Raw genomic sequence first — 226,643 nt, 5'->3', positions numbered from 1 at the left:
GACGAGGTCTCGACCGAATACGGCGCGCTGGCTGAGGCCGTGAGCCATCCCGACGATTTCTCCTTCGTCACCTACCGGCTGCGGCCGGAGGCCAAATGGCACGACGGCAAGCCGGTCACCGCGGATGACGTGATCTTCTCGCTCGATTCCTTCAAGAAGCATCACCCGATGTACTCGGCCTATTACAGCCATGTGGTGAAAGCGGAGAAGGTCGGCGAGCGCGAAGTGAAGTTCGTGTTCGACGCGCCGGGCAACCGCGAGCTGCCGCAGATCGTCGGGCAGCTCACGGTGTTGCCGAAGCATTGGTGGGAGGGCACCGACGCGCAGGGCCGCAAGCGCGACGTCTCCGCGACCACGCTGGAAGTGCCGCTCGGCTCCGGCCCCTACAAGATCAAGGAATTTGTTGCCGGTCGCTCGATCGCGCTGGAGCGCGTCAAGGATTATTGGGGGCGCGACCTTGCCGCCAATGTCGGCCGAAACAATTTCGATGAGCTGCGCTACGAGTATTTCCGCGACGCCACCGTCGCGATCGAAGCGTTCAAGGCCGATCAGGTCGATTGGCGCACCGAGAACAGCGCAAAGAACTGGGCAACCGCCTACGACTTCCCGGCCGTCACCGAAAAACGCGTGATCCTGGAGGAATTCGCCAATCGCAGCTCGGGCGTCATGCAGGCCTTCGTGCCGAACCTACGTCGCGCCAAGTTCAGCGATCCCCGCGTGCGTCGTGCGCTCAACTACGCCTTCGACTTCGAGGAGATGAACAAGCAGATCTTCTACGGTCAGTACAAGCGTATCACCAGCTATTTCGACGGCATCGACGAGCTGATGGCGACCGGCTTGCCGCAAGGAAAGGAGCTCGAGATTCTCGAGACCGTTCGCGCCGAAGTCCCGCCGGAAGTGTTCACGACGGCCTATACAAATCCCGTCGGCGGCAGTCCGGAAGCCGTGCGCGATAATCTCCGCGAAGCGCTGCGCCTGTTCAAGGAGGCCGGCTACGAGGTGCGCGACCGCAAGCTGATCGACGTCAAGACCGGCGCCCAGTTCAGCTTGGAATTGCTGAATTCGGATCCGAGCTTCGAGCGGATCACGCTGTTCTACAAGCCGTCGCTGGAACGGCTCGGCATTGCCGTCAGCGTGCGAACGGTCGATCCGACCCAATACGAGAACAGGACGCGCGATTGGGATTTCGATGTCGTCACCAATTCTTGGGGCGAGTCGCAGTCGCCAGGCAACGAGCAGCGCGAGTTCTGGTCGTCCAAGACGGCCGACATCGCCGGGTCCCGCAACATCGCCGGCATCAAGAATCCGGCCGTGGACAAGCTGATCGAGCGGCTGATCTACGCCAGGGATCGCGACGATCTCGTCGCGGCAACCAAGGCGCTCGACCGCGTGCTGCTGTGGAATCACTACGTCGTGCCGCAGTGGACCTATACGAAGATACGCACCGCGCGATGGGACCGCTTCGGCCGGCCCTCGGAATTGCCCAGATACGGCCAATCCGGCTTCCCGTTCATCTGGTGGTACGACGCAGACAAGGCGGCGCGGATCGCAAAGAAATCGTGAAGGACGTTTCCCGCATGAGGCAGATGTCACGCCGCCACGTGCTGGCCCTGGGTGTCGGCACCTTGGGTGCATCCCTGGTCGGACCGCTGGCGCGCGGCGCGGCGGCGTCGGAAGGGTCGGCCGAGGCCCATGGCATCTCCGCCTTCGGCGATCTCAAATATCCCGCCGACTTCCCCCATTTCGATTATGTGAATCTGGACGCGCCGAAGGGCGGCACGTTCTCGCTCATCCCGTCGGTCCGCGCCTACAACCAGTCCTTCCAGACCTTCAACTCGCTCAACGCCTACATCCTGAAGGGCGACGGCGCGCAAGGCATGGACATGACCTTCGCGCCGCTGATGGTGCGCGCCAACGACGAGCCGGACGCGATGTACGGGCTGGCCGCCAAATCCGTGCAGATATCACAGGACAAGCTCACCTATCGCTTCACGATGCGGCCCGAGGCGAAATTCCACGACGGCAGCAGGCTCACCGCGCACGATGCGGCGTTTTCGTTGACGGCGCTGAAGACCAAGGGACATCCGCTGATCACCGTGCAGATGCGCGACATGGTCAGCGCGGAAGCTCTCGACGATGCGACGCTCGTCGTCACCTTCGCCAAGGGACGCGCGCGCGACGTGCCGCTCTATGTCGCTGGTCTGCCGATCTTCTCGAAGGCGTATTACGCGGCGCGAGCCTTCGATGAATCGACGCTGGATATTCCGCTCGGCTCGGGCCCGTACAAGGTCGGCCGGTTCGAGGTCAATCGCTACATCGAATTCGAGCGGGTCAAGGACTGGTGGGCCGCCGATCTGCCGGTTTGCCGCGGCAGCTACAATTTCGACGTCGTGCGCTACGAATTCTACCGCGACCGCGATGTCGCCTTCGAGGGTTTCACCGGCAAGAGCTATCTCTATCGCGAGGAGTTCACCGCCCGCATCTGGGCGACGCGGTATGATTTTCCGGCGGTGAAGGACGGCCGCGTCAAGATGGAGGTCGTGCCCGACGACACGCCATCCGGCGCGCAGGGCTGGTTCATCAACACGCGGCGCGACAAGTTCAAGGACCCGCGCGTGCGCGAGGCTCTGATCAATGCGTTCGACTTCGAGTGGACCAACAAGACCATCATGTACGGTGCCTATGCCCGTACCGTGTCGCCGTTCCAGAATTCGGATCTCATGGCCGGCGATGGACCGCCTTCGGCGGAAGAACTGAAGCTGCTGGAGCCGTTCCGCGGCAAGGTCCCCGACGAGGTGTTTGCTGCGCCATTCACGCCGCCGGTCACGGACGGCTCCGGGCAGGACCGCAGCCTGCTCCGCAAGGCGCAGCAATTGCTGAACGAGGCTGGCGTGCCGATCAAGGATGGCAAGCGGGTGCTGCCGAACGGCGAGCCGTTCAAGATCGAGTTCCTGCTGGACGAGCCGTCGTTCCAGCCGCACCATGCGCCGTACCTCAAGAATCTCGCGACGCTCGGCATCGAGGCCAGCGTGCGTCTCGTCGATGCGGTGCAATTCAAGGCGCGCCAGGAGGATTTCGATTTCGATATGTCGATCCAGCGCTTCAGCATGTCGGCGACGCCCGGCGATGCCATGCGCGCGTTCTTCTCCTCGCAGGTCGCGAACACCAGGGGATCATACAATCTCGCAGGCGTCGCCAGCCCTGCGATCGACGCCATGGTCGAGAAGATCATGGCCGCCGACAACCGCGAGGAGTTGACCATCGCCTGCCGCGCCTTCGATCGTCTGTTCCGGGCCGGCCGCTATTGGGTGCCGCAATGGTACAACAAGACGCACCGGCTGGCTTACTGGGACCAGTTCGGTCATCCGCAGAAGCTGCCGCGTTACGCCAATGGCGTCGGCGCCCCCGACATCTGGTGGCATGACGGCGGCAAGGCGGCCAAGCTCGATCAGGCGAAATAGTCATGAGCGCTTATATCGCCCGCCGCATCCTCTTGATGATCCCGACCCTGCTCGGGATCCTCTTCGTCTCCTTCGTCGTCGTGCAGTTCGCGCCGGGCGGCCCGGTCGAGCGCGTCATCGCGCAGCTCTCAGGTGCCGACACCGGCGGCACCTCGCGCATTTCGGGCGGGGGTGATTTTGCGCAGCGTGCACCGGGACAGCTCGGTGCAGGCGGCGATGCCATCAACTCGAAATATCGCGGCGCGCAGGGCCTCGATCCTGATTTCATCAAGAAGCTGGAAGTGCAGTTCGGTTTCGACAAGCCGGCGCCGGAACGCTTCGCCCTGATGGTGTGGAATTTCGCCCGCTTCGATTTCGGCAAGAGCTATTTCCGCGACGTCAGCGTGCTTCAGCTCATCAAGGAGAAGCTGCCGGTCTCGATCTCGCTTGGCCTGTGGCTGACGCTTCTGACCTATCTGATCTCGATCCCGCTCGGCATTCGCAAGGCCGTGAGCGACGGCGCGCGGTTCGACACCTGGACGTCGACCGTGCTCGTGCTCGGCTATGCCATTCCTGGCTTCCTGTTCGCGATCCTCCTGATCATCCTGTTTGCCGGCGGCTCGTTCTTCAACTGGTTCCCGCTGCGCGGGCTGACGTCGGATGGCTGGTCGCAGTTTCCCTGGTACTGGAAGATCATCGATTATTTCTGGCATCTGACGCTGCCGCTGATCGCCATGGGGCTGGGTGCGTTCACCACCATGACGTTCCTGACCAAGAACTCGTTCCTGGACGAGATCCGCAAGCAATACGTCATGACCGCGCGCGCCAAGGGTTGCAGTGAGAACCGCGTGCTTTACGGCCACGTCTTCCGCAACGCCATGCTGATCGTGATCGCGGGCTTTCCCGGAACCTTCATCCACGCCTTCTTTTCAGGCTCGCTCCTGATCGAGACCATCTTCTCGCTGGACGGGCTCGGGCTGCTCAGCTTCGAGAGCGTGCTCAACCGCGACTATCCCGTGGTGTTCGGCACGCTCTACATCTTTTCGCTGGTCGGACTCGTGATCAACCTGATCTCCGATCTGACCTATATGTGGATCGACCCCCGGATCGATTTCGAGGCGCGGGAGGTCTGATGACAATCACCGCACCGACGCCGATCGAGACCACGACCCAGTCTCCCCTGGGGGAGATCGTTCCGATCACGCGCAAGCCGTTCGCCCCTTCGCCGCTCAACCGGCGGCGATGGCAGAACTTCAAGGCCAACCGGCGCGGCTACTGGTCGTTCTGGATATTCATCGCGCTGTTCGTGATCTCGCTGTTCGCCGAGCTGATCGCCAACGATCGGCCCTTCCTGATCAAGTTCGACGGCCGTCTGTACTGGCCGGCCTTCGTGACTTATTCGGAAACCACCTTCGGCGGTGATTTCGAGACGGCCGCCGACTATCGCGATCCCTATTTGCAAAAACTCATCAAGGACAAGGGCGGCGTCATCGTCTGGCCGCTGATCCGCTATTCCTACGACACCCACAATCTCGATCTGCCGACCCCGGCGCCGTCGCCGCCGACCTGGATGCTGACGGAAGCGCAGTGCAAGCCGGTGGTCGAGAAGAAGGGACTGAAGAGCTGCCGCGATCTCGAATATAACTGGCTCGGCACCGACGATCAGGGCCGTGACGTGGTGGCGCGATTGATCTACGGCTTCCGCATCTCCGTGCTGTTCGGCCTTTGCCTCACCATTGTCTCATCCGTCATCGGCATTGCCGCAGGCGCGGTGCAGGGTTATTTCGGCGGCTGGGTCGATCTCATCTTCCAGCGCTTCATCGAGATATGGACGGCGATTCCCTCGCTCTATCTTCTCCTGATCCTGTCCTCGGTGCTCGTGCCGGGCTTCTTCGTGCTGCTCGGCATCCTGCTGCTGTTCTCCTGGGTCTCGCTGGTCGGTCTGGTGCGGGCCGAGTTCCTGCGCGGGCGCAACTTCGAATACATCCAGGCGGCGCGGGCGCTCGGCGTCTCCAACCCGGTCATCATGTTCCGTCACTTGCTGCCGAACGCGATGGTCGCGACCATGACGTTCCTGCCGTTCATCGTCTCCTCGTCGGTGATGACGCTGACGGCGCTCGACTTCCTGGGCTTCGGTCTGCCGCCGGGATCGCCTTCGCTCGGCGAATTGCTCTCGCAGGCCAAGGCCAATGTGCAGGCGCCATGGCTCGGCTTTTCCGGCTTCTTCTCGGTCGCGATCATGCTGTCGCTGTTGATCTTCATCGGCGAAGCCGTGCGCGACGCCTTCGATCCGCGCAAGACGTTCAGGTAAGGCCATGGACGCAATCAACCAGCCCCTGCTCAGCGTGCGCGACCTCTCGGTGGCCTTCCACCAGGGCGGCGCGACGACGCTCGCGGTCGACAAGGTCTCGTTCCAGATCAAGCGCGGCGAATGCGTCGCGCTGGTCGGAGAATCCGGCTCCGGCAAGTCCGTCAGCGCGCTCTCGATCCTGAAGCTGCTGCCTTATCCGAACGCCTCGCATCCCTCGGGCAGCATCCGCTTCAAGGGGCAGGAGCTGATCGATCAGAGCGAGCAGCAGATGCGGGAGATTCGCGGCAGCGATATCTCCATCATCTTCCAGGAGCCGATGACCTCGCTCAATCCGCTGCACACGATCGAGGCGCAGATCGGCGAGATCATCCAGCTGCACAATCCGACCAGCAATGCAGAGGCGCGCAGGCGGACGCTGGAATTGCTGACGCAGGTCGGCATTCCCGAGCCCGAGACGCGGCTGAACAGCTATCCGCACCAGCTCTCCGGCGGCCAGCGCCAGCGCGTCATGATCGCGATGGCCCTCGCCAACGAGCCTGACCTGTTGATCGCGGACGAGCCGACCACGGCGCTCGACGTCACGGTGCAGGCGCAGATCCTGGCGCTGCTCGCCGAGATCCGCGCGCGGCTCGGCATGAGCCTGCTGTTCATCACACACGATCTCGGCATCGTGCGCCGTATCGCCGACACCGTCTGCGTCATGAAGGGCGGCTTGATCGTCGAGCAGGGGCCGGTCGAGCAGGTCTTCAAGACCCCGAAGCATCCCTATACCCGTGACCTGCTCGCGGCCGAGCCGAAGCCCGATCCGGCGCCGCCGCAGCCGGCTGCGCCCGTGGTGATGTCGGCCGACGATCTCAGGGTCTGGTTTCCGATCAAGCGCGGCCTGATGCGCAAGACGGTCGGTCACATCAAGGCGGTCGACGGCGTCAGCGTTGCCGTGCGCAAGGGCGAGACGCTCGGCGTCGTCGGCGAATCCGGCTCGGGCAAGACCACGCTCGGGCTTGCACTGCTGCGGCTGATCTCCTCGAACGGCCGTATCGTCTTCCTCGGCAAGGACATCCAGGGCCTGCGTTTCAAGGAGATGCGCCCGTTCCGGCGTGACATGCAGATCGTGTTCCAGGATCCGTTCGGCTCGCTCAGCCCGCGCATGTCGGTCGCCGACATCATTGCCGAAGGCCTCTCCGTGCATCAGCCGAAGCTGTCGCGCGAGGAACGCGAGGCGCGCGTCGTCAAGGCGCTGGAGGATGTCGGGCTGAAGCCGGAGATGCGCTACCGCTATCCACACGAATTCTCCGGCGGCCAGCGTCAGCGCATCAGCATCGCGCGCGCGGTGGTGCTGGAGCCGGATTTCGTCGTGCTCGACGAGCCAACCAGCGCGCTCGACATGCTGATCCAGGCGCAGATGGTCGATCTGTTGCGCGAGCTCCAGCGCAGGCGCGAGCTCACCTACATGTTCATCTCGCACGATCTGCGCGTCGTCGCCTCGCTCGCGAGCCACCTCATCGTGATGCGTGGCGGCAAGGTGGTCGAGGAGGGGCAGGCCGCGGAACTGTTCAAGAATCCGAAGACCGATTACACGCGCGCGCTGTTCGCGGCGGCGTTCCGGCTGGAAACGGCGGGGAACGGGTCGGTCGCGACCTGATCCCAGTCATCCCGGGGTGCGCGGTAGCGCATCCCCGGGATGCGCGCTAGCGCGAACCCAGGGAACGCTTCTGCCTGCGGCCAAAGTGGGCCGCACCTATCAGATCGCGCTAATCTACGCGGCGCGTTGCTTGTCTGATTGTTCCTCGACCGTGCTCGCTGTTTTTTCCAAACCCTTTTCGTAATTGCCCGCGAACCTCTCGATACTGTCGGCCCACATCCTCAACATTGAGACCTGAAGGTTGATCATCGGTTTCAATGCATGCATGCCGATTGCAGTCGCTGCGGCGATGCGCCGTTGCGGGTCGTTGGCGAAACGGTCTTCAGTAGCGGTCTTGTCGGCCATGCTGTTCGCTCCTTTGCTCTGGTGTTATGACCTGAAGTCACCTCCCGGGTTGTGAACTGCGTGCTTCCAAACACTCGGCCAAAACCTGATCTGCCGCGAGCCGCGCACCTCGGTCGTCGTGCAATTCATCCAGCTTCTTCAGGTAGGCAACTGCGGCTATTTGCAAGAGATCGAAGTCATCTTCGCCGGTGTCGCGAAGATTGGTGATGTAGCTGTAGAGTGCGGAACGCCTGTTGTCGTTCTCGCTGATGCCGCTATGGATCAGCAAGTAGTTTCGCCAAGCGAACGCACACGCGCCTTCCCTGGCTTGAGAACTCATGGGCACCTCCCAAAGCCAGAGAAAGACTGACGACGCGTTTCGTTCCGCAAACCTCTCAATTGTAACGTTGTTCCGTAGCTGCGCTGCGAGGTGGGGCGGGATGCCTTTCGATTGCCGGCTTGCTCGAATGATTCTGCATGAGTTCCCTGAAAAATGAGCCTGGGGAACGCACGAGATTTGCGGTCCTCTGTGCTGGAGTGTCGCAGTCGGCTTCGCTCGAATATATCGCTATCCGCGGTAATATCCGGCCCGAGAGCTTGGCGCGGAGTCGGTGATGGCCTCAAAGCTGTCTTCGGGCACTGTTGCTGCCTTGCTCCTGATTGGAGCAACGGTGATTTTGATCGCAAGTCGGCCACCCCCGTGGCTATTGCTGCTGCTTGGTTCCTTCGCACTGGCGGTGCTGTATATCGTCGCGAGAACGAGGTCGCGTTACGATCCGCTCGATCCACGTTTCGGCAGCTGCATCCCTCCGATTTCCAAGCCGAAGACCAGCGCCGGCGATGTGCCCAAGCAGCGTGGCGATGTCTGATATCGATCAGATGCGGATCCGCTTCGGGCTCAAGACCGACATGCGGCCGTATCGGTTTCAACGTCGCCTTCGGCGAGTAAAGCGGACACGGCGAACTATGAATAAAGGCCCTACAGCCGCTTGATCGCGACGACGTCGCTGCCGGCTTGCCTGATCCGCGCGAGCGCCGGCGCGATCGGCTCGATCACTGTCGCCATGTGATACGCGTTGGCGTGGACCATGGTAGTGCCGTCGCGCACGATCGCGACATGCCCCTTCCAGAAGATCAGGTCACCGCGCAGCAGGCTGCTCCGCTCGTGCGGCTCGAGCGCGCGGCCGAGGCTTGCCTGCTGCATGTCGCTGTCGCGCGGGCAGCCGATGCCGGCAGATGTCAGCGAGACCTGGACGAGGCCCGAGCAATCGATGCCAAGACTGCTCTTGCCGCCCCAGAGATAGGGCGTGCCGACGAAGCGTTCCGCGACTGCGACGAAATCTGGCTCGCGATGATCGAGCGGGACGAGATGCGCCTTCGGCAAGAAGGTCCCGTCATGCGCCACGGCAAAGCTGCCATCCTCGCGCGCAATTGCGAGCTTCGATCCCAGCACGAGCGTGGCTGATGGCGGCAGCTTGATGGAGGGGCCGGGGAAAGCCAGCGTTCGCAGCGCGTTGACCACATGGGTCGGGGCGGCCGATGGCTTGCCCAGCGCCGCATCGGGCAGCCAGCCGACATAGCCATCGCCATTGAGCTGGCCCCAGGCCCAGCCTTCGCCGTTGCGATCGTAGACCGTGACCCGCTCGCCGCGCAGCGCTTCGGTCATCAGCATTGCGCCGGATGACGGTTGCTCGCGCACCGGCGCTATCGGATCGACCACCTCGAATTCCTCGCCGGCGACGAAGCGCTTCGCCTCGACCTTGCCTTCGAGATATTTCGCGGCGAGGTCGCCCCGCGCCGGCGTCAATCGCGGATCATGCATAGCGCTCGCTCAGCACTTTGTAGATGGCGCGCGCGGCCTGGCATTCGCCGCCCTCGGGGCGCGCGGGCTTTGCCGACGGGGTCCAGCCGTAGATATCGACATGCAGCCAGCTCTTGGCGTGCTCGACGAAGCGTTGCAGGAACAGCGCGCAGGTGATCGAACCGGCAAAGCCGCCGGATGGGGCGTTGGTGATGGTGGCGGTCTTCGAATCCAGCCACGCATCGTAAGGCGGCCACAGCGGCATCCGCCACAACGGATCGTTCTCCTTCACCGCGCAACGCGCGACGTCGGCGGCGAGCGTCTCATCATTGGTGTAAAAGGGCGGTAAATCCGGTCCCAGCGCGACGCGCGCCGCGCCGGTCAGCGTGCCCAGGTCGATCAGCAGGTCCGGCTTCTCCTCGTCGGCCAGCGCCAGCGCGTCGGCGAGCACGAGCCGGCCTTCCGCGTCGGTGTTGCCGATCTCGACCGTGATACCCTTGCGCGAGGTGAAGATGTCGAGCGGGCGGAAGGCATTGCCGGCGACCGCGTTCTCCACCGCCGGGATCAGCACGCGCAGCCGCACCTTCAGCTTGGCATCCATCACCATGCGCGCCAGCGCCAGCACGTTGGCGGCGCCGCCCATGTCCTTCTTCATGATCAGCATGCCGCTCGACGGCTTGAGATCGAGCCCGCCGGTATCGAAGCAGACGCCCTTACCGACCAGCGTCACTTTCGGATGCGAGGGATCGCCCCAGCCGATGTCGATCAGCCGCGGCGCGCGGCTGGAGGCCATGCCGACGGCGTGGATCAGCGGAAAACCCTTCTCCAGATCCTCGCCGAGGGTGCAGGCAAAGCTTGCACCGAACTCAGCGGCGAGGTCTTGCGCGGTCGCAGCGAGCTCCGCGGGCCCCATGTCGTTGGACGGCGTGTTGATGAGGTCGCGCGCCAGCATCGCGGCATCCGCGATGCGGGTGATCTCGGCGGCATCGACACCATCGGGCGGCACCAGCCGGACGTCGGGGCGATCGGCCTTGCGGTAGCGCGCGAAGCGGTAGCATCCCAGCGCGAAAGCGAGCGCCGCCAGCCGTGCGTCGTGCGGTGCATTGGCGAAGCGATAGGTGCCCGGCGGCAGCAGGCCGGGCAGGGCGCCCGGCCGGAACAGGTCGCGCGATCTTGCGCCGTCGTCATCGAGGCCGAACAGCACCTCCGCGATTGCGCCGTCGGGCGTCGGCAGCGCCAGATAACCGCCGGGCTTGGCGGCATAAGCGTTGGCAGTGGCGAACTGGCGTTGTGCCGGCGGCAAGCTTTCGCGCACCGCATCCCAGCTCGACTTGGTGACGAAGGTGATCGGGATGGCGGTGGACGATGTCTCGAAGACAGAAGGCATTGGCGGGTCCGGATCGTCAGATCGACAGGTCATGCGAAGGCACGAGACTTCGCAGAGTTTTGCCGTGGCCGCAATCGGCTTTGCTGTCACCGTTCAGCGAGCCGCTACTCGCCGCGAGGGGGCCATGCTAGGTTCCGGAGAGCGGCCGCCAGCTCTGCCGGGATCGCCAGCGGCCGACGACGAAGCCTGCCGGGAGGACGTGCGATGGAATTTGTGTGGAGCGTGGTCACATTCATCGGCCAGGCCGTCGAAGCGATCTTTGGTTATGTCGAGCATCATCACTGGATCTTCGCTTTCCTTGCCGGCGGTTACGTCTTCTATCTCCACGACCGCTCCGTCCACGCGCGGTTCGATGCGCTCGACAAGCGCATCGACGAAATCCGCAAGCGCCTGGCCATCGAATATTGATCGGGACCGACGAAACGTTCGTCGGGCAGCTCTCGTATCTCGTGTTGAGAACTGCCGTTCACGACGGCACAGCCGCAGGGCTTTACTAGCGCCGCGGTTGTGGCATTATTGACGAGTATTTTAGATTGTGCCGCACGTTTCTGCACGTATCGAGAGTAAGCGCGTAGCGGCACGCGTTATCTGCCCGGGTCACCCCTGCCGGGCCCGATCCCGGTCTGATCTGTTCGTCCTGAGCTCTTCGTCCAAGGCATTCTTCCGATCATTTAGGCGGCGCAGCATTCGCGAATGAGCGGCGCAAAATGGATAGATCATTCGTTATTGCGCACATCTCCGACCTGCATCTGGACGGGTCCGGCCGGCTGTTGGCGACGATCGAGACGCTCAGTGCCGCAATTCGCGAAGCGATGGCCGATGTCGCTGACGTTCCCGACCGCATCCTGCTGATCACGGGCGATCTCGTCGAGGATCCGACGCCGCGTGCGCTCGATGAAGCGCTCGCCGTCATCGCCTCGTTCCGCCAGACCGGGCTGTTCACGGACATCCAGGCCGTTGCCGGCAATCACGACGTCAAGCGCCCGAGCCAGCGTGCGGGTCGTCACGACGTCTACGACTACCTGCATCTGCCGCGGACATCGAAGAGCGTCTACTACCGCCAGGCTGGACTCGATCTGGTGCTGCTGGATTCCAACCGCGCCAGCCTCTCGAAGCTGGCGAGCGGCAATATCGACGAGAACGCCTACCACGCGCTGGTCGCCGATTCAGCCCGGCTGAGCGTCGAGCTCGCCGGCAGCATGGGCTCTGGGGGACGCGCCGATTATGCCGAGCTGGCGGAGAACCTGGTGCGCGTGCTGGCGCTGCATCACCATCCGCTGCCGCAGGCGACCGGCGAAGGAAAGCGGTTTCTCGGGGCACCCGACGAGCCGCTGATGTATCTGGCTGCGCCCGCGACCTTCCTTGAAGCTGCGACCTCGCTCAACGTCAATCTGGTTCTGCATGGCCACCGCCATGTCGAGGGACTGACGCGGTATTCAATCCTCGATCCGCGCGCCACGCGGAGCGACAGCGGCGAGGCGCTCTGGCGCACGATCTACGTGCTCTCCTGTCCGTCTTCGACCGGCCAGGCGGGCGACGATGCCGGCTTCAACATCGTCCATTTCGGCCCGTCGTCCGATGCGGGCCAGACGGCGTATCGCTTCGCGATCGCCCGCTATTCGCGGCCGCGCAACGACGGCGCGTTCGGGACGCTCGACTCCAACCTGCCTGATGGCATCATCAGGTTGCCGGCAGGGCGGGATTTTTCGCGCGACCCTGCCGTCCAGGCGATGATCGAGATCGGCGCATGCAGGACGCTGACGCGGGACCAGGTCGCAGCACTGGTCCGCCGGCTGTTGATGCGCCGCGCCTTCTACGCCGATGGCGAGGCGTCGTGGGCGAGCGCGCTCTATGTCTATCTCGTCACCTCCCATGCATGGGCCGACCTCGCGAGCAAATTCGCGAGGTCGGGGCGTAAGCATGAGGTCGATGCGCTGGCAGCGGTGACGCTGCTGCTGCGACCGCTGATCGCGCAATCCGCCGCCGTGCTCGGCATCGACGACGATCAGCTCGATGAGCTCCGCGCCAGGCGTCTGGTCCATCGCGACGATCTTCAGCGCGAATTGCCGGGGATGCCGGGCACGGACATCGATGTCGCGGCGGAGGCACGGCAGAGGGTTCAATCCCTGCGGGACCTGAACGAACAAGTGAAGCGGCTTGGTCTGGATCTTGGCCTCGATCTGGATCTCGGTGGCGAGGCGCCACCGCGAACGCCGCCATGAGGGGCAGGGAGGCTGACGTTAACCGGCCGTTAGGGTTAACAGTCTATTGCTGACGCGTTCGGCTCGATCAATCGGCTCGAGAGTCAAAGCGTCATGCGTCAACGGTTCAGTCCTGCCCGGCTTCTCGTGTCTGCCTCGCTCATCGCGATGGTGGCGACCGGCCTCGGCGGCTGCACGGCAATGTCAAAGCTCTCCGACGTCACCGGCTCGATCGGGTCGAAGGCGGAAGCCGCGCCGTCCGCAGATCCCGTACGTGCCGTCGAGGTCTATGGCGAGCGCTACCGCGCCAATCCCAAGGATCCCGACGCGGCGCTCGCCTATGGTCAGGCCTTGCGCGCCAACGGCCAGCGCGCCCAGGCCGCTGCCGTGCTGGAGCAGGCGACCATCGCCAATCCCGGCAACAAGGCGCTGCTCGCCCAGTACGGCCGCGCGCTCGCCGACAACGGTAATTTCCAGCAGGCCTTCGACGTGCTGTCGAAGGCGCACTCGCCCGACAATCCGGACTGGCGCCTGCTCTCGGTGCAGGGCACCGCGCTCGATCAGATGGGCCGTCACGAGGAGGCGCGCTCCTACTACGCGAGCGCGTTGAAGATCGCGCCGGGCGATCCCGGCGTGCTCTCCAATCTCGGCCTGTCCTACATGCTATCGAAGGATTTGCCCAAGGCCGAGGAGGCGCTGCGGCAGGCCTATGCCTCGCCGCGCGCCAGCAGCCGCGTGCGGCAGAACCTCGGCCTTGTCGTCGGTCTTCAAGGCCGTTTCACTGAGGCCGAGACCATCGTGAAGGCGGACCTACCGCCGGATCAGGCCGCGGCCAACGTCGCTTATCTGAAGGACATGCTGAGCCGTAGCGATACGCCGCGCGGCGCACCGAAGCGCACGCCGGTCGCTTCGCTCAGCCAGGCCGACTGATCAAACCCGATTTTGCGATTTGAAGCCGATATGCGGGCCGCGCGCGGCCCACATATTTAGTAGTGCAGCTCGGAGATCTTGATGCCGGTCGGTCCGAGAATGACCACGAACAACACCGGCAGGAAGAACAGGATCATCGGCACCGTCAGTTTCGGCGGGAGCGCGGCGGCCTTCTTCTCGGCCTCGTTCATGCGCATGTCGCGGTTTTCCTGCGCCATGACGCGCAGGGAATGGCCGAGCGGGGTGCCGTAGCGCTCCGCCTGCTGAAGCGCGAGACAGACCGACTTGACGCCCTCGAGCCCGGTGCGCCGCGCCAGGTTCTCATAGGCGGCCTTGCGATCCTGCAAATAGGACAGCTCGGCCGTGGTCAGCGTGAACTCCTCCGACAACGCGATCGACTGGCCGACGATCTCGGTGGCGACCTTGCGGAACGCCATTTCGACCGACATGCCGGCTTCGATGCAGATCAGCAGCAGGTCGAGGGCGTCGGGAAAGGCGCGCTTGATCGAGAGCTGGCGCTTGGAGATCGCATTCCTGAGAAACAGCATCGGGGCCTGGAGGCCGAGATAGGCCGCGCCGATGCAGATGCCGATCTTGATCGGCATCGCCTGCTCCATGTGCGCGATCACGAAGACATAGATCACCGAGCCGACGAACAGCACGATCGGGGCGACCATGCGCGCGAACAGGAAGGTGATGTAGGGGGCCTGGCCGCGATAGCCCGCCATGATGAGCTTGTCGCGCGCGGCTTCCTGCGCGAGCCATTTGGTGAGGTTGAAGTCCTCGACGACCTTGGAGACGATCTGCTTCGGGGTCTGGCGCAGCGAGACCTTTTCGTTCTTGTTGAGGCGGTCGCGCTCGCGCTGCCGGATGCGTTCGCGCTCGCTCGCCACCGCCTTCATGCGCTTGGAGAGGCCCTCTCCGGCGAACAGCGGCATCACCAGCGTATAGACAGTGGCGCTGGCGGCGATGGCCGCCAGCAGCATGGTCATGAAGTGCGCGTCATGCAGTTTCGTAATGAGGAAGTCGACCATGGGGCACCGTCAGAAGTCGAAATTGATCATCTTCTTCATCACCATGATGCCGATCGACATCCAGATGACGCAGCAGACCAGCATGAACTGGCCGGTCGGATGGGTCCAAAGCAGGGAGATGTATTGCGGCGTCGTGAGATAGACGAGGAACATCACGATCGGCGGCAGCGAGCCGATGATGCCGGCGGAGGCCTTGGCTTCCATCGACATCGCCTGAATCTTCTCCTTCATCTTCTTGCGGTCGCGCAGCACCTTGGAGAGGTTGCCGAGCGCTTCGGAGAGGTTGCCGCCCGACTTCTGCTGGATCGATACCACGATGCCGAAGAAATTGGCTTCCGGCAGCGGCATGCGCTCGTAGAGCCGCGAGCAGGCCTCGCCAAGCGGCATGCCGATCGCCTGCGTCTCGATGATGGCGAGGAACTCGCTGCGCAGCGGCTCCGGCGAGTCGGCGGCGACGACCTTGATCGATTCGAACAGCGGCAGGCCCGCCTTGATGCCGCGTACGATGACGTCGACCGCATCGGGCAGCGCCTGCAGAAACTTGGTTTCGCGGCGCTTCTTCAGGAAGCCAAGCGCCCAGCGTGGCAGGCCGAGGCCGGCGGCAAAGGCGAGGCCGCTGGCGCCGAGCAGACCGCCGCCGCCGAACATAACGGCGGCGAAGCACACGGCCGCCACGATGCCGGAGACGATCCAGAATTTCTGCGGTGTCCAGTCTAGCCCCGCCTGCGACAGGCGGACGCTGAGCGAGGCGCTCTTCTCCTGGAGGCGCCGGGCCTCGAGATCCTTGAGCGTGGACTCCACCTGCTCGCGGCGCGAGCGTTGCGTTTTCTCGGCCTGGCGCGCGGTCGGCGCCTCGGCGCGCGCGATCGAGGCACGGCGGCTTTCGGCCTTTCGTTCCCCCGACAGCAGCGGATAAAGGAAGACCCAGGCGATGCCACCGACGGCGGCGGTGGCGAGGAAGGCGAGGGCGAGGACCTGCATGTTCATGGCGCGCTGACCTGCTTACGTCTTCGGCGCCACTTCCGCAGCGTCAAGCGCGGCGGCAAGGCGCTTCTCGTCGCCATAGTAGCGGGCTCGCTCCCAGAACTTCGGGCGGCCGATGCCGGTCGAGCGGTGCCGGCCGATGATCTTGCCGTTGGCGTCCTCGCCGACCATGTCGTAGAGGAAGATGTCCTGGGTGATGATGGTGTCGCCTTCCATGCCCATCACCTCGGTGATGTGGGTGATGCGGCGCGAGCCGTCGCGAAGACGCGCGGCCTGGATGATAACGTCGATCGAGGCGCAGATCATCTCGCGAATGGTTCGCGAGGGGAGGGAGAAGCCGCCCATCGTGATCATGGATTCGCAGCGCGACAGCGCCTCGCGCGGGTTGTTGGCGTGCAGCGTGCCCATCGAGCCATCGTGGCCGGTGTTCATGGCCTGGAGCAGGTCGAACGCCTCGGGTCCGCGGACCTCGCCGACGATGATGCGTTCGGGGCGCATACGCAGGCAGTTGCGCACCAGTTCGCGCATGGTGACCTGGCCCTCGCCCTCAATGTTGGGCGGGCGGGTTTCCAGCCGCACCACATGGGGCTGCTGGAGCTGGAGCTCGGCGGCGTCCTCGCAGGTGATGACGCGCTCGTCGTGCTCGATGTAGTTGGTGAGGCAGTTGAGCAGCGTGGTCTTGCCCGAGCCGGTACCGCCAGAGATCAGCACGTTGCAGCGGACGCGGCCGATGATCTGGAGGATCTCGGCGCCCTCCGGCGAGATCGCGCCGAACTTGACGAGCTGATCCAGCGTCAGCTTGTCTTTCTTGAACTTGCGGATGGTGAGTGCGGGCCCGTCGATCGACAGCGGCGGCACGATGGCGTTGACGCGGGAGCCGTCGGCGAGACGCGCGTCGCAGATCGGCGAGGATTCGTCGACGCGCCGGCCGACCTGGCTGACGATGCGCTGGCAGATGTTGAGCAGCTGCTGGTTGTCGCGGAAGCGGATGCCGGTGCGCTGGATCTTGCCGCCGACCTCGATGTAGACGGTGTTGGCGCCGTTCACCATGATGTCGGCGATGTCGTCGCGCGACAGCAGGGGCTCGAGCGGGCCGTAGCCGAGCACGTCGTTGCAGATGTCGTCGAGCAGCTCTTCCTGCTCGGCGATCGACATCACGATGTTCTTGATCGCGATGATCTCGTTGACGATGTCGCGGATTTCTTCGCGCGCGGATTCGGAATCGAGCTTGGCGAGCTGGGCCAGGTCGATGGCCTCGATCAGCGCGCCGAAGATGGTGGCCTTGACCTCGTAATAATTGTCCGAGCGGCGGCTCTCCATCGGAGGCGGCGGCGGGGCCTTGATCGGGGCGAGCGGCGGCGAGGCGACCGCCGGCGGAGGCGGCGCGCGCGACACCGTCGGCGCCGGAGCCGGGGTCGGCTCTGGCGACACGGCGCCGGGCTTGGGGGCCCGAAGGTCGGTGTCTGTTCCGCTACGCTTACCGAACACTTAACGACTCCATGCGGCGGCCTATTTTCCCCGCAACTTCTCAATCAGCGGTGAAAGCAGGGACGACTTTTGTTTCTTCGTCTCGCTGCGGCCGGTCAGGCGCTGGGCGATCTGAAGGAACATCTCGATCGACTTGTGGTTGGCGGAGATCTCCGCGATCATCTGGCCGTTGTTGGCCGCCGAGCCGAAGATCTGAGGCTCGAACGGGATCGAGACCACCGGCTGGCTCTCGATCGCCTTGGCGAACTCCGCCGCGGCGATTTCGGGCCGTTTGGGGACGCCGACCTGGTTCAGGCAGTACAGCGGCGGCCGGTCGTTGGGGCGCGAGGCCTTCAGCAGGTCGAACAGGTTCTTGGTGTTGCGCAAGTTGGCGAGGTCGGGCGCCGCGACGATCAGGATGTCGTCGGCCCCGATCAAGGCGCGCTTGGTCCAGCCCGACCATTGGTGGGGGATGTCGAGCACGATGCAGGGCATGGTGGAGCGCAGCGTGTCGAACACGGCATCGAAGGCGTCGGTGCCGAAATCATAGACCCGGTCGAGCGTCGCCGGCGCAGCCAGCAGGCTGAGATGGTCGGTGCATTTCGACAGCAGGCGGTCGATGAAGGCGGTGTCGACGCGATCAGGCGAGAACACGGCGTCGGCAATGCCCTGCGGCGGGTCCTGGTTGTAGTCGAGCCCGGCGGTGCCGAAGGCGAGGTCGAGATCGGCGACCACCGCGTCCATCGCGAGGTCGCGCGCGATCGCCCAGGCGACGTTGTGGGAGATGGTGGAGGCTCCGACGCCGCCCTTGGCGCCGACCACGGCGATGATGCGGCCGACCGCCTTGGCTTCCGGCGCCGAGAACAGGTTGCAGATCGAGCGGACGACGTCGATCGGGCCGACCGGCGCGAGCACGTAATCGCTGACGCCGCGGCGCACCAGCTCGCGATAGAGCATGACGTCGTTGATGCGGCCGATCACGACCACGCGGGTGCCGGCGTCGCAGACGGTGGCGAGCTGGTCGAGCCCGCCCAGGAGGTCGTTGCGGCCGTCGCTCTCGAGCACGATCACGTTCGGCGTCGGTGCCGAGCGGTAGGCCTCGATCGCGGCCGCCATGCCGCCCATCTGGATCTTCAGATGGGCCTTGCCGAGACGGCGATCCTCGCCGGCCGACTGCACCGCGGCAGCGGTCTCCACGGTCTCGCAGAAGGCCTGGACCGAAACACGCGGCGCAGGCGCAATATGCTCCTCGACCGGCGGCGGGGCCTCCGGCTGCTCTTCTTGGGTCTGGCGAGCGTAGCTGATCATTTGCCGGTGTCGCTGAGTTTGGCCCTGTCGGATTCGGGATAGGTTGTCGCCGTCGTCGTTCCCTTGCGATATTTCTCGAAGGCCGTGATGCGACGCGCCGTGTAGGGCGGAGTTTCAGGCCGCGGCTGCTCGAGATCCGACGGATTGTCGACCATCGCCGCCAGATTGCGCTGATAGGCGCAGCCGTAGTTGTAATAGTCCTTGTTCTCGAACCAGCTCTTGTTCTTCATCGACGGTCCGATGTCCTCCGGCCACAGGCCGCAGGGACCCGCGACCGCGGCGATCCTGGAATAAGTGAGCCGGATCGGCGGCAGGAAGCGCCTGTCGTCCGGCTGGTAGGGACGAACGTTGATGCCGCGCGGGGGGATGCCGGCTCCCGCCAGCATGGCCTGGATCTCACGCATCGTCTCCGCGACCGGGCGCGCATTGGGCGTGCCGGACGGCACGTCGATGCGGATCGCACCGGTGCCTTCATGCAGCCAGGCCGACGCGACGCCCATCACGTCGGCGCGCTGGGCGGCGGTCAATCCGCCGCGGGCATGGCCGACGAAGACGACGATCGAGCGGTTCTGCTCCTCGATCGCGATCGGATGGCGCTGCCTGTAGTCGTCGGGAATCGAGGCGGTCGTGACCTCGTCGTGCTGGCAGCCGCCGAGCGCGAGCGCCATGCCGACGAGCGCGCCACCGAGGCGGATGGCGCGTTTGCGAAGCTGGGGTGGTCTAGTCATCATCGTGAAGTCCCCGTTCCGCTCAGTCGGTAATGAAGCCGTAGGTGCCGCGGTAGTTCTTGGCCGGTTCGGTCCGGCCGGGCACGCCGTAGATGCGGTTGATGTTGCCGATCAGCTCAGCCTGCGGATCGGCGGGCGCTGCGAAGCCGTCATCCGGCCGCGACAGGTCCTTTGGTGCCGTTGCGCGAACAACGTAGGGCGTTACGATCACGACCAGCTCGGTCGCGTTGTTGACGAAGTCGCGGCTGCGGAATAGCGTGCCGAGGATCGGGAGCTGCATCAGGCCCGGCAATCCGCTGACCGCCTGCCTGGTTTGCTGCTGGATCAGGCCGGCCATCGCCATCGCGCCGCCGGAGGGAATTTCCAGCGAGGTCTCGGCGCGGCGGGTCCTGATCGAAGGCACCGTCAGCGAGTTCACGGAGGTCGAGGTCACCGCCTGGGACAGCGTGATCGCATTTTCGTTCGAAAGCTCCGAGACCTCGGTCATCACCCGCAGGCTGATCTTGCCCTCGCTCAGAACGACCGGGGTGAAGTTGAGCGAGATGCCGAACTTCTTGAAGCTGATCTGGGTGGTACAGACATGCGTGGTGGGATCGCACGCATAGCCTGCCGGCACCGGGAATTCGCCACCGGCGATGAAGGTCGCGGACTCGCCGGAGATCGCGGTGAGGTTCGGCTCGGCCAGCGTGCGGATCACGCCCGCGGTTTCCATCGCGCGAAGGGTGGCCTGCACCGACGGGGCCCCGCCGAATTTCGCGGTCAGATTGTTGCCGTCGACGAGGTTGTGACCGAGCGCCGTGAACGGATTGGTGTTGGTGAAGCTCACCACCGAGGTGCCGTAGTTCAGGTTCGCAGTCAGGTCGATGCCGAGCTGCTTGACGATGCTGCGCTGGACCTCGGCCACCGTCACCTTCAGCATGACCTGGTCGCGGCCGCGGATCACGATCGAGTTCACCACCTTGTCGGCGCCGCCGGCGAGCCGCGCGGCGAGATCGTTGGCCTGCTGCGCTTCGAGCGGATTCGCCGCCGAGCCGCTCAGCACGACACCGTCGCCGAGCCCGTCGATCTGGATGTCGGCGTTCGGCAGGACCTGCTTCAGCGCGGCGCGCACGCCATTGAGATCGCGCTTGACCGCGATGTCATAGGCCGCGATCTGCTGGCCGGCGGAATCGAAGAACACGATGTTGGTCTGGCCGACCGAGGCGCCGATGATGTAGGCGCGCTGCGCCGAGCGGACCACCGCATTGGCGATCTTGGGGTCGGCGACCAGCACGTCCTTGATGTCGCGCGGCAGGTCGATCACGATGGACTTGCCGACGCCGAGCGAGAGGAAGCGCGCGTTCATCTGGCCGTCGGCCGCGACCGGCGTCACGGGGCGATAGTCGGCGGCGACCACGGGGGTGAGCACCGGGTTCAGCGTCAGCGCAAGAGCGGCCGAGAACGACAGGGCGCGGACCAGTGAGGTTCGCATCGTCGCCAAATCTGCCCTGCATTTCATATCGACAGTCCTCATCGTGCCTTCGCGGTCGAGCTCGGGATACCGTAGCGAATGATCGAAACGCCATCGCGCTTCTGCAAGGAATCGTCGAGCGTGATCTCGCTCATCTTGACGTCGGCGATGCTGCGCAGCGCCAGCGACAGCGTTCCGGCCTGACGGGCCGAGGACAGCGCCTGGGTCTGTGCCGGATTGAGCTCGAGCGTGACGGTCTTGCCGACCACCGTGTTCTGGCCGTCCTTCTCCTTCGGAGCCTGGTCGATGGCCAGGACGCGGACGTTGGACAGGATGATCTCGGAGGTGACGATATCGGGCGCGCCGCTGCTCTGGTCGGGGTTCTTCAGGCGGCGGGTCAGAAGCACGTCGACGCGATCGTTGGGCAGGATGAAGCCGCCCGCGCCGGTCTCCGGCGAGATCTCGGTCGAGATCGCCCGCATGCCGCTGGGCAGGATGGCCGCCATGAAGCCGGAGCCCTCGGCCTTGACCAGCTTCTGGTCGCGGATCGGTTCACCCTGGATGAAAGGCGCGCGCGCGATCGAGCCGGTCACCTGGGTGGCGCCCTCGGGACGCTCGTTGCGGCGAATGAAAGTGGAGCTGGCAGTCGCGGCCGGCCAGGTCTGCCATTGCACATCGTCCGGCTTCACGGTCTGACCGAGGCCGATGTCGTTCTTGGCGACTAGGACGTCGACAGTCGGAAGCTGCGGAGCTTGCGCCACTTGGGTCGGCGCAGAATTGTCCGAGCCGCTCGCCAGATACGCGGCGACGCCGCCGGCGCAGATGGCAACCGTCAGGACGACAATGCGTGCCCTATTCATACGCTTCACTTTCCAACAAAACGCCGCGACGCTGCCGCCGCCGTAATCGGCAGTTGACCAGCTATTCGTCAAAGCATGGTTAATGAGGCGTATCTAAATCGCCTTAACGCCTGGTTTACCCGGCGTGTTCAGCGCAGTGCGAAGTGAGTAAGGTCGATCGCCTTCACCCACTCGGTCTCCGGATAGACCATCAGCGCGCCAAGCGTGAGCGCAATGCCGTACGGAATGCCGGTTTCCTTGTCGTGCAGCCGCGCAAGCCAGGCCTGGCCGGCGAGGCCAAAGGGCAGCGGCCATTGCCGGAACTGGAGCAGAAGCAGCGTCAGCGCGCCGCCGAACAGCGAGGCGTAGAGCAGGAAGTCCATCAGCGGCGCGAAGCCGAACCACAGCGCGACGGAAGCTGCGACCTTGGCGTCGCCGCCGCCCATCCAGCCCATCGCAAAGCAGGTGAAGGCCACGGCCAGCAGCAGCGCGCCGGCGCCGACATGGCTGAGCATCTCGTAAGGTGCCATGCCACCTGCGAAAGCGAGCACGAAGAACCCCGCCACCAGCGCCAGCGACACGCGGTTCGAGATCGTCATCGTGAAGAGATCGCTCGCGGCGGCGAAGGCCATCAGGGCCGGAAAGAGCAGAAGGCGCGCAAGGTCGAGGATCATGGGCGTCTTGAGGCCTGTTCTTGAGCCTGGGTTCGTCGCGGGATCGGGCGTCGCGCGATGCTAGCCGGCAGTGCTAAACAAACCGACAACGGCGGCGGCCCTGAGGGCATAAGCCCGCCGAAAGCGCGTTCACCAGAAGCTGGCAATGCGCGCGGCGAGCGCGACCGTCGCAAGCAGCAGCGCAAGGCAGACCCAATAGGCCGGCGAGCCGGTCTGTGCCGCCTCCGCTTCGTTTGCCGCGACCGCGGCATCGGTTGTGTACTTGCGCAACGCCACTGGAACTCGCCGTCTTCGCAAAAAAACAAAGGCCCCGGAGGTCCGGGGCTTTTGCCGTCGTGTCGCGGGGCTTACTTCAGCGAGGAGCTGATCGAGCCGAACTTGGTGTTCATCGTGCTGCCGAGGTTGTTGACGACAGTGATGATGGCCAGCGCGATACCGGCGGCGATCAGGCCGTATTCGATGGCGGTGGCGCCGGATTCGTCCTTCGCGAAACGCGCAATCAGATTCTTCATGAACGTAACTCCATCTGGTGTGTGTGTTCGCCTCGTTCGGCGCTGTCGTTGACGCGCCGAACATGAGAGCCGAGCTCTTTCGGTAGAGTTAATTCGATCGCGTAAACACGCGTCCTGCACGGCGCTTTTGGCCAGAGTGAATGTCGCCTTAAGGCGCAAGCTGCAATTCGCCTCGGTTCCGGACCCGCCGCAAGCGCAGCATCGGCTTCACCGTCCCTTAAATTTCGCGGAGTAGGCCTAGGCAGGACCAGAGTTCAGAAGAGAGGCGACGATGTCGAGCCTGCCCATGCAAGTCGCCCTGATGCTCGGCGAGACCATCGAGAAGGTTATCCCCGTCACCTTCGCGCTCGCGGTGGTTTTCACGGTGCTCGAACATTTCTGGGCCTGCAATCCCGGTCCGTCGTGGTGGCGCAAGCGGGAGATCGTCACCGACATCTGCTACTGGTTCTTCGTTCCGGTGTTCGCCCGCACCATGCGGATCGGGCTGCTGATCGTCACCGCCGGCATCGTCTTCAACATCCACGACGCCGACGAGCTGATCGCCTTCTACGACAACGGCCACGGCCCGCTCTCGCAACTGCCGCTCTGGGTCCAGGGCGTCCTGTTCCTGGTGCTGGCGGACTTCATGCTGTACTGGCTGCACCGGCTGTTTCATGGTGGCGAGTTCTGGAAATACCACGCCATCCATCACTCCTCCGAGGAGATCAGCTGGATCTCGGCGGCCCGCTTTCATCCGGTCAACCTGGTGCTCGGCACGATCGGCGTCGACGTCGTGCTGCTGATGGCCGGCATCTCGCCGAACGTGATGATCTGGGTCGGCCCGTTCACCACCTTCCATTCGGCCTTCGTGCACGCCAACCTGAACTGGACCTTCGGGCCGTTCAGATACGTGCTGGCGACGCCGGTGTTCCACCGCTGGCACCACACATCGCTCGAGGAAGGCGGCGACACCAATTTCGCCGGCACCTTCCCGATCTGGGACGTGCTGTTCGGGACCTTCCGCATGCCGAAGGGTGAGCTGCCGAAGGACTACGGCAAGGACGAAGCGACCATGCCGAAGGAGATCGCCGGCCAGCTCGCCTATCCGTTCCGGCGCTAGAGGCGGGGTCCGGCGCCTTCGAGTGCCGCAAAATGCCCGTCCGTTCAAACAATAGTCGGCGAATTTGCGGAACGTTCACGAATTAAAGGCAGGTTAGCGGTGTCGGGCACCGGCTCCGCTGTTATCTGTTCGCTTCTGCCGGTCTGTGACGTCCCGGGGGTAAGAGTATGCGTAAAGAGTTGCTGCGCCGTCATGCGCGCGTCTGTCTTCTGGTTGCGGCTGCGGTGCTGGCATCGCCTTCTGCCGGCCTTGCCGAGCCGACCGCCGATACCATCGCGGTCAATGTCGACCAGGCTAAGCTGGTCCGGCTTCCGGGCAAGGTGGCGACCATCGTGGTCGGCAATCCCTTGATCGCGGACGTCACACTCCAGCCCGGCGGCATGATCGTCGTGACCGGGAAGGGTTATGGCGCCACCAATTTCATCGCGCTCGACCGCAGCGGCGAGATCCTGGTCGACCGCCAGATCCAGGTCGAAGGCCCGAGCGACCGCCTCGTCACCGTCTATCGCGGGATCGAGCGCGAGTCCTACAGCTGCATGCCGCTTTGTCAGCGCCGCGTGACGCTGGGCGACAGCGACGCCTATTTCAACAACACCATGAGCCAGGCCGGTTCGCTCGCCAGCACTGCCAGCGGCAATGCCGGCGGCGGTGGCGGCGGCCCCGCCAAGACCAACTAGCAAGACGAACTGGCACGATTTGCCCGGGCAGGATCGCTGGTCCTGCCCGCAACGTTGCTTGCGGCAAGCCTCGTTTCTGCGAACCGCTGGTGGTTAACGCGCCGTTAACGGTGCGGTCCGGCGGGTGCGGATCGCCTGAAACACTTAAACAATCAGTTTCCGCTATTGAACGCGGCAGATGATCGTCCGCTGCTGGGGAATTTGACGCGATGCCATCGCCTGCGCCTACGAGGTTCACGCTGCTTGCCGCGCTGCGCCGGTTTCGCCGCAACCGCCGCGGCTCCGCAGCCGTCGAGTTTGCATTGGTCGCACCGGTCTTCTTCGCGCTGCTGTTCGCCATCATCGAGGTGGCCATCATGTTCTTCGCAAGCCAGGTGCTCGAAACCGTCACGCAGAGTTCCGCCCGCGTGTTGCTGACTGGGCAGGCGCAATCCGGTACGGTGACGGCCTGCGCGGTATCCGGCGTGAGCACGCCCTGTTCGCAGGCGACATTCAAGACCTACGTCTGCAGCCAGATCCCAGCGCTGTTTGATTGCAGCAAGCTGTCCATCGACGTTGTGAGCGCGGGCTCGTTCGGAGCGTTGAGCCTCACCAATTATGGCGATTCCTGCAGCTTCAGCCCAAGCGGCGTGCAGTACAGTCCCGGAGGCTCCGGCCAGGTCGTCGTGGTGCGGCTGTTCTATCAGTGGCCGCTCATCGTCACCGGCCTCGGCTTCAACATGGGGTGCAGCAACAAGCGGTTGCTGGTGGCGACTGCCGCATTCAAGAATGAACCGTTCTGAGACAGATGGACCCGAGCTGACCAATGCAGGCGATTGCGAATATCTGGAGGAATGCCCGTAGCGCCGTGCGCGAGTTCGTCGCCGACAGGCGTGCACTCGCGGCGACCGAGTTCGCCGTCATCGTTCCGGTCATGCTGGTGATGTTCTTCGGCACCGTCGAGTTCTCGTCGGCCGTGGCCGTCGATCGCAAGGTCACATTGATTGCACGAACCCTGTCCGATTTGACGTCGCAGTCGATCAAGCTCGCCGATAGCGACATGCAGGACGCGTTCACCGCAAGCATATCGATAGTGCAGCCTTACGACGCCACTCTCGTGAAGGGCACGATCTCGCAGATCTACATCGATGCCGACAGCATTGCCACGGTCCAGTGGAGTAAGTCCGGCACCATTGCGAGCGGAGCGACGCAGGCGACACTGGCGAACTCTGCCCGGAAGGCCGGCGATAAGGTCACCTCGATGATCCCCGCGGCGCTCCTGGTTCCGTCGACCTACCTCATCCTCGGCGAGGCGAATTACACTTACTCACCCACGATAGGCTATGTGTTGAAGACGAGCCTTCCGCTGGGCGATGTTGCCTACACGCGGCCGCGGCAGACCACCTGTGTGCCCTACAACAGCGTGCCGTCGTCGTGCTGATATCTGCGAGCAGGCGCGAACATGAAAAAAGGCCGTGCACTCCGCCCGGCCTTTTCTTTTGACTTGTCGATTTGCTGACTTGTTCGCTCGAGCCTTTCGGGCCGTGAGCGGTGACTCAGCCGGCGGCGCGGAGGTTGTCGGCTGCCTGCTTGCCGGAACGACGGTCGGCCACGATCTCGTAGGAGACCTTCTGGCCTTCGCGCAGCGAGCCGAGGCCGGCGCGCTCGACGGCGCTGATGTGAACGAACACGTCGTTGCCGCCGTCGTCGGGCGCAATGAAGCCATAGCCCTTGGTCGCGTTAAACCACTTCACGGTTCCCATGCTCATGGGGGTAGTCCCTTCTCAGATACACAATGTAAAAGCCCGCTCGCGCAGGCAGGTTAGATCGAATTTTTGGAAGGGTCGTCAGCGTGTCTGAACCGGCTGTACCGGTGGATGCTAATGTCGTCCGGCCGAAAATCGATTAATTCATTTTATTGGAAATAGGGCCTCAGAACAATCCTGACGTGCACGATTTTTTGATCCGCCGCGATGTCCGCGGCAGATCAGCATACAGGTCAGAATTTTAATTCCGCGCTCGCGCGCCGGAGTCGATCAGCGGCGGCGGAACTGACCGCCGCGCTGCGGCCCGCCTCGCGGCGGTCCGCCGGCTGTTGCGGGACGTTCGTCCTTGTGGCGGAAAATCAGCCGGCCCTTCTCGAGGTCGTAGGGCGACATCTCCACCGTCACGCGGTCGCCCGCCAGCGTCTTGATGCGGTTCTTCTTCATCTTGCCGGCGGTGTAGGCGACGATCTCGTGTCCGGCGTCGAGCTGCACGCGGTAGCGCGCGTCGGGGAGGATTTCGGTGACCAGTCCTTCGAACTGGATCAGCTCTTCCTTAGCCATGTGGTTGTCTCCAGTCGGTGGACGGCTAGTGCGAATGAGGATTGCGGTTCGGTCGACCGGCGGGACGGCTCTCGCGACGCAAAAAGGCAACGCCTTGTATTCCATCAGGCTTGCCTGCGCTATGCGCGGGACGCTGTTCCGACCGATCGGTTGGTGAGGAGTTCATCTTACCACCGGAACCGCGGCGACGGCGAGACCCCTTGGAGGCCTTGTGGCCTTCACCGGGCCTGCCATCAACAGGTCTGCCCTCGACATGGCGTCCTTCGCCGGGCCTTCCGTCGACATGCCGTCCTTCGCCCTGCCGGCCGGCGCTGTGGTGTCGGCCGTCGGCATGCCTTTCGTCGGTACGCCGTCCGTCACCGTGCCGTGCGCCCTGCGGACGCTGGCCCGGGCGGCCGCCCGGCCGGCCCTGTCGTTGTTGCGGCGCGGGGGGGCCCGCATCGCGGCGGCCGGCGTCGGTGCGAAGATCTTCGCGCGGCAGCGCCACCTTGATCAGCCGCTCGATGTCGCGGAGATAGCTGAGCTCCTCGCCACCGGCGACCAGCGAGATCGCGGTGCCGTCGGCGCCGGCGCGCGCGGTGCGGCCGATGCGGTGGACATAGGTCTCGGGCACGTTGGGCAGGTCGAAATTGATGACGTGGCTGATGCCGTCGACGTCGATGCCGCGGGCGGCGATGTCGGTGGCGACCAGGGTGCGGATCTCGCCGGAGCGGAACTGTGCCAGCGTGCGCTCGCGATGGTTCTGCGACTTGTTGCCGTGGATGGCGTTGGCGGCGATGCCGGCCTTGGCCAGCGTCTTCACCACCTTGTCGGCGCCGTGCTTGGTGCGGGTGAACACCAGCGCGCGGTTGATCTCTTCGTCCTTCAGCAGCTTGGTCAAGAAGGCCGGCTTGGCCGAGAAATCAACCTGGAGAATGCGCTGGTTGATCCGCTCGGCGGTCGAGGAGACCGGGGTCACCGCGACGCGGGCGGGGTCACGCAGCATGGAATCGGCAAGCTCGGCGATGTCCTTCGGCATGGTGGCCGAGAAGAACAGCGTCTGCCGCTTGATCGGCAGCTTGGCGACGATTTTGCGGATGTCGTTGATGAAACCCATGTCGAGCATGCGGTCAGCCTCGTCGAGCACGAGGAATTCAACGCTCGAGAGCTTCAGTCCGTTGCTCTGCACGAGATCGAGCAGGCGGCCCGGGGTCGCGACCAGCACGTCGACGCCCTGCATCAGGGAACGGACCTGTCGGCCCATCGGCACGCCGCCGATGGCGAGCGTCGAGGACAGGCGGATGTGGCGGCCATAGGCGTTGAAGCTGTCGAGGATCTGCCCGGACAGTTCCCGGGTGGGCGACAGCACCAGGACGCGGGCCGTCTTCGGCTGCGGCTTGATGCGGTTCTCGAGCAGGCGATGCAGGATCGGCAGCGCGAATGACGCGGTCTTGCCGGTGCCGGTCTGGGCGATGCCGACCACGTCGCGGCCGGTCAGCGCCAGCGGAATGGTTTGAGCCTGGATCGGGGTGGGAGTGACGTAATTCTCTTCGCGAAGAGCGCGGGCGATCGGTTCGGCGAGGCCGAAGTCCTGAAACGAAGTCAAAAGACGGGTTCTTTCCATGTCAAAAGCGGACGCCCGGCGCATCTGGCGCGGCGTACGCAAAAGGGTGTCGAGAAGACACCTGCGTGTTTGGGGTGTCGGATGGCTTGGGAGATATGGGGCAAGCCAGAGGCCCGAAGGGGGCTTAAGAACACGCGGCTCGCTACGACCCCTTGATTCGCAAGAGGTTTCGCTTGCTCATATGGAACATTGAGCGGGCGCTTTCAAGGCAAGCGTGCCCGAAACGGCGATTGCGGTGCAGAAATAGTTATGCCGGAAATTTAGCCAGAGGGGACATTTTGCTTACGAAATGATCTGCCTGCCGCTTTCGCATACATTTCAATTGCTCGTTATTTAGGCGATATGACTGCGGCGAAACTTTGATTAATGGCAATTCTTTAAGCAATAACAAAAGCTTGGTGGGTGCCTCGGGCATGGCACGGTTCTTGCGATTCCGTTAATCGCAGGCGGCCGTGGGGCCGTTTCGCAGCGTATTCACGCCTGCGTCAGGGAGACGAGACACTCATGTTTAACAAATCCACTCACGATATAGCGGCATCATTCAGCCGCCGCGGCGTGCTCGCCGCGACCGCCGGCCTGATGCTCGGCCTGGCTTCCATTTCCGGTGCGAAGGCCGCGGACGACACCATCAAGGTCGGCGTGCTTCATTCCCTGTCCGGCACTATGGCCATCAGCGAAACTACGCTGAAGGACACCATCCTCTTCCTGATCGACGAGCAGAACAAGAAGGGCGGCGTGCTCGGCAAGAAGCTCGAGGCCGTCGTGGTCGATCCCGCCTCGAACTGGCCGCTGTTCGCCGAGAAGGCCCGCGAGCTGATCACCAAGGACAAGGTCTCGGTCGTGTTCGGCTGCTGGACCTCGGTGTCGCGCAAGTCGGTGCTGCCGGTGTTCAAGGAGCTCAACAACATCCTGTTCTATCCCGTGCAGTACGAGGGCGAGGAGTCCGAGCGTAACGTGTTCTACACGGGCGCTGCGCCGAACCAGCAGGCGATCCCCGCCGTCGACTATCTGATGAAGGAAGAGAAGGTGAAGCGCTGGGTGCTCGCGGGCACCGACTACGTCTATCCGCGAACCACCAACAAGATCCTGGAAGCCTATCTGAAGTCCAAGGGTGTCGCCCAGGAAGACATCATGATCAACTACACGCCGTTCGGTCATTCCGACTGGCAGACGATCGTCGCTGACATCAAGAAGTTCGGCTCGGCCGGCAAGAAGACCGCGGTGGTCTCGACCATCAACGGCGACGCCAACGTTCCCTTCTACAAGGAGCTCGGCAACCAGGGCATCAAGGCCAAGGACATCCCGGTGGTCGCGTTCTCGGTGGGTGAGGAAGAGCTCGCCGGCATCGACACCAAGCCGCTGGTCGGCCATCTCGCCGCCTGGAACTACTTCGAGTCGATCAAGAACCCGGCCAACGAGAAGTTCATCAAGGACTGGCAGACCTACACCAAGAACCCGAAGCGCGTGACCAACGACCCGATGGAAGCGCACGTGATCGGCTTCAACATGTGGGTGAAGGCCGTCGAGAAGGTGAAGTCGACCGATCCGGACAAGGTGATCGACGCGCTTCCCGGCATCGAGGCGCCGAACCTGACCGGCGGCACCTCGAAGATGCTGCCGAACCACCACATCACCAAGCCGGTGTTCATTGGCGAGATCAAGGGCAACGGCCAGTTCGACGTGGTCTGGAAGACCCCGAGCCTCGTTGCCGGCGATGCCTGGTCGAAGGAGCTCGACGGCTCCAAGGACCTGATCGGCGACTGGGTCGGCAAGAAGTGCGGCAACTTCAACACCAAGACCAACAAGTGCCTCGGCTCCGGCTCCTGATCCGGACCTGACGTCTATCGCACGATGGGAGAAGACGGCTATTCCGCCGTCTTCTCCCCACTTCTGCCGGGGTGATCCACAGTGCCAACCAATCTATCCGCTCGTCTCTGTACGTTTGTTCTCTCGCTATTCCTGATCGCGTTCGCGCTGCCGGCCTTCGCCGGCCCGTTCGAGGATGCGGTCGCCAAATTCGCCAACGACGAGTTTTCCGACACGGAAGAGGCGATCGGCGTGATCGCCGGCAGTGGCAACAAGCTGGCCTTCCCGATCATCAGCGCGCTCCAGGACGGCCGCCTCATGGCCGATCCCGATAGCAAGAAGGTTTACGTCACCGGTGCCGACGGCAAGTCGATCGACGCCGCAACCGGCGAGCCCGTCGCCAGCGTTCCCGACAGTGCGAGCGCGGTGCGTCTCAACAACCGCCTGCGCCGCAGCGTCGACGCAGCGCTGGGCAGCCTGACGCTGCAATCGCCGGATCTGGCGACGCGCCTCCAGGCCGCGCAATCCGTCTTCAAGTCGCACGAGGAGACCGCGCTCGACGCGGTCGATGCCGCGCTCGCCAAGGAGACCAACAAATCGGTCAAGGCGGCGCTCGGCGAGGCCCGCGCGGCGATCCTGCTGTTCAAGTCCGACGCCAGCGAGGTCGAGAAGCTCGAGGCGGTCGGCACCCTCAAGGCGCGCGGCGACCAGGAGGCCTTGGCGCTGCTCACCGGCATGGGCGATCAGCCGGCCTCGGTGACCAAAGCCGCGGCCAGCGCGATCAGCTCGATCCAGTCGTCGCTCGCGGTCTGGTCCACGGTGCAGAACGCCTGGTACGGCCTCTCGCTCGGCTCGGTGCTGCTGCTCGCCGCGATTGGCCTTGCCATCACCTTCGGCGTGATGGGCGTCATCAACATGGCCCATGGCGAGATGGTGATGTTAGGGGCCTACACCACCTTCGTCGTGCAGGAGGTGATCCGCACGCGTTATCCCGCATTGTTCGACTATTCGCTGCTGATCGCCGTGCCGCTCGCCTTCCTCGTCGCCGGCGCGATCGGCGTCTTGATCGAACGCAGCATCATCCGCTTCCTCTACGGCCGTCCGCTGGAGACGCTGCTCGCGACCTGGGGTCTGTCACTGGTGCTGCAGCAGGCCGTGCGCACCATGTTCGGCCCGACCAATCGCGAGGTCGGCAACCCCTCCTGGATGAGCGGCGCCTTCGAGCTCGGCCAGATCACCATCACCTATAACCGGCTCTGGATCCTCTGCTTCACGCTCGCCGTGTTCGCGATCCTGCTGGCGATGCTGCGCTACAGCGCGATCGGTCTCGAGATGCGCGCGGTGACGCAGAACCGCCGCATGGCGGCTTCGATGGGCATCGCGACCTCGCGCGTCGATGCGCTGACCTTCGGTCTCGGCTCGGGCATTGCCGGCATTGCCGGCGTGGCGCTGTCGCAGATCGACAATGTCAGCCCGAATCTCGGCCAGAGCTACATCATCGACAGTTTCATGGTCGTGGTGTTCGGCGGGGTCGGCAATCTCTGGGGCACGCTGGTTGGCGCCTTCACGCTCGGCATTGCCAACAAGTTCCTGGAGCCGGTCGCCGGCGCCGTGCTCGGCAAGATCGCAATCCTCGTTCTCATCATCCTGTTCATTCAAAAGCGCCCGCGCGGATTGTTCGCGCTCAAGGGCCGTGCGGTGGAAGCATGACCCCTCACATGCTGACCCGATCGCTGGACCGCGGTGCGACGATCTTCCTTGCGATCGTCGCGGCCTGCGGCATCCTCATCCCGCTCTCCAATTTGCTGCTGCCCGCAGGCTCGTTCCTTCAGGTGCCGACTTACCTGGTCGCGCTGTGGGGCAAATATGTCTGCTACGCCATCCTGGCACTGTCGATCGATTTGATCTGGGGCTATTGCGGCATCCTCTCGCTCGGCCACGGCGCCTTCTTCGCGCTCGGCGGCTACGCGATGGGCATGTACCTGATGCGGCAGATCGGCACCCGCGGCGTCTACGGCAATCCTGTTCTGCCCGACTTCATGGTGTTCCTGAACTGGCAGAAGCTGCCCTGGTACTGGTACGGCTTCGACATGTTCTGGTTCGCGGCGCTGATGGTGCTGGTCGTGCCCGGCCTGCTCGCCTTCTGCTTCGGCTGGCTCGCCTTCCGCTCCCGCGTCACCGGCGTGTACCTGTCGATCATCACGCAGGCGATGACCTATGCGCTGCTGCTCGCCTTCTTCCGCAACGATTTCGGCTTCGGCGGCAACAACGGCCTGACCGACTTCAAGGACATCCTCGGCTTCAACGTGCAGGCCGAAGGCACCCGCGCGGCGCTGTTCGCGCTGAGCTGCCTGGCGCTGATCACCGGCTTCCTGATCTGCCGCGCCATCGTCTCGTCCAAGCTCGGTAAGGTCTTGATCGCGGTGCGCGATGCGGAATCGCGCACGCGCTTCCTCGGCTACCGCGTCGAGTCCTACAAGCTGTTCGTGTTCACGGTGTCGGCGTGCATGGCCGGTGTCGCCGGCGCGCTCTACGTCCCGCAGGTCGGCATCATCAATCCCAGTGAGTTCGCCCCCGGCAATTCGATCGAGGCGGTGATCTGGGTCGCGGTCGGCGGCCGCGGCACGCTGGTCGGCGCTGCGCTCGGCGCCGTCGTCGTCAACTACGCCAAGACGTTCTTCACCTCCGGCGTGCTCGCGCCGTACTGGTTGTTCATGCTGGGTGCGCTGTTCATCCTGGTGACGCTGCTGCTGCCCAAGGGCATCGTCGGTACCTTCAATGCCTGGTGGGACCAGACAAAGGAAAAGCGCGCGGCGACTTCGGCGAGCGCCGCGGCTGAAGACGGCGTCACCCAACCGAAGATGGCGGAGTAAGCGGTCATGAACGTCATGGATACCCGCGCGACCTCCGCAATGCTTTACCTGGACGGCGTGCACGTCTCGTTCGACGGCTTCCACGCCATCAACAACCTGTCGCTGACGCTCGAACCCGGCGAGATGCGCGCCATCATCGGCCCGAACGGCGCCGGCAAGACCACGATGATGGACATCATCACCGGCAAGACCAAGCCCGACGAGGGCACGGTGCTGTTCGACGGCGTCACGGACCTGACGCGGCTCGACGAGACCCGCATCGCCGAGCTCGGTATCGGCCGCAAATTCCAGAAGCCAACCGTGTTCGAGAGCCAGACCGTGCAGGACAATCTCCTGCTCGCGCTCAACGTCGATCACTCGGTCCGCGGCACGCTGTTCTGGCGCGGCAGCAAGGCGGAGTCCGAGCGCATCGACAAGGTGCTGGAGACGATCCGCCTCACCGAGGCGCGCAACCGCCTCGCCGGCAGCCTCAGCCACGGCCAGAAGCAGTGGCTCGAGATCGGCATGCTGCTGGCGCAGGATCCGAAGCTGCTCCTCGTCGACGAGCCCGTCGCGGGCATGACCGACGTCGAGACGCATCTCACCGCGGAGCTCTTGAAAGAGATCAATAAGACCCACACCGTGATGGTGGTCGAGCACGACATGACATTCGTGCGCGAGCTCGGCGTCAAGGTCACCTGCCTGCACGAAGGCACGGTGCTGGCGGAAGGTACCATCGACCAGGTCTCGTCCAACGAGCGGGTCATCGAAGTCTATCTGGGACGCTGAGCAATGCTTGAGGTCAAGGACATCAACCTGTTCTACGGCGCGGCGCAGGCGCTGCGCGGTGTGTCGATTTCGGCGGAGCCCGGCAAGGTGACCTGCGTGCTCGGACGCAACGGCGTCGGCAAGACCTCGCTGCTGCGCGCCATGGTCGGGCAATACCCGATCTCCTCGGGCGCGATCGTGCTCGACGGCAGCGACATCACCGGCCTCAAGCCCTATGAGCGCGCCCGCAAGGGCATCGGCTTCGTGCCGCAGGGCCGCGAGATATTTCCGCTCTTGACGGTCGAGGAGAACCTCAAGACCGGCTTCGGCCCGCTCAAGCGCGAGGACAAGCACATTCCGGACGACGTGTTCTCGCTGTTCCCGGTGCTGCAATCCATGCTCGGCCGCCGCGGCGGCGACCTCTCCGGCGGCCAGCAGCAGCAGCTCGCGATCGGCCGCGCGCTGGTGATGCGGCCAAAACTGCTGCTGCTCGACGAGCCGACCGAGGGCATCCAGCCCTCGATCATCAAGGACATCGGCCGCGCCATCTCGTATCTCCGAAACCTCGGCAACATCGCCATCGTGCTGGTCGAACAATATCTCGACTTTGCCTGCGAACTCGGCGACAGTTTCGCGGTGATGGATCGCGGCGCGGTGAAGTTCACCTGCGACCGCTCCAATCTCGACCCGAGCGAGATCAGCCGCCAGATGGCGCTGTAGCCCGGAAATTTGCCGCGACCGGCTGGGGAGGCGGATGCGCAGTGAGCTATCAGCCATGTCCGGAGTTTTCGAGGCGAACCGCGCCCGTGGCGCGGTGCGTTTCGATGTCCATGCCCGCGATGGCGTCACGCGACGCGGGACCTTGCATGAATCCGGCTCGCTGCGCGTACGGTTTCCGTCGCCGGAAGGCGAGGGGCTGTCCGGCGTGTTCGTCAACACCGCCGGCGGAGTCGCCGGCGGCGATCGTTTCGACATCGAGATCGCGGCCGCCGATGCCGCGCGCCTGACATTGACCACGGCGGCCGCCGAAAAGGTCTATCGCGCGCCGGGCGCGGCGGCGCAGCTCAACATCGGCTTGAAAGTCGCGGCGGGTGCGCATCTCGCCTGGCTGCCCCAGGAGACCATCCTGTTCGATCGCGCCCGGGTCCATCGCCGTTTCGACATCGAGCTCGATAGCGCGGCGTCGCTCCTGCTTTGTGAAATTGTCGTATTCGGCCGCACCGCGATGGGCGAGCGGATGGAGCAGGGCGAGTTCGTCGACCGCTGGCGGCTGCGTCGCGGCGGGAAGCTGGTGTTCGCCGAGACGGTCCGGCTCGATGGCAATATAGGCGCCAAGCTTGGGCGATCCGCCGTAGCCAAAGGCGGCGCCGCGATCGGCACGGCGCTGATCGTCCCTGGCGATGAGGCCCTGGTCGAAAAAATCCGCGAGGCCTCGGATTCATTCTCCGGCGAGGTCGGAATCTCGGCCTGGAATGGCTTTGCAATGGCGCGGTTCTGTGCCCAAGATGCGGCGCGCTTGCGCGCCGACATGATGGCGGTGCTGGCGCGCACCGGTGCGGCCTTGCCGCGGCTCTGGCTGAATTGATGCGTTGAACGGAAGAGATTTTTCATGAACCTGTCTCCCCGCGAAAAGGACAAGCTTCTGATCTCGATGGCCGCCATCGTGGCCCGCCGCCGGCTGGACCGCGGCGTCAAGCTCAACCACCCCGAGGCGGTCGCGATCATCTCCGATTTCATTCTCGAAGGCGCGCGCGACGGCCGCACTGTCGCCGAGCTGATGCAATCAGGCGCGCAGGTGCTGACCCGCGACCAGGTGATGCCGGGCATTCCCGAGATGATCCACGACATCCAGGTCGAGGCGACTTTTCCTGACGGCACCAAGCTCGTCACCGTGCACGAGCCGATCAGGTAGTTTTGAATTCGTCATTCCGGGGCGCCCGCAGGGCGAACCCGGAATCCAGAAATTGTTGATCGAGATTCCGGCCTTCTCGCTGCGCGAGCCCCGGAATGACGAGGAGGATAGAATGATCCCCGGCGAACTCTTCATCCAGGACGGCGAGATCGAGCTCAATGCGGGCCGCAAGACCGTGACGCTCACGGTCGCCAACACCGGTGACCGCCCGATCCAGGTCGGCTCGCACTACCATTTCTTCGAGACCAACCCCGCGCTGAAGTTCGACCGCAAGAAAGCCCGCGGCATGCGCCTCGACATCGCCGCCGGCACCGCCGTCCGCTTCGAGCCCGGCCAGACCCGCGACGTCCAGCTCGTCGCGATGGCCGGCAAGAAGACCATCTATGGCTTCCGCGGCGACGTCATGGGGAAGCTGTGAGCTCAGCAGGAACGAGCATGACGCGGCACCGTTGAGGCGAAAACGGAGGAATTTGCCATGCTGTCGCCAATTCGCCTCATCTCCGAAGCTGCTGAACTCGCTGCGCGCCGCCACAACGGCATGGCGCGCAAGGGGCGCGGCAACGAGCCCTATATCAATCATCTCGCCGAGGTCGCGAACCTGCTCGCGAGCGCGACCGACGGGGCCGATGCCGAGCTGGTTGCGGCCGGTTGGTTGCACGATACGATCGAGGACACCGACACCACACGCGAAGAGCTTGCGCAGACATTCTCAGAGCGTGTCGCCTCCCTCGTCGTCGAATGCACCGATGACATGAGCCTGCCGAAAGCCGAGCGGCGGCAGAAGCAGATCGAGGACGCTCCGCACAAATCCCCCGGCGCAAAGCTGATCAAGATCGCCGACAAGATCAGCAATATCGGCGCCCGCATTCAGACCGATCCGACCAACGAGGAGCGCGACGATCTCGCCGACTACACCGGTTGGGCCGAGCAGGTGGTCGCCGGCTGTCGCGGCGGCAATCCATGGCTCGACACGAAATTCGACGATGCCGTGAAAGCAGCGAGGGCTTTGCTGTGAGTCAGCTTGCCGCGCTGGCGAAACGTTGTGCCCTTTCGGCGTGCGTAGGCCTCTCGTTTGGCCCGCCGCAGGCCAATGCGGACGAGGCTCGATGGCGTCTGTTCGACCAGGGAACGGACGCACTTCTTGCGATTGCAGATACCGACGAGCCCGGTGACGCTTTCGGCCTGCCGCTGCTGTCCTGCACCCAGAAGACCGGCTACGTCAGCATCGAAGGCGAAGCCAAGGAGGGCATTCGCACGGTCATGGCGGAGAGGATCCGGACAGATCAGGCACCCTGGATCAACGTAGCGCCGGATGCCAATGCGGAATCCGCGACCATCGATCTGTTTTATTCTTTCATCGACGGATGGCGCTACAAATTCGGCGTTCAAGTCAGCCACAAGATGTTCGACCGCTTCAAGCGCGATGGTGTCATCGACTTCAAGTTCGGCAAGGCCGAGGTCCACGAGGAATTCAAGGTTGGTCTCGACAATGTCGGCAAATTTCTCGATCTTTGCGCGAGCTCCACGAAGTGAGTGCGAGATCGCGGCTGCACGTATCGGAATGATGGGGGTTCAAGCATGTCCGTGAAGATCAAGCGTTCCGTCTATGCCGACATGTTCGGCCCGACCACCGGCGACAGGGTGCGGCTGGCCGACACCGACCTCATCATCGAGGTGGAGAAGGATTTCACCACCTATGGCGAGGAGGTGAAGTTCGGCGGCGGCAAGGTGATCCGCGACGGCATGGGGCAATCGCAGGTCACCAACAAGCAGGGCGCAGCCGATACCGTCATCACCAATGCGCTGATCCTCGATCACTGGGGCATCGTGAAAGCCGACGTCGCGATCAAGGACGGCATGATCTCGGCGATCGGCAAGGCCGGCAATCCCGATATCCAGCCGGGCGTCACCATCATCATCGGCCCCGGCACGGACGTGATCGCGGGCGAAGGAAAAATCCTCACCGCCGGCGGCTTCGACAGCCACATCCATTTCATCTGCCCGCAGCAGATCGAACACGCGCTCATGAGCGGCGTCACCTCGATGCTGGGCGGCGGCACGGGTCCCTCGCACGGCACCTTCGCGACCACTTGCACCCCGGGCCCCTGGCACATCGGGCGGATGATCCAGTCGTTCGATGCCTTCCCGGTCAATCTCGGCATCTCCGGCAAGGGCAACGCCTCGCGTCCCGCAGCGCTGGTCGAGATGATCAAGGCCGGCGCCTGTGCGCTGAAGCTGCACGAGGATTGGGGCACCACGCCGGCCGCGATCGACAACTGCCTGTCGGTGGCCGATGATCACGACGTCCAGGTCATGCTGCATTCCGATACGCTGAACGAATCCGGCTTCGTCGAAGACACGATCAAGGCCTTCAAGGGCCGCACCATCCACGCCTTCCACACAGAAGGCGCCGGCGGCGGCCACGCCCCCGATATCATCAAGGTCGCAGGGCTCAAGAACGTGCTGCCGTCCTCGACCAACCCGACGCGCCCGTTCACGCGCAACACGATCGACGAGCATCTGGATATGCTGATGGTGTGCCACCACCTCGATCCCGCGATCGCGGAAGATTTGGCGTTCGCCGAGAGCCGCATCCGCAAGGAGACCATCGCGGCAGAGGACATCCTGCACGATCTCGGCGCGCTCTCGATGATGTCCTCGGACTCGCAAGCCATGGGCCGGCTCGGCGAGGTCATCATCCGGACCTGGCAGACTGCCGACAAGATGAAGAAGCAGCGTGGGTCGCTGCCGCAGGACAAGGGCAAGGACAACGACAACTTTCGTGTCAAGCGCTACATCGCCAAGTATACGATCAACCCGGCGATTGCGCACGGCGTGTCGAAACTGATCGGCTCGGTGGAGAAGGGCAAACTTGCCGATCTCGTGCTGTGGTCGCCGGCCTTCTTCGGCGTCAAGCCGGACTGCGTCGTCAAGGGCGGCACCATCGTCGCAGCTCCCATGGGCGATCCCAACGCCTCGATCCCGACACCGCAGCCGGTGCATTACCAGCCGATGTTCGGCGCCTTCGGCAAGGCGCGCACCGCGTCCTCCGTCGTCTTCACCTCGAAAGCCGCGGTCACCGGCGGCCTCGCGCGAAAGCTCGGCATCGAGAAGAAGCTCTATGCGGTCCAGAACACCCGCGGAAAGATCTCGAAGAAGAGCATGATCCACAACGACGCCACGCCCGATATCGAGGTCGATCCGGAGACCTATGAGGTCCGCGCCGACGGCGAACTCCTGACCTGCGCCCCCGCCGAGGTGCTGCCGATGGCGCAGCGATATTTCATGTACTGAAATAGCGGCTCAACGCATGTCCCCGGAACATGTCCGGGGACGGCTTTTCGGGTTTTGCGTTCGATCCCGCCTGGTCTAATGTCCCGCCCGGTATCGTAACCTCAGAGAAGAAAAGCCGGGAGGATTTCTCGTGATCTACGTCGTTGCCACCCTGACCATCAAGCCCGAAACGCGCGCCGAATTCATCGCAGCCGCCACCGCCTGCATCAAGGAGACGCGGAAGGAGCCCGGCAATATCGCCTATGATTTGCACGAGAGCGTCACTGATCCCAGCAAGATGGTGTTCGTCGAGCAGTGGGAGAATGCCGAGGCATTGGTGCCGCATCGTGCCATGGAGCACATGAAGACGTTCGGCCGCGTCGCGGTGAAGTGCTTCACGGCGCCGCCGAAGATCGAGGTGATCACGCCCGAGAAGGTCGAAGTGCGGTAACAGGGTAGAAGCGAATGATCCGGGCGACGCAGGTTAAGGGACAGCACCGCTTCACGGAAGCACCGGCGGATACGGTCGTGCTCGATTTCGACGATCGGCACCGCCGCCGCATGGCGATGACGGGGACGCGCGGCCTCGAATTCCTGCTCGACCTGGAGAACGCCGTCGCGCTGCGCGGCGGCGATGCGCTGGTGCTGGAAGACGGAAAGCTGGTCGAGGTGGTCGCTGCGCCCGAGCCGTTGCTCGAGATCCGCGGCCGCGATCCGCACCATCTCATCCGCGTCGGCTGGCATCTCGGGAACCGTCATCTGCCGACGCAGATCATGGCCAAGGCCCTGCGCATCCGTCGCGACCACGTCATCGAGGCCATGGTGAAGGGCCTCGGTGCGCGCGTGGTCGAGATCGAGGCGCCGTTCGATCCCGAAGGCGGCGCTTACGCCGATGCCGGTCATGCGCATGGGCACGATGATCATGCTCATCATGATCACGCGCACCACGGTCACGGTCATCATCACCATGATCACGATCACGACCACCACGATCATCACGGCCATGACCACCATCACCATGATCATGCCGCGCATGACCATGGACACGATCACCACCATCACCACGACGAGCATTGCGACCATCCAGACCATCACCACGGCCACAAGCATGCTCATGACCACAAATGAGCCGGCCAGTGCCCGCGACCTCGCCGAGGGCGAGGCGGCGGCGCTGTACCGGCTGATGACCTGGCTGTCGCCGGCGTTTCCCGTCGGCGGCTTCTCCTATTCCAGCGGCATCGAATGGGCGGTCGAGGCGGGCGATATCACAGACATCGCGACGCTCGCCGACTGGCTCGAGGCGATGCTCGCCGATGGCTCCGGCTTTTGCGATGCGACGTTTCTGGTTCATGCCTATCGGGCCACGGAGGCGGGTGAAGAGGCCGCCCTGAGCGATATTGCCGAGCTTGCCGCGGCCTTCGTGCCGTCGCGCGAGCGGCAACTGGAGACGACCTCGCAGGGACGGGCCTTCGTCGACATCGCCCGGGCCGCGTGGGATGCAGACGGCCTGGATGCCTTGGTCGCGGCATGCCGCGCGCCACTGGTCTATACCGTCGCGGTCGGCGTCGTCGCAGCGATGCACGGCGTTCCTCTGGCGCCGACGCTGCACGCCTTCCTGCATGCGCTGGTCTCGAACTGGATCTCGGCGGCAAGCCGCCTCATTCCGCTCGGTCAGACCGACAGCCAGCGCGTGCTGGTGAAGCTGGAAGCCAAGGTGGCCGCCACCGCCAATCGGGCGCTGAATGCGACACTGGACGATCTCGGCAGCGCGACGTTCCGCGCCGATCTCGCCAGTCTGCGGCACGAGACGCAATATACACGGCTGTTTCGTTCCTGAGCGTTGCGGCCTTCGATCCAGCAAGAGAGAGCAAGTCACATGTCGAAATCCCACGGCCCCTTGCGTGTCGGCGTCGGCGGCCCCGTCGGATCGGGCAAGACCGCGCTGATGGACTTGCTCTGCAAGACCATGCGCGAGCGCTATGACATCGCCGCGATCACCAACGACATCTACACCAAATGGGATGCGGAATTCCTTGTGCGCTCGGGCTCGCTGACGCCGGACCGCATCGCCGGCGTCGAGACCGGCGGCTGCCCGCACACCGCGATCCGCGAGGACGCCTCGATGAATCTCGCCGCTGTCGCCGACATGCGCGCAAAATTCCCCGGTCTCGATCTCGTGCTGATCGAATCCGGCGGCGACAATCTCGCTGCCACTTTTTCCCCGGAGCTGGCCGACCTCACCATCTACGTCATTGACGTCGCGGCCGGCGACAAGATCCCGTCCAAGGGCGGCCCCGGCATCACCCGGTCCGACCTGCTGGTCATCAACAAGATCGACCTCGCGCCCCATGTCGGCGCCTCCCTGGAGAAGATGGATACGGACGCGCGGCGCATGCGCGGCGAGCGCCCCTTCGTCATGACCAACCTGAAAAAGAGCGAGGGGCTCGACCGCATCGTCGGCTTCATCGAGGCCAAAGGCGGCCTGAAACGGGCGGGCTGACGGACGCGACGACGTTACGCAGGCGCTTTTCGCCGTTAACACCTGGGGCAGAGCGCACCAGGCGGAACAAATTTCGGACACGGCGATTAATTACCTCCGGTGCCCGGGGGAAGGTTAATCCCGGCCAGACCATCGGCCGGACGAATTAAGCTTTTCGGGCGACCCAAGTTGCGTACTGATGCCTCCTCCTTCATTATCTCCGCCACTGGGGTTCACCCTGTTTCGGCACATGGCCGTTCGAGCGGCGTTCATATGCTCCGTGCTTATTGTCGACCTGCTGCTTTCGCCTGAGTAGTCGCGTGGTCCGGCTGGGTTTCATCATCGGTTTCATCGCTCTGCTCGGAGCCTTGCTCTCCGGGCTGGCGGCCTATCGCGTTCACGACCAGGAGCTGGCGCTGGACCGGATCGCGCTCGCGCGGGCGATCGACGTTCATGCCAGCCTCGTCCAGGACCGGCTGACCGAGCGCGAGCTGCTCGCGCGCGTCGCCTCAGGCCTGTTCCGCGCGCCATCGGTGCTCAAGCCGAACATGCTGGAGCCGCTGCGCTCGGCCATCTACGCCTTCAAGACCGATTTCGTGGTGGCCGGTTGGGTCGCCCGCCTTCAGCCGAACGAGCTCGCTGCGGCGCAGGCCGCGATCTCGGCCGCCGGCTTCCCGAGGCCTGAGATCCGCGACTACAACGACAAGCCGATCACCGGCCTCACCCAGCCGATCGACGTGCTGATGGATCTCGAGCCGCGCAGCGACGAGACCAAAATGCTGCCCGGCCGCAGCTATGATCAGGACCCGGTGCGCAGCGCGATGCTCACCCGCGCCCGGGTCGAGAAGAGGTCGGTCGCCTCCGATCCGGTGCCGCTCTTGCATCCGAACGGGCCGATCGGCGTGATCGTCGCAGCTCCGGTCATTCCCGAAGGCGCGACCGTGCCGGTCGGCTTCGTCACATTTTCTTACGAACTCGCATCGTTGATGCTGACCAATGACGACATGTCGTTGTTCTCGGTCGCGCTCAAGGACCCGCGCAGGGAAGGCGGCGAGCTGATCGCCAACGACCAGGGCGTGGTCTCGACGCGCATTGCGGCGGCGGACGGGCCGGCGCCGTCGGCGACGCGCACGGTGAGCTTCGGCGGCCGCGACTGGCAGCTCAGCTACTACGCCAAGACCAACTCGGCGCGGCGCGCAGAGCAGACCGCGATCATCGTGGCCGCGATTGGCTTTGCCATCACTGCGATGGTCTGCGGCCTGTTCGGCTATGTCGCCTACAACAATTTGCGGCTCAGCCGCGAGATCCAGGTGCGGATCGGCTTCGAGCGGCGGCTGACCGCGGTCATCGACGAGCTCAACCACCGGGTCAAGAACATCCTGGCGGTGATCCAGTCGATCGTGACGCGGACGCTGCGCCACGGCTCGGACATCGACGTCGCGCGCGAGCTTTTGATCGGCCGCATCCATGCCATGTCCAACGTGGTCTCGCTGCTCAGCGAGAGCCAGTGGCAGGGCGTCAAGCTGAAGGGCCTGTTCGAGGCGCGGGCCATCCCGCATGCGGATCGCATCGCCGTCACCGGTCCCGACATCGCCGTCAGCGCGCGCGCGGCGCAGAGCCTGTCGCTGCTGTTCTTCGAGCTCGCCTCACATTCCGACGAGGGCCTGTCGCTGGTCGGCAAGCATCCGCACATCACCGCCAACTGGACGGTGACGGGCGAGGCGCCCGACGAGGTCTTCCATTTCCGCTGGGAGGAGTTCAACACCAGCGAGGCGACGCGCCGCCCGGATTCCGATTTCGGCCTGATCCTGCTCGACCGCGTTGCGCCCGAGGCGCTCGGCGGCACCGCCAAGCGCTTCTTCACCGACGTCTCCTATGTCTACGAGCTGACCGCGCCGATGGAGACGGTGGTCGACATGACCGAGCGCGATCGCACCGACAAGATCTCGGCGCCGGTAAGGCCTGTGCGCGGCTAAAGCGCGATGAGATCAGGATGAATCGTCATCGCGCTTTAGCTTGTTGTTTGCGCATGATCTTTTCGGAAAACCGCTACGCACTCTTCGGGATCATGCTTTAGCCTTTCGGCCGCAGGATCAGGTCGACCAGGCTGCGCGCATAGCCGGGCGTGATCGGCGTGATGCCGAAGACGTAGCGGTAGAACAGGCTGCCATAGATCGCGTCATAGAGGTCTCCGGCCGGTCCGTCGGCCAGGATGCTGCCGTCGTTCTGGCCTGCGGCGATGATTTCCACCAGCGCGTCGCGGCGGAATTGCAGATAGCGGGCGTAGAACAGCCTGGCCGAGCCGGTCTTCGAAATGCATTCGGAGATGACGGCGAGCTGGACCTTGCCGAATTCGCCCTGAAGCGCCTCGGCATAGGCCGCGGCGTGGCGGCGGGTGCGCGCCGCGGGGCTGCCAGAGCTCGCCGGCGGCAGCGGCAGCATCTGCGCGGCATGGTAGAGGAAGGCGTCGATCAAAAGCGCCTCGCGCGACGGCCACCATTTGTAGATCGTCATCTTGGAGACGCTGGAATGGCGCGCGACGGCGTCGATGGTGGTGGTGGCAAGGCCGGTGGCCGCCATCAGCGCATAGGCGCTTTCGAGAATGGCGTTGGTGGTCTCGATCGACCTCGGCCGGCCGCGCCGGGGCGTGCTGCCGGCCTCTTCACCCCCGCCTTTCGCCATTGCCACGCCGGTCTCCTCACGACACCCGGCATAGCGCAGCCGCCGCTTTCGGCCTAGCAGAATCGCACGATTATTTTGGCAAGGTCTCTTCGAGCGAAGTGGATCGTGTGAAGAAAACGCATCAAGATAAGTAGCCAAGGCCCCGTTCCGATTCCATCGGAACAGAGCTCTAGAGCATGATCCGGAAAAGTGTGCAGCGGTTTTCCGAAAAGATCATGCTCAAACAACGACCTAAAGCGCGATGACGATTCATCCTGATCTCATCGCGCTTTAGGCCTGCTGGCGCAAGGCCGCCGGCAGGTCCTGCCGCTTGGACCAGGAGATGTAATAGGCAACTCCGGTTAGCGCGGCGAAGCCGACGAGGCTCACCGCGATCTGCATCACCATCAGGTTCGGCCCGGTGATCAAGATGAGATGGCCGGCGAAGGACAGGAACACGGCGATACAGAACACCGCGAGCCATTCCTCGCCGCACGTGATCACCGCCTGAAGCGGCCGCCAATTCAGGCCGGGATGATCGGCCGGAATGAGATGGGTCGCGAGGAAGGCGAGCGCGAGGAAATGGACCACGCGATAGGGCGCGAGGTTTTCCTTGTCGGTCGGCGTGATGCCGCTGAGGAAGACGTCCGGCAGGTAGGCGGACAAGGCCGGCGAATGGCGCATCAGCGTGACAGCCATCGCGAAGATGAGATAGACGCCGGCGAGGATCCGCAGCCAGGACATGCCGCGCAGCGCCCGGCCGGGCGCGCCCGTCACGGCGAACCAGCCGCCCAGCACCATCAGCATCTGCCAGCACAGCGGATTGAAGGTCCACTCCTGATCGGGATAGACCCGGAAATTCCAGTCGAACCAGCGCGCCGCCAAATACAGCGCGACCGATGCACCGAGCGTCACGTTCGGCCGCCGCAGCAGCCCCCACAGCACGAGCGGAAAGAATGCCATCAGCGGGATCATCAGTTGCAGCAGGTCGAGGTTCAGCGGCTCCTCCTGCAGCACGAGGCCGCGCACCAGGATGCGCAGCGGGTGCTCGAGAATCCCGGAGATATTGTATTCGTGGATGATCTCCGGCGCCATCGACTGCGATGCGACATAGGCGATGGTGTCGATATAGATCACGAACAGCACGACATAGGCCGCGTAGAGCCGCCAGACGCGGCGGAAGATGCGCGTCGCGGCGACGAGATAGCCGCGCTCCAGCGCCATCCGTCCATGGATGATGGCGACGCCATAACCGACGACGAACACGAACAGGTCCGCGGCGCCGCTGAAGCCGAAATTGCGCAGCGTCAGCAAATTGACGACGTTGTTCGGGATGTGATCGACGAACACCGACCAGTTGGCGATACCGAGCGTCAAATAGAGCCTGGCGTCGTGATGGAATGCGGCGAGGTTCGCCTTAACCGACGGCTTCATTGCTAAATATTTCTTTTGGAATCAGGGCGCTGCTTTTAGCGGCAACCGCCAGCCCGTCCGAGTAGCGTTTGCGTGAGCGGGGCCGGTTTTGTCCCGGCTGGTGAAAAATTGCGCAACGCGAGCCGGCGTGGTGGCGGGCCCGCGCTTACCCCCGCCCGGGACGCAATTTTCGGAAAGAGGGCCGTTCTGTCTTCGGCTTACGAGAGACCTTCCGCGGCGGCGCTGCATGGTTCTGCGCGTGGTTGCAGCGCTTCTCAAGTCTAGAAATGGAAAATCTCCAGGCTGGAGGCCTTCTAGCAGGCAAGGTTGAACCGCTGCGGTACCTCCTTGGTCCGGCTGCATGCATGCGCGGCCGTCGGAATTGGGGAAGTTGCAGTGGGCGTTTTGGAAGTGGGGCGCTGGCGGCTCGTGGGGGCCGTCAGCTCAGTTGTTTTGATCATTGCGACGGGGGCGGCGGCACAATCATCGACGGCGGCGCCCACCGAGCTCAGCCCGGTCACCGTGCAGGGAAGCGCACCTCCGAAAGGTGCGAACGCATCACCTTCGCGCCGAAGCAACGCGGCCCGCGCGCGAACGGTGCGACGCTCGAATGTGCCCGCCGGCGCCGCTGCTGCGGCCGCAACCGAGGCTGGATCCGGAGCAGGCCGCAAGGAAACGGCCTTCGGCCACGTCGATGGCATGGTCGCAACCCGCAGCGGCACCGGCACCAAGACCGATGCGGCGCTGATCGAGACGCCCGTCGCAATCTCCGTCGTGACCCAGGACCAGATCCAGGCCCAGGCTGCGCAGAGCATCGCGCAGGCGGTCCGCTATTCACCGGGCGTGCGCAGCGAGACGACCGGCGCAGACGCGCGCTTCGACAATGTTTATATTCGCGGCTTCCTGGCAGACCAGTACCTGGATTCGCAGCGGATCCTGAACTTCGGCGTGTTTGCCTATCCGATCATCGAGCCCTTCAATCTCGAACGCGTCGAAATCCTGCATGGGCCGGCATCGGTGCTGTACGGCCAGTCATCGCCCGGCGGCATCGTCGATCTCGTCTCGAAGCGTCCGACGCTGGAGCCCTATCACGAGATGTTCGTGTCAACCGGCAGCTATGGCCGCGCGCAAGGGGGCGTCGATCTCTCCGGCCCGATCGACAAGAACAAGGAGTTCCTCTACCGCTTCACGGCGTCCGGCTTCGACGTCAACAGCCAGGTCGACCACGTCGAGTATCAGCGTATCTCGATCGCGCCGTCGCTGACCTGGCGCCCCGACAACGACACCACGCTGACCGTGCTCGGCACCTATCAGCGCGATCCCAAGGCCGGCTTCTACAATCAATTGCCGCCGAATGGCATCGGCACCATCACGCCCTACAAGGGAAGCTACATCCCGACGAGCTTCTATTCCGGCGAGCCGAATTTCGACAAGACCGACCGTACCCTCGGCATGGTCGGATATCAGCTCGAGCACAGCTTCAACAACAATCTCAAGGTTCGCCAGAACGTCCGCTACATGGACCTCAGCACCGATTTCGCGGTGGTGTCTCCCAACGGCAGCCAGACCGATCCGACCAACCTCGCGCGCGGCGCTTTCACGACGCAGGAGGTCATCCGCTCCATCAACGCCGACAACCAGGTCGAGACGAAGTTCAATGCCGGCCCGTTCGAGCATACCGTGCTCGCCGGCCTCGACTACCTCCACGCCACCGACAACCGGCTCAATGGCAGCCTCACGGTCGTCCCCGCGATCAATGCGTTCAATCCGGTTTACGGGGTATCGATCGGGCCGGTGCCTTACACGACGAACGTCCATCAGAGCCTTGATCAGCTCGGCGTCTATGCGCAGGACCAGATCAAGTTCGATCGTTGGGTCGCGTTGCTCGGTATCCGCCACGATTTGGCGCAGTCCCGCACGGAAACACTGACCTATGCGAGCGGCGTCACCGCGATCGCGCCGAAATCCGATACCGCGGTGACCAAGCGCGGCGCGCTGCTCTACAAGTTCGACAACGGAATCGCGCCCTACATCCAGTACACCGAGTCGTTCCAGCCGATTGCCGGCACGACCTTCGCTGGCAGTCCGTTCGCGCCGACGACCGGCCAGCAGGAGGAAGTGGGCATCAAGTATCAGCCCAATGCCAAATCACTCTACACGATCGCGGCGTACAATTTGATCCAGCAGAACGTGCTGACACCGGATACCGATCCGTCCCACGGCGTCGGACAGCGTGTCCAGACCGGCGAGATCCGTTCGCGCGGCATTGAGCTCGAGGCCAAGACCGAGGTCAACCGCGAGCTGACGCTGCTGGCCTCCTACACCTATCTCGACAACGTCGTGACACGGAGCAACACGCCAACCCAGCTCGGCAGGCATCCCGTCGGCATGCCCATGAATTCGGCAGCGGCCTGGGCCGATTACACCTTCCGCAGCGGCCCGCTCGACGGCTTTGGTCTCTCCGGTGGCGTCCGCTACGTGGGCGAGACGCCGGGCACGACCGCCAACACGTTCTACGTCCCGGCCGTGACGCTGTTCGATGCCTCGCTCCATTATGATTTCTCGGCGCTGGGGCCGATGTTCAAGGGCTATTCGGCACAGATCAACGCCACCAACATCTTCGACAAGACTTACGTCACGCTCTGCCAGGACATCGGCTGCTATTACGGCCTGCGCCGCAACGTGATTGCGACGCTGCGCTACCGCTGGTAGAGGAACGGGATGAGCGAGCAGGCCGCCTTCGAGGAACGTGTGTATGAACGCAAGCCCGCACTGCGGCGCTGGCTGTTCGTGCACAAATGGTCGAGCCTGATCTGCACGCTGTTCCTGCTGCTGATCTGCATCACGGGCCTGCCGCTGGTGCTGCGCGACGAGATCGACGGCCTGCTCGACGACGCCTTGCCTTATGCCCAGGTGGCGGAGGGCACGCCCAATGTCAGTCTCGACCGGGTGGTCGAAGCCAGCCGGAAAATGTATCCCGGCGAGACCATCATCTCGGTGTTCGTCGATGACGACGAGCCCAAGATCATGGTGTTCATGGCGAGCTCCTGGGAGGCGTTCAAGGCCAATCGCCGGGCGATCCATTCGATCCGGTTCGACGCCCACACCGGCGACGTGCTGAAGCAGACGAAACCGTTCGGCGAGGACGGGCTCACCTTCCTGCAACTGATGTTGTCGCTGCACCGTGATCTCTTCGCAGGGCTCGCGGGCGAGCTGTTCCTCGGCGCGATGGCGCTGCTGTTCATCGCCGCGATCGTCTCGGGGATCGCGATCTACGGGCCGTTCATGCGCAAGCTTGATTTCGGCACCGTACGTGCGGCCCGGTCGCGGCGGTTGAAATGGCTGGACCTGCACAATCTGCTCGGCGTCGTCACCCTCGGCTGGGCGCTGGTGGTCGGCGCCACCGGCGTGATCAACGAGCTCTCGACGCCTCTGTTCGCGCTATGGCAGCAGACCGACGTGCGCGCGATGCTGGCGCCGCTGCAAGGCAAGCCGGTGCCGCAGACCTCCGAACTGTCCTCGCCGCAGGCCGCCTACGACACCGTGAAGGCCGCATTCCCCGACATGACCACCACCAGCGTGGTGTATCCGGGCGCGCCGTTCGGCTCGCCGTTCCACTACGTGGTCTGGACCAAGGGCAGGGAGCCCTTGACCTCGCGCCTGTTCAGCCCGGTGCTGGTCGATGCCAGGAGCGGCGCGCTGGTCGCCGCGGTCACCATGCCCTGGTATCTGCGCGCGCTGGAGCTGTCGCGTCCGCTGCATTTCGGCGATTACGGCGGCATGCCGCTGAAGATCATCTGGGTGCTGCTTGACCTCACCACGATCGTGGTGCTTGGCAGCGGAGTTTATCTCTGGTTTGTGCGGTCGCGGGCCAGCAGGGCGCAGGAGGGGTCTGCGGCGGCCATGCCGCTGGCATCGCCAGGTGCCGCGGAATGACGGGACGCCGTTCGCTAGCCCTGATCTGGCGCTGGCCGTCGCTGCTCGCAGCCTTGAGCATTTTCGGCCTGCTCTCCGCGTTGCTTGGTCAAACCGGCTTCTGGCTGCCGCTGTCGTGGATCGCGCTGGCGACGCCGCTCGCGGTGGCCGTGGTCTGCATCAACCGCAGCCGGGCGTGACGTCACTCTGCCGGCTCGGCCGAGGCCTCGTCGGATACGCTGGCGCGGCTCGCCATGATGCCGAGTGCGACGCCGCCGATGGCGAGGATCGGCAAGAGCCGCTTGACTCCGATGGCGCGAACGATCTGGAGCCCCGTGGCGAGCAGCATGGGATCAGCAAGCATGCTGTGCGCCGCCGACTTCGCGGCGCGCTCGGCCGCGATGTGGGCTTCCTTGCGCAATTGCCGCTTGTAGGCCCAATAGCTCACCGCCGCGGTCAGGGTCAGCAGGAAGAAAATGCCAGCCCCCGCGAGGCACGCCTGCACCGGACCATATTTCTCGAGCACCGAGATGAACGCCGCCGCGCACAGGAAGCAGGTCGTGATGAACAGCGCGAATGCGGCGCCTGCGGCGAGGGAGGTCAGCCGCACGGTCGTGCCGGCGGAAGCATTGATCCCGTCGATGATGCGCTGAAACATGGCCTTGCTCCTCAAATCCCCACAAGCCGCCGCCGGCGGCGCCACAGCGCGCCGCCGTTATCTCGATTCCGTTCCGCGGACCTTACCGCCGCCAGGCGGCGCCGATCAGGAAGCCGATGCCGAGCGCGAGACCCACGGTCGCGAGCGGCCGCTGCGTGATCGCATCTTCGAGCGTCTCCTCGATCGACCCGTAGGCGTCCTGCGCAGCACCCATCATCGCGCTGCCCCGGTCCGACATGTCGTCGATCGCCGAATCCATGTTCTCGCGCGCCTGGCGGTAGCCGCGTCTGGCCTGCTTGCTGGTGGAATTGGCAAAGGTATTGAGCGCGTCGGTGATCTGGTCGGTGAGGGCGGCGATATCGCTTTTCACGGCTGCTACATCCTTCTCGAGGCGTTCTCTGGTGGCTTTGTCGGTCCAGTCTCTGATCCCGGCATCGGCATTGGGCGTGGACATCAGGAGCTCCGAACTGTTGACGGCTGAGATAGCCGGAAAACGCTTCGTCGCCGGGGAAGTTCCGTTCACGGAAACCGGTCAGTCCTGCGGCAGCTGCGGCGCATCCGGCGGCAGGAGATGCTCCTTCAGGATCAGCGCGACGATCAGGAGCGGCGAGGACAGGAACGCGCCCATCGGCCCCCACAGCCAGGTCCAGAACGCGAGCGCGAGCAGCACGGCGAGCGCATTCAGCGCCAGCCGCCGCCCGATGATGGTGGGCGTGACGAAGTGTCCTTCCAGGAAGGTGATACCGCCGAAGGCGAGGGCGGCAAGCAGGCCGCCGCTGATGGTCGGGAAGGCGACGAGCCCCACCACGACCAGGACGGCGAACATCGCGATCGGCCCGATGATCGGGATGAAGTTTAGGGTTGCCGCCAGTGCGCCGAGGCCGGCGGGATTGGGCATGTGGGTGAGCGCGCAGACGATGCCGGTGGCAACCCCAACGCCGACATTGATGAGCGTGACGGTCAGCAGGTAATTGCCGAGATGGACCTCGATCTCGTTGAGGATCCGCAGCGTCCGCAGCCGCGCGTCGCGGTCGCTGAAGGTCATGATCAGCGCCCGCCGCAGATCGCGCCAGCTCGCGATGAACAGGATCAGCGTAACGAAGAACAACAGGAATTCGGTGAAGGTCGGCGACAGGAATTCCAGTGTCGGCTGCACCCATTCGAATTTCGGCATCTGGAAGCTCGGCAATCCCTCCGAGCCGCCGACCATGGTCTGCAGCTCCCGCCACAGCAACAGAGGCCGGTCGAACACGTGCAGCTTGTCCTTGAGCTGCGCGCCGAGCTCCGGGAGGCGCGAGCTCCATTCCATCACCGGCGAGGCGATCAGCGCGACGACGAAGGCGACCACGGCGGTCACGGCGACCACGATCAGGACGGCGCCAAGCCCGCGCGGCACCTTGCGATTCTCCAGGAAGGTTGCCGCCGGCGACAGCATGGTGCCGGTGACGAAGGCCATCACCACGGGGAGGAAGAACGCCTTGCCGACATAGAGCACGGCCACGATCGCGATCAGGAGCAGGCCCGCGAGCGCGAAGGCAACGAATTCGGTGCGGCGGATCACCGGCGGCAATTCGCTATGGCTGTCGGGGAGCGGGGCGCCTTCGCCGTTACCGGAAATCAGACGTTCACTGGGAAGGACGCGCACAATATCTCTCTCCCGCACGGAAGCTTCCGCGCGCCCACTCACTGTTGATCGTCCAACGCCCCGGTGGGGCTGCGGTTCCATCGCGGCTTCGTGAAGTCGTGCTCGCTTGACTGTGACGTTGCCGTCTCAACAGGCGGCGGAACTTGAGTCGCGTCGACTGCGTTTGTTGGAAAGCCGCATCACCCTGATGCACACATCCAACGGGGCAGCACATGACAACGTTTCTTGCCGTCCGTCGCCGCTTCTCGCCGCGCGCCGTAACCGCTTTTGCCTTTGCGACAGCATTGCTGACGGTGCCGTTCGGCGCCGCCAGCGCGCAGACCTACGGCTATGCGCCGATGCAGCCGCAGCTCTATCCGCAAGACCAGAGCTATTCGCGAGGTTACGCCAGCCAGGGCTATGTCACCGGCGAGCCGCAGGCGACGGATGAGGACGCCGCGCTGCCCGATCGGCTGCGCAAGCAGATCGTCAGCTTCGACCGCGGCGAGCCGGCCGGTACCATCGTCATCGATACCGGCAATACCTATCTCTACTACGTGCTCGGCAACGGCCGTGCCATCCGCTACGGCGTCGGCGTCGGCCGCGAGGGCTTCACCTGGTCGGGCGTGCAGAGCGTCAGCCGCAAGGCGGAGTGGCCGGATTGGCATCCGCCGGCCCAGATGATCGCGCGCCAACCTTATCTGCCGCGCTTCGTCGCCGGCGGCCCGGGCAATCCGCTCGGCGCGCGTGCGATGTATCTCGGCTCGAGCGAATACCGCATCCACGGTACCAACGATCCCACCACGATCGGAAAGTTCGTCTCCTCCGGCTGCATCCGCATGACCAATGAGGACGTCATCGACCTGTTCAGCCGCGTCAATATCGGCGCCAAGGTCGTGGTGCTGCCGAAGAACGCCCCGCTGATGGCCAAAGGCGGCGACCCCGTTCGCAAGCGCCCGGCGATGACGACGCTGCCGTCGGGCCGGCAGGCGCTGAACATGCCGACGTCGACCGTGAACTAAGAGTACGAGAGGTCACATGATCAGACGTTCGATCGGCAAACTGGCCGGTGGCGCGGCGGCGTTGTTCGCCGTCGCCTCTCTCGGCCTCGCGCTGACGCCGTCCGCGCATGCGGAGGATTTCTTCTCGGCCTTGTTCGGCGGCTTCCGCATGCGTCCGCCGCCGCAGATCCGCGTCCCGTTCCCGAACGACGACATGCCGCGCTACGAGGCGCCGCGTTCGCGCGCCAGCTATGGCGGCGGCACGGCCTATTGCGTGCGCGGCTGCGATGGCCGTTACTTCCCGGCGCAGGGCAACGATGCCGAGAGCAAGGCGCAATCCTGCAAGAGCTTCTGCCCGGCGTCCGAAACCTCGCTGGTTTATGGCAGCAATATCGACGAGGCGACGACAGAGAACGGAAAATCCTATTCCGACCTGCCCAACGCCTTCCGCTATCGGGGCGAGCTGGTTGCCGGCTGCACCTGCAACGGCAAGGATCCGGTCGGGCTCGCCCAGGTCAAGGTCGAGGACGATCCCACCTTGCGCAAGGGCGACATCGTTGCCGGCGCCGACGGCCTTGTCGTCGCCAACCGCAACGCCAACGACCGCCACGGCGTCGCGATGAACTTCTCGCCACTGCCGCAATCAGTCCGCGCCAAATTCCGCCAGGTGCCGGTGGTGGCGAAGGAGTAGGGCGGGCATTGGCTGAGTTGTCGCGATAGCAGCCCAACAAAGATTGTCGTCCCGGACAAGCGAAGCGCAGATCCGGGACCCATAACCACAGGAAGAAGTTTGGCGAAGACTCGGAGTTAGCAGCTCTCGCCAAACTCCTCCCTGTGGTTATGGGTCCCCGCGTTCGCGGGGACGACAGCGCGCTTGTCGTGCCAGCGTGGCCTAGGCCGCCCGAATCTTGCCCAGGAAGTCGCTGACCTGCTGGCCGAGCTGGCGGCTCTGCGTCTCCAGCGTCTCGGAGGCCTGCTTGACGTTCTCGGCCGCACCGGCCGCGGTGTCGGCGTCGGCCTTCACGCCGGTGATGTTGTCGGAGACGTTCTTGGTGCCCTGTGCCGCGTATTGCGTGCTGCGGGTGATCTCCTGCGTCGCCGCGCCTTGCTCCTGCACGGCGGCGGCGATGGCGGTCGCCACTTCATTGACCTCGCCGATGATGCCGCCGATCGCCTGGATCGCGTTGATGGCATCGCCCGCGACCTTCTGGATGTCGGCGATCTGCTCGGAGATTTCCTCGGTCGCCTTGGCAGTCTGGCTCGCCAGTGACTTTACCTCGGAAGCGACCACGGCGAAGCCGCGGCCGGCCTCGCCGGCGCGCGCCGCTTCGATCGTGGCATTCAGCGCCAGAAGATTGGTCTGCGCGGCGATGGTGTTGATCAGCCCGACCACCTCGCCGATGCGGCCTGCGGATTGCGCCAGCCCCTGCACGGTGCCGTCGGTCTCGCGCGCCTGGTTGACGGCACGGCTGGCGATGCCAGCGGCATGGGCCGCCTGCTGGCTGATGTCGTTGATCGAGGCCGACAGCTCCTCGGCGGCGGCCGCCACACTCTCGACGCTGGTGGAGGCGTCGTTCGACGCCTTGCCCGCGATCTCGACGCGCTCATTGGTCTTTTGCGACACCGCGGAGAGGTCGCCCGAGGTCTTGCGCATCTCGCCGGAGGCTTCGCTGAGCTCGCCCAGCGACTGGCGCACCACGCCCTCGAACTCGCCGACATAGGCCTCCATCGCGCGCTGGCGGGCGGCAGCGCCGGCATTGCGCTCGCGCTCCTGCGCCTCGATCTTGAGCTTGTCGATCGCCTGCTGCTTGAACGTCTCCAGCGCACCGGCGAGCGAGCCGATCTCGTCGTGGCGGTCGAGATAGCCGCTGTCGACGCTGAGATCGCCGCCGGCGACTTTGAGCATGGCGTCGCGAATCCGGTGCAGTGGCGTGATCACGCGGCGGCTGACCGCCAGCATGGCGGCGCCGGTCAGGACGATGGCGGCCACGAGCAGCGCCGTGTTGATGATCAGCCACTGGACCGCGGCCGAGCGCTGAGCCGCGGAATGATCCTTGGCGGCCTCCAGCGCCGCATCGGCGAGCTTCACCGCGGTCATCATGCGGGGCACCGAATAGGGGCTCCACTGGTTGGCGGTCATCGACGGCTTCTCGCCCTTGGCGATCGTCGTGATGATACCGTCGCGCGTGGCGGCATATTGCGGGTCGAAATAGGTCGACTTGGTTTCGCTGATCGCGGCGCTGAGGGCCGGCGGTAGCTGCATGCCCGAGGCGGCCAGCTCGATTGCAGTCCAGGCGGCGTCGGTGCCGCCGACGAATTTGGTGTAGGCCAGCTGCAATTCGGGCGTAATCTTGCCGCCTCCGAGCGCGTTGCCGACGATCTGCGAGGATTCGCCCGCATTGCTGCGCAGCAGCCAGGCCATCTGCTTGATGGTCAGGAGCTGGTCGATGGTGGCGTCCTGGTGGTTGACGCTGGCGGCGAGTGCGCCGGCCAGCTTTTCGAGCTGCACCATCAGCGTGTCTTCGGTTGCGACATATTCCTTGGCAAGACCGGCGCGGCGATCAGCGCGGGGCTTGACGGCCTCGGTCCAGAACTCGGCCTGCTCGGCCAGCAGCGTCTTGTTCAGGGTGCCGAGATCGGTGAGGAACGCCTCACGCTGGACGAGGTCGGTCGTCGGCAGGATCTCGAGCGTGCGGGCCAGCGCCGGCATCAACGCCTGGCGGATGTCGCGGATGTATTTTTCGATGTCCTTGTCCATCGGGACGTCGGAGGTCAGCTGGCGGTTGCTGGTCGAGCGGTCGGCCCGGATATTCGCCATCGCCTTGAACACTTCGGCCGAGGCGGCGGAGACCGCGACGATCCGGTTGGCCTGCTGCAGCCGGCCCCATGAATTCCACGCGCTGATCGAGAAGCCGATGACAACGACGAGCGCGGTGGACAGGATCACCGCCTTCAGCAGCGTGGAGACGGTCAAGCGGTTGAGCATCGGACACCCCGGTATGCGTTTCGAAGTTCGTGGCCCTGAACGGCGCCCCCACGAACCTCGAACGACCAAAGGGATGCACGTAGATGCGCATGCTCTCGGGCAGGCGCTCGATGCGCATTTGGCCTGAAAAGGGTAAAAACTTAGACAGTGTTCCCGGGGTATAATTACGGGGCCTTAGCATGCGGCGCTTGCGCGGGCTCGCATCATCGGTGTTCGGCTCGCATCGCCGGTGGTTGAAGCGACGCCGCCCCAATCTCCGCCGTCGTCCCCGCGAACGCGGGGACCCATAATGGGTCCCCGCGTTCGCGGGGACGACAGCGAGTTTGTGGCGCCAGCGTGCCCTACGCCGCGCGGATCTTGCCGAGGAAGTCGCTGACCTCGTGGCCGAGCTGACGGCTCTGGCTTTCCAGCATCTCCGAAGCCTGCTTCACGTTGTCCGCGGCCGCCGCAGCAGCGTCCGCATCCGCCTTGACGCCCGTGATGTTGTCCGAGACGTTCTTGGTGCCCTGGGCCGCGAATTGCGTGCTGCGGGTGATCTCCTGGGTCGCCGCGCCCTGCTCCTGGACGGCGGCGGCGATGGCGGTTGCGACCTCGTTGACCTCGCCGATGATGCCGCCGATGGTCTGGATCGCGTTGATGGCGTCGCTCGCTACCCTCTGGATGTCGGCGATCTGACCGGAGATTTCCTCCGTCGCTTTCGCGGTCTGGCTGGCCAGCGACTTCACCTCGGATGCGACCACCGCAAACCGCGTGCCGGCTTCGCCGGCCCGCGCCGCTTCGATCGTGGCGTTGAGCGCGAGCAGATTGGTCTGCGCCGCGATGGTGTTGATCAGACCCACGACCTCGCCGATGCGTCCTGCGGACTGGGCCAGCCCCTGAACCGTGCCATCGGTCTCGCGGGCCTGGTTGACGGCGCGGCTGGCAATGCCCGCGGCATGGGCCGCCTGCTGGCTGATATCGTTGATCGAGGCCGAGAGTTCCTCGGCGGCGGCGGCGACGCTGTCGACGCTCATCGAGGCGTCGTTGGAGGCCTTGCCGGCGACCTGGACGCGGTCGTTGGTCTGGCGCGACACCGCGGAGAGATCGCCAGAGGTCTTGCGCATCTCGCCGGAGGCTTCGCTCAATTCGCCCAGCGTCTTGCGCACCGCGCCCTCGAACTCGCCGACATAGGCTTCGACCGCGCGCTGGCGTGCGGCCGCGCCCGCATTGCGCTCGCGCTCGTGCTCCTCGATCTTGAGCTTCTCGGCCGCCTGCCGCTTGAAGGTCTCGAGTGCGCCGGCCAGCGCGCCGATCTCGTCCTGGCGGTCGAGATAGCCGCTGTCGACGGCGAGGTCGCCGCCGGCGACCTTGAGCATGGCGTCGCGGATGGTGGTGAGCGGATGGATGACGCGGCGGCTGACCAGCATGATCGCGCCGGCGGCAAGTCCGATGGCGAGCGCCAGCAGCGTGAGCTGCACGATCAGTGCGCGTTGAGCCGCGCTGCGCTGGTCCAGCGTATGGCTCTTGGCGGCATCGAGCGCGGTCTCGGCCACGGCCACTGCGCCGGCGAGGCGGCCCACCGTGACCGGGGTCCATTGGTTCGCCGTCATCTCGGCCTTTTCGCCATTGGCAAGCGTATTGGCGAGGCGATCGCGAAGCGCCAGATATTGCGGATCGAAATAAGCGGTCTTGACCGTCGCCATGGCGGACGACAGGGCCGGCGGCAGCTGCATGCCCGAGGCCGACAATTCCAGCGCCTTCCATGCCGCGGCCGTTCCGCCGACATATTGGGTGTAGGCGAGGCGGGCCTCCGGCGTGATGCGGCCGGCATTGAGCCCGGTCGAGATGATCAGCGAGGCTTCACCGCCGGTGTTGCGCAGCAGCCAGGCATTCTGCTTGATCGACAGCAACTGGTCGATCTCCGCGTCCTGGTGGTTGACGCTGGCGGCGAGGATGTTCGAGAGCTTGTCGAGCGTCTCGAGCAGGCCCTGCGTCGTCTCCATGTACTCTTTCGGCAGGCCGGCACGACGCTGGTCCTTGGGCTTGGCGACGTCCTCCCAGAACTGCTTCTGCTCCTCGGTCAGCAGCTTGTAGAGCCGCGACAGCTCCGGCACCAGCGTGCCGGACTGCGGAAACTCCATGGCAGGCAGCAGCTCCAGCGCGTGTCCCATCGCCGGCATCTCGGCGTCGCGGATCCCGCGCAGATATTTCTCGATCTCGGGATCCATCGGCTCGGTCGCGTTGAGGAGCCGGTTGGTGCTCGAACGGTCGGTGCGCAGATTGTGCATCGCCTTGAACAGATCGGCGGAAGCGTCCGCGATCTGCGAGATGCGGTTGGCGGTCTTGAGGCGATCCCAGGACTCGTAGGCGGTGAGCGAGAGCGCAATCACCACGCAGGCCGACGTGATCGCGATCACCGCCTTCAGCAGCGCGGATACAGTCAGACGATTGAGCATCGAAATCCCCCCAAAGTCCCATTTCCAAAGGTCGTGAAGACGCCCGGCAACATCGAAAACATTGGGCGCGCAGATCGGCAATTGCGTACCGTTTGCGGCTCGGAGCCCGAACGGTTTCCGCATCTGAAAGGAAAAGGGTAAAGTTTTAGGCAGCCGGCCGCACTGTAGAAATACGGAATTACCAGAAGTTGTAATGGGTTGGCCGGATGGAACCGGCGCGCGAGATCGGCGTTGGGACTACCGTTGGCAATTGGCCTGAAGGGGGCCTCGCAATGCTGGTCGGCGTACTCGTCACCTTTCTCGTCGTTATTCTCGTGCTTTATCTCATCAACATGCTGCCGATGGACGGCCGCGCCAAGCAGATCGCGCGCGTGATCGTGATCATCATCGGCATCGTGTCGTTGTTGAAATATCTCGCGGTGTTTTAGCGAGAGCGGCCTACGGCCCAAACAGAAAGCCCCGGCGCGAGCCGGGGCTTCGTTCGTGCCGCACTAGTGCAGCGACTTCAGCCAGTCGTCGACGTCCTGACGGACCTGGTCCTTGGCCTTGCCGTAGCGTTCCTGCAGCCGGCCTTCGAGCTGCTCGCGGCGTCCCTCGATCAGCTGGAGGTCGTCGTCAGTGAGCTTGCCCCATTTCTCCTTGGCCGATCCCTTGAACTGCTTCCAGTTTCCTTCGATGCGATTCCAATCCATGACCATCTCCCGTTGGTTGATGGCCCGACAACGCGAGGCGCGCGCAGCCGTTCCGCGGCGCGCCGCGGCGTTTCGCCCAACAAAAAAGCCCCGGCTCGCGCCGGGGCTTTTGACGTCCGAATGACCGGGCTCAACCCGCCGCCTTGTTATCCAAGCGCCTTGGCCTCGCGGCGGCGCGCGGTGAGGATGTATTCGGTGTAGCCGTTCGGCTGCTCGCGTCCCCTAAAGATGAGGTCGCAGGCGGCCTTGAAGGCAACGCCGTCGAAGGCTGGCGCCATCGGCTTGTAGATCGGATCGCCCGCGTTCTGCTTGTCGACGACGACGGCCATGCGTTTGAGCGATTCCATCACCTGCGCCTCGGTGATCACGCCCTGGTGCAGCCAGTTGGCGAGATGCTGGCTGGAGATGCGCAAGGTCGCGCGGTCTTCCATCAGGCCGACATCGTGGATGTCAGGCACCTTGGAGCAGCCGACGCCCTGGTCGATCCAGCGCACGACGTAACCGAGGATGCCCTGGCAGTTGTTGTCGATCTCCTGCTTGACGTCGTCAGGCGCCCAGTTCGACTTCGATACCGGAATGGTGAGGATGTCCGAGAGCTTGGCGCGCGGGCCACCCTTGGTCAGCTCCTGCTGACGTGCGATGACGTTGACCTGGTGGTAGTGCAGCGCGTGCAAGGTCGCCGCGGTCGGTGAGGGCACCCACGCCGTGGTGGCGCCGGCCTGCGGATGCGCGAGCTTCTGCGCCAGCATGTCCGCCATCTTGTCGGGGGCGGCCCACATGCCCTTGCCGATCTGGGCATGGCCGGGCAGGCCGTCGATCAGGCCCATGTCGACGTTCCAGTCCTCATAGGCCTTGATCCAGGCCTGCGCCTTCATCTCGTTCTTGCGGATCATCGGACCCGCTTCCATCGAGGTGTGGATCTCGTCGCCGGTGCGGTCGAGGAAGCCGGTGTTGATGAACATGATGCGCTTGGAGGCGCGCTGGATGCAGGCCTTGAGGTTGACGGTGGTGCGCCGCTCCTCGTCCATGATGCCGACCTTGAGCGTGTTCTCGGGCAGGCCGAGCATCTTCTCGACGCGATCAAAAATCTCGCAGGTGAGCGACACTTCGTCGGGACCGTGCATCTTCGGCTTGACGATATAGGCCGATCCGGTGCGGCTGTTCTTGACCTTGGAGTTACCCTTGAGGTCGTGGATGGCGAGCAGGCCGGAGACGGCGGCATCGAGCAGGCCTTCCGGCACTTCCTCGCCCTTCTCGTCGAGTACCGCGTCGGTGAACATGTGGTGACCGCAATTGCGCATCAGGAGCAGGCTGCGGCCGTGCAGCTTGAGCTCGCCCTTGCCATCGGGCGTCTTGTAGACGCGGTCGGCGTTGAGCGAGCGCGTCAGCGTCTTGCCGCCCTTCTCGAAGTCCGCCGACAGCGTGCCGTTCATCAGGCCGAGCGTGTTGCGATAGACCAGCACCTTGTCCTCGGCGTCGACCGCGGCGACCGAGTCTTCCATGTCGAGAATGGTGGAGACGGCGGCTTCCATGATCATGTCGGCGACGCCGGCCGGATCGTCCTTGCCGATCGCGCTGCTGCGGTCGATCGACACTTCGACATGCAGGCCGTTGTTGACGAGCAGTACCGCGCTCGGCGCAGCCGCATCGCCCTGGAAGCCGGCGAACTGCGCGGCGTTCTTCAGCGCGGTCGCGTTGCCGCTCTTGAGCTTCACCGCGAGCTGGCCCGCGACGACGCTATAGGCGGTGACGTCGGTGTGGCTGCCGGTCGCAAGCGGCGCGGCGGCGTCGAGGAAGGCCTTTGCTTTCGCGATCACCTTGTCGCCGCGGGCCTTGTTGTAACCCTTGCCGCCCTCGGAAGGATCGTGCGGGATCGCGTCGGTGCCGTAAAAGGCGTCATAGAGCGAACCCCAGCGCGCGTTCGCCGCGTTCAGCGCATAGCGCGCATTGGTGAGCGGCACGACGAGCTGCGGGCCGCAGATCTTGCCGATCTCCTCGTCGACATTGGCGGTCTCGACCTTCTGCGTCGCCGGCTCCGGGACGAGATAGCCGATCTGCTTCAGGAACGCGGTGTAGGCGTCGAGGTCGAACGCCTTGCCCTTGTTGGCGCGGTGCCAGTCGTCGATCTTGGCCTGGAGCGCGTCGCGGAACGCCAGCAGCTCGCGGTTCTTCGGTCCCAACTCCTTGATGATGCCAGCAACCCCGGCCCAGAACGCATCCGGCGCGATCCCCGTTTTCGGGGCCGCTTCCTTGGCGATGAAGTCAAACAGGACGGGAGCGATCTTCAATCCGTGGGCGTCGACGCGTTTCATGATGGGCTTTCTTGTTGGAAATGGCTGTTTTTGGCTGCTTTTGACCCGACAGCAGCAAAATGCGCCCACGAGGGGCGGCTTTCGGGGACCTATTAGCCCCAAAATCGAGGCGGTGAGAAGACCCCCAAAGGTTTGTCAAAATGTCAAGGCGAGGGGGTTGGCTCGTTTTACAAACCGATCGGGCCCGGCTCCACACCACGCGCACAACTGCGCTCCCTCCCCCTTGCGGGGGAGGGCGGGGGAAAGGGGTGGCCCAGGAATTGGTGTGTCTGAGTTCGACGGAGCGAGTGCTAGTGATGGAGAGAGTCCCCGTGTGGACCCCTCTCCCTAACCCTCCCCCGCAAGGGGGAGGGAACGCACTGCCCGTGTGGCGCCGCGCGCGTGCCAGCGAAAGCACGTGTGCTCAAATATTCGCGGCGAGGTCCACGAGCTCGTCGAACAGCACGCCTGATGTCTTGAGCATGAGTTCGATCTCGTCTGCCGCCTCGGCGACCGTCCGCTTCGACGTGTCGATCACGAGCTCTGCCGCCTGCGGCGCCTCGTAGTCGTTGCCGATGCCGGTGAACGAGGCGAGCGCGCCGGCGCGGGCTTTCTTGTAATGGCCCTTGGGATCGCGCTCCTCGCACACCTCCGCCGGCGTCGCGACATGAATCTCGCGGAAGGCGGTGTCGGCGATGCGGCGCGCGGTGGCGCGGTCCTCGCGGGCGGGCGAGACGGCCGCAACGATCGCGATATGGCCGTTGCGGGCGAGATGTGTCGCGACCTCGGCGAGGCGGCGGATGTTCTCGCTGCGATCGGCGGCCGAGAAGCCGAGATCGCTGTTGAGGCCGGCGCGCAGCGTGTCGCCGTCGAGCAGGATCGGCGAGCCGCCATTGGTGAAGAGACGCCGCTCCAGCGCCCGCGCCAGCGTCGACTTGCCGGAGGCCGGCAGGCCGGTGAGCCAGACAACGGCACCGTTGTGGCGATAGCGCGCGGAACGCTCGTCCGGTCGCAGCGCCGATTCCACCGGCACGATGTCGACAGGCACTGCGCGCTGGCCGGCATCGACCGACAGCACCAGGCCGCCGCCGGCGATGCGTCCGGACACTTCGATCACGAGGCGGCCGGTGCGCGGGTTCTCGGTGTAGGGATCGGTGGCAATCGGATTCGAAAGAGAAATGTCGATCTCGCCGACATGGTGACGGCCGATCGCCTTGTTCTCGCTGCTGGAGAGCTCGCCGGGATCGACCGCCTTCTCGATCGCGACGACGGTGGCGCGGCTTTCCTTCGGTCCGCAGCGCACCAGCAGCTGGTCGCCCTTGGCGAGCGGCTTGTCGTGCAGCCAGAAGATGCGCGCGCGCAGCCGCCGCGTCTCGCGCGGGGCGGCGCCCGCATGCGCGATGATGTCGCCGCGCTCGATGAACAATTCGCGGTCGAGCGTGATGCCGACCGAGCGGCCCGCGCCCTGACGGCTTGCGATTGGTGTCAGCGGCCAGCTCTCGACCGACTTGATCTTCGCGATCTTGCCGGCCGGCATAATCACGATCTCGTCGCCGGCAATGAGGCTGCCGGATTCGATGCGGCCCGCCACGATGCGGCGGTCGTCGAACTTGTAGATCGCCTGCACCGGCAGGCGCAGCGCCAGCGCTTCCAGCGGCCGGGCCGGCTCGAGCCGGTCAAGCGCCTCGACCACGGTCGGTCCCTTGTACCAGCCGATGCGGTCGGTGTGCTCGGCGACGCCGTCGCCATCGCGCGCCGAAATCGGGATCACCGCTGCCGGCGTCACGCCGAGGCCGTTCAGATGCGCCGAGATTTCCTCGCTGATCGCCTTGAAGCGGTCGGATGAGAAATCGACGCGGTCCATCTTGTTGACGACGACGGCGACCTGCTTCACGCCGAGCAGATGCAGGAGATAGCCGTGCCGCCGGGTCTGGTCGCGCACGCCTTCGAGCGCATCGATGATCAGCACGGCGCCGTCAGCTTGCGAGGCGCCGGTGATCATGTTGCGCAGGAATTCGGCGTGGCCGGGCGCGTCGATCAGCACGATGTCGCGCGAATTGGTGCGGAAGCGGATCTGCGTGGTGTCGATGGTGATGCCCTGGTCGCGCTCTGTCTGCAGCGCATCGAGCAGGAACGACCATTCGAACGGCATGCCGCGCCGCGCGCTGACGGCTTTCAGCATTTCCAGCTTGCCCTCGGGCAGGCTGCCGGTCTCGTGCAGGAGACGACCGACCAGCGTCGACTTGCCGTGATCGACATGGCCGACGATGACGATGCGCACTTGCGGACGCGTGGTGCCGTTCGGCGTGGCGGACGACGTGGGGGTGACGATCATGTTCATAGCCGCGGTGCGTCCTAAGATCAGAGATAGCCGGCGACGCGCAGGCGCTCGAAAGCGTCCTCGGTCTCATGGTCGAGCGCACGGCCGGCGCGCTCCGGCACCTTGGTCTGCTCGAGCTCGATCAGGATCTCGTCGATGGTCGACGCGGTCGAATTCACGGGGTTGGTGATGTCCTGATCGCCCAGCGAGCGATAGCGCTTGCCGTCCTTGGCAAGATACAGCGGGATGATCGGAATGTTCTCGCGCTTGGTGTAGGCCCAGATGTCGGCCTCGGTCCAATGCAGGATCGGGTGGATGCGCAGGTGAGCGCCCTGGGGAGGCGAGGCGTTGAAATGATCCCAGAACTCCGGCGGCTGGTCGCGCACGTCCCAATTGCCTTCGAGACCGCGCGGTGAGAACACGCGCTCCTTGGCGCGGGTGGCCTCCTCGTCGCGGCGTATGCCGGCGATCAGGCCGTCAAAACCGTATTTGCCGAGCGCCATCTTGAGGCCCTCGGTCTTGCGCGCGGCGGAACGGGCGGCGGGGGGAAGCGTCGGGTCGACCGCATCGATGGGCGGGCAGGGCTCGACGCGCAGGTCGAGATCCCACTCCTTCCCGTAATGATCGCGAAAGCGATACATCTCCGGAAACTTCTTGCCGGTGTCGACATGGAGGGCCGGGAACGGCATGCGACCGAAGAAGGCTTTCCGCGCCAGCCAGATCATGACGTTGGAGTCCTTGCCGAGCGACCACAAGAGGGCGATCTTTTTCAGGCGGGCAAAGGCCTCGCGGAAGATGTAGATGCTCTGGGCTTCGAGCTGGTCGAGATGGTCCATGCTGGGCGCAAGATCAGCAGAAAATTCTTGCGTGCCCGAGCGGCTGACGAGGGCCGGGCTGCTCACTCCGACAACTGCGGAATCGTCCTTGAGAAGATGCATCTCTGGCACTTTGCGTTTGGAGGCGAAAATTCTATAGTTGCAGTGCAGAAGAGAAGAAAAAATTTTCTCTTTGCGCGCTCGAAACGACACATATATAGAAAATAATTCCAGTCAACCCCGGATGTGGGGGAAGCGAGTATCGCATGCGGTTCTTGCCGGTGTTTCTCGATCTCAAGGCCGGTCCGGTGGTCCTCATCGGCACGGGCGAGCTTTTGCGCGCAAAATTGCGCGTGCTCGCCGCTGCCGGCGCGCACATCCGCGTGCATGCGATCGACGGCAATCATGACCTCGGCCTCGGCTCCGAGGACGCGGCGCGCGTTGAGATCGCGAGCGGCGATCCGCTGACCGCTGATCTCGCCGGCGTCATCGCCATCGTCTGCGCCGGTGCGGGTGACGTCGGCGTGGCCATGTCGGTTCGCGCCAAGGCGCTCGGCCTCCCCGTCAACGTCATGGACGATCTCGAACATTCCAGCTTCATCTTCCCGGCCATCGTCGATCGCGGCGATGTCGTGGTCGCGGTTGGCACCGGCGGTACCTCGCCGGTCGTGGCGCGGCGCGTGCGCGAGAAGATCGAGGCGCTGCTGCCCGCGCGCATTGGCGAGCTCGCCGAGTTCATCGGCACCTTTCGCAAATCGATCAATGAGCGGATCGCCGAGTTTCCGCTGCGCCGCCGCTTCTGGGAGCGCGTCATCGACGGTCCGATCGGCGCTTCGGTGCTCGCCGGCCGCAAGCGCGAGGCGGACGTGGCGCTCAAGTCCATTTCTGATCCGTCGGCATTTGCGCGCGCGGACAAGCCGGAAGGCTCGGTCGCGCTGGTGGGTGCCGGTCCCGGCGATCCTGACCTTCTCACCATCAAGGCGCTGCGTGCGCTGCAGGATGCCGACATCGTCTTCCATGACGAGCTGGTCTCGCCCGAAATCCTCGATCGCATCCGCCGCGACACAACGCGCGTTGCGGTCGGCCGCCGCGTCGGCAAGCCCGGCATCGGCCAGGACGCCATCAACAAGCGCATGATCGAGGCCGCGCAGTCCGGCCAGCGCGTGGTGCGGCTGAAGGGCGGCGATCCCTTCGTGTTCGGCCGTGGCGGCGAAGAAGTCGAAGCGCTGCGCGCCGCCGGCGTCGCCTACTCGATCATTCCCGGCATCACCGCGGGGCTCGGCGGCGCCGCCGATTTCGAGGTGCCGCTCACCTTCCGTCATGAAGCGACCCGCATCACTTTCCTCACCGCGCACAAGGCGCGCGATGCCGAAGCCGTGGACTGGTCGACGCTGACCGACACCAGGATGACCGTCGTGGTCTACATGGGCATGACCGCCGCGCCCGCGATCCGCGAGGGCCTGTTCGCCGCCGGCCGCTCGCCGGAGACGCCGGTCGGCGTCTTCGCCCGCGTCACGCGTCCCGACGCGCAAGGCGCGATCGGCACGCTGCGCGATCTGCCCGAGCTCGTGCGGCGGACCAATGGCGGTCCCGCCATCCTCATCATCGGCGACGTGGTCCGGCATGCCGGCTCGCTTCTCCGCCAAACCCCAAAACAAATCATCTCTGACCTATTGGATGCAGCCGAATGACCTCCCCGCTCGAACAGAAGAAGATCAAGATCGCCGGCCCCTCGGTCGTGACCGCCAACCGCACGTGGGACGGCATCGTGGTGTACCGCACCGCCGCCAAGAGCTGGTCCGCCGACCTCTCGGAAGCTGCGATCGTGCGCAACTCCGACGAGGCCAAAGCGTTGCTTGCAGAGTCGGTCGCCGATGACGTCGGCGCCATCGGCCCCTATATCGCCCCGGTGCAGGTCGGCGCGGACGGCAAGATCGAACCCGGCAACCTGCGCGAACAGATCCGCCGCACCGGTGTGACCATCGGGTCGTCGGCCCAGGTTTAAGGCGCTTTCTTATGTATGCTTACGACGAAATCGACCGCACGCTCGTCAACGAGCGCGTCTCGGAGTTCCGCGACCAGGTGAAGCGCCGCCTCTCCGGCGAGCTCACCGAGGACGAGTTCAAGATCCTGCGTCTTCAGAACGGCGTCTATCTGCAACTGCACGCCTACATGTTCCGTGTCGCGATCCCCTATGGAACGCTGGCGACGAACCAGTTGCGGGCGCTCGCCCATGTCGCGCGGAAGTACGATCGCGGCTACGGCCATTTCACCACCCGGCAGAACATCCAGTTCAACTGGATCAAGCTCGCCGAGCTGCCGGATGCGCTGGAAGATCTCGCCCAGGTCGGCATCCATGCGATGCAGACCTCCGGCAACAACATGCGCAATGTTACCTCGGACCAGTGGGCCGGCGTCGCGCCGGGCGAGATCGAGGATCCCCGCATCTGGTCGGAGCTGATCCGCCAGCACACCACGCTGCATCCGGAATTCTCGTTCCTGCCGCGCAAGTTCAAGATCGCGATCACCGCGTCGGACCATGACCGCGCCGCGATCAAGATCCACGACATCGGCCTCCGCCTGATCAAGAACGAGAAGGGCGAGACCGGCTTCGAGGTGCTGGTCGGCGGCGGCCTCGGCCGCACGCCGTTCATCGCCAAGACCATCAAGCACTTCGTGCATGGCCGCGATATCCTCAGCTACATCGAGGCGATCCTGCGCGTCTACAATCAGTACGGTCGCCGCGACAACATCTACAAGGCGCGCATCAAGATCCTGGTGCACGAGCTCGGCATCGAGAAATTCTCGCGCGAAGTCGAGGACGAGTGGCAGCACATCCGCAACTCCTCGCTCCAGATCGACGACGAGGTGATCGAGGACATCCGCTCGCGCTTCACCTATCCCGCTTACGAGAAGCTGCCGCACATGCCGGACGAGCTGCGCCAGGCCGCGGCCGATCCTGAGTTCGAGGCATGGCGCAAGAACTCGGTGGCTCCGCACAAGGTGCAGGGCTATTCCATCGTCACGATCTCGCTGAAGCCGACCGGCGGGCCTCCGGGCGATGCCACCGCCGAGCAGATGGATGCGCTGGCCGATCTCGCCGACAAATACTCGTTCGGCGAAATCCGCGTCGGTCACGAGCAGAACCTGGCGCTGCCGCACGTCGCCAAGCGCGATTTGCCGGCGCTCTGGAAGGCGCTCGACAAGCTCGGCCTCGCGACGCCGAATGTCAATCTGATCACCGACATCATCGCCTGCCCGGGGCTCGATTATTGCTCGCTGGCCAATGCGCGCTCGATCCCGATCGCGCAGGAGCTGACGCGGCGCTTTGCCAATCACGAGCTCGCCAATCTGATCGGCCGGCTCCACATCAACATCTCCGGCTGCATCAATGCCTGCGGCCATCACCATGTCGGCCACATCGGCATTCTCGGCGTCGAGAAGAACGGCGAGGAGGTCTACCAGATCACCATCGGAGGCCGTGCCGACGAGAACGCCGCGCTCGGCACCCTGATCGGTCCCGGCGTCAAGTTCGACGAGGTCGCCGACGTCGTCGAGGACATCGTGGAAGCCTATCTCGCGCTGCGCGAGCGGCCCGAAGAGCTGTTCATGGACACCGTGAAGCGTCTCGGCGTCGAACCCTTCAAGGAGCGCGTCTATGCCACTCGTTAACGGCGGAAAGATCGCCGACGACAGCTTCGTCAAGCTTGCCGTCGACACGCCGCTGCCCGAGGGCGGCGACATCCTGGTACCGGCCGAGCGCTTCCTCGGCGAGGCCGAAGGCTTGCTCAAGCGCGCCGGCAAGGTCGGCGTGATCTGGCCGAACAACCGCGACATCGACGAGCTGGTGCCGTATCTCGGCAAGGTCGCCGCCGTCGCGCTGGTGTTCCCGACCTTCCGTGACGGGCGCGCCTACAGCCAGGCGCGGCTGCTGCGCGAGCGCTACAATTATCGCGGCGAGCTGCGCGCCACCGGCCAGATCCTGCGCGACCAGTTCGTGTTCATGCTGCGCGCCGGCTTCGATTCCTTCGAGGTCAAGAAGCAGGCCGACGCGGAAGCCTTCATGCAGACCGCCAAGCGCTATTCGGTGTTCTACCAGCCGACCGGCGATGGACGCATCACGGCGCTGCACCGGCGCATGCAGCTGCGTCATTCCGAGGGTGTCGGCACGTGAACGCGATCGCGCCCCAGGTCTCACCGTCCATCTCTGCACTGCCTTCGGCGGAAGAACTCGATCGCGCCTTGCGCGATGCGTCCCCCGCGGGGGTCATTGCCGCGGCGCTGAAGACGGTGGGGCGCGAGAAGCTCGCGCTGGTGTCGTCGTTCGGCACGGAATCGGCGACGCTGCTCAAGGTGATGGCAGACGTCGATCCCGCGATTCCCGTGATCTTCCTCGATACCGGCTGGCTGTTCGAGGAGACGCTGGCCTATCGCGACGCGCTGATCGAAACGCTGGGCCTCAAGGACGTCCGCTCGATCAAGCCGGCGGAGGAAACGCTGTCGCGCGAGGATCCCGAGCGCGACCTCTGGTTCTCCGATCCCGACGCCTGCTGCCGTATCCGCAAGGTGGAACCGCTGGCGCGCGCGCTAAAACCGTTCGATGCCTGGCTCAACGGCCGCAAGCGCTTCCAGGGCAATGCGCGCGCCGACATTCCGGTTGTGGAGGACGACGGCGTGCGGTTGAAGTTCAATCCGTTCGCGAATGTCTCGCGCGAGGAACTCGAAGCGATTTTCGTCCGCGCCAAATTGCCGCGTCACCCACTTGCGGCGTCCGGTTTTCGCTCGGTCGGGTGTATGCCTTGCACGAGCAGAACGGCCGAAGGCGAGGATGAGCGCGCGGGTCGTTGGCGCGGCCGCGCCAAGACAGAATGCGGCATCCACACGATGAAGACTTCGTAGCACAGTCGATCTGCCACGCTGCGAACAAGAAAATCCGGTTCCGTTGACTTGAGAGCGTTTCGCCACGAGTTTCGCCTGCATGCCTTCGCTGACACTGGCGTCGTCGAAGTGAATGGAGTTGGACATGATGCGCCGTATCGTTCCGCTCGCTGCAGGACTGCTCGTATCGAGCCTCGTGGCAAGCTCGGCTCTCGCCGCTGACATCAATCTTTTGAACGTGTCGTACGATCCGACGCGTGAGCTCTATGCCGAGTTCAACAAGGCGTTCGTGAACGCCTATCAGAAGGAGACCGGCAAGAGCGTCGAGATCAAGCAGTCGCATGGTGGCAGCGGCTCGCAGGCGCGCGCCGTGATCGACGGCTTGCAGGCGGACGTGGTGACGCTCGCGCTCGCCTATGACATCGATGCCATCGCCGGCAAGGGCCTCACCGCGGCGGATTGGCAGAAGCGTCTGCCGCAGAATTCATCACCCTATACCTCGACCATCGTGTTCCTGGTGCGCAAGGGCAATCCCAAGGGCATCAAGGACTGGGACGATCTGCTCAAATCCGGCGTTGCCGTGATCACGCCCAACCCGAAGACATCGGGCGGCGCGCGCTGGAATTATCTGGCCGCGTGGGGCTTTGCGCAGAAGAAATACGGCTCGGCCGACAAGGCCAAGGACTTCATCGGCAAGCTCTATCAGCAGGTGCCGGTGCTCGATACCGGCGCGCGTGGCGCCACCGTGACCTTCGTCGAGCGGGGCGTTGGCGACGTGCTGCTGGCCTGGGAGAACGAGGCGTTCCTCGCGCTCAAGGAATTCGGTCCGGAAAAATTCGAGATCGTGGCGCCGCCGCAATCGATCCTCGCCGAGCCGCCGGTCGCGATCGTCGACAAGGTTGCCGATAAAAAAGGCACCCGCAACGCTGCCGATGCCTATCTCCAGTATTGGTACACCAAGGAAGGGCAGGAGATCGCCGCGCGCAACTTCTACCGTCCGCGCGATCCCGTGATCGCGAAAAAGTACGAAAACTCGTTTGCAAAGGTCGAGCTGTTCACGATCGACGACGTATTCGGCGGCTGGACCAAGGCGCAGAAGGAACATTTTGCCGACGGCGGCGTCTTTGATCAGATCTACAAGAACTGATCGGGCGCTGTCGAAGGGGCTTTAACAGGGGGCCTGGTGAGCGCACTCGCAGCACGACGCCGGACACTGCCGGGCTTCGGTCTCACGATGGGACTGACGCTGTCCTGGCTGTCCATCATCATTCTGATTCCGCTCGCCGGCCTGTTCCTAAAATCGCTCGAGCTCAGCCCCGAGCAATTCTGGAACATCCTCTCCAGTCGCCGCACCCTGAATGCGCTGCGGGTCTCGTTCGGCCTGGCCTTCGCGGCGGCCTGCGTCAATCTCATCATGGGCAGCATCATCGTCTGGGCGCTGGTGCGCTACCGCTTTCCCGGCCGGCGCATCTTTGATGCCATCGTCGATGTGCCCTTCGCACTGCCGACGGCGGTTGCCGGCGTCGCGCTGACCGCGCTGTTCGCCGAGAAGGGCTGGCTGGGCGCGCCGCTCGCCGCGCTCGGTATCAAGGTGGCGTTCACGCCGGTCGGCATCTTCGTCGCCATGATCTTCATCGGTATTCCGTTCGTGGTCCGCACCGTGCAGCCGGTGCTCCAGGATCTCGATCCCGAGATCGAGGAGGCCGCGGGCAGCCTGGGGGCCAGCCGCTGGCAGACCATCATCCGCGTGATCCTGCCCTCGCTCGCGCCGGCGCTGCTCACGGGTCTCGCGCTCGCCTTTGCGCGTGCGGTCGGTGAATACGGCTCGGTGATCTTCATCGCCGGTAACTTACCCAACGTCTCGGAGATCGCGCCGCTCTTGATCGTGATCCGGCTCTCCGAATTCCGCTACGCCGACGCGACCGCGATTGCGGTGGTCATGCTCGTCGTCTCCTTCGTCGTCATCTTCGCCGTCAACCGGCTCCAGCGCTGGGCGCAGAGCCGGATCCCAGTGCGCTGAGGAGGATGGCGATGACGATGCAGATCGCAGACACGGTGTCGCTGACGTCGCCCGATGCACGCGCACGTGCACATGCTGCCGCAGCCCGCGACAGCCTGCGCACCGAACCGCGCGCGGTGCGCGCCATCATCATCTCGCTCGCGGTGATCTTCCTGTCCGTCTTCGTCGTGCTGCCGCTGGTCGTGGTGTTCGCGCAGGCGTTCTCGCGAGGGATCCTCGCCTATTTCGCCGCGCTCGCCGAGCCGGAGGCAATGGCGGCGATCAAGCTGACCTTGATCGTCGCGGCGATCTCGGTCGGCTTCAATCTCGTTTTCGGCCTCGTCGCCGCCTGGGCGATTGCGAAGTTCGATTTCCCGGGCAAGACCTTCCTGATCACGCTGATCGACCTGCCATTCTCGGTGAGCCCGGTGATCTCCGGCCTCGTCTTCGTGCTGCTGTTCGGTGCGCAGGGCTATTTCGGCGGCTGGCTCAGGGATCACGACATCCAGATCCTGTTCGCGGTGCCCGGCATCGCACTCGCCACCACTTTCGTGACCTTCCCGTTCGTGGCACGCGCGCTGATCCCGTTGATGCAGGAGCAGGGCACGCAGGAGGAGGAAGCCGCGATCTCGCTCGGCGCCTCCGGCTTGCAGACCTTCTTCCGCGTCACGCTGCCCAACATCAAATGGGGCGTGCTCTACGGCGTCCTGCTCTGCAACGCGCGCGCGATGGGCGAGTTCGGCGCGGTCTCAGTGGTCTCCGGCCATATCCGCGGCGAGACCAACACCATGCCGCTCCTGGTCGAGATCCTCTACAACGAGTACCAGTTCGTCGCCGCCTTCGCGATTGCCTCGCTGCTGGCGATGCTGGCGCTGATCACGCTGATCGCCAAGACAATTCTCGAACGTCACCTCGACGAAGGACAAGACGTCAATGACCATTGAAGTCAAAAATCTCGTCAAGAAGTTCGGCAGCTTTGCCGCGCTCGACGGCGTCGACCTCAGGGTCGACAATGGCGAGCTGCTGGCGTTGCTCGGTCCCTCCGGCTCCGGCAAGACCACCTTGCTGCGGATCATCGCCGGTCTCGACTGGCCTGATTCCGGCGAAGTCTCCTTCAACGGCGAGGACGCGCTGGCGCAGGGCGCGCGCGAGCGCCACGTCGGCTTCGTGTTCCAGCACTACGCGCTGTTCCGCCACATGAGCGTGTTCGAGAACGTCGCCTTTGGCCTGCGCGTGCAGCCGCGCGCCGTCCGCAAGGACGAAGCCACGATCCGTGCGCGGGTCAAGGAGCTGCTCGACTTGGTGCAGCTCGACTGGCTCGCCGACCGCTATCCGAGCCAGCTCTCCGGGGGCCAGCGCCAGCGCATCGCGCTCGCCCGCGCGCTCGCGATCGAGCCGCGCATCCTCCTGCTCGACGAGCCCTTCGGCGCGCTCGATGCCAAGGTGCGGAAAGAACTGCGAAGGTGGCTGCGCTCGCTGCATCACGAGATCAACGTCACCTCGATCTTCGTCACCCACGACCAGGAGGAGGCGCTGGAAGTCGCCAACCGCGTCGTGGTGATGGACAAGGGGAAGATCGAGCAGATCGGCTCGCCGGACGACGTCTACGAGACGCCTGCGACCGCCTTCGTCCACGGCTTCATCGGCGAGTCCATAGAATTGCCGGTCCAGGTCGACGGCGGCGTGATCCGGCTCGGCGACCGGCCGCTCGCCCTTGCCGCGGATGGGCTTGCGCCTGGCGCGTCAAGACTGTTCGTGCGGCGACATGACATGCTGGTCGGCCCGCCCGGCAGCGGCGCCTTCGAGGGCGCGGTCCAGCACGTCCGCAATTTCGGCCCGGTGCAGCGCGCCGAAGTCGCACTATCAGGCGGCGAAACCATCGAGATCGATGCCCCCCGCGACAAGGAACTCCGCGCCGGCGACACCATCGGCCTCGAGCCGAGGCGTTACCGGATATTTGCAGGCTAGAATTCCCGCGTCATTCCGGGGCGCGCGTCAGCGCGAACCCGGAATCTCGAGATTATAGAGGGAGATTCCGGGTTCAGTGCTGCGCACTGCCCCGGAATGACACCGGACAGATTTTCCTCAAAATTCACCTTTCAGCCACGGTTGGTATGCAACAACGGCCCCTCATTTGGGGGCCCCGATCCATGCGCGCTGCGGCCGCAATTCTCATCCTATTGCTTCTCGCCGGCTGCGCCGGCAATGAGGCGCCGGTCCAGCAGCCGTCGATGTATGCCGACATGGCCGTCCCCGGCGCCCAGCTCGACGCGCAGGCCGCCGCGATCATGATTTCGCAATACCGCCAGAACAACATGCTCGGCACGGTCGTGGTCGATTCCGATCTGATGCGGCTCGCCGAATCCCAGTCCCAGGCCATGGCTGCCGCCAACAAGATGGACCACGACGTTCGTGCTCCGCTGGCCAAACGGCTGACCGCCGGCGGCTACCCCGCGACCGTCGCGGTCGAGAACATCTCGGCCGGCTATCATACGCTGGCGGAAGCATTTTCCGGCTGGCGCGACTCGCCTCCGCACCGTGCCAACATGCTCAAGAACGGTGTCACAAAATTGGGCATAGCGGCGAGCTATGCTCCGGGCACCAAATACAAGGTGTTCTGGACCATGATCCTGGCTTCGACGGACCGATAAGCCAGACTTGATCCCGGGATGCATTGACGGGGTGGCGAAACTGTCGCCACGGTGGCTCGCCTTTTGCTATTGTTCCCGTATGACCGACCATAGACCGGAATCCGCCAGCGTCCCCGCGAATGCGCAACGTGTCCTGGTCCTCCAGGGCGGCGGCGCCCTCGGCTCGTACCAGGCCGGCGCCTATCAGGCGCTGTGCGGCTACGGTTTCGAGCCGGAATGGGTCGCCGGCATCTCGATCGGTGCCGTCAACGCCGCCATCATCGCCGGCAACGAGGGGCACACCCGCGTCAAGCGGCTGAAGGAATTTTGGGAGATGGTCTCCGCGCCGGTGCCGTGGAAACCGATCGGCAAGAGCGACCACAGCCGCGAGCTGTTCAACTCGACCAGCGCCGCTTTGATCGCGACCTTCGGCGTCCCCGGCTTCTTTGTCCCGCGCGTGCCGCCCGCGCCGCTCTGGCCGCCGGGCCATCGCGAAGCCGAAAGTTATTACGACACCGCGCCGCTGAAGAAGACGCTGGAGCGCCTGGTCGATTTCGACCGCATCAACGACCTCAAGACGCGCCTGTCGGTCGGCGCCGTCGGCGTCACCTCCGGCAACTTCAAATATTTCGACAATTACGAGTTCAAGAAGCTCGGCAAGAAAATCGGCCCCGAGCACATCATGGCCTCCGGCGCGCTGCCGCCCGGCTTTCCCTCCGTCGTCATCGAGGGCGAGCATTACTGGGACGGCGGCATCGCCTCCAACACCCCGCTCGACTACGTGCTCGATGCCGAGCTCGCGCGCGACATGCTGATCTTCCAGGTCGACCTGTTCAGCGCCCGCGGCGACCTGCCGAATTCGCTGCTCGAGGCGACCGAGCGCGAGAAGGATATCCGCTTCTCCAGCCGCACGCGCATGAACACCGACAAGAACAAGCAGATCCACAACGCCCGCAGGGCCGTGCGCGACCTGATTTCCAAATTGCCCGATTATCTCAAGAACGATCCTTCCGTCGAATTCCTTGCGAAGGCGGCACGTGAGAGTACCGTCACTGTGGTGCACCTGATCTACCGCAGCAAGAACTACGAATCCTCGTCCAAGGATTACGACTTCTCGCATGTCGCCATGGTCGAGCATTGGGAAGCCGGCGTGCGTGACGTGCATCTGTCGATGCGCCACAAGGATTGGCTGGAGAAGCCGCAGTCCGGCGAGACCATGGTGACCTACGATCTCACGGGGGACGTCACCGCGCCCCCGGCAAAAAGGAGCGAATAAGATGGGTACTCTCTCAGGCAAAAACGCCGTCGTGACCGGTTCGACCAGCGGTATCGGGCTTGCTTATGCGCGCGCCTTCGCCAGCGCCGGCGCCAATGTCGTCATCAACGGCTTCGGTTCCCCTGAGGACATCGAGAAGGAGCGTTCGAAGATCGAGTCCGATTTTGGCGTCAAGGCAGTCTATTCGCCCGCCGACATGACCAAGCCGGCCGAGATCGCCCAGATGATCGCGCTCGGCGAGAAGACGTTTGGCTCGGTCGACATCCTCGTCAACAATGCCGGCATCCAGTTCGTCTCGCCGATCGAGGAATTCCCGATCGAGAAGTGGGACCAGATCATCGCGATCAACCTGTCCTCGGCCTTCCATGCCATCCGCGCCGCTGTCCCCGGCATGAAGAAGAAGGGCTGGGGCCGTATCATCAACACCGCCTCGGCGCACTCGCTGGTCGCCTCGCCCTTCAAGTCGGCCTACGTGTCGGCCAAGCACGGCATCAACGGTCTCACCAAGACCGTGGCGCTCGAAGTGGCGACCCACAAGATCACCTGCAACTGCATCAGCCCCGGCTATGTCTGGACGCCGCTGGTGGAGAAGCAGATCCCCGACACCATGAAGGCCCGCAACCTCACGCGCGAGCAGGTCATCAACGACGTGCTGCTCGACGCGCAGCCGACCAAGGAGTTCGTGACCTCCGAGCAGGTCGCAGCGCTCGCCCTGTTCCTGTGCGGCGATGACGCCGCGCAGATCACCGGCACCAACCTGTCGATCGATGGCGGCTGGACCGCGGAGTAACGGCCCGATGCCGGTAGGGTGGGCAAAGGCGCGTCAGCGCCGTGCCCACCATCTTTGCCTGGTCGAGAGAAATGGTGGGCACGCTCCGCTTTGCCCACCCTACGAGAGCGAGGACGAGGCGGCAGCCTCTCGCCTAATGGCTCCAGGCCAGCGCCGTCACGATCGCGGACGACAGGTTCAGCTCCGCGAACATGATCTTGCCAGCGACCATGACGAGGACGCAGGCGAGCGCGGCGCGCAGCACCGTCTCGGGCACGCGCGTTGCGCTGTAACTGCCGAGGATGATGCCGGGCAGCGAGCCCAGCAGCAGAACGCCCATCAGGCCCCAGTCGACCGAGCCGAGCAGCCAGTGTCCGGCGCCCGCGACCAGCGTCAGCGGCACCGCATGCGCGATGTCGGAGCCGACGATGGTCGCCATCGGCAGCCGCGGGTAGAGCAGCAGCAGCACGGTCACGCCGACCGCGCCGGCGCCGACGGACGAAATCGAGACCAGCACGCCGAGCACGATGCCGGTGACGACGGTCGCAATCGCGGTGGTGCGCTCGTCGACACCTTCGAGGCGCTTGCGGTAGCGCTCCATGATCGATTTGCGGAAGATCAGCGAGGTCGCGGTCAGCAGCAGCGCAAAGCACAGCACGAGGTTGACGAGGTTGCGCTCGGAATCGCTTTTCAGGTCGAGCTTCCACAGCACCAGCAACGTCAGCGCGCTCGCCGGAATGCTGCCGCAGGCGAGCCGCAGCACCGCCGGCCAGTGCACGCTGCGCGACCAGCCATGCACCACGCTGCCGCCGGTCTTGGTGGCGGCGGCATAGAGCAGGTCGGTGCCGACGGCGGTCGTGGGATGGATGCCGAACAGCAGGATCAAGAGCGGCGTCATCAACGAGCCGCCCCCCACGCCGGTCATCCCGACAAGCAGGCCGACGCCGAAACCAGAGGCGACATAGAGCGGATCGATCATGTGCGGGGAATCTAGGTTTATCTCGTCGGTTGGGCAATATGACGTAGAATAAACTTTCCCTGCGGCGCAACTAGTTGGAGGGAATAAGAAAAATCGTTCTTCAGGGCGGGAGATGGTAGGAGTTTCACCTCCGCCCCAAGCGTACCGCGAAACGGCCGTTCCCTCGCACCGGCAGGCGCTTAGCGCCTATTTGCCAAACGCCAGCACGTGCAGCCCCAGCCGCTGCCGCACGATCCAGAACAGCAGCACCGTCTCGAAGGTGAGCGAGATCGAGGTTGCGGCCGCGGCGCCGTGACCGCCGTAGCGCGGCACCAGCGCGATGCAGAGCACGAGGTTCATCACGAAGGCCAGCGCGTAGGCCAGCGCACAGATCTTCTGCTGGCCGAGCATGTTGAGCAGCCGCTCGACTGGCCCGATCGCGGCGCGCACGACGAGGCCGATGGCGGCGACGAACATGATGTCGTAGCCGACCACAAATTGCGGTCCGAACAGCCAGAGCAGCGGCTTGCCGAGCGCGAGCAGCACGACCGTTGCCGCCAGCGACGGCCAGAACGTCCAGTTGATGGCATGCGCCACATAAGCCGACAGCCGCGCCTTGTCGCCGAGGGCGTTGTATTCGGCGAAGCGATGCGCCGTCGTCGCCGACATCGCGTAGTGGATGAACGACACCAGCGCCAGCGTCTTCACCACGGCGAAATACACGCCGACCTCGTCGGATGGACGGAACTGCTGCAGCACCAGCACGTCGGTGTAGGACAGCAGCAGATAAAAACTTTCGACCAGCAGGATCGGGAGTGACACCGCGAGCCAGCCGCTGATGTCGTAAGCCTTGGGGCCCGGCTCGATGTGATCGGCGAGCTTGCGGTTCAGCACCACCATCTGCCCGGTCATCGCGATCCACACCGCACCGAGGCTTGCGACCATCGCGGCGACCGCGCCGAGATGATAGCCGAGCAGGAACGCCGCGGCGGTGATGCCGATGATCAGCGCCTGGCGGATGATGAATTGCGGCATCAGGCCGAGCTGCATCCAGTCATGCGAGCGCGCGATGCCGTCCTGGGTGTTGGCGACGACGAAGGCGGGCAGCGTCATGCAGCCGATATAGAGCGGCAGCTCCTCGGCCGGGTTGATCCAGGGCGACAGCAGCCTGACGATGCCGGCGAGAGCGAGTGACACCAGTGTGGAGACGGCAAAGGTCAGCCAGCGGCTGCCGGAGAGGAAGCCGCGCAGCAGCGCATGCTCACCGCTGGTGCGGTACTCCGGAATGATCTTCTGCGCGGAGGCGGAGATGCCGAAATCCATCATGCTGCCGAGCAGCAGCACCCAGGTCCAGACATAGACATAGATGCCGTAGTCGGAGGTACCCATCCAGCGCGCCAGCAGCACCTGCGAGAAATAGGCGAGGCCCGCGCTGATGACGCGGATGATGAAGATGGTGCCCGCCAGCCGCCGCGTCAGCGACGCCTCGCTCGATCCGCCGGTCAACCTGGCCCGCAGCCGCGCGATCAGCCCGGCCGGTCCGGTCGTTGCGGGTTCTGCATCCATCACGGCCAATTCGAAGAATCCCCAGGCGCCCGCATTCTGCGGCAGGCTTGGGAATTAGCAACCATTCGTTAAGATTCGGTTGGGTGGGGGTGATGGCGCGCCACCCTCCGCTGTCGTCCCCGCGAAGGCGGGGACCCATAGCCACAGGGAGAAATTGTAGCGCGAGCTGATAAACTCCGAGTCTTCGCCAAACCACGGCCTGTGGTTATGGATCCCGGGCTCGCGCTGCGCGCGCCCCGGGACGACAGCGGAATATGAAGCGCTGGCAGAGCAACTCACTCGCCGCGTCCTGACTGCCGCCGCGACGACAGCTCCGCCTCAATCCAAACTCGTATTGAACTCGTACGACTTCTCCGGCCCGACCAGCGTGAATTTCAACGCCGCCCCATCAGGCTTGGCCCCCGGCGGCAGCCCGTCGAGCTCGAAGGTAAATCGCTTCACGCCCGGCGGTGCCTGGTCGACCGGGGCCGGAATCGGCAAGGCCCAGTCCGGCGTCGGCCCTTCCACGAACAGGTTGACGTTGCGCTTGTCAGGCACGACCACGTCGACCACCACGTTCTTGGGCCCATCGCGCTTGACGTCGCGGATGGTCAGCGGATTGGGATCGCCGATATTGGCCGGCTTCGGCACCGTGTCGAGTGCGGCGCGCAAATTCGCGTCCTCGGTCGAGGCGACGTTGTTGAAGCCGAGCTCGGCACTGGCCTCGACGGGAATGCAGAGCTTCTCGCACACGGCGTAGTTGATCTCGGCGCGCAAGGTCACCGGCTTGTCGGCGGCCTTGGGCACGATGCGCAGGGGCAGCACGATCTGGTCGTGATAGCCGATCGAGTGGCCGCCCGCGCCGTCGTCGAATTTCTGCGGCGCCGGCCACATCACCGTCACCGCTTCGACATTATCCGACTTCGAGAAGTCGAACCGCGGCGGAACGCCGGAATCGCCCGGCATGCGCCAATAGGTCTTCCAGCCGGGCTGGATCTGGAAGGAGATACCGCCGAGCAGCACCGCGCCGCTGCGCGAGCCCGCGACCAGCCGCACCGCGGAGTGTCCGTCGCGCTGCCAGGGCGAGGCGTCGTCGGCATGAGCCGCGAACGCCAGCGACGACGCAAGCAGGGTTGTCGCGACGCCAATCGCCGCACGCAGGGGAACTCTTGTCAGCATGGCACGTCTTTACAGGGTCACCCTGGGCCAAACCATTGAATTGCTTGTGATGGATGCACTTGAATCAAGTCTCTGCAAGCCTTGATTTGACAGCGGCCCGGCCCGACATCAGGATAGGAATTGAAACCGGAGTGCTTCACCATGGCTCCTACAGGCAAGAGGACGGGCGAAAGCACCCGCAGCGCAGGCCCTGCGCTCCCCAGCTCGGCCGGTTATCTGGACGGCCGGCTCCTGATCGCAATGCCCGTGATGGGTGACTCCCGCTTCGAACGCTCGGTGATCTATCTCTGCGCCCATTCGGCCGAGGGCGCGATGGGCATCATCGTCAACCAGCCGGCCGGCAGCATCGACTTTCCCGAGCTCTTGCAGCAGCTCGGCATCATCAAGAAGGGCGAGCACATCAAGCTGCCCGGGAATGCCGAAACCATGAAGGTATTGCAGGGCGGTCCCGTCGACACCGGCCGCGGCTTCGTGCTGCATTCCAGCGATTTCTACATCGAGAAGGCGACGCTGCGCATCGACGACGGTGTCTGCCTCACCGCGACCGTCGACATCCTGCGCGCGATCGCCAACGGCTCCGGCCCCAAGCACGCCATCCTCGCACTCGGCTATGCCGGCTGGGCGCCGGGCCAGCTCGAGACCGAGATCCAGAGCAATGGCTGGCTGCATTGCGACGCCGATGCCGACCTGATCTTCGGCGACGATGTCGAGGAGAAGTACGGGCGGGCGCTACGCAAGATCGGCATCGACCCCGGCATGCTCTCGAACGAGGCCGGGCACGCTTAGCTGGCGCAGCGCCCCCCGCTGTCGTCCCGGACAAGCGGAGATTCTGGCAACGCGTAGCGTTGTCCAGAACGTAGCGCCGATCCGGGACCCATAACCACAGGGTGAAGTTTGAGGCAGGCTGGTCAAGGCTAGCCTTCGCCAAACCACTCCCTGTGGTTATGGGTCCCGGATCGGCGCTCCGCTTCGCTGCGCTTGTCCGGGACGACAGGGTAGTATGTCGCTACTCCGCCGCCTGCTGCTGCACCGTCGGCTCGGTCCCCGCCACCGTCGCCCTGCGCATGTCGCGCGGCTGGGACTGGTCGTAGCGGCGGACGCGGTGCATGGTCTGGCGGTTGTCCCACATCACGAGGTCATGCAGCTTCCATTTGTGGACATAGACGAACTCTGCTTGCGTCGCATGCTCGTTGAGGTCGCGCAGCAGCAGGCGTCCCTCCGGCATGCTCATGCCGACCACCTTGCCGGCGTGCGATGACAGATACAGCGACTTGCGGCGATGCACCGGATGGGTGCGCACCAGCCGTTGCAGCACTGGCTTGAACATCTCCTTTTCTTCTTCGGTATATTCGGTGAAGCCGAGCGATCCCCGCGAATACATCAGCGAGTGCTCGCAGACGAGGTCCTCGAGCTCCGCCTTGATCTCGTCGTCGAGCGCGTCATAGGCCGCGCGCATGTCGGCGAATTCGGTGTTGCCGCCCTTCGGGTTCACCACGCGCGCCGACAGCAGCGAGAACTTTGCCGGGATTGGGCGGAACGAGCTGTCGGAATGCCACAGGCAGTTGCCGAGATTGAACAGATGCGTGCGGCTGTCCTTGGCCAGCGGCTTGCCGTCCTTGCCGAGATTGGAGACGTCGTTGAGGCCGGACTGCAGCCGGTAGTCCTTTTCCTTGGTCACGGTGCCGCCGCGCGCATCCTCGCGCTGGCCGAAGTTGAGCGCAAACGCCATCTGCTGCTCGTCGGTGATGTCCTGGTCGTGGAAGACCAGCACCGCGTACTTGTCCATTCCCGCCTCGACCTCGCGCGCCTCGTCCGGTGTCAGCGGCTTGCGCAGATCGAGGCCCGAAACCTCGCCGACAAAATGCTTCTGAAGCTGCCGGATGGCGATCGTCATGGCGTTTTCTCCCGCTGGCTGCGAGCGGTTGGTCCCGCTCTGTCAGTGAAAAAGCTACTCCTGCACTCGGAGTTGTCAACGCGCGGCGCGCATAGCTCTCACGCGTTGCGCGCCATCAACCCGCCGTCGACTGGGATCACCGCGCCCGTGAGGAAAGACGCCGCCGGCAGACACAGGCTCAGCGTCATATGCGCGACCTCTTCGGGGTCGCCGTAGCGGCCGAGTGCCGTGCGGCGCTTGGCGTAGATGGTCTTGTGCTCCTCCGAGATGCGGTCGGTGATCGCGGTGCGGATCGGCCCCGGGCAGATGCAGTTGACCGTGATGCCCTCGCGGCCGAGCTCGACCGCGAGCGAGCGGGTCAGGCTCGCCACGCCGCCCTTCGCCGCCGAATAGGGGCTGTGCAGCGCGGTGGCGCCGAGCGCCTCGGTCGAGGCGATGTTGACGATGCGCGGGCTCTTCGACTTACGCAAATGCGGCAGCGCGGCGCGGATGATGCGCGGATGCGCCGTCAGCATCACGGCGATGCCCTTGGCCCAGGCGTCTTCATAAGTCTCGTCGTCGATCGGGACGCGTACGGAGATGCCTGCATTGTTGACGATGATGTCGAGTCCGCCGAAATGCGCGGCGACATCGCCGACGACGCGCTTGATCTCGCCGGCATCGGCGACGTCGAGCTTCCACGCCTTCGCCGCGCCGCCGCTCGCCGCGATCTCCTTGGCAACGGATAGCGCGCCTTGCTCGTCATAATCGGTGACGGCAACGTTCGCGCCCTCGGTCGCAAATACGCGCGCGGTCGCGCGTCCCATGCCGCTGGCGGCGCCGGTGACGAGAACGGTCAGGCCCTTCACCGACCGGCTGAGCTCTCTGGACTCGGTCATGCTGTTTCCTCGCAGCGTCTTGCTTGTTGTTATGATTGACAAGGCTGGCATCGATCCGCAGACAGGTCAAACAAGCAAAACAAGAAGGGAGGCCGCCATGGCGAACGAGCTCGATTTCTCAGGCAAGCAGGTGCTGGTCGTCGGCGGTTCCAGCGGCATCGGCAACGGCATCGCGCAGGCCTTTCGCGTCAGGGGCGCTAGCGTTGCGGTTTGCGGCACGCGTGCTCATGCAACGGAATATTCGGCGGCGGAAGGCTCCGATCTCACCGGTCTCGCGTACGCGCAACTCGACGTCAGCAATGCCGGTGCCATCGAGGCGTTCACGCCGTCCTTCGACCGGCTCGATATCCTGGTGCTCGCGCAGGGGGCGGTGATCTATCGCCGCGGCGAGTTCGAGATGAGCGGCTTCCGCAAGGTCGTCGAGGTCAATCTGATGAGCCTGATGGCGTGCGCAACGCGATTCCATTCCATGTTGCGGGACGCCAAGGGCGCGCTGATCATGGTGTCCTCGACCGCGGCCTATCACTCCACCATGGGCAATCCCGCCTACAACGCCTCGAAGACCGGCGCGGTCGGATTGACGCGCACGCTCGGCGAGGCGTGGGCCGAGGACGGCATCCGTGTCAACGGCATCGCGCCGGGCCTCGTCGACACCAAGATGACGAAGGTGACGACGGACAATCCCAAGCGGCTCGAAGGTGCACTTTTGCGCATTCCGCTGCGGCGATTGGGCACGCCCGCCGACATGGCGGGCGCCGCACTGTTCCTGGCCTCGCCGCTGTCGTCCTACATCATCGGCCAGACGCTGGTCGTCGATGGGGGACTCATTCTCTAACTCGCTGGAACCCCGCCGCGCCTGATCGGTTACTTGGGCTGACCCCCGAGGAGGAGCATCATGGACACGGATCGGATTGTCGGATCGGCGAAGGAATATGCCGGACGCGCGGAAGGCGCAGTCGGAGACATGGCAGGCGATGCCAAGACGCAGGCGTCGGGCAAGGCACGCGAAGCCGCAGGCACGGTGCAGAACCTCTACGGCCAGGCCAAGGATGCCGTGCGCGATGCTGCGGACACCGCGACGGGCTACGCCAAGGACGCCTATGAGAACAGCGGCGACACCTTCCGCGATGGCACACAGGCGCTGTCGAAGAAGGTGCAGGACAATCCGCTCGGCGCGCTGCTGGTCGCCGGCGGTATCGGCTTCGCACTCGCCCTGCTGATGTCGCGCCCCGCACGTCGCCCGCCGCCGTCGCGCTGGCGCTATTGAGGCTGAGCGACCCGCCACGTCATTCCGGGGCGCCGCGTTTACGCGGCGGACCCGGAATCCAGATGTGACGGCACGAGATTCCGGGTTCGCGCTATGCGCGCCCCGGAATGACATCTGACATCACTCAGCAAGCTACCGGAAAATCTCGGCCGAGCGCCCGACATTGCCAGGCGGCCGCGGGATCGCGGGGTTGGGATTCGGATTGCGCGGCGCCGGCGCGAATTGACGCGGCGGTGGCTGCGGCGAGCCGAAGCCGAAGAAATCGCGAAATGATGGCGCGGCCTGCGCCGGCTGCTGTGGCGGTGCCGGCGGCTTCTTCGGCGCGAGCTTCGGCGGCGCGAGCGCGGCGGCGGCACCCGTGCCTGCCGAACCCGGGGCGGCACCGCCCTCAGGCGTCGTCGCCGCCATCGGCGTATCGCCCTTGGCCTGCTCGCGGCCGACTTCGCGGCGCGGCCAGGCATAATCGTCGGCGCGGCCTGCGGGCGCCGTCAGCGGCTCACCCTTCACCATCGTCTTGGCAGCGAGCGCATCGACGGCGGCGGGACGCGAGCCCGGTCCGCCCAGCAATTGATCGGTCGAGATCGAGGCCGCCACCAGCGGCACGATCGGGCCGGCCAGCGGCCGCGGCGCCGGCTTGCCGGGCTCGGCGCTGGTGTCGGGCGTCGCCGGCTCGCTCGGCAGCGCGATCGGGCCGGAGCGGCCCGCCAACAGGCGCGTGATCTCGCGCTCGACATAGTGCGCGAGCTTGCGCGCGCCGGCCTTGGTGAAATAGACGCCGTCACCGCTGCGCAGCTGGCGGATCTGGCCTTCGAAGTCCGGGCCCTTCTGGAGGAAGCGGCCGGCTTCGTCGACGAAGCCGTCCCAGACGTCGACATAGGTGATTCCGGCCTTGGCCGCGCCCTCGCGGTAGAGCGAATCCAGGAACAGCATGTCCGCCGTGCCCTTGGGGCCGCGGATCGCGGGCAGGCCGACCCAGAGCACCGGCACGCCCTTGGCCTTGAGGACGTTCGCGAGCTCCTCGATCTTCTTGCCGTAGAGTTCGACCCAGCGCTCGTCGCGGAATTCATAGACGCCGTTCGGATTGCGCGCCGTCTTTTCCGGCGCGGCCGCAGGCGTGTCGGCGTTGTCGGCATCATCCTGCGGCAGATCGGTGTCGGCCGGCTTGTCGTCGGGCTTGGCGGCGGTGTCCGGCTTGGCGTCGCCGGGCTTGGCCTCACCCGGCTTGGTTTGCGGCTTGGCGCGCGCGCCCTTGTCGTTCTTCTTGTCCTTGTCTTTGTCCGACTTGTCGACAACCGGCTCGCGGATCGAGATGCGGTCGTTGAGACCGAGCATGACGACGATGACGTCAGGTTTTTCGGTCTCGAGGATACCTCTGGCCGCCGCCGCCCAATCCGAGGGCTCGCCCTTCGGCTGGTACTTGATCAGGCCCGAGGTGGTCTTGTGCTTGCGGATCACGCCCATGTCGGGCTGCTCGGTGTAGGCGTCTTCGAGGCCATAGGCGAGCCAGTCGGCCATGGCATCGCCGATCACGAGCACGTTCTTGTCGGGCGTGGTGTCGCGCTTGGCTGGTGCCGGCGCGCGCGAAAAATCCTGACGCGGGGCCTGCTGTTGTGGTTGCTGGAACGGCGCGAAGAAATCACCGCCGAACCAGCCACCGCCACCACCGCCTTGACGCGGCGGCGGGGCCTGGCGTTGCGGTGGGCCGCCGAAGCCGGGGAAGTTGAAGAACTGCGCCGAGGCAGGTCCCGCGATCGAGACCAGGATCGCAAGCGCCGTCCCCAGCGCGATCAACGGGCCGGTCTCGGTCAGCGCCTTGAAGAAAGACTTTGGCTTCGACATGCGATCTCGGGCACGCGCAATAGGGATCGGGATAGGCTCGATATAATAACGGAATCAGGCGCCAAACGGGCAGATTCCGTCACAGATTCTTTGCCCATACACCGGGGAACTGCCGCCGCCGTCAAGGCTGCCAGCCAAAATCCCTGTTCAGGGTTACTTTCGGCGCGATTTTACCGCCCGCGCAACCGGTCCAGCACATCGGAGGAGGCAAACCCGTCCGCGGGGACCCCGATCGAGGCCTGGAAATTGCGCAGGGCTTCCCTTGTCTGGCCGCCGAACTGGCCGTCCGGGGTGCCCTTGTAGAAGCCGCGCTGGGCCAGCAGCTGCTGGAGCTCCAGCCGCTCGGTGCGGGACAATTCGCGCTCCTGGCGCGGCCAGGGCTGCACGAAGGGCTGGCCACCGCGCAGCCGATCGGCGAAATGGCCGATCGCCAGCGCATAGGCCTCGGCCGGATTGTACTTCATGATGACGCGGTAGTTCTGCAGCATCAGAAAGCCGGGGCCTTGCGCGCCCGCCGGTGCCAGCAGATAGGCCTTTTCCGCCGGATGTGGGAAGGGCTGGCCCGTCGCCCGCTTGAGGCCGAGCTTCTCCCATTGCGCGATCGTCATCGCCTTGGCGCGATCGGCCAGCATGTAGTTGAAGCCCTGCGGCACCACGACCTCGAAGCCCCAGGTCTGGCCCGACTGCCAGCCGTCCTTCTTCAGGTTGTTGGCGGTCGACGCAATCAGGTCGGTGGGATTGTCGACGACGTCGCGCCGTCCATCGCCGTCGCCATCGACGGCAAAGCGCTTGAACGCAGTCGGCATGAACTGGGTCGGGCCGAACGCGCCGGCCCATGAGCCGCGCATCTGCTCGGGCCTGAGATCGCCGCGGTTGAGGATCTCCACCGCGGAGAGAAACTCGTCTTTGAAATAGGCTTGGCGGCGACCGATGCAGGCGAGCGTCGCGGTCGATTGCAGCACGCTGCGGTCGCCCATCTGTGTCGAGTAGTTGGATTCGATGCCCCAGATCGCGGCGATGATGTAGCGATCGACGCCGTATGCCTTCTCGGTGGCGTCGAACTGCGCCTTGTATTTGGCGAGCACCTCGCGGCCCTTGGCGAGGCGGTTGTCGTTCACGAGGATGTCGAGATAGTCCCAGATCGATTTCGTGAATTCCGGCTGCGAGTCCATCAGGTCCATGATGCGCAGGTCGGGCGAGAGCCCGGCGGTGAAGCGCTGGAAATTCTCCTGGGTGATGCCGCGCCGTGCGGCATCGGGCCACATCCCGGCAACGCAATTGTCAAAATTGGAGGCCGCCTCGCGGATCGCTGCCGCCGTCATCAGCGGATGGCCGGAGGCGCCGTCCTCGCCGCTCCAAGGTTGGACTCCCGTTTGTACCCCGCCGGGGCCGGGCGGGGCCTGCGCGGGCGCCGGATTGGGGCCGGAGAAAATGCCGCCGAACAGGTTCGACAGGCCGTTTTGCGACTGGGCGTTCACGCTGGCCGGCAGCAGTATTGCAACTGCAACAATCACTCCGGTCAAAGATCCGGCACGTTTCGCCAGTGCTGCCATCGATTGCATCATGTCCTGTCCGTCCGGCCGAAAATCCGCCGTTCAAGAGGCCTGGCGACGGTTGCCAATAGCTTAACAAAGGTGAAATTTTGGTGGCTGATTTTTTCTTAACTCTGTGAGCGGGAGGCCCCACATCCGCCTTTGTTGGCGGCTGCAAACAGGCTAGCAAGATACCATTGCTCCCTTCCTCAGGTATTCGATCGATCCCATGAAGATTCGCAAAGCCGTATTCCCCGTCGCCGGCCTCGGCACCCGCGTGCTGCCCGCCACCAAGGCGATGCCGAAGGAAATGCTGACCATCGTCGACAAGCCGCTGATCCAGTACGTCTATGACGAGGCCAGGGAAGCCGGCATTGAGCACTTCATCTTCGTCACCGGCCGCAACAAAAATGTCATCGAAGATCATTTCGACAAGATGTTCGAGCTCGACACCACCCTGGCCGCTCGCGGCAAGAAGGCCGAGCAGGAGATTTTGGCGCAGAACCAGCCGGACGCCGGCGCCGTCAGCTTCACCCGCCAGCAGGCGCCGCTCGGCCTCGGCCACGCGGTCTGGTGCGCGCGCGACATCGTCGGCAACGAGCCGTTCGCGGTGGTGCTGCCGGACGAGCTCGTGCTCAACACGCCGGGCTGCCTGAAGCAGATGATCGAGATGGCGTCCTCGCTCGGCGAGAAATCCAATGTGATCGCGGTCGAGGCGGTGCCCGACCATCTCACCCATCAATACGGCATATGCGGCATCGGCAAGCGCAACGGCAAGATGTTCGAGGTCGACGGCATGGTCGAGAAGCCGGCCAAGGGCACCGCGCCCTCCAACCTCTCGATCACCGGCCGCTACATCCTGCAGCCCGAGATCTTCAAGATCCTGGAGACCCAGGAGCGCGGCGCCGGCGGCGAGATCCAGCTGACCGACGCCATGATCGGCCTCGCCAAGACGCAGAAATTCTACGGCGTCGAGTTCGAGGGTGAGCGCCATGATTGCGGCTCCAAGCCCGGCTTCCTCCGCGCCAACATCGCCTACGCCCTGAAGCGCCCCGAGCTGCGCGATGGGCTGATCGCGGAGATGAAGAAGTATCTGGGGCAATAGTAGTAGCCCCATATTCCGCCGTCGTCCCTGCGAACGCAGGGACCCATACCGCGGAATCCATCGATCGCGTTCGGTCGCAGTACCGAACGACGAGTCTTCGCCAAACCACTCCCTGGGGTTATGGGACGACACCGATTTTGAAGCGCGCGTTATCGCCTCATAACGACAGCGCGCCTCACGCCACCAGCGACAGCTTCGGCAGGCTTGCCACCACCGACTGGTTGCGCCCGCCCGCCTTCGCCGCATAGAGCGCCTTGTCGGCCGCGGCGACCAGGATCGACCAGTCCATGCCGCTCGCCGGCACGAGGCTGGCGATGCCGCAGGACACAGTCGATGTCGCCTGGTCGTCGGACCAGCCCTGCACCTTGGCGCGGATGGTCTCGGCGACCTTGAACGCGTCGGTGGCCGAGGTGTTCGGCAGCAGCACCGCGAATTCCTCGCCGCCATAACGCGCGGCGCAATCGCCGGCGCGGCTCACCGAGTCCGAGATGCAGATGGCGATGCCGACCAGCACCTGGTCGCCGGCCTGGTGGCCGAACGTGTCATTGTAGGCCTTGAAGTGATCGGCATCGATCATCAAGAGCGCGATCGACGTCTTTTGGCGCATCGCGCGCCGCCATTCGACGTCGATGACCGAATCGAACTTGCGGCGGTTCTTCAGGCCGGTGAGCGCATCCGTCGTCGCCATTTCCTCGAGCTTGCGCTCGGCCGTGGCGCGCCGGCCGATCTCGCGCGCGAGCACGAGCGTCGATGCCAGCATGAACAGCGCCAGCGCCAGCACCACGGCGCCGATCCGAAACGCCTCCTTCTGCCAGAGCGCGAACACCGCGGCGAGCGGCTTGCCCGCCACCACGAACAGCGGACCGTTGTCGCCGCTGCGGACATAGAGTCGCGGAGTCGGATCGACCGGGCCTTGTCCCGAATAGGCGGTGCCGATGCGGAGATTGTCGGCCTTCCAGGTCTGCCTCTCGTTCAGGTTCTTGCCGATGATGTCGAGGTCGAACGGCCGCCGCATCATGATGGTGCGGTCGCGCTTGAGCACGGTGATGGTGTCGTCGGGATCGAGGCTCAGCCGCTCGAACAATTCGTGGAAATAGCTGAAGCGGATCGAGCCGGCGACGACGCCCATGAAGCCGCCGTCGTTGTCGCTGATGCGCCGGCTCAGCACGATCGAATAGGCGCCGCGAAACAGCATCGGCCGGCTGATGAAGAGCCCGGCACCGGGATTGTCGCGATGGACCGTGAAGTAATCCTCCTCGCCGCGGTTCTCCGGCAGCGGATCGAGCGTGGAGGCGTCGATGGCCAGCCGGCCCTCGGCATCGAACACCTGGATGGCGCCGAAATGCTTCGCCGTGGTCGCATGGTCGAACAGGATCAGGTGACGGATCGGCTTGGAGACCGTGGCGAGCTCGGGCAGCAGCATGTTGCCGGCGACCGCCTTCAGCGACAGATCGTAGATCTCGATGTTGCGGCTGATGTCGGACTCGATGGTCGTCGCGAGGTTCTCCAGCGTCTGGCGGGCGAGCGCCTCCTCGCCGCGGCGCATGTCCAGCATGACGTTGACGCAAATGGCGGAAAAGCCGATCACCGTCACCACGGACGAGATGATCAGCAGCTTCGCCGAAATGCGCCACGGCCGGCGGGCCGTGACTTCGCGCCATCCAGACAGCATCGCTCGCTCCCGATCCTGATGGATGCGCCCGAAAGCTTGCGTAGTGTTTAAGCCGCGACGGCGAAGCCGCGATGAGTTAAGAATCGGTTTAATGGGCTAGCGTTTTTCGGCAGGTCTCGCGTGACGAGACCCAGCCCGCACGAGAGGACGATTGTGAACGACTACGATGCGTTGCGCGACTATCTGATGCGGCAGAAGCAGGCCGAATTCGTCCTGACATTCGAACAGATCGAGGAGATCATCGGCGCGGCCCTGCCGCGCGCGGCGAACCGCGCCTCGTGGTGGGACAGCCTGCGCAGCCCCGACATCCAGATGCCGCAGCGCGAAGCCTGCCTCGCCGCCGGCTTCGTGGCGACGCGGATGCCTGACGGACAGAGCGTGCGGTTTACGAAGCGAAAGAACGACCGGCGCCGGTAGTACGGCGAGTGACACTGCTGCCTCTCCTCTGGAGGGGAAGGTCGTTTCGCAGCGCGACAGTATCGTAGGGTGGGCAAAACGAAGCGTGCCCACCACTTCAGTTGTGATGTTGGGTCGTGGGCACGGCGCAAGTGCGCTTTTGCTCACCCTACAGTACTGGTCAAACCAAGGCCTTCATTGGCGCCACCGGGACCAGCGTTCATCATCGGCGTGTGCTCGTATCAGACATCTGGTCGTCTGCTGGTCGCAGGCGCGCATGCAGACGTTCTGGCGGCCCCTGAAGTCACCGGCCCCGCCGGTGTAGATGGCACATGAGCCGATGCAGTTTGCGCCTCGATCCTCGCATCGTGCCGCCGTCACGGCTTCGGCCGACGAGGCGAGGAACATTCCGGTGCCTATGAGGGTGATCGCGTAGAAAAGGTGCCGGTTCATCCGTATCTCCTGAGAAGGACGCGCTTGGTCTGCTCATCCCAGCCGTTGCGCTTGACGCGTGCGGGCACACCGAGAACGACGTGGCGAGCCCAGCGGCCTCGATGACGAAACCGTTCTGGATCGAATGCTGCGCGCCATTTTTCGCGGCGGTTGAGCCGCGGACCATTGATCTGGATCAAGCAGGGCCTGATCGGGCACCTCACCCCGCGCGCTGCGCGGACGGCCCCAAGAAGGGGAGAGGTGGGTTAGCTCGCCGCTTCCAGCCGCACTTCCGTCAAAAAGCGCATCGCCGCGTCAGCGTCCATCGGCTCGCCGAAGGCAAAGCCCTGCGCGTATTCGCAGCCCATCTGGTAGAGCTCGACCGCATCGGAATCGGTCTCGGCGCCTTCGGCGACGACGTCCATGCCGAGATCGTGCGCGAGCGCGATGATCGACTTCAGGATCACCGGACGGGTGCCGCGGCTGGTGGTGCGGACGAAGGACTGGTCGATCTTGATGGTGTCGAACGGGAAGCGCTGGAGATAGGCCAGCGACGAATGGCCGGTGCCGAAATCGTCGAGCGACAGGCCGGTGCCGAGCTCGCGGATGCGCGTCAGCATTTGGGCTGCGTGCTCCGGATTCTCCATCACCAGCGATTCCGTCAATTCCAGCTTGAGCGTGCCGCGCGCCACCGAGGAGCGCGACAGCACGGTGCGGACGTCGTGGATCAGGTCGTGCCGCAGCAGCTGCCGCGAGGAGACGTTCACGCTTGCGAAGATCGGCTCGCGCGAGCGCATCGCGCGCTGCCACACTGAGAGCTGCTTTGCGGTCTGGTCGAGCACGAACATGCCGAGATCGACGATCAGGCCGGTCTCTTCGGCGATGGTGATGAATTCCGACGGCGCCATGCGCCCGAGCTTCGGGTGATCCCAGCGCGACAGCGCCTCGAAACCGGCGATCGAACGATCCTCCAGCCGCACGATCGGCTGGTACAGGATGGTGATCTCCTGCCGCTCGATGGCGCGGCGCAGCTCACTCTCCAGCGTCAGCCGGTCGGTCTTCCGGGCGCGCATGGCGGGCTTGTAGACGTCGATGCGGTCGCCGCCGATGCGCTTGGAGTGATACATCGCAAGCTCGGCGTCCTTGATGATCTCGTCCGTGAGCTGAACTTGCGGATCGGAGAGCGCAAGACCGATTGAAGCCGTCAGGAAGATCTCGCGGTCGTTGAACGCGATCGGCGCGCGGATGGTCTTGCGGATGGTCTCGGCGAAGGCGGTGATGCGCGCCGGGTCCTGCTCCGACAGCAGGATCAGGCCGAACTGGTCGCCGGCGAGCCGCGCCAGCGTGTCCTGCGGCTTCAGGATGCGGGTGAGGCGGCGGGCCAGCGTCAGCAGGATGGAATCGCCGACCGCGATGCCGACGGAATCGTTGACCTGCTTGAAGCGGTCGAGGTCGATCACCATCAGCGTCGGGCGCAGCGTCGGCATGGTCTTGGCGAAATGCGCGACCGCGCCGAGCCGGTCCATGAACAGCTTGCGGTTGGGCAGGCCGGTGAGGTTGTCATGCACGGAATCGTGCAGCAGGCGTTCCTCAGCGTTGCGCAGTTCAGTGACGTCGGTGAGCGTGCCGACCACGCGCGAGACCTCGCCGTCCGAGCCGACCACCGGGCGCGCCTTCAGCGCGAACCACATGAAATGACCGTCCGGCGTGCGCAGGCGGAAGTCCTGGACGAGCCGGCCGCGGCGCTGGTCGAGCACGCTGTCGAGCGCGGCGCGGAAACGGTCCTGGTCGAGCGGATGCAGCACTTCGAGCCACGATGCCGCCGGGCCTTCCAGCGTACCGCGCTTGAGGCCGAGCAGGGCTTCGGTCTCAGGGCTGGTGAACACCTTGTCGGCGGAGACGTCCCAGTCCCAGATCAGGTCGCCGGAACCGGCCAGCGCCAGTGCGCGGCGCTCGATGTCGGAGACGACGCCGGTGCTGGCGCCGCCGCCGGCAAAGGCGTGCTGCATGACGGTGAAGCCGATCAGCATCACGATCAGCACAAGGCCGCCGAGCAGGGCAGGGCCGACGATGTCGTTGGTGACGGAGCCCGCCACCGTCATGCCGGCCGCGACCACCCAGACCACCAGGAGGAACCAGGTCGGGATCAGCAGCACGGCGCGGTCGAAGCCGTGGGTGGAGAGATAGACGATCAGCGCAAAACCGGCGAAGGCGATCAGCACCAGCGAGATGCGGGCGATGCCGGAAGCCACCGCCGGGTCGAACAGCGCGAGCGCGACGAGGGATCCGAGGAACGCCAGCCAGCCCACCGTGATGTGCGAATAGCGCACATGCCATCGACTGAGGTTGAGATAGGCGAACAGAAACACCAGCAGCGTCGCCGCCAATATCGCTTCACCCGCCGCGCGCCAGATGCGCTCGGCGTTGTTCGACATGTCGAGCACCTTGCCCCAGAAGCCGAAATCGACGCCGATATAGACCAGCACCGCCCAGGCCAGCGCCGCGGCGGCCGGGAACATGATGCTGCCCTTCACCACGAACAGAATGGTGAGCACCAGCGCCAAGAGGCCGGAGATGCCGATCACGATGCCCTGGTACAGCGTGAACGAGTTGACCTTGTCCTTGTAGGCTTCCGGCTCCCACAGATAGAGCTGCGGCAGCTTGTCGGTGCGCAGCTCGGCGACGAAGGTGATGACGGCGCCGGGGTCGAGCGTGATGCGGAAGACGTCGGCGGTCGGGCTTTCCTGCCGCTCCGGCCGGTCGCCGGTCGAGGGCGTGATGGTCGCGATGCGCGACAGCCCGAGGTCGGGCCAGAGCAGCCCCGAGGAGACGATGCGGTAATGCGGCGCGACGATCAGGCGGTCGAGCTGGTCGTCGGTGTTGTTGGCGAGCGCGAACACCACCCAGTTCACGCCACCCTCGCGGGCGCGCACCTCGATGCGGCGGACGATGCCGTCGGTGCCGGGCGCGGTGGAAACCTGGATGCGGTCGGCATCGCTGCGCTGATGCTCGAGCACGCCGGTGAGGTCGATCGCGGGCGCGTCGCTACGGACGCTGACAGCATCGAGCGCGCGCGCAGGATACGCGGCGACAAGAATCATGAGGCCCAGCGCGATGGGCGCGAGGCACCTGATCAGACGCAAGGTCAGTTCTCCGCGTTCGACGCAAACTGCGAGTGCAAGACATTTTCAAACCGGACCGGAAGTGGTTCGGCGCGTCGCGATAGATGCCACGAAAGCGAGGAAAATCAAAGGGTTTCCGCCGTCCCCTGTGGGTCAGCGGCCTAGGCCTCCAACACAATTTTGCCAATATGTGCGCTCGTCTCCATGCGCCGGTGCGCGTCGGCCGCCTTTTCCAGCGGGAAAGAGCTGTCCATCACCGGTTTGACGCGGCCCTCGCGCAAAAGCGGCATCACTTTCTGCTCGATTGCGGCCACCATTGCCGCCTTGTCCGCATTACTACGGGGACGCAGCGTCGAGCCGGTATGGGTGAGGCGCTTCACCATCACCTTGGCGATGTTGGCGGTGATCTTGGGACCGTTGAGGGTCGCGATCTGGACGATGCGGCCGTCGACCGCGGCGGCGTCATAGTTGCGGTCGACATAGTCGCCGGCGACCATGTCGAGGATCAGATTGACGCCGGCCTTGTTGGTCTCTTCCTTGACGACAGTGACGAAGTCCTCGGTCTTGTAGTTGATGGCGCGGTCGGCACCCAGCTTGAGGCAGGCATCGACCTTGTCTTGCGATCCCACGGTGACGAACACTTTTGCGCCGAACGCTTTCGCGAGCTGGATCGCCATGGTGCCGATGCCGGAGGAGCCGCCATGGATCAGCAGCGTCTCGCCGGCCTTGAGGCCGCCGCGCTCGAACACGTTGTGCCACACCGTCATCAGGGTTTCCGGCAGCGCGCCGGCTTCCTTGATCGACAGCGCCGGCGGCACGCTCATCGCCTGGGCGTCCTGCGCGATGCAGTACTGCGCATAACCGCCGCCGGCGACCAGCGACATCACCTTGTCGCCGATCTTGTGCCGCTTGGCGTTGCTGCCGACCGCGACCACCTCGCCGGCGATCTCGAGGCCGGGCAGGTCGCTGGCGCCGGGCGGCGGCGGATAGGCGCCGGAGCGCTGCGCCACGTCGGGCCGGTTGACGCCGGCGGCCTCGACCTTGACCAGGATCTCGTCCGGACCGGGCTGCGGCACAGGGCGTTGTTCCGGCACCAGCACCTCCGGTCCGCCGGGCTTGGAGATGGCGACCACGGTCATTTGCGCGGGCAGCTTGTCCATGATGTGTCCTTGAGCAAAGGTGCGGGAGGAAACGAGGCCTTTGCTTAGCCAGCGCGGCCCAAGCTGGCAACCGCCTCAGCCGTGTGGCTCGCGCGAACGCAGGAGGAACGAGCATGCCGATCGAAGACGACGACCGCCCGCGCAAGAAGATCAGCCATGAAATCGGACAGGATCTCTCACTCTTGTCAGTAGAGGAGCTGACCGAGCGCGTCGCTCTCCTCAAGACCGAGATCGCAAGACTCGAAGAAGCCGCCACCAAGAAGCGCGCCTCGCGCGATGCGGCGAACAGTTTTTTCAAGTCGTAGGATTTTCGCGGCTCTCGTGTCTCGGACGCGGTGCGGCACGCAGTGACGCTCCGCAGAGCCGGGACCCATGCCACTCGCAAAACTATCGCGTGCCGTCATTCCGGGGCGGCGCGCAGCGCCGAGCCCGGAATCCATAACCACAGGACGCCGAAACGGGCAGGCGGGCAACTCCGTCTTCCTGTGGCTATGGGTTCTCAGATGCGCAATCGCGCATCGTAGCTCGCGACTTCGTCGCGCCCCGGAATGACAGCGAGAAGGAAGCGCGATCACTTCCCGAGCATGAGGGACGATTTGTTCCGCATCGCACTCGGCCTCTGGCCGACATGGCTAACGAACCCTCAAAAAATTAGCTCGTTTACTCCGAATTAAGCTTTTCGCTTTATGACTGGAACCGTCCTCGTTTGGACACCGAGTGGCTCCTGTCCACTCTGTTTGACGCCTCCCTGTTATCAACTTTCAAAGCCGCCGGTCTCCGGCGGCTCTTTTTTTGGTCCAAAGCGTTTTCGAGCGAAGTGGGTACCGGTTCGCGTCAAGAAAACGCGTCGAAACGAGTCTCCTTTCGGTTGAATTCCGAGGAAAGACCCGCGGAAACCATATCCGCAGCTGCCGCTGGACTCCGCGCCTCGCCCGCGCAATGATTTGTTCATCATAATCCGGCGCCAAGGCCGGGTGGGTAAACAGTTGCGTAAGGGGCGTTAACCATGGAAGGTTTGCAGGCCGACGGCGCTCTCGTTCAACTCAGCGAGCGGTTCACCAATTCTGCGGCGTTCGGCGCGCTGTTCCGCGAGGGCATGGACCTCGTCGAAGAGACCGCCTCCTATCTCGACGGCGCCGGCCGCACCGAGGCCAAGGCGCTCGATCGTGCCGTCAGCCTCACCTACGCGACCGAGAGCATGCGCCTCACCACGCGCCTGATGCAGCTCGCCTCGTGGCTGCTGCTGCACCGCGCGGTGAAGGAAGGCGAGATGACGCTGGTCCAGGCCAATCGCGAGAAGACCAAGGTCAAGCTCACCGCCGCCGATCCCGGCCCCACCGACACCATCGAGAAGCTGCCGGCCCAGCTCCAGGACCTGATTCACCGCTCGATGAGCCTGCAGACCCGCGTCCGCCGTCTCGACACCTCGATCCACACCCCGCCGACCGAGCACGTCGCCATCGGCAACCCGCTGGTGCCGCAGCTCAACGCGCTCAAGGCTGCGTTCGAGCGGTAAGCTCTATCAACAATCACGGTCGTCATTCCGGGACGCGCCTCTTGGCGCGGGCCCGGAATCCATACTCCCGATCGTGGTTATGGATTCCGGGCTCGCCCTTCGGGCGCCCCGGAATGACGGCCCAAAACAAAAACGCCCCCGGTGCTCCGGGGGCGTTTTTCGTCACCAGCCTTGCGGGCCGGATCAATCCTTTTTGAGAAAGCCCGAAAACTTCTTCTGGAAGCGCGAGACGCGGCCGCCGCGGTCCATCAGCTGCTGGGAGCCGCCGGTCCAGGCCGGGTGCGACTTCGGGTCGATGTCGAGGTGCAGCTTGTCGCCTTCCTTGCCCCAGGTCGAGCGGGTCTGGTACTCGGTTCCGTCCGTCATGACGACCGTAATCGTATGATAATTCGGGTGAATTTCGGCTTTCATGGCAATTCCTCGGCGCCCGGCGCCTTGCTTGAGTGACTATTGAATGACGGATTTGGCCGGCTCTATACCTCACAGGTCCCCTTAAAACAAGCCATTGTGGGGACTTGAGAACCGGGCCGTCCCCTAAGGGACATCCCGGATTTGCCACTCCCCTTTCACCGGCCTATGTGGAGCTGACTTGTCTCCCTGGGTCCGGATCTCATGAGCGCTGTGGAACGGCTTGACGACCAGTACCGCGACGAGCGCGACGGCGCACCGACCGAAGCCCCGTCGATCGAAGCCGAGCTGATCGAGCAGCCCGCCAAGGGCCGCGCCAGGCTGCGGCCGCTGCTGGCGCTCGCGCCCTACGTGGCGCGCTATCGCGGCCGCGCGGCGCTCGCCTTCGTGGCGCTCACGATCGCGGCGCTGACCACGCTGCTGGTGCCGGTCGCTGTGCGCCGGATGATCGACTTCGGTCTCTCGCCGGAAGGCATCGCGCTGATCAACAGCTATTTCTCGGTGATGATCGCGGTCGTGGCCGTGCTCGCGCTCGCCAGCGCCTCGCGCTACTACCTCGTGATGACGATCGGCGAGCGCATCGTCGCCGATCTCAGGCGCGACGTCTTCGCCCATCTGCTCTCGCTCTCGCCCTCCTTCTTCGATTCCGCGCGCAGCGGCGAATTGGTGTCGCGCCTCACCGCCGACACCACCCAGATCAAATCCGCGGTCGGCGCCTCGGTCTCGATCGCGCTGCGCAACCTGATGATGTTCCTCGGCGCCACGGCGATGATGGTGATCACCAGCCCGCGCCTCTCCGGCTTCGTGCTGCTCGCCATTCCCCTGATCGTGCTGCCGCTGGTCGCCTTCGGCCGCTGGGTGCGGCGGCTGTCGCGCAATGCGCAGGACACGCTGGCTGATGCCTCCGCCTATGCCGGCGAGCTGGTCGGCGCGATCCGCACCGTGCAGGCCTATACCAGCGAGGGGCTGGCCGCGAAGCGTTTCGGCGGCGAGGTCGAGCAGGCCTATGAGGCCGCGCGGACCTCGACACAGGCGCGCGCCGTGCTGACCGCCATCATCATCTTCATCGTGTTCGCGAGCGTGGTCGCGATCCTCTGGATCGGCTCGCATGACGTCTTGACCGGCGCGATCACGCCGGGCCGGCTCGGCCAGTTCGTGCTCTATGCCGCGTTCGCCGCGGCCGGCCTCGGCCAGCTCAGCGAGGTCTGGGGCGAGGTCGCGGCGGCTTCAGGCGCTGCCGAGCGCCTGTTCGAGATCCTGCACGTGCAGCCCGAGATCGCCGCGCCCGCATCGCCGCGCGCGCTGCCGGTGCCGGCGCGCGGCGAGGTCGGCTTCGACCACGTCAGCTTCGCCTATCCCGCGCGGCCCGATGTCAATGTGCTCGACGCCATCTCGTTCACCATCCGCCCCGGCGAGAAGGTCGCGATCGTCGGCCCCTCCGGTGCCGGCAAGAGCACGATCTTCCATCTGCTGCTGCGCTTCTACGATCCGCGCAGCGGTGCGATCTCGCTCGATGGCGTGCCGGTCAGGTCCGCCGATCCCCACGATTTCCGCTCGCGCATCGCGCTGGTGCCGCAGGACTCCAACGTGTTCGCCGCGAGCGCCCGCGAGAACATCCGCTTCGGCCGGCCCGACGCGAGCGATGCCGAGGTCGAGCGCGCCGCCGAGCTCGCGCATGCCGCCGAGTTCATCCGCCGCCTGCCCGAAGGTTATGAGACCCCGCTCGGCGAGCGCGGCGTGACGCTGTCAGGCGGCCAGCGCCAGCGTATCGCGATCGCCCGCGCCATCCTGCGCGATGCCCCGCTCTTGCTGCTCGATGAAGCCACCTCCGCGCTCGATGCCGAAAGCGAGACGCTGGTGCAGACCGCGCTGGAGGAGCTGATGCGGCACCGCACCACGCTCGTCATCGCCCATCGCCTCGCCACCGTGCTCTCCTGCGACCGCATCCTGGTGATGGACCACGGCAGGATCGTCGAGCAGGGCTCGCATGCCGAGCTCGTCGCGGCGAACGGGCTTTATGCCAGGCTGGCGAGGTTGCAGTTCGAGGGCGCATGAGGCTGAGGCGCTGCGATCGCCGCCCCACCCACAGTGTCATCGCCCGCGAAGGCGGGCGATCCAGTATTCCGAGAGGTCTGCGAGATGCGGCTGGGCCGCGGCGTACTCGATGCCCCGGTCAAGCCGGGGCATGACAGCTCGTTTTGGAGCACCGCTTACCGGCACTTCGGCGACAGCGTCGGCACGTTCGGCCAAGGCCAGTTCTTCCAGCTTCCGTCCGCTTCCACGCAGACCGACGGTCCGGGGCTGTTCGTTGGCGCAGGGGTGCTCGCCGTCTTTGATGCCGCAAAGCGATGGTCGACATAGGTCGTCGACACATAGCCGGCGACGATGACGCCCAGCATCACCGAGGACCCCTTGGCCAGCTCGCTCAGCTTCATCGATCGTCTCCATACGCTTGCCATCGCTGAGACAACGAATAACCGGCGCCGCGGGATCCCCTAAGTGACCGGCGTCACGCCCGCCAGATCACGCTTTCCAGACCATCTTCAGCACAGGCCGGCCCGAGGTCGGATTCACGTCGTCGCCGGCGTGCGTAAAGCCGTTGCGCTCGTAGAAGCGGATGGCGCGGGCATTGTCCTTGTTGACGAGCAGCGTGATGCCCGACGGCGACAGCCGCTTGGCCTCGTCCACCAGGAGCCGCGCCGCATCCGAGCCCCAGTGATCCGGATCGACTACGAGCTGGTCGAGATAGCCCTCGCCGTCGATGGTGACGAAGCCGGTCAGCGCGCCGTCCTGTTCGGCGACGACGATTTGGGCGTTCGGCACCAGATCCTTGCGCCAGCGCTCGCGCCACCATGCGAGCCGCGCAGCGAAATCGATCTGCGGATAGGCCTGCTGCCAGGTGCGATGCCAGAGATCGATCGAGGCTGCCTCGTCCTCGGGCCGGTAGGGGCGGAGGTGGAGCGCGCTCACTACCGCTCCGTCAGCTTCAGCTCGATGCGACGGTTGCGCTTGTAGGCCTCCTCGGTGTTGCCGGTGTCGAGCGGCTGGAATTCGCCGAAGCCGGCAGCAACGAGGCGCTGGGCCGGCACGCCGAGCGAGATCAGGTACTGCACCACCGAGATGGCGCGGGCCGCGGAGAGGTCCCAGTTCGACTTGAAGTTCACCCCGGTGACCGGGCGCAAATCGGTGTGACCGTCGACGCGCAGCACCCAGGGAATCTCGCTCGGGATCTTCTTGTCGAGATCGATCAGCGCGGTCGCCAACGTCTCGAGCTCGGCGCGGCCCTCGGGCAGCAAGGTCGCCTGTCCGGTGTCGAAGAACACTTCGGACTGGAACACGAAGCGGTCGCCGACGATGCGGATGTCGGGGCGGTTACCCAGGATCGCGCGCAGGCGGCCGAAGAACTCCGAACGATAGCGCGACAATTCCTGCACGCGCTGCGCCAGCGCAACATTCAAGCGAGAACCCAGGTCGGCGATGCGGTTCTGCGATTCCTTGTCACGCTTCTCGGATGCGTCGAGCGCCTCTTCCAGCGCCGCCAATTGCCGCCTGAGCGCGCTGATCTGCTGGTTCAGCACCTCGATCTGCGCCAGCGCCCGCGCCGAGACCGCCTTTTCCGAGTCCAGCGCCTTGCCGAGCTCGGCGGTCTTGCCCTGCGCGTCGTTGCCGGCGCTCGCAAGGCCCTCGTAAAGGCCCTTCATGCGGTCGCGCTCGGACTCCGCCGAGGCAAGGCCGGCCTTCAGCTGCGAGACCTGGTCGTCGAGCGAGAGCTTGCCGAGCTTCTCCAGCGAGAGCAGCTCGTTGAGCTGTGCGATCTTGGCATTGAGCTGCTCCAGTGCCTTGTCCTTGCCGGTGACCTCCTGCGACAGGAAGAATTGCACGACCAAGAAGACCGAGAGCAGGAACACGATCGACAGCACCAGCGTCGACAGCGCGTCGACGAAGCCGGGCCAGTAATTGAAGGCGCCTTCGCTGCGGCGGCCGCGCGCTAGAGCCATGTTGCTAACCCTTCTGCTAACCCTTCTCGGGCTGGCGCGCGAGCCGTTCCAGGAGGCGCCGGATCTCGCGGTTCTGCTCGCCCTGGCCGTCGGCCCATTCGCGGATCATCTGCTGCTCGGTGCGCATATGCGAGACCAGCGCCTGGATCGCTTCGGCAAGGCTTGCCATCGCCGCGGTGGTGCCGCGGCTGCCGCTGCCTTCCTCGAGCACGGAGCGCAAGCGTTCGACGGCCGCCTGAAGCTCGCCGCTGGCGACGCCGCCGCCGGTGGCTGCTGCGACCGCGACTTCGCCGCTGCCATATTCGCGCACCGTGGTGGCGAGCCAGTCTTCGAGGTCGGTGTAGAAGCGGTTCTGCGCCTGGCTCGATTGCAGATCGAGGAAGCCGAGGATCAGCGAGCCGGCGAGGCCGAACAGGGAGCTCGAGAACGAGATGCCCATGCCACCGAGCGGGGCGGCGAGGCCCTCCTTCAGCGTGTCGAACAGGGCGCCGGAATCGCCGCCGACCTTGAGCCCGTCGATCACCTTGCCGACCGAGCCGACCGTCTCGATCAGGCCCCAGAAGGTGCCGAGCAGGCCGAGGAAGACCAGGAGGCCGGTCATGTAGCGGGAGATATCACGGGCTTCATCCAGGCGGGTCGCGATCGAATCGAGCAAATGCCGCATGGTGGTCTGGGTGATGCTCATCCGCCCGGAGCGCTCGCCGCCCAGGATCGCGGCCATCGGCGCCAGCAGCTTCGGGTGCCGGGACGGGGCGAGGCCGGGATCGGCAACGCGGAAATTGTTGACCCAGGAGACCTCAGGATAGAGCCGGATCACCTGGCGGAAGGCCAGGATGATGCCGATGAACAGCACGCCGCCGATCAGGGCATTGAGCCCGGGATTGGCGAAGAAGGCCTGGATGATCTGCCTGTAGAGCACCACGCCCACCAGGGTGCACAGCACCAGGAAAACCAGCATCCGTACCAGGAAGACGCTGGGCGAGGACAGTTTCGTATACTCGATATCCATGGAGGAGCGGGGCGGGGCGCCAGGCGGCATGGCCGGTATCATCCGTTACGAACGTGATTGCAGTGCGCACTATGGCACAGCGCCAGCCCAAAAAAAGCGCCGGATGAGCCGATTTCGTGGACAGCGGCCGGAACCCAAAGCGGAAACCGTGCTTTGATAACGCATCGTCTGCAAAAGTTTGCCCATCCCCAGGCCGCCGCTGCCCTGGGCCTGTCCCCGGCCTGTTGCCGGCATCTGCGTTCTTTCCTCCGCTGCCCCCATAAGACCTGCCCAAGGGAGTGGTCGCATGAGCGTCGTCTCCGCCATCATCGGGACTGCCGAACGCGTGCCGCTGCCCGACGTCGTGATCCGCGCCGCGATCCAGCGCCTGTGCTCGCGCACGGCCTCACGCTTGTCGGCGCCGGGTGCAGCCGACGATGCCGCCTTCGCCGGGCGGATGATCCTGCGGCCGATCGCCGGCGAAGCGGATGCCGGACATCGCGAGGTACCGGCAGCGTTCTTTGCGCAGCTGCTCGGCCCCAACCTCAAATACTCGTGCTGCTTCTACAAGACCGATGCGACCACCTTGCAGGAGGCGGAGGAGGAGGCGCTGCGGCAGTCCGTCGAGCACGCCGGTCTCGCCGACGGCCAGACCATCCTCGACCTCGGCTGCGGATGGGGCTCGCTGTCGCTGCGGATGGCGCGGCAGTTTCCGCACGCGACGGTGACCGCGGTGTCGAACTCGCAGGCGCAGCGCGCCTATGTCGCGGACGAGGCGCGGCTGCGCGGGCTGTCGAACCTGCGCGTGGTCGATGCGGACATATGCGCGTTCGCGCCCGAAGGCGCGTTCGACCGTATCGTCTCGGTCGAGACGTTCGAGCACGTCATGAACTGGCGCAAGTTGATGACGCGGCTGCGGTCGTGGCTCGCGCCCGAGGGGCGCTTCTTCATGCACATCGCCACCCATCGCGCCGGCTCCGATCTGTTCGACCGGCCCGATCGCGAGGACGGGATCGCCCAGCACGTCTTTACCGGCGGGCTGATGCCGAGCCATCACCTCGTCAGGCAGTTCGACGACATCTTCGCGATCGAGAAGGAATGGTGCTGGAGCGGCACGCATTATCAGCGCACCGCGTACGACTGGCTCGCCAATTTCGATGCGCATCGCGACGCGATCGAAGCGTCCTTGCACGAGGTCCATGGCGAGGAGGCCGGCCTCTGGATGCGGCGCTGGCGCTGGTTCCTGCTCGCGACCTCAGGCCTGTTCGGCTATGCCGACGGAACCGAATGGGGCGTCAGCCGCTACCGGCTGAAGGCCGCTGAGTGATTGCGATGTTCCGTCGCAGCGCGCCGTGATGGAACCCGACTCACAATCCGGTGAATCCAAAAAAACCTCCAGAAGTCAGCGCGATAGGCCGTGTGACATTGAGCCGCCCGCCGGATGCGTTGCGTCGCAGCAAGTCCATTCTATTTTGACGGCAGCAGTCGCGCGGAATCGCCCAGGACGGGCCGGCGCGGTGTGTGATCAGTTTCAACAACATCGGGGCACTTACCTTCATGTCAGGACTTCGCGCGCGAACGGCATGCGTTGCAATGATGCTCGCGGCCTTTGCGCCGCTGCTCGCCGGCTGCGATGAATCGAACTCGGCCGTCTCCGCCGCTCCGCCGGCCGACCCTGACGTCAGCATCGTCGTCGTCAAGCAGCAAGCCCGCGCCGTGGTGCGCGAGCTGCCGGGCCGCATCGCGCCGACCCGCATGTCCGACGTGCGGCCGCGCGTCTCCGGCATCGTGGTCGAGCGCCTGTTCCGCCAGGGCAGCGAGGTGAAGGCCGGCGATCCGCTCTACCGCATCGATCCGCGTCCGTTCGAGGTCGAGGTGATGGCCAACGAGGCCGCGCTCGCCAAGGCCGAGGCTGCGCTGATGCAGGCCAAGCAGCAGGCGCATCGTATCGCCACGCTGACCAGCCAGCGCGCCGCGCCCGAGGCTGAGAACGAGAAGGCGGTCGCCGCCGAGCGCCAGGCCCAGGCCGAGGTCGAGGGCCGCAAGGCCGATCTCGCGCGCGCCAAGCTCAATCTCGACTACGCCACCGTGCGCGCGCCGATCGACGGCACCGTCGGTGCGGCCCTCGTTAGCGAGGGCGCGCTCGCGGTGCAGAACGAGACCAATCTTGCCACCATCCAGCAGCTCGATCCGATCTATGCCGACTTCACCCAGTCGGTGAACGAGCTCAACCAGCTCCGCCGCGCCTTCGAGAGCGGCGATCTCGAGCGCATCGCCGCCGATGCCGCCAAGGTCCGCCTCGTGCTCGACGACAACACGCTTTATTCGCTCGACGGCAAGCTCTTGTTCTCCGACGCCAAGGTCGACGCCCATACCGGGCAGGTGACCTTGCGCGGCGAGTTCCGCAACCCCAAGCGCGAGCTGCTGCCGGGCATGTATGTCCGTGTTCGCATCGACCAGGGCCTCGACTCCGATGCCATCGCGGTGCCGCAGCAGGCGATCCAGCGCAATGGCGGCGGCGGCAGCGAAGTGTTCGTGGTCAAGGACGACAACCGCATCGCGGTGCAGCCGGTGCGCACCGGCTCGGTGCAGGACGGCTTCTGGTTCGTCACCGAGGGCCTGAAGGCCGGCGACAAGGTCGTGGTCGAAGGCTTCCAGAAATTTGCGGCCGGCGACAAGGTCAAGCCGCAATCCTGGTCGGAGGCGGACGCGACCGCGGACAACCGGCACGCCGAAAAAGTCACGCGGTAATCCGCCATGGCGAGTTTCTTCATCGACAGGCCGATCTTTGCCTGGGTGGTCGCGCTGTTCATCTGTCTGATCGGCGCGATCGCGGTGCCGCTGCTGCCGATCGCGCAATATCCGATCATCGCGCCGCCCTCGATCTCGATCTCGACCAGCTATCCCGGCGCTTCGCCCGAAAACCTCTACAACAGCGTCACGCGCCTGATCGAGGAGGAGCTCAACGGCGCCTCCGGCATCCTCAATTTCGAATCGACCAGCGACTCGCTCGGCCAGGTCGAGATCATCGCCAATTTCCAGCCGGGCACCGATACCAGCGCGGCTTCGGTCGAGGTGCAGAACCGCATCAAGCGCGTCGAGGCGCGCCTGCCGCGCGCAGTGATCCAGCAGGGCATCCTGATCGAGGAAGCCTCGAGTGCCGTGCTGCAGATCATCACGCTGAACTCGACCGACGGCAGCCTCGATGAGGTCGGCCTCGGCGACTTCATGATCCGCAACGTGCTCGGCGAGATCCGCCGCATCCCCGGCGTCGGCCGCGCCACGCTCTATTCGACCGAGCGCAGTTTGCGTGTCTGGGTCGACCCGGCCAAGCTCGTCGGCTATGGCCTGACCGCGGACGACATCAACAAGGCGATCGCCGCGCAGAACGCGCAGGTGGCCTCGGGCAGCATCGGCGCCGAGCCCTCGACCGCGACCCAGCGCACCTCGGCGCTGGTGCTGGTCAAGGGCCAGCTCTCCTCGCCGGACGAATTCGGCGCCATCATCCTGCGCGCCAATGCCGACGGCTCGACCGTGCGCCTGCGCGACGTCGCGCGCATCGAGGTCGGCGGCCTCAGCTACCAGTTCAACACGCGCCTCAACGGCAAACCGACCGCCGGCCTCTCCGTGCTGATGTCGCCGACCGGCAATGCGCTGGCGACCGCGAGCGCGGTCGAGGAGAAGATGAAGGAGCTGTCGCGCTTCTTCCCGGCCAACATCACTTACGAGATCCCCTACAACATCACGCCCGTGGTCGAGGCCTCGATCAAGAAGGTGCTGTCGACGCTGGTCGAAGCCGTGGTGCTGGTGTTCGTGGTGATGTTCCTGTTCCTCCAGAACATCCGCTACACCATCATTCCGACCATCGTGGTGCCGGTGGCGCTTCTGGGCGCCTGTACCACGCTGCTGCTCGCCGGCTATTCCATCAACATGCTCTCGATGTTCGGCATGGTGCTCGCAGTCGGCATCCTCGTCGACGACGCCATCGTCGTGGTCGAGAATGTCGAACGCATCATGAGCGAGGAGGGCCTGTCGCCGAAGGAGGCGACGCGCAAGGCGATGTCGCAGATATCGGGCGCCATTATCGGCATCACCCTGGTGCTGATGGCGGTGTTCGTGCCGATGGCGTTCTTCCCGGGCTCGGTCGGCATCATCTACCGCCAGTTCTCGGTGACCATGGTCGCCGCGATCGGCTTCTCCGCCTTCCTCGCGCTGTCGTTGACCCCGGCGCTGTGCGCGACCCTGCTCAAGCCCGTCACGGCCGGTCATGGCCACGCGAAGCGGGGCGTGTTCGGCTGGTTCAACCGCATGCTCGAGGGCGGCAAGGAGGGCTATTCCCGCACCGTCGGCTTCTCGCTCAGGCGCACCGGGCGCCTGATGCTGGTCTATGCCGCGCTGCTGGTGGGCCTGTCCTGGGCCTTCGTCAGCCTGCCCGGCGGCTTCCTGCCGATCGACGACCAGGGTTTCGTCACCACGGACGTGCAGACGCCGTCGGATTCGTCCTATCCGCGCACCGAGGCCGTGATCGAGAAGGTCGAGAAATATCTCGCCGAGCGCCCGGGCGTGAAGGATGTCACCTTCCTCACCGGCTTCAGCTTCTCCGGCCAGGGCATGAACACCGCGCAGGCCTTCATCACCTTGAAGGACTGGTCCGAGCGCGGGCCGAAGGAGTCCGCCGCGGCGATCGTCAATGACATCAACCGCGATCTGGGATCGTCGATCCGCGATGCCAAGATCTCCGCGCTGCAGCCGCCGCCGATCGACAATCTCGGCAACTCCTCCGGCTTCTCGTTCCGCCTCCAGGACCGCGGCCAGAAGGGCTATTCCGCCCTGATGCGCGCGGCCGACCAGCTGATCGCGGACGCCAATGCGAGCCCGGTGCTGCAGAAGGTCTATATCGAGGGCCTGCCCGAGGCCGGCGTGGTCAATCTCGTGATCGACCGCGAGAAGGCAGGTGCCTTCGGCGTCACCTTCGAGGACATCAACAACACGATCTCGACCAATCTCGGCTCGAACTACATCAACGACTTCCCGAACCGCGGCCGCATGCAGCGCGTCGTGGTGCAGGCAGATAGCCGTGATCGCATGCGGACCGAGGACATCCTCAACTACAACGTCAAGAACAGCCGCGGCCAGCTGGTGCCGTTCTCTTCCTTCGCTACCGTCGAATGGGCGCGTGGTCCGACGCAGATCGCCGGCTTCAACTACTATCCCGCGGTGCGCATCTCCGGCGAAGCCAGGCCCGGCTTCACCTCGGGCGATGCCATCGCCGAGATGGAGAAGCTTGCGGGAAGGCTGCCGCGCGGCTTCGGCTATGAATGGACCGGACAATCGCTCCAGGAAAAGTTGTCGGGCTCGCAGGCGCCGTTCCTGCTCGGCCTCTCGGTGCTCGTGGTGTTCCTGTGTCTGGCCGCGCTCTACGAAAGCTGGACCATCCCGCTCGCGGTGCTGCTCACCGTGCCGCTCGGCATCGTCGGCGCCGTGATTGCGGCGATGCTGCGCGGCCTGCCCAACGACGTCTATTTCACCGTCGGCCTCATCACCATCATCGGTCTCGCCGCCAAGGACGCGATCCTGATCATCGAGTTCGCCAAGGACCTGCGCAAAGAGGGCAAGCCGCTGGTGGACGCCACCATCGAAGCCTGCCGCCTGCGTTTCCGCCCGATCCTGATGACCGGCCTTGCCTTCATCTGCGGCGTGCTGCCGATGGCCATCGCTCACGGCGCCGGCGGCGCCAGCCAGCAGGCACTCGGCAGCGTCGTGATGGGCGGCATGATCGCGGTGGTGATCCTGGCGCTCTTGATGGTGCCGGTGTTCTTCGTCTCGGTGCAGCGCGTGCTGGCGGGAGACCGGGAGCCGAAGGCGGCGAAGGAAGCCGAGGCGTATGGGCCGCCTGCGCCGGTGAAGCCCTAGGGCAAACTGTCATGCCCCGCGAAGGCGGGGCATCCAGTACGCCGCGGCCTGTCCGTATCCACGAACGACTCTGGAATACTGGATCACCCGCTTTCGCGGGTGATGACGGCGGAGTGTGAAGCGCGAGCTGTCGCCTTAGGCCGGCTTCCGCAATATCTTCACCAGCTCGCCGTGCACGAACTCGTTGCCGCACACCACGTGGCCGGTCAGCAGGGGATCGTCGTTGCCCTGGACGCCAGACACCGTGCCACCCGCTTCGCGCACCATCAGCATGCCGGCGGCGATGTCCCAGGATTGCAAATTGCGCTCCCAATAGCCGTCGAGGCGGCCGGCGGCGACGAAGGCCAAATCGAGCGAGGCGGCGCCGAAGCGGCGCAGGCCCGCGACGCGGTCCTGGATCGCAGTCATCTCGCGGCGGAATTCCTCGTGGTCGCCGCGGCCGATATGGGGCAGGCCGCAGGCCACCACGCATTCGTTGAGCTGGCGGCGGCCGGCGACGCGCAGGCGCTGGTCGTTGAGGAAGGCGCCCTTGCCGCGCTCGGCGATGTAGAGCTCGTCATTGGCGGGATTGTAGATCACGCCGGCGATGACCATGCCCTCGCGGGCGAGGCCGATCGAGATCGCGAATTGCGGAATGCCGTGGAGGAAGTTGGTGGTGCCGTCCAAGGGGTCGACGATCCAGGTGTGGCTCTTGTCGGTGCCCTCGCGGGTGCCGCCTTCCTCGCCGATGAAGCCGTAGCCGGGCCGCGCCTTGGCGAGGTCCTGGTAGAGGATCTCCTCGGCGCGCTTGTCGGCGAGCGAGACAAAATTGGCCGGCCCCTTCAGCGAGACCTGCAAATGCTCGATCTCGCCGAGATCGCGCTTGAGGCTACGGCCAGCGCGGCGCGCGGCCTTGACCATGACGTTGATAGTTGCGGAATACAGCATGGGCTCTGGGTCTTGTCGGGGGAAAGGGCGCGAAAGCACGCCTGTTTGAGCGATTGGGTGCCCTGCGGGGGCCCTCAGGTCAAGTCATTGCGTCAGGTCATTTGGTCCCGAGCCATTTCTTGGCGGCGGCCTCGGCCTTGGCCCGGTCCTCGGCCGGCAGGTCGGAGAGCTGCTTGTCGAGATCCGGATCGCCCTTGCCGCTGGTCTTCGCCACCAGATGCCATTTGAAGCCCTCGATCTTGTCCACGGGCACGCCCATGCCGTTGATCAGCACCCAGGCCAGGCGATTCTGCGCGATCGCGCTGCCCTGGCGGGAGGCCTTGCGAAGCAACGCGACAGCCGCCGGCTGGTTCTTCGGCGTGCCGGTGCCGTTGAACATGGCGATGGCATATTCGACCTCGGCATCGACATTGTCGGCGAGCGAGGCGGCCTGGAGCAGGCGCACTGCGCGCTCGGGGTCCTTCGGGACCCCGGTGCCTTCCTTGTAGAAGGTCGCGAGCGCATATTGCGCCTCGGGCAGGCCGGCATCCGCGGCCTGGCGCAAGAGCTCGGCGGAACGCTTGACGTCCTGCGGCAGGGTCTGGCTGTCGAGATACAGCAAAGAGAGGTTGTAGGCCGCCTTGGGCTCGCCGAGCTTGGCGGCGGAGGCCATCAGCTTCACCGCCTCGCCCTTGTCGACCGGGCCGCCGCGGCCGGAAATGCGCATCATGGCGAGCGCGAACATCGCTTCGCGGTCGCCGGCGTCCGCAGCGCGCTTGTACCATTCGACCGCCTTGGCGTAGTCGCGGCGGATGCCCATCGCGTTGGAATAGAGCTCGCCGAGCATGGTCATCGCCTTGGGATCGCCGGTCGCGGCGCGCGCGGTGGCGAGATCGAACGCGGTCTTGTACTGGCCGCGCTGATAGGCGCCGAACACCAGATCGACACCGGGCGTGTCGCTGGGCGGCGCGGGAATCACGGTTGCGGGCAGCGCCGGTTTTGGCGAGGCGGCCGGCTTGGGAGAGGCCGACGGTTTCGGCGCCGGAGCGGCCTCCTTCTTCTTGGCGGCGGGAGGCGGTTTGGGCTTCTGCTTTTCGGCGGGCGGGCTGGGGACCGTCGCCGGTGGCGTGATCTGGAGCTGTGCGGCCGCGGGCACTGTCAACAGCAGCGTGGCCAGGATGGTGATGCACGGGAGCTTCATGTCGGGTGCTAACCGTGCTCCTCACCCGCAGGCGCGGTGGCATGGGCCTTCTTGATCGCAGCATCGGCCTCGATCAGCGCAGCCTTCGGCCCGCGCGGATCGGCCCAGATGAACTCGCCGACCAGCACGAAATCGGCGCCGCTGGCGGCGAAGTCGTAGGCCTCTTGCAGCGAGGTCGCAAAGCCGACGCAGGGCGGCTCGAACAGCTCGGCCCACCAGTCGAGCCGCTCGGCGATCGCCTGCGACGACGGCCGCTGTCCCTTCGCGTCGGGCTCGCCGAACAGCAGGTAGTCGGCACCCATCTCGCCCGCATCCATGGAATGGTGCCGCGTCGTCAGCCCGCCGACGCCGGCGATGCGATCGGGCTTGAGCGATGGCAGCGCCTCCTTCAGCGCGGCGATGCCGGGCAGGTGTGCGCCGTCGGCGCCGCCACGTGCGACGAGCTCAGGATGGCCGTCGACCAGCAGCGCGGCGCCCGCCTTTTGCACCGGCGGCGCGAGCGCCTTGATGCGCGTGATCATGCTGCGCTGGTCGGTCTCCTTCAGGCGCAGCAGCACGGCGGCGACATCGGCGGAGGCGAGCAGGCCCGGCAGCTCGGCGACAAGCGCAGCGGGATCATCGACAACGGGCGTCGCGAGATAGAGACGCGGCGCCGGGCGCGGCGGAGGCGATTTGTTCGACAAGATCTAGGCCGCTTTCTTTTCCAGGCTGCTTTGCCATTCGCCCTTGGAGGCGAGACCGTTCATGCGCGCGCGATGGCTGAACGCGCTCTGTCCGGCCGCGACATTCTCGGCCTTGCCCGACCAGGCCTTCTGCGGCGCGGCCTGCAGCGCGCGGCCGTAGGAGAAGGTCAGGCCCCAGGGCAGCGGGCCGAGCTTGTGCATGGCGTTGAGATGCGCGGTTGCCTCCTCGTCGGACTGGCCGCCGGAGAGGAAGGCGATGCCGGGCACCGCGGCGGGCACGCACGCCTTGAGCATTCGGATCGTCTTCTCCGCGACCTCCTCGACGGAGGCCTGCTTTGCGCATTTCTTGCCCGAGATCGCCATGTTCGGCTTCAGCACCATGCCTTCGAGCGCGACGCGCTGCACGCGCAATTCCTGGAAGGTCTTGTTGAGCACGCGGCTCGTCACCTCATAGCAGCGCTCGATGTCGTGATCGCCGTCCATCAGCACCTCGGGCTCGACGATCGGCACGATCTGCGCGGCCTGGCACAGCGCGGCATAGCGCGCCAGCGCATGGGCATTGACGCTGATCGCGGTCATCGAGGGAATGCCGCTGCCGATGTCGATCACCGCGCGCCATTTGGCAAAGCGCGCGCCGCGCTCGTAATATTTCTTCAAGCGCTCGGCGAGCTTGTCGAGCCCGATGGTGACGAGCTCGCCCGGGCACATCGGCAAGGCTTGCGTACCCTCGTCGACCTTGATGCCGGGAATGGCGCCGCTCTGTTCGATCAGCTTGACCAGGGGCGTACCGTCCTTCGCATCCTGCCAGATCGTCTCGTCATAGAGGATCACGCCGGAGATGTACTGGCTCATGGCGTCCTTCGACCGGAACAGCATCTCGCGATAGTCGCGGCGGTTGGTTTCGGTCGATTCCACGCCGATCGCGTCAAAACGCTTCTTGATGGTGCCGGAGGATTCGTCGGCGGCAAGGATGCCCTTGCCCGGGGCGACCATGGCGGTCGCGATCCTGTTGAGCTCAGTCAGATTCATCGAGAGGTCCTCCCAAAACGATTCTGCCCTTGCCCGTGAAAATAGACCGTTCTCGGGCAATTGCCGAGTTAACGTTGGTCGCAGGGTAAAGGGGGGATCGGCTTGGGGTCAGCGCTGGGCCGGCCGGGCGGCTCTTTACCTCGCCCCGCTTGCGGGGAGAGGTCGGATCACATCGCAGATGTGATCCGGGTGAGGGGGTATCGGTCTATCGAAAGGGCACAATTCGCGGCGAGAGCCCCTCACCCCAACCCTCTCCCCGCGAAGAGCGGGGAGAGGGGGAGGATAGAGCGGGCGCGCCGCGGCTCACGCCACCGCGATCGCTTACGCCACCTTCGGGTCCAGCTCGCCCTTGGCGTAGCGCTTGGCCATTTCGGCCGTGGTCAGGACCTTCTTGATCTTGGAGGCCTGGCCCGCGGTGTTGAACTCCTGGAGCCGCTGCTTACACAGCTTGGTCATGGCTTCCATCGCCGGCTTCAGGTACTTGCGCGGGTCGAACTCTTCCGGGTTGTCCTTGAGCACTTTCCGGATCTGGCCGGTCATGGCCATGCGGTTGTCGGTGTCGATGTTGATCTTGCGCACGCCGTTCTTGATGCCGCGCTGGATCTCGGCAACTGGCACGCCCCAGGTCGGCTTCATCTTGCCGCCATAGGCGTTGATGATGTCCTGGAGGTCCTGCGGCACCGAGGAGGAGCCGTGCATGACCAAGTGCGTGTTCGGCAGCTTGCGGTGGATCTCCTCGATCACGTTCATGGCGAGGATGTCGCCGTCGGGCTTGCGGGTGAACTTGTAGGCACCGTGCGAGGTGCCCATCGCGATCGCGAGCGCGTCGACCCTGGTCTCCTGGACGAACTTCACGGCCTCGTCCGGATTGGTCAGGAGCTGGTCATGGCTGAGCTTGCCCTCGGCGCCGTGGCCGTCTTCCTTGTCGCCCATGCCGGTCTCCAGCGAGCCGAGCACGCCGAGCTCACCCTCGACCGAGATGCCGCCGAGATGGGCCATGTCGGTCACGGTCTTGGTGACGCCGACATTGTAGCCCCAGTCGCCGGGGGTCTTGCCGTCGGCCTTGAGCGAGCCGTCCATCATCACCGAGGTGAAGCCGGCCTGGATCGCGGTCATGCAGGTCGCGGGCTCGTTGCCGTGGTCGAGATGCACGCAGACCGGGATGTGCGGATAGATCTCGGTCACCGCGTCCATCATGTGCTTGAGCATGACGTCGTTGGCGTAGGAGCGCGCACCGCGCGAGGCCTGGATGATGACGGGCGCGTCGACCTGGTTGGCGGCGTCCATGATCGCCAGCGCCTGCTCCATGTTGTTGATGTTGAAGGCCGGTACGCCGTAATCGTTCTCAGCCGCATGGTCGAGCAATTGACGCAACGTGATCCGAGCCATCTGTCTTTCTCTCCGTTTGGGCCTAAAGGGGGCCGCTTCTTGCTTGCCGTTCTAAATTACTTGGTGCGCAGAACTTCGACGCCGGGCAGGGGCTTGCCTTCCATCCATTCAAGGAACGCGCCACCGGCGGTCGAGACATAGGTGAAATCACCGGCCACATGGGCCTGGTTGAGCGCGGCAACCGTATCGCCGCCGCCCGCGATCGAGATCAGCTTCTTGGCCTTGGTGCGCTCGGCCGCGTGCTTGGCGGCCGCGACCGTGCCGCGGTCGAACGGCTGCATCTCGAAGGCCCCGAGCGGTCCGTTCCAGACCAGCGTTGCCGCGTCGTCGATCGCGGCATGGACGCGCGCGACCGATTGCGGGCCGACGTCGAGGATCATGCCGTCGGCCGGGATCGCGTCGAGGCCGTAGGCATGCGAGGGCGCATTGGCGGCGAAATGATAGGCGACGGTGGCGTCGACCGGCAGGATAATGGCGCAATTGGCGGCTTCCGCCTTCTCCATGATGCGCAGCGCGGTCGGTGCGAGATCCTTCTCGGCCAGCGACTTGCCGACCGCGACGCCCTGGGCGTGCAGGAAGGTGTTGGCCATGCCGCCGCCGATCACCAGCGCGTCGACCTTGGTGACGAGGTTTTCGAGCAGGTCGATCTTGGTCGAGACCTTGGCGCCGCCGATGATGGCGATAACAGGCTTGGTCGGCGAGCCCAGCGCCTTCCCCAGCGCATCGAGCTCGGCCTGCATGGTGCGGCCGGCATAGGCCGGCAGCTTGTGGCCGAGGCCTTCGGTCGAGGCATGGGCGCGGTGCGCGGCCGAGAACGCGTCACTGACCCAGATGTCGCCGAGCTTTGCGAGCTCAGCGACGAAGGCCGGATCGTTCTTTTCCTCTTCCTTGTGGAAGCGGGTGTTTTCGAGACACAGGATGTCACCATCATTCAAGGCCGCCACAGCCTTGGCCGCGGGCTCGCCGATGCAATCGTCGGCGAACGCAACGGGCTTCTTCACGACCTTCGACAGCGCTTCCGCGACGGGCTTGAGCGACTCTTTGGGATCGCGTCCCTTGGGCCGGCCGAAATGCGCGAGCAGGATGACCTTGCCGCCCTTGTCGGAAAGCTCCGTGATGGTCGGCGCGACGCGCTCGAGCCGGGTCGCGTCGGTGACGCGCCCGTTGTCCATGGGCACGTTGAGATCGACGCGCAGCAGCACGCGCTTGCCCTTCACATCGACGTCGTCGAGGGTGCGGAATTTGTTCGCCATCGGACACTCTCTCTTGTCCCGGGCGCTACTAGCGGCACGAAGTGTCGCTGTGCAGAACCGGGACCTACGCGGGGAGATGGGTCCCGGCTCTGCGGAGCAGCGCAAGCGCGCTGCACCGCGTCCGGGACACGAGACCTACGTTCTTAGATCACCTTCGCCATCGCGACGGCGGTGTCCGCCATGCGGTTGGAGAAGCCCCACTCGTTGTCGTACCAGGACATCACGCGCACCAGCGTGCCGTTCTGCACCTTGGTCTGGTCCTCGTGGAAGGTCGAGGAGTGCGGGTCGTGGTTGAAGTCGATCGAGACGTTCGGCGCATTGGTGTAGCCGAGGATGCCCTTGAGCTGCTGCTCGCTGGCGCGCTTCATCGCCGCGTTGATTTCCTTGGCGTCGGTGGCGCGCTTGGCGACGATCTTGAGGTCGACGACCGAGACGTTCGGGGTCGGCACGCGGATCGCGACGCCGTCGAGCTTGCCCTTCAGCTCGGGCAGCACCAGGCCGATCGCCTTGGCGGCGCCGGTCGAGGTCGGGATCATCGACATCGCAGCCGCACGGCCGCGGTAGAGATCCTTGTGCAGCGTGTCCAGCGTCGGCTGGTCGCCGGTGTAGGCGTGGATCGTGGTCATGAAGCCGGTCTCGATGCCGACGAGATCGTTCAGAACCTTGGCGACCGGCGCGAGGCAGTTGGTGGTGCAGGAGCCGTTCGAGACGACCAGGTGATCCTTGGTCAGGGTCTCGTGGTTGACGCCGTAGACGATAGTGGCGTCGGCGCCGTCGGCGGGGGCGGAGACCAGCACGCGCTTGGCGCCGGCGGTCAGATGCGCGGAGGCCTTGTCCTTCGCGGTGAAGATGCCGGTGCACTCCAGCGCGATGTCGACGCCGAGATCCTTCCAGGGCAGCTTCGAGGGATCGCGCTCGGCGGTCACCTTGATCTTGTTGGCGCCGAGGCTGATCGAGTCACCATCGACGGTGACGGTGCCGGGGAAGCGACCATGGACGCTGTCGAAGCGGAGGAGATGGGCGTTGGTCTCGACCGGACCGAGATCGTTGATGCCGACGACCTCGATGTCCTTGCGGCCGGACTCTGCGATAGCCCGCAGCACGTTGCGGCCGATGCGGCCAAAACCGTTAATTCCGACGCGGACTGCCATGTTTCGTCTCCTTCAATGACCGTTCAGTGACGGCTGTTCAATAACCCCATCGTCCCGCACAACGCGCTTGGCGCGCCTGCGAGGTTTTTTAGACGGAACGCCCGGTTCGGCCGGGCGGTGCTTGATCATATGAGGAGTGTCGTAGTCCTTTTTTTTGGCAAGCTCAACTCTTAGGAAACGCGCTTCAGCACAGCGTTAACCGCAGCCTCGGCGGTAATGCCGAAATGCTTGAAAAGGTCCTTCGCCGGGCCGCTTTCGCCGAAGGAATGCATGCCGACGAATTCACCATCCTGGCCGATCACGGCATCCCAGCCCCAGCGCACGGCGGCCTCGATCGCGACCTTCACCGGCGCGTTGCCGATGATCTCGGCGCGCTTGGCCTCTGGTTGCGCTAACAACAGCTCGAGCGAGGGCACCGAGACCACCCGTGACGCGATGCCGCGCTCGGCGAGCTGCTTCTGGGCGGCAACCGCGATCTCGACCTCGGAGCCGGAGGCGAACAGCGTCGCCTTGGCTTCGCCTTGCGCTGCGACCAGCTCGTAGGCGCCGGCGGCGCAAGGGCTGTCGTTCGGCGCGGTGGTGCGGAGCTGCGGCAGGTTCTGCCGCGTCAGCGCCAGCACGGTCGGGCCGTCGATGCGGTTCAGCGCGAGCTCCCAGCACTCGGCGACCTCGATGGCATCGCAGGGGCGGAACACGCGCATGTTGGGAATGGCGCGAAGCGCGGCGAGGTGCTCGACCGGCTGGTGGGTCGGGCCGTCTTCGCCGAGACCGATGGAGTCATGCGTCATCACGTAGACGACGCCGGCGCCCATCAGTGCGGCGAGGCGCATCGCGGGCCGCGCATAATCGGTGAACACCAGGAAGGTCGCACCGTTCGGCGCGAAGCCGCCATGCAGGAAGATGCCGTTCATCGCCGCGCACATGCCGTGCTCGCGGATGCCGTAATGGATGAAGCGGCCCTTCGGCGTCTTGGCGGAGAAGGCGGTCGCCGATTTCGCCTTGTTGTTGTTGGAGCCGGTGAGATCGGCCGAGCCGGCGAGGAATTCCATCGGCATAGCGCCGGCAATCACCTCGATCACGGCTTCCGAGGATTTGCGGGTCGCCGCCGTCATCGGCTTTTCCAAGAGCTCCTTCTTGTACGCGCGCACCGCCTTGGCGAGCGAAGCCGGCCGCTCATGGCGCAGGCGGCGCTCGAACTCGGCGCGCTTGCGGCTGCCGAGCTCAGCGAGCCGTGCTTCCCATTCCTGCCGGGCCGCAGCACCGCGGCTGCCGGCTGCGCGCCAAGCCTTCAGCACGTCATCCGGCACGGAGAACGGCTCGAGCGAGATGCCGAGATTTTCCTTGGCGGCCTTGAGCTCGTCGGCGCCGAGCGCCTCGCCATGCGCCTTCGACGTGCCGGCCTTGTGCGGGGCGCCGAAACCGATGGTGGTGCGGCAGGCGATCAGTGTCGGCTTGTTCGACTTCTTCGCGCGCGTGATGGCGTCGGTGATGGCGGCCTGATCCTGGCCGTCGATCTTCTCGGCGGCCCAGCCCGCCGACTTGAAGCGCTTCACCTGGTCGACGGAATCGGCGATCGAGGTCGGGCCGTCGATCGAGATGCCGTTGTCGTCGTAGAGCACGATCAGCTTGCCGAGCTTCCAGTGCCCGGCCATCGCGATCGCTTCCTGCGACACGCCTTCCATCAGGTCGCCGTCGGAGGCGAGCACATAAGTGTGATGGTCGACGATCTTCTTGCCGAACTCGGCGGCCAGCATCTTCTCGGCGAGCGCCATGCCGACCGCGGTCGAGATGCCCTGGCCGAGCGGGCCGGTGGTGGTCTCGATGCCGTTGGTGCGGAAATTCTCGGGGTGTCCGGGCGTCAGCGAATCGACCTGACGGAACTGCTTGATCTGGTCCAGCGTCATTTCGGAATTGCCGGTGAGATGCAGCAGCGAATAAAGCAGCATCGAGCCGTGGCCGGCCGAGAGCACGAAGCGGTCGCGATCGGGCCAGCTAGGCGCGGCCGCGTCGTATTTCAGGAACTGCGTGAACAGCACGGTTGCGATGTCGGCGGCACCCATGGGCAGGCCGGGATGGCCCGATTTCGCCTTCTCGACAGCGTCCATCGAAAGGCCGCGGATCGCGTTGGCCATACGGGTGTGGTCGACCTGCGTCATGTCTGAAATCCGTCTGGAATGAGGCGCTTGGCGGTGTACGCCCGCGCGGGAAGGGGGCCTCGCGGCCGCGTAAGGTCGGGGCTGGGATAGCACCTCAGTTCCGGAAGTCCAAGGCAATCAAACGCCGGTTTGGCCGCAAAAGTTGCGTCATACAGGCTCTGGACCCGAAGGGCCGGGTTAGCGAAAAGTGGCGGCCCGGTCTTGCTTGCGGCAAAGGCGGGGCGTGTGCGCGGGGGATCATGCTCGCAAGATCGGTGCATAGTTTCGCGGCGGCGTTGCGCTTGGCTAGCTTGCCACGTAAATTTCTGCTTCTAACCGCTTGCCGAACCGAGTCTTTTGCCGGACGGCAAGCTCCAGGGAAAGGCCACTGGGTAAAGGCCGCCAGGTTCCGCCGCTGACTGCATGAACGATCGCGTTTCCAACAGCTCTGCCATGACGGAGTCCTCGGCCGTCGAGATCGAGATCGCGACTCGCAGGCTGACGGCGGCGCTCGACGCGCTCGAAAGCGCGGTGGAGCGGCGGCGCGATGCCGATCGCGACGAGAACGAGTTGGCTGCGCGCATCCAGGCGCTCGGCGCCGATCGCTCGCGGCTTGCCGACGAGCTCGATGGAGCTTTGGTGAAGGCGCGCAAGCTCGAGCGCACCAATCGCGAGATCTCCGACCGGCTGGATTCCGCGATCGTCACGATACGCTCGGTGCTCGATACCGGAGAGGACGGATGAGCCACATCAACGTCACCATCAACGGCCGGCAATACCGCATGGCCTGCGAGGAAGGCCAGGAGGTGCGGCTGCTCAAGCTCGCCGAGAGCCTGGAGACGCGCATCCAGTCGCTGCGCGGAAAGTTCGGCGAGATCGGCGATGCGCGCCTCACCGTGATGGCGGCGCTCACCGCCTGCGACGAGCTGGTCGATGCCGGCAACCGCATCCGCACCATGGAGCAGGAGCTGAACGAGCTCCGGGATTTCCGCAATGCCGCCGTCGAGCGCGCGAGGATGACGCAGACCGCGGTGGTCAACGCGCTGAACGCCGCCGCCGAGCGAATCGAGAAATCGACCCAGGTCCTGAACCGCACCGTCGGCGGCGGCATCGCGATCGGGTAGGGCCTGCTGCCACGCAGGCACTGCGCTCCCTCCCCCGCTTGCGGGGGAGGGAGCGCACCGGTGAACTTGGCAAGCAAGTGGGTAGCCACTCGCCGGGCTGGCGATTCGTCAACATCGTTGTTACATTGTCCCGGCGAGGCTGCGACGTGCGTCAGGAGCCATATATCCCCGGGGCCTTATCGATCCTTTAGGGAACTGTCCCTGGCCGGGCCCGTGGGCTCGGGCATATGGTGCCCACCTACTTTCGTAGGGAACTCCGGGATCGAGTGCTTCAACGGCGTCCGCGGCCTCGCACTGTTTCTTCCTTCTGGTTCGTGCCTGTCGAATTTGCGTCCCCGACACGCTTGCGGTTCAATTGAGGCTCGGTGTCATGCCCCGCCTGGTGCGCAATTGCGCACGGGGACCGGGGCATCCAGGACGCCGCGGCGTCGAGGTCTGTGCACTGGCGTTTCTGGAATACTGGATCGTTCGCATTCGCGGACGATGACGGCGGAGCAAGACTTCGCCATCGGGGGAAAACGCGCATGTCCAACTCCAAAGCCGAACTCCGCGCCAAGGCCCTCGCCAAGCGCGACGCGCTGAGCGAGAAGAAGCGCATCGCTGCCGCCGCAAAGCTCGCCAAGCGCGGGCTGCCGTTCGACCTCTTGCCCGGCAGCATCGTCTCCGGCTATTCGCCGATCCGCAGCGAGATCGATCCGATGCCGCTCCTGAAGAAGCTCGCGGAGCAGGGCGCAAAGCTGGCGCTGCCCTGCGTTACCACGCGCGGCAAGGCGCTGATCTTCCGCCTCTTCCATCCGAACGACCGCCTGATGCTCGGCCCGCTCGGCATTCCCGAGCCGTCGCCGGCAGCGGCCGAAGTGATCCCCGACATCATGCTGACGCCGCTTGCGGCGTTCGACCGCCTCGGCCATCGCATCGGCTATGGTGCGGGGCATTACGATTTCACCTTCGCGCATTTGCGCAAGGCCAAGCACATCGTCGGTATCGGGCTTGCTTTTGCAGCGCAGGAGATCGAGGCGGTTCCGGCACTATCCCACGACGTGGCGCTGGATTATGTGCTAACGGAATCGGACGTGTTCGATTTCCGGAGTTCTGAAGTTGCGCATTCTCTTCGTGGGTGATGTCGTCGGCCGTAGCGGGCGCGAGGCCGTCGCCGAATACCTGCCCGGCATGGTCAAGGACTGGTCGCTCGATTTCGTCGTCGTCAACGGCGAGAATTCGGCCGGCGGCTTCGGCATCACGGAAGCGATCTACCGGGAGCTCGTCGAGGCCGGCGCCGACGCGGTGACGCTCGGCAACCATTCCTGGGACCAGCGCGAGGCGCTGGTGTTCATCGAGCGCGCCGACCGCTTGGTGCGTCCCGCCAACTATCCGCGCGGCACGCCCGGCCGCGGCGCCGCTCTGGTCGAGACCAAGAACGGCAAGCATGCGCTGGTCGTCAACGCGCTCGGCCGCGTCTTCATGACCCCGTTCGACGATCCCTTTGCCGCGCTCGAGCGCGAGCTCGGCGCCTGCCCGCTCGGCGTTGCCGCCGACGCCATCGTCGTCGATTTCCATTGCGAGGCGACCAGCGAGAAGCAGGGCATCGGCTTCTTCTGCGACGGCCGCGCCAGCCTCGTCGTCGGCACGCACACGCATGTGCCGACCGCCGATCATCAGATCCTCTCCGGCGGCACCGCCTACATGACCGATGCCGGCATGACCGGCGATTACGATTCCATCATCGGCATGCAGAAGGAAGAACCGCTGCGGAGATTCACATCGGGAATCCCGTCAGGCCGCTTCGAGCCAGCCGCAGGTGTCGCGACGCTCAGCGGCGTTGCGGTCGAGACGGATGACGCGACGGGCCTGGCGCTCAAGATCGCGCCGGTGCGTGTTGGTGGAAGGCTGGAGCCGGCAACGCCAAAATTCTGGTTGAGCTGAAGAACGAAGCTACACCCTCGTGTCGTCCCCGCGAACGCGGGGACCCATAACCCCAGGGAGTAGTTGTGATGCGAGACTGGTCACTACGAATCTTCGCCAAACCACTCCCTGTGGGTATGGGTCCCGGATCGGCGCGCGCCTGAGGGCGCGCTTGTCCGGGACGACAGTTGAGATTGACGCACGCAACTGCGCATCAATTGCGTCGTCTGTTCCCTTGGCGCCGCCGAGCCTCATGCCGCCGCGCGGACCGCCTGCCACAGCTCCAGCACGTCCGATCGCGAGATGCCGCGCGTGATGAAGACGATGCGCGAGCGGCGATCGCTGTCGGGCCAGGCGGCCAGCGCCACCGGCGGGTGGAAGACGTGATGCACGCCGTGGATCACGACCGGCGCAGCCTCGCCGTGAAGATTGAGAATCCCCTTCACCCGCAAGAGGTCAGCGCCACGCGCGTTGCGCAAATGCGCGAGCCAGTGCGTCACCGTTATCCAGTCGAGCGGCTCGTCGAACGCGAGCATGAAACTGGTGATGGATGCGTCGTGATCGTGATGATCGTGGTCATGATGCGCGTGACGATCGTGATGCGAATGACCGGCATGCGCGTGCGGCTCGGCGAAGGCGTGCTCATTGAGCCAGCGCGCAACGTCGATCCTTTTCTTCTCGGGATCGATCAGGCCCGCACCGAATAGCTGGGCCGGATCGATCTCGCCATGATCGACGGTTTCGATCCTCGCGCCGGGATTGAGCTGGCGGAGACGCAGCTCCAACAAGCCGACATCGTCGACCAGATCGCGCTTGGTGATCAACAGCCGGTCCGCCAGCGCGACCTGCTTCACCGCCTCATACTGGCGGTCGAGCTGATGCGATGCGTTGACCGCATCGACCGTGGTCACGATCGTGTCGAGCCGCAGGAAGTGCGAGACGAGCGGGTTGTTGAGCAGCAGCTGCACGATCGGCGCGGGATCGGCGAGCCCGGTGGTCTCGACCAGGATGCGGCGGAACGGCGGAATCTCGCCGCGGTCACGCTTGACCAGGAGGTCCCGCAGCGTCTGTTCCAGATCGCTGCGGATGGTGCAGCAGATGCAGCCGCTTGCGAGCACGGCAACTTCGCCATCGACGCGCTCGACCAGGAGATGGTCGAGACTGACCTCGCCATACTCGTTGATGATGACGGCGCTGTCCTTCATGTCGTCGCGGCGCAGCAGGCGATTGAGCAGCGTGGTCTTGCCGCTGCCGAGAAAGCCGGTGATCAGCGACACCGGGAGTCGCTGCGCCGATTTGTCGGTTTCGAACAGGCCCATGGGAAGCTCTCCCGCCATCGGTCTTATTTTTGTCGCTGGACAACAGCGTAATGGAGGAGGAGGGTAGCCGGAAACAATTTGAGAGTCAGATTTTGTTCTGACCACAACCTGGGAGGGTGCAATGTCTAATGAGATCAACAACGTAGATCAAGACGACAGCGGCTCCACGACCGATCGGCGGACCCTGCTCCGCACCGCGGGCATCGCCGGCGTCGCAGGAGCCGCCCTCGCCGGCTCGATGCACGGCAAGTTCTCGCTTGCACCGATCAGCCAAGCCCAGGCGCAGACCGCGACCTCCATGCCCAAGGGCACCGACAAGCCGTGGTGGCCGTCGAAATGGGGCAAGGACGACGAGTCCGGCGCATCAAATCACATCACGCCCGAAAAGGTCCTCGATGCCGCGAAATGGATCAAGGACGGCAAGATCTACAAGATCGGTCGCGTCTACGAAGGCGGCATGCCGCTGTTCGGTCCGCGTGCGTTCACGCTGCGCATTCCCGGCAGCCCGACCGGCGGCCCGTTCGGCGACAACAAGATGGTCTATCACGACGAATTCCTGACCACGGAGATCGGCCAGACCGGTACCCAATTCGATGGCCTCGGCCATATCGGGATCCAGTTGGGCAAGGACGGCGACAAGAACGAGATGCGGTTCTACAATGGTTTCACCGCAACCGAGATCAGCGACGCCTACGGTTTGAAGAAGCTCGGTGTCGAGAAGCTCAAGCCGCTGTTCACCCGCGCGCATCTGGTCGACATGGTCGCGCTGAAGGGCGGGATGATGGACGTCGGCCAGGAGATCACCGCGGCCGACATCAAGGCCGCGCTGGCCAAGCAGAACATTCCCGAGAGCGACATCAAGCCGGGCGATGCCATCATGTTCCACACCGGCTGGGGCTCGCTGTGGATGAAGAACAACGACCGCTTCAACAGCGGCGAGCCGGGCATCGGCATGGATGCGGCGAGGTGGGTGATCGAGAAGGATCTCGCGCTCACCGGCGCCGACACCTGGGCGGTGGAGGTGGTGCCCAATCCCGACAAGTCGCTCGCTTTCGTGGTCCATTCCGAGCTGCAGACCAAGCACGGCATCCACAACCACGAGAACCTCTTCTTCGACGATCTGATCGCCGACAAGAAGTACCAGTTCGTCTATTGCTTCGCGCCGGCCCCGATCAAGGGCGCCACGGGCAGCAACGGCTGCCCGATTGCGCTTACGTGAGGGGATGGATCGGCGCGGGCAGATGAAGCGTCCGCGCCGATGTTTTGGGTAGGGTGAAAGCGGCGCGACAGCCTCAGCGTCGTCCCTGCGAAAGCAGGGACCCATAACCCCAGGGAGTAGTGATTGCGCGAAGCCGGTCACTCCGAGTCTTCGCAAAACTATTGCTGCGGCGTATGGGTCCCGGATCTTCGCTGCGCTCGTCCGGGACGACGGCGGAGATTGACGCGCGATCGCGCATCAATCTCGCCATCACGCTACTCCGCCGTCTGCTCCCGCAGCTCCGCCACATCCTTCGCCGTCAGCTTCGAGCCCTTCGTCCCGAACCGCGCGGTGACGTAATTCGCGACTGCTGCGATCTCGTCGTCGGTATACGCGCTTCCGAACGCGGGCATCGACAGCGCACCGTCAGGCGTGTGGCGCTTGGTGCCCGAGATCACGATCTGTGCGACGTTGGTGGCGGCGGGGTCGTTGACGGCCCAGGTGCCGGTGAGTGTCGCCATCGGCGAGACCGGGCTGTCGCCGCTCCAGCCGTGACAGCTGGCGCAGGCGCTGGCAAACACCTTCTTGCCGCGCGCATCTGCAGTCACGCCTTCCTTGTGCGAGGCGGGCGCGACTGGCGCTGTGGTGGCGGGCAGGTCGGGCGAGGGCTGCGGCGGCACGCTGCGCAAATAGGCAACGATGCTGCTGATGTCTTCGGGCGCGAACTGGCTGAAGCTGTGGTCGACCGCTTCGCCCATCGGGCCCGACGCCGAGCCGTGGCCCGGCGCGTGGCCGAGCGACAGATAGGAGATCAGATCCTGGTCGCTCCAGTTGCCGAGACCCGTCGCCTTGTCGGAAGAGATGTTGAAGGCGCGCCAGCCCGCTGTGATCGCGCCGGCGAACTTCTTGCGGTTATCCAGCGCGAAGCCGAGATTGCGCGGCGTGTGGCACTCACCGCAATGCGCCAGCGCCTCGGCGAGATACGCGCCTCTGTTCCATTCCGGGCTTTTCGAAGTATCGGGCGTGAAGCGCGTGTCCGGATTGAACACGGCCGACCAGACAATCATCGCCCAGCGCTGGTTGAACGGGAACGACAGCGTGTTCTCGGGCGCCTTGGCGCGCACCGCAGGCAGGCTGAACAGATAGGCCTTCACCGCCAGCACGTCCTCGTCGGTCATGAACGTGTAAGACGTGTACGGCATCGCCGGATAGAGCCGGGCGCCGTCACGGCGCTGGCCGTGCTGGACCGCGTTCAGAAAGTCCTGGTCGCTGTAATTGCCGATGCCGGTGTCCTTGTCCGGCGTGATGTTGGTTGAATAGAGCGTGCCGAACGGCAGCTTGAAGGCGAGGCCGCCGGAATAGTCCTTCTCGCCCGGCTTGGTGTGGCAGACCATGCAATCGGCGGCCTTGGCGAGATATTCGCCGCGCTCGACCAGGCTCGCTTTCTCCAGCTTGGCCGGCACGCCGGTCGGCTTGCCGGCGCGGTAATCCGCCGGCGCCACCTTGGTGCCGCCGGCAAAGTCGAGCGGGCCGGGCCTGCGGATGAGGAAGACGCCGAGTCCTGCTACGACGACGGCGATGACGACGAGGCTTCCGAGGATACGCATCTTGCCGCTCATGCCTTCTTCCCCGCAGCCAGCAGTTTCCGATCGATGGGCAGGCGCCGTAGCGCCACGCCGGTTGCAGCGTAAATCGCGTTGCGCAGCGCCGGAGGTCCGGCATTGACGCCGGCCTCGCCGATGCCGCCCGGCGCCTCGCCGCTTTTCACGACGGTGACATCGATCTTCGGCGTCTCCTTGATGCGCATCATGCGGTAGTCGTGGAAATTCGACTGCTGCACGCGGCCCTTGTCGATGGTGATCTCGCCATAGAGCGCGGCGGTGAGGCCGAAGATCAGGCCACCCTCGATCTGCGCCTTCACCGTATCGGGGTTGACCGCGATGCCGGTGTCGACCACCGAGGTGACGCGGCGGAGCACGATCTCGCCGAAGTCGTCGATCTCCGCTTCGACCACGGACGCGATGAAGCTTGCGAATGACGGCTGCACGCAGACGCCGCGGCCAACGCGCGGCGGCAGCGGCTGACCCCAGCCGGATTTCTCGGCGACCTGGTTCAGCACCGCGAGCATGCGCGGGTTCTTCGTCAGCATGGATTTGCGGAACTCGATCGGGTCCTTGCCCGCCTTGCGCGCGAGCTCGTCCATCGCGCATTCGACCGCGAACACGTTGTTGTTCGGGCCGACGCCGCGCCAGAAGCCGGTCGGCACCGACAGCGGCTCGGCGCGGACATATTCGACGTGGAAGTTGGCGAAGTCGTATGGCGCGTCCACCGCCGCGTCGATCGCGTCGATGTCGATGCCCTTCTGGAACGCCGGCGGCAGCCAGCGCGCCAGCACCGCGGAGCCGGCGACCTTGTATTTCCACCCCGCAATCTTGCCGTCGACCAGCGATGCCGTGATCTGGTCGCGATAGACCGGACGATAGACGTCGTGCTGGATGTCCTCCTCGCGGGTCCATATCACCTTCACGGGATAGTCGACCTGCTTTGCAATTTTCACCGCCGCGACCACCATGTCCGGCTCGAGCTTGCGGCCAAAGCCGCCGCCGAGCAGATGCTGGTTGACGATCACCTTGTCGACCGGAACACCGGCGGCCTTCGCCGCCTCCGACTGCACGCGCGTCATGATCTGCGTGCCGGTCCAGATCTCGCAGGCATCCGGCCTGACGTGGACGGTGGCGTTGATCGGCTCCATCGACGCATGTGCCAGGAACGGCAGCTCGTAGGCCGCCTCGAACCTGTCGCCGCTGGCGAGCGCCCTGCCGATGTCGCCGGTGGATTTTGCGACGGCACCATCCTTCTCGCTGGCCTTGCGCAGGTCGTCCCAGACGTCCTTGGTGGTGATTTTCGCGTTCGGGCCTTCGTTCCACTCGATCTTGAGCGCTTCGAGACCTTTCTTGGCCGCCCACATGTGATCGCCGATGACGCCGACGGCGTCGTCGAGCACGACGACCTTGCGCACGCCGGCGACTTTCATCGCTGCACTGTCATCGACCTTGCCGACCTTGCCGCCGAACACAGGGCAATTGGCGATTGCGGCGATCTTCATGCCGGGCAGGATCGCGTCGATGCCGTAGAGCGCCTTGCCGTTGACCTTGTCAGGCGTGTCGAGCCGCTTCAGCGGCTGGCCGATGAGGACAAAATCCTTGGGATCCTTGATCGCGACGTCCTTCGGCGGTGTCTGGCCCTGGGCGGCGAGCGCCAGTTCGCCGTAGCCGAGCTTGCGGCCGCTTGCGGCATGCGCGACCTCGCCCTTCGACGCGGTGCAGCTTGCAGCGTCGACGCCCCACTGGGTGGCTGCGGCCTGCACAAGCATGGCGCGGGCGGTGGCGCCGGCCTTGCGCAGCGGCAGCCACCAGGCGCGGATCGAGTTGGAATTGCCGGTGACCTGCAGTCCGAAGGTCGGGTTGCCGTAGAGCTTGTCGTTGGGCGGGGCGTGCTGCACCTCGACCTTGCTCCAGTCGGCATCCAGCTCTTCGGCGATCACGGCCGAGATCGACGTGTAGGTGCCCTGTCCCATCTCGACCTGCGGCATCATCAGCACGGTGCGGCCGGTCTCGTCGATGCGGATGAAGGCGTTGGGCGCGAATTTGCCGTCCGTCACATCGCGTTGCACCGGCTCCTTGCCGGCGGCGCGCAGCGGCAGATGGAAGGCGAGCAGGAAGCCGGTGGCGAGGCCGCCGGTCAGGAGTGAGCGGCGGGAGACGCTATTGTGTGCATTCATGGCGGACCTCAAGATTGCTTGCCGTTGGCGGCGTGCTTGATGGCCTCGCGGATGCGGACATAGGTGCCGCAGCGGCAGATGTTGCCGGCCATCGCCGCGTCGATGTCGGAATCATCAGGATTGGGCGTTGCCGCCAGCAGCGCGGCGGCGGCCATGATCTGGCCGGACTGGCAATAGCCGCACTGGATCACTTCGGCATCCAGCCAGGCCTTCTGCACCTTCGCACCCGCAGGCGTGTTGCCGACATGCTCGATGGTGGTGACGGCCCGGTTCGCGACCGCGCTGACGGGCAGCACGCAGGAGCGCACCGCCTTGCCGTCGACATGCACCGTGCAGGCGCCGCATTGCGCGATACCGCAGCCGAACTTGGTGCCGGTCATCCCGAGAATGTCGCGCAGCACCCACAGCAAGGGCATTTCAGGTGGCGCGTCGAAGGATTTTTGTTCGCCGTTGATGGTGAGTGTCGTTGCCATGTGCATCCCCTTGCTCGACGAGCGCTTACGGCGTCGGCGATTTGCGCGCGACCATAATCATATCGATGCGAAACGAAGAAGCACCGACATTTCCGGCAATGCATATTTGCGCGAACGCAGCGCCCGGCCATGACGTTCACGAATTTGTGCGGCGATCGCAGCACGCGTTCTGGGCTAATTGATATGATAATCGTCATGTTTTGACGCATTTTCGTCGCGCGCGCCGCAGATCGTCGTGCGAATGCGCAAAATCATGCGATGTCGAAATTCGTGCGATTGGGAAAGGCAGGGGTGGCACCCCGATGAAATCAATCGCGACGGCTTGTTGTTGTGCCCTCTCCCCTTTCGGGAGAGGGCAGCGATGTCAGTAGACGCAGACTCACTCGGGTGAGGGGGCTGTCTCCGCGTATGATCCTCTCTTATTCCGAGGCAGCCTTGCGCGCTGATAGAGACCCCTCATCCGGCGCCATAGCCGAAGCTTCGCTTCGGCGTTCCCAAGAACGGCGGCCAGAGGCCGCCTATGCCACCTTCTCCCGCAAGGGGAGAAGGGAGAGGAGCGCATGGCAATTTCGGAATAATAGCATTATGCGCCTGTTTTGCCCGACGGGTCAAGCCGCGCCAGGCCCGCCGACTGCAAGCCGCTGATTCCTCCCGCCCCGGCTACTGTGCATGGGGTTGTTTTCGAGGTTTTGATTCAAGGCCCGCAGCAGCGGTCGTCAGCCCTGCCGAAAACCCATCCGGAATGCGCCCCAGTGCCTGCCGCGGATCACGATCGGCGAGGACAGGTCCTTCATCAGTACGAACTGCCCGCCGCCCATGTCGCGGCGATAGGTCTGCAGCAGGAAGGGTTTTGTGTTGGCCGCGACCTTCTTCACCGCGCGGTCGGTGAACAGGCGGCGGTTGCGGCAGTTGGCGTTATTCCAGACCGGGTCCTTGCCCTGCGGCAGGCGGTAGTTCGGATTGTGGGTCGGCAAATAGCCGCCCCTGGCCCAGGCGACGCAGAACACGATGCGGGGATCGGATTTCTGGATCGGGTCCTGGATCGCGGGCAGCACGCGGTCGGTGAAGTCGACATAGTGCGTCTTGTACTGCTTGGGATCGGTGCCGGGGATCTCCCGGTAGTTCTCGTCCATGAGCTGGTCGAGCGTGATCTCGCCGCGGTCGATGGCGGCCTCGAACTCGGCCGAGATGCGCTTGGCGGTCTCGACGACGACGCGGATCAGCGGCGCGTCCGAGGTCTCGACGCCGCTGTCGGCGATCAGCGCGATCAGCGTTTCGGAGGTGTCGAGCAGCTTTGTCACGCGCTGGTCGGCGTTCTTGAGATCGCGCGAGGAGAGGTCGACGCCTTTGGCGAGCTCGTTGAGCTCGCTGATGACGGTGTCGCAGTGCCCGAGATTGGAGGTCGCCGCGCGCGTGACGCTGTCGATCTCCGCTTCCACCGAGGCGAAGCCCTGCTGGACGCGCGAGATGATGCCGGAGATCTGCTGGGCGCCTTCGCCTGCGGTCTTGGCGCGCTGCGAGGCGTCGCTGCTCTCGCCGATCAGGCCTTCGATCTGGCCGTCGAGGTCGCGCACGGTGTCGGAGATCTGATGCGTGGCCTGGCGGGTGGCTTCAGCGAGATTCTTCACCTCGCTCGCGACCACCGCAAAGCCGCGGCCGGCATTGCCGGCGCGCGCGGCTTCGATGGTCGCGTTCAGCGCGAGCAGGTTGGTCTGCTTGGCGATCGCCTCGATCGAGCCGGACACTTTTGCGACCTGCGCCAGCGCCGAGCCGACCGCGCTCAAGCGAGCCTCGATACGTTCGACGGCTGCGACCAGCTCGGAGATGTGGCTGACGGCGGTGTCGACTGCGCTGCGCGACTGCGCGATCTCGCCGACCGCGGCCGACGTCGTCGACTGCACCGCCTGTGATGCGTTGGCTATGTCGTGATTGGCCGAGACCATCGTCTCCGCCGTCTTCTGGAGATGGTGGAACCGTTCCGACTGGTTGGCGACGCGGTTTGCGACTTCCTGGACGTTGCCGGCAATATCGGCGAGCTCGACGCCGAGGCCGCCGATGCGGTCGGCGAGCTGGTCGATCAGCCGTTCAGCCAGCGTCCGGTTGGAGCCGGTGTCCATAACTGCAAGTTGTGCGACGGACATGTCTTAAGGGTCCTCCAGTCGGAGCCGTACGCCGGCCCCCCGCGGCATTCCCATTCCAACTCCGACGTTAAAGGATGATTCGCGGCTGGCGTCTTGCCTGAGCGTGCACAAGGCGCAATTTGCGCCTTGGTTTTTCGCGCCCAGGTTTTTTGTGTGAGCATGGTCTCGTCGAAAAACCGCAGCCCACTTTTTCGGACCATGCCCTAGAGCTTGTAGGCGGTGCGGAATCCACCCCAGTGCCGGCCCTGCACGCGGATCGGCACGTCGATCTCGCGCATCATGACGGTGTTCCCGTTGCCCATGTCGCGCGCATAGCTCTGGACCAGGTACGATCGCAGGTTGCGCGCGGCGGCGAGCCCCGCCGGATCGTTGAAGATCCGTCGGTTGCGGCTGTTGGCCGTGTTCCAGGCGATATCGCCCGGCCGCTGCGGATGCGAATAGATCTTGTTGTGCACGGGCAGGAAGCCGTTGCGGTCGACCATGGCGCAGAACGCCATGCGCGGGTCCTTGGCGAGGAAGGCCTCCTGGAACGGCGGCAGCGCGCGGTCGGCCCAGTCCAGATAGCGGGTGCGGTATTGCTGCGGATTGGTGCCGGCGATGTCCGCGTAATCGGTGTCGAAGAGATCGTCGACCTTGACCTCGCCGCGCGCAAGCGCCTGCTCGAAGATCTGGGTCAGCGCGTTGCCCGCTTCCATGGCGCGGGTGACGAACTCGGTGTTCTCCTCGTGGATCGACCAGAGCCTGTCCTCGATCTTCTCGGAGAGCTCGGCATTGGGGGCAATGAACTGCGCGCGGGCGCCGGCCTTGGACTGCTCGATCACGCGCAGGCGGCAGGCGCCGACGTCTTCGAGGTTGCCTTCGATCATCGTGTGCGGTGCCAGCCGCCCAGCGTCGGCGCCGCCGATCAGCACGCCGTCCATCGCAATCTCGTAGACCGGCATCACGCCGCGCGACGTCTCGAATTTGAGATGGCAGGGCAGCCGCTCGGTCTTGCGGCGATCGTCGTGCTCGCTCTGGCGCAGCAGCACGGCGCAGCGCGATTTCAGCTTCTGCGCGAAGGTGGTGACCGCCTTGCCGGCGCTGGCGACGTTCTCGCCATGGGTCTCGGCGGCCTTGGTCGCGGCGTCGATCTCGGCTGCGCTCTCGCCGACCGAGATGATGAACTCCGAGGCGCTGGCGGCATTGCCGGAGACTTCGCTCGTTGTGGCGTTCTGCTCGGCGACCGCCCCGTTGACGGTGTCGAACACCGGACGGATCGCTTCGATCGCCTGCGAGATGCGGTGCACGGCGTCGGCGGAGCCGGCGGCATCGCGCTGCAGCGCGTCGATCTTCTTCGAGATCTCTTCCGTGGCGCCTTGCGTCTGGACCGCGAGCGCCTTCACCTCGGTGGCGACGACCGCAAAGCCCTTGCCGGCCGCGCCCGCACGCGCGGCCTCGATGGTCGAGTTGAGCGCGAGCAGCGTCGTCTGCCGCGCGATCTGCGCGATCAGGTTGACGACGTTGCCGATCGCCGCGGAGGACTCGCGCAGGCGGTCGACATTGGCGCGGGCTTCCTGCGCCGCGGTGCTGGCCTCATCGGCGAGCTTGGCGGCCGCGCGGACCTGGGCGCCGATGCCTTGCGCGGATTGGGTGAATTTGTCGGCGGCATGAGCGAAGGTCGAGGCGGTCGACTGCGCGGCGTTGGTGCGGCCGGTGAGGGCGTCGGTGCGGTCGCGGATGTCGGCCAGCGTCGCGGCGGTCGCCTCGGCGCCGCCGGCCACCGAATTGGCGGCGCGCTCGAGCTGGCGAATCATCGCCCCGAGCTCGAGTTCCAGCAGTTCCAGGATTTCCCGCGCCGAATCGCCCTCAGCGGCCGGGGCGGGCTCGGAATGGGCCGCCGGCTGCACAGTCTGCGGGGCGACCGCAGGCGCAGCCGTATCCGGCAGACGCTTCCGAAATAGTCCGAACGCCATCGGGTTTCTCTTGTCGGGGAACGGTCAGGCGCTATTTTCGCAATCCGGAATGAAATCAGGGTTAACGGTGCCTGACCTCTAGGCAGGGGGCCGTACGGTATTACCTTAAAGTCGTAGAGCCTCTTTCATTCCGGTGGGTGGAGGGCCTATAAGGCCGCGCTTCCCTAAGCTCACCTTGGCGCACGATTCCTTTACGAGACCACGCATGGCCGGACATTCCCAATTCAAGAACATCATGCACCGCAAGGGGCGGCAGGATGCGCAGAAGTCGAAGCTGTTCGGCAAGCTGGCGCGGGAAATCACCGTCGCCGCCAAGCTCGGCACGCCCGACCCCGCCATGAACCCGCGCCTGCGCGCCGCCGTGATCGCCGCGCGCCAGGAGAACATGCCGAAGGACAATATCGAGCGCGCCATCAAGAAGGCGCTCGGCAGCGACGGCGAGAACTATGACGAGATCCGCTACGAAGGTTATGGCCCGGGCGGCGTCGCCGTCATCGTCGAGGCGCTGACCGACAACCGCAATCGCGCCGCCTCCGACATCCGCTCCTTCTTCACCAAGTCGGGCGGCAATCTCGGCGAAACCGGCTCGGTTTCCTTCATGTTCGACCGCACCGGCATCATCGAATACGACCGCAGCGTCGCCGATGACGATGCGGTGCTCGATGCCGCGATCGAGGCCGGTGCCGACGACGTCGTCTCCGGCGAAGGCGGTCACGAGATCTACGCCTCGACCGAGAGCTATCGCGACGTCGCCAAGGCGCTGGAGGCCAAGTTCGGCGAGCCGCGCAAGGCCGCGCTGATCTGGAAGCCGCAGAACACGGTCGCCGTCGACGACGAGACCGGCGAAAAGCTGCTCAAGCTGATGGACCTGCTCAACGAGCACGACGACGTCCAGAACGTCTACGCCAATTTCGAGGTGTCGGACGCGCTGGTCGCGAAGATGGGCGGCTAGGCCGTCCGGTAGCCTCATCCACCGCTGTCATCGCCCGCGAAGGCGGGCGATCCAGTATTCCAGAGGCGCCAGCGGATACGGAGAAGCCGCGGCGTACTGGATACCCCGCCTTCGCGGGGTATGACGACGGAGTATGAAGTGGGCAGCCCTGCTCACCCGAGACATCCCACTTCCCCTGTTACTTCCGTTCTGTTTCTGTTTCCCCCATCGCAGCCAGCCGCTATCACTGGCCCATGACCGCGCTCCCGATTCGTGGCCCCGTCCGCATCATCGGCATTGACCCCGGCCTGCGCCGCACCGGCTGGGGCGTGATCGAGGCTGAGGGCAACCGATTGATCTACGTCGCTTGCGGTTCGGTGGAGCCGCGGGACGATCTGCCGCTGTCGAGCCGGCTGCTCGCGATCCATGAAGGGCTTGCGGCCGTTCTGTCCGATCACAAGCCGATCGAAGCCGCGGTCGAGCAGACTTTTGTCAACAAGGACGGCGTTGCGACGCTGAAGCTCGGCCAGGCCCGCGGCGTCGCCATGCTGGCGCCTGCAATGTTCGGCATCTCTGTCGCCGAATATGCGCCGAACCAGGTCAAGAAGACCGTGGTCGGCGCCGGCCACGCCGACAAGCAACAGATCGCGATGATGCTGAAGATATTGCTGCCGAAAGCCGAGCCGCCGTCCGCGGACGCTGCCGACGCGCTCGCCATCGCCATCACTCACGCTCACCACCGCCAAAGCACGGCGCTCCGGCTAAAGGTGGCGGGACTATGATCGGCAAGCTCAAGGGCCTGATCGATTCCTACGGCGAGGATTTTGTGATTCTCGACGTCGGCGGCGTCGGCTATCAGGTGCACTGTTCCTCCCGCACGTTGCAGCATCTGCCTTCGCCGGGTGAAGCGGCCGTGCTGTCGATCGAGACCTACGTCCGCGAAGATCAGATAAAGCTGTTCGGCTTCCGGACCGACCAGGAGCGCGAATGGTTTCGTCTGCTCCAGACCGTGCAGGGCGTCGGTGCCAAGGTCGCGCTCGCCGTGCTCGGCACGCTGCAGCCTTCCGATCTCGCCAACGCCATTGCGCTCCGCGACAAGGCCGCGGTGGCGCGCACGCCCGGCGTCGGCCCCAAGGTGGCCGAGCGTATCGTCACCGAATTGAAGGACAAGGCGCCGGCCTTCGCCAGTGTCGATCCGGCCGTGGTGCATCTCGCCGGCGCCGTCGACGATCAGCGCGCGCCGCGCCCCGTTGCAGATGCGATCTCCGCCCTGGTCAATCTCGGTTACGGCCAGCCGCAGGCCGCCGCGGCCATCGCATCGGCATCGCGCAGCGCGGGTGAAAGCGCCGAGACGGCGCAGCTCATCCGCCTCGGCCTGAAGGAGCTCTCGAAATGAGCGATCCCAAGGCCAACCGCATGGTCTCGCCCGAGCGCCGTAGCGACGATGTCGGCGACACTGCGCTGCGTCCACAGTCGCTGTCCGACTTCGTCGGCCAGCAGCAGGCGCGCAAGAACCTCTCGATCTTCATCGAGGCGGCGCGCAAGCGCGGCGAGGCGCTGGACCACGTGCTGTTCGTCGGTCCTCCCGGCCTCGGCAAGACCACGCTGGCGCAGATCGTGGCGAAGGAGCTCGGCGTCGGCTTTCGCGCGACATCAGGCCCCGTGATCGCCAAGGCCGGCGATCTCGCAGCGCTGCTGACCAATCTCGAAGAGCGCGACGTGCTCTTCATTGACGAGATCCATCGCCTCAGTCCCGCGGTCGAAGAAGTGCTCTATCCCGCGATGGAGGACTTTCAGCTCGACCTCATCATCGGCGAGGGGCCGGCGGCGCGCTCGGTGAAGATCGAGCTGTCGAAATTCACCCTCGTCGGCGCCACCACACGCGCCGGCCTGCTCACCAATCCCTTGCGCGACCGTTTCGGCATTCCGGTCCGGCTCAATTTCTACACCATCGAGGAGCTCGAGAGCATCGTCACGCGCGGCGCCCGCGTGCTCAATGTCGGCATGAGCACTGATGGCGCCAACGAGATTGCGCGCCGCGCCCGCGGCACGCCGCGCATCGCCGGCCGTCTGCTCCGCCGCGTGCGCGATTTCGCCTCGGCCGCCAATGCCGACAAGATCGACCGCAAGATCGCCGACCACGCGCTGAGCGCGCTCGAGGTCGACGCGGCGGGCCTGGACGCCATGGACCGCCGCTACCTCTCGACCATCGCGCTCAACTATGGCGGCGGCCCGGTCGGGGTCGAGACGATGGCCGCAGCGCTGTCCGAGCCGCGCGATGCGATCGAGGACATCATCGAGCCTTATCTCATCCAGTGCGGCTATCTCCAGCGCACCCCGCGCGGCCGGTTGCTTACCTCGCACGCCTTCCGCCATCTCGGCATCGCCGAGCCCTCGCGCGATGCGGCGGCACAGTTCGGCCTGTTCGGCACGGACGAGAGCGACGACTGATCGCGTCGAAAGGGTCCGGTTGTCATGAACTTCCGGTAATCTTTGTGCAGGCAATTTGCACGAGGATGCGGACGGTCTGCACCAGCGCACCCCAATTCCGCTTCAATCGGGCCGCATCAAGAAAGTGCATCACGTTCGGGCTTCCATGATCTCGCGTCGTCATCTCATCCGGTCCATCGGTGGCCTGTCCGCTCTCGGCGTCTCGACCGCCGCCTATGGCGTCGGTGTCGAGCCGATGCGGCTCCGCGTCACCCGCTATCATCCGACCCCGCGGCAATGGCCGGCGGATCTTCGGCTGAAGATCGCGGCGGTCGCCGACATCCATGCCTGCGATCCCTGGATGTCGCTGGAGCGGATCGAAGCGATCGTCGACCGCACCAACGCGTTGAATGCCGATCTCATCGTGCTGCTCGGCGATTATGTCGCCGGCGTTCATCAGGTCACGCGCATCATTCCGTCGAGCGAATGGGCGAGGGTGCTGTCCGGCCTCAAGGCACCGCTCGGCGTGCATGCCGTCATGGGCAATCACGATTATTGGGACGACCGGACCGTGCAGCGGGCCGGCCGCGGGCCGACCGTCGCGCATCGCGCGCTGGAGGCGGCCGGCATTCCGGTCTACGAGAACGACGCCGTGCGCCTCACCAAGGACGGCCGCTCCTTCTGGCTCGCCGGTCTCGGCGATCAGCTCGCCTTTGCGCCGGCGCAGCGTTTCCGGAGTGTGGCGCGGTTCGGTGCCGACGATCTCGAGGGCACGCTGGCGAAAGTCACCGACGACGCGCCAATCATCCTGCTCGCGCATGAGCCCAACATCGCCTGGCGCGTGCCGGCGCGCGTCGCGCTGCAACTGTCCGGCCACACCCATGGCGGCCAGGTCCGCCTGCTCGGCTGGTCGCCGGCCGTTCGGGGTCCGAATAGCGGCAAGCTCGCCTATGGTCATGTCAGGATGAAATGCGACGTCATCATCTCCGGCGGCCTCGGTTGCAGCTTGATGCCGATCCGCGTCGGCGTACCGCCTGAGATCGTCGAGGTGACGCTGGGGCGGGCGGCCCCGGTCGTATCCTGACACGCTTGCGCGGCCGGCCGTTTTTGCGCAAAACGGGCCGGTAGCAAAAAGCCAAGAGGCCTGCGACGTGACTGCCCATCTCGACGGCGAGATCCGCGACGGCCGCCATCACATGCAGGTCCGCGTCTATTACGAGGACACGGATTTCTCCGGCATCGTCTATCACGCCAATTATCTGCGCTACATGGAGCGCGGGCGTACCAATCATCTCAGGCTGATGGGCGCCGAGCAGCAGGCGCTGTTCGAGCAGGTCGAGACCGAAGGCGTCGGATTCGCCTTCGTCGTGCGCTCGATGCACCTCGACTTCCTCAAGCCCGCACGGATGGACGACGTGCTCGATGTCGTGACGTGGCCGATTGCGGTGAAGGGCGCCTCGATCATGCTGGCGCAGGAAGTGCGACGCGGCGACGACGTGCTGGTTAAGGCCGAGGTCCGCGTCGCCTTCATCAGCGGCGGCCGCGCCCAGCCAATCCCGAAATCAATTCGTGCGCTGATGAAAGCCGATTTGATTTCCTGATCGCCCGATAAGTGATCGGCCGATAGGTGACAGCCTATCGACTCCACCGCGTACGGGGATAGATTTGCGGCCGCCACCAACTGATGAGGCCACCATGTCGCGCCCGCCGCTTCCACCCTTCACCCGTGAGACCGCCGCGCAAAAGGCGCGCATGGCCGAGGATGCCTGGAATTCGCGCGATCCAGTGAAGGTGTCGCTCGCCTATACCGAGGACAGCCGCTGGCGTAACCGCTCCGAAGTGTTCCAGGGTCGCGAAGCCATCGTCGCGTTCCTCACCCGCAAATGGGAGAAAGAGCACGACTACCGCCTGATCAAGGATCTCTGGGCCTTCGACGGCAACCGCATCGCGGTGCGCTTCCAGTACGAATGGCATGATGGAAAGGGCCAGTGGTATCGCTCCTACGGCAACGAGCAGTGGGAGTTCGACGAGCACGGCTTGATGAAGCGGCGCGAAGCGTCGATCAACGACATCGCGATTGCGGAGAAGGACCGCCGGTTTCATTGGGCCGCGCCGGGCCCGCGGCCGGCCGACGTGCCGGGGCTGGGGACGGATCCGTTTTGACCTTCGCGAGATAGCGCGGCAAGCGCACTGCACCCTCTCCCCTTGCGGGAGAGGGGGGCTCGCCGCGTAAGCGGCGAGACGGGTGAGGGGTATCTACCCTCACGAGTAGTCTAGCGTGCGGATGGAATCCCTCATCCGGCGCTTCGCGCCACCTTCTCCCGCAAGGGGAGAAGGGAAGAAGCCGTGGTGCGGTGACTGTTGCGAACTAAATTTTAGGTCGCCGCGCGCTTCGCCAAGAACCGCGTAATCGCCCCGCCGAGCTTCGCGTTGTCCATCGGCTCCGCCAACGATGCCCTCGCCGTTGCCACGACATCGTCCGGCGCCTTGCCGTCGCGCAACTCACAACACACTTCCGCAAACCCAACGTCGAACTCCGGATGCGGCTGCACGGTCAGCGTCGCGCCGTTGGCGTAGAGCAGGCCGGCATGCGGGGTGAAGTCCGAGGAGAGAATTGTCAGTGCGCCCTGCGGCGGCTCGATCACCTGATCCTGATGTGAGGCCGCGATCGCGACCGCTTCGCCATCGACGACGCCGTTCTCCGGCAGCACGCGATAGACGTGCCGCCCGATGCCCCAGCCTTTCTCCGACTTGCGCACGGTGCCGCCGAGCGCCTGCGCGATCAGTTGGTGGCCGAAGCAGACGCCGACCATCGGCGTCTTGTTGGCGTAGGCGGTGCGGACGAAGTCTTCGAGCGGCGCGATCCAGTCGAGCCCGTCATAGACCCCGGCCGCCGCGCCGGTGATCAGCACGGCTTCGAGGTTGCGCGGATCGGGAAGCGCATCGCCATTCGGGATGCTGACGACGTCCACCGTCGCGTTCGGATCCTCGGCCTGGACCATCCGCTCGAACATGTCCGGGAACGAGCCGTGACGCTCGCGATATTTTTGCGGGACCCGTCCGGTCTCGATGATGGTGATGCGTGCCATGTGTCCTCAGGTAGGAGATCGGCCTCATCAGTGCAAGCAATCAGTCATGCGCGCGAGCCGTTCGTCGAATTCGGTGAGCGCCTTGCGCATGGTCTCGACCAGATCCAGCGCCACCGGCGAGGGGCTGCGCTGCGCTGGAAAGACCGCGGAGAATTCGAAATCGATGCGCGGCAGGAAGCGGCGCACGACGACGCCGCGCGTTGCAAATTCCTGCGCGGTGAAGGGATCGCAGATCGAGACGCCGAGCCCGGACGAGACCATGCCGCACATGATTTCCGACAGCGTGGTCTCGACGCGCAGCACGCGGCGGACATCGTGGCGGTGGAAGACCTGGTCGACGAGATGCCGGCTCGACGATCCCGCCGACAGCGAGATGAAGGTCTCGCCCTCGAAATCGCGCGGCTCCAGCACTTCTTTCTCTGCGAGGCGATGGCCGGTCGGCAGCACCGCGACGCGAGCCAATGCCGGCAGCCGCTGGCTCGGCAGGCCGGAATGCGCGATCGGCACCTCGGCAAAGCCGATGTCGCATTGATTGTTCAGTACCCAGTCGACCACGATCGGCGAGATCACGCCGAAGAAGGCGAGGTTGAGGTTCGGCCGCTCCATCAGGAAATGTCCGGCGAGACGCGGCAAGTATCCATTTGCCAGCGCCGGCAGCGCCGCGATCCGCAACGAGCCGGTGCGGCGGCCGCGGATTTCTTCCGCAGCCGCGGTGATGCGTTCGAGACCGACGAAGGAGCGCTCGACCTCGGTGTAGAGCGCCATCGCCGCGGCGGTCGGCACGAGGCCGGTGCCGCGCCGCTCGAACAGCTCCATCTTGAGCAGCGCCTGGAGGTCGCGCAGCAACCGGCTCACCGCCGGCTGCGTCACCACCATCAGCTTCGCCGCCTCGGTGACGCTGCCGGTCAGCATCGTCGCCCGGAAGGCCTCCACCTGCCGCGAATTGATCCGCGCCATCCCGAATTCCATTCATAACATTCTGGTATGCAGAGGGTGCCATTATTCATTGGACGATGGAAGTATACGTCTGCGATCTTTTTCATCAGGACTGGAGTCAGCCCGCTTTTTCGGCAGATTGGAGGGATTCAAACCTCCAGATCGCGCCAAATCCGCCGAATGGGGGCCGGAGCCCTGATCGGAAACGGATTGGCGCGGAAGGGAATGCGGCAACGCGCTTCAGCCAGCGAGACTCGTCGGCACGTCACCTCATTCCGGTATTGGAGATCGGTCCAAATGAAGACTCTTCGCCTCCTGACAGCGGTCAGCATCGCGGCGCTCATTGCCGCCCCCTCAGCCGCCTCGGCCCAGCAAAAGACGCTCTATGTCGCCGGCTATGGCGGCTCGTTCGAGAAGACCATCCGCGACGAGGTGATCCCGGCCTTCGAGAAGGAGAACGGCGTCAAGGTCGAATACGTCGCCGGCAACTCCACCGACACGCTGGCAAAGCTCCAGGCGCAGAAGGGCAACCAGCAGATCGACGTCGCCATCGTCGACGACGGCCCGATGTACCAGGCGATCCAGCTCGGCTTCTGCGGCAAGCTCGATGGCCTGCCGGCCGATCTCTACGACACCGCGCGCTTCAAGGACGATCGTGCCGTTGCGATCGGTATCGTCGCGACCGGGCTGATGTACAACACCAAGGTGTTCGCCGAGAAAGGCTGGGCGCCGCCGACCTCGTGGAACGACCTGAAGGACACCAAATACGCCAAACAGCTCGTGATCCCGCCGATCAACAACACCTATGGTCTCGAAGCGCTGGTGATGTTGTCGAAGATGAACGGCGGCGGCGAGTCCAACGTCGATTCCGGTTTCAAGATCTTCAAGGAAGAGATCAATCCGAACGTGCTCGCCTATGAGCCGTCGCCGGGCAAGATGACCGAGCTGTTCCAGTCCGGTCAGGCCGTGATCGCGGTGTGGGGCACCGGCCGCGTGCAGAGCTTTGCCAACACCGGCTTCCCCGTCGACTTCGTCTATCCCAAGGAAGGCGCCGCGACGCTGCTGACGACGGCGTGTCCGATCAACAAGCCGAACGCCTCACCGCTGGCCTCAAACTTCGTCAAGATGCTGCTCGATCCCAAGATCCAGCTCGTGATGCTGAAGGATTACGGCTACGGCCCGGTGCTGAAATCGCTGAAGGTGCCGCCGGAGCTCGGCAAGATGGCGCCGATCGGCGAGCGCGCGGCCAAGCTCTACAATCCGGACTGGACCGTGATCAACGAGAAGCGCGAGGAGTGGACCAAGCGCTGGAATCGCGAGGTCGAGCGCTGACCGGTCGCAGCGGAGACAGCGTGATGGCTTATCTTGAGCTCGATCGGGTCGCAAAGCAGTTCGGTGCGCAGACTGTGGTCGACGACTTCAGCCTGTCGGTGGGGAAGGGGGAGTTCATCTCCTTCCTCGGCCCGTCCGGCTGCGGCAAGACCACCACGCTGCAGATGATCGCGGGCTTCCTCGATCCCACGCGCGGCGCGATCCGCCTCGAGGGCAAGGACCTGACCGCGATCCATCCGGCCAAGCGTGGCCTCGGGATCGTGTTCCAGAGCTATGCGCTGTTTCCGCACATGACCGCGGCGGAGAACGTCGCCTTTGGCCTGGAGATGCGTAACGTGCCGCGCAACGAACGGGCCGAACGCGTTCGCGCCGCGCTCGCGATGGTCGGCCTTGCCGGTTACGAGGACCGCCATCCCCGCCGCATGTCCGGCGGCCAGCAGCAGCGCGTCGCGCTGGCGCGCGCGCTGGTGATCAAGCCGAGCGTGTTGCTGCTCGACGAGCCGCTGTCCAACCTCGACGCCAAGTTGCGGGAGGAGATGCAGATCGAGCTGCGCCAGATCCAGCGCACCATCGGCACCACCACGATCCTCGTCACCCACGACCAGAACGAGGCGATGTCGCTGTCCGACCGCATCGTTGTGATGAGCGAGGGCAAGATCGAGCAGATCGGCACCCCGCAGGAAACCTACGAGAGACCGGCCTCGGCTTTCGTCTCGCAGTTTTTGGGCAAGACCAATGACTTTGCCGGCACGATCGACCGGACCGTCTCGCCGACGCAACTGATGGCGGGCTCCTGGCGTGCACCGGCGCCGGCCGGGCTTGGCGGTCCCGTGACCGTCAGCGTTCGCCCCGAAAGAATCGGCTTTGGCGACACAGGCCTCAGCGCAAAGATCGTCACGCGTATCTTCCAGGGCAATCACTGGCTGTTCCAGTGCGACAGCGAGTGCGGCCCGGCGATCGTGATCCGGCAGAACGACGGAAAGGCGCAGCCTGCCGAAGGCGACGCCGTTCGCCTGACCTGGCGGCCCGAGGATATGAGCGTGCGCGCGAGGGCCGGCGCATGAGCGCGGCCGCCGAGGAGCGCAGCGCGCGTGCGCCATGGGCGTTGACGGCGCCTGCTTTGATGCTGTTCGTCGGCGTCCTGCTGATTCCGCTCGCAATGACGGTGATGCTGTCGTTCCACGATTGGGGCCAGTACAAGGGCATCGAGCCGGTCTTCATCCTCAAGAACTGGCACGAGATCGCGACCGATCCCTATTACGCCGAGATGTTCTGGCGGACGTTTCGCATCGCAATTCTCACCACGCTGCTCACCGCATTGCTTGGTGCGCCCGAGGCTTACATCCTCAACCGCATGAGCGGCCGCTGGAAGAGTTTTTTCCTGCTGGTCATTCTCGGGCCGCTGCTGATCTCCGTCGTCGCGCGCACGCTCGGTTGGGCGCTGCTGTTCGGCGGCAACAACGGGCTCGTCAACAAGCTCCTGATGTCGCTCGGCGTGATCCGTTTCCCCATTCCCTTCATGTTCACCGAAACCGGCATGGTCGTCGCGCTCGCACATGTGATGATGCCGTTCATGGTGCTGTCGGTGTGGGCGGCACTGCAGCGGCTCGATCCGCAGATCGAGAATGCTGCGATGTCGCTCGGCGCCGGTCCTGCGACCATCATCCGCCGCATCATCATGCCGCAGATCATGCCGGGCGTGCTCTCGGGCGCGATCATCGTGTTCTCGCTGTCGGCCAGCGCCTTCGCGACACCGGCGATCATCGGCGGCCGCCGGCTCAAGGTCGCGGCGACGCTCGCCTATGACGAATTCCTCAACACGCTGAACTGGCCGCTCGGTGCCGCGGTCGCGACGCTCCTTCTCGTTGCGCTGGTCCTCATCGTTGTCGGCAGCAACGCGCTGATCGAGCGCCGCTATGCGGAGGTGTTCCGATGAGACGGAACGGGCCGCTCGCGCTGATCTTCCACACCATCTTCGTCATCGTCATGGTGGCGCCGATCCTGGTCGTGTGCCTCGTTGCCTTCACGCCGGAAGGCTTCCTGTCGCTGCCGACCAACGGCTTCTCGCTGCGCTGGTTCAGGACCATCGCGAACTACCCGGAATTCATCCACGCCTTCTGGGTCAGCCTCGGCCTCGGTGCGCTGTCGTCTCTCGTCGCGCTGCTGTTCGCGGTGCCGGCGGCGCTCGCGATCGCGCGCTATCGCTTCCGCGGGCGCGATGCGCTTGCCGCGCTGTTCCTCTCGCCGCTGATGATCCCGCACGTCGTGCTCGGCATCGCCTTCCTGCGCTTCTTCACCTCGGCCGGCCTCGGCGGCAGCTTTGCCGCGCTGATCATCGCGCATGTCATCATCGTGTTTCCGTTCGCGCTGCGGCTGACGCTCGCGGCAGCAACCGGTATGGACCGCACGGTCGAGATGGCAGCAGTCTCGCTCGGCGCCGGCGGCTGGACGCTGTTTCGTCGCGTGACCCTGCCGCTGATCCTGCCCGGCGTCGTCAGCGGCTGGGCGCTCGCCTTCATCCAGTCTTTCGACGATCTCACCATGACCGTCTTTCTCGCGGCACCCGGCACCGAGACGCTGCCGGTGCGCATGTTCCTCTACATCCAGGACAACATCGATCCGCTGGTGACGTCGGTCTCGGCCTGCGTGATCGCGATCACCATGACCGCCCTCATTCTGCTCGACCGCTTCTACGGGCTCGACCGCGTGCTCGCCGGCAAGGGTGGCGATACCGGACGATAGGAGAACCCATGTCCAGGGATTACGACGTCGCCGTGGTCGGCGGCGGATTGCTCGGCTCCGCCATTGCCTGGGGCCTCGGCCGGCTCGGCAAGAGTGTCGCCGTGCTCGACGAAGGCGACATCACCAAGCGCGCCTCGCGCGCGAATTTTGCGCTGGTCTGGGTTCAGAGCAAGGGGCTCGGCATGCCCGCCTATACGGTCTGGACCGTGCAGGCCTCGCAGGCGTGGGGGCGGCTTGCTTCCGAGCTGAAGCAGCAGACCGGCCTGGATGTCTCGTTGCAGCAGAACGGCGGCTTTCATCTGACGCTCGGCGAGGACGAGTTCGGTCAGCGCACCGAGCTCGTCAAGCGCATGCACAACCAGGTCGGTGCGGCCGACTACAAGATGGAGATGTTGCGGCCCTCCGACATCAAGAAGGCGCTGCCGCTGATCGGCCCAGAGGTCTCCGGCGGCAGCTATTGTCCGCTCGATGGTCACGTCAATTCGCTGCGCACCTTCCGCGCCTTCCACACCGGTTTCAAGGCGTTCGGCATCGACTATTTCCCGGAGCGCCCGGTCTCGGCGATCACTAAGAGCGGCGGCGAATTCCGCCTGGCCACGCCGAAGGGCGAGCTGCGCGCCGCCAAAATCGTGCTCGCCGCGGGCAATGCCAACCAGACGCTGGCTCCGATGGTCGGCCTCTACGCGCCGATGGGCCCGACCCGCGGCCAGATCGTGGTGACCGAGCGCACCATGCCGTTCCTCCCGCATCCGCTGACCACGATCCGCCAGACCGACGAGGGCACGGTGATGATCGGCGACAGCAAGGAGGACGAGCTCGACGAACGGACGTTGAAGCCTTCGATCAGCGGCGTGATGGCCGATCGCGCGCAGCGGATGTTCCCGCATCTGTCGCGGCTCAACGTGGTCAGGAGCTGGGCCGGCATCCGCGTCATGCCGCAGGACGGCTTTCCGATCTACGACCAGTCGGAGACGCACCCCGGCGCCTTCGTCGCCTGCTGCCATTCCGGCGTGACGCTCGCCTCCAACCACGCCTTCGAGATTGCCCGCATGGTCGCGCAAGGCGCGCTCGAGCCGGAGCTGGTCGGCGCGTTCTCGGCCAGCCGGTTTGGCGGCACGAGCGCGGCGAACAAGAGCGGCTATTAAAGATTTCAAGAAGGAGCCAAGAGGCATCCCCATGTTCAAGAGATCCGAACAGGACAAGCGCCCTCAGGTGCAGATCTTCGTCGACGGCGTCGCCGTCGCGGCGCGCCAGGGTGACACCGTCTCCGCCGCGTTGCTGGCCTCGGACCGCGACGCGCGGCGATCCACCGCGGTGAGCGGCGCGCCGCGTCTGCCCTACTGCATGATGGGTGTGTGCTTCGACTGCCTCGTCACCATCGACGGTGTCGGCAACCGCCAGGGCTGCCTCGTGCCCGTCGCCGAGGGCATGCAGATCGAGATCCAGAAGGGCAAGCGGGAGATCGGACGATGAGCGTGGCTCCCAAGCGCGAAGACTACGACGTCGTGGTGATCGGCGCCGGCCCTGCCGGCCTCGCTGCCGCTGCGACCTCCGCCGAAGCCGGTCTTTCGACGCTGCTGCTCGACGAGAATATCGGACCCGGCGGCCAGGTGTTCCGCGCCATCGCCTCGACGCCCGTGACCGACCGCAACCAGCTCGGTGCCGATTATTGGGTTGGTGCAGATCTCGTGCAGTCGCTGCGCGCGAGCGATGCCGAGGTGATCCACCGCGCGACGGTCTGGAGTCTCGACCGCAACCTCGACATCGCCGTCTCGATCGGCGGCGCGTCCGCCTTCGTCAAGGCAAAGCGCGTGATCCTCGCGACCGGCGCGCTGGAGCGGCCGTTTCCGATTCCTGGCTGGACGTTGCCGGGCGTGATGACGGCGGGCGCGGCGCAGACCATGCTCAAGTCGTCGGCACTGGTGCCGGACGGACGCACCGTGATCGCGGGGCAGGGGCCGCTGCTCTGGCTGCTCGCCGCGCAGATTCTGCGCCTCGGCGGCCGCATCGACCGCATTCTCGACACCACCGAGCGCGGCAATTACTTTGCGGCGCTGCCTCATGCCTTCGCCTTTCTGACCTCGCCCTATTTCGCCAAGGGCCTGTCGATGATGCGCGAGGTCAAGGCCAAGGTGCAGGTCGTCTCGGGCGTCACTGAGCTCGCCGCGGCCGGTGACGGCCAACTGGCCAGCGTCAGCTATGTCGCGGGCGGCAAACGCGAGACAATTCCTGCGGATCTCCTGCTCCTGCATCAGGGCGTCGTGCCCAACGTCAATCTCGCGATGTCGGCTGGTGTCGAGCATCGCTGGGACGATCTGCAATTGTGCTGGTCGCCCGTGCTGGACGCGAGCGGCAATTCGTCGGTCGCCGGCATCGCGATCGCCGGTGACGGCGCTGGCATCGGCGGCGCGAATGCGGCCGTGGTGCGCGGTCGTATCGCGGCTCGTGCTGCTGTGGAAGCACTCGCGCCCGCAGCCGCGGCGAAGCTCCCCGCGATGGCGACGCTCCGTTCCGATCTCGCCAAGGCCGAACGCGGCCGCGTCTTCCTCGACACGCTGTTCCGCCCGTCACCGCAGTTCCGCATTCCCTCGGGCGACACCATCGTCTGCCGTTGCGAAGAGGTGACGGCCAAGGACGTGCTCGACTCCGTGGCGATCGGCGCGACGGGGCCGAACCAGCTCAAGGCCTATCGCCGCACCGGCATGGGCCCGTGCCAGGGCCGGCTCTGCGGCCTCACCGTCACCGAGCTGATGGCGCAGGCGCGCGGCAAGACTCCGCAGGAGATCGGCTATTACCGGCTGCGTGCGCCGGTCAAACCGATCACGCTCGCCGAGCTCGCCGCCGTCCCGAAGAGCGAGGCCGACGTCAAGGCCGTGGTGCGCGGATGAGCCGAAACGTGGATGCGATCGTCGTCGGTGGCGGCATCCACGGATGCTCGACCGCACTGCATCTCTGCCTCGCTGGCCTGAGGCCGGTTCTGATCGAGAAGGACTATGCCGGCCGCCACGCCTCGGGCGTCAATGCCGGCGGCGTGCGCCAGCTCGCGCGGCACATCCCCGAGATCCCGCTCTCGATCCGCTCGATGGGAATTTGGGAGAAGATCACCGATCTCCTCGACGACGATTGCAGCTTCGAGAGCCACGGCCAGGTGCTGGTCGCCGAGAACGAGGACGAGCTCGCCGTCTGCCGCGCGCGCGTCGCCGAGCTCAATGCGCTCGGCTTCGCCCATGAAGAGCTGATCGACGCGGCCGAGTTGCGGCGCCTCGTGCCGGCCGTTGCCGAGACCTGTCCCGGCGGCGTCGTCTCGCGCCGCGATGGCGCGGCCAATCCGGCGCAGACGACGACGGCGTTCCGGCGCAAGGCCGAGCAGTTAGGTGCGACCGTGCACGAAGGCGTGGCCGCCACCAACATCCGCTACGACGACGGCCTCTGGCACGTCGATGTCGGCAGCGAGAGCTTTGCCGCACCGGTGCTCGTCAATGCCGCCGGTGCCTGGGCCGGGAAGATCGCTGCTGATCTCGGTGAGCCCGTTCCGGTCGAGACCGTGGCGCCGATGTTGATGATCACCTCGCGTGTGCCGCATTTCATCGACCCCGTCGTGATCCTGCGCGGCCGAAAGCTCTCCTTCAAGCAATTCAAGAACGGCACCGTGCTGATCGGCGGCGGCCATCTGGCGACGCCCTATCAGGAGCGCAACGAGACGGTGCTGGACTGGAAGAGCCTTGCGACCAGCGCGCAGACCGTGTTCGAGCTGTTTCCGGTGATGCGCAGCGCGACGATCGTCCGCGCCTGGGCCGGCATCGAGGCCAAGATGAAGGACGACATTCCCGTGTTCGGCCCGAGCAGCCGTCACATGGGTCTGTATCACCAGTTCGGCTTCTCGCTGCACGGTTTTCAGCTCGGCCCCGGCGCCGGCGCCGTGATGGCGGAGCTGATCGTCAATGGCGGCACCCAGACCCGCGTCAGCGATCTCGGCATCGACCGCTTCTATTCCCCCACGCTCTAACCTCAAGAGGACATCATGAGCATCACCCGCAACATCCGCACGCCCATTCAGCACCGCGCCGTCGAAGCCAACGGCTTCGTCTTCATCGGCGGCACCATCGCCGACGACATCTCGGGCTCGATGGGCGAGCAGACCCGCAACATCCTGGGCAAGATCGCCGGCTATCTGAAGGAAGCCGGCACCGACAAGTCGCGCGTCGTCAGTTCCTCGATCTTCGTGACCGACCTCTCCAAGAAGAACGAGATGGATCCGGTCTGGACCGAGTTCTTCGGCGACAATCTGCCGACCCGCGCCACCGTTGGCGTCGCCGATCTCGGCGGCGCGCTGATCGAGGTGGTGGTCACCGCGCTCAAGGGTTGATCGTAAAGCCTGTGGGGGCGTCAGCGCCTGGGGCACTGTCGTCCCCGCGATCTTGATCTCGCCCGATTGCGGGACTAAGAAGAAGCTTCATCAATCAGGATATTCGAGAGCCATGGATTTCACCCCGACCGCAAAGCCCATCCGCCTTGCTCACGGGGAATTCCATGCCTGCTTCAATCATCCTGTCGAACCTGTCGCTGTCCACGCCTGACGGCCGTTCTCTTCTCTCCAATATCGATCTGACATTCGCGGCCGAGCGGACTGGCCTCGTCGGCCGCAATGGCGTCGGAAAGACGACGCTGCTTGCGTCGATCACCGAGGAGCATGTTCCCCAATCCGGGCGCGTCCTGGTCAACGGCAGCATCGGCCTGCTGCGCCAGGACGTGCAGGTGCTCGCGGGCGCGACCGTCGCCGATCTGTTCGGCGTGCGGCAGGCGCTGGAGCTCTTGCGCCGCGCCGAGCACGGCGACGCCTCCGCCGAAGAGATCGCCACGATGGACTGGACCCTCGAAGCGCGGCTCGAGGCCTCACTGGCGCGCGTCGGGTTCGATCCATCTCCCGATACGGAGCTGTCCTGCCTGTCCGGCGGCCAGATCACGCGGGTTCGTCTCGCCGCGCTGCTGTTTGCCGAGCCCGACTTCCTCCTGCTGGACGAGCCCACCAACAACCTCGACCTGGACGGACGCATGGCCGTGATCGATCTCCTCGCCGCCTGGCGTGGCGGCGCAGTCGTCGTCAGCCACGATCGGGATTTGCTCGAAACCATGGATGCGATCGTCGAGCTGACGTCGCTGGGCGCCATGCGATACGGCGGCAACTGGAGCAGTTTCCGCGCACAGAAGGCCGTCGAGCTGGCGGCAGCGAGGCACGACCTCGCGCACGCCGAAAGGCGTCTGTCCGAGATCGATGGCAAGGCGCAGGAAGCTGCGGAGAAGAAGGCGCGGAAGGACAGCGGCGGCCGGAAGAAGCGCGCTAGAGGCGACATGCCGCGGATACTCGCCGGCGCGCGCCAGGACCGCAGTGAGGATAGCGGCGGCAGGAATGCGCAAATCGCCGAGCGGCGGCGCGTGGAGGCCGTTGAAGCCGTCGACACGGCAAGTCGGCGCATCGAAATTCTTCAGCCGCTGTCGGTCAAATTGCCCGCGACGAACCTGCCGGCGGGCAGGGAGATGCTTGCGCTCGACAGCATCAGCGCCGGCTACCGGCCGGAGCGGCCGGTCCTGCGCGATCTCTCATTTGCCATCGTCGGGCCCGAACGGGTCGCGCTGGTCGGGCCGAACGGTTCCGGCAAGACGACGCTGCTGAGGGTCATCGCCGGCGAGCTGCGCCCGTTCTCTGGCGCCGTGCGGCTCAGGCCGGACGTCGCGTTGCTGGACCAGAAGGTCAGCCTGCTCGATCCCTCGATCTCCATCCTGGAGAATTTCGGCCGTCTCAATCCAAAGGCCGGCACGAATGAGCGCCATGCGGCCCTCGCGCGCTTCATGTTTCGTGCCGACGCCGCCTTGCAGATCGTCGGGACCCTGAGCGGCGGGCAGTTGCTTCGTGCAGGCCTTGCTTGCGTGCTTGGCGGGGTGACGCCACCGTCCCTGCTGATCCTGGACGAGCCGACCAATCATCTCGACATCGACTCGATCGAGGCCGTTGAAGCGGGCTTGCGAGCCTATGACGGCGCGCTGCTCGTCGTCAGTCACGACGAAGTATTCCTGCGGGCGATCGGGGTCACGCGGCGGCTTGACCTCACGAGCGAACGTGACTGTAGACGCCGGTCATTCGAACAATAAAAACCCGACGCCCTGCCCCCAGCGCGTCGGGTGGAAAAAATGAGTATCAATCAGTGATCCCAACACCACTGTTGTGACGCGCGCCGTGGCCTTTTTCTACTCCGGGAAACTACCGCGTCGGCTATGACGCCGAACTGCCGCCCGGCTCCAGCGCCTCGCCGATCTCCAGCGGATGCGCCATGGTCTCGTGCAGCGCCTCGCGGTCGAGCTCGCCTTCGGAGATGCTGATGACCACGCAGGCGACGCCGTTGCCGATCAGATTGGTCAGCGCGCGGCATTCGCTCATGAACTTGTCGATGCCGACCAGGATCGCGATCGACTGGATCGGGATGTCAGGTACGATCGAGAGCGTCGCTGCGAGCGTGATGAAGCCGGCGCCGGTCACGCCCGAGGCGCCCTTCGAGGTGATCATGGCGATGCCCAGAATGCCGAGCTCCTGCCAGATCGTCAGATGGGTGTTGGTCGCCTGCGCCAGGAACAGCGTCGCCAGCGTCATGTAGATGTTGGTGCCGTCGAGGTTGAAGCTGTAGCCGGTCGGGATCACGAGGCCGACCACCGAGCGCGAGGCGCCCAGATGCTCCATCTTCTGGATCATCTGCGGCAGCACCGTCTCCGACGACGAGGTGCCGAGCACGATCAGGAGCTCGTCCTTGATGTAGGCGATGAAGCGCAGGATCGAGAAGCCGGCGAGGCGGGCGATCGAGCCCAGCACGATCAGCACGAACAGGATGCTGGTGAGATAGAACGTGCCGATCAGGGCGGCGAGGTTGAGCAGCGAGCCGAGGCCGTAGGCGCCGACGGTGAACGCCATCGCGCCGAAGGCGCCGATCGGCGCCACGCGCACGATGATGCGGATGATCCCGAAGAACATCTTCGCGGCCTTGTCGATGGCCTCGGCGATGGGCTCGCCGGCCTTGCCGAGGAAGGCGATGGCGAAGCCCGAGAGGATTGAGATCAGCAAAACCTGGAGCAGGTCGCCGCGCGCGATCGCGCCGACATAGCTGTCGGGGATGATCGCCATCAGATGGGCGACGATGCCCTCTTCCTTGGCCTTGGTGACGTAGGTCGCGACCGATTTCGGATCGATCGACGCCGGGTCGATGTTGAAGCCGTGGCCGGGCTGGAGGATCTCGCCGACCAGGAGGCCGACGGCGAGCGCGACGGTCGAGACCGTCTCGAAATAGATCAGCGACTTCAGCCCGACCCTGCCGACGCGCTTGAGATCGCCCATCGAGGAGATGCCGTGCACGACGGTGCAGAAGATCACCGGCGCGATCATCATCTTGATCAGCGCGATGAAGCCGTCGCCGAGTGGCTTTAAGGCCTTGCCGAGATCGGGATAGAAATAGCCGATCAGCACCCCGAGCGCGATCGCGATCAGCACCTGGACGTAGAGGATCTTGTACCAGGGCTGATGCCGGCGATGGACGGCTGGCTGGATCGCGACTTGTGTCATATTGTGGGCCCCGGAACGCATTGATTTTGCAAGATTTGAGTCGGGCAAGATTTGAATCTTGTATGTCCTGCATCATGTGATGGCCGCCGCAGAAGCGACAATCACATTTTTGTCGGATCGCACGAAGATCAGTCGCTGCAGCGCAACCGGGGGGAACATGACAACGACGACAAGCTCGGATGAGCAAGGGCAGGGCTATTTTCCGCGCTGGAAGCTCAAGACCTCGGGCGTGATCTTGCCGGAGGAACGGCTGTCGTGGGGCCAGACCGTCATCTCCGGTCTCCAGCATTGCGTCGCCATGTCGGGCTCGACCATCATCGCGCCGCTGCTGATGGGATTCGATCCCAATGTTGCGGTCCTGTTCTCCGGCATCGGCACGCTGATCTTCTTCGTCATCGTCGCCGGGCGCGTGCCGAGCTATCTCGGCTCGAGCTTTGCGTTCATCGCCGTCGTCATCGCCGCCACCGGCTATGCCGGGCAGGGGCCGAACCCGAATATCTCCGTCGCGCTGGGCGGCATCGTCGGCGCCGGCGTGCTCTATGGCGTGATCGCGCTCATCGTCATGTGGTCGGGCGTCGGCTGGGTCGAGCGGCTGATGCCGCCGGCCGTCACTGGCGCCGTGGTCGCAGCGATCGGCCTCAACCTCGCGCCAGTGGCAGTCAAGGCGGTGAGCGCCAATGCTTTCGAGACCTGGATTGGTCTTGCGACCGTGCTGATGATTGGCGCGTTGGCCGTGGCCGCGCCGGGCCTGTGGCGGCGCCTGCCGATCATCCTTGGTGCGATCGGCGGATATCTGTTGTACCTGCTGTTCGCGAACGGTCTCGGTTTCGGCAAGCCGATCGATTTTGCGCAACTTGCGGCCGCGCCGTGGATCGGCCTGCCGCACTTCACCACACCGACCTTCCAGGCCGACGCGATCTTCCTGATCGCGCCGGTCGCGGTCATCCTCGTCGCCGAGAACCTCGGTCACATCAAGGCCGTCGGCGCCATGACCGGCCGCAGCCTCGATGCCTATCTCGGCCGTGCTTTGTTTGCCGACAGCCTCGCCACCATCGTCGCGGCCTGCGGCGGCGGCACCGGCGTCACCACCTATGCCGAGAACATCGGCGTCATGGCGGCGACGAAGGTCTATTCGACCTTGCTGTTTGCGTTCGCGGCGACGGGCTCGATCCTGCTCGGCTTCTCGCCGAAATTCGGCGCGCTGATCCTGTCGATCCCTGGCCCCGTCATCGGCGGCCTCTCGATCGTGCTTTTCGGCTTGATCGCGGCGATGGCCGGACGGATCTGGGTCGAGAACAAGGTCGACTTTGCAAATCCGGCGAACCTGATCACCGTCGCGGTGGCGCTGACGGCGGGCGCCGGCGACCTCACGCTGAAATTCGGCGCCTTCACGATCGGCGGCATCGGCACCGCGACCTTCGGCGCCATCATTCTCTACCAGATCCTGACCTCGCCGCTTGCGCGCCGCGCGGAATGAATCCCAGCGATGCCCTGACGGGATGGAACAAAAAGCCTGTTCCATCCATGATGAAGTATCCCGGAGAAAGCTCATGACACAGACCGACCGCTCAACCCCTTTTGCTTCGCGCCTCGTCGGCCAATACGCGCTGGTGACCGGCGCCTCGCAAGGCATCGGCCGCGCCGTCGCCGTCCGGCTCGCCCAGGAGGGCGCGACCGTCGCCATCAATTATGTCGACCATCCCGAGAAGGCCGACGAGTCGCTCGCGATGGCACGAACGGCTTCGAGCGACCGCGGTCACGGCAAGCTCGATCATATCGTCGTCAAGGCCGACGTCAGCAACGAGCAGGAGGTCACTGCGATGTTCGAGACGGTCTTGGCGCGCTTCAAGCGCCTCGACTGTCTGGTCAACAATGCCGGCTTCCAGCGGGAGTCGCCGAGCGAGGCGCTCGACATCGACACCTATCGCCGCATCATCGACGTCAATCTCAACGGCGCGGTGCTCTGCGCGCAGAAAGCGCTCGCGCATTTCGTCGCGCGCGGCGGCGGCGGCAGCATCATCAACTGCTCCAGCGTCCACCAGATCATCCCGAAGCCGGGCTATCTCGCTTATTCGATCAGCAAGGGCGGCATGGCCAATCTGACGCGCACGCTGGCGCTCGAGTTCGCCGGTCGCGGCATCCGCGTCAACGCGGTCGGCCCTGGCGCGATCGACACGCCGATCAACGCGGCCTGGACCGGCGATCCCGAAAAGCGCGGCGTCGTCACCAGCCACATTCCGCTTGGCCGCGTCGGCACGCCGGAGGAGATCGCCGCGGTGTTCGCCTTCCTCGCCTCGGATGAAGCGAGCTACATCACCGGGCAGACCATCTATGCCTGCGGAGGCCTGACGCTGTTTCCGGAATTTCGCGAGAACTGGGCGAGTTGAAGCTCGGTCCGATGGGGCAGCAGGCGTCCGCGCTGCATCTGGCAGAATCCGTCCGCGCGAACTACATCTGCGCCATGACAAACTCCCCGCTGGCAAGCTCCCCGCTTCAGGATTTCGTCGGCCGGCACGACAATCTGTTCGTGCTGACCGGCGCCGGTTGCAGCACCAATTCGGGCATTCCCGACTATCGCGACAGCCATGGCAATTGGAAGCGGACCCAGCCGGTGAACTTCCAGGCCTTCATGTCGGAGGAGCCCACGCGCCAGCGCTATTGGGCGCGCAGCATGATCGGCTGGCGGCGCTTCGGCCAGGCGCGGCCGAACGATGCGCATCACGCGCTGGCCCGGCTCGAGGCTGGCGGCCGCTGCGGCATGCTGCTGACCCAGAATGTCGATCGGCTGCATCAATCCGCCGGCCACCGCCAGGTGATCGACCTGCACGGCCGGCTCGACCTCGTCCGCTGCATGGGCTGCGGGGCGAAGACGCAGCGCAGCGAATTCCAGGACAGGCTCGGCCGCGTCAATGCCGAATGGCTGACGCTCGATGCCGCGGACGCGCCCGACGGCGACGCCGATCTGGAGCATGCGAACTTCTCGTCGTTCAACGTGCCTCCTTGCGAGGCCTGCGGCGGCATCCTCAAGCCCGATGTCGTGTTCTTTGGCGAGAACGTCCCCCGCGATGTCGTCGCCACCGCGCAGGATCATCTGGCGCAAGCCGACGCCATGCTGATCGTCGGCTCCTCGCTGATGGTCTATTCCGGCTTCCGCTTCGTGCAGGCCGCAGCGCAGCGCAACATTCCGATCGCCGCGATCAATCTCGGCCGCACCCGCGCCGACGATCTCCTCACGCTGAAGGTCGAGGAGCGCTGCGAAGCGGCGCTTGCATTCCTGCTCTGAAGGGCCGCGAGACGAACACGTCTTGCCTATTGCATAGGTGCCAAGCAGAATAGCCGGGCGCAGCGCTTTCGGCATGCTCGATGGCATGGAAATTGCTGCATTTTCGCCCTGGGTTTTGACGATCAGCCGGAGAAGTTTGGAATGCTTGAAGGAGCCGAGGTGCGGCTTGCCGTCGATATCGGCGGCACGTTCACCGACATCGTGCTGGACGTGGGGCAGGATCGCAAGACGCGCAAGGTGCTGACGACGCCGCAGCGGCCCGAGCAGGCGGTGCTGGAGGGCATGCGGCTCATTCTCACCGATGCGCGTGCGCATATCAGCGACATCGACGTCTTCATTCACGGCACGACGCTCGCGACCAACGCCATCATCGAGCGGCGCGGCGCCAGGACCGCGCTGATCGCGACCGAGGGCTTTCGTGACGTGCTCGATATCGGCACCGAGAGCCGCTACGACCAGTATGATCTCTCAATCGACAAGCCGAAGCCGCTGGCGCCGCGTTCCCTGCGTTTCACGGTCCCCGAGCGTATCGACGCCCATGGCGCCGTCCGCCTCCCGCTGGACGAAGCTGCGGTGCGCGCACTCGCCCCAAAATTGCGCGAGCAAGGCGTCCAGAGCGTCGCGATCGCCTTCCTGCACTCCTATGCCAATCCGGAGCATGAGCGCCGCGCTGCGGCGATCATCAGCGAAGAGATGCCAGGCATCTCCGTGACCGTCTCCTCCGCCGTGTGTCCTGAAATCCGCGAATATGAGCGCACCTCCACCGCGGTCGCCAACGCCTATGTGCAGCCGCTGATCGACGGCTATCTCGCCCGCATGGCCGATGCCTTGCAGGTCGAGCAGTTCCGCGGCGCCATCTATCTCGTCACGTCAGGTGGCGGCGTCACCTCGATCGAGACGGCGCGGCGCTTTCCGGTGCGCCTCGTCGAATCCGGTCCGGCCGGCGGCGCCATTTTCGCGGCGCAGATCGCGGCGCGGCTCGGCGAGAGCAAGGTGCTCTCCTTCGACATGGGTGGCACCACGGCAAAGATCTGCCTGATCGAAAAATACCAGCCCGAGACCTCGCGCGTGTTCGAGGTCGATCGCGCCGCGCGTTTCCTGAAAGGCTCCGGCCTGCCGGTGCGCATCCCCGTGATCGAGATGGTCGAGATCGGCGCCGGCGGCGGCTCGATCGCGCATATCGACGCGATGAAGCGCGTCACTGTCGGTCCCGAGAGCGCCTCGTCGGAGCCGGGACCGGCCTGCTACGGCCGCGGCGGCCAGCGCCCGGCCGTGACGGACGCGGACGTTGCGCTCGGCATGATTGACCCCGATGCCTTTGCGGCCGGCACGATCAAGCTCGATCCGGAGCTGTCGAAGCAGGCGCTGCTGCGCGATGTCGGCGAGCCGCTCGGCCTCTCCGCGGAGACTGCGGCCTATGCCGTGCATGAGGTCGTCTGCGAGAACATGGCGAGCGCGGCGCGCGTGCATGCGGTCGAGCGCGGCGAGATCGTCGGCCAGCACACGCTGATCGCCTTTGGCGGTGCCGCGCCGCTGCATGCGGCGCGCGTTGCCGAGAAGATCGGCGTCTCCCGCGTGATCGTGCCATCGAACGCCGGCGTCGGTTCGGCGGTCGGTTTCCTTGCGGCTCCCATCGCCTATGAGCTAGTCCGCAGCCGGCATGTCCGGCTCGACGATTTCGATACCGAAGCGGTCTCCGACCTCTTGCAGGAGATGGTGACCGAGGCCCGAGCCCTCGTCGAGCCGGGCGCGGCCGGTGCGCCGGTGCGCGAGCGCCGCGCCGCTTTCATGCGCTATGTCGGCCAGGGCCATGAGATCAGCGTCGAGCTGCCGAACCGGCCGCTGACGCCATCCGATCTCGCCGGCCTGCGCCAGAAATTCGAGGCGGATTATTCCGCGATGTTCGAGCGCCCGATCCCCGGCGCGGCGATCGAGGTGTTGAGCTGGTCGGTGCTCGCAACCACCGAGGCGCGCAATCCGTCGCCCGTTGCCGCCGTTGCGCGCAAACCTGCGGCCAAGGCGTCCGGTAGCCGAAAATTCTTCGACGGCCGCGCCGGCGAGGTGATCGAGATCCCGCTCTATCGCCGCGAGGACATGGCGCCGGGCGCGACGATTGCGGGTCCGGCGGTCATTGCGGAGGACGAGACCTCCACCTTCGTCTCCACCAGTTTTGACGCCCATATCGACGGTGCCGGCAGCATCGTCATGGAACGGAAGGCAGCCTGATCATGAGCAAGGCAAATGGCGCGAGCCTGATCGACCTTCAGATCATGTGGCACCGGCTGATCGCCGTGGTCGAGGAGCAGGCCCAGGTGCTGCTCCGCACCGCCTTCAGCCCGATCGTGCGCGAGTGCGGCGACCTCTCGGCCGGCGTGTTCGACCTCCGGGGACGCATGCTGGCGCAAGCGGTGACCGGCACGCCCGGCCACGTCAACTCGATGGCGGAATCCGTCAAGCACTTCATCGCGCATTTCCCGCTGGAGACGATGAAGGAGGGCGACGCCTACATCACCAACGACCCCTGGATGGGCACCGGCCATCTCAACGACTTCGTCGTCACCACGCCCTGCTTCAAGGACGGCAAGATCGTCGCGCTGTTCTCCTGCACCAGCCATCTCATGGACATCGGCGGCATCGGCTTCGGCCCTGACGCCACCGACGTGTTCATGGAAGGGCTCTACATCCCCATGCTCAAGCTGATCGACCAGGGCGTCGTCAACGAGACGCTGATGGCGATGATCCGCACCAACACGCGGCTGCCGATTGACACCGAGGGCGACACCTATTCGCTCGCCGGCTGCAACGACGTCGGCTGCGAGCGCCTGGTCGAGATGATGACCGAGTTCGGCATCGACACGCTCGACGAACTCGGCGACTACATCTGTGACCGCTCGCGCGAGGCCGTGCTGGCCGAGATCGCAAAGCTGCCGAAGGGCAGCTGGCGCAACACGATGGTGGTCGACGGCTACGATGCGCCGGTCACGCTCGCTGCGACGCTGACGATCTCGGACGAAGGCATCCACGTCGATTTCGACGGCACCTCCGCTGCCTCGAAGTTCGGCATCAACGTGCCCTTGTCCTACACCACGGCCTACACCGTGTTCGGCCTCGGCTGCGTCGTCGCCTCGCAGATCCCCAACAATGCGGGCTCGCTCTCGCCGCTGACCGTGTCGGCGCCCGCGGGCGCGATACTCAATGCGCCGAAGCCCGCGCCGGTCGCCTCACGCCACATCATCGGCCAGATGCTGCCCGACGTGGTGTTCGGCTGCCTGCGTCAGATCATCCCCGAGCGCGTGCCGGCGGAAGGCACGTCCTGCCTGTGGAATCTCAATGTGCGCGGCCAGACCCGCTCCGGCGTCGGCGGCAATTACGGGTTCTCGATGGCGGTGACCTCCAACGGCGGCACCGGCGCGCGGTTCGGCAAGGACGGCCTCTCCGCGACCGCCTATCCCAGCGGTGTGCGCGGCACGCCGGTCGAGATCGCGGAAACGCAGACGCCGCTGATCTTCTGGCGCAAGGAGCTGCGCCCGGATTCCGGCGGGGCAGGGCGCACCCGTGGCGGCCTCGGCCAGATCATCGAGGTCGGCAGCGGCGTCGACGCGCCGTTCGACATCCTCGCGGCGTTCGACCGGATCGATCATCCGCCGCGCGGCCGCGATGGCGGCAAGAACGGCGAGGCCGGCTATGTCGGCCTCAAGTCCGGCAAGAAGCTGCGTGGCAAAGGCTTTCAGCAAGTGCCGCCGGACGACCGGCTGGTGGTGATGACGCCCGGGGGCGCCGGCATCGGTGCGCCGACGATGCGCGATCGTGCCGCGGTCAAGGACGACATCGAAAGCGGTCTCGTGTCCGCCGACAATGCGGTTGCAGTTTATGGGTACTCGCGCTGATGCATCAGCGCGTTTGTTAAACGGAGGGGCTCGATGATCACGCGACGGAACTTCACCGCGGGCGCAGCGACGCTGCTCGCCGCCGGCCACATCTCGACCCGCGCGCAGGCCGCGACGACAAGCTGGGACATGTCGACGGTCTGGCCCGACGGCAATTTCCACACCCAGAACGCGATGGCCTTTGCGGAAGAGGTGAAGAAGCAGAGCGGCGGCTCGGTCGCCATCACCGTGAAGGCCGGCGGCCAGCTCGGCTTCAAGGGTCCCGAGCACCTGCGCGCCGTGCGAGACGGCCTCGTGCCGCTCGCCGACGTCCTCAACATCCAGCAGGTCGGCGACGAGCCGTTCATGGGCGTCGAGAGCATCCCGTTCCTCTGCGGCTCGATGGACGAGCTCAAGGTGCTGCACAAATATGTGCGGCCCGAATATGAGAAGGTCGCCGCGCGCAACAACCAGAAGATCCTCTACATCGTGCCGTGGCCGACGCAGTATCTGCATCTCAAGACCAAGGTCGCCGATGTCGAGGGATTGAAGAACATCAAGATCCGCGCCCCCGACAAGAATGCGGTCGACATGCTGGCGGTAGTCGGCATGGCGCCGGTGATGATTCCCTGGGGCGAGACCATCCCTGCGCTGGCGTCGGGTGCGGTCTCCGGCGTCTCGACTTCGGCGGTGTCGGGTGTCGACGGCAAGTTCTGGGAGTTCCTGAAATACATCTATCCGACCAATCACGTCTGGTCGTCGCAGATGCTCACCGTCAATCTCGACTCCTGGAAGGCTCTGAGTGCCGATCAGCAGAAGCTCGTCGCCGATATCGCAGCGAAGATGGAGCCGGGCTTCTGGGCGAACTCGCTCAAGGCCGATGTCGACAGTCTCAACCGCCTCAAGGAGGGCGGCATGGAGGTGGTGCCGGTGTCCGACGCGATGATGACGGAGATCCGGGCCAAGACCGCGCCGCAGCTCGATGCCTTCCTCAAGCGCGTGCCGGCGGCCGACAAGCCGGTGCGGGCCTATCTCGCCGAAATGAAGCGCTGAGGCCCGGCTCATGACCAGCGTTTCACCGGCGGCTCCGCAAAGTCTCAACGCGGCGGCGCCGGCGCCGCTGCGCATCCTGCTCGACGGCATCGATCGTCTCGGCCGGCTCGACGGCTGGATCGGCGGCGGCTGCCTCCTCACGCTGACGCTGCTGATGCTGTGCGAGGTCGCAACGCGCTTCCTGTCGAACTTCCTGTCGTTCTTCCCGCCGACCATCTCGATCGCCTGGGAATATTCGTCTTACCTGATGGCGGCCTCGTTCACTTTCGGCGCCGCCATGACGCTGCGCGTTGGCGGCCACATCCGCGTCGTGCTGCTTCTGAAGAACGTGCCGCCCCCGCTGCAGCGTGCCATCGAGATTCTCTCGGCATCCGCCGGTTTTGCCTTCATGGCGTTCCTGACCTCGTCCATGGCGAAGTTCGCCTGGAGCGCCTTCGTGCGCGGTCAGGTTTCGACCTCGAGCGACACGCCGCTGTGGTTTCCGCAAGCGGTCGTCACCTTCGGCATGCTGCTGCTGACTCTTCAGTTCCTGGCGCGGGCGATCCAGGCGGTGCTCGGGCTGCCGCTGGAGGATCACCGCATGAAGGCCTCGCCCGTCGAATGACCGCCTTGCTCGCTATCGGATTTTGGATCCCATGACCATCGAAGTCGTCGCCCTGTTCGGGATTCTGTTTGCGCTGCTGGCGGGTGGCGTCTGGATCGGTCTTACCCTCGCGCTCACCGCGACGCTGCTGCTCGCGATGTTCCGCTCGATCCCGCTCGACAAGCTACTGCCGCAATACGCCTGGAACATCCTGACCACGCAGGAGCTGCTGGCGTTGCCGCTGTTCATTCTGATGGGCGAATTGCTGTTTCGCACCCGCCTGTCGCGCGCGCTGTTCCAGGGACTTGCGCCCTGGGCCGGCCTTCTGCCGGGCCGCCTGCTGCATGTGAACGTGATCGGCTGCACCATCTTCGCCGCGATCTCGGGCTCCTCGGCGGCAACCACGCAGGTGATCGGCCGCATGTCGCTCAACGAGCTCCTGCGCCGTGGCTATTCGCGTGACATCGCGATCGGCTCGCTCGCCGGCGCCGGCACGCTCGGCTTTTTGATCCCGCCGTCCAACATCATGATCATCTACGGCGTACTTGGCGACGTCTCCATTCTCAAGCTCTTCACGGCCGGTGTGCTGCCCGGCCTGCTCCTGGCCGCGACCTTCATGGGCTGGGTGATGCTGCACACCTCGCTCAAGCCTTCGATGGTGCCGGAGACAGAAGCAAAGCTCTCGCAGGTGCCATGGGGTGAACGCTTCGCCGCGCTCAAGGATCTCGCGCCGGCGCTGTTCCTGATCGCCTGCGTGCTGGGCTCGATGTATGGCGGGCTCGCGACGCCCTCGGAGGCCGCCGCCGTGGGCGTTCTTGGCGCAGGCCTGGTTGCCTGGGCGCAAGGCTCGATGTCGCAGCAGGTCATGCGCGATGTGTTGATCGGCTCGGTCGTCACCTGCTCAATGATCGCGCTGATCGTGTTAGGGGCCTCGATCCTCGGCAATGCCGCGGCGTTCCTCGGCATCCCTCAGGCGGTGGCCGCTTTCGTCAAGGGCCTCGGCCTGTCGCCCTTCATGCTGATCGTGGTGCTGATCATCTTCTATTTGATCCTCGGCTGCTTCCTCGACGGCTTCTCGATGATCGTGATGACGCTGCCGATCGTGCTGCCGATCGTGAAGGGCGCGGGCTTCGACGAGATCTGGTTCGGCATCTTCCTCGTGCTCGCGGTTGAGATGGCGCAGATCACCCCGCCGGTCGGCTTCAACCTGTTCGTGATCCAGGGCCTGACCGAGGACGGCCTCGGCTACATCGCGCGCGTCACGATGCCGTATCTGGTGATCATGGTGGGCTTCGTGCTCTTGCTGACGCTGTGGCCCGGCATTGTTACGATCTTGCCGCGGGTGCTGTACGGATAACGTTTCGCCCGAACGGAGATCGAACGGTCAGCGCTGCTGTCGTTTCAATTCGCCCTCTGCGCCAATTCGCCTCCCGCGCGCATTCCGTCTTTGCACGCCCCTGTAATCCGTCGTACGCTGTGCATGCAGACGTGCGACAGCAATCATGCCGGTGAACGCAGCTCCTTTGGCGATATGCGCCGAGGGAGAGGGAGATTTATTGGCAGTTCATCTCCGATGGAGAACAATCGACGCGTACTGAACTGCAAACATTCCTCGCAGCGGCGTTCACGAGACGCAATCAATAAACACCAAGCGGGAGGAAGTGCATATGAGGAAGCAGTGGCTCAACTCGGGCCTACCTGTTCTCGCCGTTGCGGCATTTGCGGCATCGGCGGCGTTGGCCCAATCAGTGGATACGGCCCGTATCGAGGCAGCCGGCCAGAACGACTGGCTCACCTATCACGGTTCATACAAGTCCCATCACTACAGCCCACTCGCGCAGATCAATGCGAGCAACATCGGCAATCTGGGCGTCGCCTGGATGCACATTCCCGGGCGATCGACGCGCGGCCTGCAGTCAATGCCGCTCGTCGCCGATGGCGTGCTCTACTATTCGGGTTCCTACAGCCGGGTCTTTGCGCTGAACGGCGCGACGGGCGAGGTCATCTGGTCGTTCTTTCCCGAACTTGATGAAGCGCTCATCAGCCGACAGACCCACTCTCCCTACAACCGCGGCGTGGCCCTTGGTGAAGGCAAGGTCTTCGTCGGTACGATGGATGGTCGTCTCTTCGGCCTCGATGCGAAGTCGGGAAAGGTTCTCTGGGAAACCAGGCTGATCGACTCGCAGAAGCTCACGGTCGGCTTCACCGGCGCGCCGCTTTACGCGAAGGGGAGCGTGATCATCGGCTCGCAGGGAGGGGAATGGCCGGGTCGCGGCCCGATCTTCGCCGTCGATGCCACCACCGGCAAGAAGAAGTGGGAGTTCCTGACGGTCGCGGGCACCGACGAAGCCATGAAGACCTGGGGCAACGATTCCTGGCGAACCGGCGGTGGCGGCGGCTGGATGCCGGGTACCTACGACTCCGAGACCAACACCATCCTGTGGGGCACCGCGAATCCGGCGCCGCTCTACGACTGGTCCGGCGCTGACTACAAGACGCAAGGTGCGCGGCCCGGCGACAATCTCTACACGAGTTCAGTTATCGCTCTCGATATCGATACCGGAAAGCTGAAATCCTACCATCAGGAACTGCCGCACGACGCCTGGGACTTCGACAGCGCCGTCGGCGAGTTCGTGATGCTCGAGCGCGACGGCCAGAAATACGTGGTTCATCCGAACAAGGGCGGCTTCGTCTTCGTCTACGACCGCAATCTCGGCGTGAAGAACGTCTGGCGGCTGGTCGAGAACATCAACTTCGTCAAGGATATCGATCCCAAGACCGGCGCGCTGATTGGCCGTCGCGATTTCCCCGTCGGGAAAGTCACTGAAGTGCCGCTCTGTCCGTTCATCGGCGGCGGCATCAGCTGGAATGCCGGCTCGTACAGCCCGAAGACCGGTCTCTACTACAAGATCGGCCAGGAATGGTGCATGACGCTCGATATCCAGAAAACGACGCCGGTCACCGCGCCACAGGTTCAGCTCAACATCGGCGCCGATTTCAAGATGGCGCCGCCTCCAAGCGGCGAGATCTATGGACACCTCGACGCGCGCGATCCCATCACGGGGGCAAAGAAGTGGGAGGTTCGCTACCCCGAGCCGCCGCTCGGGAGCGTGCTGTCGACCGCAGGCAATCTCGTGTTCGTGCCTGATTCCCGCGGCGTCCTTCACGCCTATGATGCCGAAACCGGGGCCGAGCTGTGGAAGCACAACAATGGCACCGGCCACCAGGGCGGCATCGTCAGCTACTCCGTCGGCGGCAAGCAATACATCGCAGTGACAGCCGGCTTCGGCGGTATGCTGGCAGACGAATATGCCCCGAACTTCGGTGGCGTCTACAAGAGCATGCCGCGTGACGACGGCGCCCTGGTCGTCTTCAGCCTGAAATAGTCCCCTTGAACGATCTGCCGAGGAGCGGGTGCAAGCCCGCTTCTCGGTCGATCGCAGCGGCCGCGCGTGATTTCGGGAATGGAGCGGACGTGTTGAAACTGCATTTGAAGTCGTATCCGGCGGCGCTGGGTGTTTCGTTGCTGTGCGTTGTGGTGGCTCAAGCACAACCTGCTGCGCCTGCGCCGGACAACGGGTCGCTGGATGTCGAGCAGTTGTTCGCGGGGACCTGCGGCTTTTGCCACTCCGACGGCGGCCGGGCTGCCGGCAGGGGACCGCAACTGATGAATTCGCCACGAGACGACGAATTTCTGCACAACCGTATCAAGACCGGCAAGCAAGGTGCGATGCCGGCATTCGGCGAGAGCTTCAATGACGCGCAGATCGACCAGATCGTCAAATATATCCGCGCCTTGAAGCCGCGCGCGGGTTGACCCGCCGAGACCTGATCCATCCAGATGAGGACGCGGAATGAAGGCAATTGTGCTGGCTATCGTCGCTGCCGCCATCGTTCTGTCGGAACCGGCGCAGGCGCGAACCCTGGACGCGATCCGCGCGAGTGGCGCGATCGGACTATGCGCGCATCCCAATTCGCTTCCTTTTGCGAGCAAGGCCGGTGATCCGCCCGGCTTTCAGGTCGAGCTGGGACGGGCGCTGGCGCGCGAGCTCGGTGTTTCGCTGCGGCTCGACTGGATCATCACGCAGTATCAGATGCGCAGCGCCGGCTGCGACATTCTTCTGGACGTCATCGCCGACCGCGAAGCGCAGGGCGAAACCCGCTTGAGGATCTCGAAACCGTACTATCGCACGGGTGTCGCGCTCGCGGTGCCGTCATCCAGCGCGCTCACCTCGTTCAAGAGCCTCGGCGAGCATACCAAGGTGGGGGTGCAGGTCGGCTCTGTCGCCGCCATGATCATCGGTCAACGGCGCGTGCCGACGTCGACCTTCGGCTTCGAGAGCGACAGCCTCGATGCCGTATCAAACCATGAGATCGACGCAGCCGCGGTTACGCCCACCGCGGCGAGCTATTTCAATCTGACCCATCCGGACAAGGCGCTGCGGATCCTGGATCGCGACGAGGGCGTGGCCGACCTCAACTGGAACGTCGCCGTCGGCATGATCCGTCCGGACGATGCGTTGCGCGAAGCCATCGACGGAGCGCTGGAGCGGCTGCGCAACGACGGCACGATCGAGCGGATCTACGGCCGCTACGGGATCGTGCTGCAGACGCCGAGATAGCCGAATTGCTAACGACGCCGTCCCGGTTTGGCCGGGACGACGTCGCGATGCGAAGATATCGCGTTGGCCTCAAGCCGCCGCCTTCTTCCGCGCCTGCTCGGCCTTGTACAGCTCGAATTCCTCCGCGATCGCCTTCGCGATCGAGGGACGCTGGCGCAGGCGCTCGTAATAGGCCTTCACGTTCGGCCATTTCGCGAGCTCGATCGGCGGCGTCGCCATGGTCCAGTTGATGACCGTGACGAGATAGGCGTCGGCCACGCTGAAATGGTCGAGCAGGAACTCGCGCCCTTCCAGATACTTGTCGAGATAGTCGAGCCGCGACAGGTTCTTCTCCAGCACATAGGCCTTGGCTTCCTGCGGCGCCTTGCGGTCGAGCACGGGGATGAACAGACCCTTGTGCAGCTCGGTGCCGATGAAGCACAGCCATTGATGGAGCCGCGTACGCTCGATGCCCTGTGTCGCGCCGAGGCCGGATTGCGGAAAACGGTCCGCGACATATTGCAGGATTGCGGCGTTCTCGGTCAGCACCACGCCTTCGTCGGTGCGCAGCGTCGGCACGAGGCCGATCGGGTTCACGTTGCGGAAGTCGGTGCCGTCGTTCAGCACTTTCTTGGTCGGCGGATCAACTTCGAGATAGTTCGCGTCCGCGCCTGCTTCATAGAGCGCGACGCGGGTCGCCATGGAGCAGGCGAGCGGCGAGAAATACAGATCCATCTTGGGCCTCCTTGGGCAAAATCCTCTTGGGTGTCGCTCAACCTGGCCAGATTGATTTTTGTACCATCTTGCATAATATATCTACGGTCAAGGATTATTTTGCGAAATGGTACAAAAATCGAAACCGCCAGCTGCTGCCAGTGAACCCGAGCGCCGCGGCGAACCTAAGCGCCGGGGACGGCCGCGCACCTACGAGCCCGACGTCGCGCTCGGCAAGGCGCTCGACCTGTTCCGCAAGCAAGGTTTTGCGGCCACCTCGCTCGACGATCTCAGCGAAGCCACCGGCATGAACCGGCCGAGCCTTTATGGCGCCTTCGGCGACAAGCGCGAGCTCTACATCAAGAGCTACCAGCGCTATCGCGACGAAGCGGGCGAGGCGATGGTCGAGATCTTCCGCCAGGAGATGCCGCTGCGTCAGCGGCTGGAGCGCATCTACGCTTCCGCGCTGGACATCTATCTGTCCGGCGACACCGGCCCGCGCGGCTGCTTCACGGTGGTGACCGCGGCCTCCGAAGCCGTGAGCGATCCCGAGATCCGCGCCATGGTGCTCGATGGTCTCACCGGGCTCGACAAGGCTTTTACGAGCTGCTTCCGCCGCGCCAGGGAGAAAGGCGAGTTGCCGGAAAGTGCCGATCCGTTCGCGCTGGCGCAGATCGCCTCCGCCACCGTCCACACCATCGCCATCCGCTCGCGCGCCCGCGTCCCGCGCAAGGAGCTCGAGGCGATCGTGAAAGGCGCGATCGATGTGATGGTGGGTGCTGACGCCAAAACCTAAGTTGTCGTCCCGGACAAGCGTAGCGTAGCGGAGCGCAGATCCGGGACCCATAACCACAGGGAGTGGTTTGGCGATGACTAGGAGTTAAAAGTCTTCGGTACGATGATCGTGCGTTATCGATGGATCACGCGGTATGGGTCCTCACGTTCGCGAGGACGACACTGAACTTGGAGCGCCGCTCTTCGCGCAACTACGCCGCGCGAATCTGCGCGAGGAACCGATCCACCTCGTCCCGCAGCCGCTGCGACTGTTTCGACAGCTCGATCGCCGAGCCCAGCACTTCCTCGGCGGCCGTGCCGGTCGCTGCGATGCCGTCCGTGACGCCCGCGATGTTCTGCGAGACCTCGCCGGTGCGGGCGGCGGCCTGCTGGACGTTCTGCGCGATCTCCTGCGTCGCCGTGCCCTGCTGGCCGACGGCGGCGGCAATCGCCGCCGAGATCTCATCAACCTGCTGGATTGTCGCGCAGATCGACTGGATGCCATCCACCGCGCCTGATGTCTCGCCCTGCACGGCCGTGACCTGCGCGCCGATCTCTTCCGTCGCCTTTGCGGTCTGCGTCGCCAGTGCCTTCACCTCCGAGGCGACGACGGCAAAGCCGCGGCCGGCTTCGCCGGCGCGCGCCGCCTCGATCGTCGCATTCAGCGCCAGCAAATTGGTCTGGCCCGCGATGCCGTTGATGAAGGAGACGACGTCGCCGATTTTTTGCGCGGCGTCCGCGAGGCTCTGCACCCGCGCATTCGACGCCCGGCCGTCGCTGGCGGCCTTGCCGACGACCTCGGTCGCATGCGCGAGGCGGCGGCTGATCTCGGTCATCGATGAGGACAGTTCTTCCGCGGCGGCGGCCACCGTCTGCACGTTTTCCGAGGCCAGCGCCGAGGCCGACGACACGTTGCGGGTCTGCTGCCGGGACTGCTCGACGATGGCCGACATCGAGCGCGCGGTGTGCTCCATCTCGACTGCGGCCGAGGACACGGTGGTGACGACGTCGCGGATCGACGCTTCGAAATTGTCGGCGAGCGCAGCGAAGGCGCGCCGCTTCTCGGCTTCCGACTGCGCCTTGGCCTCGAGCTGATCGGCCTGGAGCTTGTTGAAGCTGACGGCATTGTCGCGGAACACCGCGACCGCCTTCACCATGGCACCGACCTCGTCATTCGCCTTGCTTGCGGGAACCTCGACGTCAAGCCGTCCGTCCGCGAGCTCGCGCATCACGCCTGTGATGGAGAGGATCGGGCGCGAGATGCTGCGGGCGATGAGATAGCCGACGACCGCCGCGAGCACGAGCCCGAGCGCGGCGATACCGAGCGAAAGCCACCAGGCGCGATCGGCGGACGCGACATAGTCGGCATTGTCCATCACCAGCTCGACCGCGCCGAGCGGCTTGCCGGAAAAGTCCCTGATCGGTCCGAGCAGCGCAGCGACCGGCGTCGTGTCCAGTTTCCCTTGCCGCACCGTAAAATCGCCGCCGGCAGCGCGGGCGTAATCCGCCGCATCGAAGAAGCTCTTGCCGTTCAGCGTGCCGCCGAACAGCTTGAAGCCGGAGCCGTCGGCGAGATGGAAGGCGACATCGACGTGGCGATTCGTCTTGAAGTCGTCGAGGAAGGACTGGCCGAAGGTCAGGCCGAACTCGACCGAACCGAGATGCTTGCCGGCCTGCGCGATTGGCACCACGCCGCGGATGCCGAGGCCGGCGACGCCGCCCTCGAGGCCGACCACGACCTTGCGCTCCTGATTGGCAATCAGAACCGTCTTGCGGAAGCCGGAGAGGTCGTCACCGAATTTGGCCGGCTGGTGCACGCGCAGGAACGACGTCGCTGGTGCAACATGGAACTGGAACTGCTCGACGCCGTAGTCCGATTTGGTCGCGGCAAACACCGGGCCGAACAGGCCGACGAGGGCGTTGCGGTCCTGCTTCGCCATCGCATCCTGCGTCGCCGGCATCGTGGCCACCACCGTGCTCATGGCGGCGGCGCGGCGGGATTCTTCGGCGATCCGCGACAGCAGCGCATCATAATGGCTGCGCAGTTCGCGCTGGTCGGCGCGGTCGATGATCCCTGAGATGATCCACATCGCGCCCAGCACGGCAAACAGCGCGGTCGCCGCCGCCGTCACCGCCAGCGCAACCGTGATCCGCATCCTGAGGCCGAGGCTCACCCGCATGTCCGACTCGTTGTTTCAGCGTTGGTTAACAACGCCTATCAACTTCTCGCTAAGAGAGGGTGAACGGGGCGGGGCGCGGGGTGGTTGTGGGGAGGCGGGTGGCTCTGGTGATCGGGCCACCCGCCAAGACAACGGTGTCGTCCCCGCGAAGGCGGGGACCCATAACCACAGCGAGTGGTTTGGCGAAGACTCGTTGTTCGGTACGGCTATCGTTTACGATCGACAGATCACGCGGTGTGGGTCCCCGCCTTCGCGGGGACGACACCGAGTATGAGGCGCCAGCGCTCGCGAAATCCCGCGGGCCTAATACCCTCTTCCCCGATCCACCACATTCTCCAGTGCGCCGCCCGCCTCGAATCGCGCGATCTGCTCGGCGACATAGGCCGAGATCGCGTCCGCATCCGTGTCGGCTGCGTTATGCGGCGTCAGCACCACCTTGGGATGGGTCCAGAACCGGCTGTCTTTCGGCTGCGGCTCCTGCACGAAGACGTCGAGCGAGGCGGCACCCAGCGTGCCGTCGTCGAGGCAGGCCAGGATGTCCGCTTCGTTCTGCAGGCCGCCGCGGCCGGCATTGATCAGCACCGGCGCGCCGAGCGGGCTCTTGCGGTTGAGCTTGGTGAAGACGTCGCGATTGAGGATGCCGTGCGTGTCGGGCGTCAGCGGCAGCAGCGACACCAGGATGTCGGTCTTGCGCAGGAAGGCGTCCATGCCTGCGGTGCCATGGAAGCACTCGACGCCTGCGATCGTGCGCGGGCTGCGGCTCCAGCCGGCGACGCGGAAGCCGAGCCGGCGCAGCACCTCGGCCGCGTCAGCGCCGAGCGTGCCGAGGCCCATCACGCCGACCGTCACCGCGCTCGCCGGCCATTGATATAGCGGCTCCCAGCGTTTGGCGCGCTGCGAGTCGCGCAAATAGAGCTCCTGGCGGTGGTGCATCAGCACGTGCAGCACGACATATTCGGTCATGCGGTTGGTGAGATCGGGCACGGCGACGCGCACCAGCGGCACGTCGGGCAGGCTCTTGTCCGCCATCAGCGCATCGACGCCGGCGCCGAGATTGAAGATCGCCCGCAGATTGGGGAAGGAGCCGAGGTCGCCCGGCACCGGCTTCCACACCGCGGCATAGTGCACCTCGGCCGGATCGAGGGAGGCATCCGGCAGCAGCACCACGCGGCGGCCGCCGCAGACCGCATCGAACCGGGCCTTCCAGCGCTCCGGCAGCCAGTTCTGCTGCGTGCTGTTGATCAGGACGGCCAGTGTGCCCATGCTCATTCGAAGTGCCTCGCAGGTTCCGCGTTCAAAAACCCTCCTTGGCACGATCCGCCGGATTTTTCTCGCAAATTTTTTCCGCAGCACTGTCGGGGCGGGGCATAGTGGACCGTCTTCAAAATGAGCGGTCAGGGAAGGTGCTGCCCATGCTTTATGCGATCCTTTGCTATCACGACGAGGACTTCGTCGGCTCCTGGAGCAGGGAGCAGGACGAGGCCGTGATGAAGAAGCTCGCCGTGGTGCAGGAGAAGCTGACGAGCCAAGGCCGGCTCGGCCCGGTGGCGCGGCTGCTGCCGACGACGGCCGCGGCGACCTTGCGCAAGGAGGACCCGCCGCTGGTGCTCGACGGCCCCTATGCCGAGACCAAGGAGCAGCTGCTCGGCTTCTACATCGTCGATTGCAAGAATCTCGACGACGCACTCGACGTTGCGCGCGACCTTGGCGCAGCCAATCCCGGCGGCGCCTATGAAGTGCGTCCCGTCGGCGTGTTCCGGCCCGGAGGAATTTCCGCGTGAGCGACACTGACACCGCCTGGATCGAGACCGCGCTGACCTCGGCGCGACCCCAGGCGGTCGGCGCGCTCTTGCGCTATTTCCGCGATCTCGACACGGCCGAGGAGGCCTTCCAGAACGCCTGCCTGCGCGCGCTGAAGACCTGGCCGCAGAACGGGCCGCCGCGCGATCCCGCGGCCTGGCTGATCATGGTCGGCCGCAACGTCGCGATCGACGAGGTGCGCCGCGCCCGCAAGCAGCAGCCGCTGCCGGAGGACGACCAGGCGATCTCCGATCTCGACGATGCCGAGGGCGCACTCGCCGAGCGGCTCGACGGCTCGCATTATCGCGACGACATCTTGCGGCTGATGTTCATCTGCTGCCATCCGCAACTGCCGGCGACGCAGCAGATCGCGCTCGCCTTGCGCATCGTCTCCGGCTTGACGGTGAAGCAGATCGCGCGTGCCTTCCTGGTGTCGGAGGCGGCGATGGAGCAGCGCATCACCCGCGCCAAGGCCAAGGTCGCCGAGGCGGGGACGCCCTTCGAGGCGCCCGGCGCGGTCGAGCGCTCCGAGCGGCTCGCCGGCGTCGCCGCGATGATCTACCTGATCTTCAACGAGGGCTATTCGGCGAGCGGCGACACTGCCGAGATCAGGAAGCCGCTCTGCGAGGAGGCGATCCGGTTGGCGCGGCTGCTGCTGCGGCTGTTCCAGAGCGAGCCGGAGATCATGGGGCTGACGTCGCTGATCCTGTTGCAGCATGCCCGCAGCGCGGCGCGCTTTGCCGCCGACGGTTCGCTGATCCTGCTCGACGACCAGGATCGTTCGCTGTGGAACGGCGCCATGATCGCGGAAGGCCTCGCGCTGATCGACAAGGCGATGCGCCATCGGCGCACCGGGCCCTACCAGATCCAGGCCGCGATCGCCGCGCTGCATGCGCGCGCGGCGACACCGGAGGAGACCGACTGGACCCAGATCGACCTGCTCTATGGTGCGCTGGAGGTGGTGCAGCCTTCGCCGGTGGTGACGCTCAACCGCGCCGTCGCGGTGTCCAAGGTGCGCGGACCGCAAGCCGCGCTCGACCTGATCGAGCCGCTGGCGCCGAAACTTGCCAACTACTTCCATTTCTATGGCGTGCGCGGCGCCTTCCTGATGCAACTCGGCCGCAACGACGAAGCCCGCATCGCCTTCGACCGCGCCATCGCCCTCGCCAACACCTCGGCCGAAGCCGCCCACATCCGCATGCATCTCGATCGCCTGATCCGCGACAGCCAGCCGAAGGGCGGCGGCGCGAGGCAGGGGGCGACAGCTAAGTAGGCCCATCTCCTTCCTCATCGTCATGCCCGGGCTCGACCCGGGCATCCACGTCTTTCCATCCGGACAAAGAACGTGGATGGCCGGGACAAGCCCGGCCACGACGGGCAGTGCCAAAAAATCATTCCATCAATTGTCGGTCTCGGCCGTTCCCCTTCGTCTTAATCCCATATCCATGGGAGTCATTCATGCTGAAAGCTGTTGCCATTGCCGCCGTCGTGCTCGCGGTCGGAATTGCGGCCATCGTCGTCTTCGCCCTGACGAAACCCGACACGTTCCGTGTCGAACGCTCGATCGCCGTGAAGGCGCCGGCCGCTGCGATCTATCCGCTGGTGTCCGATTTCCGCTTCTGGACCGGCTGGTCGCCCTACGAGAACCGTGATCCCGCCATGAAGCGCACCTACGGCGGAACCGCGGCAGGAAAGGGCGCGACCTATGCCTGGGACGGCAACAACAATGTCGGCGCCGGCCACATGGAGATCCTCGAGGGGAATACGCCGTCGAAGCTCCGCATCAAGCTCGATTTCGAGCGCCCGTTCGAAGGTCACAACACCGCCGAGTTCACCTTTGTGCCGCAAGGCGATGCCACACTGGTCACATGGGCGATGTACGGTCCGGCCCCGTTCATGTCGAAGCTCATGCAGGTCTTCATCAACATGGACAACATGATCGGCAAGGACTTCGAGGCCGGTCTCGCCAGCCTGAAGAAGCTCACCGAGAAGTAACGCCCTCAAGCAAGCGAAGAAGAGGAGAGAAACGATGCTCAGTGCCTATCTGTTCTATCAGGACACCTGCGAAGCGGCGTTCAACTATTACGCCAAGATTCTCGGCGGCAAGATCGACGCCATGATGCGCCTGTCGGAAGCGCCGGCGTCGGATATGCCTCCCGGCCCGCCCGGCCGCGAGAAGACGATCATGCATGCGCGGATGACGCTGCCCGGCGGCGCCGTGCTGATGGGCTCCGACACGCCGCCCGAGCATTTTCACAAGCCGCAAGGCTTTTCGATCTCGCTCACGGTGATGGATCCCGCGGAGGGCGAGCGCAAGTTCAAAGCGCTTGCCGATGGTGGCACCGTCACCATGCCCTTCAGCAAGACGTTCTGGGCCAAGGGCTTTGGCATGTGCGTCGACAAGTTCGGCATTCCCTGGATGGTGAACTGTCCCGCCGAAGGCATGTAGGCCCGCTCGGCCGCTTGATGCGGTGAGCGAAAATTGCGGTCCGCGTCGTCATATCGCGCGGACCGCAGCGCACAACAATTGGCGCAAGATTAAGCTGTCATCTCCGTGACAAAATTGTTAATCCTCGTTCACAAGACCGATAAACCGGGATGAACGGACTTGGAAGGGGGAGCGACCGATGGCAGCGGCGCTACAGATCAATTTTGCTCTTTGGGGGATGCTCATCTGCGCAAGCTTGAAGCTGGCGCCGTTGATCCAGACTCTTCTTTAGAGGAACCGCCGGTGTCTGCCGCGCTCTATGCGGGCAGGAGCAGCCGGCCGCGAAAACCTCATCGGCAGCGCGGATAGATCGCGGCGAGATCGCGCCCTTTCAGCAAGAGCAGCCGCGAGGTGAGGCCGCCGCGGCGGCTGATCCAGTCGCGCACCGGGCCGGGATAGGCGGCGAGCACCGCCTCGGATGCTTCCGGCTCGGCATAGAAGCGCCCGCGCCGGTCAACCGACCGCGCTGCATGGAAGCCGAGCACAGCCCGCTTCGTCACGCAGATGCGCTCGCCCGGCACGATGCTCAGCACCAGCGTGCAGGCGGACAGGCACGGACCATCGATCACCACGCGCTCGCCGCTCTCACGCACCTGCTCGAACAGATCGAGGAACGGCCCGACCTGCCCGCCCGGCGACTGGATGATGCGAATTTCGGCCGCGGCGGGCGCGGCGGCCAGCAGCGCAGATGCGAGCATCAGGACTTTGAGGACGGTGATGCGTTGCATGAACTCTCCACCAACTCGGTTTCGTAGGGTGGGCAAAGCCACCGGGTCGCGCGCCCGATGACGGACTTAGCGTGCCCACCAATGGCGCCGCAAATTGGGAGAATTGGTGGGCACGGCGCGTTGCGCCTTTGCCCACCCTACAAATCCCGCGCCTACCCGTTCCGCCGCTGCCCGCGCAGCGTCGGCAGGCCGATGCCGGCTGCATCGAAGCCGCCATCAACGGCCAAAATTTGGCCGGTGATGTAGCTCGATCGTTCCGAGCAGAAGAAGTAGATCGCCTCGGCGAGTTCCTCTTCCAGGCCGTAGCGGTTGAGCGGAATGGCGTCGTGATAGTCGGCGCGGATTTCCCTCGTATGCACCTGCTTCGCCATCGCGGTGTCGACCGGCCCCGGCGCCACAGCATTGACGCGGATGTTGAGCGAGGCGAGCTCGACCGCGAGCTGTTTCGTGAGGTGCGCGAGGCCCGCTTTGCTGGTGCCGTAGGCCGAGCGCAGCGTCGAGGCGCGCACCGCCGAGATCGAGGTGATGTTGACGATGGCGCCGCCGCCCTGCTCGCGCATCAAGGGCACCGCCGCCTTGGTGCACAGGAACGGACCGGTGAGGTTGACTGCCATGATCCTGGTCCAGTCCACGTCGCTGGTCTCCAGGACCGGCGCGAACACGGCGACGCCGGCATTGTTGACGAGCGCATCGAGCCGGCCAAAACGGCTCATGATTGCGGCCATTGCAGCTCCGACGGCCGCCGCGTCGGACACATCGCAGCTGATCGCCAGCGTGTCATCGGGCTTGTCCAGCGCCGCGGCCGCGCTCGCCTGCAACTCGCCCTCGATATCGAGCAGTGCCACGCGCCAGCCCTCATCCAGGAATTTTTTCGCCGTCGCAAGCCCGATGCCGCGCGCGGCTCCGGTGACGAGGGCGACTTTTTGCGGGGCAGGGGGCATGGGGGATCTGTCCTTCTGGCGGAAACGGAAGCCGCACGGGCGGCCAGCGCCTTTTACTGCGCTTTCGTTCCGGCAAGAAGGGCGACAATCTATCTCCGTCACCCTGAGGTGGCCGCTTCTTTAGCGGCCCTCGAAGGGCGACGGCCCGGCTGCAGCGGGGCCGATTCATCCTTCGAGGCTCACCGTGCTGTGCACGGCGAGCACCTCAGGATGACGGGCAGAGAGAGTGAGTCCGCTATTTAAGACAGCTCCGCCGACGCGCGCTGCATGTTGGCCGACATGTCTGCCGTCACGATGCTCTGCTCCTCGACCGCGGCGGCGGTGGAGGCGATGAACTCGTTGACGCCGGCGATCGCGGCCTTGATCGCCGTGAGAGAGCTCGCGACGTCGCCGGAGATGGTGTTCAGCGCGTCGATTTCGGACGTGATCGTGTCCGTCGCCTGCTTGGCCTGATTGGCGAGGCTCTTCACCTCGGAGGCCACCACGGCAAAGCCGCGGCCGGCTTCGCCCGCGCGCGCCGATTCAATCGTGGCATTGAGCGCCAGCAGATTGATCTGGCCGGTGATGCCCGAGATCATCTCGACGATGCCGCTCATCGCCTGCGCTGCCGCGGTCAGCCGCTGCGCCTGGCCGTCGGCGGCTTCGACGCGGCTCGTCGCCATCTTGGACGTCTCGCGCGATTTCGTCATGGTCTCGGAGATCTCGCGGATCGAGGCGCTCATCTGCTCGCTGCCGGCGGCAACCGCCTCGATCAGCCCGCGGGCGTTGTCGGCCTTCTTGCGGCCGATCGCCTGCGCGGTGATGTCGGTGGCGTATTTCACCACCTTGTAGGGCTTGCCGTTGAGGTCGAAGATCGGGTTGTAGGACGCCTGGATCCAGATCTCGCGGCCGCCCTTGGCGATGCGCTTGTATTCGGCGGCCTGGTATTCGCCGCGATTGAGCCTCTCCCAGAATTGCCGGTAGGCTATCGAGTTCTTCTCGTTCGGTTCGACGAACATGGAGTGGTGCTGGCCCTTGATCTCGGCCAGCGAATATCCCATCGCCTTCAGGAAATTGTCGTTGGCGATGCGGATGGTGCCGTCCATGTTGAACTCGATCACCGCCTGCGACTTCTGGATCGCGGCGAGCTGGCCGTCATTGTCGGCCGCTTTCATCTTTTGCGCGGTGACGTCGGTTGCGAACTTCACCACCTTGAACGGCCGGCCCATCTCGTCGAGGATCGGGTTGTAGGTCGCGAGAATCCAGATCTCCTTGGCTCCCTTGCCGAGCCGTTTGTATTCGGCGGCCTCGAACTCGCCCCGGTTCAGCTTGGCCCAGAACGCAGCATAGGCCGCGCTGGCGCGATCCTCCGGCGTCACGAACATGCTGTGGTGCTTGCCCTTGATCTCGTCGAGCGAATAGCCCATCGCGGCCAGGAAATTCTCGTTGGCGGTGACGATGGTGCCGTCCATGTTGAACTCGATCACGGCCTGCGCGCGGTTGATCGCGGCGATCTTGCCGGAATCCTCCATAGTCTTGATCTTGTACGCCGTGATGTCGGTGGCGAACTTGATGAAGCTGACCACCTTGCCGCTCTCGTCGCGCAGCGGCGCGTAGGAGGCGTGGACCCAGACTTCCTTGCCGCCCTTGCCGAAGCGCTTGTATTGCGTGGTCTGGAATTCGCCGCGGTTCAGGCTGGCCCAGAAATCGCGATAGCGAGCGCTCTCGCGCTCGGTCGGGCTGACGAAGATGCTGTGATGCTTGCCCTTGATCTCGGCGAGCGTGTAACCGCTCATCTTGAGCAGGTTCTCATTGGCATCGAGGATGGTGCCGTCGAGGCCGAACTCGATCACCGCCTGGGACCGATCGAGCGCTTCGACCTCTGCAATCGCATGCCTGACTTTCTTGCTTTGAAAATTGAACACGTATGCCCCGCAATGTTCTGATTCGAATCGGCAGGATTGACATCCTGTTTGCCCTGACTCGAAAAGTTGCACGGGCTTCTTGAGCAACTGTAAATCCTTGCAAAGATTGGCATCTGTTCCGCAGCTGCCCGTGCCGCGGCCATGTCGTTCAACTCGCATGCCTTCCGGATTCATATGCACGGCGAAGTTCATAGGTCGTGCCGTAGTACTACGGACGCGCATGCGCATTTTTTCTCGCGACGTGATGGCGCCGCGATGGGGATGTCGGTTTGTTCGAGGGTGAATCGTCTTCCATGAGCCAAAGGCATTTACTGCGGAGACGATCGATGCCCGATGACAATGAGCGCGTGATTCGAGACCTGTTTGCCGCCTATCTCGCCAATGACCGGCAACGGGTCAGCGATGCCCTCGCCGATAATTTCCGCTTCACCAGCCCGTTCGACGATGATCTCGACAAGGCGGCCTATTTCGAACGTTGCTGGAAGGACACCGGCTGGATCGCGCGCCATGAGATCGAGCGCATCTTCGTCCGCGGGGACGAGGCCTTCGTCACCTATCATTGCCTGGCCAGAGATGGCAGGAGCTTTCGCAACACCGAGTTCTTCGCCCTGGCGGCGGGCAAGGTCCGCCGGATCGAGGTCTATTTCGGCGCTGCCTTCCGGGATGGCCGGTTCGAGCCGCAGCCGCGCTAAAGATGATCCGGAAAAGTGCGCGGCGGTTTTCCGAAAAGATCATGCGCAAACAACAGCCTACAGCGCGATGACGATTCGTCCCAATCTCATCGCGCTTTAGTGCCACGCAATAACCTGCCGAATAATTTTCGCGGCCTTGTCGGTTCCGTAGGATCCCGCTCGTCTTGGAGGTGAGGGAGGGCGGCTCTGCCGCCCCTCTCTCCGACAGCGAAAGCAAGGAACTCCCATGCGATTCATGATGCTGATGATCCCGCTCGGCTACGAGACCGCGCCGCCGGACGTTCAACTCGATCCCGAGCGCGTCGCCGCGATGATGCGCTACAACGAGGCGCTGAAGGATGCCGGCGTGCTGATCACACTCGATGGCCTGCACCCGCCGTCGATGGGCGCGCGCGTCTCGTTTGTGACCGGCGAGCCGGTGGTGACCGACGGCCCCTTCGCGGAGGCCAAGGAAGTCCTGGGCGGCTACTGGATGATCGAGGTTGCCTCGCGCGCCGAAGCGATCGCCTGGGCCAAGAAGTGCCCGGCCTCCGCCAACGAAATCATCGAGATCCGGCAGGTGCAGGAAATGTCCGACTTTCCGCCTGACGTGCAGGCGGCCGCCGCCGGCTTTGACGACCTCAAGAAATAGCGACCGTGGCCGCCGTGAATTCACGGCGGCCGTCAATCGATCAACAAGGAGAGAACCGATGAGCACCGAACACAAATTCCTCGCCGTCTATCTTGGCAGCATGAGCGGCGAGAAAATGAAGGCATGGCACGCGATGCCCGAAGCCGAACGGAAGGCCAAAGAGCGCGAGGGCATGGCCGCTTGGCATGGCTGGGTCGAGAAGCACAAGGACGTCATCGTCGAGATGGGCGGCCCGCTCGGCAAGACCCGCCGGATCGACGCAAGCGGCATCACCGAGATCAGCAACGCGCTGACCGGCTTCACGGTGATCCGGGCCGCCTCGCAGGAGGAAGCTGCAAAACTATTCGAGAATCATCCGCACTTTGCGATCTTCCCGGGCGAGGCCATCGAGGTCATGCCCGTGCTCGCGATTCCGCAGATGTAGCGGCCGCTGACCGTCATTCGGGGGCGATGCGAAGCATTCCGGAATCTCGAGATTCCGGGTTCGGTCCTGCGGACAGCCCCGGAATGACGATTGTGACCGTGGAAGTACGGGGTTAATCACGCCTGATCCCCGCTAGTGACCTTCACGCGCGGCTCATGTAAAAGTCGTTCACATGAGCTGGCGCAAGGAGCAGCGCCGCGCCGAGCGCGGCTATCACCACGGTAATCTGAAGGAAGCACTTCTGCAGGCCGCCCTCGGGCTGATCGCCGAGAAGGGCGCGGCCGGCTTCACCTTCGCCGATGCCGCACGCATGGCCGGCGTCAGTGCGGCGGCGCCCTACCGGCATTTTCGCGACCGCGACGAGCTGTTGTCCTCGATCGCCCAGCGCGGCTTTGAACAGTTTGAATCGCGGCTGACCGCAGCCTGGGACGATGGGCGTCCCGACACCGTCACCGCGTTCGAGCGGGTCGGCCGGGCCTATCTATCCTTCGCCCGCGAAGAGCCCGCGTTCTACAACGCGATGTTCGAATCCGGCCTGCCGGTCGATGCCAATCCGGCGCTGCAGGCCGCAAGCGAGCGCGCTTTTAACGTCATTCGCGCCGCCGCCGAGCGCCTCGCCGCGCTCGCACCTCCAGGCACGCCGCGTCCGCCTGCGATGATGATGGCGCTGCACATCTGGTCGATGGCGCACGGCGTCGCCTCGCTGTTCTCCCGAGGCGATGCCGCGCGGCGCAAGCTGCCGATGTCGCCGGACGAGCTGCTCGAGGCCGAGGTGCTGATCTATCTCCGCGGCCTCGGCTTCCCGACCGACCGCCGGCCGCCCGCGAAGGGCGCCGAGCCGCCGCCGGTGCCGCCGGAGGCTTCCTCCGGTTCTGGAGTGCCGCCGGGCGGCACCCCAGGTGGTCCTTGGGGCAAGCCGAAATAAAGTTGCGCAAATAATTCCGCCGGCCTGTCGGGTGGCCAGCTTGACAAAATCGCGGGATGGTCTAGCTATGTAAATGTTATTTACATTCACAACGGCGCTGGTGCCGTGATGGAGATGGGAAATGGCCTACACCGCTGATGTCAATCGATGGCGCGGCCCCTCGGACCAACAGCAATCGTACGAGCGGCCCCACATGCTCGATACGCCCTGGCATCCTGGCTGGATTGCCGTGACCATTCTCGGCTTCATCATCTGGTGGCCGATCGGACTTGCCCTTCTCTTTTTCACACTCGGGAGCAGAAGAATGTCGTGCTGGAGCCACCAGGATCGCTGGCAGAACAAGATGGAGCGGATGCAGTACAAGATGGATCGCATGCGTGACCGCATGGAGCGCCGCGGCTTCGGCTTCGGGTTCGGCCCGCCGTCCTCCGGCAACCGCGCCTTCGACGAATACCGCTCCGAGACGCTGCAGCGGCTCGAGGAAGAGCAGCGCGAGTTCAAGGATTTCCTGACCCGTCTGCGTCACGCCAAGGACAAGGAAGAGTTCGACCAGTTCATGGCGCAGCACAAGACGCGTCCGACCCCGCCGCCGACCGACCAGCAGCAGGGCTGATCTGAAGCCGACACCTCTCAAAGCCTTCAGGCGCATGCCCCCAAAGTCCTGATGGCCCCGAGCCGCCCGTCTGCGCAACCCGCAGGCGGGCGGTTTGGTTTGGGACCAGGACCCGCCAACCAGTCGTCATGGCCGGGACAAGCCCGGCCATGACGATGTTGAAGCATCCGTTTTCAGAACCAACTGCCGACGGCCCGACACTAAGACTTGCGAGCACCGCTTTGGCCGGCGCTCACGTCTGGGTCAAACGCATCATGGACCTCTACACGCGCTTTCTGCTCGGCCTGACCGCCCTTGCGGTGCTCGGCTACATTGGCGCTGTCTATGGCGGCTGCGCGGCCGATCCCGACTGCCATTTTCGCTCTTGTGCCGGCGGCCGCTCGTTTTGCGGCGTCGTGTACGGCCATGCACAGGAAAACAAGGCGCCATAGCACCCGGTCAACGCGACTGTCATGCAGCGTTTACGCTGTCGCCCATGCGGCGCAACAAAATGGCGGACAACCTTGACGGGTTGAACCAGTTTGTGGCGACTAGCGACGAAGAGGCTTCGCCTCTCCCCGTGAATGCACTTTGTGAATGTCCCAGCCCCAACATCTCTCGCTCGACACCGCCATGCTGCCCGAGCGCGATCGCCTCGCCGTTTGGCGCGAGGTCTATGGCCGCGTGCTGTTCAACATCGAGATCGATCCGATCCCGGGCTTTCCCTTCGAGGCACGAACCGAATTGCGCCGCCTGCCTGCGGCGGGATTGTCGTCGGGCTGGCGGACGCCGGCGCATTTCCGCATCACGCGCCCGCTGCTTGCCACGGCCTCCGACAACGTTGTCCTCGCGGTGGTGCTGCGCGGCCGCGCCGAGGCCTCTCAGCTCGGACGCGAGCTGGAAGTGCCGCAAGGCGGTGCCGTGCTGATGACGACCTGCGATGTCGGTCGTCACACGCTGCTCGATCGCGGCCGTCATCTCAGCGTTCAACTGCCCCGGCAGGCTCTTGCACCGTTCGTCCGCGATTACGAGGACCGCCTGCTGCGGCCGATCGATCCGGGCGCGCCGGCGCTGAAGCTGCTGCGCGGCTACGTCCTCGGCGCCATGGCCATGGGTGAAGCGGCCGGAGCGGAGATGCAGCGTCTGGCCGCGCAGCATCTGCGCGATCTCATCGCCTTGATCTGCGGTGTGCCGGAGGACGAGGTCGCCGCCCAGGGCAACGGCCCGCGCGCGGCGCGTCTGAACCTTGCCAAGCTCGCGATCAGATCGCGGCTCGGCCACGGCGATCTGTCGGCGGAAAGCATCGGAGCATTGCAGCGGGTCTCGGCCGACTACATCAGGAAGCTTTTCCGCGACGAGGGCACCTCCTTCCACGACTTCGTGCTGGAGGAGCGGCTGGCGCAAGTGCATGCCAGTCTCGCCGATCCGCTCAGGGCTCATGAGAGCATCGCCCGTCTCGCGCTCGCCGCGGGTTTCGGCGACATCTCCTATTTCAATCGCTGCTTCCGCCGTCGCTTCGGCCTGTCTCCGTCCGAGCATCGCAAGGCCCATCCATCGGCCGAATAGAAGCGGTCCCTTGTGGCAAGCGCGCAACAGAGCGCCAAATAGCGCGCCCAGTCGCGCCCAGTCCCAGCCGCAAGTCGTGTCCTCTCCAAGTCGCGCTGGCCTCGCCCCTGTACAGCTCCAATGCGGGTCCTGCGGCCCGGATTGGAATGGGAATGCAATGACACGACTTCTGCGCCTGACCTTGACTGCTCTTGCTGGTTTGCTGGCCGTTTCCGCGGCCAACGCGGCCAACGCGGCCGATCTGCCGATCAAGGCGCCGATCTTCAAGGCGCCCGCGGCGATCGAAGCCTGGGGTGGTTTCTACGTCGGCGCCGGCCTCGGATTCCGCGCAAGCGAATCCAGCGTCAACGTCAATTCGGCAACCGACACGACCGCGCCTCTTGTGCTGCAGAACATGTTCGTTGCCGGCGACTGTTTCGCCGGCCTGCCGTGCGTGACGGGACGGTCCTTCAACGGCACTGCATTCCGCATCAGCCCTTACCTTGGCTATAACTGGCAGATCGGACGCACGGTTCTCGGCCTGGAAGGCGATGTGGCCTATGCCGACCAGACCACGCGGATCTTTGGCGCAGCCTATCCGGCAACGCCATTCGACGGCGGCGCGTCGACGTCCAACTCGTTTGCGCTCAAGACGACTTGGGATGCGAGCATCCGCGGCCGTGCCGGCTATCTGGTCGATCCCGCCGTGCTGCTGTACGGAACGGCCGGTCCCTCCTGGATCCATGTCGAGACCACATCGAATTGCAGCACGCTCCTGAGCGCCGACGGCGCCTGCGTGCCCGGCCTTGGACTGGCGCCGGCAACCATCACCAACAGCCGGACCCAGCTCGGCTACACGGTTGGCGCCGGCATCGAGGCGATGCTGTGGCCGAACTGGATCGCCCGTGCCGAGTATCGCTTTGCCGACTACGGACATTTCTCCAACACCGATATCCGGACCGCCGCAGCGGGCGTGCAGACGGTCAGCTACGACACGTCGCTGAAGACCCACACCGCAACGTTCGGCCTGGCCTACAAGTTCGGTAATGCGCCGGGCGTGACGGCTCTGGCAGCTTACGCGGCGGCGCCGTCGGCTGCGTCCTGGAGCGGCGCCTATCTCGGCGTCGGCGCCGGCATCCGCGCGAACCAGGTCAGCTCCAGCAACGATGCGGCCACCTTTACCTCGACGGGCTTCCCGCCGTTCAACTTGCTGGGCGGGTGCGGCGACTGCTTCCTGACCGATCATTTCGATACGAGCAGCGCGCGGCTCAGCCCCTATGTCGGCTACAACTGGCAGTTCGATCCGAAATGGCTGCTCGGCGTCGAAGGCGATTTTGGCTGGGCCGATCGCCAGAGCTCGGTGTCTGGCAGGTATCTGCCCGGCGGCATCGTCGGCGGCAGCGGCGGGCTGAACGACAGCTTCAGTATCCGCACCAAATGGGACGCGAGCATCCGCGCGCGGGTCGGCTACTTCGTCAATCCGGCCTTCCTCGCCTATCTCACCGGCGGCGCGGCCTGGATGAGCCTGGAGCAGACCTCGAACTGCGATACGGCCCTGAAGCCTCTGTTCACGGCGCCGGGCTTCGTCGCCTCTGAGGTCGGCGCCTGCACCGCCGGCCTGCTCTCGCCGGCGATCATCAAGCAGTCCACGATCCGCACCGGCTTCACGGTCGGCGGTGGCGGCGAGATGAAGCTCACCGAAAACTGGATCCTGCGCGGCGAGTATCGCTATGCCGATTTCGGCACCGCCCGCTTCTCGCAGACCCGCGATTGCAACGGCAGCGCCACCATCAATGACCCCGTATTCGGTATTCAGACCGTCAACTGCTTCGGGACCCAGAACACAACGAATTCCGTGCGATCGCAGAGCCACATGGCGACGTTCGGCATCGCCTACCGGTTCAACTGAGGACCGGACAGGCTATGTCTTGGTGACTGGCGCTCGTCGAGGGACCGCCTATATCTGCCGGTGCGAACGCAGGCGGGACCGGAGGCGGCGATGGCGGAAGCTGCGACCAAGGCGAGCGACGATCTCTGGCAGAAGGTCCGCAGCGAGGCGCAGCGCGCGGCCGCCGCCGATCCCGTGTTCGGCCAGGCGCTTGCGGGCAGCATCCTCGCCCATGACGATTTCGCTGCCGCCCTGGCCGATCTGGCCGGGCAGCGGCTTGGCGGCAGCGCCACCGAGTGCGCGCGTTTCACGTCCTTTTCGCGCGACGCCTTTCACGGCGAGCCTAGTGTGATCGAAGCCGCCGCCCGTGATCTCAGGGCCATCGCGCTCCGCGATCCCGCCATCGCCGATTTGCTGCCGCCACTGCTGCACTACAAGGGTTATGTCGCGCTGCAGGCCTGGCGCGTCTCGAACTGGCTGTGGCGTCATGACCATCGCGACGCGGCGCTGCTGTTTCAGAACGAGGCGTCGAACGTCTTGCAAATCAGCATTCATCCGGCCGCCAGCATCGGATCGTCGGTCTATCTCGACCACGCCACCGGCATCGTGATCGGTGCCAATGTCGTGATCGCCGACGAGGTCACCATCCTCCAGAACGTCAGCATTGGCCGCCATAGTGAACTGCCGGCGCGCTCGCCGCGCATCGGCCGCGGCGTCTATATCGGCGGCGGCGCGACCATTCTCGGCGACATCAGCATCGGCGACTTTGCCAGGATCGGTGCCGATGCGGTCGTGACGTCAGACATTCCCGCCGGCTGCACCGCGGTCGGCAATCCCGCGCGGCTGACGAACTTCCCCGAGCCCGCCTCGGCGGCGTGATCCCATCAAGCTTTGGAGAGTCCCATGAAGACGGCAATCGTGATCGGCGTCGGCCCGGACCGCGGGCTCGGAGCCCGGCTCTGCAAGCGCTTTGCGGCTGACGGCCTCAAGGTGATCGTCGCGGGCCGGACGCTGTCCGCGCTGCAGGCGGTTGCGGACGATATCACCAGCGCGGGCGGCGCGGCCGTGCCTGTCGTCGCGGACGCGACCAGCGAGCACGACATCGTCGCTCTGTTCGATGCCGCCGGCGACGACCTCGACCTCGCCATCTACAACGCCGGCAACAACACGCCCGGCAAGATCATCGAGATGGACGCCGACTATTTCGAAAACGCCTGGCGCGTCGTGTGCTTTGGCGGCTTCCTGTTCGGCCGCGAGGCGGTCCGCCGCATGGTGCCGAAGAAATCAGGCACGCTGCTCTTCACCGGCGCCAGCGCCTCGCTGCGCGGGCGCTCCGGCTACGGTGCCTTCAACTCGTCCAAGGCGGCCTTACGCACGCTGGCGCAGGCGATGGCCAAGGAATACGCGGCCGACGGCATCCATGTCGGCCACGTCGTGGTCGATGGCGCCATCGCCGGCGACAAGATCTTTTCGCGCTTTCCGGACGCGGCCGGCCGCGAGGACAGCCTGATCGACATCGAAGGCATCGTCGATGCCTTCACTTTCCTCTACCGCCAGCCCGAACGCGCCTGGTCGTTCGAGCTCGACGTGCGGACCTCGAAGGAGAAGTGGTGAAGCGAGCGAATGGCGAATTGGGAGTGGCGAATGGAGGCCGCCTCTTTGTTAATCACCACTCGCTATTCGCCACTCGCCATTTCACCCTTTCAATACCCCGCCGCCAGTCCCGAGTTGCGGCGCGGGTCGTTCGCACCGTAATAGCGATTGTTGCCGACCCGCTCGCCGCTCAGTGACGGCGCGCCGACGACGATCACCGCGAGATGGTTCGCCGGCTGCGGCGGGCCGAACTTGTGGCCCATCCCTTCCAGGATCTTCTGCGTGTCCGGTGACAGCGCATAGGTCTCGACATTGGTCAGATCAGGCAGCCATTGCTGGTGGATGCGCGGCATGTCGACGGATTCCTGCGCGTTCATGCCGTAGTCGATCGCGTTGATCATGGTCTGCAACACGGCCGTGATGATGCGGCTGCCGCCGGGCGTGCCCACCACCATGACGGTCTTGCCGTCCTTGGTGACGATGGTCGGGCTCATCGAGGACAGCGGCCGCTTGCCGGGAGCAATGGCATTCGCCTCGCCCTGGACCAGGCCATAAAGGTTCGGTACGCCGACCTTGGCCGTGAAGTCGTCCATTTCATCGTTCAGCAGCACGCCGGTCTTGGCCGCCGTGACCTTGGCGCCGAACCAGTCGTTCAGCGTGTATGTCACCGAGACCGCGTTGCCGTCCTTGTCCGCGATCGAATAGTGCGTCGTGTTGCTGCCCTCGTGCGGCGCGACGCCCGGCTTGATGTCCTTGGATACGCCAGCCTTGTTCGGATCGATCACGGCGCGGACCTTGGCCGCATAATTCTTGTCGAGCAGACGGTCGAGCGGATTCTTCACGAAGTCCGGATCGCCGAGATAGCTGTTGCGGTCGACGTAAGCGTGCCGCATGGCCTCGATCTGCACGTGCACGGCCGCTGCAGAGTGGTAGCCCAGCTCCTTCAGCGGATAGCCTTCCAGGATGTTCAGGATCTCGCAGATGATGACGCCGCCCGAGCTCGGTGGCGGCGCGGAAATCACGTGATAGCCGCGATAGTCGCACTCGACAGGCGCGAGCTCGCGCGTCTTGTAGGTGTCGAGGTCGTCCTGCGTGATTAGACCTTTGCCGGCCTGGCTCGAGGCCACGATGGCGCCGCCGACCCAGCCTTTATAGAAGCCGTCGGTGCCCTTGCTGCTGATCTCGCGCAAGGTCTTGGCGAGCTCCGATTGCACCAGCTTTTCGCCCACCTGGAACGGCTGACCGTTGTTGAGGAAGATCGCGGCCGACGCGGGATCGTCGCGAAAATCCGCGGTGGCGGTGCGCAACAAATCGATGTCGCCCTGGTCCAGTGCAAAGCCCTGCTCGGCGAGCTGGATTGCGGGGGCGAGCAGGTCGGCGCGCTTCATGGTGCCGTATTTTTCGCGCGCATATTCCATCCCGGAGACGGATCCCGGCACGCCCACGGCCAGATGCCCCTTGGTCGAGATGCCCTTGATGACGTTGCCGTCCTTGTCGAGATACATGTTGGCGGTCGCGCCCCTGGGCGCGGTCTCGCGGAAATCGAGGAAGGTCTTGCGGCCGTCGGCGAGATTGATCGTCATGAAGCCGCCGCCGCCGAGATTGCCGGCCGCCGGATAGACGACGGCCAGGGCATAGCCGACGGCCACGGCGGCATCGACGGCATTGCCGCCGCGCTTCAGCACATCGACACCCACCTGGGTCGCCAGATGCTGCGCGGATACCACCATGCCGTTTTCGGCGGCGACCGGCGCGACCGACGCGGCGCGCGCCGGGCTGAACGTGACGAGGCTGACCGATACGATCGCGGCAGTCATCCACCGCAGGCTTGTTCCCGGATTTTGCACGGCGTGCTCCCCTGGCGAGGCCGGCTGTCCCGGCCCTTGTTGGTTGATGCGGGCGCAGCCTATCAGGCGGAACTTGTCGGGCAAATCGACCGCGGACGGCAGCCTGATCGAATGAACGATTGCCTGCCGAGGCGCATCCCGCGCTCCCTCCCCCCTTGCGGGGGAGGGCGGGGGAGAGGGGTGGCCCAGGAAAAGGTGTGTCCGTAGTGCGCATCCGATTTCTCGGTCACGGAGAGAATCCCGGTGTGGCACCCCTCTCCCTAACCCTCCCCCCGCAGGGGGGGAGGGAACTGACCTCCCACGTAGCTGGCAGCCTTGGACCCCACGCTGGCCAAATACTGCCGCCCGCCGCGCCGAGACGGCCATCCCCCTGCGCTGCCTACCATTCCCGCAGCCAAATTCGCGCCTGGTAACCCGGCATTAACCATCGGCGGGGTCTGGTATTCATGGACAATCGCGCCCAAAGCCCGACGTCGAGGCCCATAGTTTTGACATCTTGGCAGGGAATGCAGGCGGCCGGCTTTGGACCAGCCCCTGCACCCCAGACAGACAAGGCTTTGAGCGGGCTTGCCGCCGCGCCGGTGCTAGCGCGGCAATTGGGGAACCGGCAGCCATTTGCTGTCACGGACATCAGGTAACGATCGCCTTGAGAGGATACTGCTTATGAATCCGGCCGACGTGGCTCAGTCAGCCCTTCCGGTTGCCGCTTCCGCGGACGTGTCGCTGATCGCGCTGTTCTGGCAGGCTCACTGGATCGTGAAGGGGGTCATGCTGGGGCTTCTGTCCTGCTCGGTCTGGGTCTGGGCGATCGCCATCGACAAGATCTTCCTGTTTTCCCGCACCCGCCGCTCGATGGACCGCTTCGAGCAGGCGTTCTGGTCCGGCGAGTCGATCGAGGAGCTCTACCGCACCCTCTCGGCCAAGCCGACGCATTCCATGGCCGCCTGCTTCGTCGCGGCGATGCGCGAGTGGAAGCGCTCGTTCGAGAGCCACGCCCGCTCGGTCGCCGGCCTTCAGATGCGCATCGACAAGGTCATGAACGTCTCGATCGCGCGCGAGGTCGAGCGGCTGGAACGCCGGCTCTTGGTGCTCGCCACCGTCGGCTCCGCCGGGCCCTTCGTCGGCCTGTTCGGCACGGTCTGGGGCATCATGTCGAGCTTCCAGTCGATCGCGGCCTCGAAAAATACCTCTCTGGCGGTGGTGGCCCCGGGCATCGCGGAGGCGCTGTTTGCGACCGCGGTCGGCCTTATCGCCGCCATTCCTGCCACTATTTTCTACAATAAGTTCACTTCCGAGGTGAACCGGCAGGCGCAGCGGCTCGAGGGTTTCGCCGATGAATTTTCAGCCATCCTGTCGCGTCAGATCGACGAGCGGGGCTGACGGACGGCATGTATAGTGTGAAGGGCAATTTGGGCACCAGACCATGGGCATGAACGTCGCGAGTTCGTCCGGCAGCGGTGGGCGCCGCAGCCGGCGCAAGCCGGTCATGGCCGAGATCAACGTCACCCCGATGGTCGACGTGATGCTGGTGCTGCTCATCATCTTCATGGTGTCGGCGCCACTGCTCACCGTCGGTGTGCCGCTCGATCTGCCGCAGACCCAGGCCAAGAGCCTCGAGCAGAACGACCAGAAGCCGATCCAGATGTCGGTCGACATCAAGGGCAAGGTGTTCATCAACGACCAGGAGATCGCGCTCAACGAGCTGGTGCCGAAGCTGAAGGCGATCACGGATGCGCGCGGCGGGCTCGAGGAGCGCATCTATCTGCGCGCCGACAAGAAGGCGGATTACGGCACGGTGGCCAAGGTGATGGGGCTGCTGTCGGGAGCCGGATTCAAGAAGCTGGCGCTCGTCACGGAAGCGGATCAGGGGTCCTAGGCCGGTGAAGGTGAAGGTCGACAAGACACTCGTTGCGTCGATTGCCCTCCATGTCCTCGTGCTGGGATGGGGCCTCGTCACCTTTAGCAGCAAGGCCTACATCGCGCCGGAAGAGTCGCTTCCGATCGATATCATCTCCACCGATCAGCTTGCCAAGATGATGGCGGGACAGAAGACCGGCAAGAAGGAAGAGCTGAAGCCCAAGGTCGAGAAGATCGCGGAAGCCAAGCCGGAAGAGGACGCCGTCGGCAAGGTCACCGAGAAGAAAGAGCTGATCAAGACCAACTCGACCCCCGATACGCCTCCGAAGCCTGTCGAGAAGCCGGTCGAGAAGAAACCCGATCCGCCCAAGCCCGTCGCCGAGACGAAGCCGAAGGAAGAGCCGAAGCCGCAGGAGAAGAAGCCTGATCCGGCCAAGGAAGATCCGATCGCCGAGCTCCAGAAGAAGCTGGAGACGAAGAAGCCGCCGCCGAAGCCCGTGGAGCAGAAGGTCGCGGCGGTGCAGCCGCAGCAGCAGCCGAAGCCCAAGGAGCGCACCTTCGATCCTGCGCAGATCCAGCGCGATCTCGACAAGCGCTCCGCGACCCGGCATGAGCTCGCCGGCTCCACGCTGAATGCATCGGCGTCGCTGGGAGCGGCAACCGGGACCGCCGCCAACAACGTCGCGACCTGGCGCGGTGCGTTCCAGGGTGCGGTCAAGCGCTGCTTTACACCCACCTATAACGGGCAGGATGCGGATCAGTACGAAGCCGACATCGACATTCCCATGAAGATCGACGGGTCGCTCGCGTCCGAGCCGATCGTCGTGGCGGTGAGGGGACCGTCGCGCTCGATCGCGCAGGCGGTGGCGGAGAGCGCCAAGCGCGCCATCGTGCAGTGCCAGGTCTATTCGTTCATGCCGAAGCAGCAATACGACAGCTGGAAGCTCATTCCGATGACTTTCGGCCTGAAAGACATGTTGTGACATCCGAACAAAAGAATTTTGCAATGAATGACGCTCGATCGATGAACCGCCGCCGCTTCATGACCCTGACCGGGTCGACGCTCGCGATGCTCGGGGGCGGATACGCCTTCGCGCAGAGCCAGCCGCGGCTGCGCATCGATCCCACCGAATTCCAGCCGATTCCGATCGCGATCTCCAATTTCGTGCCGGGCTCGCCGTCCGACGGCGACGTCGGCAACGGCGTGACGCAGGTCATCACCAACAACCTGAAGCGCTCGGGCCTGTTCGCGCCGATCGACCAGGCCGCTTTCATCGAGCGCATCAGCAACATCGACGTGGCGCCGCAATTCCAGAACTGGAAGACCATCAACGCGCAGGCCCTCGTCACCGGCCGCATGACGCGGCAGCCGGACGGCCGTCTCAAGGCCGAGTTCCGCCTCTGGGACGTCGTTTCCGGCCAGCAACTCACGGGGCAGCAATATTTCACCTCGCCGGAATATTGGCGCCGCATCGCCCACATCATCTCCGACCAGATCTACGAACGGATGACCGGCGAGAAGGGCTATTTCGACAGCCGCGTCGTGTTCGTCGACGAGACCGGCCCAAAGGAGCGCCGCGTCAAGCGGCTCGCCATGATGGACCAGGACGGCGCCAATGTGCGGTACCTCACCCGCGGCTCTGATCTCGTGCTGACGCCGCGTTTCTCGCCGAACTCGCAAGAGATCACCTACATGGAGTTCGGCCAGGGCGATCCGAAGGTCTATCTCTTCAACATCGAGACCGGCCAGCGTGAGATCGTCGGCAACTTCCCCGGCATGACGTTTGCGCCGCGCTTCTCCCCGGACGGCCAGCGCGTCATCATGAGCCTGCAGCAGGGCGGCAATTCCAACCTGTTCGTGATGGATCTGCGCTCGCGTTCGACCACGCGCCTCACCGACACGCCGGCGATCGACACGTCTCCGTCCTACTCGCCGGATGGCACCCGCATCTGCTTCGAATCCGATCGTGGCGGCAGGTCGCAGATCTATGTGATGGGTGCGGGCGGGGGACCGGCGCAGCGCATCTCCTTCTCCAAGGACGACACCAACGCCAGCTATTCGACGCCGGTGTGGTCGCCGAAGGGCGATTACATCGCCTTCACCCGGCAGGGCGGCGGACAGTTCTCGATCGGCGTCATGAAGCCGGATGGCAGCGGCGAACGGCTGCTCACCTCCGGCTTCCACAATGAGGGTCCGACCTTCTCGCCGAACGGCCGCGTCTTGATGTTCTTCCGCGATCCCGGCGGCAATGCCGGACCGTCGCTGTACTCCGTCGACATTTCCGGCCGCAACGAGCTGAAGGTGCCGACGCCGGGCTTCGCCTCCGATCCGGCGTGGTCGCCGCTGCTGTCCTCGACCGCCGGCCAATGAGGATACGCGGCTAAGACATCGCGCGTTCAGACGCGCGATGTTTTCGAAAAAAAGCGCCGATTTTTTCGCGTCGCCCGCGCAAGGCAAGTGTTCCTTTACCTTGTGCTCGGCAACGCTTGCCTAGCTGCTTGATATATAAGCGGAAATAGATTCGTTATTGCCGAAAAACAACTCGACTTTAACGATGTTCCCTCAGAAAGACTTCATCTGGTCTGAGTAAAAGTACGCGTCAAACAGGACGCGCGTACAAACCAGATGCAGTTCGCAAGCCAGACCGGAGAACCCGATCGGGGACAGGCCGCGCCGAAGGCGTCGACCGCGCAGATCGATTCTCTCTTCGAGGCCCCCGGTCCGCTGCTTGCCGGAATCATCTTCGTGGCGATCGGAGCGGCCATCACCGCGCTGAGAACCGGGCAGCTCCTGACCTGGGCAACCCTGGGCCTGATCATACTGGCCGGAGCGATCCGCCTGTTCGATCTGTGGCGATTTTTGCCTCGCAAATCGAGCCTGACCCCCGAAGAAGCTGCGCTCTGGCAGAAGCGCTATCTGGTCGGCGCGGTGATCCAGGCTGCTGCGATTGGAACGTGGTGCGCCCTCGCTCTGGTGAGCACCGACGACGCCGTCGTCCACATGATCGCGCTGTCCATCACCACAGGGATTGTCGGCGGGGGTGCGGGGAGGGCTTACGGCCGTCCGTCGATCTACCATCTGCAGGCTGCGCTCATGTTCGCGCCGGCGGTCGTGGCGCTGGCATGGCACGCCACGCCCTATTACGTGGCGATGTCGATCGTGAGCGCCGCGTTCCTGCTGGCGATCATGCAGCTCTCCGCCAACCTGCACAAAATCTTCATGCGGGCGGTCGTGGCGCGCGAACGCGAGGCGGCACTCGCCGGCCAGTTCGACACCGCGCTGAACAACATGCCGCACGGCCTGTGCATGTTCGGCGTCGACAGGCAGCTCGCGGTGATGAATCACCGGTTCGGCGAAATGCTGGACCTGCCCGACACGCTCGTTCGCAGCGGCGTCAGCGCGCGCGACATCGTGGCGGCGTGCGTCTCCTCCGGCTCCATATCGGCTGCGAGCGGCGAGACGATCGTCGCCGAAATCGAGAGTTCGCGGGCGAAGGAGATCGTGACCGTCGATCCCGACGCGCAGAGAAACCGGTCGTTGTCCTGGACCGTCCAGCCGATGGCCGATGGAGGCGCGGTGGTGCTGCTCGAGGACGTCACCGAGCGGCGCAACGCCGAGGCCAAGATCACCCATCTCGCCCGCTACGACGAGCTGACAGCGCTTCCCAACCGCGTCCACTTCCGCAACGAGATCGAATGCCTGCTGGCGGCCTCGCATTCGGCCGAGCGTCTGTCGGCGCTGCTGTTCATCGATCTCGACCAGTTCAAGCAGGTCAACGACACGCTCGGCCATCCCTGCGGCGACCAGCTGCTCTGCGCCGTTGCCAATCGCCTGCGCGAGATGCTGCGGCCGGAGGATTTCGTCGCGCGCTTCGGCGGCGACGAGTTCGTCGTGTTCCAGCAGAACCTCACTGCGCCGGAGGATGCCGCTGCCCTCGCGCGCCGCATCGTCGAACGCCTGAGCGAGCGCTACCGCATCGACAATCATCTGGTCGAGATCGGCGCGAGCGTCGGCATCGCGTTGACCTCGCCGGAAGGTGCGAGTGCCGATACGCTCTTGAAGAACGCCGACATGGCGCTCTACCGAGCCAAGGCCGACGGCCGCGGCACTTTCTGCTTCTTCCGCGACGAGATGGCGGCCACCGTCGAGGCGCGCCGCATCCTCGAGCTCGACCTGCGCAAGGCGCTCGCCAACGAGGAGTTCGAGCTGTTCTACCAGCCGCTGGTCAACCTCAAGTCCGGCAAGATCACCACCTGCGAGGCGCTGCTGCGCTGGAATCATCCGGTGCGCGGCACGGTCTCGCCGGTCGACATCATCCCGGTCGCCGAGGACATGGGGCTGATCGTCGATCTCGGCCGCTGGATCCTGCGCCGCGCCTGCATGGAATGCATGAAGTGGCCGGACGGCGTCAGCGTCGCCGTCAACTTCTCGCCGCAGCAATTCCACCAGCGCGACGTGCTGAGCGAGATCCGCTATGCGCTGGAGGTCTCAGGCCTGCCGGCGCATCGTCTCGAGATCGAGATCACCGAATCGTCACTGCTGCGCAACACCCAGCTCACCCACGACATCCTGTCGCAATTGCATGCGCTCGGCGTGCGCATCTCGCTCGATGATTTCGGCACCGGCTATTCCAGCCTCAGCTACCTGCACAATTTCCCGATGCAGAAGGTCAAGATCGACCGCTCCTTCCTGGAAGGGATCGACACCGATCGTCCGCTGACGCTGCTGCGCGGCGTGGCGCGGCTGTCCGCCGATCTCGGCATGTCGGTCGTGGTCGAGGGCATCGAGACCAACGAGCAGCTCGAGCTGATCAGCGCCGACGGCACCGTCTCCGAAGGGCAGGGCTACCTGTTCAGCCGGCCCGTGCCGGCGATCCGGATCCGTCAGCTGCTCGACGCCTCGCATGGCCGCCGCATCGCGGACGCGCAGATCGTTTCGATCTCCTCGCGCTCCTTCGCCTAGCGGCGCGCGCAGCCCTCCTGTTTTCTCCTGTGTTTCCAGTATGTTTCTGGCACTCCCCCGGAGTCTTGCGGGGCCTGGAAGTTAACCGTAAAGGCCCGAATCCTTTGCAATTCTATTAAGGACTCATTAATCTTCCCCTGCACTCGCGGAAGTTGCTTGCAGTGTCGGGAGTACCAGATGAAGTCAGGAGCCGAACCGCGAGCACCGCAGGACATGCGGGGGGCAGGGCTGTTCGACCGGGTCGACTACCGCCTCATCGAGACTCCCGAGGAACGAGAGGCCCTCTACGAGATGCGCTACCGGGCCTATCTGCACGGCGGATTGATCTCGCCGTCGGCCTCGCAGCGGATCGTCGACGTCTACGATGAATCGCCCAATGCCTGGATTTTCGGCATCTATCTCGACGGCGAACTCTGTAGCTCTCTTCGCCTTCACGTCCTGACGTCTGAGCAGCGGATGTCCTACACATCCGAATTGTTCGGCGACGTTCTTCACCCTCGGCTCGATCGCGGCGAGGTTTTCGTCGATCCGGCGCGGTTTGCCGCGGACCCCGAAAAGAGCCAGCGCTTTCACGAACTGCCCTACCTGACGTTGCGGCTGGCTTATCTGGCCTGCGATCATTTCAAGGCCGATCTTGGCCTGGCGATGGTGCGGACGGACCACCAGGCGTTCTATCGCCGCGTCTTCCTGCACGAGACCCTCACGGAGCCGCGGCCGTTTCCGGGCTGGCATTCGCGCCAGGTGGTCCTGATGGCCTCGGATTTCGCGACGCTCCGCGAGCGGGTCCTGACCCGCTTTCCGATCATGCGCTCGAGCGCTTTCGAGCGCCGGATGCTGTTCGACCGTGTCAGCCAGCGCCAGGCTGTGTCCCGGCCGATGCTGGTTTCAGCGCCGCTCAGTCCGGCTTGAGCCGTGTCCCCGGGCTGACCCGGGGGTCTTCACGGCATCCGGGGGTCTTCACGGAATTAAGTGGCCGCGTGGCCTCTGTTGTCCAAAATTCCAGCAAAACCCGGCATTTTGCTTGCCGGCGCGGCTTGCCTTCACCCTCGCGCCACATTTACAAACCATTAACCATGATGGGTGCTTTTCGCTGGTTGGGGGCATTTGACCGTGTGAAGCAAGGTTCCGTCAAGGTTGACGGAACGTTCGCTTAACCAACCCCCTGTAGACCGGACAGCAGTGGACGAACGTGAGCGTGGAGGCTCCGGAATGAACTATCCTATGCGTATCCTCCAGGGATTGAAGCTGGCCGCAGTGGTGGCAATCGCGCTGTCGATGGGCGCCTGCGCCAACAAGAACGCGGCTATGGACGCCAATGGAAGCGCGGCGACGCCGGGCAGCCAGCAGGACTTCGTCGTCAATGTCGGCGACCGCGTGTTCTTCGAGAGCGACCAGACCGATCTGACCCCGCAGGCGATCGTGACCCTGGAGAAGCAGGCGCAGTGGCTGCAGACCTATCCGCGCTACTCCTTCACCATCGAGGGCCATGCCGACGAGCGCGGCACCCGCGAATACAACATCGCGCTCGGCGCCCGGCGCGCCCAGTCGGTGCGCTCGTTCCTCGCCTCGCGCGGCATCGATCCGAACCGCATGCGCACGATCTCCTACGGCAAGGAGCGGCCCGTCGCCGTCTGTAACGACATCTCCTGCTGGTCGCAGAACCGGCGCGCCGTCACCGTGCTGAACGCGAGCTCGTAACGCGTCCAGTCAGCTGCCGTTCAGCTTCAGAATTGGATGATCCGGCGCCCTCGCGGGCGCCGGTTTCGTTTCAGCGATCTGTGACAGAAACCCCTTTGTGGCAGTCACATTTTTGGCGTACTCCACTTCAATGTGTGGCGCGTCGAAGGTTCCGTCGCAGGCCATTTCGCTTTCGTCGTCAGGGCAAGATGTCATCCAGATTTAAGGTTCTTACCGGCACTGCGGCGATCGCCGCGCTGCTCTCCTTGTGCTCGCCCGTGGTCTTGAGCTCGCCTGTCCTGGCGCAGTCGATCATGGCGCAGTCGGATGACGATCCCGAGATGCGGATCGAGCGGCTGGAGAACCAGCTGCGCCAGCTCACCGGCCAGAACGAAGAGCTGCAATATCGCAACCGCCAGCTCGAAGAGCGCCTGCGTGCGCTCGAAGGCGGCGCGCAAGCCGCCCCCGGACAGGCGCCGGTCCAGCCCAATGTCTCCGCCGCGCCGCCCGCGCAGATCGCTCCTCCTGCCTATCGTCAGCAGCAGCAGGCGGCGCAGCCCAAGTACGAGCAGCCGCAGAGCGCTGCGCCCGCGCCGATCGTTCAGGAGCAGCCGGCGCCCGGCGCCCCCGGCACGCGCCGCCGCGGCGATGCCTTCGACCCCAACCAGAACCCGAGCGCGCCCGGTGCGCCGCGCGCGCTCGGCGGCGGCCAGCAGCCGATGCCGGCAACCGGTCAGGTCGGCGCCCCCGGCGGCCGCAACGCCGGCGAGCCGATCGATCTCGCCAACACCAGCCCGCGCTACCAGCAGGGTGTGCCGCCGGCCGCACAGCCCGGCTATCCCCCGGCGCAACAGGGCTATCCCGCGCCATCAGGCGGCGCAGGCTTGACGACGCTGCCGCCCTCGGCAACGCCGCGCGACGAGTTCGACCTCGGCATCGGCTACATGCAGCGCAAGGACTACGCGCTCGCCGAGCAGACCATGAAGAATTTTGCGCAGAAATATCCGAGCGACCCGCTGCTCGGCGATGCGCAATACTGGCTCGGCGAGAGCTATTACCAGCGCCAGCAATATCGGGACTCCGCGGAGGCCTTCCTCGCCGTCACCACCAAATACGACAAGTCGGCCAAGGCGCCCGATGCACTGCTGCGGCTCGGCCAGTCGCTCGCGGCGCTGAAGGAGAAGGAAGCCGCCTGCGCCGCCTTCGGCGAGGTCGGCCGCAAATATCCGCGCGCCTCGGCCGGCGTCAAAGCCGCGGTCGACCGCGAGCAGAAGCGGGTGAAGTGCTGATCCGCTGACAAAGCGGATGGCATTGCGCTAAACAGTCGATCCATCCGCGGACGATTGCAGCGTCATGTCAGACGACGACAATTCACCGATCTCGGCGCGCGAGGCGAAGCAGCTCTTCGCCGGGCTGAAGAGCGCACCCGCGCTGGTGCTCGCGGTTTCCGGCGGCCCTGACTCGGTTGCGCTGATGTGGCTCGCGGCGCGCTGGCGGCGCAGCTTTTCGCGCGCTCCTCGTCTCCTTGTCGTCACCGTCGATCACGGCCTGCGTCCGGAAGCCGCGCGCGAGGCGCGCGAGGTCAAGCGGCTCGCGGCCGAGCTCGGCCTGCCGCACCGGACCCTGCGCTGGCGCGGCGAAAAGCCGAAGACGGGACTGCCCGCGGCGGCGCGCGAGGCCCGCTACCGCCTCCTCGCCGAGACCGCGCGCAAGGCCGGCGCGAGCCATGTGCTGACCGCCCACACCCGTGACGACCAGGCCGAGACTTTGCTGATGCGGATGCTGCGCGGCAGCGGATTGGCCGGATTGTCGGCGATGGCGCGTCTGTCGACGCGCGACGGCATCGTGCTGGCCCGCCCGCTGCTCGACGTGCCGAAGTCGCAGCTGATCGCGACGTTGCGGCGGGCGAAGATCGGCTTCGCCGACGATCCCACCAACCGTGATGCGAATTTCACCCGGCCGCGGCTGCGCGCGCTGCTGCCGCAGCTCGCGGCCGAGGGCGGCGATGCCCGCATCCTGGCGCGGCTTGCGAGCCGGCTCGCCCGCGCCAATGCGGCGGTCGAGGTGCTGGCCGACGGCGCCGAGCGCTTCCTTCGCCTGCGGGATCGCGGCGATGCGTCGCAGGCAGCTGGCCGAAGCTTCGAGGCTTCGGCCTTTGCCCTGCTTCCGGAGGAAGTCCGGCTGCGGCTCCTGCTGCGGGCCATCGACGCGCTCGGTCATGAAGGGCCGGCGGAACTCGGCAAGGTCGAAACCCTCCTGGCCGCGCTCGATCGGGCCATCGCCGCTGATCGGCCGGCAAGCCGCCGTGCACCCGCAAATGGCCGTGCGATCCTGAAGCAGACCCTTGCGGGAGCCTTGATCAGCCTTGCCGGGGGGCGTATCCACATCGCGCCGGCGCCGGCCCGGCGGTCCAAAGGCCGGTGAGAGCGGATCATGACACCGGCCGTTTCCCGCCGTACCGCGTCAGGACACCTTAACCAGGCAGGAAAAACCCCGGCCAGCTCGCCATTATTTCAGCGGGAATCGCTCTAAGATGGGATAAATAGTCCCATCTCGTTCCCTTGGCAGCGACGGGGGCGGCACCTAGATTGTATACGTCTAACGATGGGGATTCCTTGGGGATTTCCTCGCATTGCCCACGGTAACTGGGCCAGATAAATGGGCAAATAGCTCCCGAAGGATCAGGGCCGCGATCCGCGCGACCACGAAGGAAGATCGATGAACGCCAATCTGCGCAATTTCGCCCTCTGGGTCATCATTGTCTTGCTGCTATTGGCGTTGTTCACGCTCTTCCAGAATCCGGGTCAGCGCGCCTCCTCGCAGGATATCGCCTTCTCCCAGCTCTTGAGCGAAGTTGACCGCGGCAATGTGCGCGACGTCGTGATCCAGGGGCCGGAGATTCACGGCACCTTCACCAATGGCTCAAGCTTCCAGACCTATGCGCCGAGCGACCCGACGCTGGTGAAGCGCCTCTATGACAGCAAGGTCCAGATCACCGCGAAGCCGCCCGGCGACAACGTGCCGTGGTTCGTCTCGCTGCTGGTCTCCTGGCTGCCCTTCATCGCTCTGATCGGTGTCTGGATATTCCTGTCGCGGCAGATGCAGGGCGGCGCCGGCAAGGCGATGGGCTTCGGCAAGTCGCGCGCCAAGATGCTGACCGAAGCGCATGGCCGCGTCACCTTCGAGGACGTCGCCGGCGTCGACGAGGCCAAGCAGGACCTCCAGGAGATCGTCGAATTCCTGCGCGACCCCGGCAAATTCCAGCGCCTCGGCGGCCGCATTCCGCGCGGCGTGCTGCTGGTCGGCCCTCCCGGCACCGGTAAGACCCTGATCGCGCGCGCGGTCGCGGGCGAAGCCAACGTGCCGTTCTTCACCATTTCGGGTTCGGACTTCGTCGAGATGTTCGTCGGCGTCGGCGCCAGCCGCGTCCGCGACATGTTCGAGCAGGCCAAGAAGAACGCGCCCTGCATCATCTTCATCGACGAAATCGACGCGGTCGGTCGTCACCGTGGCGCCGGTCTCGGCGGCGGCAATGACGAGCGCGAGCAGACGCTGAACCAGCTGCTGGTCGAGATGGACGGCTTCGAGGCGAACGAGGGCGTGATCCTGATCGCCGCGACCAACCGCCCCGACGTGCTCGATCCCGCGCTGCTGCGTCCGGGCCGCTTCGACCGTCAGGTCGTGGTGCCCAATCCCGACGTCGTCGGCCGCGAGCAGATCCTCAAGGTTCACGTCCGCAAGGTGCCGCTGGCCCCGGATATCAACCTCAAGACCATCGCGCGCGGCACCCCGGGCTTCTCCGGCGCCGACCTGATGAACCTCGTGAACGAGGCCGCCTTGACCGCCGCCCGCCGCAACAAGCGGATGGTGACGCAGGCCGAGTTCGAAGAGGCCAAGGACAAGGTGATGATGGGCGCCGAGCGCAAGTCGCTCGTCATGACCGAGGAAGAGAAGCTGCTGACGGCCTATCACGAGGGCGGCCACGCCATCGTCGGCCTCAACGTGCCGGCGACCGATCCGATCCACAAGGCGACCATCATCCCGCGCGGCCGTGCGCTCGGCATGGTCATGCAGCTGCCGGAGCGCGACAAGCTGTCGATGTCGCTGGAGCAGATGACCTCGCGCCTCGCCATCATGATGGGCGGCCGCGTCGCCGAAGAGCTGATCTTCGGCCGCGAGAAGGTCACCTCCGGTGCCGCCTCCGACATCGAGCAGGCCACGCGCCTTGCCCGCATGATGGTGACGCGCTGGGGCCTGTCCGAAGAGCTCGGCACCGTCTCCTATGGCGAGAACCAGGACGAGGTCTTCCTGGGCATGTCGGTGTCGCGGACGCAGAACGCTTCTGAAGCCACGGTCCAGAAGATCGACTCCGAGATCAAGCGCCTGGTCGAGGAAGGCTACAAGGAAGCGACCCGCATCCTCACCGAGAAGCACGCCGACCTCGAAGCTCTGGCCAAGGGCCTGCTCGAGTTCGAGACGCTGACCGGCGACGAGATCGTCGACCTGCTCAAGGGCAAGAAGCCGAACCGCGAGTCCGTGCTCGAACCGACCACGCCGCGCGCCTCCGCCGTGCCCCCGGCCGGCAAGTCGCGCCCGCGCCCCGATCCGGACCCCGGCCTGGAGCCGCAGCCGCAGGCCTGATAGCGGAGCGGTCAATCGAATTGAAAAACGCGGCGGAAACGCCGCGTTTTTTTGTTGCCGAGATTGATGCAGTTGCGCCCGAGACTCAGGTCTCGTGCCCCGGACGCGGTGCGGCGCGAAGTGCCGCTCCGCAGAGCCGGGGCCCATGTCTCTGCATCCTGCCGTGTCGCTTTCTGGGTTCCGGCTCTGCGCAGCATTGTTGCACGCTGCAGCGCGTCCGGGACACTGGAGTGTCGCGCGCCGTCACCACGAACTCCGTCATTGATGCAGTTGTGCTCGCAACAACAACAGCCTTGTAGGGTGGGCAAAGGCGCGCAGCGCCGTGCCCACGATCTCTCGCAGTCACAACGGAAGTGGTGGGCACGCTTGCGCTTTGCCCACCCTACGATATCTCACTTCGGCGCCGCATCTCGGCGCCCGAGAAACCGCAACACATCATCACTGAACTGCTCGGGATCCTGCAGGAACGAGAAGTGGCTGACCTCCGGCTGGATCAAGAGGCCGGCTCCCGGAATGTTCGCCGCCATGAACTCGGTGTTCTCGCGCTTGATCGCCTCGTCGTGGTCGCCGTCGACGATCCAGGTCGGGACCTTGATCGCCGCGAGGTCCAAGGCCGTCCATTTCGGCTGGCTCTCCCACATTTTCGTAATCTCGGCGACGAAGCTCTTGTAGTCCGTCGGCGTCGGCGAGAGGCGCTTGTACTCTTCGCCGGCCCGCGCGATGTAGGCGTTGAAGACGTCGCTCGAGGCGATGTCCGCAACGCCCGACGGATCGGAGTTCGCGGCGAAGGCGAACAGCCTGCTCACCCGCTCCGGGTGCTTCATCGCGATGTCGAGGCCGATGATGGCGCCGTCGCTCCAGCCGACGATCGCGGCCTTCTTGATCTTCAAGTGGTCGAGCAGGGCGACCACGTCCGAGGCCATCAGATCGTAGCCGTAGGGCTCCTGGTTGCGGCTGCTGCGCCCATGCCCGCGGCTGTCCATGACGATGACCTGATAGCGGCCTTGCAGCGCGCGGACCTGGTGGCCCCAGTAACTCGCGTTGGCGAGGCCACCATGCAGCAGCACGACGGGCTCGCCGCGGCCAAACATGGCGTACCAGATCTTCACCCCGTTGACGGGCGCGAGGCCGCTCTGCGCCGCCTTCGGCAAGGTCGGCGTCGGCGGCAGATTCAGCCATCGCGGCGCCGCATGCGCCGCGCCGAGCGAGATCGTGACGAGAAGCGCGGCGAAGAGATTGCGAAGCAGCATGATGTGTATTCCTGTTGGCGATCGGTCGTAGGGTAGGCAAAGGCGCACGCGCCGTGCCCACCACTCCTACGCCGTGCGCGCGATGGTCGGCACGCTTCCGCCTTCGCTCTTCGAGCTACGGCGAGACAAGTCGCTTTGCCCACCCTACGATAGCCGTCACTGATAATGATTGGAGTTCGCCGCAATGTCATGGCATGCTCCCTTCAAATAAAGGTGCGGCGTAATCGCACCAACAAAGGGGAGGGGAAGCCGATGCGCTTTGCGAGGGCATTGGGCGTGCTTGGCGCCGTTTCAATTGTAACATTGCCTGCCGCTTCCATCGCTGCCGAGATGCGCGGCGTCACGCCAACCGAAATCAGGATCGGCCAGACCATGCCCTATAGCGGGCCGGTGTCGGCCTTCGGCGCGCTCGGCAAGGGCGAGGTCGGCTATTTCAAGATGCTGAACGAGAAGGGCGGCATCAACGGCCGCAAGGTCAACCTGATCTCGCTCGACGACAGCTATGCGCCGCCGAAATCGGTCGAGCAGACCCGCAGGCTGGTCGAGAGCGACGAGGTCGCGCTGATCTTCTCCTCGATCGGCACCGCCCACAACACGGCGATCGCAAAGTATCTGCAGAGCAAAAACGTACCGCAGCTGTTCATCGGCTCCGGCGCCTCGAAATTCGCCGACATCGCACAATATCCGCAGGCGACGATGGGCGTGCAGGCGCCGTTCCGCTACGAGGCACGGCTCTATGCCCGCTATGCGCTGGCGAAGAATCCCAACGCGAAATTCGCCGTGATCTCGCAGAACGACGATTACGGCCGCGATTATCTCGCCGGCCTCAAGGACGTGCTCGGCGAGAAATACGATTCCGTCGTCACCAATGCCACCTACGAGATCCAGGATCCGACCATCGACTCGCAGATCGTCAAGCTGAAGGCCTCAGGCGCCGACGTGTTCGTGATCGCGGCGACGCCGAAATTCGCCGCGCAAGCCATCAGAAAATCCTTCGAGATCGGCTGGCGTCCGATGACGTTCCTCTCCAACGTCGCGGTGTGGGTCTCGACGGTGATGGAGCCCGCAGGGCTGGAGGCCGGCACCGGCATTCTCTCCACCGCCTACGTCAAGGACCCCGACGATCCCGCCTGGAAGGATGATCCCGGCGTCAAGGGCTGGCGCGAGTTCATGACGAAGTATGTGCCCGAGGCCGATCAGCACGACACCAACTACGTCAATTCCTACAACAGCGCGATGGCGCTGGAGGCGGTGCTGAAGGCCTGCGGCGACGACCTCTCGACCGAGAACATCCTGAAGCAGGCCTATGCGATTCGTGATCTCGAACTGCCGATGTTGCTGCCCGGCATCAAGGTCAACACCAGCCCGATCGATCACGTCCCGGTCGACCAGATGCAGTTCATGCGCTTCAACGGCAAGAGCTGGGAGCGTTTTGGCGAACTGCAGACGGGGAATTGATTCCGCGTTGGCGCGCAACGCGGAGCTTGCCGCGTTGCATAAGCAAACGACTCTTTCTGTGTTTGAACGGTCAGATCACGCCCGGTGGCGAATCTGGAGCCCGGCGAGCTTGTCCTACACATCATCTCGATCCACTTCCCATCGCGCCGGCCGCACGCTGCACCGGTCAATGATGGAGATCGACGATGACTGGACTGAAAATCCTCGCTGCCGTGGCTGTGCTGTCGGCCCTGACTGCAACCACCGCCTATGCGCAATCCGGTTTTGCGAGCAGTCATCCGGATACGTACGAAGCGGAGAACCCCAATCGCAACCTGAACGGCACGCTGACGCCGGCGGGCCGGCGCGGCCTCGAATTGCCGGACGGCGCGGCAGGCGTGGGCAACGTCCTGGCGCGCGCTGACGGCGCTATGTCGCGTTCGTGCGCCGCGCGCTTCCGCTCGTTCGATCCGGCGACGGGCACCTATCTCGGTTTCGACGGCAACCGCCATCCCTGCAGGTAACAGGACGCGCGGCGAAGGTGCTTTTCCTCCCCCTTGCGGGGAGGGCTACCGCATATGGCCCAACAGCTTGGGGCACTGAAGCTTCCACAGCGTCATGGCCGGGCTTGTCCCGGCCACGGCGATGTGCCGGGAGTAGCCGCAGCTCCGGTTTTGGTAGGGGCATCAAAGTCTATTCTTGGTCGCTTGATCTAGATCAATGGAGAAGCGGAATCGCGAGACTTTCTGCTTGGTACCCGCTGCTGGATGGGTCGTGCGGCAATCACCGACGACACACCGCGATGCGCCAGAATCCGGGGAGAGAGCATGAGCATGCAGCCCGGTAGAACTGTCGAAACCGCACGCCACCTGCACTACGTTCTTCGCGTGGGAGGCCCGGAGCCACGGACGCCGATGCTCGATTCGGTGGAGAGCTGGAACTGGGCGGTACGGATTTCGGTCGTCGGGCTGTTCGTCCTCGCTCTGGCCGGCATCGCCTACAGCATGGCGAGCGTAGTTGTGCCGGTGCTGTTGGCGTGGGTGATTGCCATGGTGCTGCTGCCTGTGGTCGACGGCCTCGAGCGACGAGGTTTGTCGCGTCCGCTCACATCGACTGTCCTGGTCTTCCTCCTGATCGCGAGCATGGTGGTGATAGTCGGGGTCCTGACCGTTCCGCTGACCTACTGGGTCGGGCGGACGAGTGAACTTGGTGTGCTCCTCAAGGAACGCCTGCAGACCTTGGGAAATCCGCTCGCGTTCTTCGAGGAGATCGGCAACGCGCTCTCGCAAGTGACCGGCGAGGACCAGAGCGCGAGCGCCGTCAACCTGTCCTCTCCCAATATTGTAACTGCCATCCTCTCCGTCCTGACGCCTCTGGTCAGTCAAGCCCTGATCTTTGTCGTCGCGCTGGTCTTCCACCTGATTTACCAGCGCGATATTCAGAGTGGGATGCTACTGCTGTTCCAGAATCACAGTGCGCGCCAAACAGCAACGGACATTCTCAAGGATATTCAGGTCAACACGTCGATCTATTTCGGCACGTTGACCGTCGTGAACATCTGTCTCGGGATTGCCGCCACGGTGCTGACCTGGCTTGTGGGGCTGCCACATCCGTTCCTGTGGGGCATGCTTGCGGCGGTACTGAACTTCATACCCTATCTGGGTCCCGCGACCATCATCGCGACGCTGTTCGTTGTCGGTCTCATTGCGTTTTCCGCGCTCAGTCATGCAGTCATCGCGCCGATCGCCTATCTCGGCATCACAGTACTGGAGGGGCAAGTCATCACGCCGACCCTCATCGGTCATCGGCTCACGATCAATCCATTCCTCGTTTTCCTCTCCATCGCTTGCTGGACCTGGATGTGGGGACCGGTTGGCGCGTTCCTGGGCGTGCCCATTCTCTTGTGCGCGATGGTGGCGTTGCGTCGGCTGTCATCGACAGGCAGCGAGAACTCCGCCCTACTCACGGCTGCTGCGGATGGCCAAGCGATCTGATGCTTCGCGCAGTTGCTGCTCCGTATCAAATCTTGCTAGCGATCTGACGCATTTCCTGCGCCGAAGGGGCCAATGTCGGGTTGGGGTCAAACGGAGACGGCCGGCTTGCCAGCGCGAGCCTGCACCTCACCCGGAAGCTGACATCACGCTTTTGCGCGTCCGCGTCCTAAAGCCCCGTCTTCATTTCGGCAGCTCCGCCGCAGCCCCGTCTGCCTTCTCCCGCACATGGACCACAGCGATGTCGTCGTGATAGACCCGCTTCCAGCCCTTGAGCTGGTCGAGGATCTCCGGGCCCGGCGCATCGGCGACCAGGATCGTCGCGTCGATCTTGGCCTCGTCGAGCAGGCGCGGCAGCAGCGCGGGCTTCTTGCCTTCGGTTGCCTTGAAGAAGTCCATGACGAATTTCTCGCCATAGAGCTCGGCGCGCCCGTCGACATAGACGGGGATGTCGCGCGAGATCAGGTAGCCGCCGAACTGATAGGCGTTGAAGACGCGCTTGGCCCCAAGCTTCTCGAGCAGGTCGGCCGCCGCGACCGGCGTCTGCGTCATCGTGAAGGTGAAGCGGTGGTGGCTCATGTAGAGCGCGGTCGTGGTCCAGCTCGCGGCCACGATCATCAGCGCGCCTGCTGCGGTGACATAACGGGCTGGCCCGCGGTCGGCGCCGGCGGCATCGGCGGGCGGGCGCGAGAACATCTCGCCGAGCGGCTTTGCCAGCACCAGCGGCACCAGGAAGGCGAATGCCTCGATGCTCCTGACATGGGTCAGCGCGCTCCAGGTCAGGAACAGGATCAGGAAGATCCGGGGCGCCGAGAGCACGATGCCGCGGTAATAGCCGAGCGCGATCAGGCCGAGCAGGGCGCCCTCGAACGCGGTGAAAGTAGCAAAGTTCGCCGGCATCCATTCGAAGATCAGCGTGAGCAGCTCGCCGAGGCTGAGGATGTTGGTCGCGCCCATCAGCGTGCGCCAGCCATAGGGCGTGCAGCAGCTCGCGATCAGCGCGGCGATGCCGAACAGCACCCAGCGCACGAACAGCGAAAGCCGCTGTCCTTTCTCGGCATGCTCGACCGCTTCGAGCGAGATCGGGCCGATCAGCGCGAGGCCCAGCACGAAGCCGCCATGCAGATTGGCCCACAGCGCCATCAGCGGCAGCCAGGTCCAGGATGGTGCGCTCCTGCGGTCGGCCGCCGACATCAACAGGCCGACCCAGGCCACCATGACCGGCAGCGCCAGGATATGCGGCCGCGCCAGCACGTGATGGATCGACAGCATCAGCGCCAGCATCGCGAACAGCACCGCGCGCGGCGCCTCGATCTGCGCATCGAGCAGGTAGACGAACACGGCGACCGTGAGCGCCATCCCGATCGCGGTCAGCATCACCGGTCCGGCCCAGTTCCATTGCGCATAGGAGAAGGCGAACAGGACCTGCGACAGCCACGACGTCGAGATCCACGGCGCACCGGTCCGCGTGAAGGAATAGAGATCGGTGTACGGCACCGCGCCGTGATCGAGGATCCATTGCCCGATCTTGATCTGCCAGAACGAGTCGGAGTCCTGAAGCAGCGTGTCGCCAACATAGAGGAAGAACAGATAGGCGCCGGCACCGGCGCACAGCGGCACCAGGGCGCGCGCGCGGCTCTGCACCGCGATGCTGTTGGCGAAGGAAAGGGACATGCCGCCTCGTCGTCCTGCTTGTTCTTGTTGGAGCGGGCGGCATTGGACCATGGCCGGTCATAACTTGGGGTAAATCCGTGAGGCGGCCTTCGCCGCAAATGCCGGCAATTTAACCGATTGTTTTCAATTCCCCTTTACCATCGGCCAATACGCGCAAACCGCTCCGTGTTTACGCAGCCAAGTTAACTGCGACGCAAGTCTTTGCCTCTACGTTTGGTTCCATGGTCGGGCGGCGCTGGGAAGCCGGGAAGACCAGATCAGTTGTAGCCTCGTGTACTCTTTGGAGCAGTCTATGAAGAACCTCGTTTCGCGTTTCGTGAAGGACGAATCCGGCGCCACCGCGATTGAATACGGCCTGATCGCCGCTGGCATCGCGCTGGCGATCATCACCGTCATCAACAATCTCGGCAGCACGCTGAACACCAAGTTCGGCTCGATCTCGTCCAGCCTGAAGTAAGTTTGGTCGATTTGAGAATTTGAGAGCCCCGTCGCCGACGGGGCTCTTTCCTTTTGTGCGGCAGAGTCAGCCGAGGCAGTCGGCCTGCATGGTTCGCCCGGCGATGCCCGCCTTCGCGGGTTGCTCACGAGGCCCTGATATCTTTGCACAACGTGACCTCATCCTGGGGGCTCGCCGCAGGCGGCGTCTCGAAGGATGGCGGCAGGCAAGCTTTCCTTGGTAGGCATGTCCAAGGGGACGCGAGAGCTCGCGGCGATGTCTCGATTCACCGCGCCCCGGAAGGAAGCTGCGCCGCTACATCGTCGCGGACGTGAACCACGGCGACATCATCTGTATAGATCCGCTTCCAGCCCGACAAATGGTCCATGATTTGCGCGGCGGGAGTGGTGGTGTTCAGCAGCGTCGCGTCAATCCGGTAGGTCTCGAGCAGACGCACCAGGGTCTCGACGTTCTTGCCTTCGATGGCATCGTAGTAATCGAGCACAAACTGCTCTCCATACAGCTCGGCGCGGCCATCAATGAAGGTCTTGATGTTGCGGGTGATCAGATAGCCGCCGATCGGAGCGGTGCTGAAGATCCGTCGCGCGTGCCGCTGTTCAAGCAGGTCGACTGCAGCCGCCGGAGTCAGATTGCGGAGAAAGGCATACCGGTCGGGTGTGGCGTAGGAGCGTGTGATGCTCCAGCCGGCGGCGACGATCGCGAGCGCCGCCATTGCCGTCATTGCGAGGGAGTACCGCGCTTCTTGCGCGGCAGCTCTCGTCAATCCCAATTGTTCGGCGATCGGCTTCGCAACCACGAGCGGAGTCAACAGCGCAAAGACCTCGATGTTTCTGACGTGGGAGAGTGCGGCCCAGGTCAGGCCGAGCAGCAGGAGAATACGGGTCCACGGCAGCACCAATCCGCTGCAATAGCCGAGGGCGATCAAACCGAGCAGGGCGGCTCCAAACAGATTGAACGAGCTGAAGTCGGCCGGCATCCACTCCGGGATCACCGTGAGCAGCTTGCCAAGGCTGAGGATCTTCGTGGCTCCGAGCAGCGTCTCCCAGCCATACGGTGTGCAGCAACTCGCGGCAAGCGCGGCCAGTCCGAACAAGGCCCAGCGCGCTGCCAGTGCAAATCGGTCCTTGCGATCGGCGGCTGCGATCGCATCGAGGCCAATGGGGCCGATCAGCACCAGTCCCATGACGAAGCCGCCGTGAAGATTGGCCCACAATGCCATCAAAGGCAGCAACAGCCAGGCGGGTGCGGCACGCCGATCGGCGGCTGCCAGCAGCCCGCCGACAAAGGCCAGCATGACAGGCAAGGCCAGCATGTGTGGCCGCGCAAGAAAGTGGCCTAGTGCCATCGCGAGGAGCGGGATGAGGAGCAGAAAGGCGCGCGCGGGTGCCAGATTGGGCTCGAGCAGGTAGACGAAAATCGCCGCAGTCGCACCGATCGCAAGCGAGGTCAGGATAACTGCGCCCGACCAGTTCGAGGGCTCGTAAGCAAGCGCGAACAGGATTTGCGACAGCCAGGAACTCGAGATCCAGGCTTCGCCGGCCCGGGTGAACGAATAAATGTCATTGTAGGGCAGCGCGCGGTGTTCGAGGATCCACTGCCCGACCGCGATCTGCCACGGCGTATCGGGGTCGCGCAGCATGATGTCGCCCATGCCCAGAAAGAACACGTAGACAATGGTGCCGATGCAGAGCGGCATGAGCCATCGCGCAACGCCGCGGGCGGGAACGCTGCTTGTCATCGAAATCGACATTTGACTCTCGGGCTGAACGGCCACTCACGGACGCGTCGGCATTTCAGCACGGTCGCTTTTAAGTTGCGGTAAACTGGATTGGTTAGCCGCGTCGGCGCGATGCAAGGATGCGTTTACGACTTGCTGGTGTGCAGTGCGGAGCTGCATGGCGCCTCCGTCCGTCCCGCGTGACGCTCCACGCATTTGCATCTTGTCATCCACTCTGAATAGTTGTTCAGTCCTTGCGGGGCGATTTGCATCTTTGCAGTGACGAAGCGTTCGGTCGCAGGGCGTGCGGCCGGCGTGTGGGACAGGAAGCGCGCCATGGTTTATCGGCGGACGCATCAAGTGGTTAAGCGCCTGGCGGCCCGGCGCAGTGCGATACTGGCCGCGGCGCGCGAGGCGGCGGCGGAAGGCGGCATGGCGGCGGTGCAGATCGCGCCGGTCGCGGTCCGGGCCAATGTCGCGGCCGGGACGGTCTACCGCTACTTCCCCTCCAAGGCCGAGCTGATCTCCGAACTGATCGGCGAGGTATCGCGGGACGAGCTCGCGGCGATTCGCCGGGCCGCCGACGCGGCGCCAGGTCCGTCCTCGGCGCTCGCTGCCGCCGTCACCACCGTGGCGGTCCACACCCTGTCGCAGCGCCGCCTGGCCTGGGGCATCCTGGCCGAGCCGGTCGATGTCGATGTCAGCGCCTCACGTCTGGCCAGCCGGCGCGAGATCGCGGGCGAGATTGCCGCCAGGATCGATGCCGCAGTGCGCGCAGGCCATCTGCCGGCGCAGGATACCGCGCTCGCCGCAACCGCCCTGCTCGGCGCGCTGCATGAGGCCCTGGTGGGGCCGCTCGCGCCCGACAATCTCGAAGATCCCGCGAAGATGCGCGATGCGGTGCAGACCGTGACGCTATTGGCGCTGCGCGCGGTCGGCGTCATGGACGCCCGCGCCCGGGGTCTGGTGGTGCAGCAGACGCTGCTGCCGACGACCAAGGCGCTGGTCGGGGCCTAAATACCCTCATGCGATCGGGGCTCGGACCTGATCGTGCTCAGGTTATTGCCTGCGTGCGGCTTTTCGCAAAACCGCAGCAAAATAGCCGACCAAAGCCGGCTACTGTGCATGGGGTTGTTTTCGACGTTTTTGTTTTGGTCGCCTTTGCGGAGCTAGATATTCGCGTCGCCCTCGGGGCCGACAGAGGCGATGCGCACCATGTTGGTGGTGCCGGGGATGCCGAGCGGCACGCCGGCAACGATGATGACGCGCTGGCCGGCGCGGACGAAGCCGTCGCGGAATGCGATCTGGCCGGCACGGCTGACCATGTCGTCCTGGTCGCGCGCGTCCTCCGCCACCACGCAATGCACGCCCCAGACCACGGCGAGCCGACGGCCGGCGGTGATGTTGGGCGTGATCGCCACGATCGGCGGCTTCGGCCGCTCGCGCGCCACGCGCACCGCGGTCGACCCTGAGCTGGTCCAGCAGATCAGGGCGGGCAGGTCGAGCGTCTCGGCGATCTGCCGCGCGGCATCGGCAATGGCATCGCCGGCGGTGGATTCGGGGGAGGGGCGCTGGGCGGCGACCACGGAGCGATAGGTCGGGTCGCGCTCGACCTCCTCGCCGATGCGGTTCATGGTCGAGACCGCCTCGACCGGGAATTTGCCGGCGGCCGATTCCGCCGACAGCATGATGGCGTCGGCGCCTTCATAGACCGCGGTGGCGACGTCGGAGACTTCGGCACGGGTCGGCACCGGCGACTGGATCATCGATTCCAGCATCTGGGTCGCGATCACCACCGGCTTGCCGGCGCGGCGCGCCATCCGTGTCATCTGCTTCTGCAGGCTCGGCACGCGCTCCAGCGGCAATTCGACGCCGAGGTCACCGCGCGCCACCATCAGAGCGTCGGAGGCCTCGATGATGTCGGCGAGGCGGTCGATCGCCTGCGGCTTCTCGATCTTGGCCATGACCGCGGCACGGCCGCGGATCATCTTCTTGGCCTCGATCACGTCGTCGGCGCGCTGCACGAAGGACAGCGCGATCCAGTCGACGCCGGTGACCAAAGCGGCTTCGAGGTCGGCCTTGTCCTTCGACGTCATCGCCGAGACCGGCAGGTCGGTGTCGGGTAGGCTGACGCCCTTGCGGTCGGACATCTTGCCGCCGACCACGACGCGCGTCACCGCGTGCTCCTTCGAGGTCTCCTCCGCGATCAGCCGCACCTTGCCGTCGTCGAGCAGCAGCGCATGGCCGGGCCGCAGTGCCGCCAGGATCTCGGGGTGGGGGAGGTTGACGCGCGTTGCGTCGCCCGGCGTCTTGTCGGAATCGAGCGTGAAGGTCTGGCCGTTCTGGAGCTGCACCGCGCCTTCGGCGAACGCGCCGAGCCGGAGCTTGGGGCCCTGAAGGTCGACCAGGATGCCGATCGGCCGGCCGTAGCTGCTCTCGACGTTGCGGATCGTCGCCACCAGCTCGCGCATCTTGTCATGCGGGGTGTGGCTCATGTTGATGCGGAAGATGTCGGCGCCGGCCTCGAACAGGCGGCGGATCATCGCGAGGTCCGACGAGGCAGGTCCGAGGGTCGCGAGAATCTTGATACGGCGAAGACGCCTCATGGCTTATTTCCAGATGGGGGCGAGGGAGCTGGCGGGAGGCCAGGCGCGGCGGGGGGCGTACCACCGGGCGGACTATTGGGCAAACCCGGCACCCCGCCCGGGCCGACCGGGCCCGGCAGGCCGGGCACGCGCTGCTGTGACGGCTGCTCGTTGGCGTCGGTGAGCTGCACGGTCCAGGCCCGCTGCTCGCCGGTATCGACCTCGAAATAGCCGGTCCGGTCATAGCCGCGCGCGAGGCAATCCTCGGTGCCGCGGATGGTGAATTCCTTGTCCCGCGAGCACATGAAGGCCTGGCCCGACCATTCGCCGCCGCGGTCATAGTCGATGGCGTAGATGTAATAGTAGCGGGCGACCAGCGTGCCCCGCAGCAGGGTCTCGCAGGAGCGGGAGGAGATGTTCCACCAGCCCTCGGTGGTCCAGCCCTCGGCGTCCTTGTAGCCGAGCGCAATGCCGACCCGGCTCGAGGTGTTGTTGCAGAGGCGGAAATCGGCGGCGGCCGGGCTCGCCGAAAGACACAGCAGCGCAACCGCCAGCACCGGGACCAACCGGGCGAGCAGGCGAAGGGGGGAGCGGGAAGATTCGGCGATCATTGTCGCGGAACGTATACCAGATGATTGACGATTTGGCGTAGGGCCGGGGGAGGGGGAACCGCCCGTCAGGCCGCGGGGCTCGTGTGAGCCGCGATATGGCAAAATCTGTGACAGGACCCAACTGATCCCGTAAGGGTGACCCGATCAGGGGTCAGAGCCAATTCAGGGATCCAGCCATGGCAATCGACGACAAAACCAGAACGGAGCTCGAGGCGGCCGCTTTCCGCCGCTTGGTCGATCATCTGCGTGAGCGGACCGACGTCCAGAACATCGACCTGATGAATTTGGCCGGCTTCTGCCGCAACTGCCTGTCCAACTGGCTCAAGGACGCCGCCGACGCCCAAGGCGTGAGCTTAAGCAAGGACGAGAGCCGAGAGGCCGTCTACGGCATGCCCTACGAGACCTGGAAGTCGAAGTACCAGGGCACGGCCACGCCCGAGCAGATCGAGGCGATGAAGAAGGTCCATCCGCACGGGCACTGAGTAATTTCGTTCCGTCATTCCGGGGCGATGCAAAGCATCGAACCCGGAATCTCGAGATTCCGGGTTCGCCCTTCGGGTGCCTCGGAATGACGACGTCATCTCCTGTGGGCGCGCTGTGGACGAGCGCGATGCTTGCTTGAACGCAGGGGGTACGAACCCTAAGGGTTTTGCCAGCACGCGCGGTGGATGCCGGCGTCACCTCGTTTTGCCAGTTCCATTGGGAGTACCAAGATGGCCACCTCCGCCGCCGTTCGCGACGACGAGCCCGCGACGAAATTTGCCAAGGACCAGCTCAAATCCATCATCGAGCGCATCGAGCGGCTGGAGGAAGAGAAGAAGGCGATCTCCGACGACATCCGCGACGTCTATGCCGAGAGCAAGGGCAACGGCTACGACGTCAAGGCGCTGCGCACCATCGTGCGCCTGCGCAAGCAGGACCCGAACGAGCGCGCTGAGGCCGAGACGATTCTCGAGACCTACATGCAGGCGCTGGGCATGCTCTGAGGCGTTAGCGCCTCGAGCACCCTGCCGGGAGCCGGGATTGCGATCGGCTCCCTCCGGGCTACAAATTGCGCGTGTTGCACTTCGTCTGTGAACGGAGACCGCCGTGCCTGCGCCGCCGCTGCCGCGCGAGGTGAACCGTGCCCTCGGCGCCCTTCCGCCGCCGATCGGCAAGCGGCTGCTGCAAGTGCGCGAACTGATCTTCGCGACGGCCGCAGCGCATGACGACGTCGGCCGCCTCACCGAAACGCTGAAGTGGGGCGAGCCCGCTTACCTGACCGATGAGAGCGGCAGCGGCTCGACGATCCGGCTCGGCCGCCTCAAGGATTCCGAGCACGCGGCCGTCCTGTTCAACTGCAAGACGACGCTGGTCGACACGTTCCGCGAGCGCTTTCCGGATCAGTTCGAATATCGGCAGAGCCGGGCGCTGCTGTTGCCGGTCGCGGGCAAACTGCCGAAGCGGGAGCTATCGGTCTGCCTGTCGCTGGCGCTGACCTATCATCTGGATCGGCGGCGGAAGAAGGCGCGATAGAAGTCGCTCCATCCGGGCTACGAAACAGAGCTCTTGGAAATAGTCGCGCCTCAGCGCAGCGCAGCCGTGCGCACGACGAACGACGTCGTCTCGAGCTTCGCCGTGGCGCTGCCCGTAAAGCTGTCGCAGGACAGGCCCTGCATCGGATCGTCGACAAAGCCCATCGCGATCACGGTCTGCGGCTTGACGAAATAGCTGCGCATCGCGGCCATATCGAGCTCGCCCATCAGCGTCACCGACATCGCGCGGCTGGCGCTCGGCGACAGCATCACGATCTTGAGCCAGATGCTCTCGCCCTTGGCCGCGGAGAGCCGGGTCGCGGTGGCGACCAGGCCATCGATGCTCTTGCCGACCACGCTGTTGATCTCGGTGGCGGGCGCGGCGTTGCGCGAGACGGGACGGGTGGAGCGCGGGACCGGCGCCGAGGCGGCAACGACGTTGGAGCGGTCGACCGGGGAGGCCGCCGGCGCGTAGGCCAGGGCCTGAAGCGTTGCGTTGGAGACGCTCGCGGTTGCCTGCGGCTCGGTCGCGGCCGCGAGCGCCTGGCGGGCCTTCAGCGCCGCGACTTGCGCCGGCGTCGCCTGCTGCGGCGCAGCCGGGACGTCATCCCAGAAGCCGCGGGCATTGATGATATCGGCCGGGGTCTCGGGCTTGGCGTCGGCAGATTTGCCGGCCGCGGGCTTCTCAGCCACCGGCGCGGGCTTCGGCTTGGGCGGCGCAACCAGCTGCGCATCGGCCGAAGCGAGCTGCAGGGCGGCTGCGACCTGCGGCTTGGCGCGCGGCGTCGGCACCGGATCGGCGGGCTTTGCGTCAGAAGGCTTGGCTGCGGCGGCGACCACGGTCGGCCCCACGGGCTTGGCGGCCGGGGCGGGTGCACCCTCGTCGTCCTCGTCGCTGCTCGTGGCGGCAGGCGCCGATTTGCTCTTGAACAGGGCGGCAAAGAAGTTCGGCTTGCCGCCGGAATCATCGCCGCTGCCGCGGCGCTCGATCTCGGCCTTGGCGAACTCATAGCCCTTCAGCGGCACGCCGTCGGTCGGCAGATGCACCGTCTTTCCGTCGGGGAAGACGCGGGCGAGCTGGTCATGCGTCATGCGCGGCCAGTGCCGGATGCTGCCGGTGTCCAGATGCACGAAAGGCGAGCCGGAGGTCGGATAGAAGCCGACGCCGCCGCGCTGCAGCCGCAGGCCGGCGAAGCGGATCTGCTCCAGCGGCACGCCGGGGATGTAGAAGTCCATCGCATGCCCCAGCATGTGCTGGCTGAAGCGCGCCACGCCGGAGGAGCGGCGGCGGAGCATGGCGTTGGTGGCGGGGGAGCGGTAGGAGGAAATGATCTGGATCGGCTGCTTGCCGTCGACGTCGCGATAGACTTCCCAGAGGATGTCGAAGAGGTGACGGTCCATGACCGTCTCGTCCTGGGTGCGCCAGTCGCGCAGGAAATGGTTGAGCGTCTTCAGCGCCGCTTCGTCATAGCGGCCGTCGCGCTTGAAGGTGACGGTGAGGTCTTCGCCGGAATGGGTGTGGTGGAACGAGAGCGTCTTGGTCTCGTTCAGCGCGGTGGCGTTATGGACCGAGCCTGCGGCGGCAAGCAGCAGCACGGCAGCGAGGCCGATCCGTGATCCGGCCTTCACTCCCGCATGGGATAACGACAGCACAACGAATTGGCGTGCGAGACCAGTCAGCACGTATGAGCCCACCCAGTCGACGAGCGTTCAAAATGGACTCTCCCGCCAACCCCGTTAGCGCGCGAAAGAGGATGAACGCTTTCTTAAAGCGAGAAGGTTAATTCGACGTTGACCTTCCCGCCCCCAAACCAAGTCAGAATACAAACCTAAACGGTTGACTGTGGCAAAAAAACGCCCGGTGCCCGAGGGCAGGTCGCAGAATGGTTAACGTTAAACGACCCCGTCTTTGGGACGGGGGCGCTGATTTCATTGCAGAATTTCAGGAAATGAGGCGCCTTGCGGGCCTCAGCGGGTAAACACCCGCTGCGGCCGGCGGCCGACCGGAGCCGGCGGCGGGGTCGGCGCTCCGAACAGGCGCTCGAAGAAGTTCGGACCCGACGAGCCGAAGCCGCCGCCATTGTTGGCGATCGCCACGCCCGAGGGCAGCGTCGTTGCCGGGCGCGAATAGCTCGGCTGGGAATGGGCGACGACGTTCTCGAGGTCCTTGCCGCGGCCGTTCCTCAGGATGTTGAGCATGGTCGCGTCGCGGCCATAGACGTCCTTGCGGATTTGCAGCTTGCCGGCCTCGTCCACGAACGCGGTCTGATAGGTGATGTTGACCGGGATCGGGGTGGGGAATTTCAGGTCGATCTCGCTCTTGCCGTACATGCTGCGGATGCGCTCGGGCGTGTACTTCTCGTTCGGCATGGCGATGTTGAGCAGCACCGAGGCGTACTGATCCGGATATTGCACGCGCATGCAGCCATGGCTGAAGGCGCGGTCTTCCTTGGCGAACAGGTTCTTGTCCGGCGTGTCGTGCTGATAGACCAGGAACTTGTTCGGGAAGTTGAAGCGGATGCGACCGAGCGCATTGGCCTCACCGGGCGGCTGCGAGATATGCACCGAGCCGTCGCGATTCTGCTCGAGCTTGAGGCCCATGCGCTGGAGCACGGTCGGGTCCTGCTGCAGCGCCGGCAGATATTCGTTGTAGACGATCGACGGCGGCACGTTCCAGGTCGGGTTGACCGTGATGTACTTCATCGTTTCGGTCAGCAGCGGGGTCGCGTGCTGGCCCGGCTTGCCGGTGACGACGCGGGTGGTCCAGACCTGCTGGCCGTGCTGCATCACCTTCAGCGTGTAGTCGGGGATGTTGAGGATGACATAGGCATCGCCCAGCGCGGGCACGCCGAGGTCGCGCGGCAGCCAGCGCCAGCGCTCCATGTTCACCAGCACCACGTCGATCTGCTTGTCGCGCTTCGGCGTGTTGAGCGCCTTGACCGTCTTGTCGTCGAGGATGCCGGTCGGCTTCATCTCGGCGCCGTTCTGGAATTTGCGCACGGCTTCGGCGACGGTGGCGTCATAGCGGGTGTCGCTGGCGTTCTCGGCGATGCCGAGCTTGGCGCGCAGCTGCGGCACGCGCGGATCATCCACGACGGTCTCGGCCTGCTTCTTGCCGGCCGGGGTGTATTTCAGCGCGGGACCGTCGGCGATCTCGATCACCGGGCCGTTGCCCTGACCGCGTAGCTCCGCGAGCTTGGCCTTCAGCTCCTTGTAGAGCTTCTGCGGCGGGTTGTAGCTGTCGAGCGCCGCGGACGCATCCGTCGCGGTCGTGACCTTCGTCAGCACCTCGCTCGGGTCGACCGGGTGCTCGGGATAGAGGATGTCGGCGCTGACCTGCGACCAGTGCATGCGGCCGCTCTGCGCTTGGCGCGCATAGTCGAACATGCTGGCGGTGAGCCTGAGCTCGGCGTCGGCGAGCGCATCGGGCGTCGTCGCGGCAGCGAAATCCGGCACCGGATAGTCGGCCGGATTGAGGCCGTCGGACGCCGCGTCCTTCAGCCGCGCGATCACGCCCTTGGCCGCAGCGGTCAGGCTGCCGGCTTGGGTCCAGACCGGCGCGAAGTCGCGCGCGCCGTAGAACTTCTCGATCGCCGCGCGCTCGTTCTTGCGGTCGAAATGCCGCGAGGCCTTGGCACCGATGAGGTCCTTGAGCTTGTCGGCGACCGGCTGGTCGGCGGCGGGCACGTTGCTGGCCGTCTTCACTGGCTCGGGGGCCGCAGCCGCTGCGGCAGCCGGCGCCGCAGGAGCGGCTGGCGTTGCCGTTGCGGTATCGGCCTTTGCGGGCTCAGTCTTGGCGGCTTCGCTCTTCGCAGGCTCGCTCTGCGCAGGTTCTGTTTTTGCCGTCTCGCTCTTCGGCGCCTCGGGGGCAGGCGTGGTGGCGACGTCTGCGGGCTTGGTCTCGACCTTCTCCGCGGCCGGCGCGGGAGCGGCTTCAGCCTTCACCGGCTCCTTGGCTGGCTCCTTGGCGTTGTCCTGAACGGTGGCCGTGGTGTCGAGCTTGATATCGGCTGCGGTCGGGGGCGGGACGTTTGCAGGCTCGGGACGCGGGATCGCGGCTTCGATCGCGAGCTCGGCAGCGCTGCTGCGCGCCTGATCCTGCGCCAGCGCCGAGCTGGCCGACACCGTGAGGAAGGTCGCCGCGACCGTCATCAAGACACGGTCAAAGCCTGCACGGTGGTTCAAACAGTCACGCATTGTGTCGCACCCCTCGGGTGAACCGTTCCTCGTGGAACAGATTCGTTATCGTCCAAATGAGCTTCGGCTAAACCGCGCCGGCCTCGCGAAAGTTGCACGCCTGCACGCAACGACTCCCACAGAGACGATACACAGGCCCCGGTTTTGCAGCCAGCGCTCCCCAGGGCAACTCACCACAAACTGACTTCAGGGAGGTCTGTTTGCAACGGATTGTGCGTCCCCGCGACGCGCTTTTCCCTGTGTCTGTCACTTCCAAGTCACGGTTCGAATGGCCGCCGAATTTTGCCGTAATTCAACGGCTTTCGGCGGCCTCGTCAGGTCAGGCGAACCTCCGTTCGCATCAGGCTCAATGCGTCTCCTCACCGCTTTTGCCGCCATGACCGGGAACCCCGGCCTCGTCGAGTTTGCGGTAGAGGGTGGAGCGGCCGATTTTGAGGCGGCGGGCCACCTCGGACATCTGTCCGCGGTAATGCGAGATCGCAAAGCGGATGATCTCGTTCTCCATGTCCTCCAGCGCGCGGACGTCGCCGGTCGGGGTCAACATGGAGAGCGATCCAGCCAAGGGCAGCGGCGCGATCGGTATTTCGCTACCCGACACCACCGAGGGCGCAGCCATCGGCTCCAGCATCAGCGGGGCGGTCGGGATCTCGGTCGCGGGATGCGGCTGCGCGGTGAGCAGCGGGAAGTCGGCAAGGCCGAGCTGGTCACCGTCGCTCATCACCACGGCGCGGTAGACCGCGTTTTCGAGCTGGCGGATGTTGCCGGGCCAGTCGAGCTGGGCGAGGTGCGCCACGGCCTCGCCGCTGATGCCGGCGATGGGGCGGTTCTCCTCGGCGGCGAAGCGCGCCAGGAAATGCCGCAGCAGATGCGGAATGTCCTCGCGGCGGGCGCGGAGCGAAGGGATCGTCAGCGGCAGCACATGCAGGCGGTAGAACAGATCCTCGCGGAAGTGGCCCTGCTTCACCCGTTCCAGCAGCTTGCGGTTGGTCGCCGAGATGATGCGGACGTCGACCTTCAACGGCTTGCGGCCGCCGACGGCCTCGACCGCGCCTTCCTGGAGCGCGCGCAGCAGCTTGACCTGTGCGGTCAGCGGCAGCTCGCTGACCTCGTCGAGGAACAGCGTGCCGCCATGGGCCTCGACGAACTTGCCGGTGTGCCGTTCGGTCGCGCCGGTGAAGGCGCCCTTCTCGTGGCCGAACAGGATGGACTCGACGAGATTGTCGGGGATGGCGCCGCAATTGACAGCGACGAAAGGCTTTGCCTTGCGCTCGCCGCTGCCATGGATGGCGCGCGCGAACATCTCCTTGCCGACGCCGGACTCGCCCTCGATCAGCACGGGGATCGAGGAGCCCGCCGCCTTCTGGGCGGCGCGCATGACCGGTGCCATTGCTTCGGCGCGCGTGATGATGTCGGAGAAGGTCAGCCGGCCCTCGCGGCTGTGACGGATGCGCTGCAATTCACCCTTGAGCGCGCTGGTATTGAGCGCGTTGCGAAGCGAGACCTGGAGCCGCTCCACGCCGACCGGTTTGACGACGAAATCGGCGGCGCCGGCGCGCATCGCCGAGATGACATTGTCGATGCCGCCATGGGCGGTCTGCACGATGACGGGGACGCTGAGGCCGGCGTCGCGAATTTTCGCCAGCACGCCCATGCCGTCGAGGCCGGGCATCACGAGATCGAGGATGACGGCGTCGATGGCCGGCGCGTCGGGGGCGGTGAGGGTGGCGATCGCGGCGTCGCCGGAGTCTACGACGACCGTCTCATAGCCGCATTTCTGCACCATGTTCTCGACCAGACGGCGGGCTACAGCGTCGTCGTCGGCGATCAAAATACAGGCAGCCATGGTGTTCCCCGCACGCTACTACTATCTGTCTCGAATCGGGTCACTCTGGCCGAAGCCGATTAACGCACTCTTAAACCTTGATGCCCCCGCCCGCCGTCGCGATTGTTGAACACAGGTTTCCCACACAATGAATTCGCGCTCCAAGTCTGCCTCGAACAAGTCTGCCCTGAACAAGTCTGCCCTGAACAAGTCTGCCTCGCACAAGTCTGCTCTCAAGAAGCCCGCCGCCAAGCCCGCTCTCCGCAAGCCAAGCACCAAGAAATCTGCCGCCAAGGCAAAACCCTCCAAAGCTGCGAGCAAGACCGGCAAGCTTCCGGAGTGGAACCTCGCCGACCTCTATTCCGGGATCGATGCGCCGGAAGTGGCGCGCGACCTCGAAAAGATGGATGCCGATTGCGTCGCGTTCGAGACCGACTACAAGGGCAAGCTCGCGACAGGGACAGCAAACGAAGATGGCGGAAAATGGCTCGCCGAGGCCGTCCGACGCTATGAGGCGATCGACGATCTCGCCGGCCGTCTCGGCTCCTATGCCGGCCTCGTGCATGCCGGCGACAGCGTTGATCCCAAGATTTCAAAGTTTTACGGCGACGTTTCGGAGCGGCTGACGGCGGCGTCCACGCATTTGCTGTTCTTCGCGCTCGAGCTCAACCGTGTCGATGACGATATTTTGAACCGCGCGATGCAAGCGGCGGAGCTCGCGCATTACCGTCCGTGGATCGAGGACCTGCGCAAGGAGAAGCCGTACCAGCTCGACGACAAGCTCGAGCAGCTGTTCCTGGAGAAGTCGCAGACCGGCTATTCCGCCTTCAATCGGCTGTTCGACCAGACCATCTCGGGCTTGCGCTTCAAGGTCGGCGCCAAAGAGCTCGCGATCGAGCCGACGCTCAACCTGTTGCAGGACCGCGACGGCGCCAAGCGCAAGGCCGCGGCCGAAGCGCTGGCGAAAACCTTCAAGGCCAATGAGCGCACTTTTGCGCTGATCACCAACACCCTCGCCAAGGACAAGGACATCTCCGACCGCTGGCGCGGCTTTCAGGACGTCGCGGATTCCCGCCACCTGAACAACCGCGTCGAGCGCGAGGTCGTGGATGCGCTGGTTGCCTCGGTGCGCGCGGCCTATCCCAAACTGTCGCATCGCTATTATGCGCTGAAGGCGAAGTGGTTCGGCAAGAAGCGCCTGGCCTATTGGGATCGCAACGCACCATTGCCGTTTGCTGCGACCGACGTGATCGGCTGGCCCGATGCGCGCAACATGGTGCTGACCGCCTATCGCGGCTTCTCGCCGAAAATGGCCGACATTGCCGAGCGCTTCTTCACCGACCGCTGGATCGATGCGCCGGTGCGCCCGGGCAAGGTGCCGGGCGCGTTCTCGCATCCGACCACGCCGTCGGCGCATCCTTACGTGCTGATGAATTACCAGGGCAAGCCGCGCGACGTGATGACGCTCGCCCATGAGCTCGGCCATGGCGTGCACCAGGTGCTGGCGGCCAAGAACGGTGCGCTGATGGCGCCGACGCCGCTGACGCTGGCCGAGACCGCCAGCGTGTTCGGCGAGATGCTGACCTTCCGGCGGCTGCTCGCGCAGACCAAGAGCGCAAAGCAGCGCCAGGCGCTGCTCGCCGGCAAGGTCGAGGACATGATCAACACCGTGGTGCGGCAGATCGCGTTCTATTCCTTCGAGCGTGCGGTCCACACCGAGCGCAAGAACGGCGAGCTCACCGCGACGCGTCTCGGCGAGCTCTGGCTGTCGGTGCAGGGCGAGAGCTTAGGGCCGGCGATCGAGATCAAGGCGGGCTACGAGAACTACTGGATGTACATCCCGCACTTCATCCATTCGCCGTTCTACGTCTATGCCTACGCCTTCGGCGACTGCCTCGTGAACTCACTCTATGCCGTCTACGAGCACGCGGCCGAAGGTTTTGCCGAGCGCTATCTCGACATGCTCGCCGCCGGCGGCACCAAGCATTATTCCGAGCTGCTGCGGCCGTTCGGTCTCGATGCCAAGGACCCCAAGTTCTGGGACGGCGGCCTCTCGGTCATCGCCGGGATGATCGACGAGCTCGAGGCGATGGGCTGAGGCGGAGGGGCCGCGGGTGCCAGCCGCATACGCCGAGACCAAGTCTCGCGACAGAACCCAACATTTTGCTACGTGGGATTGAACGTTCGCGTAAACCAGGCGACTAACTCGAGAGGTATTGCAGAAGTAATTTTCAACTATTGATTGCAGATTGATCGATTTCTGCCTGGGGAGGCGCCCATGCTCGATCAAGGACCTGCCGCGCCGGTTCCGGAGTCGAAAAACGCTGCCGCGGTCGATCAGGAAATTCCCTGGTGCGAGAAGCACCATCAGATCGTCCGCGATGAAATTGCGGCGATCAACACGCGGCGTGAACCGGATCGGCGCATCGATACCGATCGCCTTGAAAGCTGCCAGTTGCTCGACGTCACCGGGCTCGCATTGTCCGGTGGCGGCATCCGCTCGTCGGCACTCTGCCTTGGCGTGCTTCAGGCGTTGAACCACCACAATCTGATCGGGCGGATTGATTATCTGTCCACGGTGTCGGGCGGTGGCTATATCGGCACCTCCCTCAGCGCTACCATGACGGCGGCGCGGCGATTTGTATTCGGCGAAACACCGGTCCGCGGAACCGTCACGGCCGCCGAGATCAGCGACACGCCTTCGGTCGGACATCTCCGCAACTATTCAAACTATCTGATTCCAGCCGGGGCCCGCGACGTTCTGACTGGAATTGCCATCGTCATGCGGGGACTGATCGCCAACGTCGGCTTGACGTTACCCATTGTGCTGTTGCTGGCCGCCGTCACCGTGTGGTCTACGCCGCTGCGGAGCTGCCTGACGGATGCGAACGTCTTTGGTGTCAGCCTCAGCGACAGAAAGCTGTGCGAGCTACACAATTTCGTCAGCGTTGATCGCTGGGGTTTCAGCACGTTCGGCGCCGCGATTGCCTTGGTCATGTTCCTTTGCAGCGGGCTGACTTATTTTGCTTCGCGCTCCGTCCGCGGCAGCGGACCCAGTGTCGTGCTCGCATACATAGGCGGGATCGCGTTGTTGTTCGGTGTTGCCTGCGATTTCGCGCGCTTTCTCAAGGTCCAACATTTCGCGCTGACGCTCGCGATCGCCATCATCGGCGCCGTGCTGTTTTTCGGATGGGCTCTCAAGCAGTCGCTCGCAAGTCCGGGGAAGCGCCAGGAATTCCGTTCGCACTGGCCGAGCGTAGGCGCCACCTTCCTGGTGCTGCTGGCGGTGATCGCCTTCTTCGAATTTCAACCTTTCATGCTGGAGCAGATGTTCGACGTCGCCGAGAGCAGCGCAATTGGCGGACCGGCTGCTGGCGTTGCGATTGTCTGGATCAAGTCGCTGGCCGCCGCGGCTGCGCCAATCGGCGTTTTCGTCACCGCATTCAGGCAGCAATTCGCGGAACTGTTGAAAGGAAACAACGCATCCTCGCAGCGCGGCTCGCTGGTCCTCCGGATCGTCGCCAAGGCCGCGCTCTGGATTGCCGGTCTTGCACTTCCGCTCGTCATCTGGGTGGCGTACCTCTATCTCTCGTATTGGGGCATCTCCAACGACTTGTTCGAGAGGTGTTCGGCGGCTCTGGGGACCGTCTCTCAACGAGAATGCCTGGCGAATGCCAAGTCGAACACTCCCTCCGGCAACCTCGCCGGCAGGATCCAGTTCGATGCCGGTAAGGGCACCTTGTCGGCTGAGATCACGCCGAAACCGGCGCAGCCGGTCGCCGCCGACACCGACCAGCTGACGCCGACCTGGCATACGCCCGCCTGGCTTGAATTCCTGGCCGAGAAAGCCGGACAAGTGGTTCAGGTTCACCTTCCCAGCCTGTTCCAGGGCGAGGCTTCGGAATTAGCCTATTCGTACAGTCTGCCGAAGGTGATCCTCTACACGTTCGCCGGCGTCCTGCTGTTCGTCGTCTCGTTCTGCCTGACGCCGAACGCGAATTCGTTGCATCGGCTCTACCGCGATCGTCTGAGCAAGGCGTTTCTGTTCGATCCGACGCGTTCTGCTGACGGAAGCGTTGCGCGCGCCGAAGCCAGTCTCGATCAGGGGCGCGATTTCCGGGCACTCGACCGCATGAAGCTGACGGATCTCTATGCGATTCCGGCGGAGGCGGCCCGGATTCCGGGGTTGCCGGCCACGCCGAAGCTGCACGCGCCCTATCAGCTCATCAATACGGCATTGAATATACAAGGCTCGGACTTTGCCAATCGGCGCGGCCGCAACGCGGACTTCTTCCTGTTCTCCGCGCTGAACGTCGGCAGCGAGGCGACGGGCTATGCGCCCACGGGTCTCCTCCAGGACGACGAGCAGAGTCTCGACCTCGCGACGGCAATGGCGATTTCCGGAGCCGCGGCTTCCTCGAACATGGGCTCGAACTCGATCAAGGCGCTGACGCCGACGCTTGCGCTCCTCAACGTACGGCTTGGCTATTGGCTGAAGAACCCGCGCTACGTCGACGAGCGTGTGCGGCCGCAGCGCCGCTCCACCCCGCTTTATTTCTGGTCCGAAATCTCCGGGCGCCTGTACGAGAACAGCGACAGCGTCTATCTCACTGACGGCGGCCACATCGAAAATCTCGGCGTCTACGAACTGCTGCGCCGCCGCTGCAAGGTGATCATCGCGGTCGATGCCGAGGCCGATGCGCCGATGAATTTCGGCTCCTTGATGACGTTGCAGCGCTATGCCCGCATCGATCTCGGGGTCCGGATCGACCTGCCATGGACGCCCATTCGCGAGCGCACGCGTGTGCTCATGGCCCGCAATGCCGATAAGGCAGGCGATCCCGCGGCAGCCGACGAGCATGACGAGATGGCGCAAGACCACGTTCACGTCGCCATCGGCACCATCGACTATGGAGGAGATGAAAAAGGATATCTCGTCTACATCAAGTCGTCGCTCAATGGCGACGAGAACGATTATATTCGGGATTACGCGCGCCGAAGCGACCGCTTCCCGCACGAGACCACGGGTGACCAGTTCTTCTCCGAAGAGCAATTTGAGGTCTACCGCGCGCTGGGTTTTCACATGGCCCACGGCTTCCTGTCCGGGGACAATCCGGTTGCGATCGGCAGCGGCGTCAATCCGCGGATGGCCCGCTTCACCGAGGCGGGCGACCCTTCCATCGACGCGGTGCGCGAGGCGCTTGGTCTCGCCGTTCCCCAGCGACCGGCCGCGAGCGTCACCGTGACGATGATCGATCAGGGCTGAGCGGCGCGAGAACCTGAATTCCCACCAATTGGAATTCCAAATGACCTGATTTGCGGCAAAACCGCGCCCGGCTGCCGTTGCCCTGCCGGAAGGTTTGCGGTATCCCAGCCCAATAATTCGGCTTTCGACTGGGGACAATCCATGGCTGACCATAGCGAAGTGGCGTACACCACCGCCGACGGCAACGACTACGTTGCGCACGAGCAGACCTATGAGGGCTTCATCAAGCTCGTGAAATACGGCACAGCGTCGGTCGCGCTCATCGTGATCCTGATGGCGATCTTCCTGACCTGATCTGATCGATCTGGCGGCTGCCTACGTCTGCGGCGGCAGCTGCCCACAATATTTGCATCCAAGCCGGTTCTAAAACCGGTAACGAACGTTGCGGGAGTAACGCTGTTTTTTTGTGCGTGCGCTGTCCCGCGCCGCCGGAGGGCCTATGAAGATCGCCGTTGCCAAGGAAATCGATCCGTCGGAGCCGCGCGTCGCCGCTTCGCCTGATACGGTGAAGAAATTCAAGGCGCTGGGCGCCGAGGTCGCGGTCGAGCCGGGCGCCGGCCTCAAATCGGGCCTGCCGGATTCCGAATTCACCGCCGTGGGGGCCACCGTCAGCGCCGATGCGCTGAAGGATGCCGACATCATCATCAAGGTGAAGCGTCCCGAAGCCTCCGAGCTTGCGCAGTACAAGCGCGGTGCGCTCGTCATCGCCATCATGGATCCCTATGGCAACGAGGCGGCGCTGAAGACGATCGCCGATGCCGGCGTCGCCGCCTTCGCGATGGAACTGATGCCGCGTATCACCCGCGCGCAGGTGATGGACGTGCTGTCCTCGCAGGCGAACCTTGCCGGCTACCGCGCCGTGATCGAGGGCGCCGAGGCCTTCGGCCGCGCTTTCCCGATGATGATGACTGCCGCAGGTACCGTGCCCGCCGCAAAGGTGTTCGTGATGGGCGTCGGCGTCGCCGGTCTCCAGGCGATCGCAACCGCGCGCCGTCTCGGCGCCGTCGTCACCGCGACCGACGTGCGCCCGGCCACGAAGGAACAGGTGGAGTCGCTCGGCGCAAAGTTCCTCGCCGTCGAGGACGAGGAGTTCAAGAACGCGCAGACCGCCGGCGGTTACGCGAAGGAAATGTCCAAGGAGTACCAGGCCAAGCAGGCCGCGCTCACCGCCGAGCACATCAAGAAGCAGGACATCGTCATCACCACCGCGCTGATTCCGGGCCGGCCCGCGCCGAAGCTCGTCTCGGGCGAGATGGTCAAGTCGATGAAGCCGGGCTCGGTGCTGGTCGATCTCGCCGTCGAGCGCGGCGGCAATGTCGAGGGCGCCAAGGCCGGTGAGGTCGTCGATCTCGATGGCATCAAGATCGTCGGCTACACCAACGTCGCCGGCCGCGTCGCGGCCTCGGCCTCCAGCCTCTACGCCCGCAATCTGTTCTCCTTCATCGAGACCATGGTCGACAAGAAGGAGAAGAAGCTCGCCGTGAACTGGGACGACGAGCTCGTCAAGGCTACCGCGCTGACCAAGGACGGCGCGGTGATCCACCCGAACTTCCAGCCGAAGGCGTAAGGAGAGATCGCCATGGAGCATGCTGCACAGGTCGTCGACCCTTTCATCTTCCGGCTGTCGATCTTCGTCCTCGCCGTTTTCGTCGGTTATTTCGTGGTGTGGTCGGTGACGCCGGCACTGCACACGCCGCTGATGAGCGTCACCAACGCGATCTCCTCGGTGATCGTGGTCGGTGCGCTGCTCGCCGGCGGCGTCGCCAATGTTTCAAGCGGTTCGGGCTGGGCGCGCGCCTTCGGCTTCGTGGCGCTGATCTTTGCCTGCATCAACATCTTCGGCGGCTTCCTTGTCACCCAGCGCATGCTGGCGATGTACAAGAAGAAGTCGAAGTAAGCGGCCACCTCGGGCTGATGGGATCAATGGGGACCTGAGATGAGCGCCAACCTCTCTGCATTTCTGTATCTCGTGGCGGGAGTGCTGTTCATCCTGTCGCTGCGCGGGCTGTCGAGCCCAGCTTCGTCGCGCCAGGGCAATCTGTTCGGCATGATCGGCATGGCGATCGCGGTCGCCACCACGCTTGCCAATCATCCGCCGGCAGACGGCCTTGCCTGGGTGCTGGTGATTGTCGGCATCGCGATCGGCGCTGCGATCGGCGCGGTGATCGCCCGTCGCGTGCCGATGACCTCGATGCCGGAACTGGTCGCAGCCTTCCACTCGCTGGTCGGCATGGCCGCGGTGCTGGTTGCCGCCGGCGCGTTCTATGCGCCCGAGGCTTTCGACATCGGTACGCCCGGCAATATCCATCCGCAGAGCCTGGTCGAGATGTCGCTCGGCGTCGCCATCGGCGCGCTGACCTTTACCGGCTCGGTGATCGCGTTCCTGAAGCTGTCCGCGCGGATGAGCGGCGCACCGATCATCCTGCCGTTCCGACACATCATCAACATCGCGCTCGCGATCGCGCTCGTCGTGTTCATCGTCGGGCTGGTGCTGTCGGGCAGCGCGTTCGACTTCTGGATGATCGTCATCCTGGCGCTGGCGCTCGGCGTGCTCATGATCATCCCGATCGGCGGCGCCGACATGCCGGTCGTGATCTCGATGCTGAACTCCTACTCCGGCTGGGCCGCGGCCGGCATCGGCTTCACGCTGGGCAATTCCGCGCTGATCATCACCGGCGCGCTGGTCGGCTCCTCGGGCGCGATCCTGTCCTACATCATGTGCCACGCGATGAACCGGTCCTTCATCTCGGTCATCCTCGGCGGCTTCGGCGGCGAGACCGCCGCGGCCGGCGGCGGCACGGGCGAGCAGAAGCCCGCCAAGCTCGGCTCGGCGGATGATGCGGCCTTCATCATGAAGAACGCCTCCAAGGTCATCATCGTGCCCGGCTACGGCATGGCGGTGGCGCAGGCCCAGCACGCGCTGCGCGAGATGGCCGACATCCTGAAGAAGGAAGGCGTCGAGGTGAAATACGCCATTCACCCGGTCGCGGGCCGCATGCCCGGCCACATGAACGTGCTGCTGGCCGAAGCCAACGTGCCCTATGACGAGGTGTTCGAGCTCGAGGACATCAACTCCGAGTTCGCGCAGGCCGACATCGCCTTCGTGATCGGCGCCAACGACGTCACCAACCCGGCGGCCGAGGAGGACAAGACCTCGCCGATCTACGGCATGCCCGTGCTCCAGGTCTGGAAGGCCGGCACCGTGATGTTCATCAAGCGCTCGCTGGCGTCGGGCTATGCCGGCATCGACAATCCGCTGT

General features: G+C 64.9%; 206 protein-coding genes and 1 other RNA gene (2 of these 207 only partly in view). 131 read left to right on the top strand and 76 right to left on the bottom strand.

The annotated features are described in order from the left end of the window. The 5 genes in view from BRAGE_RS0133425 to BRAGE_RS0133405 are tightly spaced (at most 14 nt apart) and all read left to right on the top strand, a layout consistent with a single transcriptional unit that may run on beyond the window. A protein-coding gene (locus BRAGE_RS0133425) for an extracellular solute-binding protein (RefSeq protein ID WP_027561221.1) crosses the window boundary here: on the top strand, positions 1-1,563 show its 3' portion. 351 nt of this gene lie to the left of the window's left edge; 1,563 of the gene's 1,914 nt are visible here — the last part of the coding sequence; its start codon lies beyond the left edge, outside the window; it ends in the stop codon at positions 1,561-1,563. Positions 1,564-1,577: 14 nt separating this feature from the next. Further along, positions 1,578-3,461, top strand: coding sequence for an extracellular solute-binding protein (locus tag BRAGE_RS0133420; protein WP_027561220.1), 1,884 nt, complete (start codon positions 1,578-1,580; stop codon positions 3,459-3,461). Between the two features lie 2 nt (positions 3,462-3,463). After that, the gene (locus BRAGE_RS0133415; protein ID WP_027561219.1) at positions 3,464-4,573 is read left to right on the top strand and encodes a microcin C ABC transporter permease YejB; all 1,110 of its coding nucleotides are present in this window, start codon (positions 3,464-3,466) and stop codon (positions 4,571-4,573) included. Beyond that, a complete protein-coding gene (locus BRAGE_RS0133410) occupies positions 4,573-5,751 on the top strand; it encodes an ABC transporter permease (protein ID WP_027561218.1) in 1,179 nt (392 codons plus the stop codon). Before BRAGE_RS0133415 ends, BRAGE_RS0133410 begins: the two co-directional genes overlap by 1 nt. A gap of 4 nt (positions 5,752-5,755) precedes the next feature. Continuing rightward, the gene (locus BRAGE_RS0133405) at positions 5,756-7,393 is read left to right on the top strand and encodes an ABC transporter ATP-binding protein (protein ID WP_027561217.1); all 1,638 of its coding nucleotides are present in this window, start codon (positions 5,756-5,758) and stop codon (positions 7,391-7,393) included. A gap of 114 nt (positions 7,394-7,507) precedes the next feature. On the opposite strand, the gene BRAGE_RS0133400 is transcribed toward BRAGE_RS0133405, so the two are convergent. After that, positions 7,508-7,738, bottom strand: coding sequence for a hypothetical protein (locus tag BRAGE_RS0133400; RefSeq protein ID WP_027561216.1), 231 nt, complete (start codon positions 7,736-7,738; stop codon positions 7,508-7,510). A 37-nt stretch (positions 7,739-7,775) separates the two neighbouring features. Then, positions 7,776-8,057 carry a hypothetical protein gene (locus BRAGE_RS0133395; protein ID WP_027561215.1) on the bottom strand — a complete coding sequence of 94 codons (282 nt, stop codon included), beginning with the start codon at positions 8,055-8,057 and terminating at the stop codon, positions 7,776-7,778. A 274-nt stretch (positions 8,058-8,331) separates the two neighbouring features. Between BRAGE_RS0133395 and BRAGE_RS55225 the strand changes: the two genes are divergently transcribed. Continuing rightward, the gene (locus tag BRAGE_RS55225; protein ID WP_141263098.1) at positions 8,332-8,586 is read left to right on the top strand and encodes a hypothetical protein; all 255 of its coding nucleotides are present in this window, start codon (positions 8,332-8,334) and stop codon (positions 8,584-8,586) included. Between the two features lie 110 nt (positions 8,587-8,696). On the opposite strand, the gene BRAGE_RS0133385 is transcribed toward BRAGE_RS55225, so the two are convergent. Continuing rightward, on the bottom strand, positions 8,697-9,539 hold the full coding sequence (locus BRAGE_RS0133385) for a C40 family peptidase (protein ID WP_027561214.1): 843 nt from the start codon (positions 9,537-9,539) through the stop codon (positions 8,697-8,699). After that, positions 9,532-10,905, bottom strand: a complete 1,374-nt coding sequence (locus BRAGE_RS0133380; RefSeq protein WP_027561213.1) for a leucyl aminopeptidase family protein — start codon at positions 10,903-10,905, stop codon at positions 9,532-9,534. Before BRAGE_RS0133380 ends, BRAGE_RS0133385 begins: the two co-directional genes overlap by 8 nt. A 204-nt stretch (positions 10,906-11,109) precedes the next feature. Between BRAGE_RS0133380 and BRAGE_RS0133375 the strand changes: the two genes are divergently transcribed. From BRAGE_RS0133375 to BRAGE_RS0133365, 3 genes are all read left to right on the top strand, one after another. Further along, complete coding sequence (locus BRAGE_RS0133375) at positions 11,110-11,313, top strand: hypothetical protein (RefSeq protein WP_018454690.1); 204 nt, start codon at positions 11,110-11,112, stop codon at positions 11,311-11,313. 299 nt (positions 11,314-11,612) lie between these two features. Beyond that, positions 11,613-13,127, top strand: a complete 1,515-nt coding sequence (locus BRAGE_RS0133370; protein ID WP_027561212.1) for a metallophosphoesterase family protein — start codon at positions 11,613-11,615, stop codon at positions 13,125-13,127. 93 nt (positions 13,128-13,220) lie between these two features. Next, positions 13,221-14,036: a tetratricopeptide repeat protein gene (locus tag BRAGE_RS0133365; RefSeq protein WP_027561211.1), complete on the top strand. Its 816-nt coding sequence runs from the start codon at positions 13,221-13,223 to the stop codon at positions 14,034-14,036. A gap of 56 nt (positions 14,037-14,092) precedes the next feature. On the opposite strand, the gene BRAGE_RS0133360 is transcribed toward BRAGE_RS0133365, so the two are convergent. From BRAGE_RS0133360 to BRAGE_RS0133315, 10 genes are all read right to left on the bottom strand, one after another. Next, a complete protein-coding gene (locus BRAGE_RS0133360) occupies positions 14,093-15,070 on the bottom strand; it encodes a type II secretion system F family protein (protein WP_027561210.1) in 978 nt (325 codons plus the stop codon). Between the two features lie 9 nt (positions 15,071-15,079). Continuing rightward, positions 15,080-16,057, bottom strand: coding sequence for a type II secretion system F family protein (locus BRAGE_RS0133355; protein ID WP_027561209.1), 978 nt, complete (start codon positions 16,055-16,057; stop codon positions 15,080-15,082). Between the two features lie 15 nt (positions 16,058-16,072). After that, entirely contained in the window at positions 16,073-17,542 is a 1,470-nt protein-coding gene (locus BRAGE_RS0133350) for a CpaF family protein (RefSeq protein ID WP_027561208.1), read from the bottom strand. Between the two features lie 21 nt (positions 17,543-17,563). Next, a complete protein-coding gene (locus tag BRAGE_RS0133345) occupies positions 17,564-18,829 on the bottom strand; it encodes an AAA family ATPase (protein WP_027561207.1) in 1,266 nt (421 codons plus the stop codon). Continuing rightward, the gene (locus BRAGE_RS0133340; RefSeq protein WP_027561206.1) at positions 18,826-19,560 is read right to left on the bottom strand and encodes a CpaD family pilus assembly protein; all 735 of its coding nucleotides are present in this window, start codon (positions 19,558-19,560) and stop codon (positions 18,826-18,828) included. The genes BRAGE_RS0133345 and BRAGE_RS0133340 overlap by 4 nt, the downstream gene beginning before the upstream one ends. Positions 19,561-19,579: 19 nt before the next feature. Beyond that, positions 19,580-21,055 (bottom strand): type II and III secretion system protein family protein, encoded by a 1,476-nt coding sequence (locus tag BRAGE_RS0133335; protein ID WP_027561205.1) that lies wholly within the window; start codon positions 21,053-21,055, stop codon positions 19,580-19,582. 11 nt (positions 21,056-21,066) lie between these two features. Beyond that, positions 21,067-21,867 carry a Flp pilus assembly protein CpaB gene (gene cpaB / locus BRAGE_RS0133330; protein ID WP_027561204.1) on the bottom strand — a complete coding sequence of 267 codons (801 nt, stop codon included), beginning with the start codon at positions 21,865-21,867 and terminating at the stop codon, positions 21,067-21,069. Positions 21,868-21,995: 128 nt separating this feature from the next. Then, on the bottom strand, positions 21,996-22,520 hold the full coding sequence (locus BRAGE_RS0133325; protein WP_027561203.1) for an A24 family peptidase: 525 nt from the start codon (positions 22,518-22,520) through the stop codon (positions 21,996-21,998). Between the two features lie 129 nt (positions 22,521-22,649). Further along, a complete protein-coding gene (locus BRAGE_RS56150; protein WP_167336537.1) occupies positions 22,650-22,796 on the bottom strand; it encodes a hypothetical protein in 147 nt (48 codons plus the stop codon). Positions 22,797-22,867: 71 nt separating this feature from the next. Next, positions 22,868-23,032: a Flp family type IVb pilin gene (locus BRAGE_RS0133315; protein WP_008546920.1), complete on the bottom strand. Its 165-nt coding sequence runs from the start codon at positions 23,030-23,032 to the stop codon at positions 22,868-22,870. 271 nt (positions 23,033-23,303) lie between these two features. On the opposite strand from BRAGE_RS0133315, the gene BRAGE_RS0133310 reads away from it, so the two are divergent. The 4 genes from BRAGE_RS0133310 to BRAGE_RS0133295 all read left to right on the top strand — a co-directional run bounded on the left by BRAGE_RS0133310 (position 23,304) and on the right by BRAGE_RS0133295 (position 26,228). Then, on the top strand, positions 23,304-24,131 hold the full coding sequence (locus BRAGE_RS0133310) for a sterol desaturase family protein (RefSeq protein ID WP_027561202.1): 828 nt from the start codon (positions 23,304-23,306) through the stop codon (positions 24,129-24,131). Between the two features lie 167 nt (positions 24,132-24,298). Then, on the top strand, positions 24,299-24,808 hold the full coding sequence (locus BRAGE_RS0133305; RefSeq protein ID WP_027561201.1) for a pilus assembly protein N-terminal domain-containing protein: 510 nt from the start codon (positions 24,299-24,301) through the stop codon (positions 24,806-24,808). Positions 24,809-25,017: 209 nt separating this feature from the next. After that, positions 25,018-25,590 (top strand): TadE/TadG family type IV pilus assembly protein, encoded by a 573-nt coding sequence (locus BRAGE_RS0133300; RefSeq protein WP_027561200.1) that lies wholly within the window; start codon positions 25,018-25,020, stop codon positions 25,588-25,590. A gap of 23 nt (positions 25,591-25,613) precedes the next feature. Beyond that, the gene (locus BRAGE_RS0133295; protein ID WP_027561199.1) at positions 25,614-26,228 is read left to right on the top strand and encodes a TadE/TadG family type IV pilus assembly protein; all 615 of its coding nucleotides are present in this window, start codon (positions 25,614-25,616) and stop codon (positions 26,226-26,228) included. A gap of 115 nt (positions 26,229-26,343) precedes the next feature. On the opposite strand, the gene BRAGE_RS0133290 is transcribed toward BRAGE_RS0133295, so the two are convergent. From BRAGE_RS0133290 to BRAGE_RS0133280, 3 genes are all read right to left on the bottom strand, one after another. Next, entirely contained in the window at positions 26,344-26,556 is a 213-nt protein-coding gene (locus BRAGE_RS0133290; RefSeq protein WP_027561198.1) for a cold-shock protein, read from the bottom strand. Positions 26,557-26,823: 267 nt separating this feature from the next. Next, positions 26,824-27,114: a translation initiation factor IF-1 gene (gene infA, locus BRAGE_RS0133285; RefSeq protein WP_008546913.1), complete on the bottom strand. Its 291-nt coding sequence runs from the start codon at positions 27,112-27,114 to the stop codon at positions 26,824-26,826. A 25-nt stretch (positions 27,115-27,139) separates the two neighbouring features. Beyond that, positions 27,140-28,741, bottom strand: coding sequence for a DEAD/DEAH box helicase (locus BRAGE_RS0133280; protein WP_051378230.1), 1,602 nt, complete (start codon positions 28,739-28,741; stop codon positions 27,140-27,142). A gap of 480 nt (positions 28,742-29,221) precedes the next feature. Between BRAGE_RS0133280 and urtA the strand changes: the two genes are divergently transcribed. The 16 genes from urtA (at position 29,222) to BRAGE_RS0133200 (ending at position 43,783) form a co-directional block, all read left to right on the top strand. After that, the gene (gene urtA, locus BRAGE_RS0133275) at positions 29,222-30,544 is read left to right on the top strand and encodes an urea ABC transporter substrate-binding protein (RefSeq protein WP_027561196.1); all 1,323 of its coding nucleotides are present in this window, start codon (positions 29,222-29,224) and stop codon (positions 30,542-30,544) included. 81 nt (positions 30,545-30,625) lie between these two features. Further along, positions 30,626-32,233 (top strand): urea ABC transporter permease subunit UrtB, encoded by a 1,608-nt coding sequence (gene urtB, locus BRAGE_RS0133270; protein WP_027561195.1) that lies wholly within the window; start codon positions 30,626-30,628, stop codon positions 32,231-32,233. Next, complete coding sequence (gene urtC / locus BRAGE_RS0133265; protein ID WP_027561194.1) at positions 32,230-33,396, top strand: urea ABC transporter permease subunit UrtC; 1,167 nt, start codon at positions 32,230-32,232, stop codon at positions 33,394-33,396. The genes urtB and urtC overlap by 4 nt, the downstream gene beginning before the upstream one ends. Positions 33,397-33,402: 6 nt before the next feature. Then, the gene (urtD, locus tag BRAGE_RS0133260) at positions 33,403-34,164 is read left to right on the top strand and encodes an urea ABC transporter ATP-binding protein UrtD (protein WP_018646608.1); all 762 of its coding nucleotides are present in this window, start codon (positions 33,403-33,405) and stop codon (positions 34,162-34,164) included. 3 nt (positions 34,165-34,167) lie between these two features. After that, the gene (gene urtE / locus BRAGE_RS0133255) at positions 34,168-34,863 is read left to right on the top strand and encodes an urea ABC transporter ATP-binding subunit UrtE (RefSeq protein WP_027561193.1); all 696 of its coding nucleotides are present in this window, start codon (positions 34,168-34,170) and stop codon (positions 34,861-34,863) included. Positions 34,864-34,918: 55 nt separating this feature from the next. After that, complete coding sequence (locus BRAGE_RS0133250; protein WP_416207777.1) at positions 34,919-35,728, top strand: urease accessory protein UreD; 810 nt, start codon at positions 34,919-34,921, stop codon at positions 35,726-35,728. 24 nt (positions 35,729-35,752) lie between these two features. Then, complete coding sequence (locus BRAGE_RS0133245; RefSeq protein ID WP_027553946.1) at positions 35,753-36,055, top strand: urease subunit gamma; 303 nt, start codon at positions 35,753-35,755, stop codon at positions 36,053-36,055. A 112-nt stretch (positions 36,056-36,167) separates the two neighbouring features. Then, complete coding sequence (locus BRAGE_RS0133240) at positions 36,168-36,473, top strand: urease subunit beta (RefSeq protein ID WP_026202067.1); 306 nt, start codon at positions 36,168-36,170, stop codon at positions 36,471-36,473. Between the two features lie 57 nt (positions 36,474-36,530). Beyond that, positions 36,531-37,070 (top strand): HD domain-containing protein, encoded by a 540-nt coding sequence (locus BRAGE_RS0133235; protein ID WP_027561191.1) that lies wholly within the window; start codon positions 36,531-36,533, stop codon positions 37,068-37,070. Then, the gene (locus BRAGE_RS0133230; RefSeq protein WP_027561190.1) at positions 37,067-37,588 is read left to right on the top strand and encodes a hypothetical protein; all 522 of its coding nucleotides are present in this window, start codon (positions 37,067-37,069) and stop codon (positions 37,586-37,588) included. Before BRAGE_RS0133235 ends, BRAGE_RS0133230 begins: the two co-directional genes overlap by 4 nt. Positions 37,589-37,633: 45 nt before the next feature. Next, complete coding sequence (gene ureC, locus BRAGE_RS0133225; RefSeq protein ID WP_027561189.1) at positions 37,634-39,349, top strand: urease subunit alpha; 1,716 nt, start codon at positions 37,634-37,636, stop codon at positions 39,347-39,349. Between the two features lie 130 nt (positions 39,350-39,479). After that, the gene (locus BRAGE_RS0133220; protein WP_027561188.1) at positions 39,480-39,779 is read left to right on the top strand and encodes a putative quinol monooxygenase; all 300 of its coding nucleotides are present in this window, start codon (positions 39,480-39,482) and stop codon (positions 39,777-39,779) included. A gap of 14 nt (positions 39,780-39,793) precedes the next feature. After that, positions 39,794-40,456: an urease accessory protein UreE gene (gene ureE / locus BRAGE_RS0133215; RefSeq protein WP_027561187.1), complete on the top strand. Its 663-nt coding sequence runs from the start codon at positions 39,794-39,796 to the stop codon at positions 40,454-40,456. Next, positions 40,437-41,165: an urease accessory protein UreF gene (locus tag BRAGE_RS0133210; RefSeq protein WP_063617194.1), complete on the top strand. Its 729-nt coding sequence runs from the start codon at positions 40,437-40,439 to the stop codon at positions 41,163-41,165. The genes ureE and BRAGE_RS0133210 overlap by 20 nt, the downstream gene beginning before the upstream one ends. A 39-nt stretch (positions 41,166-41,204) precedes the next feature. Further along, positions 41,205-41,828, top strand: coding sequence for an urease accessory protein UreG (gene ureG / locus BRAGE_RS0133205; protein WP_008131868.1), 624 nt, complete (start codon positions 41,205-41,207; stop codon positions 41,826-41,828). Between the two features lie 299 nt (positions 41,829-42,127). Then, positions 42,128-43,783 (top strand): CHASE domain-containing protein, encoded by a 1,656-nt coding sequence (locus BRAGE_RS0133200; RefSeq protein WP_027561185.1) that lies wholly within the window; start codon positions 42,128-42,130, stop codon positions 43,781-43,783. Between the two features lie 97 nt (positions 43,784-43,880). Here BRAGE_RS0133200 and BRAGE_RS0133195 read toward each other — a convergent pair whose 3' ends face one another. Together BRAGE_RS0133195 and BRAGE_RS0133190 are read right to left on the bottom strand one after the other, a co-directional pair. Beyond that, entirely contained in the window at positions 43,881-44,489 is a 609-nt protein-coding gene (locus BRAGE_RS0133195) for a TetR/AcrR family transcriptional regulator (protein WP_027561184.1), read from the bottom strand. 270 nt (positions 44,490-44,759) lie between these two features. Beyond that, positions 44,760-45,902, bottom strand: a complete 1,143-nt coding sequence (locus BRAGE_RS0133190; protein WP_027561183.1) for an OpgC domain-containing protein — start codon at positions 45,900-45,902, stop codon at positions 44,760-44,762. A gap of 576 nt (positions 45,903-46,478) precedes the next feature. Between BRAGE_RS0133190 and BRAGE_RS0133185 the strand changes: the two genes are divergently transcribed. From BRAGE_RS0133185 to BRAGE_RS0133175, 3 genes are read left to right on the top strand one after another with little or no spacing between them, the layout of a single operon-like run. Next, positions 46,479-48,593, top strand: coding sequence for a TonB-dependent siderophore receptor (locus tag BRAGE_RS0133185; protein WP_231164211.1), 2,115 nt, complete (start codon positions 46,479-46,481; stop codon positions 48,591-48,593). Between the two features lie 9 nt (positions 48,594-48,602). Beyond that, positions 48,603-49,817: a PepSY-associated TM helix domain-containing protein gene (locus BRAGE_RS0133180; protein WP_051378228.1), complete on the top strand. Its 1,215-nt coding sequence runs from the start codon at positions 48,603-48,605 to the stop codon at positions 49,815-49,817. Then, positions 49,814-49,996: a hypothetical protein gene (locus BRAGE_RS0133175; RefSeq protein WP_051378226.1), complete on the top strand. Its 183-nt coding sequence runs from the start codon at positions 49,814-49,816 to the stop codon at positions 49,994-49,996. The genes BRAGE_RS0133180 and BRAGE_RS0133175 overlap by 4 nt, the downstream gene beginning before the upstream one ends. A 2-nt stretch (positions 49,997-49,998) precedes the next feature. Here BRAGE_RS0133175 and BRAGE_RS0133170 read toward each other — a convergent pair whose 3' ends face one another. The 3 genes from BRAGE_RS0133170 to BRAGE_RS0133160 all read right to left on the bottom strand — a co-directional run bounded on the left by BRAGE_RS0133170 (position 49,999) and on the right by BRAGE_RS0133160 (position 52,099). Continuing rightward, on the bottom strand, positions 49,999-50,454 hold the full coding sequence (locus BRAGE_RS0133170) for a hypothetical protein (RefSeq protein ID WP_027561179.1): 456 nt from the start codon (positions 50,452-50,454) through the stop codon (positions 49,999-50,001). 82 nt (positions 50,455-50,536) lie between these two features. Then, positions 50,537-50,908 carry a DUF883 family protein gene (locus BRAGE_RS0133165; protein ID WP_027561178.1) on the bottom strand — a complete coding sequence of 124 codons (372 nt, stop codon included), beginning with the start codon at positions 50,906-50,908 and terminating at the stop codon, positions 50,537-50,539. A gap of 78 nt (positions 50,909-50,986) precedes the next feature. After that, positions 50,987-52,099, bottom strand: coding sequence for an AI-2E family transporter (locus BRAGE_RS0133160; protein ID WP_027561177.1), 1,113 nt, complete (start codon positions 52,097-52,099; stop codon positions 50,987-50,989). 212 nt (positions 52,100-52,311) lie between these two features. On the opposite strand from BRAGE_RS0133160, the gene BRAGE_RS0133155 reads away from it, so the two are divergent. Both BRAGE_RS0133155 and BRAGE_RS0133150 read left to right on the top strand, forming a co-directional pair. Further along, positions 52,312-53,100, top strand: a complete 789-nt coding sequence (locus tag BRAGE_RS0133155; RefSeq protein ID WP_027561176.1) for a L,D-transpeptidase — start codon at positions 52,312-52,314, stop codon at positions 53,098-53,100. Positions 53,101-53,116: 16 nt separating this feature from the next. Further along, positions 53,117-53,770: a DUF2865 domain-containing protein gene (locus BRAGE_RS0133150; RefSeq protein ID WP_027561175.1), complete on the top strand. Its 654-nt coding sequence runs from the start codon at positions 53,117-53,119 to the stop codon at positions 53,768-53,770. A gap of 201 nt (positions 53,771-53,971) precedes the next feature. Here the strand turns inward: BRAGE_RS0133150 and BRAGE_RS0133145 are convergent, their stop codons facing one another. Both BRAGE_RS0133145 and BRAGE_RS0133140 read right to left on the bottom strand, forming a co-directional pair. Further along, a complete protein-coding gene (locus BRAGE_RS0133145; protein WP_027561174.1) occupies positions 53,972-56,065 on the bottom strand; it encodes a methyl-accepting chemotaxis protein in 2,094 nt (697 codons plus the stop codon). Positions 56,066-56,406: 341 nt separating this feature from the next. Beyond that, positions 56,407-58,500, bottom strand: a complete 2,094-nt coding sequence (locus BRAGE_RS0133140; protein WP_028146462.1) for a methyl-accepting chemotaxis protein — start codon at positions 58,498-58,500, stop codon at positions 56,407-56,409. A 272-nt stretch (positions 58,501-58,772) separates the two neighbouring features. Between BRAGE_RS0133140 and BRAGE_RS50495 the strand changes: the two genes are divergently transcribed. After that, positions 58,773-58,928 carry a Thivi_2564 family membrane protein gene (locus BRAGE_RS50495; protein ID WP_008546817.1) on the top strand — a complete coding sequence of 52 codons (156 nt, stop codon included), beginning with the start codon at positions 58,773-58,775 and terminating at the stop codon, positions 58,926-58,928. A gap of 63 nt (positions 58,929-58,991) precedes the next feature. Here the strand turns inward: BRAGE_RS50495 and BRAGE_RS0133130 are convergent, their stop codons facing one another. The 4 genes from BRAGE_RS0133130 to cysD form a co-directional block, all read right to left on the bottom strand. Further along, entirely contained in the window at positions 58,992-59,192 is a 201-nt protein-coding gene (locus BRAGE_RS0133130) for a CsbD family protein (protein WP_008546815.1), read from the bottom strand. 146 nt (positions 59,193-59,338) lie between these two features. Continuing rightward, positions 59,339-61,504 (bottom strand): malate synthase G, encoded by a 2,166-nt coding sequence (locus BRAGE_RS0133125; RefSeq protein WP_027561172.1) that lies wholly within the window; start codon positions 61,502-61,504, stop codon positions 59,339-59,341. A gap of 403 nt (positions 61,505-61,907) precedes the next feature. After that, on the bottom strand, positions 61,908-63,824 hold the full coding sequence (cysC, locus tag BRAGE_RS0133120; RefSeq protein WP_027561171.1) for an adenylyl-sulfate kinase: 1,917 nt from the start codon (positions 63,822-63,824) through the stop codon (positions 61,908-61,910). Between the two features lie 20 nt (positions 63,825-63,844). After that, positions 63,845-64,639 (bottom strand): sulfate adenylyltransferase subunit CysD, encoded by a 795-nt coding sequence (gene cysD, locus BRAGE_RS0133115; RefSeq protein ID WP_027561170.1) that lies wholly within the window; start codon positions 64,637-64,639, stop codon positions 63,845-63,847. 245 nt (positions 64,640-64,884) lie between these two features. On the opposite strand from cysD, the gene cysG reads away from it, so the two are divergent. The 12 genes from cysG to BRAGE_RS0133055 all read left to right on the top strand — a co-directional run bounded on the left by cysG (position 64,885) and on the right by BRAGE_RS0133055 (position 76,191). Beyond that, positions 64,885-66,309, top strand: coding sequence for a siroheme synthase CysG (gene cysG, locus BRAGE_RS0133110; RefSeq protein ID WP_027561169.1), 1,425 nt, complete (start codon positions 64,885-64,887; stop codon positions 66,307-66,309). After that, positions 66,306-66,623 carry a DUF2849 domain-containing protein gene (locus tag BRAGE_RS0133105; RefSeq protein WP_027561168.1) on the top strand — a complete coding sequence of 106 codons (318 nt, stop codon included), beginning with the start codon at positions 66,306-66,308 and terminating at the stop codon, positions 66,621-66,623. The genes cysG and BRAGE_RS0133105 overlap by 4 nt, the downstream gene beginning before the upstream one ends. A gap of 11 nt (positions 66,624-66,634) precedes the next feature. After that, on the top strand, positions 66,635-68,290 hold the full coding sequence (locus BRAGE_RS0133100) for a nitrite/sulfite reductase (RefSeq protein WP_027561167.1): 1,656 nt from the start codon (positions 66,635-66,637) through the stop codon (positions 68,288-68,290). After that, entirely contained in the window at positions 68,277-68,792 is a 516-nt protein-coding gene (locus BRAGE_RS0133095) for a DUF934 domain-containing protein (RefSeq protein ID WP_027561166.1), read from the top strand. Before BRAGE_RS0133100 ends, BRAGE_RS0133095 begins: the two co-directional genes overlap by 14 nt. Continuing rightward, a complete protein-coding gene (locus BRAGE_RS0133090; RefSeq protein WP_027561165.1) occupies positions 68,789-69,517 on the top strand; it encodes a phosphoadenylyl-sulfate reductase in 729 nt (242 codons plus the stop codon). Before BRAGE_RS0133095 ends, BRAGE_RS0133090 begins: the two co-directional genes overlap by 4 nt. 112 nt (positions 69,518-69,629) lie before the next feature. Then, the gene (locus BRAGE_RS0133085; protein ID WP_092216572.1) at positions 69,630-70,643 is read left to right on the top strand and encodes a sulfate ABC transporter substrate-binding protein; all 1,014 of its coding nucleotides are present in this window, start codon (positions 69,630-69,632) and stop codon (positions 70,641-70,643) included. A gap of 36 nt (positions 70,644-70,679) precedes the next feature. Further along, positions 70,680-71,516: a sulfate ABC transporter permease subunit CysT gene (cysT, locus tag BRAGE_RS0133080; RefSeq protein ID WP_084334537.1), complete on the top strand. Its 837-nt coding sequence runs from the start codon at positions 70,680-70,682 to the stop codon at positions 71,514-71,516. An 11-nt stretch (positions 71,517-71,527) separates the two neighbouring features. After that, a complete protein-coding gene (gene cysW, locus BRAGE_RS0133075; RefSeq protein ID WP_027561162.1) occupies positions 71,528-72,439 on the top strand; it encodes a sulfate ABC transporter permease subunit CysW in 912 nt (303 codons plus the stop codon). Continuing rightward, on the top strand, positions 72,429-73,463 hold the full coding sequence (locus BRAGE_RS0133070; protein WP_027561161.1) for a sulfate/molybdate ABC transporter ATP-binding protein: 1,035 nt from the start codon (positions 72,429-72,431) through the stop codon (positions 73,461-73,463). The genes cysW and BRAGE_RS0133070 overlap by 11 nt, the downstream gene beginning before the upstream one ends. Positions 73,464-73,645: 182 nt before the next feature. Then, complete coding sequence (locus BRAGE_RS0133065; RefSeq protein WP_027561160.1) at positions 73,646-74,146, top strand: CAP domain-containing protein; 501 nt, start codon at positions 73,646-73,648, stop codon at positions 74,144-74,146. Positions 74,147-74,225: 79 nt separating this feature from the next. After that, positions 74,226-75,401: a DUF3734 domain-containing protein gene (locus tag BRAGE_RS0133060; protein ID WP_027561159.1), complete on the top strand. Its 1,176-nt coding sequence runs from the start codon at positions 74,226-74,228 to the stop codon at positions 75,399-75,401. Position 75,402: 1 nt separating this feature from the next. Continuing rightward, positions 75,403-76,191 (top strand): 3-hydroxybutyrate dehydrogenase, encoded by a 789-nt coding sequence (locus tag BRAGE_RS0133055; RefSeq protein ID WP_027561158.1) that lies wholly within the window; start codon positions 75,403-75,405, stop codon positions 76,189-76,191. A gap of 133 nt (positions 76,192-76,324) precedes the next feature. Here the strand turns inward: BRAGE_RS0133055 and BRAGE_RS0133050 are convergent, their stop codons facing one another. The 3 genes from BRAGE_RS0133050 to BRAGE_RS0133040 form a co-directional block, all read right to left on the bottom strand. Then, on the bottom strand, positions 76,325-77,149 hold the full coding sequence (locus BRAGE_RS0133050) for a sulfite exporter TauE/SafE family protein (protein ID WP_027561157.1): 825 nt from the start codon (positions 77,147-77,149) through the stop codon (positions 76,325-76,327). Between the two features lie 186 nt (positions 77,150-77,335). Continuing rightward, a complete protein-coding gene (locus tag BRAGE_RS0133045; protein ID WP_027561156.1) occupies positions 77,336-78,703 on the bottom strand; it encodes a flippase in 1,368 nt (455 codons plus the stop codon). Between the two features lie 309 nt (positions 78,704-79,012). Next, positions 79,013-79,852, bottom strand: coding sequence for a protein-disulfide reductase DsbD domain-containing protein (locus BRAGE_RS0133040; RefSeq protein WP_027561155.1), 840 nt, complete (start codon positions 79,850-79,852; stop codon positions 79,013-79,015). 141 nt (positions 79,853-79,993) lie between these two features. On the opposite strand from BRAGE_RS0133040, the gene BRAGE_RS0133035 reads away from it, so the two are divergent. Then, positions 79,994-80,638, top strand: a complete 645-nt coding sequence (locus BRAGE_RS0133035; protein WP_027561154.1) for a YqgE/AlgH family protein — start codon at positions 79,994-79,996, stop codon at positions 80,636-80,638. A 220-nt stretch (positions 80,639-80,858) separates the two neighbouring features. On the opposite strand, the gene BRAGE_RS0133030 is transcribed toward BRAGE_RS0133035, so the two are convergent. After that, complete coding sequence (locus tag BRAGE_RS0133030; protein ID WP_027561153.1) at positions 80,859-81,746, bottom strand: TauD/TfdA dioxygenase family protein; 888 nt, start codon at positions 81,744-81,746, stop codon at positions 80,859-80,861. A gap of 98 nt (positions 81,747-81,844) precedes the next feature. Continuing rightward, positions 81,845-82,624 (bottom strand): SDR family NAD(P)-dependent oxidoreductase, encoded by a 780-nt coding sequence (locus BRAGE_RS0133025; protein ID WP_027561152.1) that lies wholly within the window; start codon positions 82,622-82,624, stop codon positions 81,845-81,847. Positions 82,625-82,721: 97 nt separating this feature from the next. Here BRAGE_RS0133025 and BRAGE_RS0133020 point away from each other — a divergent pair, with 97 nt between their 5' ends. Further along, entirely contained in the window at positions 82,722-83,459 is a 738-nt protein-coding gene (locus tag BRAGE_RS0133020; protein WP_027561151.1) for an SDR family NAD(P)-dependent oxidoreductase, read from the top strand. A 60-nt stretch (positions 83,460-83,519) separates the two neighbouring features. Then, positions 83,520-83,891, top strand: a complete 372-nt coding sequence (locus tag BRAGE_RS0133015) for a CsbD family protein (RefSeq protein WP_027561150.1) — start codon at positions 83,520-83,522, stop codon at positions 83,889-83,891. A gap of 132 nt (positions 83,892-84,023) precedes the next feature. On the opposite strand, the gene BRAGE_RS0133010 is transcribed toward BRAGE_RS0133015, so the two are convergent. After that, positions 84,024-85,730, bottom strand: coding sequence for an SGNH/GDSL hydrolase family protein (locus tag BRAGE_RS0133010; RefSeq protein WP_027561149.1), 1,707 nt, complete (start codon positions 85,728-85,730; stop codon positions 84,024-84,026). A 170-nt stretch (positions 85,731-85,900) separates the two neighbouring features. Then, on the bottom strand, positions 85,901-87,283 hold the full coding sequence (locus BRAGE_RS0133005; RefSeq protein ID WP_416207788.1) for a lytic murein transglycosylase: 1,383 nt from the start codon (positions 87,281-87,283) through the stop codon (positions 85,901-85,903). A gap of 208 nt (positions 87,284-87,491) precedes the next feature. Here BRAGE_RS0133005 and galU point away from each other — a divergent pair, with 208 nt between their 5' ends. Beyond that, entirely contained in the window at positions 87,492-88,367 is an 876-nt protein-coding gene (galU, locus tag BRAGE_RS0133000; RefSeq protein ID WP_027561147.1) for a UTP--glucose-1-phosphate uridylyltransferase GalU, read from the top strand. A 175-nt stretch (positions 88,368-88,542) separates the two neighbouring features. Here galU and BRAGE_RS0132995 read toward each other — a convergent pair whose 3' ends face one another. Beyond that, entirely contained in the window at positions 88,543-90,039 is a 1,497-nt protein-coding gene (locus tag BRAGE_RS0132995; RefSeq protein ID WP_027561146.1) for a sensor domain-containing diguanylate cyclase, read from the bottom strand. Between the two features lie 153 nt (positions 90,040-90,192). On the opposite strand from BRAGE_RS0132995, the gene BRAGE_RS0132990 reads away from it, so the two are divergent. Continuing rightward, on the top strand, positions 90,193-90,456 hold the full coding sequence (locus BRAGE_RS0132990; protein WP_027561145.1) for a DUF7662 domain-containing protein: 264 nt from the start codon (positions 90,193-90,195) through the stop codon (positions 90,454-90,456). A 174-nt stretch (positions 90,457-90,630) separates the two neighbouring features. On the opposite strand, the gene BRAGE_RS55220 is transcribed toward BRAGE_RS0132990, so the two are convergent. From BRAGE_RS55220 to BRAGE_RS0132975, 3 genes are all read right to left on the bottom strand, one after another. Further along, complete coding sequence (locus tag BRAGE_RS55220; protein ID WP_027561144.1) at positions 90,631-90,888, bottom strand: hypothetical protein; 258 nt, start codon at positions 90,886-90,888, stop codon at positions 90,631-90,633. A gap of 245 nt (positions 90,889-91,133) precedes the next feature. Beyond that, the gene (locus BRAGE_RS0132980) at positions 91,134-94,010 is read right to left on the bottom strand and encodes an EAL domain-containing protein (protein ID WP_027561143.1); all 2,877 of its coding nucleotides are present in this window, start codon (positions 94,008-94,010) and stop codon (positions 91,134-91,136) included. A 140-nt stretch (positions 94,011-94,150) separates the two neighbouring features. Then, on the bottom strand, positions 94,151-95,149 hold the full coding sequence (locus tag BRAGE_RS0132975) for an NAD(P)H-quinone oxidoreductase (RefSeq protein WP_027561142.1): 999 nt from the start codon (positions 95,147-95,149) through the stop codon (positions 94,151-94,153). Positions 95,150-95,262: 113 nt separating this feature from the next. On the opposite strand from BRAGE_RS0132975, the gene BRAGE_RS0132970 reads away from it, so the two are divergent. Beyond that, on the top strand, positions 95,263-95,454 hold the full coding sequence (locus BRAGE_RS0132970; RefSeq protein ID WP_027561141.1) for a DUF1192 domain-containing protein: 192 nt from the start codon (positions 95,263-95,265) through the stop codon (positions 95,452-95,454). Between the two features lie 701 nt (positions 95,455-96,155). Continuing rightward, complete coding sequence (locus BRAGE_RS0132965; RefSeq protein ID WP_027561140.1) at positions 96,156-96,665, top strand: DUF1465 family protein; 510 nt, start codon at positions 96,156-96,158, stop codon at positions 96,663-96,665. Positions 96,666-96,848: 183 nt separating this feature from the next. Here the strand turns inward: BRAGE_RS0132965 and rpmE are convergent, their stop codons facing one another. Further along, a complete protein-coding gene (gene rpmE, locus BRAGE_RS0132960) occupies positions 96,849-97,076 on the bottom strand; it encodes a 50S ribosomal protein L31 (RefSeq protein ID WP_027561139.1) in 228 nt (75 codons plus the stop codon). 201 nt (positions 97,077-97,277) lie between these two features. On the opposite strand from rpmE, the gene BRAGE_RS0132955 reads away from it, so the two are divergent. Continuing rightward, the gene (locus tag BRAGE_RS0132955) at positions 97,278-99,128 is read left to right on the top strand and encodes an ABC transporter ATP-binding protein/permease (RefSeq protein WP_027561138.1); all 1,851 of its coding nucleotides are present in this window, start codon (positions 97,278-97,280) and stop codon (positions 99,126-99,128) included. Between the two features lie 155 nt (positions 99,129-99,283). Here the strand turns inward: BRAGE_RS0132955 and BRAGE_RS0132950 are convergent, their stop codons facing one another. The 4 genes from BRAGE_RS0132950 to BRAGE_RS0132935 form a co-directional block, all read right to left on the bottom strand. Beyond that, entirely contained in the window at positions 99,284-99,508 is a 225-nt protein-coding gene (locus BRAGE_RS0132950) for a hypothetical protein (protein ID WP_027561137.1), read from the bottom strand. Positions 99,509-99,596: 88 nt separating this feature from the next. Then, entirely contained in the window at positions 99,597-100,043 is a 447-nt protein-coding gene (locus BRAGE_RS0132945) for a GNAT family N-acetyltransferase (RefSeq protein ID WP_027561136.1), read from the bottom strand. Continuing rightward, positions 100,043-101,071: a peptidoglycan -binding protein gene (locus BRAGE_RS0132940; RefSeq protein ID WP_027561135.1), complete on the bottom strand. Its 1,029-nt coding sequence runs from the start codon at positions 101,069-101,071 to the stop codon at positions 100,043-100,045. The genes BRAGE_RS0132945 and BRAGE_RS0132940 overlap by 1 nt, the downstream gene beginning before the upstream one ends. A 16-nt stretch (positions 101,072-101,087) precedes the next feature. Beyond that, on the bottom strand, positions 101,088-102,110 hold the full coding sequence (locus BRAGE_RS0132935) for a hypothetical protein (RefSeq protein WP_027561134.1): 1,023 nt from the start codon (positions 102,108-102,110) through the stop codon (positions 101,088-101,090). 256 nt (positions 102,111-102,366) lie between these two features. On the opposite strand from BRAGE_RS0132935, the gene BRAGE_RS0132930 reads away from it, so the two are divergent. The 3 genes from BRAGE_RS0132930 to BRAGE_RS0132920 all read left to right on the top strand — a co-directional run bounded on the left by BRAGE_RS0132930 (position 102,367) and on the right by BRAGE_RS0132920 (position 107,972). Beyond that, positions 102,367-103,386: an SAM-dependent methyltransferase gene (locus BRAGE_RS0132930; protein WP_027561133.1), complete on the top strand. Its 1,020-nt coding sequence runs from the start codon at positions 102,367-102,369 to the stop codon at positions 103,384-103,386. 230 nt (positions 103,387-103,616) lie between these two features. Further along, positions 103,617-104,810 (top strand): efflux RND transporter periplasmic adaptor subunit, encoded by a 1,194-nt coding sequence (locus tag BRAGE_RS0132925; protein ID WP_092216635.1) that lies wholly within the window; start codon positions 103,617-103,619, stop codon positions 104,808-104,810. 6 nt (positions 104,811-104,816) lie between these two features. Then, positions 104,817-107,972 carry a multidrug efflux RND transporter permease subunit gene (locus tag BRAGE_RS0132920; protein WP_027561131.1) on the top strand — a complete coding sequence of 1,052 codons (3,156 nt, stop codon included), beginning with the start codon at positions 104,817-104,819 and terminating at the stop codon, positions 107,970-107,972. A gap of 135 nt (positions 107,973-108,107) precedes the next feature. On the opposite strand, the gene BRAGE_RS0132915 is transcribed toward BRAGE_RS0132920, so the two are convergent. The 8 genes from BRAGE_RS0132915 to tkt all read right to left on the bottom strand — a co-directional run bounded on the left by BRAGE_RS0132915 (position 108,108) and on the right by tkt (position 117,749). After that, positions 108,108-108,899 carry an inositol monophosphatase family protein gene (locus BRAGE_RS0132915; RefSeq protein ID WP_027561130.1) on the bottom strand — a complete coding sequence of 264 codons (792 nt, stop codon included), beginning with the start codon at positions 108,897-108,899 and terminating at the stop codon, positions 108,108-108,110. 97 nt (positions 108,900-108,996) lie between these two features. Continuing rightward, complete coding sequence (locus BRAGE_RS0132910; protein ID WP_027561129.1) at positions 108,997-110,079, bottom strand: tetratricopeptide repeat protein; 1,083 nt, start codon at positions 110,077-110,079, stop codon at positions 108,997-108,999. Positions 110,080-110,087: 8 nt separating this feature from the next. Further along, the gene (locus tag BRAGE_RS0132905; protein ID WP_027561128.1) at positions 110,088-110,762 is read right to left on the bottom strand and encodes a thiamine phosphate synthase; all 675 of its coding nucleotides are present in this window, start codon (positions 110,760-110,762) and stop codon (positions 110,088-110,090) included. Between the two features lie 3 nt (positions 110,763-110,765). Then, entirely contained in the window at positions 110,766-111,791 is a 1,026-nt protein-coding gene (locus BRAGE_RS0132900) for a class I fructose-bisphosphate aldolase (protein WP_027561127.1), read from the bottom strand. 321 nt (positions 111,792-112,112) lie between these two features. Next, positions 112,113-113,180, bottom strand: coding sequence for a class II fructose-bisphosphate aldolase (gene fba / locus BRAGE_RS0132895; RefSeq protein ID WP_027561126.1), 1,068 nt, complete (start codon positions 113,178-113,180; stop codon positions 112,113-112,115). A 56-nt stretch (positions 113,181-113,236) separates the two neighbouring features. Then, entirely contained in the window at positions 113,237-114,433 is a 1,197-nt protein-coding gene (locus BRAGE_RS0132890) for a phosphoglycerate kinase (RefSeq protein WP_027561125.1), read from the bottom strand. 143 nt (positions 114,434-114,576) lie between these two features. Further along, positions 114,577-115,584 (bottom strand): type I glyceraldehyde-3-phosphate dehydrogenase, encoded by a 1,008-nt coding sequence (gap, locus tag BRAGE_RS0132885; protein WP_027561124.1) that lies wholly within the window; start codon positions 115,582-115,584, stop codon positions 114,577-114,579. Between the two features lie 170 nt (positions 115,585-115,754). After that, complete coding sequence (tkt, locus tag BRAGE_RS0132880; protein WP_283808089.1) at positions 115,755-117,749, bottom strand: transketolase; 1,995 nt, start codon at positions 117,747-117,749, stop codon at positions 115,755-115,757. Between the two features lie 393 nt (positions 117,750-118,142). Between tkt and BRAGE_RS0132875 the strand changes: the two genes are divergently transcribed. The 5 genes from BRAGE_RS0132875 (at position 118,143) to BRAGE_RS0132860 (ending at position 120,766) form a co-directional block, all read left to right on the top strand. Beyond that, positions 118,143-118,463, top strand: a complete 321-nt coding sequence (locus BRAGE_RS0132875; protein WP_014439722.1) for a DUF4164 domain-containing protein — start codon at positions 118,143-118,145, stop codon at positions 118,461-118,463. Beyond that, a complete protein-coding gene (locus BRAGE_RS0132870) occupies positions 118,460-118,843 on the top strand; it encodes a cell division protein ZapA (protein ID WP_027553871.1) in 384 nt (127 codons plus the stop codon). The genes BRAGE_RS0132875 and BRAGE_RS0132870 overlap by 4 nt, the downstream gene beginning before the upstream one ends. 133 nt (positions 118,844-118,976) lie before the next feature. Next, positions 118,977-119,137: non-coding RNA, 6S RNA (ssrS, locus tag BRAGE_RS52235), on the top strand. 230 nt (positions 119,138-119,367) lie between these two features. Next, positions 119,368-119,964 carry a 5-formyltetrahydrofolate cyclo-ligase gene (locus BRAGE_RS0132865; protein WP_027561122.1) on the top strand — a complete coding sequence of 199 codons (597 nt, stop codon included), beginning with the start codon at positions 119,368-119,370 and terminating at the stop codon, positions 119,962-119,964. Next, positions 119,942-120,766 carry a TIGR00282 family metallophosphoesterase gene (locus BRAGE_RS0132860; protein WP_027561121.1) on the top strand — a complete coding sequence of 275 codons (825 nt, stop codon included), beginning with the start codon at positions 119,942-119,944 and terminating at the stop codon, positions 120,764-120,766. Before BRAGE_RS0132865 ends, BRAGE_RS0132860 begins: the two co-directional genes overlap by 23 nt. 230 nt (positions 120,767-120,996) lie before the next feature. Here BRAGE_RS0132860 and BRAGE_RS0132855 read toward each other — a convergent pair whose 3' ends face one another. Then, positions 120,997-122,064: a CobW family GTP-binding protein gene (locus tag BRAGE_RS0132855; RefSeq protein ID WP_051378224.1), complete on the bottom strand. Its 1,068-nt coding sequence runs from the start codon at positions 122,062-122,064 to the stop codon at positions 120,997-120,999. 121 nt (positions 122,065-122,185) lie between these two features. Here BRAGE_RS0132855 and BRAGE_RS0132850 point away from each other — a divergent pair, with 121 nt between their 5' ends. After that, entirely contained in the window at positions 122,186-123,283 is a 1,098-nt protein-coding gene (locus BRAGE_RS0132850; RefSeq protein ID WP_027561119.1) for a cyclase family protein, read from the top strand. 254 nt (positions 123,284-123,537) lie between these two features. Here BRAGE_RS0132850 and BRAGE_RS0132845 read toward each other — a convergent pair whose 3' ends face one another. The 5 genes from BRAGE_RS0132845 to BRAGE_RS0132820 form a co-directional block, all read right to left on the bottom strand. Continuing rightward, on the bottom strand, positions 123,538-124,881 hold the full coding sequence (locus tag BRAGE_RS0132845; RefSeq protein ID WP_027561118.1) for a c-type cytochrome: 1,344 nt from the start codon (positions 124,879-124,881) through the stop codon (positions 123,538-123,540). Next, on the bottom strand, positions 124,878-127,043 hold the full coding sequence (locus BRAGE_RS0132840; protein WP_028146461.1) for a xanthine dehydrogenase family protein molybdopterin-binding subunit: 2,166 nt from the start codon (positions 127,041-127,043) through the stop codon (positions 124,878-124,880). The genes BRAGE_RS0132845 and BRAGE_RS0132840 overlap by 4 nt, the downstream gene beginning before the upstream one ends. A gap of 8 nt (positions 127,044-127,051) precedes the next feature. Beyond that, complete coding sequence (locus BRAGE_RS0132835) at positions 127,052-127,516, bottom strand: (2Fe-2S)-binding protein (protein WP_027561116.1); 465 nt, start codon at positions 127,514-127,516, stop codon at positions 127,052-127,054. A gap of 716 nt (positions 127,517-128,232) precedes the next feature. Then, complete coding sequence (locus BRAGE_RS0132825) at positions 128,233-129,657, bottom strand: methyl-accepting chemotaxis protein (RefSeq protein WP_027561115.1); 1,425 nt, start codon at positions 129,655-129,657, stop codon at positions 128,233-128,235. Between the two features lie 203 nt (positions 129,658-129,860). Next, positions 129,861-131,609 (bottom strand): methyl-accepting chemotaxis protein, encoded by a 1,749-nt coding sequence (locus tag BRAGE_RS0132820; RefSeq protein WP_027561114.1) that lies wholly within the window; start codon positions 131,607-131,609, stop codon positions 129,861-129,863. A gap of 205 nt (positions 131,610-131,814) precedes the next feature. Between BRAGE_RS0132820 and BRAGE_RS0132815 the strand changes: the two genes are divergently transcribed. From BRAGE_RS0132815 to BRAGE_RS0132785, 7 genes are all read left to right on the top strand, one after another. Beyond that, complete coding sequence (locus BRAGE_RS0132815) at positions 131,815-132,561, top strand: YebC/PmpR family DNA-binding transcriptional regulator (protein WP_018646706.1); 747 nt, start codon at positions 131,815-131,817, stop codon at positions 132,559-132,561. Positions 132,562-132,794: 233 nt separating this feature from the next. Beyond that, positions 132,795-133,322 (top strand): crossover junction endodeoxyribonuclease RuvC, encoded by a 528-nt coding sequence (gene ruvC / locus BRAGE_RS0132810; RefSeq protein WP_027561113.1) that lies wholly within the window; start codon positions 132,795-132,797, stop codon positions 133,320-133,322. Then, on the top strand, positions 133,319-133,936 hold the full coding sequence (gene ruvA / locus BRAGE_RS0132805) for a Holliday junction branch migration protein RuvA (protein WP_027561112.1): 618 nt from the start codon (positions 133,319-133,321) through the stop codon (positions 133,934-133,936). Before ruvC ends, ruvA begins: the two co-directional genes overlap by 4 nt. Then, on the top strand, positions 133,933-134,991 hold the full coding sequence (ruvB, locus tag BRAGE_RS0132800; RefSeq protein WP_027561111.1) for a Holliday junction branch migration DNA helicase RuvB: 1,059 nt from the start codon (positions 133,933-133,935) through the stop codon (positions 134,989-134,991). Before ruvA ends, ruvB begins: the two co-directional genes overlap by 4 nt. 145 nt (positions 134,992-135,136) lie before the next feature. Beyond that, on the top strand, positions 135,137-136,054 hold the full coding sequence (locus BRAGE_RS0132795) for a metallophosphoesterase (RefSeq protein WP_027561110.1): 918 nt from the start codon (positions 135,137-135,139) through the stop codon (positions 136,052-136,054). A 67-nt stretch (positions 136,055-136,121) separates the two neighbouring features. Then, positions 136,122-136,571 (top strand): tol-pal system-associated acyl-CoA thioesterase, encoded by a 450-nt coding sequence (gene ybgC / locus BRAGE_RS0132790; RefSeq protein WP_027561109.1) that lies wholly within the window; start codon positions 136,122-136,124, stop codon positions 136,569-136,571. Positions 136,572-136,665: 94 nt separating this feature from the next. Then, the gene (locus BRAGE_RS0132785) at positions 136,666-137,133 is read left to right on the top strand and encodes a DUF1348 family protein (RefSeq protein WP_027561108.1); all 468 of its coding nucleotides are present in this window, start codon (positions 136,666-136,668) and stop codon (positions 137,131-137,133) included. A gap of 212 nt (positions 137,134-137,345) precedes the next feature. Here the strand turns inward: BRAGE_RS0132785 and BRAGE_RS0132780 are convergent, their stop codons facing one another. Together BRAGE_RS0132780 and BRAGE_RS0132775 are read right to left on the bottom strand one after the other, a co-directional pair. Then, complete coding sequence (locus BRAGE_RS0132780; protein ID WP_027561107.1) at positions 137,346-138,059, bottom strand: type 1 glutamine amidotransferase; 714 nt, start codon at positions 138,057-138,059, stop codon at positions 137,346-137,348. Between the two features lie 27 nt (positions 138,060-138,086). Continuing rightward, positions 138,087-139,016: a LysR substrate-binding domain-containing protein gene (locus tag BRAGE_RS0132775; protein ID WP_027561106.1), complete on the bottom strand. Its 930-nt coding sequence runs from the start codon at positions 139,014-139,016 to the stop codon at positions 138,087-138,089. Positions 139,017-139,292: 276 nt separating this feature from the next. Here BRAGE_RS0132775 and BRAGE_RS0132770 point away from each other — a divergent pair, with 276 nt between their 5' ends. From BRAGE_RS0132770 to BRAGE_RS0132725, 10 genes are all read left to right on the top strand, one after another. Further along, positions 139,293-140,327 (top strand): ABC transporter substrate-binding protein, encoded by a 1,035-nt coding sequence (locus BRAGE_RS0132770; protein ID WP_027561105.1) that lies wholly within the window; start codon positions 139,293-139,295, stop codon positions 140,325-140,327. Between the two features lie 23 nt (positions 140,328-140,350). After that, positions 140,351-141,391: an ABC transporter ATP-binding protein gene (locus BRAGE_RS0132765; RefSeq protein WP_027561104.1), complete on the top strand. Its 1,041-nt coding sequence runs from the start codon at positions 140,351-140,353 to the stop codon at positions 141,389-141,391. Next, complete coding sequence (locus tag BRAGE_RS0132760) at positions 141,388-142,263, top strand: ABC transporter permease (RefSeq protein ID WP_027561103.1); 876 nt, start codon at positions 141,388-141,390, stop codon at positions 142,261-142,263. Before BRAGE_RS0132765 ends, BRAGE_RS0132760 begins: the two co-directional genes overlap by 4 nt. Then, positions 142,260-143,069, top strand: a complete 810-nt coding sequence (locus tag BRAGE_RS0132755; protein ID WP_027561102.1) for an ABC transporter permease — start codon at positions 142,260-142,262, stop codon at positions 143,067-143,069. Before BRAGE_RS0132760 ends, BRAGE_RS0132755 begins: the two co-directional genes overlap by 4 nt. A gap of 8 nt (positions 143,070-143,077) precedes the next feature. Then, positions 143,078-144,214, top strand: a complete 1,137-nt coding sequence (locus BRAGE_RS0132750; protein WP_027561101.1) for an NAD(P)/FAD-dependent oxidoreductase — start codon at positions 143,078-143,080, stop codon at positions 144,212-144,214. Between the two features lie 31 nt (positions 144,215-144,245). After that, positions 144,246-144,542 carry a (2Fe-2S)-binding protein gene (locus tag BRAGE_RS0132745; RefSeq protein WP_027561100.1) on the top strand — a complete coding sequence of 99 codons (297 nt, stop codon included), beginning with the start codon at positions 144,246-144,248 and terminating at the stop codon, positions 144,540-144,542. Continuing rightward, entirely contained in the window at positions 144,539-145,957 is a 1,419-nt protein-coding gene (locus tag BRAGE_RS0132740; protein ID WP_027561099.1) for an NAD(P)/FAD-dependent oxidoreductase, read from the top strand. The genes BRAGE_RS0132745 and BRAGE_RS0132740 overlap by 4 nt, the downstream gene beginning before the upstream one ends. Beyond that, positions 145,954-147,075 carry an NAD(P)/FAD-dependent oxidoreductase gene (locus BRAGE_RS0132735; RefSeq protein ID WP_027561098.1) on the top strand — a complete coding sequence of 374 codons (1,122 nt, stop codon included), beginning with the start codon at positions 145,954-145,956 and terminating at the stop codon, positions 147,073-147,075. The genes BRAGE_RS0132740 and BRAGE_RS0132735 overlap by 4 nt, the downstream gene beginning before the upstream one ends. A 15-nt stretch (positions 147,076-147,090) precedes the next feature. After that, positions 147,091-147,435 carry a RidA family protein gene (locus tag BRAGE_RS0132730; RefSeq protein WP_027561097.1) on the top strand — a complete coding sequence of 115 codons (345 nt, stop codon included), beginning with the start codon at positions 147,091-147,093 and terminating at the stop codon, positions 147,433-147,435. Positions 147,436-147,599: 164 nt separating this feature from the next. Continuing rightward, complete coding sequence (locus tag BRAGE_RS0132725; RefSeq protein WP_027561096.1) at positions 147,600-149,216, top strand: ABC-F family ATP-binding cassette domain-containing protein; 1,617 nt, start codon at positions 147,600-147,602, stop codon at positions 149,214-149,216. Between the two features lie 121 nt (positions 149,217-149,337). Here the strand turns inward: BRAGE_RS0132725 and BRAGE_RS0132720 are convergent, their stop codons facing one another. After that, the gene (locus BRAGE_RS0132720; RefSeq protein ID WP_027561095.1) at positions 149,338-150,672 is read right to left on the bottom strand and encodes a dicarboxylate/amino acid:cation symporter; all 1,335 of its coding nucleotides are present in this window, start codon (positions 150,670-150,672) and stop codon (positions 149,338-149,340) included. A 157-nt stretch (positions 150,673-150,829) separates the two neighbouring features. On the opposite strand from BRAGE_RS0132720, the gene BRAGE_RS0132715 reads away from it, so the two are divergent. The 11 genes from BRAGE_RS0132715 to BRAGE_RS0132665 all read left to right on the top strand — a co-directional run bounded on the left by BRAGE_RS0132715 (position 150,830) and on the right by BRAGE_RS0132665 (position 164,079). Continuing rightward, a complete protein-coding gene (locus BRAGE_RS0132715; protein ID WP_027561094.1) occupies positions 150,830-152,149 on the top strand; it encodes a solute carrier family 23 protein in 1,320 nt (439 codons plus the stop codon). A gap of 73 nt (positions 152,150-152,222) precedes the next feature. Further along, positions 152,223-153,059, top strand: a complete 837-nt coding sequence (locus tag BRAGE_RS0132710; protein ID WP_027561093.1) for a glucose 1-dehydrogenase — start codon at positions 152,223-152,225, stop codon at positions 153,057-153,059. A gap of 74 nt (positions 153,060-153,133) precedes the next feature. Then, positions 153,134-153,955 (top strand): NAD-dependent protein deacetylase, encoded by an 822-nt coding sequence (locus BRAGE_RS0132705; protein WP_027561092.1) that lies wholly within the window; start codon positions 153,134-153,136, stop codon positions 153,953-153,955. Positions 153,956-154,096: 141 nt separating this feature from the next. Then, entirely contained in the window at positions 154,097-156,181 is a 2,085-nt protein-coding gene (locus BRAGE_RS0132700; RefSeq protein WP_027561091.1) for a hydantoinase/oxoprolinase family protein, read from the top strand. A gap of 2 nt (positions 156,182-156,183) precedes the next feature. Next, complete coding sequence (locus BRAGE_RS0132695; RefSeq protein ID WP_027561090.1) at positions 156,184-157,842, top strand: hydantoinase B/oxoprolinase family protein; 1,659 nt, start codon at positions 156,184-156,186, stop codon at positions 157,840-157,842. 33 nt (positions 157,843-157,875) lie between these two features. Continuing rightward, positions 157,876-158,874, top strand: a complete 999-nt coding sequence (locus BRAGE_RS0132690; RefSeq protein WP_027561089.1) for a TRAP transporter substrate-binding protein — start codon at positions 157,876-157,878, stop codon at positions 158,872-158,874. 10 nt (positions 158,875-158,884) lie between these two features. Next, on the top strand, positions 158,885-159,478 hold the full coding sequence (locus BRAGE_RS0132685; protein ID WP_027561088.1) for a TRAP transporter small permease subunit: 594 nt from the start codon (positions 158,885-158,887) through the stop codon (positions 159,476-159,478). Between the two features lie 31 nt (positions 159,479-159,509). Continuing rightward, positions 159,510-160,814 (top strand): TRAP transporter large permease, encoded by a 1,305-nt coding sequence (locus tag BRAGE_RS0132680; RefSeq protein ID WP_027561087.1) that lies wholly within the window; start codon positions 159,510-159,512, stop codon positions 160,812-160,814. A 310-nt stretch (positions 160,815-161,124) separates the two neighbouring features. Then, positions 161,125-162,843 carry a pyrroloquinoline quinone-dependent dehydrogenase gene (locus tag BRAGE_RS0132675; RefSeq protein WP_027561086.1) on the top strand — a complete coding sequence of 573 codons (1,719 nt, stop codon included), beginning with the start codon at positions 161,125-161,127 and terminating at the stop codon, positions 162,841-162,843. 89 nt (positions 162,844-162,932) lie between these two features. Further along, on the top strand, positions 162,933-163,274 hold the full coding sequence (locus tag BRAGE_RS53605) for a c-type cytochrome (protein ID WP_108914503.1): 342 nt from the start codon (positions 162,933-162,935) through the stop codon (positions 163,272-163,274). Between the two features lie 37 nt (positions 163,275-163,311). Continuing rightward, the gene (locus tag BRAGE_RS0132665) at positions 163,312-164,079 is read left to right on the top strand and encodes a substrate-binding periplasmic protein (protein WP_027561084.1); all 768 of its coding nucleotides are present in this window, start codon (positions 163,312-163,314) and stop codon (positions 164,077-164,079) included. Positions 164,080-164,148: 69 nt separating this feature from the next. Here BRAGE_RS0132665 and BRAGE_RS0132660 read toward each other — a convergent pair whose 3' ends face one another. Further along, positions 164,149-164,793, bottom strand: a complete 645-nt coding sequence (locus tag BRAGE_RS0132660; RefSeq protein WP_027561083.1) for a glutathione binding-like protein — start codon at positions 164,791-164,793, stop codon at positions 164,149-164,151. Between the two features lie 106 nt (positions 164,794-164,899). On the opposite strand from BRAGE_RS0132660, the gene BRAGE_RS0132655 reads away from it, so the two are divergent. Then, positions 164,900-165,568 (top strand): TetR/AcrR family transcriptional regulator, encoded by a 669-nt coding sequence (locus tag BRAGE_RS0132655; RefSeq protein WP_027561082.1) that lies wholly within the window; start codon positions 164,900-164,902, stop codon positions 165,566-165,568. Between the two features lie 190 nt (positions 165,569-165,758). Here the strand turns inward: BRAGE_RS0132655 and BRAGE_RS0132650 are convergent, their stop codons facing one another. Together BRAGE_RS0132650 and BRAGE_RS0132645 are read right to left on the bottom strand one after the other, a co-directional pair. Continuing rightward, positions 165,759-167,726 (bottom strand): methyl-accepting chemotaxis protein, encoded by a 1,968-nt coding sequence (locus BRAGE_RS0132650; protein ID WP_027561081.1) that lies wholly within the window; start codon positions 167,724-167,726, stop codon positions 165,759-165,761. Between the two features lie 303 nt (positions 167,727-168,029). After that, entirely contained in the window at positions 168,030-168,995 is a 966-nt protein-coding gene (locus tag BRAGE_RS0132645; protein WP_027561080.1) for a 2-hydroxyacid dehydrogenase, read from the bottom strand. A 143-nt stretch (positions 168,996-169,138) separates the two neighbouring features. Between BRAGE_RS0132645 and BRAGE_RS0132640 the strand changes: the two genes are divergently transcribed. The 4 genes from BRAGE_RS0132640 to BRAGE_RS0132625 all read left to right on the top strand — a co-directional run bounded on the left by BRAGE_RS0132640 (position 169,139) and on the right by BRAGE_RS0132625 (position 171,975). Then, positions 169,139-169,507, top strand: coding sequence for a YciI family protein (locus BRAGE_RS0132640; RefSeq protein WP_027561079.1), 369 nt, complete (start codon positions 169,139-169,141; stop codon positions 169,505-169,507). Then, a complete protein-coding gene (locus tag BRAGE_RS0132635; protein WP_027561078.1) occupies positions 169,504-170,799 on the top strand; it encodes an RNA polymerase sigma factor in 1,296 nt (431 codons plus the stop codon). The genes BRAGE_RS0132640 and BRAGE_RS0132635 overlap by 4 nt, the downstream gene beginning before the upstream one ends. 185 nt (positions 170,800-170,984) lie before the next feature. Beyond that, a complete protein-coding gene (locus BRAGE_RS0132630; RefSeq protein ID WP_027561077.1) occupies positions 170,985-171,521 on the top strand; it encodes an SRPBCC family protein in 537 nt (178 codons plus the stop codon). A 34-nt stretch (positions 171,522-171,555) separates the two neighbouring features. Next, positions 171,556-171,975, top strand: coding sequence for a VOC family protein (locus BRAGE_RS0132625; protein ID WP_027561076.1), 420 nt, complete (start codon positions 171,556-171,558; stop codon positions 171,973-171,975). A 329-nt stretch (positions 171,976-172,304) separates the two neighbouring features. Here BRAGE_RS0132625 and BRAGE_RS0132615 read toward each other — a convergent pair whose 3' ends face one another. The 3 genes from BRAGE_RS0132615 to BRAGE_RS0132605 all read right to left on the bottom strand — a co-directional run bounded on the left by BRAGE_RS0132615 (position 172,305) and on the right by BRAGE_RS0132605 (position 175,587). Further along, positions 172,305-172,742, bottom strand: a complete 438-nt coding sequence (locus tag BRAGE_RS0132615) for a hypothetical protein (RefSeq protein ID WP_027561075.1) — start codon at positions 172,740-172,742, stop codon at positions 172,305-172,307. 152 nt (positions 172,743-172,894) lie between these two features. Further along, the gene (locus BRAGE_RS0132610; protein ID WP_027561074.1) at positions 172,895-173,683 is read right to left on the bottom strand and encodes an SDR family NAD(P)-dependent oxidoreductase; all 789 of its coding nucleotides are present in this window, start codon (positions 173,681-173,683) and stop codon (positions 172,895-172,897) included. 239 nt (positions 173,684-173,922) lie between these two features. Further along, complete coding sequence (locus BRAGE_RS0132605; RefSeq protein WP_027561073.1) at positions 173,923-175,587, bottom strand: methyl-accepting chemotaxis protein; 1,665 nt, start codon at positions 175,585-175,587, stop codon at positions 173,923-173,925. Positions 175,588-175,913: 326 nt separating this feature from the next. On the opposite strand from BRAGE_RS0132605, the gene BRAGE_RS0132600 reads away from it, so the two are divergent. The 10 genes from BRAGE_RS0132600 to BRAGE_RS0132555 all read left to right on the top strand — a co-directional run bounded on the left by BRAGE_RS0132600 (position 175,914) and on the right by BRAGE_RS0132555 (position 183,898). Continuing rightward, on the top strand, positions 175,914-176,279 hold the full coding sequence (locus BRAGE_RS0132600) for a nuclear transport factor 2 family protein (RefSeq protein WP_027561072.1): 366 nt from the start codon (positions 175,914-175,916) through the stop codon (positions 176,277-176,279). Between the two features lie 226 nt (positions 176,280-176,505). Beyond that, positions 176,506-176,910, top strand: coding sequence for a YciI family protein (locus BRAGE_RS0132595; protein WP_027561071.1), 405 nt, complete (start codon positions 176,506-176,508; stop codon positions 176,908-176,910). Between the two features lie 58 nt (positions 176,911-176,968). After that, positions 176,969-177,334 carry a YciI family protein gene (locus BRAGE_RS0132590; protein WP_027561070.1) on the top strand — a complete coding sequence of 122 codons (366 nt, stop codon included), beginning with the start codon at positions 176,969-176,971 and terminating at the stop codon, positions 177,332-177,334. A gap of 172 nt (positions 177,335-177,506) precedes the next feature. After that, a complete protein-coding gene (locus BRAGE_RS0132585) occupies positions 177,507-178,259 on the top strand; it encodes a TetR/AcrR family transcriptional regulator (RefSeq protein WP_027561069.1) in 753 nt (250 codons plus the stop codon). 121 nt (positions 178,260-178,380) lie between these two features. Continuing rightward, positions 178,381-178,872, top strand: coding sequence for a DUF2852 domain-containing protein (locus tag BRAGE_RS0132580; protein ID WP_027561068.1), 492 nt, complete (start codon positions 178,381-178,383; stop codon positions 178,870-178,872). Between the two features lie 149 nt (positions 178,873-179,021). After that, positions 179,022-179,303 (top strand): hypothetical protein, encoded by a 282-nt coding sequence (locus tag BRAGE_RS55210; RefSeq protein WP_209440381.1) that lies wholly within the window; start codon positions 179,022-179,024, stop codon positions 179,301-179,303. A 145-nt stretch (positions 179,304-179,448) separates the two neighbouring features. After that, positions 179,449-180,417 (top strand): AraC family transcriptional regulator, encoded by a 969-nt coding sequence (locus BRAGE_RS0132570; RefSeq protein ID WP_027561067.1) that lies wholly within the window; start codon positions 179,449-179,451, stop codon positions 180,415-180,417. Positions 180,418-180,574: 157 nt separating this feature from the next. Continuing rightward, positions 180,575-182,305 carry an outer membrane protein gene (locus BRAGE_RS50490; RefSeq protein ID WP_035730336.1) on the top strand — a complete coding sequence of 577 codons (1,731 nt, stop codon included), beginning with the start codon at positions 180,575-180,577 and terminating at the stop codon, positions 182,303-182,305. Positions 182,306-182,395: 90 nt separating this feature from the next. Beyond that, positions 182,396-183,163 carry a serine O-acetyltransferase gene (locus tag BRAGE_RS0132560; RefSeq protein WP_027561066.1) on the top strand — a complete coding sequence of 256 codons (768 nt, stop codon included), beginning with the start codon at positions 182,396-182,398 and terminating at the stop codon, positions 183,161-183,163. A 24-nt stretch (positions 183,164-183,187) separates the two neighbouring features. Continuing rightward, positions 183,188-183,898, top strand: a complete 711-nt coding sequence (locus BRAGE_RS0132555; RefSeq protein ID WP_027561065.1) for an SDR family NAD(P)-dependent oxidoreductase — start codon at positions 183,188-183,190, stop codon at positions 183,896-183,898. Positions 183,899-183,987: 89 nt separating this feature from the next. Here the strand turns inward: BRAGE_RS0132555 and ggt are convergent, their stop codons facing one another. Continuing rightward, positions 183,988-185,694: a gamma-glutamyltransferase gene (ggt, locus tag BRAGE_RS0132550; protein WP_035730333.1), complete on the bottom strand. Its 1,707-nt coding sequence runs from the start codon at positions 185,692-185,694 to the stop codon at positions 183,988-183,990. A 693-nt stretch (positions 185,695-186,387) separates the two neighbouring features. On the opposite strand from ggt, the gene tolQ reads away from it, so the two are divergent. The 10 genes from tolQ (at position 186,388) to ftsH (ending at position 198,862) form a co-directional block, all read left to right on the top strand. Continuing rightward, entirely contained in the window at positions 186,388-187,104 is a 717-nt protein-coding gene (gene tolQ, locus BRAGE_RS0132545; RefSeq protein WP_027561063.1) for a protein TolQ, read from the top strand. A gap of 43 nt (positions 187,105-187,147) precedes the next feature. Beyond that, positions 187,148-187,600, top strand: a complete 453-nt coding sequence (gene tolR, locus BRAGE_RS0132540) for a protein TolR (protein ID WP_027561062.1) — start codon at positions 187,148-187,150, stop codon at positions 187,598-187,600. A 4-nt stretch (positions 187,601-187,604) separates the two neighbouring features. Continuing rightward, positions 187,605-188,564: a hypothetical protein gene (locus BRAGE_RS0132535; protein WP_027561061.1), complete on the top strand. Its 960-nt coding sequence runs from the start codon at positions 187,605-187,607 to the stop codon at positions 188,562-188,564. A 41-nt stretch (positions 188,565-188,605) separates the two neighbouring features. Further along, positions 188,606-189,952, top strand: coding sequence for a Tol-Pal system beta propeller repeat protein TolB (gene tolB, locus BRAGE_RS0132530; protein ID WP_035730331.1), 1,347 nt, complete (start codon positions 188,606-188,608; stop codon positions 189,950-189,952). Between the two features lie 255 nt (positions 189,953-190,207). Further along, positions 190,208-192,544 carry a putative bifunctional diguanylate cyclase/phosphodiesterase gene (locus BRAGE_RS0132525; protein WP_027561059.1) on the top strand — a complete coding sequence of 779 codons (2,337 nt, stop codon included), beginning with the start codon at positions 190,208-190,210 and terminating at the stop codon, positions 192,542-192,544. Positions 192,545-192,721: 177 nt separating this feature from the next. Continuing rightward, positions 192,722-193,453 carry an N-acyl amino acid synthase FeeM domain-containing protein gene (locus BRAGE_RS0132520; protein ID WP_027561058.1) on the top strand — a complete coding sequence of 244 codons (732 nt, stop codon included), beginning with the start codon at positions 192,722-192,724 and terminating at the stop codon, positions 193,451-193,453. Positions 193,454-193,753: 300 nt separating this feature from the next. Continuing rightward, the gene (gene pal / locus BRAGE_RS0132515) at positions 193,754-194,242 is read left to right on the top strand and encodes a peptidoglycan-associated lipoprotein Pal (RefSeq protein WP_027561057.1); all 489 of its coding nucleotides are present in this window, start codon (positions 193,754-193,756) and stop codon (positions 194,240-194,242) included. A 188-nt stretch (positions 194,243-194,430) separates the two neighbouring features. After that, positions 194,431-195,510 (top strand): tol-pal system protein YbgF, encoded by a 1,080-nt coding sequence (gene ybgF, locus BRAGE_RS0132505; RefSeq protein WP_027561056.1) that lies wholly within the window; start codon positions 194,431-194,433, stop codon positions 195,508-195,510. A 64-nt stretch (positions 195,511-195,574) separates the two neighbouring features. Then, entirely contained in the window at positions 195,575-196,645 is a 1,071-nt protein-coding gene (gene tilS / locus BRAGE_RS0132500; RefSeq protein ID WP_027561055.1) for a tRNA lysidine(34) synthetase TilS, read from the top strand. 294 nt (positions 196,646-196,939) lie between these two features. Beyond that, positions 196,940-198,862 carry an ATP-dependent zinc metalloprotease FtsH gene (gene ftsH, locus BRAGE_RS0132495; RefSeq protein ID WP_027561054.1) on the top strand — a complete coding sequence of 641 codons (1,923 nt, stop codon included), beginning with the start codon at positions 196,940-196,942 and terminating at the stop codon, positions 198,860-198,862. 392 nt (positions 198,863-199,254) lie between these two features. On the opposite strand, the gene BRAGE_RS0132490 is transcribed toward ftsH, so the two are convergent. Continuing rightward, positions 199,255-200,112, bottom strand: a complete 858-nt coding sequence (locus BRAGE_RS0132490) for an alpha/beta fold hydrolase (RefSeq protein ID WP_084334533.1) — start codon at positions 200,110-200,112, stop codon at positions 199,255-199,257. A 252-nt stretch (positions 200,113-200,364) separates the two neighbouring features. On the opposite strand from BRAGE_RS0132490, the gene BRAGE_RS0132485 reads away from it, so the two are divergent. The 3 genes from BRAGE_RS0132485 (at position 200,365) to BRAGE_RS0132475 (ending at position 203,543) form a co-directional block, all read left to right on the top strand. Then, positions 200,365-201,570: an ABC transporter substrate-binding protein gene (locus BRAGE_RS0132485; RefSeq protein WP_027561052.1), complete on the top strand. Its 1,206-nt coding sequence runs from the start codon at positions 200,365-200,367 to the stop codon at positions 201,568-201,570. A 185-nt stretch (positions 201,571-201,755) separates the two neighbouring features. Further along, on the top strand, positions 201,756-202,073 hold the full coding sequence (locus BRAGE_RS0132480) for a BA14K family protein (protein WP_027561051.1): 318 nt from the start codon (positions 201,756-201,758) through the stop codon (positions 202,071-202,073). 303 nt (positions 202,074-202,376) lie between these two features. Then, positions 202,377-203,543 (top strand): AI-2E family transporter, encoded by a 1,167-nt coding sequence (locus tag BRAGE_RS0132475; RefSeq protein WP_159073939.1) that lies wholly within the window; start codon positions 202,377-202,379, stop codon positions 203,541-203,543. A 180-nt stretch (positions 203,544-203,723) separates the two neighbouring features. On the opposite strand, the gene BRAGE_RS0132470 is transcribed toward BRAGE_RS0132475, so the two are convergent. Then, positions 203,724-205,214 (bottom strand): hypothetical protein, encoded by a 1,491-nt coding sequence (locus BRAGE_RS0132470; RefSeq protein ID WP_027561049.1) that lies wholly within the window; start codon positions 205,212-205,214, stop codon positions 203,724-203,726. A gap of 292 nt (positions 205,215-205,506) precedes the next feature. On the opposite strand from BRAGE_RS0132470, the gene BRAGE_RS0132465 reads away from it, so the two are divergent. Next, positions 205,507-205,671 carry a Flp family type IVb pilin gene (locus BRAGE_RS0132465; RefSeq protein ID WP_027561048.1) on the top strand — a complete coding sequence of 55 codons (165 nt, stop codon included), beginning with the start codon at positions 205,507-205,509 and terminating at the stop codon, positions 205,669-205,671. A 265-nt stretch (positions 205,672-205,936) separates the two neighbouring features. On the opposite strand, the gene BRAGE_RS0132460 is transcribed toward BRAGE_RS0132465, so the two are convergent. Continuing rightward, positions 205,937-207,421, bottom strand: coding sequence for a hypothetical protein (locus BRAGE_RS0132460; protein ID WP_035730329.1), 1,485 nt, complete (start codon positions 207,419-207,421; stop codon positions 205,937-205,939). Positions 207,422-207,724: 303 nt separating this feature from the next. Between BRAGE_RS0132460 and BRAGE_RS0132455 the strand changes: the two genes are divergently transcribed. Beyond that, positions 207,725-208,405 carry a TetR/AcrR family transcriptional regulator gene (locus tag BRAGE_RS0132455; protein ID WP_027561046.1) on the top strand — a complete coding sequence of 227 codons (681 nt, stop codon included), beginning with the start codon at positions 207,725-207,727 and terminating at the stop codon, positions 208,403-208,405. A gap of 152 nt (positions 208,406-208,557) precedes the next feature. Here BRAGE_RS0132455 and pyk read toward each other — a convergent pair whose 3' ends face one another. Together pyk and BRAGE_RS0132445 are read right to left on the bottom strand one after the other, a co-directional pair. Next, entirely contained in the window at positions 208,558-209,994 is a 1,437-nt protein-coding gene (pyk, locus tag BRAGE_RS0132450; protein WP_027561045.1) for a pyruvate kinase, read from the bottom strand. After that, positions 209,991-210,584, bottom strand: a complete 594-nt coding sequence (locus BRAGE_RS0132445) for a DUF1036 domain-containing protein (RefSeq protein WP_027561044.1) — start codon at positions 210,582-210,584, stop codon at positions 209,991-209,993. Before BRAGE_RS0132445 ends, pyk begins: the two co-directional genes overlap by 4 nt. Before the next feature lie 176 nt (positions 210,585-210,760). Here BRAGE_RS0132445 and BRAGE_RS0132440 point away from each other — a divergent pair, with 176 nt between their 5' ends. From BRAGE_RS0132440 to BRAGE_RS0132430, 3 genes are all read left to right on the top strand, one after another. Then, positions 210,761-211,066: a DUF1244 domain-containing protein gene (locus tag BRAGE_RS0132440; RefSeq protein WP_027561043.1), complete on the top strand. Its 306-nt coding sequence runs from the start codon at positions 210,761-210,763 to the stop codon at positions 211,064-211,066. 231 nt (positions 211,067-211,297) lie between these two features. Continuing rightward, on the top strand, positions 211,298-211,570 hold the full coding sequence (locus BRAGE_RS0132435) for a DUF2312 domain-containing protein (RefSeq protein WP_018641571.1): 273 nt from the start codon (positions 211,298-211,300) through the stop codon (positions 211,568-211,570). Positions 211,571-211,673: 103 nt separating this feature from the next. Further along, complete coding sequence (locus BRAGE_RS0132430) at positions 211,674-212,099, top strand: DUF1801 domain-containing protein (RefSeq protein ID WP_027561042.1); 426 nt, start codon at positions 211,674-211,676, stop codon at positions 212,097-212,099. Between the two features lie 50 nt (positions 212,100-212,149). On the opposite strand, the gene BRAGE_RS0132425 is transcribed toward BRAGE_RS0132430, so the two are convergent. The 3 genes from BRAGE_RS0132425 to BRAGE_RS0132415 form a co-directional block, all read right to left on the bottom strand. Continuing rightward, the gene (locus BRAGE_RS0132425) at positions 212,150-213,793 is read right to left on the bottom strand and encodes a DUF882 domain-containing protein (protein ID WP_027561041.1); all 1,644 of its coding nucleotides are present in this window, start codon (positions 213,791-213,793) and stop codon (positions 212,150-212,152) included. 273 nt (positions 213,794-214,066) lie between these two features. Then, on the bottom strand, positions 214,067-216,295 hold the full coding sequence (locus BRAGE_RS0132420; RefSeq protein ID WP_027561040.1) for a L,D-transpeptidase family protein: 2,229 nt from the start codon (positions 216,293-216,295) through the stop codon (positions 214,067-214,069). A gap of 346 nt (positions 216,296-216,641) precedes the next feature. Continuing rightward, entirely contained in the window at positions 216,642-218,138 is a 1,497-nt protein-coding gene (locus tag BRAGE_RS0132415) for a sigma-54-dependent transcriptional regulator (protein WP_027561039.1), read from the bottom strand. 127 nt (positions 218,139-218,265) lie between these two features. Between BRAGE_RS0132415 and BRAGE_RS0132410 the strand changes: the two genes are divergently transcribed. The 6 genes from BRAGE_RS0132410 to BRAGE_RS0132385 form a co-directional block, all read left to right on the top strand. Beyond that, positions 218,266-220,215, top strand: coding sequence for a M3 family oligoendopeptidase (locus BRAGE_RS0132410; protein WP_027561038.1), 1,950 nt, complete (start codon positions 218,266-218,268; stop codon positions 220,213-220,215). Between the two features lie 180 nt (positions 220,216-220,395). Beyond that, positions 220,396-223,383: a patatin-like phospholipase family protein gene (locus BRAGE_RS0132405; protein WP_027561037.1), complete on the top strand. Its 2,988-nt coding sequence runs from the start codon at positions 220,396-220,398 to the stop codon at positions 223,381-223,383. A gap of 141 nt (positions 223,384-223,524) precedes the next feature. Beyond that, positions 223,525-223,677, top strand: a complete 153-nt coding sequence (locus BRAGE_RS0132400) for an aa3-type cytochrome c oxidase subunit IV (protein WP_008136857.1) — start codon at positions 223,525-223,527, stop codon at positions 223,675-223,677. A gap of 145 nt (positions 223,678-223,822) precedes the next feature. Continuing rightward, the gene (locus BRAGE_RS0132395; RefSeq protein WP_027561036.1) at positions 223,823-224,950 is read left to right on the top strand and encodes a Re/Si-specific NAD(P)(+) transhydrogenase subunit alpha; all 1,128 of its coding nucleotides are present in this window, start codon (positions 223,823-223,825) and stop codon (positions 224,948-224,950) included. A 12-nt stretch (positions 224,951-224,962) separates the two neighbouring features. Continuing rightward, positions 224,963-225,280, top strand: a complete 318-nt coding sequence (locus BRAGE_RS0132390; RefSeq protein ID WP_014492434.1) for a proton-translocating transhydrogenase family protein — start codon at positions 224,963-224,965, stop codon at positions 225,278-225,280. Positions 225,281-225,319: 39 nt separating this feature from the next. Beyond that, a protein-coding gene (locus tag BRAGE_RS0132385; protein WP_027561035.1) for an NAD(P)(+) transhydrogenase (Re/Si-specific) subunit beta crosses the window boundary here: on the top strand, positions 225,320-226,643 show its 5' portion. The gene runs 74 nt beyond the window's last position; 1,324 of the gene's 1,398 nt are visible here — the first part of the coding sequence; its start codon is at positions 225,320-225,322; its stop codon lies off the right edge, out of view.

Source organism: Bradyrhizobium genosp. SA-4 str. CB756 (assembly GCF_000473125.1).
Classification (GTDB): domain Bacteria; phylum Pseudomonadota; class Alphaproteobacteria; order Rhizobiales; family Xanthobacteraceae; genus Bradyrhizobium; species Bradyrhizobium arachidis.
The sequence above is the reverse complement of the archived record's forward strand: the minus strand, read 5'-3'. Positions and strand labels throughout refer to the sequence as shown.

Excerpts from the sequence above, each read along its gene's own strand:
- BRAGE_RS0133420 (WP_027561220.1), top strand. The coding sequence starts at position 1,578 with ATGAGGCAGATGTCACGCCGCCACGTGCTGGCCCTGGGTGTCGGCACC.
- BRAGE_RS0133415 (WP_027561219.1), top strand. The coding sequence starts at position 3,464 with ATGAGCGCTTATATCGCCCGCCGCATCCTCTTGATGATCCCGACCCTG.
- BRAGE_RS0133410 (WP_027561218.1), top strand. The coding sequence starts at position 4,573 with ATGACAATCACCGCACCGACGCCGATCGAGACCACGACCCAGTCTCCC.
- BRAGE_RS0133405 (WP_027561217.1), top strand. The coding sequence starts at position 5,756 with ATGGACGCAATCAACCAGCCCCTGCTCAGCGTGCGCGACCTCTCGGTG.
- BRAGE_RS0133400 (WP_027561216.1), bottom strand. The coding sequence starts at position 7,738 with ATGGCCGACAAGACCGCTACTGAAGACCGTTTCGCCAACGACCCGCAA.
- BRAGE_RS0133395 (WP_027561215.1), bottom strand. The coding sequence starts at position 8,057 with ATGAGTTCTCAAGCCAGGGAAGGCGCGTGTGCGTTCGCTTGGCGAAAC.
- BRAGE_RS55225 (WP_141263098.1), top strand. The coding sequence starts at position 8,332 with ATGGCCTCAAAGCTGTCTTCGGGCACTGTTGCTGCCTTGCTCCTGATT.
- BRAGE_RS0133385 (WP_027561214.1), bottom strand. The coding sequence starts at position 9,539 with ATGCATGATCCGCGATTGACGCCGGCGCGGGGCGACCTCGCCGCGAAA.
- BRAGE_RS0133380 (WP_027561213.1), bottom strand. The coding sequence starts at position 10,905 with ATGCCTTCTGTCTTCGAGACATCGTCCACCGCCATCCCGATCACCTTC.
- BRAGE_RS0133375 (WP_018454690.1), top strand. The coding sequence starts at position 11,110 with ATGGAATTTGTGTGGAGCGTGGTCACATTCATCGGCCAGGCCGTCGAA.
- BRAGE_RS0133370 (WP_027561212.1), top strand. The coding sequence starts at position 11,613 with ATGGATAGATCATTCGTTATTGCGCACATCTCCGACCTGCATCTGGAC.
- BRAGE_RS0133365 (WP_027561211.1), top strand. The coding sequence starts at position 13,221 with ATGCGTCAACGGTTCAGTCCTGCCCGGCTTCTCGTGTCTGCCTCGCTC.
- BRAGE_RS0133360 (WP_027561210.1), bottom strand. The coding sequence starts at position 15,070 with ATGGTCGACTTCCTCATTACGAAACTGCATGACGCGCACTTCATGACC.
- BRAGE_RS0133355 (WP_027561209.1), bottom strand. The coding sequence starts at position 16,057 with ATGAACATGCAGGTCCTCGCCCTCGCCTTCCTCGCCACCGCCGCCGTC.
- BRAGE_RS0133345 (WP_027561207.1), bottom strand. The coding sequence starts at position 18,829 with ATGATCAGCTACGCTCGCCAGACCCAAGAAGAGCAGCCGGAGGCCCCG.
- BRAGE_RS0133340 (WP_027561206.1), bottom strand. The coding sequence starts at position 19,560 with ATGATGACTAGACCACCCCAGCTTCGCAAACGCGCCATCCGCCTCGGT.
- BRAGE_RS0133335 (WP_027561205.1), bottom strand. The coding sequence starts at position 21,055 with ATGAAATGCAGGGCAGATTTGGCGACGATGCGAACCTCACTGGTCCGC.
- cpaB (WP_027561204.1), bottom strand. The coding sequence starts at position 21,867 with ATGAATAGGGCACGCATTGTCGTCCTGACGGTTGCCATCTGCGCCGGC.
- BRAGE_RS0133325 (WP_027561203.1), bottom strand. The coding sequence starts at position 22,520 with ATGATCCTCGACCTTGCGCGCCTTCTGCTCTTTCCGGCCCTGATGGCC.
- BRAGE_RS0133315 (WP_008546920.1), bottom strand. The coding sequence starts at position 23,032 with ATGAAGAATCTGATTGCGCGTTTCGCGAAGGACGAATCCGGCGCCACC.
- BRAGE_RS0133310 (WP_027561202.1), top strand. The coding sequence starts at position 23,304 with ATGTCGAGCCTGCCCATGCAAGTCGCCCTGATGCTCGGCGAGACCATC.
- BRAGE_RS0133305 (WP_027561201.1), top strand. The coding sequence starts at position 24,299 with ATGCGTAAAGAGTTGCTGCGCCGTCATGCGCGCGTCTGTCTTCTGGTT.
- BRAGE_RS0133300 (WP_027561200.1), top strand. The coding sequence starts at position 25,018 with ATGCCATCGCCTGCGCCTACGAGGTTCACGCTGCTTGCCGCGCTGCGC.
- BRAGE_RS0133295 (WP_027561199.1), top strand. The coding sequence starts at position 25,614 with ATGCAGGCGATTGCGAATATCTGGAGGAATGCCCGTAGCGCCGTGCGC.
- BRAGE_RS0133290 (WP_027561198.1), bottom strand. The coding sequence starts at position 26,556 with ATGAGCATGGGAACCGTGAAGTGGTTTAACGCGACCAAGGGCTATGGC.
- infA (WP_008546913.1), bottom strand. The coding sequence starts at position 27,114 with ATGGCTAAGGAAGAGCTGATCCAGTTCGAAGGACTGGTCACCGAAATC.
- BRAGE_RS0133280 (WP_051378230.1), bottom strand. The coding sequence starts at position 28,741 with ATGCGCCGGGCGTCCGCTTTTGACATGGAAAGAACCCGTCTTTTGACT.
- urtA (WP_027561196.1), top strand. The coding sequence starts at position 29,222 with ATGTTTAACAAATCCACTCACGATATAGCGGCATCATTCAGCCGCCGC.
- urtC (WP_027561194.1), top strand. The coding sequence starts at position 32,230 with ATGACCCCTCACATGCTGACCCGATCGCTGGACCGCGGTGCGACGATC.
- urtD (WP_018646608.1), top strand. The coding sequence starts at position 33,403 with ATGAACGTCATGGATACCCGCGCGACCTCCGCAATGCTTTACCTGGAC.
- urtE (WP_027561193.1), top strand. The coding sequence starts at position 34,168 with ATGCTTGAGGTCAAGGACATCAACCTGTTCTACGGCGCGGCGCAGGCG.
- BRAGE_RS0133250 (WP_416207777.1), top strand. The coding sequence starts at position 34,919 with ATGTCCGGAGTTTTCGAGGCGAACCGCGCCCGTGGCGCGGTGCGTTTC.
- BRAGE_RS0133245 (WP_027553946.1), top strand. The coding sequence starts at position 35,753 with ATGAACCTGTCTCCCCGCGAAAAGGACAAGCTTCTGATCTCGATGGCC.
- BRAGE_RS0133240 (WP_026202067.1), top strand. The coding sequence starts at position 36,168 with ATGATCCCCGGCGAACTCTTCATCCAGGACGGCGAGATCGAGCTCAAT.
- BRAGE_RS0133235 (WP_027561191.1), top strand. The coding sequence starts at position 36,531 with ATGCTGTCGCCAATTCGCCTCATCTCCGAAGCTGCTGAACTCGCTGCG.
- ureC (WP_027561189.1), top strand. The coding sequence starts at position 37,634 with ATGTCCGTGAAGATCAAGCGTTCCGTCTATGCCGACATGTTCGGCCCG.
- ureE (WP_027561187.1), top strand. The coding sequence starts at position 39,794 with ATGATCCGGGCGACGCAGGTTAAGGGACAGCACCGCTTCACGGAAGCA.
- BRAGE_RS0133210 (WP_063617194.1), top strand. The coding sequence starts at position 40,437 with ATGCTCATGACCACAAATGAGCCGGCCAGTGCCCGCGACCTCGCCGAG.
- ureG (WP_008131868.1), top strand. The coding sequence starts at position 41,205 with ATGTCGAAATCCCACGGCCCCTTGCGTGTCGGCGTCGGCGGCCCCGTC.
- BRAGE_RS0133195 (WP_027561184.1), bottom strand. The coding sequence starts at position 44,489 with ATGGCGAAAGGCGGGGGTGAAGAGGCCGGCAGCACGCCCCGGCGCGGC.
- BRAGE_RS0133190 (WP_027561183.1), bottom strand. The coding sequence starts at position 45,902 with ATGAAGCCGTCGGTTAAGGCGAACCTCGCCGCATTCCATCACGACGCC.
- BRAGE_RS0133180 (WP_051378228.1), top strand. The coding sequence starts at position 48,603 with ATGAGCGAGCAGGCCGCCTTCGAGGAACGTGTGTATGAACGCAAGCCC.
- BRAGE_RS0133175 (WP_051378226.1), top strand. The coding sequence starts at position 49,814 with ATGACGGGACGCCGTTCGCTAGCCCTGATCTGGCGCTGGCCGTCGCTG.
- BRAGE_RS0133170 (WP_027561179.1), bottom strand. The coding sequence starts at position 50,454 with ATGTTTCAGCGCATCATCGACGGGATCAATGCTTCCGCCGGCACGACC.
- BRAGE_RS0133165 (WP_027561178.1), bottom strand. The coding sequence starts at position 50,908 with ATGTCCACGCCCAATGCCGATGCCGGGATCAGAGACTGGACCGACAAA.
- BRAGE_RS0133155 (WP_027561176.1), top strand. The coding sequence starts at position 52,312 with ATGACAACGTTTCTTGCCGTCCGTCGCCGCTTCTCGCCGCGCGCCGTA.
- BRAGE_RS0133150 (WP_027561175.1), top strand. The coding sequence starts at position 53,117 with ATGATCAGACGTTCGATCGGCAAACTGGCCGGTGGCGCGGCGGCGTTG.
- BRAGE_RS0133145 (WP_027561174.1), bottom strand. The coding sequence starts at position 56,065 with ATGCTCAACCGCTTGACCGTCTCCACGCTGCTGAAGGCGGTGATCCTG.
- BRAGE_RS0133140 (WP_028146462.1), bottom strand. The coding sequence starts at position 58,500 with ATGCTCAATCGTCTGACTGTATCCGCGCTGCTGAAGGCGGTGATCGCG.
- BRAGE_RS50495 (WP_008546817.1), top strand. The coding sequence starts at position 58,773 with ATGCTGGTCGGCGTACTCGTCACCTTTCTCGTCGTTATTCTCGTGCTT.
- BRAGE_RS0133130 (WP_008546815.1), bottom strand. The coding sequence starts at position 59,192 with ATGGATTGGAATCGCATCGAAGGAAACTGGAAGCAGTTCAAGGGATCG.
- BRAGE_RS0133125 (WP_027561172.1), bottom strand. The coding sequence starts at position 61,504 with ATGAAACGCGTCGACGCCCACGGATTGAAGATCGCTCCCGTCCTGTTT.
- cysC (WP_027561171.1), bottom strand. The coding sequence starts at position 63,824 with ATGAACATGATCGTCACCCCCACGTCGTCCGCCACGCCGAACGGCACC.
- cysD (WP_027561170.1), bottom strand. The coding sequence starts at position 64,639 with ATGGACCATCTCGACCAGCTCGAAGCCCAGAGCATCTACATCTTCCGC.
- cysG (WP_027561169.1), top strand. The coding sequence starts at position 64,885 with ATGCGGTTCTTGCCGGTGTTTCTCGATCTCAAGGCCGGTCCGGTGGTC.
- BRAGE_RS0133105 (WP_027561168.1), top strand. The coding sequence starts at position 66,306 with ATGACCTCCCCGCTCGAACAGAAGAAGATCAAGATCGCCGGCCCCTCG.
- BRAGE_RS0133100 (WP_027561167.1), top strand. The coding sequence starts at position 66,635 with ATGTATGCTTACGACGAAATCGACCGCACGCTCGTCAACGAGCGCGTC.
- BRAGE_RS0133095 (WP_027561166.1), top strand. The coding sequence starts at position 68,277 with ATGCCACTCGTTAACGGCGGAAAGATCGCCGACGACAGCTTCGTCAAG.
- BRAGE_RS0133085 (WP_092216572.1), top strand. The coding sequence starts at position 69,630 with ATGGAGTTGGACATGATGCGCCGTATCGTTCCGCTCGCTGCAGGACTG.
- cysW (WP_027561162.1), top strand. The coding sequence starts at position 71,528 with ATGACGATGCAGATCGCAGACACGGTGTCGCTGACGTCGCCCGATGCA.
- BRAGE_RS0133070 (WP_027561161.1), top strand. The coding sequence starts at position 72,429 with ATGACCATTGAAGTCAAAAATCTCGTCAAGAAGTTCGGCAGCTTTGCC.
- BRAGE_RS0133065 (WP_027561160.1), top strand. The coding sequence starts at position 73,646 with ATGCGCGCTGCGGCCGCAATTCTCATCCTATTGCTTCTCGCCGGCTGC.
- BRAGE_RS0133060 (WP_027561159.1), top strand. The coding sequence starts at position 74,226 with ATGACCGACCATAGACCGGAATCCGCCAGCGTCCCCGCGAATGCGCAA.
- BRAGE_RS0133055 (WP_027561158.1), top strand. The coding sequence starts at position 75,403 with ATGGGTACTCTCTCAGGCAAAAACGCCGTCGTGACCGGTTCGACCAGC.
- BRAGE_RS0133050 (WP_027561157.1), bottom strand. The coding sequence starts at position 77,149 with ATGATCGATCCGCTCTATGTCGCCTCTGGTTTCGGCGTCGGCCTGCTT.
- BRAGE_RS0133040 (WP_027561155.1), bottom strand. The coding sequence starts at position 79,852 with ATGCTGACAAGAGTTCCCCTGCGTGCGGCGATTGGCGTCGCGACAACC.
- BRAGE_RS0133035 (WP_027561154.1), top strand. The coding sequence starts at position 79,994 with ATGGCTCCTACAGGCAAGAGGACGGGCGAAAGCACCCGCAGCGCAGGC.
- BRAGE_RS0133030 (WP_027561153.1), bottom strand. The coding sequence starts at position 81,746 with ATGACGATCGCCATCCGGCAGCTTCAGAAGCATTTTGTCGGCGAGGTT.
- BRAGE_RS0133025 (WP_027561152.1), bottom strand. The coding sequence starts at position 82,624 with ATGACCGAGTCCAGAGAGCTCAGCCGGTCGGTGAAGGGCCTGACCGTT.
- BRAGE_RS0133020 (WP_027561151.1), top strand. The coding sequence starts at position 82,722 with ATGGCGAACGAGCTCGATTTCTCAGGCAAGCAGGTGCTGGTCGTCGGC.
- BRAGE_RS0133015 (WP_027561150.1), top strand. The coding sequence starts at position 83,520 with ATGGACACGGATCGGATTGTCGGATCGGCGAAGGAATATGCCGGACGC.
- BRAGE_RS0133010 (WP_027561149.1), bottom strand. The coding sequence starts at position 85,730 with ATGTCGAAGCCAAAGTCTTTCTTCAAGGCGCTGACCGAGACCGGCCCG.
- BRAGE_RS0133005 (WP_416207788.1), bottom strand. The coding sequence starts at position 87,283 with ATGGCAGCACTGGCGAAACGTGCCGGATCTTTGACCGGAGTGATTGTT.
- galU (WP_027561147.1), top strand. The coding sequence starts at position 87,492 with ATGAAGATTCGCAAAGCCGTATTCCCCGTCGCCGGCCTCGGCACCCGC.
- BRAGE_RS0132995 (WP_027561146.1), bottom strand. The coding sequence starts at position 90,039 with ATGCTGTCTGGATGGCGCGAAGTCACGGCCCGCCGGCCGTGGCGCATT.
- BRAGE_RS55220 (WP_027561144.1), bottom strand. The coding sequence starts at position 90,888 with ATGAACCGGCACCTTTTCTACGCGATCACCCTCATAGGCACCGGAATG.
- BRAGE_RS0132975 (WP_027561142.1), bottom strand. The coding sequence starts at position 95,149 with ATGGACAAGCTGCCCGCGCAAATGACCGTGGTCGCCATCTCCAAGCCC.
- BRAGE_RS0132970 (WP_027561141.1), top strand. The coding sequence starts at position 95,263 with ATGCCGATCGAAGACGACGACCGCCCGCGCAAGAAGATCAGCCATGAA.
- BRAGE_RS0132965 (WP_027561140.1), top strand. The coding sequence starts at position 96,156 with ATGGAAGGTTTGCAGGCCGACGGCGCTCTCGTTCAACTCAGCGAGCGG.
- rpmE (WP_027561139.1), bottom strand. The coding sequence starts at position 97,076 with ATGAAAGCCGAAATTCACCCGAATTATCATACGATTACGGTCGTCATG.
- BRAGE_RS0132955 (WP_027561138.1), top strand. The coding sequence starts at position 97,278 with ATGAGCGCTGTGGAACGGCTTGACGACCAGTACCGCGACGAGCGCGAC.
- BRAGE_RS0132950 (WP_027561137.1), bottom strand. The coding sequence starts at position 99,508 with ATGAAGCTGAGCGAGCTGGCCAAGGGGTCCTCGGTGATGCTGGGCGTC.
- BRAGE_RS0132940 (WP_027561135.1), bottom strand. The coding sequence starts at position 101,071 with ATGGCTCTAGCGCGCGGCCGCCGCAGCGAAGGCGCCTTCAATTACTGG.
- BRAGE_RS0132935 (WP_027561134.1), bottom strand. The coding sequence starts at position 102,110 with ATGCCGCCTGGCGCCCCGCCCCGCTCCTCCATGGATATCGAGTATACG.
- BRAGE_RS0132930 (WP_027561133.1), top strand. The coding sequence starts at position 102,367 with ATGAGCGTCGTCTCCGCCATCATCGGGACTGCCGAACGCGTGCCGCTG.
- BRAGE_RS0132925 (WP_092216635.1), top strand. The coding sequence starts at position 103,617 with ATGTCAGGACTTCGCGCGCGAACGGCATGCGTTGCAATGATGCTCGCG.
- BRAGE_RS0132920 (WP_027561131.1), top strand. The coding sequence starts at position 104,817 with ATGGCGAGTTTCTTCATCGACAGGCCGATCTTTGCCTGGGTGGTCGCG.
- BRAGE_RS0132915 (WP_027561130.1), bottom strand. The coding sequence starts at position 108,899 with ATGCTGTATTCCGCAACTATCAACGTCATGGTCAAGGCCGCGCGCCGC.
- BRAGE_RS0132910 (WP_027561129.1), bottom strand. The coding sequence starts at position 110,079 with ATGAAGCTCCCGTGCATCACCATCCTGGCCACGCTGCTGTTGACAGTG.
- BRAGE_RS0132900 (WP_027561127.1), bottom strand. The coding sequence starts at position 111,791 with ATGAATCTGACTGAGCTCAACAGGATCGCGACCGCCATGGTCGCCCCG.
- fba (WP_027561126.1), bottom strand. The coding sequence starts at position 113,180 with ATGGCTCGGATCACGTTGCGTCAATTGCTCGACCATGCGGCTGAGAAC.
- BRAGE_RS0132890 (WP_027561125.1), bottom strand. The coding sequence starts at position 114,433 with ATGGCGAACAAATTCCGCACCCTCGACGACGTCGATGTGAAGGGCAAG.
- gap (WP_027561124.1), bottom strand. The coding sequence starts at position 115,584 with ATGGCAGTCCGCGTCGGAATTAACGGTTTTGGCCGCATCGGCCGCAAC.
- BRAGE_RS0132875 (WP_014439722.1), top strand. The coding sequence starts at position 118,143 with ATGAACGATCGCGTTTCCAACAGCTCTGCCATGACGGAGTCCTCGGCC.
- BRAGE_RS0132870 (WP_027553871.1), top strand. The coding sequence starts at position 118,460 with ATGAGCCACATCAACGTCACCATCAACGGCCGGCAATACCGCATGGCC.
- BRAGE_RS0132865 (WP_027561122.1), top strand. The coding sequence starts at position 119,368 with ATGTCCAACTCCAAAGCCGAACTCCGCGCCAAGGCCCTCGCCAAGCGC.
- BRAGE_RS0132855 (WP_051378224.1), bottom strand. The coding sequence starts at position 122,064 with ATGGGCCTGTTCGAAACCGACAAATCGGCGCAGCGACTCCCGGTGTCG.
- BRAGE_RS0132850 (WP_027561119.1), top strand. The coding sequence starts at position 122,186 with ATGTCTAATGAGATCAACAACGTAGATCAAGACGACAGCGGCTCCACG.
- BRAGE_RS0132845 (WP_027561118.1), bottom strand. The coding sequence starts at position 124,881 with ATGAGCGGCAAGATGCGTATCCTCGGAAGCCTCGTCGTCATCGCCGTC.
- BRAGE_RS0132840 (WP_028146461.1), bottom strand. The coding sequence starts at position 127,043 with ATGAATGCACACAATAGCGTCTCCCGCCGCTCACTCCTGACCGGCGGC.
- BRAGE_RS0132835 (WP_027561116.1), bottom strand. The coding sequence starts at position 127,516 with ATGGCAACGACACTCACCATCAACGGCGAACAAAAATCCTTCGACGCG.
- BRAGE_RS0132825 (WP_027561115.1), bottom strand. The coding sequence starts at position 129,657 with ATGTCCGTCGCACAACTTGCAGTTATGGACACCGGCTCCAACCGGACG.
- BRAGE_RS0132820 (WP_027561114.1), bottom strand. The coding sequence starts at position 131,609 with ATGGCGTTCGGACTATTTCGGAAGCGTCTGCCGGATACGGCTGCGCCT.
- BRAGE_RS0132815 (WP_018646706.1), top strand. The coding sequence starts at position 131,815 with ATGGCCGGACATTCCCAATTCAAGAACATCATGCACCGCAAGGGGCGG.
- ruvC (WP_027561113.1), top strand. The coding sequence starts at position 132,795 with ATGACCGCGCTCCCGATTCGTGGCCCCGTCCGCATCATCGGCATTGAC.
- ruvA (WP_027561112.1), top strand. The coding sequence starts at position 133,319 with ATGATCGGCAAGCTCAAGGGCCTGATCGATTCCTACGGCGAGGATTTT.
- ruvB (WP_027561111.1), top strand. The coding sequence starts at position 133,933 with ATGAGCGATCCCAAGGCCAACCGCATGGTCTCGCCCGAGCGCCGTAGC.
- BRAGE_RS0132795 (WP_027561110.1), top strand. The coding sequence starts at position 135,137 with ATGATCTCGCGTCGTCATCTCATCCGGTCCATCGGTGGCCTGTCCGCT.
- BRAGE_RS0132785 (WP_027561108.1), top strand. The coding sequence starts at position 136,666 with ATGTCGCGCCCGCCGCTTCCACCCTTCACCCGTGAGACCGCCGCGCAA.
- BRAGE_RS0132780 (WP_027561107.1), bottom strand. The coding sequence starts at position 138,059 with ATGGCACGCATCACCATCATCGAGACCGGACGGGTCCCGCAAAAATAT.
- BRAGE_RS0132775 (WP_027561106.1), bottom strand. The coding sequence starts at position 139,016 with ATGGCGCGGATCAATTCGCGGCAGGTGGAGGCCTTCCGGGCGACGATG.
- BRAGE_RS0132770 (WP_027561105.1), top strand. The coding sequence starts at position 139,293 with ATGAAGACTCTTCGCCTCCTGACAGCGGTCAGCATCGCGGCGCTCATT.
- BRAGE_RS0132765 (WP_027561104.1), top strand. The coding sequence starts at position 140,351 with ATGGCTTATCTTGAGCTCGATCGGGTCGCAAAGCAGTTCGGTGCGCAG.
- BRAGE_RS0132760 (WP_027561103.1), top strand. The coding sequence starts at position 141,388 with ATGAGCGCGGCCGCCGAGGAGCGCAGCGCGCGTGCGCCATGGGCGTTG.
- BRAGE_RS0132755 (WP_027561102.1), top strand. The coding sequence starts at position 142,260 with ATGAGACGGAACGGGCCGCTCGCGCTGATCTTCCACACCATCTTCGTC.
- BRAGE_RS0132750 (WP_027561101.1), top strand. The coding sequence starts at position 143,078 with ATGTCCAGGGATTACGACGTCGCCGTGGTCGGCGGCGGATTGCTCGGC.
- BRAGE_RS0132745 (WP_027561100.1), top strand. The coding sequence starts at position 144,246 with ATGTTCAAGAGATCCGAACAGGACAAGCGCCCTCAGGTGCAGATCTTC.
- BRAGE_RS0132740 (WP_027561099.1), top strand. The coding sequence starts at position 144,539 with ATGAGCGTGGCTCCCAAGCGCGAAGACTACGACGTCGTGGTGATCGGC.
- BRAGE_RS0132735 (WP_027561098.1), top strand. The coding sequence starts at position 145,954 with ATGAGCCGAAACGTGGATGCGATCGTCGTCGGTGGCGGCATCCACGGA.
- BRAGE_RS0132730 (WP_027561097.1), top strand. The coding sequence starts at position 147,091 with ATGAGCATCACCCGCAACATCCGCACGCCCATTCAGCACCGCGCCGTC.
- BRAGE_RS0132725 (WP_027561096.1), top strand. The coding sequence starts at position 147,600 with ATGCCTGCTTCAATCATCCTGTCGAACCTGTCGCTGTCCACGCCTGAC.
- BRAGE_RS0132720 (WP_027561095.1), bottom strand. The coding sequence starts at position 150,672 with ATGACACAAGTCGCGATCCAGCCAGCCGTCCATCGCCGGCATCAGCCC.
- BRAGE_RS0132715 (WP_027561094.1), top strand. The coding sequence starts at position 150,830 with ATGACAACGACGACAAGCTCGGATGAGCAAGGGCAGGGCTATTTTCCG.
- BRAGE_RS0132710 (WP_027561093.1), top strand. The coding sequence starts at position 152,223 with ATGACACAGACCGACCGCTCAACCCCTTTTGCTTCGCGCCTCGTCGGC.
- BRAGE_RS0132705 (WP_027561092.1), top strand. The coding sequence starts at position 153,134 with ATGACAAACTCCCCGCTGGCAAGCTCCCCGCTTCAGGATTTCGTCGGC.
- BRAGE_RS0132700 (WP_027561091.1), top strand. The coding sequence starts at position 154,097 with ATGCTTGAAGGAGCCGAGGTGCGGCTTGCCGTCGATATCGGCGGCACG.
- BRAGE_RS0132695 (WP_027561090.1), top strand. The coding sequence starts at position 156,184 with ATGAGCAAGGCAAATGGCGCGAGCCTGATCGACCTTCAGATCATGTGG.
- BRAGE_RS0132690 (WP_027561089.1), top strand. The coding sequence starts at position 157,876 with ATGATCACGCGACGGAACTTCACCGCGGGCGCAGCGACGCTGCTCGCC.
- BRAGE_RS0132685 (WP_027561088.1), top strand. The coding sequence starts at position 158,885 with ATGACCAGCGTTTCACCGGCGGCTCCGCAAAGTCTCAACGCGGCGGCG.
- BRAGE_RS0132680 (WP_027561087.1), top strand. The coding sequence starts at position 159,510 with ATGACCATCGAAGTCGTCGCCCTGTTCGGGATTCTGTTTGCGCTGCTG.
- BRAGE_RS0132675 (WP_027561086.1), top strand. The coding sequence starts at position 161,125 with ATGAGGAAGCAGTGGCTCAACTCGGGCCTACCTGTTCTCGCCGTTGCG.
- BRAGE_RS0132665 (WP_027561084.1), top strand. The coding sequence starts at position 163,312 with ATGAAGGCAATTGTGCTGGCTATCGTCGCTGCCGCCATCGTTCTGTCG.
- BRAGE_RS0132660 (WP_027561083.1), bottom strand. The coding sequence starts at position 164,793 with ATGGATCTGTATTTCTCGCCGCTCGCCTGCTCCATGGCGACCCGCGTC.
- BRAGE_RS0132655 (WP_027561082.1), top strand. The coding sequence starts at position 164,900 with ATGGTACAAAAATCGAAACCGCCAGCTGCTGCCAGTGAACCCGAGCGC.
- BRAGE_RS0132650 (WP_027561081.1), bottom strand. The coding sequence starts at position 167,726 with ATGCGGGTGAGCCTCGGCCTCAGGATGCGGATCACGGTTGCGCTGGCG.
- BRAGE_RS0132645 (WP_027561080.1), bottom strand. The coding sequence starts at position 168,995 with ATGAGCATGGGCACACTGGCCGTCCTGATCAACAGCACGCAGCAGAAC.
- BRAGE_RS0132640 (WP_027561079.1), top strand. The coding sequence starts at position 169,139 with ATGCTTTATGCGATCCTTTGCTATCACGACGAGGACTTCGTCGGCTCC.
- BRAGE_RS0132630 (WP_027561077.1), top strand. The coding sequence starts at position 170,985 with ATGCTGAAAGCTGTTGCCATTGCCGCCGTCGTGCTCGCGGTCGGAATT.
- BRAGE_RS0132625 (WP_027561076.1), top strand. The coding sequence starts at position 171,556 with ATGCTCAGTGCCTATCTGTTCTATCAGGACACCTGCGAAGCGGCGTTC.
- BRAGE_RS0132615 (WP_027561075.1), bottom strand. The coding sequence starts at position 172,742 with ATGCAACGCATCACCGTCCTCAAAGTCCTGATGCTCGCATCTGCGCTG.
- BRAGE_RS0132610 (WP_027561074.1), bottom strand. The coding sequence starts at position 173,683 with ATGCCCCCTGCCCCGCAAAAAGTCGCCCTCGTCACCGGAGCCGCGCGC.
- BRAGE_RS0132600 (WP_027561072.1), top strand. The coding sequence starts at position 175,914 with ATGCCCGATGACAATGAGCGCGTGATTCGAGACCTGTTTGCCGCCTAT.
- BRAGE_RS0132595 (WP_027561071.1), top strand. The coding sequence starts at position 176,506 with ATGCGATTCATGATGCTGATGATCCCGCTCGGCTACGAGACCGCGCCG.
- BRAGE_RS0132590 (WP_027561070.1), top strand. The coding sequence starts at position 176,969 with ATGAGCACCGAACACAAATTCCTCGCCGTCTATCTTGGCAGCATGAGC.
- BRAGE_RS0132585 (WP_027561069.1), top strand. The coding sequence starts at position 177,507 with ATGAGCTGGCGCAAGGAGCAGCGCCGCGCCGAGCGCGGCTATCACCAC.
- BRAGE_RS0132580 (WP_027561068.1), top strand. The coding sequence starts at position 178,381 with ATGGCCTACACCGCTGATGTCAATCGATGGCGCGGCCCCTCGGACCAA.
- BRAGE_RS55210 (WP_209440381.1), top strand. The coding sequence starts at position 179,022 with ATGACGATGTTGAAGCATCCGTTTTCAGAACCAACTGCCGACGGCCCG.
- BRAGE_RS0132570 (WP_027561067.1), top strand. The coding sequence starts at position 179,449 with ATGTCCCAGCCCCAACATCTCTCGCTCGACACCGCCATGCTGCCCGAG.
- BRAGE_RS50490 (WP_035730336.1), top strand. The coding sequence starts at position 180,575 with ATGACACGACTTCTGCGCCTGACCTTGACTGCTCTTGCTGGTTTGCTG.
- BRAGE_RS0132560 (WP_027561066.1), top strand. The coding sequence starts at position 182,396 with ATGGCGGAAGCTGCGACCAAGGCGAGCGACGATCTCTGGCAGAAGGTC.
- BRAGE_RS0132555 (WP_027561065.1), top strand. The coding sequence starts at position 183,188 with ATGAAGACGGCAATCGTGATCGGCGTCGGCCCGGACCGCGGGCTCGGA.
- ggt (WP_035730333.1), bottom strand. The coding sequence starts at position 185,694 with ATGACTGCCGCGATCGTATCGGTCAGCCTCGTCACGTTCAGCCCGGCG.
- tolQ (WP_027561063.1), top strand. The coding sequence starts at position 186,388 with ATGAATCCGGCCGACGTGGCTCAGTCAGCCCTTCCGGTTGCCGCTTCC.
- tolR (WP_027561062.1), top strand. The coding sequence starts at position 187,148 with ATGGGCATGAACGTCGCGAGTTCGTCCGGCAGCGGTGGGCGCCGCAGC.
- tolB (WP_035730331.1), top strand. The coding sequence starts at position 188,606 with ATGAACCGCCGCCGCTTCATGACCCTGACCGGGTCGACGCTCGCGATG.
- BRAGE_RS0132525 (WP_027561059.1), top strand. The coding sequence starts at position 190,208 with ATGCAGTTCGCAAGCCAGACCGGAGAACCCGATCGGGGACAGGCCGCG.
- BRAGE_RS0132520 (WP_027561058.1), top strand. The coding sequence starts at position 192,722 with ATGAAGTCAGGAGCCGAACCGCGAGCACCGCAGGACATGCGGGGGGCA.
- pal (WP_027561057.1), top strand. The coding sequence starts at position 193,754 with ATGAACTATCCTATGCGTATCCTCCAGGGATTGAAGCTGGCCGCAGTG.
- ybgF (WP_027561056.1), top strand. The coding sequence starts at position 194,431 with ATGTCATCCAGATTTAAGGTTCTTACCGGCACTGCGGCGATCGCCGCG.
- tilS (WP_027561055.1), top strand. The coding sequence starts at position 195,575 with ATGTCAGACGACGACAATTCACCGATCTCGGCGCGCGAGGCGAAGCAG.
- ftsH (WP_027561054.1), top strand. The coding sequence starts at position 196,940 with ATGAACGCCAATCTGCGCAATTTCGCCCTCTGGGTCATCATTGTCTTG.
- BRAGE_RS0132490 (WP_084334533.1), bottom strand. The coding sequence starts at position 200,112 with ATGCTGCTTCGCAATCTCTTCGCCGCGCTTCTCGTCACGATCTCGCTC.
- BRAGE_RS0132485 (WP_027561052.1), top strand. The coding sequence starts at position 200,365 with ATGCGCTTTGCGAGGGCATTGGGCGTGCTTGGCGCCGTTTCAATTGTA.
- BRAGE_RS0132480 (WP_027561051.1), top strand. The coding sequence starts at position 201,756 with ATGACTGGACTGAAAATCCTCGCTGCCGTGGCTGTGCTGTCGGCCCTG.
- BRAGE_RS0132475 (WP_159073939.1), top strand. The coding sequence starts at position 202,377 with ATGAGCATGCAGCCCGGTAGAACTGTCGAAACCGCACGCCACCTGCAC.
- BRAGE_RS0132470 (WP_027561049.1), bottom strand. The coding sequence starts at position 205,214 with ATGTCCCTTTCCTTCGCCAACAGCATCGCGGTGCAGAGCCGCGCGCGC.
- BRAGE_RS0132465 (WP_027561048.1), top strand. The coding sequence starts at position 205,507 with ATGAAGAACCTCGTTTCGCGTTTCGTGAAGGACGAATCCGGCGCCACC.
- BRAGE_RS0132460 (WP_035730329.1), bottom strand. The coding sequence starts at position 207,421 with ATGTCGATTTCGATGACAAGCAGCGTTCCCGCCCGCGGCGTTGCGCGA.
- BRAGE_RS0132455 (WP_027561046.1), top strand. The coding sequence starts at position 207,725 with ATGGTTTATCGGCGGACGCATCAAGTGGTTAAGCGCCTGGCGGCCCGG.
- pyk (WP_027561045.1), bottom strand. The coding sequence starts at position 209,994 with ATGAGGCGTCTTCGCCGTATCAAGATTCTCGCGACCCTCGGACCTGCC.
- BRAGE_RS0132445 (WP_027561044.1), bottom strand. The coding sequence starts at position 210,584 with ATGATCGCCGAATCTTCCCGCTCCCCCCTTCGCCTGCTCGCCCGGTTG.
- BRAGE_RS0132440 (WP_027561043.1), top strand. The coding sequence starts at position 210,761 with ATGGCAATCGACGACAAAACCAGAACGGAGCTCGAGGCGGCCGCTTTC.
- BRAGE_RS0132435 (WP_018641571.1), top strand. The coding sequence starts at position 211,298 with ATGGCCACCTCCGCCGCCGTTCGCGACGACGAGCCCGCGACGAAATTT.
- BRAGE_RS0132420 (WP_027561040.1), bottom strand. The coding sequence starts at position 216,295 with ATGCGTGACTGTTTGAACCACCGTGCAGGCTTTGACCGTGTCTTGATG.
- BRAGE_RS0132415 (WP_027561039.1), bottom strand. The coding sequence starts at position 218,138 with ATGGCTGCCTGTATTTTGATCGCCGACGACGACGCTGTAGCCCGCCGT.
- BRAGE_RS0132410 (WP_027561038.1), top strand. The coding sequence starts at position 218,266 with ATGAATTCGCGCTCCAAGTCTGCCTCGAACAAGTCTGCCCTGAACAAG.
- BRAGE_RS0132405 (WP_027561037.1), top strand. The coding sequence starts at position 220,396 with ATGCTCGATCAAGGACCTGCCGCGCCGGTTCCGGAGTCGAAAAACGCT.
- BRAGE_RS0132400 (WP_008136857.1), top strand. The coding sequence starts at position 223,525 with ATGGCTGACCATAGCGAAGTGGCGTACACCACCGCCGACGGCAACGAC.
- BRAGE_RS0132395 (WP_027561036.1), top strand. The coding sequence starts at position 223,823 with ATGAAGATCGCCGTTGCCAAGGAAATCGATCCGTCGGAGCCGCGCGTC.
- BRAGE_RS0132390 (WP_014492434.1), top strand. The coding sequence starts at position 224,963 with ATGGAGCATGCTGCACAGGTCGTCGACCCTTTCATCTTCCGGCTGTCG.